180 protein-coding genes, 5 tRNA genes, 6 rRNA genes and 3 pseudogenes (1 of these 194 only partly in view) are annotated in these 230,686 nt (G+C 37.2%); 90 read left to right on the forward strand and 104 right to left on the reverse strand.

The genetic code is table 11. From position 1 onward, the window contains the following. Window positions 1–449 carry the 3' portion of a hypothetical protein gene (locus tag OK18_RS05230; RefSeq protein ID WP_050019589.1) on the forward strand. 34 nt of this gene lie to the left of the window's left edge, so the window shows 449 of its 483 coding nt (coding positions 35–483); its start codon lies beyond the left edge, outside the window; its stop codon occupies window positions 447–449. On the opposite strand, the gene OK18_RS05235 is transcribed toward OK18_RS05230, so the two are convergent. The 8 genes from OK18_RS05235 to OK18_RS05270 form a co-directional block, all read right to left on the reverse strand. Further along, complete coding sequence (locus OK18_RS05235) at window positions 446–1,114, reverse strand: DUF6048 family protein (protein ID WP_053327334.1); 669 nt, start codon at window positions 1,112–1,114, stop codon at window positions 446–448. The two genes, OK18_RS05230 and OK18_RS05235, sit on opposite strands and share 4 nt — an antisense overlap. Next, entirely contained in the window at window positions 1,080–1,556 is a 477-nt protein-coding gene (locus tag OK18_RS05240) for a DUF6452 family protein (RefSeq protein WP_053327335.1), read from the reverse strand. The genes OK18_RS05235 and OK18_RS05240 overlap by 35 nt, the downstream gene beginning before the upstream one ends. Window positions 1,557–1,587: 31 nt before the next feature. Beyond that, window positions 1,588–2,997, reverse strand: coding sequence for a 23S rRNA (uracil(1939)-C(5))-methyltransferase RlmD (rlmD, locus tag OK18_RS05245; RefSeq protein WP_053327336.1), 1,410 nt, complete (start codon window positions 2,995–2,997; stop codon window positions 1,588–1,590). A 107-nt stretch (window positions 2,998–3,104) separates the two neighbouring features. Beyond that, a complete protein-coding gene (locus tag OK18_RS05250) occupies window positions 3,105–4,646 on the reverse strand; it encodes a TlpA family protein disulfide reductase (protein ID WP_053327337.1) in 1,542 nt (513 codons plus the stop codon). Between the two features lie 876 nt (window positions 4,647–5,522). Beyond that, window positions 5,523–6,290: a succinate dehydrogenase/fumarate reductase iron-sulfur subunit gene (locus OK18_RS05255; RefSeq protein WP_053327338.1), complete on the reverse strand. Its 768-nt coding sequence runs from the start codon at window positions 6,288–6,290 to the stop codon at window positions 5,523–5,525. 24 nt (window positions 6,291–6,314) lie between these two features. Continuing rightward, window positions 6,315–8,327: a fumarate reductase/succinate dehydrogenase flavoprotein subunit gene (locus tag OK18_RS05260; RefSeq protein WP_053327339.1), complete on the reverse strand. Its 2,013-nt coding sequence runs from the start codon at window positions 8,325–8,327 to the stop codon at window positions 6,315–6,317. 16 nt (window positions 8,328–8,343) lie between these two features. Beyond that, window positions 8,344–9,006: a succinate dehydrogenase cytochrome b subunit gene (locus OK18_RS05265; RefSeq protein WP_050019585.1), complete on the reverse strand. Its 663-nt coding sequence runs from the start codon at window positions 9,004–9,006 to the stop codon at window positions 8,344–8,346. Between the two features lie 144 nt (window positions 9,007–9,150). Further along, entirely contained in the window at window positions 9,151–10,872 is a 1,722-nt protein-coding gene (locus OK18_RS05270) for a ComEC/Rec2 family competence protein (RefSeq protein ID WP_394331973.1), read from the reverse strand. Between the two features lie 690 nt (window positions 10,873–11,562). Here OK18_RS05270 and OK18_RS05275 point away from each other — a divergent pair. Continuing rightward, on the forward strand, window positions 11,563–12,138 hold the full coding sequence (locus OK18_RS05275; RefSeq protein WP_053327341.1) for a DUF6705 family protein: 576 nt from the start codon (window positions 11,563–11,565) through the stop codon (window positions 12,136–12,138). Window positions 12,139–12,281: 143 nt separating this feature from the next. Here the strand turns inward: OK18_RS05275 and OK18_RS05280 are convergent, their stop codons facing one another. Together OK18_RS05280 and lpxB are read right to left on the reverse strand one after the other, a co-directional pair. Further along, complete coding sequence (locus OK18_RS05280) at window positions 12,282–13,373, reverse strand: glycoside hydrolase family 99 protein (protein WP_053327342.1); 1,092 nt, start codon at window positions 13,371–13,373, stop codon at window positions 12,282–12,284. Between the two features lie 45 nt (window positions 13,374–13,418). Then, the gene (lpxB, locus tag OK18_RS05285; RefSeq protein WP_053327343.1) at window positions 13,419–14,525 is read right to left on the reverse strand and encodes a lipid-A-disaccharide synthase; all 1,107 of its coding nucleotides are present in this window, start codon (window positions 14,523–14,525) and stop codon (window positions 13,419–13,421) included. 164 nt (window positions 14,526–14,689) lie between these two features. Here lpxB and OK18_RS05290 point away from each other — a divergent pair, with 164 nt between their 5' ends. The 3 genes from OK18_RS05290 to OK18_RS05300 all read left to right on the forward strand — a co-directional run bounded on the left by OK18_RS05290 (window position 14,690) and on the right by OK18_RS05300 (window position 17,201). Then, window positions 14,690–15,199 (forward strand): DUF2480 family protein, encoded by a 510-nt coding sequence (locus OK18_RS05290; protein ID WP_053327344.1) that lies wholly within the window; start codon window positions 14,690–14,692, stop codon window positions 15,197–15,199. Window position 15,200: 1 nt separating this feature from the next. Continuing rightward, entirely contained in the window at window positions 15,201–16,460 is a 1,260-nt protein-coding gene (locus OK18_RS05295; RefSeq protein ID WP_053327345.1) for a protein O-mannosyl-transferase family, read from the forward strand. Between the two features lie 81 nt (window positions 16,461–16,541). Next, window positions 16,542–17,201 carry a DUF937 domain-containing protein gene (locus tag OK18_RS05300; RefSeq protein ID WP_053327346.1) on the forward strand — a complete coding sequence of 220 codons (660 nt, stop codon included), beginning with the start codon at window positions 16,542–16,544 and terminating at the stop codon, window positions 17,199–17,201. Between the two features lie 55 nt (window positions 17,202–17,256). Here OK18_RS05300 and OK18_RS20850 read toward each other — a convergent pair whose 3' ends face one another. Next, entirely contained in the window at window positions 17,257–17,376 is a 120-nt protein-coding gene (locus OK18_RS20850) for a 30S ribosomal protein THX (protein ID WP_082129141.1), read from the reverse strand. Window positions 17,377–17,692: 316 nt separating this feature from the next. Further along, window positions 17,693–19,087, reverse strand: a complete 1,395-nt coding sequence (locus tag OK18_RS05305; RefSeq protein ID WP_053327347.1) for an MATE family efflux transporter — start codon at window positions 19,085–19,087, stop codon at window positions 17,693–17,695. Window positions 19,088–19,198: 111 nt separating this feature from the next. On the opposite strand from OK18_RS05305, the gene OK18_RS05310 reads away from it, so the two are divergent. Together OK18_RS05310 and aspS are read left to right on the forward strand one after the other, a co-directional pair. Next, entirely contained in the window at window positions 19,199–19,558 is a 360-nt protein-coding gene (locus tag OK18_RS05310; RefSeq protein WP_050019576.1) for an ankyrin repeat domain-containing protein, read from the forward strand. Between the two features lie 134 nt (window positions 19,559–19,692). After that, window positions 19,693–21,447 (forward strand): aspartate--tRNA ligase, encoded by a 1,755-nt coding sequence (aspS, locus tag OK18_RS05315; RefSeq protein WP_053327348.1) that lies wholly within the window; start codon window positions 19,693–19,695, stop codon window positions 21,445–21,447. A 50-nt stretch (window positions 21,448–21,497) separates the two neighbouring features. Here aspS and OK18_RS05320 read toward each other — a convergent pair whose 3' ends face one another. Together OK18_RS05320 and OK18_RS05325 are read right to left on the reverse strand one after the other, a co-directional pair. Beyond that, window positions 21,498–22,769 (reverse strand): adenylosuccinate synthase, encoded by a 1,272-nt coding sequence (locus OK18_RS05320; RefSeq protein WP_050019575.1) that lies wholly within the window; start codon window positions 22,767–22,769, stop codon window positions 21,498–21,500. A 113-nt stretch (window positions 22,770–22,882) separates the two neighbouring features. Then, window positions 22,883–23,452 carry a Crp/Fnr family transcriptional regulator gene (locus OK18_RS05325; protein ID WP_050019574.1) on the reverse strand — a complete coding sequence of 190 codons (570 nt, stop codon included), beginning with the start codon at window positions 23,450–23,452 and terminating at the stop codon, window positions 22,883–22,885. A 146-nt stretch (window positions 23,453–23,598) separates the two neighbouring features. On the opposite strand from OK18_RS05325, the gene ku reads away from it, so the two are divergent. From ku to ligD, 3 genes are all read left to right on the forward strand, one after another. After that, complete coding sequence (ku, locus tag OK18_RS05330) at window positions 23,599–24,384, forward strand: non-homologous end joining protein Ku (protein WP_053327349.1); 786 nt, start codon at window positions 23,599–23,601, stop codon at window positions 24,382–24,384. Beyond that, a complete protein-coding gene (locus tag OK18_RS05335) occupies window positions 24,384–24,989 on the forward strand; it encodes a DNA polymerase ligase N-terminal domain-containing protein (protein ID WP_053327350.1) in 606 nt (201 codons plus the stop codon). Before ku ends, OK18_RS05335 begins: the two co-directional genes overlap by 1 nt. Window positions 24,990–25,060: 71 nt before the next feature. Then, window positions 25,061–26,932 carry a DNA ligase D gene (gene ligD / locus OK18_RS05340; RefSeq protein WP_053327351.1) on the forward strand — a complete coding sequence of 624 codons (1,872 nt, stop codon included), beginning with the start codon at window positions 25,061–25,063 and terminating at the stop codon, window positions 26,930–26,932. A 189-nt stretch (window positions 26,933–27,121) separates the two neighbouring features. On the opposite strand, the gene OK18_RS05345 is transcribed toward ligD, so the two are convergent. The 5 genes from OK18_RS05345 to OK18_RS05365 all read right to left on the reverse strand — a co-directional run bounded on the left by OK18_RS05345 (window position 27,122) and on the right by OK18_RS05365 (window position 30,961). Next, entirely contained in the window at window positions 27,122–27,967 is an 846-nt protein-coding gene (locus tag OK18_RS05345) for a mechanosensitive ion channel family protein (protein ID WP_053327352.1), read from the reverse strand. A gap of 320 nt (window positions 27,968–28,287) precedes the next feature. Continuing rightward, entirely contained in the window at window positions 28,288–29,022 is a 735-nt protein-coding gene (locus tag OK18_RS05350) for an SDR family NAD(P)-dependent oxidoreductase (protein WP_050019571.1), read from the reverse strand. 146 nt (window positions 29,023–29,168) lie between these two features. Then, a complete protein-coding gene (gene yajC / locus OK18_RS05355; RefSeq protein ID WP_050019570.1) occupies window positions 29,169–29,534 on the reverse strand; it encodes a preprotein translocase subunit YajC in 366 nt (121 codons plus the stop codon). 10 nt (window positions 29,535–29,544) lie between these two features. Then, window positions 29,545–30,054, reverse strand: coding sequence for a DUF1573 domain-containing protein (locus OK18_RS05360; RefSeq protein WP_053327353.1), 510 nt, complete (start codon window positions 30,052–30,054; stop codon window positions 29,545–29,547). Between the two features lies 1 nt (window position 30,055). Further along, window positions 30,056–30,961: a transcription antitermination protein NusB gene (locus OK18_RS05365; RefSeq protein ID WP_053327354.1), complete on the reverse strand. Its 906-nt coding sequence runs from the start codon at window positions 30,959–30,961 to the stop codon at window positions 30,056–30,058. 91 nt (window positions 30,962–31,052) lie between these two features. Here OK18_RS05365 and OK18_RS05370 point away from each other — a divergent pair, with 91 nt between their 5' ends. Both OK18_RS05370 and OK18_RS05375 read left to right on the forward strand, forming a co-directional pair. Beyond that, window positions 31,053–32,714, forward strand: a complete 1,662-nt coding sequence (locus OK18_RS05370; RefSeq protein WP_053327355.1) for an ABC transporter ATP-binding protein — start codon at window positions 31,053–31,055, stop codon at window positions 32,712–32,714. A 99-nt stretch (window positions 32,715–32,813) separates the two neighbouring features. After that, entirely contained in the window at window positions 32,814–33,149 is a 336-nt protein-coding gene (locus OK18_RS05375; protein ID WP_027375472.1) for a DUF3276 family protein, read from the forward strand. Between the two features lie 248 nt (window positions 33,150–33,397). On the opposite strand, the gene OK18_RS05380 is transcribed toward OK18_RS05375, so the two are convergent. From OK18_RS05380 to OK18_RS05430, 11 genes are all read right to left on the reverse strand, one after another. After that, a tRNA-His gene (locus tag OK18_RS05380) sits at window positions 33,398–33,473 on the reverse strand. Between the two features lie 35 nt (window positions 33,474–33,508). Beyond that, window positions 33,509–34,228 carry a bacillithiol biosynthesis deacetylase BshB1 gene (gene bshB1 / locus OK18_RS05385; protein WP_050019567.1) on the reverse strand — a complete coding sequence of 240 codons (720 nt, stop codon included), beginning with the start codon at window positions 34,226–34,228 and terminating at the stop codon, window positions 33,509–33,511. 81 nt (window positions 34,229–34,309) lie between these two features. Continuing rightward, window positions 34,310–35,962, reverse strand: a complete 1,653-nt coding sequence (locus tag OK18_RS05390) for a tetratricopeptide repeat protein (RefSeq protein ID WP_053327356.1) — start codon at window positions 35,960–35,962, stop codon at window positions 34,310–34,312. Window positions 35,963–36,052: 90 nt separating this feature from the next. Beyond that, window positions 36,053–36,925 carry a PstS family phosphate ABC transporter substrate-binding protein gene (locus tag OK18_RS05395; RefSeq protein WP_053327357.1) on the reverse strand — a complete coding sequence of 291 codons (873 nt, stop codon included), beginning with the start codon at window positions 36,923–36,925 and terminating at the stop codon, window positions 36,053–36,055. Further along, entirely contained in the window at window positions 36,915–37,112 is a 198-nt protein-coding gene (locus tag OK18_RS05400; RefSeq protein ID WP_174441948.1) for a DUF308 domain-containing protein, read from the reverse strand. Before OK18_RS05400 ends, OK18_RS05395 begins: the two co-directional genes overlap by 11 nt. Window positions 37,113–37,187: 75 nt before the next feature. Then, complete coding sequence (locus OK18_RS05405) at window positions 37,188–38,033, reverse strand: energy transducer TonB (RefSeq protein ID WP_050019564.1); 846 nt, start codon at window positions 38,031–38,033, stop codon at window positions 37,188–37,190. Between the two features lie 29 nt (window positions 38,034–38,062). Then, window positions 38,063–38,629 carry an ExbD/TolR family protein gene (locus OK18_RS05410; protein WP_050019563.1) on the reverse strand — a complete coding sequence of 189 codons (567 nt, stop codon included), beginning with the start codon at window positions 38,627–38,629 and terminating at the stop codon, window positions 38,063–38,065. Window positions 38,630–38,640: 11 nt separating this feature from the next. Beyond that, entirely contained in the window at window positions 38,641–39,249 is a 609-nt protein-coding gene (locus OK18_RS05415) for an ExbD/TolR family protein (protein ID WP_050019562.1), read from the reverse strand. Window positions 39,250–39,310: 61 nt separating this feature from the next. Beyond that, window positions 39,311–40,174, reverse strand: a complete 864-nt coding sequence (locus OK18_RS05420; protein ID WP_002976280.1) for a MotA/TolQ/ExbB proton channel family protein — start codon at window positions 40,172–40,174, stop codon at window positions 39,311–39,313. Window positions 40,175–40,414: 240 nt separating this feature from the next. After that, complete coding sequence (gene leuS, locus OK18_RS05425; protein WP_053327358.1) at window positions 40,415–43,228, reverse strand: leucine--tRNA ligase; 2,814 nt, start codon at window positions 43,226–43,228, stop codon at window positions 40,415–40,417. A gap of 182 nt (window positions 43,229–43,410) precedes the next feature. Further along, on the reverse strand, window positions 43,411–43,884 hold the full coding sequence (locus tag OK18_RS05430; RefSeq protein ID WP_050019561.1) for a lipocalin-like domain-containing protein: 474 nt from the start codon (window positions 43,882–43,884) through the stop codon (window positions 43,411–43,413). A gap of 194 nt (window positions 43,885–44,078) precedes the next feature. Here OK18_RS05430 and OK18_RS05435 point away from each other — a divergent pair, with 194 nt between their 5' ends. The 3 genes from OK18_RS05435 to OK18_RS05445 are packed head-to-tail and all read left to right on the forward strand — an operon-like array spanning window position 44,079 to window position 46,462. Continuing rightward, entirely contained in the window at window positions 44,079–45,056 is a 978-nt protein-coding gene (locus OK18_RS05435; RefSeq protein ID WP_053327359.1) for an acyltransferase family protein, read from the forward strand. Window positions 45,057–45,080: 24 nt separating this feature from the next. Next, a complete protein-coding gene (locus OK18_RS05440) occupies window positions 45,081–45,836 on the forward strand; it encodes a glycosyltransferase family 2 protein (RefSeq protein WP_053327360.1) in 756 nt (251 codons plus the stop codon). Further along, entirely contained in the window at window positions 45,836–46,462 is a 627-nt protein-coding gene (locus OK18_RS05445) for a hypothetical protein (protein WP_053327361.1), read from the forward strand. Before OK18_RS05440 ends, OK18_RS05445 begins: the two co-directional genes overlap by 1 nt. Here the strand turns inward: OK18_RS05445 and OK18_RS05450 are convergent. The 6 genes from OK18_RS05450 to OK18_RS21095 form a co-directional block, all read right to left on the reverse strand. Continuing rightward, window positions 46,454–47,692 (reverse strand): 3-deoxy-D-manno-octulosonic acid transferase, encoded by a 1,239-nt coding sequence (locus OK18_RS05450; RefSeq protein WP_053327362.1) that lies wholly within the window; start codon window positions 47,690–47,692, stop codon window positions 46,454–46,456. The two genes, OK18_RS05445 and OK18_RS05450, sit on opposite strands and share 9 nt — an antisense overlap. A 5-nt stretch (window positions 47,693–47,697) precedes the next feature. Next, the gene (locus OK18_RS05455) at window positions 47,698–48,042 is read right to left on the reverse strand and encodes a cupin domain-containing protein (protein ID WP_050019557.1); all 345 of its coding nucleotides are present in this window, start codon (window positions 48,040–48,042) and stop codon (window positions 47,698–47,700) included. Then, window positions 48,039–48,506, reverse strand: coding sequence for a DUF1648 domain-containing protein (locus OK18_RS05460; RefSeq protein ID WP_050019556.1), 468 nt, complete (start codon window positions 48,504–48,506; stop codon window positions 48,039–48,041). The genes OK18_RS05455 and OK18_RS05460 overlap by 4 nt, the downstream gene beginning before the upstream one ends. Window positions 48,507–48,527: 21 nt before the next feature. After that, window positions 48,528–49,244, reverse strand: a complete 717-nt coding sequence (locus OK18_RS05465) for a C40 family peptidase (protein ID WP_053327363.1) — start codon at window positions 49,242–49,244, stop codon at window positions 48,528–48,530. A gap of 89 nt (window positions 49,245–49,333) precedes the next feature. Next, window positions 49,334–49,981, reverse strand: coding sequence for an O-methyltransferase (locus tag OK18_RS05470; protein ID WP_053327364.1), 648 nt, complete (start codon window positions 49,979–49,981; stop codon window positions 49,334–49,336). Window positions 49,982–50,108: 127 nt separating this feature from the next. Next, on the reverse strand, window positions 50,109–50,261 hold the full coding sequence (locus OK18_RS21095; RefSeq protein ID WP_167336352.1) for a CCPGW family putative bacteriocin: 153 nt from the start codon (window positions 50,259–50,261) through the stop codon (window positions 50,109–50,111). 250 nt (window positions 50,262–50,511) lie between these two features. Between OK18_RS21095 and OK18_RS21100 the strand changes: the two genes are divergently transcribed. Continuing rightward, on the forward strand, window positions 50,512–50,667 hold the full coding sequence (locus OK18_RS21100; protein WP_156173229.1) for a hypothetical protein: 156 nt from the start codon (window positions 50,512–50,514) through the stop codon (window positions 50,665–50,667). A gap of 54 nt (window positions 50,668–50,721) precedes the next feature. On the opposite strand, the gene OK18_RS05475 is transcribed toward OK18_RS21100, so the two are convergent. Together OK18_RS05475 and OK18_RS05480 are read right to left on the reverse strand one after the other, a co-directional pair. Beyond that, window positions 50,722–53,217 carry a M1 family metallopeptidase gene (locus OK18_RS05475; RefSeq protein WP_053327365.1) on the reverse strand — a complete coding sequence of 832 codons (2,496 nt, stop codon included), beginning with the start codon at window positions 53,215–53,217 and terminating at the stop codon, window positions 50,722–50,724. 211 nt (window positions 53,218–53,428) lie between these two features. Next, window positions 53,429–54,262 carry an OmpA family protein gene (locus OK18_RS05480; RefSeq protein WP_002976267.1) on the reverse strand — a complete coding sequence of 278 codons (834 nt, stop codon included), beginning with the start codon at window positions 54,260–54,262 and terminating at the stop codon, window positions 53,429–53,431. A gap of 87 nt (window positions 54,263–54,349) precedes the next feature. Here OK18_RS05480 and tilS point away from each other — a divergent pair, with 87 nt between their 5' ends. The 5 genes from tilS to OK18_RS05505 all read left to right on the forward strand — a co-directional run bounded on the left by tilS (window position 54,350) and on the right by OK18_RS05505 (window position 60,414). Then, window positions 54,350–55,696, forward strand: a complete 1,347-nt coding sequence (gene tilS / locus OK18_RS05485; RefSeq protein WP_053327366.1) for a tRNA lysidine(34) synthetase TilS — start codon at window positions 54,350–54,352, stop codon at window positions 55,694–55,696. Then, complete coding sequence (locus OK18_RS05490) at window positions 55,686–57,755, forward strand: protein-disulfide reductase DsbD family protein (protein WP_053329296.1); 2,070 nt, start codon at window positions 55,686–55,688, stop codon at window positions 57,753–57,755. Before tilS ends, OK18_RS05490 begins: the two co-directional genes overlap by 11 nt. 223 nt (window positions 57,756–57,978) lie before the next feature. Next, window positions 57,979–58,500, forward strand: a complete 522-nt coding sequence (locus OK18_RS05495; protein WP_050019555.1) for a biopolymer transporter ExbD — start codon at window positions 57,979–57,981, stop codon at window positions 58,498–58,500. A 243-nt stretch (window positions 58,501–58,743) separates the two neighbouring features. After that, a complete protein-coding gene (locus OK18_RS05500; protein ID WP_050019554.1) occupies window positions 58,744–59,526 on the forward strand; it encodes an alpha/beta fold hydrolase in 783 nt (260 codons plus the stop codon). 69 nt (window positions 59,527–59,595) lie between these two features. Continuing rightward, on the forward strand, window positions 59,596–60,414 hold the full coding sequence (locus OK18_RS05505; RefSeq protein WP_050019553.1) for a patatin-like phospholipase family protein: 819 nt from the start codon (window positions 59,596–59,598) through the stop codon (window positions 60,412–60,414). Between the two features lie 49 nt (window positions 60,415–60,463). On the opposite strand, the gene OK18_RS05510 is transcribed toward OK18_RS05505, so the two are convergent. Beyond that, window positions 60,464–61,468 (reverse strand): DHH family phosphoesterase, encoded by a 1,005-nt coding sequence (locus OK18_RS05510; protein ID WP_053327367.1) that lies wholly within the window; start codon window positions 61,466–61,468, stop codon window positions 60,464–60,466. Window positions 61,469–61,692: 224 nt separating this feature from the next. On the opposite strand from OK18_RS05510, the gene rpmH reads away from it, so the two are divergent. Then, complete coding sequence (gene rpmH, locus OK18_RS20855; protein WP_050019551.1) at window positions 61,693–61,851, forward strand: 50S ribosomal protein L34; 159 nt, start codon at window positions 61,693–61,695, stop codon at window positions 61,849–61,851. Window positions 61,852–62,006: 155 nt separating this feature from the next. Further along, on the forward strand, window positions 62,007–62,717 hold the full coding sequence (locus OK18_RS05515) for a cell division ATP-binding protein FtsE (RefSeq protein WP_053327368.1): 711 nt from the start codon (window positions 62,007–62,009) through the stop codon (window positions 62,715–62,717). Between the two features lie 40 nt (window positions 62,718–62,757). On the opposite strand, the gene OK18_RS05520 is transcribed toward OK18_RS05515, so the two are convergent. Genes OK18_RS05520 through OK18_RS05530 form a run of 3 tightly spaced genes read right to left on the reverse strand, consistent with a single transcriptional unit; the run spans window position 62,758 to window position 65,499 of the window. Beyond that, on the reverse strand, window positions 62,758–63,459 hold the full coding sequence (locus OK18_RS05520; protein ID WP_053327369.1) for a tRNA1(Val) (adenine(37)-N6)-methyltransferase: 702 nt from the start codon (window positions 63,457–63,459) through the stop codon (window positions 62,758–62,760). After that, complete coding sequence (locus OK18_RS05525) at window positions 63,459–64,913, reverse strand: sensor histidine kinase (protein WP_050019549.1); 1,455 nt, start codon at window positions 64,911–64,913, stop codon at window positions 63,459–63,461. Before OK18_RS05525 ends, OK18_RS05520 begins: the two co-directional genes overlap by 1 nt. A gap of 1 nt (window position 64,914) precedes the next feature. Further along, a complete protein-coding gene (locus OK18_RS05530; RefSeq protein WP_050019548.1) occupies window positions 64,915–65,499 on the reverse strand; it encodes a riboflavin synthase in 585 nt (194 codons plus the stop codon). Between the two features lie 48 nt (window positions 65,500–65,547). Between OK18_RS05530 and pdxA the strand changes: the two genes are divergently transcribed. The 20 genes from pdxA to OK18_RS05630 all read left to right on the forward strand — a co-directional run bounded on the left by pdxA (window position 65,548) and on the right by OK18_RS05630 (window position 85,357). After that, window positions 65,548–66,639 (forward strand): 4-hydroxythreonine-4-phosphate dehydrogenase PdxA, encoded by a 1,092-nt coding sequence (gene pdxA, locus OK18_RS05535; protein WP_053327370.1) that lies wholly within the window; start codon window positions 65,548–65,550, stop codon window positions 66,637–66,639. 84 nt (window positions 66,640–66,723) lie between these two features. Continuing rightward, a complete protein-coding gene (locus tag OK18_RS05540) occupies window positions 66,724–67,251 on the forward strand; it encodes a YceD family protein (protein WP_053327371.1) in 528 nt (175 codons plus the stop codon). Between the two features lie 66 nt (window positions 67,252–67,317). Then, window positions 67,318–67,521 (forward strand): 50S ribosomal protein L32, encoded by a 204-nt coding sequence (gene rpmF, locus OK18_RS05545; protein WP_007843326.1) that lies wholly within the window; start codon window positions 67,318–67,320, stop codon window positions 67,519–67,521. A 127-nt stretch (window positions 67,522–67,648) separates the two neighbouring features. Further along, a complete protein-coding gene (gene accB / locus OK18_RS05550) occupies window positions 67,649–68,131 on the forward strand; it encodes an acetyl-CoA carboxylase biotin carboxyl carrier protein (protein WP_053327372.1) in 483 nt (160 codons plus the stop codon). A 98-nt stretch (window positions 68,132–68,229) separates the two neighbouring features. Beyond that, window positions 68,230–69,585 carry an acetyl-CoA carboxylase biotin carboxylase subunit gene (gene accC, locus OK18_RS05555; protein WP_050019546.1) on the forward strand — a complete coding sequence of 452 codons (1,356 nt, stop codon included), beginning with the start codon at window positions 68,230–68,232 and terminating at the stop codon, window positions 69,583–69,585. A 323-nt stretch (window positions 69,586–69,908) separates the two neighbouring features. Then, entirely contained in the window at window positions 69,909–71,156 is a 1,248-nt protein-coding gene (gene rocD, locus OK18_RS05560) for an ornithine--oxo-acid transaminase (protein WP_053327373.1), read from the forward strand. 1 nt (window position 71,157) lies between these two features. Continuing rightward, the gene (locus OK18_RS05565) at window positions 71,158–71,946 is read left to right on the forward strand and encodes a glycosyltransferase family 2 protein (RefSeq protein ID WP_053327374.1); all 789 of its coding nucleotides are present in this window, start codon (window positions 71,158–71,160) and stop codon (window positions 71,944–71,946) included. After that, window positions 71,943–72,710, forward strand: a complete 768-nt coding sequence (locus tag OK18_RS05570) for a polysaccharide deacetylase family protein (protein WP_082129142.1) — start codon at window positions 71,943–71,945, stop codon at window positions 72,708–72,710. Before OK18_RS05565 ends, OK18_RS05570 begins: the two co-directional genes overlap by 4 nt. A gap of 48 nt (window positions 72,711–72,758) precedes the next feature. After that, window positions 72,759–73,508, forward strand: a complete 750-nt coding sequence (locus tag OK18_RS05575) for a glycosyltransferase family 2 protein (RefSeq protein WP_050019542.1) — start codon at window positions 72,759–72,761, stop codon at window positions 73,506–73,508. Between the two features lie 4 nt (window positions 73,509–73,512). Beyond that, the gene (locus OK18_RS05580) at window positions 73,513–74,514 is read left to right on the forward strand and encodes a glycosyltransferase family protein (protein ID WP_053327375.1); all 1,002 of its coding nucleotides are present in this window, start codon (window positions 73,513–73,515) and stop codon (window positions 74,512–74,514) included. After that, window positions 74,502–75,692, forward strand: a complete 1,191-nt coding sequence (locus OK18_RS05585; protein ID WP_053327376.1) for a glycosyltransferase family 4 protein — start codon at window positions 74,502–74,504, stop codon at window positions 75,690–75,692. The genes OK18_RS05580 and OK18_RS05585 overlap by 13 nt, the downstream gene beginning before the upstream one ends. A 2-nt stretch (window positions 75,693–75,694) precedes the next feature. Beyond that, the gene (locus OK18_RS05590) at window positions 75,695–76,732 is read left to right on the forward strand and encodes a glycosyltransferase family 2 protein (RefSeq protein ID WP_053327377.1); all 1,038 of its coding nucleotides are present in this window, start codon (window positions 75,695–75,697) and stop codon (window positions 76,730–76,732) included. 5 nt (window positions 76,733–76,737) lie between these two features. Next, window positions 76,738–77,718 carry a hypothetical protein gene (locus OK18_RS05595; protein WP_053327378.1) on the forward strand — a complete coding sequence of 327 codons (981 nt, stop codon included), beginning with the start codon at window positions 76,738–76,740 and terminating at the stop codon, window positions 77,716–77,718. 23 nt (window positions 77,719–77,741) lie between these two features. Further along, complete coding sequence (glf, locus tag OK18_RS05600) at window positions 77,742–78,842, forward strand: UDP-galactopyranose mutase (RefSeq protein ID WP_053327379.1); 1,101 nt, start codon at window positions 77,742–77,744, stop codon at window positions 78,840–78,842. A 2-nt stretch (window positions 78,843–78,844) separates the two neighbouring features. Next, entirely contained in the window at window positions 78,845–79,699 is an 855-nt protein-coding gene (locus OK18_RS05605) for a glycosyl transferase family 90 (RefSeq protein WP_053327380.1), read from the forward strand. Next, window positions 79,696–80,595: a glycosyltransferase family 2 protein gene (locus OK18_RS05610; protein ID WP_082129143.1), complete on the forward strand. Its 900-nt coding sequence runs from the start codon at window positions 79,696–79,698 to the stop codon at window positions 80,593–80,595. The genes OK18_RS05605 and OK18_RS05610 overlap by 4 nt, the downstream gene beginning before the upstream one ends. 2 nt (window positions 80,596–80,597) lie before the next feature. Further along, window positions 80,598–81,470, forward strand: coding sequence for a glycosyltransferase family 2 protein (locus tag OK18_RS05615; RefSeq protein WP_053327382.1), 873 nt, complete (start codon window positions 80,598–80,600; stop codon window positions 81,468–81,470). Between the two features lie 348 nt (window positions 81,471–81,818). Then, window positions 81,819–82,400: a hypothetical protein gene (locus tag OK18_RS05620; RefSeq protein ID WP_053327383.1), complete on the forward strand. Its 582-nt coding sequence runs from the start codon at window positions 81,819–81,821 to the stop codon at window positions 82,398–82,400. 442 nt (window positions 82,401–82,842) lie between these two features. Continuing rightward, window positions 82,843–84,351: a glutamate--tRNA ligase gene (gene gltX / locus OK18_RS05625; protein WP_053327384.1), complete on the forward strand. Its 1,509-nt coding sequence runs from the start codon at window positions 82,843–82,845 to the stop codon at window positions 84,349–84,351. Between the two features lie 49 nt (window positions 84,352–84,400). Next, the gene (locus OK18_RS05630; RefSeq protein WP_050022482.1) at window positions 84,401–85,357 is read left to right on the forward strand and encodes an acetyl-CoA carboxylase carboxyltransferase subunit alpha; all 957 of its coding nucleotides are present in this window, start codon (window positions 84,401–84,403) and stop codon (window positions 85,355–85,357) included. A gap of 55 nt (window positions 85,358–85,412) precedes the next feature. Here the strand turns inward: OK18_RS05630 and OK18_RS05635 are convergent, their stop codons facing one another. Continuing rightward, window positions 85,413–86,195 carry a DUF6759 domain-containing protein gene (locus OK18_RS05635; protein ID WP_053327385.1) on the reverse strand — a complete coding sequence of 261 codons (783 nt, stop codon included), beginning with the start codon at window positions 86,193–86,195 and terminating at the stop codon, window positions 85,413–85,415. 143 nt (window positions 86,196–86,338) lie between these two features. Between OK18_RS05635 and tsf the strand changes: the two genes are divergently transcribed. The 9 genes from tsf to OK18_RS05680 all read left to right on the forward strand — a co-directional run bounded on the left by tsf (window position 86,339) and on the right by OK18_RS05680 (window position 100,795). Continuing rightward, the gene (gene tsf, locus OK18_RS05640; protein ID WP_053327386.1) at window positions 86,339–87,166 is read left to right on the forward strand and encodes a translation elongation factor Ts; all 828 of its coding nucleotides are present in this window, start codon (window positions 86,339–86,341) and stop codon (window positions 87,164–87,166) included. Between the two features lie 333 nt (window positions 87,167–87,499). Further along, a complete protein-coding gene (locus OK18_RS05645; protein ID WP_053327387.1) occupies window positions 87,500–90,340 on the forward strand; it encodes a T9SS type B sorting domain-containing protein in 2,841 nt (946 codons plus the stop codon). Between the two features lie 137 nt (window positions 90,341–90,477). After that, a complete protein-coding gene (locus tag OK18_RS05650) occupies window positions 90,478–93,333 on the forward strand; it encodes a T9SS type B sorting domain-containing protein (protein WP_050022479.1) in 2,856 nt (951 codons plus the stop codon). 111 nt (window positions 93,334–93,444) lie between these two features. Then, a complete protein-coding gene (locus OK18_RS05655; RefSeq protein ID WP_053327388.1) occupies window positions 93,445–96,843 on the forward strand; it encodes a T9SS type B sorting domain-containing protein in 3,399 nt (1,132 codons plus the stop codon). 157 nt (window positions 96,844–97,000) lie between these two features. Beyond that, complete coding sequence (locus tag OK18_RS05660; protein WP_053327389.1) at window positions 97,001–97,792, forward strand: hypothetical protein; 792 nt, start codon at window positions 97,001–97,003, stop codon at window positions 97,790–97,792. A gap of 293 nt (window positions 97,793–98,085) precedes the next feature. After that, complete coding sequence (locus OK18_RS05665) at window positions 98,086–98,859, forward strand: DUF6759 domain-containing protein (RefSeq protein WP_053327390.1); 774 nt, start codon at window positions 98,086–98,088, stop codon at window positions 98,857–98,859. Between the two features lie 99 nt (window positions 98,860–98,958). Continuing rightward, window positions 98,959–99,636: a tRNA (guanosine(46)-N7)-methyltransferase TrmB gene (gene trmB / locus OK18_RS05670; protein WP_053327391.1), complete on the forward strand. Its 678-nt coding sequence runs from the start codon at window positions 98,959–98,961 to the stop codon at window positions 99,634–99,636. 18 nt (window positions 99,637–99,654) lie between these two features. Beyond that, the gene (locus OK18_RS05675) at window positions 99,655–100,350 is read left to right on the forward strand and encodes a DUF6759 domain-containing protein (protein WP_053327392.1); all 696 of its coding nucleotides are present in this window, start codon (window positions 99,655–99,657) and stop codon (window positions 100,348–100,350) included. 7 nt (window positions 100,351–100,357) lie between these two features. Further along, window positions 100,358–100,795, forward strand: coding sequence for a DUF6759 domain-containing protein (locus OK18_RS05680; RefSeq protein ID WP_053327393.1), 438 nt, complete (start codon window positions 100,358–100,360; stop codon window positions 100,793–100,795). A 168-nt stretch (window positions 100,796–100,963) separates the two neighbouring features. On the opposite strand, the gene rpsB is transcribed toward OK18_RS05680, so the two are convergent. From rpsB to rplM, 3 genes are all read right to left on the reverse strand, one after another. Next, a complete protein-coding gene (gene rpsB, locus OK18_RS05685) occupies window positions 100,964–101,725 on the reverse strand; it encodes a 30S ribosomal protein S2 (RefSeq protein ID WP_034692922.1) in 762 nt (253 codons plus the stop codon). A 207-nt stretch (window positions 101,726–101,932) separates the two neighbouring features. Beyond that, a complete protein-coding gene (gene rpsI, locus OK18_RS05690) occupies window positions 101,933–102,319 on the reverse strand; it encodes a 30S ribosomal protein S9 (RefSeq protein WP_007843277.1) in 387 nt (128 codons plus the stop codon). A 5-nt stretch (window positions 102,320–102,324) separates the two neighbouring features. Beyond that, window positions 102,325–102,780 (reverse strand): 50S ribosomal protein L13, encoded by a 456-nt coding sequence (rplM, locus tag OK18_RS05695; RefSeq protein WP_050022474.1) that lies wholly within the window; start codon window positions 102,778–102,780, stop codon window positions 102,325–102,327. A gap of 339 nt (window positions 102,781–103,119) precedes the next feature. Here rplM and OK18_RS05700 point away from each other — a divergent pair, with 339 nt between their 5' ends. Beyond that, the gene (locus tag OK18_RS05700) at window positions 103,120–104,226 is read left to right on the forward strand and encodes a DUF3667 domain-containing protein (protein WP_053327394.1); all 1,107 of its coding nucleotides are present in this window, start codon (window positions 103,120–103,122) and stop codon (window positions 104,224–104,226) included. A gap of 41 nt (window positions 104,227–104,267) precedes the next feature. Here the strand turns inward: OK18_RS05700 and OK18_RS05705 are convergent, their stop codons facing one another. Next, window positions 104,268–104,600, reverse strand: coding sequence for a hypothetical protein (locus OK18_RS05705; RefSeq protein WP_050022485.1), 333 nt, complete (start codon window positions 104,598–104,600; stop codon window positions 104,268–104,270). Window positions 104,601–104,845: 245 nt separating this feature from the next. Between OK18_RS05705 and OK18_RS05710 the strand changes: the two genes are divergently transcribed. Together OK18_RS05710 and OK18_RS05715 are read left to right on the forward strand one after the other, a co-directional pair. Further along, the gene (locus OK18_RS05710) at window positions 104,846–108,193 is read left to right on the forward strand and encodes a methylmalonyl-CoA mutase family protein (RefSeq protein WP_053327395.1); all 3,348 of its coding nucleotides are present in this window, start codon (window positions 104,846–104,848) and stop codon (window positions 108,191–108,193) included. 93 nt (window positions 108,194–108,286) lie between these two features. Continuing rightward, window positions 108,287–109,318 (forward strand): hypothetical protein, encoded by a 1,032-nt coding sequence (locus OK18_RS05715; RefSeq protein WP_053327396.1) that lies wholly within the window; start codon window positions 108,287–108,289, stop codon window positions 109,316–109,318. A 71-nt stretch (window positions 109,319–109,389) separates the two neighbouring features. On the opposite strand, the gene OK18_RS05720 is transcribed toward OK18_RS05715, so the two are convergent. Beyond that, complete coding sequence (locus tag OK18_RS05720) at window positions 109,390–112,122, reverse strand: M16 family metallopeptidase (RefSeq protein WP_053327397.1); 2,733 nt, start codon at window positions 112,120–112,122, stop codon at window positions 109,390–109,392. 115 nt (window positions 112,123–112,237) lie between these two features. On the opposite strand from OK18_RS05720, the gene OK18_RS05725 reads away from it, so the two are divergent. From OK18_RS05725 to OK18_RS05735, 3 genes are all read left to right on the forward strand, one after another. Beyond that, window positions 112,238–112,948 (forward strand): Dph6-related ATP pyrophosphatase, encoded by a 711-nt coding sequence (locus OK18_RS05725; protein WP_053327398.1) that lies wholly within the window; start codon window positions 112,238–112,240, stop codon window positions 112,946–112,948. Window positions 112,949–113,112: 164 nt separating this feature from the next. Next, a complete protein-coding gene (locus tag OK18_RS05730) occupies window positions 113,113–114,219 on the forward strand; it encodes a serine hydrolase domain-containing protein (RefSeq protein ID WP_053327399.1) in 1,107 nt (368 codons plus the stop codon). Window positions 114,220–114,244: 25 nt separating this feature from the next. After that, entirely contained in the window at window positions 114,245–114,766 is a 522-nt protein-coding gene (locus OK18_RS05735) for a 2'-5' RNA ligase family protein (RefSeq protein ID WP_050022469.1), read from the forward strand. Between the two features lie 29 nt (window positions 114,767–114,795). Here the strand turns inward: OK18_RS05735 and OK18_RS05740 are convergent, their stop codons facing one another. Then, window positions 114,796–116,157: a M64 family metallopeptidase gene (locus OK18_RS05740; protein WP_053327400.1), complete on the reverse strand. Its 1,362-nt coding sequence runs from the start codon at window positions 116,155–116,157 to the stop codon at window positions 114,796–114,798. Continuing rightward, on the reverse strand, window positions 116,154–116,651 hold the full coding sequence (locus OK18_RS05745) for a hypothetical protein (protein WP_156173230.1): 498 nt from the start codon (window positions 116,649–116,651) through the stop codon (window positions 116,154–116,156). Before OK18_RS05745 ends, OK18_RS05740 begins: the two co-directional genes overlap by 4 nt. 102 nt (window positions 116,652–116,753) lie before the next feature. On the opposite strand from OK18_RS05745, the gene ruvC reads away from it, so the two are divergent. Further along, window positions 116,754–117,308, forward strand: coding sequence for a crossover junction endodeoxyribonuclease RuvC (gene ruvC / locus OK18_RS05750; protein ID WP_050022466.1), 555 nt, complete (start codon window positions 116,754–116,756; stop codon window positions 117,306–117,308). A 665-nt stretch (window positions 117,309–117,973) separates the two neighbouring features. On the opposite strand, the gene OK18_RS05760 is transcribed toward ruvC, so the two are convergent. The 13 genes and pseudogenes from OK18_RS05760 to OK18_RS05820 all read right to left on the reverse strand — a co-directional run bounded on the left by OK18_RS05760 (window position 117,974) and on the right by OK18_RS05820 (window position 132,626). Then, entirely contained in the window at window positions 117,974–118,294 is a 321-nt protein-coding gene (locus OK18_RS05760; RefSeq protein WP_053327403.1) for a hypothetical protein, read from the reverse strand. A 419-nt stretch (window positions 118,295–118,713) separates the two neighbouring features. After that, window positions 118,714–119,059, reverse strand: a pseudogene (locus OK18_RS21105) (RHS repeat-associated core domain-containing protein); the annotation flags it as partial. A gap of 45 nt (window positions 119,060–119,104) precedes the next feature. Next, window positions 119,105–119,698 carry a hypothetical protein gene (locus OK18_RS05770; protein ID WP_053327405.1) on the reverse strand — a complete coding sequence of 198 codons (594 nt, stop codon included), beginning with the start codon at window positions 119,696–119,698 and terminating at the stop codon, window positions 119,105–119,107. A 643-nt stretch (window positions 119,699–120,341) separates the two neighbouring features. After that, window positions 120,342–120,527, reverse strand: a pseudogene (locus tag OK18_RS21925) (RHS repeat-associated core domain-containing protein); the annotation flags it as partial. A gap of 17 nt (window positions 120,528–120,544) precedes the next feature. Further along, window positions 120,545–121,048: a hypothetical protein gene (locus OK18_RS05780; RefSeq protein ID WP_156173231.1), complete on the reverse strand. Its 504-nt coding sequence runs from the start codon at window positions 121,046–121,048 to the stop codon at window positions 120,545–120,547. Beyond that, on the reverse strand, window positions 121,045–121,515 hold the full coding sequence (locus OK18_RS05785) for a JAB-like toxin 1 domain-containing protein (RefSeq protein ID WP_156173232.1): 471 nt from the start codon (window positions 121,513–121,515) through the stop codon (window positions 121,045–121,047). The genes OK18_RS05780 and OK18_RS05785 overlap by 4 nt, the downstream gene beginning before the upstream one ends. A gap of 151 nt (window positions 121,516–121,666) precedes the next feature. Further along, window positions 121,667–121,844, reverse strand: a pseudogene (locus OK18_RS21930) (RHS repeat domain-containing protein); the annotation flags it as partial. A 47-nt stretch (window positions 121,845–121,891) separates the two neighbouring features. Then, entirely contained in the window at window positions 121,892–122,341 is a 450-nt protein-coding gene (locus tag OK18_RS05795; protein ID WP_053327410.1) for a hypothetical protein, read from the reverse strand. After that, window positions 122,313–123,341 (reverse strand): RHS repeat domain-containing protein, encoded by a 1,029-nt coding sequence (locus OK18_RS21885; protein WP_053327411.1) that lies wholly within the window; start codon window positions 123,339–123,341, stop codon window positions 122,313–122,315. Before OK18_RS21885 ends, OK18_RS05795 begins: the two co-directional genes overlap by 29 nt. Before the next feature lie 367 nt (window positions 123,342–123,708). Continuing rightward, entirely contained in the window at window positions 123,709–124,068 is a 360-nt protein-coding gene (locus OK18_RS05805; RefSeq protein WP_050022460.1) for a hypothetical protein, read from the reverse strand. Window positions 124,069–124,074: 6 nt separating this feature from the next. Then, the gene (locus OK18_RS21670) at window positions 124,075–127,512 is read right to left on the reverse strand and encodes a DUF6443 domain-containing protein (protein ID WP_053327412.1); all 3,438 of its coding nucleotides are present in this window, start codon (window positions 127,510–127,512) and stop codon (window positions 124,075–124,077) included. 3 nt (window positions 127,513–127,515) lie between these two features. After that, entirely contained in the window at window positions 127,516–130,971 is a 3,456-nt protein-coding gene (locus tag OK18_RS05815) for a hypothetical protein (RefSeq protein WP_053327413.1), read from the reverse strand. Between the two features lie 11 nt (window positions 130,972–130,982). Then, on the reverse strand, window positions 130,983–132,626 hold the full coding sequence (locus OK18_RS05820) for a T9SS type A sorting domain-containing protein (protein WP_053327414.1): 1,644 nt from the start codon (window positions 132,624–132,626) through the stop codon (window positions 130,983–130,985). Between the two features lie 315 nt (window positions 132,627–132,941). Between OK18_RS05820 and OK18_RS05825 the strand changes: the two genes are divergently transcribed. The 3 genes from OK18_RS05825 (at window position 132,942) to OK18_RS05835 (ending at window position 136,310) form a co-directional block, all read left to right on the forward strand. After that, entirely contained in the window at window positions 132,942–134,012 is a 1,071-nt protein-coding gene (locus OK18_RS05825; protein ID WP_053327415.1) for a DUF4407 domain-containing protein, read from the forward strand. A gap of 14 nt (window positions 134,013–134,026) precedes the next feature. Further along, complete coding sequence (locus tag OK18_RS05830) at window positions 134,027–135,889, forward strand: AAA family ATPase (RefSeq protein ID WP_053327416.1); 1,863 nt, start codon at window positions 134,027–134,029, stop codon at window positions 135,887–135,889. Window positions 135,890–136,112: 223 nt separating this feature from the next. Then, window positions 136,113–136,310 (forward strand): KTSC domain-containing protein, encoded by a 198-nt coding sequence (locus OK18_RS05835; protein WP_050022571.1) that lies wholly within the window; start codon window positions 136,113–136,115, stop codon window positions 136,308–136,310. A gap of 61 nt (window positions 136,311–136,371) precedes the next feature. On the opposite strand, the gene OK18_RS05840 is transcribed toward OK18_RS05835, so the two are convergent. From OK18_RS05840 to OK18_RS05875, 8 genes are all read right to left on the reverse strand, one after another. Further along, a complete protein-coding gene (locus tag OK18_RS05840) occupies window positions 136,372–138,234 on the reverse strand; it encodes a GEVED domain-containing protein (RefSeq protein ID WP_082129147.1) in 1,863 nt (620 codons plus the stop codon). Window positions 138,235–138,508: 274 nt separating this feature from the next. Next, window positions 138,509–139,969: an IMP dehydrogenase gene (guaB, locus tag OK18_RS05845; protein ID WP_050022570.1), complete on the reverse strand. Its 1,461-nt coding sequence runs from the start codon at window positions 139,967–139,969 to the stop codon at window positions 138,509–138,511. A gap of 193 nt (window positions 139,970–140,162) precedes the next feature. Beyond that, on the reverse strand, window positions 140,163–140,663 hold the full coding sequence (locus OK18_RS05850) for a DUF4252 domain-containing protein (protein ID WP_053327418.1): 501 nt from the start codon (window positions 140,661–140,663) through the stop codon (window positions 140,163–140,165). Between the two features lie 12 nt (window positions 140,664–140,675). Beyond that, window positions 140,676–141,956, reverse strand: coding sequence for a DUF4252 domain-containing protein (locus tag OK18_RS05855; protein ID WP_053327419.1), 1,281 nt, complete (start codon window positions 141,954–141,956; stop codon window positions 140,676–140,678). Between the two features lie 41 nt (window positions 141,957–141,997). Continuing rightward, on the reverse strand, window positions 141,998–142,672 hold the full coding sequence (locus OK18_RS05860) for a hypothetical protein (RefSeq protein ID WP_053327420.1): 675 nt from the start codon (window positions 142,670–142,672) through the stop codon (window positions 141,998–142,000). Further along, on the reverse strand, window positions 142,647–143,156 hold the full coding sequence (locus tag OK18_RS05865) for an RNA polymerase sigma factor (RefSeq protein ID WP_053327421.1): 510 nt from the start codon (window positions 143,154–143,156) through the stop codon (window positions 142,647–142,649). The genes OK18_RS05860 and OK18_RS05865 overlap by 26 nt, the downstream gene beginning before the upstream one ends. A 98-nt stretch (window positions 143,157–143,254) precedes the next feature. Beyond that, window positions 143,255–144,415 carry a GlmU family protein gene (locus OK18_RS05870; protein WP_053327422.1) on the reverse strand — a complete coding sequence of 387 codons (1,161 nt, stop codon included), beginning with the start codon at window positions 144,413–144,415 and terminating at the stop codon, window positions 143,255–143,257. Window positions 144,416–144,693: 278 nt separating this feature from the next. Then, window positions 144,694–144,945, reverse strand: a complete 252-nt coding sequence (locus OK18_RS05875; protein WP_002976190.1) for a type B 50S ribosomal protein L31 — start codon at window positions 144,943–144,945, stop codon at window positions 144,694–144,696. 183 nt (window positions 144,946–145,128) lie between these two features. Between OK18_RS05875 and OK18_RS05880 the strand changes: the two genes are divergently transcribed. The 5 genes from OK18_RS05880 (at window position 145,129) to OK18_RS05900 (ending at window position 149,990) form a co-directional block, all read left to right on the forward strand. Then, window positions 145,129–146,538 (forward strand): hypothetical protein, encoded by a 1,410-nt coding sequence (locus OK18_RS05880; protein ID WP_053327423.1) that lies wholly within the window; start codon window positions 145,129–145,131, stop codon window positions 146,536–146,538. 2 nt (window positions 146,539–146,540) lie between these two features. Continuing rightward, entirely contained in the window at window positions 146,541–146,867 is a 327-nt protein-coding gene (locus OK18_RS05885; protein ID WP_053327424.1) for a nucleotide pyrophosphohydrolase, read from the forward strand. 22 nt (window positions 146,868–146,889) lie between these two features. After that, complete coding sequence (locus OK18_RS05890; RefSeq protein ID WP_053327425.1) at window positions 146,890–148,113, forward strand: 3-phosphoshikimate 1-carboxyvinyltransferase; 1,224 nt, start codon at window positions 146,890–146,892, stop codon at window positions 148,111–148,113. Between the two features lie 76 nt (window positions 148,114–148,189). Next, a complete protein-coding gene (locus tag OK18_RS05895) occupies window positions 148,190–148,864 on the forward strand; it encodes a hypothetical protein (protein WP_053327426.1) in 675 nt (224 codons plus the stop codon). A gap of 127 nt (window positions 148,865–148,991) precedes the next feature. Further along, on the forward strand, window positions 148,992–149,990 hold the full coding sequence (locus OK18_RS05900; protein ID WP_228377699.1) for a phosphatidylinositol-specific phospholipase C: 999 nt from the start codon (window positions 148,992–148,994) through the stop codon (window positions 149,988–149,990). A 165-nt stretch (window positions 149,991–150,155) separates the two neighbouring features. On the opposite strand, the gene OK18_RS05905 is transcribed toward OK18_RS05900, so the two are convergent. The 3 genes from OK18_RS05905 to OK18_RS05915 form a co-directional block, all read right to left on the reverse strand. Next, window positions 150,156–151,979, reverse strand: coding sequence for an alkaline phosphatase (locus tag OK18_RS05905; protein WP_053327427.1), 1,824 nt, complete (start codon window positions 151,977–151,979; stop codon window positions 150,156–150,158). A 148-nt stretch (window positions 151,980–152,127) separates the two neighbouring features. Then, window positions 152,128–153,636 (reverse strand): RagB/SusD family nutrient uptake outer membrane protein, encoded by a 1,509-nt coding sequence (locus tag OK18_RS05910; RefSeq protein WP_050022560.1) that lies wholly within the window; start codon window positions 153,634–153,636, stop codon window positions 152,128–152,130. Between the two features lie 27 nt (window positions 153,637–153,663). Next, window positions 153,664–156,552: a SusC/RagA family TonB-linked outer membrane protein gene (locus OK18_RS05915; protein WP_053327428.1), complete on the reverse strand. Its 2,889-nt coding sequence runs from the start codon at window positions 156,550–156,552 to the stop codon at window positions 153,664–153,666. A gap of 336 nt (window positions 156,553–156,888) precedes the next feature. Here OK18_RS05915 and OK18_RS05920 point away from each other — a divergent pair, with 336 nt between their 5' ends. From OK18_RS05920 to OK18_RS05970, 11 genes are all read left to right on the forward strand, one after another. Further along, entirely contained in the window at window positions 156,889–157,677 is a 789-nt protein-coding gene (locus OK18_RS05920) for an SDR family oxidoreductase (protein WP_053327429.1), read from the forward strand. Window positions 157,678–157,810: 133 nt separating this feature from the next. Further along, window positions 157,811–159,415, forward strand: a complete 1,605-nt coding sequence (locus tag OK18_RS05925) for an autotransporter assembly complex protein TamA (protein WP_228377700.1) — start codon at window positions 157,811–157,813, stop codon at window positions 159,413–159,415. Between the two features lie 174 nt (window positions 159,416–159,589). Then, window positions 159,590–161,023 carry an MBL fold metallo-hydrolase gene (locus OK18_RS05930; protein ID WP_053327431.1) on the forward strand — a complete coding sequence of 478 codons (1,434 nt, stop codon included), beginning with the start codon at window positions 159,590–159,592 and terminating at the stop codon, window positions 161,021–161,023. A 171-nt stretch (window positions 161,024–161,194) separates the two neighbouring features. Then, the gene (locus OK18_RS05935) at window positions 161,195–164,371 is read left to right on the forward strand and encodes a SusC/RagA family TonB-linked outer membrane protein (RefSeq protein WP_053327432.1); all 3,177 of its coding nucleotides are present in this window, start codon (window positions 161,195–161,197) and stop codon (window positions 164,369–164,371) included. 12 nt (window positions 164,372–164,383) lie between these two features. After that, window positions 164,384–165,859, forward strand: a complete 1,476-nt coding sequence (locus OK18_RS05940) for a SusD/RagB family nutrient-binding outer membrane lipoprotein (protein WP_053327433.1) — start codon at window positions 164,384–164,386, stop codon at window positions 165,857–165,859. Between the two features lie 82 nt (window positions 165,860–165,941). Further along, window positions 165,942–168,284, forward strand: a complete 2,343-nt coding sequence (locus tag OK18_RS05945) for a phosphocholine-specific phospholipase C (RefSeq protein ID WP_053327434.1) — start codon at window positions 165,942–165,944, stop codon at window positions 168,282–168,284. A 195-nt stretch (window positions 168,285–168,479) separates the two neighbouring features. Then, entirely contained in the window at window positions 168,480–169,058 is a 579-nt protein-coding gene (locus OK18_RS05950) for a hypothetical protein (protein WP_053327435.1), read from the forward strand. A gap of 139 nt (window positions 169,059–169,197) precedes the next feature. Then, window positions 169,198–169,962: a WxL protein host-binding domain-containing protein gene (locus OK18_RS05955; RefSeq protein ID WP_228377701.1), complete on the forward strand. Its 765-nt coding sequence runs from the start codon at window positions 169,198–169,200 to the stop codon at window positions 169,960–169,962. Then, on the forward strand, window positions 169,955–172,699 hold the full coding sequence (locus OK18_RS05960; RefSeq protein ID WP_053327436.1) for a COG1470 family protein: 2,745 nt from the start codon (window positions 169,955–169,957) through the stop codon (window positions 172,697–172,699). The genes OK18_RS05955 and OK18_RS05960 overlap by 8 nt, the downstream gene beginning before the upstream one ends. 3 nt (window positions 172,700–172,702) lie before the next feature. After that, a complete protein-coding gene (locus tag OK18_RS05965; RefSeq protein ID WP_053327437.1) occupies window positions 172,703–173,224 on the forward strand; it encodes a hypothetical protein in 522 nt (173 codons plus the stop codon). Window positions 173,225–173,231: 7 nt separating this feature from the next. Beyond that, window positions 173,232–173,801: a hypothetical protein gene (locus OK18_RS05970; protein ID WP_053327438.1), complete on the forward strand. Its 570-nt coding sequence runs from the start codon at window positions 173,232–173,234 to the stop codon at window positions 173,799–173,801. Window positions 173,802–173,908: 107 nt separating this feature from the next. Here OK18_RS05970 and OK18_RS05975 read toward each other — a convergent pair whose 3' ends face one another. The 29 genes from OK18_RS05975 to OK18_RS06115 form a co-directional block, all read right to left on the reverse strand. Further along, window positions 173,909–175,804: a SusD/RagB family nutrient-binding outer membrane lipoprotein gene (locus tag OK18_RS05975; RefSeq protein WP_156173233.1), complete on the reverse strand. Its 1,896-nt coding sequence runs from the start codon at window positions 175,802–175,804 to the stop codon at window positions 173,909–173,911. A 17-nt stretch (window positions 175,805–175,821) separates the two neighbouring features. Then, on the reverse strand, window positions 175,822–178,725 hold the full coding sequence (locus tag OK18_RS05980; protein WP_053327440.1) for a SusC/RagA family TonB-linked outer membrane protein: 2,904 nt from the start codon (window positions 178,723–178,725) through the stop codon (window positions 175,822–175,824). 598 nt (window positions 178,726–179,323) lie between these two features. After that, window positions 179,324–179,431: ribosomal RNA gene (rrf, locus tag OK18_RS05985) — 5S ribosomal RNA — on the reverse strand. A gap of 181 nt (window positions 179,432–179,612) precedes the next feature. Continuing rightward, window positions 179,613–182,368: ribosomal RNA gene (locus OK18_RS05990) — 23S ribosomal RNA — on the reverse strand. 155 nt (window positions 182,369–182,523) lie between these two features. Then, a tRNA-Ala gene (locus tag OK18_RS05995) sits at window positions 182,524–182,597 on the reverse strand. 83 nt (window positions 182,598–182,680) lie between these two features. After that, window positions 182,681–182,754: transfer RNA gene (locus OK18_RS06000), tRNA-Ile, on the reverse strand. 205 nt (window positions 182,755–182,959) lie between these two features. Beyond that, window positions 182,960–184,476, reverse strand: a 16S ribosomal RNA gene (locus OK18_RS06005). A gap of 1,519 nt (window positions 184,477–185,995) precedes the next feature. After that, a 5S ribosomal RNA gene (gene rrf, locus OK18_RS06010) occupies window positions 185,996–186,103 on the reverse strand. Between the two features lie 182 nt (window positions 186,104–186,285). Next, window positions 186,286–189,041 (reverse strand): 23S ribosomal RNA (locus OK18_RS06015). Between the two features lie 155 nt (window positions 189,042–189,196). Beyond that, window positions 189,197–189,270: transfer RNA gene (locus OK18_RS06020), tRNA-Ala, on the reverse strand. 83 nt (window positions 189,271–189,353) lie between these two features. Next, window positions 189,354–189,427 (reverse strand) — tRNA-Ile (locus tag OK18_RS06025). Window positions 189,428–189,632: 205 nt separating this feature from the next. Next, window positions 189,633–191,149, reverse strand: a 16S ribosomal RNA gene (locus OK18_RS06030). The 16S, 23S and 5S rRNA genes sit together here with 4 tRNA genes alongside, the layout of an rRNA operon. Window positions 191,150–192,135: 986 nt before the next feature. Beyond that, complete coding sequence (locus tag OK18_RS06035; RefSeq protein ID WP_053327441.1) at window positions 192,136–192,816, reverse strand: hypothetical protein; 681 nt, start codon at window positions 192,814–192,816, stop codon at window positions 192,136–192,138. Window positions 192,817–192,821: 5 nt separating this feature from the next. Then, window positions 192,822–193,685 (reverse strand): dTDP-4-dehydrorhamnose reductase, encoded by an 864-nt coding sequence (gene rfbD, locus OK18_RS06040; protein ID WP_053327442.1) that lies wholly within the window; start codon window positions 193,683–193,685, stop codon window positions 192,822–192,824. A gap of 34 nt (window positions 193,686–193,719) precedes the next feature. Continuing rightward, window positions 193,720–194,205: an acyl-CoA thioesterase gene (locus OK18_RS06045; RefSeq protein ID WP_050019723.1), complete on the reverse strand. Its 486-nt coding sequence runs from the start codon at window positions 194,203–194,205 to the stop codon at window positions 193,720–193,722. Window positions 194,206–194,275: 70 nt separating this feature from the next. After that, a complete protein-coding gene (locus OK18_RS06050; protein WP_053327443.1) occupies window positions 194,276–194,779 on the reverse strand; it encodes an OmpH family outer membrane protein in 504 nt (167 codons plus the stop codon). A gap of 65 nt (window positions 194,780–194,844) precedes the next feature. Beyond that, a complete protein-coding gene (locus tag OK18_RS06055; RefSeq protein WP_053329300.1) occupies window positions 194,845–195,399 on the reverse strand; it encodes an OmpH family outer membrane protein in 555 nt (184 codons plus the stop codon). 8 nt (window positions 195,400–195,407) lie between these two features. Then, complete coding sequence (bamA, locus tag OK18_RS06060; protein WP_053327444.1) at window positions 195,408–197,942, reverse strand: outer membrane protein assembly factor BamA; 2,535 nt, start codon at window positions 197,940–197,942, stop codon at window positions 195,408–195,410. Window positions 197,943–197,970: 28 nt separating this feature from the next. Continuing rightward, window positions 197,971–198,720, reverse strand: coding sequence for an isoprenyl transferase (locus tag OK18_RS06065; protein ID WP_050019725.1), 750 nt, complete (start codon window positions 198,718–198,720; stop codon window positions 197,971–197,973). 1 nt (window position 198,721) lies between these two features. Further along, window positions 198,722–199,612: a type IX secretion system protein PorG gene (gene porG, locus OK18_RS06070; RefSeq protein WP_050019726.1), complete on the reverse strand. Its 891-nt coding sequence runs from the start codon at window positions 199,610–199,612 to the stop codon at window positions 198,722–198,724. 213 nt (window positions 199,613–199,825) lie between these two features. Further along, window positions 199,826–202,336, reverse strand: coding sequence for an exopolysaccharide transport family protein (locus OK18_RS06075; protein WP_053327445.1), 2,511 nt, complete (start codon window positions 202,334–202,336; stop codon window positions 199,826–199,828). Between the two features lie 2 nt (window positions 202,337–202,338). Further along, window positions 202,339–203,208 (reverse strand): polysaccharide biosynthesis/export family protein, encoded by an 870-nt coding sequence (locus OK18_RS06080; RefSeq protein WP_082129148.1) that lies wholly within the window; start codon window positions 203,206–203,208, stop codon window positions 202,339–202,341. 35 nt (window positions 203,209–203,243) lie between these two features. Next, entirely contained in the window at window positions 203,244–204,362 is a 1,119-nt protein-coding gene (locus OK18_RS06085) for a glycosyltransferase family 4 protein (protein ID WP_053329301.1), read from the reverse strand. 110 nt (window positions 204,363–204,472) lie between these two features. Beyond that, window positions 204,473–205,474 carry a glycosyltransferase family 2 protein gene (locus tag OK18_RS06090; RefSeq protein WP_082129149.1) on the reverse strand — a complete coding sequence of 334 codons (1,002 nt, stop codon included), beginning with the start codon at window positions 205,472–205,474 and terminating at the stop codon, window positions 204,473–204,475. A 3-nt stretch (window positions 205,475–205,477) separates the two neighbouring features. After that, window positions 205,478–206,548, reverse strand: coding sequence for a formimidoylglutamase (locus OK18_RS06095; RefSeq protein ID WP_053327446.1), 1,071 nt, complete (start codon window positions 206,546–206,548; stop codon window positions 205,478–205,480). A gap of 156 nt (window positions 206,549–206,704) precedes the next feature. After that, window positions 206,705–209,266, reverse strand: a complete 2,562-nt coding sequence (topA, locus tag OK18_RS06100) for a type I DNA topoisomerase (RefSeq protein ID WP_053327447.1) — start codon at window positions 209,264–209,266, stop codon at window positions 206,705–206,707. Window positions 209,267–209,523: 257 nt separating this feature from the next. After that, window positions 209,524–212,901 (reverse strand): T9SS type A sorting domain-containing protein, encoded by a 3,378-nt coding sequence (locus OK18_RS06105; protein ID WP_053327448.1) that lies wholly within the window; start codon window positions 212,899–212,901, stop codon window positions 209,524–209,526. 281 nt (window positions 212,902–213,182) lie between these two features. Then, window positions 213,183–214,322, reverse strand: coding sequence for an EpsG family protein (locus OK18_RS06110; protein WP_228377702.1), 1,140 nt, complete (start codon window positions 214,320–214,322; stop codon window positions 213,183–213,185). Window positions 214,323–214,334: 12 nt separating this feature from the next. Then, a complete protein-coding gene (locus OK18_RS06115) occupies window positions 214,335–214,679 on the reverse strand; it encodes a hypothetical protein (RefSeq protein ID WP_053327450.1) in 345 nt (114 codons plus the stop codon). 193 nt (window positions 214,680–214,872) lie between these two features. Between OK18_RS06115 and OK18_RS06120 the strand changes: the two genes are divergently transcribed. Genes OK18_RS06120 through OK18_RS06140 form a run of 5 tightly spaced genes read left to right on the forward strand, consistent with a single transcriptional unit; the run spans window position 214,873 to window position 221,503 of the window. Next, window positions 214,873–218,526, forward strand: coding sequence for an MMPL family transporter (locus OK18_RS06120; RefSeq protein ID WP_053327451.1), 3,654 nt, complete (start codon window positions 214,873–214,875; stop codon window positions 218,524–218,526). 42 nt (window positions 218,527–218,568) lie between these two features. Next, a complete protein-coding gene (locus OK18_RS06125) occupies window positions 218,569–219,483 on the forward strand; it encodes a hypothetical protein (protein WP_053327452.1) in 915 nt (304 codons plus the stop codon). A gap of 1 nt (window position 219,484) precedes the next feature. Continuing rightward, window positions 219,485–220,624: a beta-ketoacyl-ACP synthase III gene (locus tag OK18_RS06130; RefSeq protein ID WP_050019732.1), complete on the forward strand. Its 1,140-nt coding sequence runs from the start codon at window positions 219,485–219,487 to the stop codon at window positions 220,622–220,624. Then, a complete protein-coding gene (locus OK18_RS06135) occupies window positions 220,624–221,055 on the forward strand; it encodes a FabZ (RefSeq protein WP_053327453.1) in 432 nt (143 codons plus the stop codon). Before OK18_RS06130 ends, OK18_RS06135 begins: the two co-directional genes overlap by 1 nt. A 4-nt stretch (window positions 221,056–221,059) precedes the next feature. Beyond that, entirely contained in the window at window positions 221,060–221,503 is a 444-nt protein-coding gene (locus tag OK18_RS06140) for an ABC transporter permease (protein WP_053327454.1), read from the forward strand. Window positions 221,504–221,787: 284 nt separating this feature from the next. Here the strand turns inward: OK18_RS06140 and OK18_RS06145 are convergent, their stop codons facing one another. Beyond that, entirely contained in the window at window positions 221,788–224,700 is a 2,913-nt protein-coding gene (locus tag OK18_RS06145; protein ID WP_053327455.1) for a M16 family metallopeptidase, read from the reverse strand. 393 nt (window positions 224,701–225,093) lie between these two features. On the opposite strand from OK18_RS06145, the gene OK18_RS06150 reads away from it, so the two are divergent. The 7 genes from OK18_RS06150 to OK18_RS06180 are packed head-to-tail and all read left to right on the forward strand — an operon-like array spanning window position 225,094 to window position 230,662. After that, the gene (locus OK18_RS06150) at window positions 225,094–225,498 is read left to right on the forward strand and encodes a hypothetical protein (protein WP_053327456.1); all 405 of its coding nucleotides are present in this window, start codon (window positions 225,094–225,096) and stop codon (window positions 225,496–225,498) included. Between the two features lie 59 nt (window positions 225,499–225,557). Next, entirely contained in the window at window positions 225,558–226,553 is a 996-nt protein-coding gene (locus tag OK18_RS06155) for a BtrH N-terminal domain-containing protein (protein ID WP_050019735.1), read from the forward strand. A gap of 1 nt (window position 226,554) precedes the next feature. Further along, complete coding sequence (locus OK18_RS06160) at window positions 226,555–227,313, forward strand: ABC transporter ATP-binding protein (RefSeq protein ID WP_050019736.1); 759 nt, start codon at window positions 226,555–226,557, stop codon at window positions 227,311–227,313. Then, complete coding sequence (locus tag OK18_RS06165) at window positions 227,300–228,568, forward strand: ABC transporter permease (protein ID WP_053327457.1); 1,269 nt, start codon at window positions 227,300–227,302, stop codon at window positions 228,566–228,568. Before OK18_RS06160 ends, OK18_RS06165 begins: the two co-directional genes overlap by 14 nt. Then, window positions 228,558–228,986 carry an acyl-CoA thioesterase gene (locus OK18_RS06170; protein ID WP_053327458.1) on the forward strand — a complete coding sequence of 143 codons (429 nt, stop codon included), beginning with the start codon at window positions 228,558–228,560 and terminating at the stop codon, window positions 228,984–228,986. The genes OK18_RS06165 and OK18_RS06170 overlap by 11 nt, the downstream gene beginning before the upstream one ends. Further along, complete coding sequence (locus tag OK18_RS06175) at window positions 228,983–230,116, forward strand: beta-ketoacyl synthase N-terminal-like domain-containing protein (protein ID WP_053327459.1); 1,134 nt, start codon at window positions 228,983–228,985, stop codon at window positions 230,114–230,116. Before OK18_RS06170 ends, OK18_RS06175 begins: the two co-directional genes overlap by 4 nt. Before the next feature lie 6 nt (window positions 230,117–230,122). After that, window positions 230,123–230,662: a 3-oxoacyl-ACP synthase gene (locus tag OK18_RS06180; protein WP_156173234.1), complete on the forward strand. Its 540-nt coding sequence runs from the start codon at window positions 230,123–230,125 to the stop codon at window positions 230,660–230,662. The last annotated feature ends 24 nt before the right edge of the window (window positions 230,663–230,686 follow it).

Raw genomic sequence — 230,686 nt, forward strand, 5'->3', positions numbered from 1 at the left:
TATCATTTTTCAATATAAATTGTGTACCACAGAAGAAAGAATACAGTAATAAAAGCCCTTCACAAGCAGGACCACAAAAATATCAAATCGAAAAAATAGAATTAAGTGAAGAAACAAGGGGAACGCATAGGATTTTTACATTAACGCCAACTTCTAAAACCACATCTGTAAACGGCACTTCGACAACGGCAGTTATGTCATCTACAGAATGGGAAAATATAATAAAACAAGTTCAGGAAATAGATTTGGCTAAAATCTCCTCACTGGAGTCTCCCACAACCAATAGGTTCTCAGATAGAGCTTTATCTTCTTCCATTTTGATTGTAACCCCTGAAAAAAGATACCAATCTTCTCAATTTGACGCAGGTATCCCTCCCAAAGAATTAGAAAACCTGTACAGAATTCTTATAAAGGGAAATCAGAAGCCTTCTAAAAAGGCTATACGTTAAAATTTATACGCTATATTCCATGCAAATCCCATATTGAATTTGGAAGAACTCCGCCCAAATCCCGGGACGATCATAGGTGAAATATCATCCTGTTTAGAAGTGTACATCCAATACCGGGGCTGCAGATTCACATCTATATAAAAATTGGAATCAAACAACTGTACCCTGCCTCCCAATGTTCCTTCTAACCAAAAGGTAGATTGTGATGACGATGGAAATGCTACTGATGAAGTACTCCCTCCAAATCCACGAACAGGAATTGCCATATACTCCTGATTATAGAAAGATCCGGCAACCTTCCCCCCGGCATAAAAACCATTGAATTCGTTTTCTGCATCTTTAGCTAACATATAGAAAGCCCCCAGTTTAATGAACGGACCACTTGCCTTTGCATCATAACCATTCTTCTGGTATATATTCTTTTCAAAACCAGCTTCTGCAATGACATGGAGATTTTCTTTCAGCCTGGAAGAAATAAAACCCTGGTATAGCTTTCTGTCAGAGAAAAAGGCAACTCCTGTGTTAAGCACATCAAGACCAACCATAAAATTGGGCTCATACTTCCAGTGCTCCTTTTTTACTTCTTTTTTCTCCTGTTTATCCTGAGCCCAGCTTATTATTCCTAATACACTAAAAAAGAAGGTATAGATTAGTCTTGTCTTCATTCTCTATTTGATTTAGTCCTTCTTCCAGGTTTTGAACAGGATTAGGAGTGATTAATTGTGAACTTAAATTATCATAATTTTTTTTGATCCCGCATCCCGGAGATACGTAGGTAGATCTGGTAGTATAGTTTATTCTAACCTTGGATTCAGTCCCTTTGGTGCTTACCTTAAAATATACATCGGTATATGGCGAATCATCTACCCTTAAAGGAATCAGCCTTGAATCTATTTTGGTCTGCCAACCCAGATCTACTTTACCGGATCCATAGTCAACAGCAACATTCAGGGAATCTACAGTCATTGGTTTTCCGGACTTTATTGATATAAAAGCCACTTTCATTCTGGGAGTTCCTTCTCCGCTTTCACAGATATCATCATCCCCTCCACAGGAAAACAGAATCCCCAGAAAACAGATTGTTATGAGAAATTTAAGGTATTTCATACTATGATTTGAAATTCAAATTTAAATAAATTTATTTTTTAATCAATAAAGCAATGTTTTCAACGTGGTGTGTTTGCGGGAACATATCTACCGGCAATATCTTAACTAATGTATAATGGTCTTTCATTAAGGCTAAATCCCTGGCTTGTGTAGCCGAATTACAGCTTACGTAAACCACTTTTTCCGGAGAAAGTTTCAAAATCTGTTCCACGACTTTCTGATGCATTCCGTCCCTGGGAGGATCAGTGATTAAAACGTCTGCTTTAGGATGATTAGCCAGGAAGTCGTCATTGAAGATATCTTTCATATCTCCACAATAGAAAGTCGTATTTGTAAGTCCGTTCAATTCCGCATGTTCTATCGCTGCATCAATAGCTTCCTGTACTGATTCTATACCGATTACCTGTTTTGCGTTTCTTGCCACGTATTGAGCAATTGTTCCTGTTCCCGTATACAGGTCATACACTACTTCATCTCCTTTCAGATCTGCAAATTCCAATGTTTTCCTGTAAAGCTCCAAAGCTTGCTTATAATTTGTCTGGAAAAATGATTTTGGCCCGATTTTAAACTTCAGCCCATCCATTTCTTCCATCAGATATCCTTGCCCGGAATAAACATTAATATCCAGATCGTAAATTGAGTCATTGGCTTTTGGATTAATGGCATACACCAATGTTTTGATTTGTGGAAACTTCTCTAATATAAATTCAAAAAGCTTCTCCCTGTTTTCTTTTTCTTCTCTGAAAAGCTGGAATAGCACCATCCATTCTCCTTTAGAGTTCTGTCTCATCATTAAGGTTCTCAGGAACCCTTCATGATTTCTTACATCAAAGAAATCCAGTCCGGTTTCAACAGCATATTCTTTTACAGCCAACCTGATTGCGTTAGAAGGGTCTTCCTGCAGGAAACATTCTTTAAGATCCAGAATTTTACTCCACATTCCCGGGATATGAAAACCTAGCGCATCTTTACTTCCAAAGTTTTCTTCAGAGCTTATTTCATATTGAGTAAGCCATCTCGCATTAGAGAAAGAGAACTCCATTTTATTCCTGTAGAAATATTGTTCTTCAGAGCCCAATATTGAAACTGTTTCAAAATCTTCAATCCCCCCGATTCTTTTAATATTGTTATATACTTCTTCCTGCTTAAAAGCCAATTGCTTCTCATAGCTCATATTCTGCCATTTGCACCCTCCACAAGTACCAAAATGAATACATTTAGGCTCTACTCTGTAAGGTGATTTCTCAAGAACTTCTATAGCTTCGCCTTCATAATATTTAGACTTTGCCTTTTTCACTCTTATATTAACAATATCACCCGGAATTGCACCTGAAACCATTACTGTTTTACCCTCTTCTGTTCTTCCGATTGCAACACCTTTTGCTCCTGCATTAACAAGTTTGATGTTCTCAAGAATTATATTTTTTTTCTTCTTACTCATTCTAAAATTTTCTATTTTCCTGATTGAAACTTCACATTTCAGTTTGCAAAAATACAATAAAAAAAACCTTATCCGAAGATAAGGTTTCTATACTGTGTTAAAGTTTATTATTTTGTTGGAGCCGGCTGCGGGTTTGCTGGCTGTGGCGCTTGCTGCTGAGCAGAAGGTGCAGGCTGTAGTTGCGGCTGCATCTGCATATTTGGATCTACTTTTGGAGCTGATAACCCTGTCAGTTTATCCAGAATAGTCACTAATTCCTGCTCACCAAGGTTTACAAAAGATCTGCTGGCAATTTTGCCATCTTTATCAATGATTACAAAACAAGGTAATTTGAACCCGTAAACACCATATTTCTTTGCTATATCAGATTCCATTCCGCCCTCTGCATATACATTGACTCCCTGGATACCTTTCAGTAGAGAATTACTTGTTTTTACAAACTGATCTTTTGTATCATCCACATTAACGTATACAAAATTCATTTTAGATTTATAAAAGTTAACCACTTCCTTCAAAACAGGAATGGTAGCTTCACTGATATAAGGATTCCATGAAGCGTAGAAAAACAACATATAAGGCTTACCTTTGTTTTCAGAAAGCTTATAAGTTTTTCCGTCTTGCTTTACTAAAGCCGCTTCAGGGGCTGCTTCTCCGATTTTAAGACCTGTAATAGCCATCTGCATTTTAAGTAAATCACTTTTAATCGTGGCATCTTTAATATCGGAATCAATAATTTTCTTGATCTTTTCAATCTTATTCGCCGGGGTTGTCGGGTGAATGTCTGCCTGTGCCATTACAAAAGCCAATAAATAATCTTTCGCAGTCTGAGAGATATCTTTTTTAGTTTTTAAATACTTGGCAAATAATTCCGAAGTGGTAATATCTGTTTTTCCTTTACTGTTAGCTTCCGCATATTTCTGGAAATCCGGAGTCATCTTTACCAACAAATATTGTCTGTAAAGCGGAATTGTTTTCACCATTGCCTCTTTATCATCATCCAGCTTTGTTTCATAGTCTTTGAAAGCTTTTGAAGCCTTATATGACGGATTACCAGACATTGGACCATGTGACATTTCATAGTTGGCTAGCAAATTAAGTATTGTCACCTTCACATCATTCTTTTTCCATTCCAGCAATGCTTTACTAGGGTTAAATTTCTTGGCAAGCTCATCTACATTTTTATTAATGTCTGATTCTACTTTATGCATTCCTTTTAAGAATGTAGCTTCATCTCCGCTCATTAACTGACCTAAATTGACACTGGTACCATAGTCTCCTAAAAATTTCTGGCTTCCCTGAAGAAAGTCATTATTCTTTTTAGCATCACCGGTAATAATATATTCATTAGGGAAAGTAGCACCATTTCCTGAGATGTTAACTTTTTGTCCTCTCTCAAGGTAGATCAGGTTTTGTCTGCCGGCATAGTTGATCACATACATTCCATCTTTAGGAGCTTCAAAACTTCCGGAAAAGTTCCCGTTTTTATCTAAACCAATATTAACCAAAGGTAAGGTTCCCACTCCAGAAGCTTCTACAAATTCGATTCTTTCCAGTGGAGAACTTCCGGTAATTTTTCCTTTTACTTCTACTTTTTTTGAACAAGACATCACAAAAACTGTGATGATAAACAATAAAAGATATTTTTTCATTTCAATTTTTAATATTACACAAAAATACGCTTTTTAGGGCATCTTCATTCACACTGAATATTTTTTTTGAAAATTTTATTACACCTGGTCATAAAGGACATTGCTCCCCTTTTTTCCGCGTTATCATCTTCAAAAAAACACCCGAAAAGCTTTTTTATTATTAGTTTAACTATTCTCCAAATATATACTTATTCAGCAAAGAACACCTAAAGCCAATCAATAAGTTAACAAACTTTAACAGCAAAAAGATAAGCACAAAAAAATCGCCTTCGAAACGAGAGCGATTTTTAAGTGTTTTGAATCAATTCTATCCTTGATCTACAAGAGCAGACATGTATTCTCTATATATTCTTGCATTATTCTCAATAATATATATCCCAAAGCTCTCATCTTCTACCCAATCTGCAACAAAGTATTCTAAATCTTCCCTCTTGTAGTGTTTAAGGAGATATATAATTTACAGTAAACATAATCAATATCCCCATCCATAGTCATATGTTGTACAATAACCCGACATAAAAGGTAAAGGAGCCGCGGAACAATAACAATTTGAAGAATAAGTTTTACAACTTATGCCTTGATAACTGCAATAGCCTCCACAAAATCCATCGTTACCGTTTATTCCGCTCTCACTATTAAAAGCCCCACTAATAGTTCTCATTTCATTTCTTGATAATTTTTTTTTAAATTTTCTCATGTGTTTTTATTTAGATTTATCTTATAAAGATATCCACTCAAAAGCATTGAACAACACTACAAACCACTAATTAACAAAACATTAACCCGTTCAATTAAAAATTATCTAAGAAATATTAAATAAAAAAAATACCGTTTTTACAAACGGTATTTTCTATTGATAAAATTAATTTTATTTTTCTATCCTTGATCTACAAGAGCAGCCATGTATTCTCTGTTCATCCTTGCAATGTTTTCAAGAGAAATACCTTTAGGGCATTCAACTTCGCATGCTCCCGTATTTGAACAGTTTCCGAATCCTTCTTCATCCATAGCTTTCACCATGTTCAGAACTCTTCTCTTAGCTTCTATCCTACCTTGAGGAAGCAATGCATACTGAGAAACTTTAGCTCCCACAAATAGCATTGCAGATCCGTTTTTACAGGTAGCTACACAAGCTCCACATCCGATGCAAGCTGCAGCATCCATTGCTCTGTCTGCGTCTTCTTTCGGAACCGGAATTGCATTAGCATCCAACGTATTACCGGAAGTGTTTACAGAGATGAAACCACCTGCTGCCATCACTCTGTCGAATGCGCTTCTGTCTACCATCAAATCCTTGATAACAGGAAAAGCAGCACTTCTCCAAGGCTCAATAACGATCGTTTCTCCGTCTTTGAACATCCTCATGTGAAGCTGACAAGTTGTAATACCTGTATCAGGACCATGAGCTCTACCGTTGATGTATAGTGAACACATCCCGCAGATTCCTTCACGACAGTCGTGGTCAAATGCGATAGGTTCTTTACCTTCGTTAATTAAATTTTCGTTCAGGATATCCAGCATCTCCAAAAAAGAAGAATCTGTAGATACATCTGATATTTTGTAGGTCTCAAACTGACCTTTAGATTTATTATTTTTTTGTCTCCAAATTTTCAGCGTAAGATGTAAGCCTTTTTTTGCACTCATAATGTTATATTTATAGGTTGGAGATTATTTGTAACTTCTAGTTTTAACCTCGATGTTCTCGTATATCAGTTCTTCCTTATGCAATACTTCCGTATTGATATCCGGTCCCTGATATTCCCAAGCTCCGACGTATTTGTAGTTTACGTCATCTCTTTCCGCTTCTCCATCCGGAGTAGAATGGTCTTCACGGAAATGTCCACCACAAGATTCGTTTCTGTGTAGTGCATCGATAGCCATTAGTTGTCCTAATTCCAGGAAGTCTGCCACCCTGAATGCTTTTTCAAGCTCAGTGTTCATTCCTTCACCTTCACCAGGTACTTTTACATTTTTCCAGAAGTCGTTTCTTACTTCTTCAATTTCTTTAATTGCTTCTCTCAACCCTTCAGGAGTTCTTCCCATCCCTACTTTATTCCACATGATGTGTCCAAGTTTCTTATGGAAGTAATCTACAGAATGAGTTCCTTTATTATTCAGGAAGAAATCAATTTTCTCTTTAATCCCTTTTTCTGCTTCATCAAAAGCCCCTGAATTAGTTGGGATCTCCCCTGTTCTGATATCTGCAGAAAGGTAATCTGCAATTGTGTAAGGAAGTACAAAGTATCCGTCAGCAAGACCTTGCATCAATGCAGATGCCCCCAATCTGTTAGCACCGTGATCAGAGAAATTAGCTTCGCCGATTACAAAACATCCTGGGATAGTAGACTGAAGATTATAATCTACCCATACTCCTCCCATTGTATAGTGAACAGCAGGATAAATCTTCATCGGAGTTTTATAAGGATCATCTGCTGTAATTTTTTCGTACATCACGAACAAGTTACCGTATTTCTCCTCAACCCATTTCTTACCAAGGTCATAGATCTGCTGATCTGTAGGGTTATGAATATGTTTTTCGATAGCAGCTTCTTTACCTTTTTTAATGATCTCTGTAGAGAAATCAAGGAAAACTCCTTCTTTAGTATCATTATTTTCGATTCCGAATCCGGCGTCACATCTTTCTTTAGCTGCTCTGGAAGCAACGTCTCTCGGTACAAGGTTACCGAATGCCGGATATCTTCTTTCTAAATAGTAATCTCTGTCTTCTTCTTTAATATTTTCAGGTCTTAATTTGCCTTCCCTGATAGCTACTGCATCTTCAATTTTTTTAGGAACCCAGATTCTTCCTGAGTTTCTTAATGATTCAGACATCAGAGTCAGTTTAGACTGCTGGGTCCCGTGAACCGGAATACAAGTCGGGTGAATCTGTACATAGCAAGGGTTTGCAAAATAAGCTCCTTTCTTATGAATTTTCCAGGCTGCAGAAACGTTTGATCCCATGGCGTTGGTAGAAAGGAAATATACGTTTCCGTATCCTCCAGAAGCGATTACTACTGCGTGAGCAGAATGTCTTTCAATCTCTCCAGTTACAAGGTTTCTGGCGATAATTCCTCTTGCTTTTCCGTCAACAATAACAAGATCCATCATTTCATGACGGTTATACATTTTGATTCTACCTTTACCGATCTGACGGCTCATCGCAGAATATGCACCTAATAATAATTGCTGACCTGTTTGCCCTTTTGCGTAGAAAGTTCTTTTTACCTGAACCCCACCAAACGAACGGTTATCTAACTGACCTCCGTAATCTCTTCCGAAAGGAACTCCCTGGGAAACACACTGGTCAATAATATTTGCAGAAACTTCAGCCAATCTGTAAACATTAGCTTCTCTCGCTCTATAGTCACCTCCTTTGATGGTATCATAGAATAATCTATAGGTAGAGTCACCGTCTCCCTGGTAATTCTTAGCTGCGTTGATCCCTCCCTGAGCTGCGATAGAGTGAGCTCTTCTTGGAGAATCCTGATAACAGAAAGCTTTTACGTTATATCCTTGCTCAGCCAAAGTAGCTGCAGCAGAACCTCCTGCCAGACCTGTACCTACAACAATAATATCAATCTTATCTCTGTTGTTTGGTGCAACAAGGTTCATATGGTCTTTATGATTTTTCCATTTGTCCTTTAATGGACCTGCAGGAATTTTTGAATCTAATTTACTCATAATTAGTATATTGATATTATTGAGTTATAAAATGGAAAATTGCGATGAAAATAAATCCTGCAGGAATAAGGATAGAATACCATTTCCCCACAGCTTTAATCACCGGCGTATATTTTGGATGTCTTGCTCCAACAGACTGGAAAGAAGACTGGAACCCGTGTGCCAGGTGTAATCCTAATAAAACAAAAGAAATTACATATAAAGCCACTCTCCAAAGATCAGCAAACTTCTCATGAAGCTCCGGCCAGAAACGTTCTGCATCAGGAGATATTCCTTCCACATACTTATAGTTAATTTCATGTAACCAGAAATCATATAAGTGAAGCGCCAGAAAAGCCAGAACAACCGCCCCGGAAATGATCATATTTCTGGACATCCATGAAGAATTCATAGAAGGGTTGTTGGATTCATACTTTACCGGACGTGCTTTATTATTCTTGATCTCCAGCACAAACCCCATTACAAAATGAAATATTACTGCAAAGCCAAGAATAGGCTGCATTAAGAACTGCACAAAAGGATTATAGCCCATAAAATCAGAAGCCGTATTGAAGGCGTCCTTATTCAGAACTGATAACAAATTGGTCGTCAAATGCAGTATAAGAAAAATCAGCAAAAACATAGCTGATAATGCCATAGCATATTTTCTACCTATCGTAGAACTCGTTAAACCTGCCATATAAGTTTAAATTTGAATTTCCCACAAAATTAAGAAATGTTAACAATATCGAAAAGTGAGAAATCTCACAATTAGCCAGTTTGTAATCTTTCTAAATAAGAGTAAAACACGTTATAAATAGAGAAAAACCCAAAATAAAATTCATTATTCTATATCATAAACCTTATTCATGAAAACAACTTTCTGTACCGTTTGCGGAAATGTTTTTATTTGAAAATCACTCAGCCTTCTAGAATAACAATAAGGATTAATGATAAACCGCTGAATTTTTTCCTGATCGCCCATATCCGAGATCCAGAAACAGACTTTATCTCCTCTTTTTACCGAAAAAATCTTCGTTTTACCAAAAGTATAAAACAATATCTCTTCCTTTTTATTTTCAAAGATATCAAACCCGGTCCGGATCATTAAAAAAGCCAGAACAGCCATCATCAATCTTGCAGTGTTTTTAAAATTCGTTTTGATAATGAAAGATCTTGAGAGATAAACTATTACAAAAACCAATAAGACTTCAATCAGATTCATTGAAATATTTTCAAAAAACAAAATATCTGGCTTTGCAAACCAATGAATAAGCTTAAGTACCAGATGAATTACAACATCATACATATTGCTGACAAAGTCTGGATTAATATTCAAAGCAATAAGGACTGTCATTAAGAAAGAAAGTACAATAATGATTTCTGAGAAAGGAACAATGACAAAATTGGCAACTATGGAAACCATAGAAAACTGGTGGAAATAGTACAAAACCAAAGGAAGTGTGGCCAGTTGTGCTGATAAAGAAATGGAAATGGTATTAAATATCAATTTTTTAAAATAATTATCCTGTATCGGAAAATAGCGTAACAGGGGTTGGTTTAACCAGAATATCCCCAGAACCGCCACAAAGCTCAGTTGAAATCCAATATCGAACAACTGCTGTGTATCCAGCATCAGGATAATCAATGCAGACAATCCCAGAGAATGCAGAAGATCTGGCTTTCTTTGAAGAATAACGTAAACAAAATAGATATTCAGCATCATACAGGAACGCAAAACCGAATTGCCAAACCCGATAAGCGCTGCAAATAACCAGATGAAAACCAGACTGGCAATAATACTATATCTTCGCTTTGATAAAGGAGAAAACCGTCTTAGCATAAAATAAAATATCCCGAAAATCACCACAATATGAGTGCCTGAAATAGCCAGTAAATGCATAAGCCCTGCTTTACTGAAGTCCTGTATGGTATCCGGATCCATGTCTGTTCTGTCTGCCAGAATGATTCCTTTTAAAAATTCTTTGGCTTTCCCGGACATGGCTGCAGCATCAATTTTCTTCAGGGCATCCAACCTTAATTGCCGGACTTTATCCATACCATCCGGATCAGTATTCTCAACGGATGAAATTTCGGATGAGGTATAGCACTGATATGAAATGTTTTTCCGGTTTAAATATCGTGCATAGTTGAATTGAAAATCGTATAATGGAGCTTTAGGTTGCACTACATAAGCTTTTGTCTTATAAAAATGCTTAAAATCCAATGTCTGATTTTCTTTCGGGATATAGATCAGAGAATGAAAAAGCCTGTTATCCGCCTTTACCGTTCCTTCATATTTCCTGGATTTCTCATTTGAATTTAATTTTCGGGAGATTTTGAAAATAATTTCTATCCTGTCTTTTGCAATTTCTCCGGCTTCAGGTAAAAAAGTATTATAAAAGTGCAGGATAATTCCCATTATAAAAAACAAAATCCCCAGCAAAATGTTTCTTATTACATGCAAGAAATAAGAATGAAAAAACAGGGAAATGATTATTCCCAGCCCTGAAATGATCAAAAAGTAAACAGCTTTCCGCCCCAGTAAAAACTGATCCTGAAACACAATTCCCAGAATAAAACACAGGGTCAAAATAAGAAGCGGCTGTTTGTTCAATTCAAATAATTATCTCACCAAAATAGGAAATTAATCTTTTCAATACAGGCTCCGGAATTATCAAATAATCTTATAAATCAGATTAAAAAGAACAATACAACACTTGATTTTATTCTAAGAAAATTAAATAAGAAATGACAAAAGCACCTTATAAGTAGTTTCATTCTTCAAAAAAGCTCCTGGTTTTTGATTATTGTTTTTTTAAACACTTTTCAACAATTGAAAATTACTTTCTATGGTGTTTATTACCTTACATTGTTTTGTTCTGCTACATAAAAAATCACATAATTGTGATAAAGGCAGTATATTTGAAAATATAAAATATTTATGATGAAAAAAACAACTCTCTGGCAGCTCTTGCTGGCAATTCTCACCTTTTTCTTTCACTCCTGTATTCATGATGAAACCTCAAAGACTTAACTGATTTTGGTAAGAATGGAAATACCTATATCAATCCCGATGGCACGATCAATAATTTAGGTGCTGAAATGTTATTTTTCAAGATGTTAAAAAGTATGGGATTGGATGGAAAAATTAATTTGCAAAGAATAGAACTTGACAACATAATACACATCATCAAACTAAACACCAGCAATCAACTCATTACAACATCTTGCTCTTAAATTAAATAATTAAAATATGGAAACAATAAATACTAAAACAAAAATATTATTCTTTCTTTTTACAATAAGCGTATTTTCTTGCAAAGCACAGCAATTACCATTAAACACTTCTTTAAAAAATATTCCTATGAATGCTTATGTAAAAGATTTGAATAATGAACTATATCAATATACAGGAGCTTATAAAACTAATTTTCAAGGAAAAGAAATTATTTTACATATAACAAAAGAGGAAAATAAATTAATGGACTATGGTGATCAAAAATTTTACAGAGATGCCTTAGTTATAAAATACATTGTTAAAAATTCTTCTGGTACAGTGTTGCAGGATACTAAAAATAATGCTACTTCAAAAATAGATTTTTTTAGTATCGGTACTAAACCTGATCAAAATAAGATAACATTCTCATATAGTGGTACAAATTGTAACGTTGGCTGGGGAAAAATTATTCTAAAAAAAATAAATGATACACAAATTTCCTGGGAATACCGTCCCAACGATATTATTCTGGATGACAGTAAGTGTCCTCCTGGAACAGACATTAATATTTATTTACCAGAGACAAAAGATTTAATTTTTACCAAGCAATAAAAAAGGCCGTCCACCATCTGTGAAAACAGCCTTTTTTATTAAATTTTTTGTATCTCTATCAAGAAGGGTTTCGTTTAAACGATGCTTACTCCATACTATTTAGTGTGGTACACTTTCATTTTATTCTAAGCTAATACATTAAACTATTTCTCCTTCAAAAACTGATCTGTCAAACGTTTAGTTTCTTTGATATAAAACCATGGATCTTTCCCATAGTCTTCATAAGTAAAACCTCCGGATTTTTTAGGAATTGCAGGTTCTATCTGTGTACCTTCATGCCATTCATTGAATGAAGTAATTCCGATAAAATCCGGATTCACTTTTGCTGCAGCATCAAACATATTTTTGTAATACCTGCCATTATCACGGTTTTTGAAATTCGCCTCATTCCATGGGCGGATGCGGGTGTCAGAATAGCCCGGGCCTACACAGGGAATAAAAATAAGATGGTGATCTTTCGCAAACCCGGAAAGGTAATCCCAATTAGAAGTGGTGCTGCCAAAAACAAATCCCTCACTCGCAAAATAAGTATAAAAGCCATCAAAACCGGATTTTTCAAAAAAAACATTATCATTCTTTTCTACCCATAATCCTATGTATAATGCATCCAGGTCGCTGTTCCTTACTGACATAGCTCCATCTTTGGAAAGCAATTTCATCCATTCTTCAGCAGGAATTTTATAGCTGTCATAAACATAGTATAAAGGTTTTCCATCTTTTTTATAGAAAGCATGATGACGGGAATATGTTTTCACAAGGTAAGAAAGCTGATCTTTCAGTTCTTTAATGGTTTTATAAAAAGGTTCTATGTGAAAAGCTATTTTCAGATTAAAACGGTCCGCCATATCCAGATATTTCATAACACTCTTATCTGTAAAAGAGTCTTTTCCTAACCAACTTATAACAACGACTCCAACACCTGCTTCTTTCATCATTTTCATATGCTCCTCTATAATTTTTGAGTCGTTCGAGCTATAATTGCCTAATGCCGGATAAAAGTTAGCCCCGATATCATCTCCGCCTTTATAATGTCCCAGATTATTCCATTTTGGATTACTCCAGTGAGGGATAATTTCATGGTTCCAATGTTGTAAGCTACCATCCGTTGTCTGATTCCCATACCAGCCATAATAGAATATCTGTAGCTGATCCCTGGATTTGTTTTTTTGTGCAAAGCTATTTGAGAAAAAAAATATACCAACAAATAGTAACAGATAACTTTTTAAATGATTCATTTATAATTTGACAATTTAAATTCTTTTTAGGAATGTGTGGTAACATTATATAACCTTCAAAATCACCTCAGCAGCATGATCGCTGGCACCTTTCCCACCTAGTTTTTCTCTCAGAAGGTCGTAATCGTTCAACACCTTGTCCCTTTTCTCTCCTGATAAGATCTTATGAAGTTCATCTACCAGATTTTTAGTATTCAAATCATCCTGGATTAATTCTTTTACTACTTCCCTATCCATGATCAGGTTAACCAGCGAAATGTAACTGATATTTTTCACAAGTCTTTTAGCAATAGCATAAGAAATCTTACTTCCACGGTAGCAGACCACTTCAGGAATATTCAATAAAGCGGTTTCTAAAGTAGCCGTCCCTGAAGTCACCAAAGCAGCTTTTGAACACCTCAGCAAATCATAAGTCCTATTGGAAACAAAGTGAACATTATCATCTACATATTTTTGGTAAAATTCTTTGGGAAGGCTTGGAGCTCCCGCAATAACAAACTGGTAATTTTTAAAATGTGGTCTCACCGAAAGCATTATTTCGAGCATTTTCTCTACTTCCTGTTTCCTCGACCCCGGTAATAAAGCAATAATTTCTTTTTCATTGAGCCCATTTTCTTTTTTAAAAGTCTCAATATTGATCTCCTGCAGACCGGAAATAGCATCCAGCAACGGATGCCCTACAAAATGGGAGTGTACTCCATGCTTTTTATAAAAATCTTCTTCAAACGGAAGAATTACCATCATTTCATCTACATATTTTTTGATAATTTCCACTCTGCCTTCCTTCCATGCCCAAAGTTGTGGAGAAATATAATACACAACCCTGATTCCGAGCTCTTTGGCAAATCTGGCAATTCTAAGATTAAAACCCGGATAATCTATCAGAATTAAAACATCAGGTCTGTTTTTCTGGAGGTCTTCTTTGCAGAATTTAATATTATTTAAAATGGTTCTTAAGTTCATAACTACTTCCAAAAACCCCATAAAAGCCAGATCACGATAATGCTTAACCAGAGTACCGCCCTGGGCTTTCATCAGATCTCCGCCCCAAAATCTGAAGTCCGCATCCGGATCTTTTTGTTTTAAGGCTTTCATTAAATTACTTCCGTGCAGATCACCGGAAGCTTCTCCTGCAATAATATAATATTTCATTTCTTCCGAAATCTTTTAATATGTGTTTAATATCCATAAAACACCTTTTCAGGCTCTGCATGATATTTAGTCCGGATCATGGGAGCTTTCTATGGTAAGGATAGAGAACAAATTAAATATATGTTGATCTTAATTTGTAAATTTGTTCAAAGATAATGATAAAAATGTCAGAAGAATTTGAAATCCGGAATAAAGTTGCAGAAAGCGGCCTTGTAAATTTTGACCTTACTACCCTGCTTCCAAAAGGGGAAAGAAAAGGTATTGACCTTAAAGATTTTCTTTTCCAGGAGATGATTCTGAAGGAGAAAGATTTCCGCGAAAAAGTAGACAGGATCAATGTGGAAGAGTATAAAGATGCTTATATATATATCTATAATTCTGTGGACACTATTATTCCTTTATGGGCATATTTTGTATTAACCGCAAAACTTACGGATGTTGCGAAAAAGATTGTGTTTGGGAGCCGTGAGGATCTGGAAGTAATTCTTATGCACAATGCTATTCAAACCTATGATTTTGAAGAAATGAGAGGAAAAAGGGTTCTTGTGAAAGGATGCTCTGATAAGGAAATTCCGGAAAATGCATACATAGAGCTCGTGGAACAGCTAAAGCCTATTGTAAAATCCTTAATGTTCGGAGAAGCCTGCTCGAATGTTCCTATTGTAAAGAACTAATATGGGCAAATATATATCTGCTGTATTTCTATTTTTTATTTTTCTGGGGATATATTATGCCGGAAGTTTTACAAAGATTCCTTTTGCTGACTGTGTAGGTTTTATACTAAATGCTGAAAAAGGAGGATGGACTAGTGTTGCTACAGCAACCAGTCATTTTCTATATATTAATACGGTTGTTTTAATTAAAACTCTAACCAGACTTAATGCCATTGAAGCAAGCCGCCTTTTGGTTATTATTTCGGGAGCCGCTACAGTATCCATCATTTTTCTTACAGTTAAAAGCATTACCAAAACAGAATGGATTGCGCTTACCAGTGCTTTTATTTTTGGCTTCAGCTTTTCTTTTTGGAGGAATGCCGAAATTGTAGAAGTATATACTTACAATTCCCTATGGGTAAGTCTTTTTTTCTTTTCGATGGTTAAAACTTTTTCAGAAAATAAAAGAAATTATATTATATTCAGCAGTCTGTTTTTAGGAATTAGTCTTTGGGTCCATATACAGAATATCCTCCTGATTCCAGCCTTATTAGTGTTTCTTTTTTATTTCAGACAACAGAAAAAATATTTTTATTCATCTTTATTTCTTTTTGCAGTATTGTTCTCGTCCTTGTTTATATTAAATATTTCCCAAGGATATCCGATCAATTCACCCTATTCATCAGACCAAGGAAATTGGGTAGAAGATTCTTTAAAAAAAGATACCATACAATATGTAAAAGACTTTTTCATCTCCTTTGTATACCTGTTTTATAATTTCAATTTTTTTATATTTTTTGGAATAACCGGAGCAATTTTATTATACAGGACAAACAGGAAAATGTTTTATGTTTTTGCTGCAGGATCTGTATGTGTTTATGGATTTTCTACCTTCTATGCTGTTTCTGATAATTATGTATTTTTTATTCCTTTCAATATTATTTTTGCTCTTTCTATTGGCTATGGTCTATCCTCTGCCAGATATTCTTCATTTGGAAGATATTCGTGGACATGCCTTTTCATTCCTTTGGCATATGTACTTTGTTTTCATATTGTACTTTCTACTGAAAGAGGAAAAGAAATTCATAATTTCAAAGCGTACAAAGGCGGACTGAATTATTATTTACTTCCATGGATGAATAATAATGTGGGCATTCTGGAATTCACTATTGATAAAAAACAAGCTCCGGAACCGATCCATTGGATGACAGCCAGCGCACTGGAATACATAGAATTATTAAAAAGCAAAGGATATACTGAAGAGGAGATAAAAAAACTTTAACAATAATTATGATCTGATACCATTTTGTGAGGCATATTTTTTGATAACTTTGGTTCAATTAATACATTAACAAACACAAACATGAGCTTAATCGACCTACTTACAGGGAACACCAGCAATCAGGTTGCTGAACAGGCTGAGAATAAATTCGGAATCAGCAAAAATCAGGTCATCGCCCTATTGGCAGTAGCCACACCTCTTATTATTTCCTATTTAAGAAATAAATCAAAGGATGCCAAAGAAGCAGAAGCTTTAAACAATGCTTTAGATAAAGATCATAACGGAAGTATCTTAAATGATGCATCACAGATTGAAGCAAGGCAGGCCGAAGGAGGGTCTATCCTTGATCACATATTCGGAGGACAAAAAAGCACAGTAGAAAATCAATTATCGCAGAATACAGGAATTTCAATAGACAAAATAGGTCCTGTCCTTGCTATGCTCGCTCCGGTTGTAATGGGCTATATCGGGCAGCAGAAGCAACAAAACAATGTAGGAGCAGGAGGTTTGGGAGACCTTTTGGGAGGTATCCTTGGAAATGCTTCCAATCAGGCTCAGGCCCAGCAATCCAATCCCTTGAATGACATTCTGGGAAGCGTGCTTGGAAATGGAGGCCAATCTCAGTCATCAGGAAATCCCCTGAACGATATCTTAGGAAGCGTTCTTGGTGGCGGAGGGAACAATAACCAACAACAGCAAGGAGGCTTAGGAAGCATTCTTGGAAATATTTTCGGAAAATAATTAATTTAATTTTTATAAAAAAAGACCAGAGAACTATTCTTTGGTCTTTTTATTTTTACTTTTTAGATTTTTCTTCAGAGGCTACAAAAGATTTTGATGCTTTTCTGGGTCTTCTTTTTCCATAATTGCCTGAGTGAATTTTACCTCTTCTCGTTTTTTTGTCTCCTTTTCCCATAGTAATAATATTTGTTGTAATAACGAAGTTAGAAAATATCGGTCTAAATTCCAACCTATTAAGTTGTTAAATTTTTATAAAAGAAAGGAAGATGGAAGATGGGAACTGAAAGTTATTGCAGTCTACAGAGCTATTAAAATTCAATTTTATTCATGTCTTCCAACCTGTTTAGTTCTGATTTAATCAGATTCGAAGCTGGGAAATGAAAGTCATGGTGGCTATAAAGAATAATTATTCGTCTGGTTTATCTTCTTTAAAGTAAAATCAATAATGCATTGACTGCAACTTCCAGCCTCTTTCTTCCAGCTTCCAGCTACTAAACCTTAACGGTCTTCCATTTTCCCCTTTTAAATAAAATAAAGGCTACTATCGTAATCAAAGTCTCTGCTGCCGGAATTGAAATAAAAACACCTTTAGGTCCCAAATCCAGATGTTTTGAGAGAAAATAGGCTAAAGGAATCTGAAACATCCAGAAGCCAAACAGGTTAACCCATGTAGGTGTCCAGGTGTCGCCGGCTCCATTGAAAGCATTAATCATCACCATTCCTATTCCATAAAATATAAATCCAATACTCATAATATGCAGCGCATTTTTAGCAAAATCTTTAATCTCCGCTTCCTGCGTAAAAAAGCTTACCAGGAAGTTTCCCAGGAAAATAAACAATAAACTTACAATTAACATGAAAATTACATTATACTTCACTGTTTTCATGACAGATTGTTCTGCTCTCAGCATTTCATTAGCACCCATATTCTGCCCTACCAGAGTGGAGGCAGCATTACTCAGTCCCCAGGCCGGAAGCATGAAAAACATCATCAACCTCAGCGCTGTCTGATATCCCGCCGATGCATTTTCACCTCCGGTTGTTGCCACAAGCTCAGCAAGGAAGATCCAGCTGCATGAAGCAATGACAAATTGGAAAATTCCGGGAGTTGCAATGTTTACAATAGATTTAATGAGTGGAAAATCGGGGGTAAAATAGCTCATCTTAATCCGGATCTGCGTATCTGCAATAAGGAGATGATACAGCTGATAAAGTACCCCAATACTCCTTCCTATTGTGGTGGCCAGTGCTGCACCGGTCAATCCCATTGCAGGAACAGGGCCCAGTCCTTTTATTAAAACCGGGCAAAGAATGATATTGGCAATATTGGCAATCCATAAACTTTTCATAGCTATAGTAGCATTTCCTGCCCCTCTGAAAATTCCGTTGATTAAAAATAAAAGCATAATAATAGTACTGCTTCCCATCATGATTCTTGTGAAATTTTTTCCATAAGCGGCGGCCTCTGGCTTTGATCCCATTAAAATCAGTATTTCTTCTGCATAGATTACACCTGCCAGGCTTAAAATAAAGGTTACAATGAATGAAACCAACACTACCTGTGCCGCACTCCTCGATGCCTGTTCAGGATTTTTCTCTCCTATTCTTCTTGCAACCAAAGCAGTGGCTGCCATACTCATCCCAATAGCAATAGAATACATGATGGAAAGAACCGATTCTGTAAGCCCAACAGTCTGAATGGCAAAACCGCTCTCCTTCAAATGTCCCACAAAATAGAGATCTACTAATGCAAATACAGACTCCATAGCCATTTCGAGCATCATGGGTATTGCTAAAAGAAGTACTGCACTCCGGATATTCACTTTCGTAAAATCGGTATCTTCTCCATTAAAAGCCTTTTTCAAAAAATCAATATATTTTGTCATTTTCCAATCAATAATTTAGATGAGATCAAAAATACAAATCCAATTATTATCAAAACTTAGCAATTGGTAATAAAATTTAATTAGATTTGTATATTCTTAAAAATAGTTCTTATGAAAAAAATAATCTCTATCACTTTTCTATTTGGATTGTTCTTATTCGCCAATATGCTTTCTGCGCAGCAGCTTACACAAGCGAAAATGAAAGCAATCAATTCTGATAATGTAGCTGCATTTAAAAAGCAATTTGCTCCGGGAGATTACAGCAAATGTTTCACAATTGGCCAGGAATCTTATAGCCCACTTGGCTTCAGTTCTCTATATGGAAGCCGTAATATCATCAATTTCCTTCTGGACAATAAAGTAGATATTAATAAAAAATGTAAAGACAAAACTCCATTACAATTAGCGGAAATGGGGAAAGGAGTGGAAACGGCAAAACTGTTGATACAGCGCGGGGCTGTCAGAAACTAAATCCTTTTAAAAATAAACAAGACTTCCGAAAGGAAGTTTTTTTGTTTATAAACCCTACAAAAATCTTATCTTTGCCAACGAAAAATTCAAGGTTCAAAACTGAACCTTAAACATTGAACTTTAAACAAATAATTATGTTTCGATCACACACCAACGGAGAACTATCTCTGAAAAATCTAAATGAAGAAGTTACACTATCAGGATGGGTACAAACGATCCGTGATAAAGGATTTATGATTTGGGTAGATCTTCGGGATCGTTACGGAATTACTCAGTTGGTTTTTGACCAGGACCGTTCTTCTACACAATTGATGGAAGAAGCTAAAAAACTGGGTCGTGAATTTGTGATTCAGGCTACCGGGAAAGTTATTGAAAGAGTCAGCAAAAACCCGAATATTCCAACCGGAGAAATTGAGCTTTTAGTAGAAAAGCTAACGATTCTGAATGATTCACAACTTCCTCCTTTCACCATTGAAGATGAAACGGATGGCGGAGAAGAATTAAGGATGAAATACCGTTATCTGGATATCAGAAGAAATCCGGTAAAAGATAAATTGATTTTCCGTCACAAAATGGCTCAGAAAGTAAGAAATTATCTGTCTGATGAAGGCTTCATTGAAGTGGAAACTCCTGTCCTAATCAAATCTACTCCGGAAGGAGCAAGAGACTTTGTAGTACCAAGCAGGATGAATCCGGGCCAGTTTTATGCATTACCACAATCTCCACAAACTTTCAAACAGCTTTTGATGGTAGGAGGTATGGATAAATATTTCCAGATTGTAAAATGTTTCCGTGACGAAGACTTACGGGCAGACAGACAGCCGGAATTTACACAGATCGACTGTGAAATGGCCTTTGTAGAACAGGAAGATGTGATGAATGTTTTTGAAGGAATGACCAAAACTCTTTTAAAGGACATTACCGGAAAAGAATTCGGCGATTTCCCGAGAATGACATTTGCCGATGCCATGAAGAAATATGGAAACGATAAACCGGACATCCGTTTCGGAATGGAATTCGTTGAACTTAATGAGCTGGTAAAAGGCAAAGATTTCAAAATATTTGACGACGCTGAACTGGTTGTAGGAATTAATGTTGAAGGATGTGCAGAGTATACAAGAAAACAAATTGATGAGCTTGTAGACTGGGTAAAACGCCCACAGATCGGAGCATCAGGTATGGTCTGGGTGAAGTTCCAGAATGACGGAGTGAAAACCTCATCGGTAAATAAGTTCTATAATGAAGATGATCTGGCAAAAATTATCGAAAAATTCGGGGCAAAAGAAGGGGATTTAATGTTGGTTCTTTCCGGAAACGAAAATAAAGTCAGAGCGCAGCTTTCTGCATTGAGAATGGAACTTGGTAACCGTTTAGGATTAAGAAAAGGAAATGAATTTGCGCCACTTTGGGTGGTTGATTTCCCTTTACTGGAATGGGATGAGGAAACACAAAGATACCATGCGATGCACCACCCTTTCACTTCTCCAAAACCGGAAGATTTCCATTTGCTGGAAACAGATCCCGGAAAAGCAAGAGCCAATGCTTATGATATGGTTCTGAACGGAAATGAAATCGGAGGAGGATCTATCAGAATTTTTGATAAAGATCTTCAATCAAAAATGTTTGATCTTTTAGGATTCTCGAAAGAAGAAGCAGAAGCCCAGTTTGGATTCCTGATGAACGCCTTTAAATACGGAGCTCCTCCACATGGTGGTTTAGCATTCGGTTTTGACCGTCTGGTAGCTATCCTCGACGGGAATGAAGTCATCAGGGATTATATTGCGTTCCCTAAGAATAATTCAGGCCGTGATGTTATGATTGATGCTCCGGCACCGATTGCTGATACACAACTGGATGAACTGGAATTAAAATTGGATTTGAAAGCATAAATGAAAAGCGGGGCATTGCCCCGCTTTTTCATTGAAGTATATTGGTTTATTTATTTCATTGTTAAAATCTGCTCTCTTCCGGGCCCTATAGAGAGATACCCCACAGGAATCTCTAATTCTGCTTCCAGAAAAGTGAGAAAATCCATAAGTTCTCTTGGCAATTCAGAAACGCTTTTTATTTTTGAAAAATCAGCTTTCCAGCCGTCCATCCATTTCAATACAGGTTTAGCATTTTCAGGAAGTGCAGAAGCGATTGTTTCAATACTACCATCTTCCGATTCATAGTGGGTACAAACAGCCACCGATTTCAAACCAGATAAGACATCAGCTTTAGTGAGAACCAGCTGAGTAACTCCATTGATCATTACCGCATACTTTAATGCCGGCAGATCCAGCCATCCTATTCTTCTCGGACGTCCAGTATTAGAACCAAATTCATTCCCTTTCATTCTGAGCTCATCTCCAAATTCATCTAAAAGTTCCGTGGGGAATGCTCCGTTTCCAACTCTGGTACAATAAGCTTTTGCAATCCCGTAAATATCACCGATCTTTTTAGGTGAAACACCTAAACCGCTGCTGGCCCCTGATGCCGTTGTTGAAGAAGATGTTACATACGGATAGGTACCGTGATCAATATCCAGCATGGCAGCCTGGGATCCTTCTGCCAGTATTTTTTTACCTTGCGACAAGGCTTTATTAAGATAAATTTCAGTTTCCGTACAATTGAAATTCTTCAGAAAATCTACTGCATCAAAAAATTCTTTACTGATCTCTTCTAAAGCAGGCAGTACAATCATTCCTTCATCTTTCAGCATCCTGTAATCTCTTTCCAAAATATGCTGGGCCCTGTTTTGAAAATCAGAAAAAAAGATATCCCCTACTCTAAGATTCTGTCTTAATATTTTATTTGAATATGCCTGGGCAATACCATTCTTCGTGGTTCCGATGGTAGTGTACGCCGGATTTTCTTCCATAAAAATGTCCAGGAGCCTGTGAGTAGGCATTACCAGATGTGCTTTTTTCGAAATGATGATATTATTTTCCGGTTGAGCGGTTGTATCAAATATCTGAAGATTCAGAATTTCTTTTTTGAAACTTACAGGATCAATAACAGTACCTGTTCCGATAACATTCTGTACCTCTTTCATAAAGATCCCTGAAGGAATCATTTTGAGTGTGATTTTACGTCCGTTTCGTTCTATGCTATGCCCTGCGTTAGCTCCACCGTTAAAACGGGCTGTAATGTCATATTTTTCGCTGATGAGATCAATAAATTTTCCCTTTCCTTCATCTCCCCACTGCAATCCTAATACAATATCCATATATTTAATTTTATAATGCAAAGCTATGGCAGTTTGAAAGGCAGGCCATTGTCATTTGACAAAAACGCTTTTTTATCAAATACTATGATTTCTTTATTGAATTCCTAATGATACTATACAATATTTCTCCTGATCCTGCTTAATGATGAAGGAGTAACCCCAAGGTAAGATGCCAGCATTGACTGTGGTACCCTGTTGGCGAGCCCCGGATAATGGTTTAAAAAATGGATATAACGGGATTTGGCATCCTGATTCAGCATAATACTGGCCACCTTAAGTTTATTTTCTGCTACAAAACCATGAATCCTGGCAAACAGTACCGGCCATATGGCGATCTCTCTTTCCAGCACTTTAAAGTAATCAAGATCTATCACGAGCAAGACCGAATCCGTAATTGCTTCAATATATTCATGAGCAGGAAGCTGATCCGTAAATCCCTGAAAATCTCCGATAAATCTCCCTTCATAAATAAAATACCGGGTAAAATCATCCCCTTGTTTATTATAATACAGGGACCGGAATACCCCTTCTTTCACAAAAGCAATTCTTTGGCTCACTTTCCCGGCTTCTACAAAAGGTGTTCCTTTCCGTATCTTTATTTCCTGAATTCCTTTAGCAATCAAAAGCTCATCCTGCTCATTGAGAATACCAAATTTTCTGATGTAATTAAAAAGTTCTTCCATGCTTTGTTTTATCCATAGATTCTCGGAAGATAAAGGTATTAAAAGTAGTTTGTAAATACAATTGTCATTTGGCAACAAAGCACATGAAACACACTTCTCCTTTTCTAACGGCATATTAATTGCTTGATTTTTAAAAACGTAAGACAATGAAAGCAATTTGGAACGGCGCTATTGGCTTCGGTTTAGTAAACATTCCCGTAAAAATTTATTCTGCTACAGAAACTACTAAATTGGATCTTGACATGCTCGATAAATCCGATTTTTCCAACATCAGGTTTAAAAGAGTCAATGAAAATACGGGAAAAGAAGTAAAATGGGAAAATATCGTTAAAGGTTATCTCATGGATGATAAATATATCGTTCTTGATGAAGAAGACTACGAAGCAGCAAGCCCTGAAAAAACAAAAATACTCTCTATTGATCAATTTGTAAAGGAAGATGAGGTAGATAGTGTATATTTTGAGACTCCTTATTATCTGGAACCCCAGAAAAATGGTGAAAGTGCCTACAGGCTTTTATTAAAAGCCCTCGAAGAAACCGCAATGGTAGGTATTGGTACTTTTGTTCTTCGTGATACTGAAGCTATCGGAATGATACGTCCTTATAACGATGAAATACTGGTTTTGAACCGTTTGAGATTTGATCAGGAAATCCGGGATTATGCAGATTTAAAAATTCCTGCCCGTAAAGCTCCTAAACCTGCAGAATTGAAAATGGCCGTGAGTCTTATACAACAGCTGTCCCAGGAGTTTGATCCTACTATGTACAAAGATACTTATTCTGACGAACTTCTTAAGATCATCAAACAGAAAGCAAAAGGCAAAAATGTTAAAGCCAGAAAGACTGAAACAGCAAAAGAAGGTAAGGTAATAGATCTTATGGCTCAATTAAAAGCAAGTCTCAATCATTCCAAATCTAAATCCGCATCGTAATGGCTCTTAAAGATTATCATAAAAAACGGAAGTTCGATGAAACAAGCGAACCTAAGGGGAAAACAAAAAAAAGTAAGAATAAGCTGATTTTTGTAATCCAGAGGCACGCAGCGACAAGACTCCATTATGATTTCCGATTGGAAATGGAAGGAGTATTAAAAAGCTGGGCTGTGCCTAAAGGCCCGTCGTTGGATCCCAAAGATAAAAGATTGGCGATGATGGTAGAAGATCATCCGTATGATTATAAAGATTTTGAAGGGAATATACCTGAAGGCAACTACGGAGCCGGACAGGTAGAAGTCTGGGACAGCGGAACCTATGAGCCCATTGAAGTAAATGCCAATAGCTCTGATGAAAAAGAGTTGCTGAAAGAATTACATGAAGGCTCCCTAAAATTTATTTTACATGGTAAAAAGCTGAAAGGAGAATTTGCTTTGGTTAAAATGAAAAACTCTGAAGAGAACGCCTGGCTTCTGATAAAACATAAGGATGAATATGCAGAAAGCCCGTATGATGCTGAAGAAAACACCTCTCCGAAATCAAAGGTGACTCAATTTTTAGAGGAAAAAAAAAGCCTGAAAAAAAGCGAAAAAAAGAAGTCGTAGTTTCTGAAAAGCCTTTCAAAAGCTTCAATACTTTAACGAATGAAAAGAAATTAAAAGGATTTGTCAGACCTATGCTTGCTAAACTTACTGAGAAAGCATTCGATGATAAAGACTGGATCTTTGAAATAAAATGGGATGGCTACAGGGCCATTGCTGACCTGAGGCATGATCAGCCTCTCTTCTATTCCCGGAATGGAATTTCATTCTTATCGAAGTTCGACATGGTAAGCCGGGATTTTATCCATCAGAAACACCAGATGATCCTGGATGGAGAAGTGGTCTTGTATGATGATCAGGGGAAACCTAACTTCCAGCTTTTACAACAAATACAGGATAATCCCAACCCCGCCCTCGTTTACCAGGTTTTCGACCTGCTATGGCTGAATGGACATTCTACGGAAAACCTTCCCCTTATTCAGCGGAAGGAACTTTTAAAAGAAGCTCTTGTTGAAACCGATACTATTAAATATTGTGATCATATTCCGGAAAAGGGGATTTATTTTTTTGAACAGATGAAAAAAATGAAACTTGAAGGAATGATCGCCAAACGGGCTGACAGCCTATATATCGAAAATCACAGGACAAGCGACTGGCTTAAAATCAAATTTTCCAGCACAGAAGACGTTATTATCTGCGGCTTTACAGCTCCCAGAGGCTTGCGGGAAAGTTTCGGAGCTCTTATCCTCGGAAAATACATTGATGGAAAACTGACGTATTGCGGCCATACGGGAACGGGTTTTAATAATACTTCTTTAAAACAGCTTTACGAAAGACTCCGGAAGCTGGTCATCAAAACGTCTCCGTTTGAAATAATTCCTAAAACCAATATGCCGGTAACCTGGACAAAACCGGAACTGGTATGTGAAATCAAATATTCCGAAATTACCAAAGACGGTATCTTCAGACATCCCGTTTTTGTAGCCGTCCGTGAAGACAAATCTCCTGAGGAAATTACAGATTCACCCATCAACGAAAAACCAAACGAAATGAAAGCTAAAGCACCTTCAAAAAAAACGAAAGTCTCAGAAAAAGAAAAAGAAATCACCCTGAATAAACATATTGTGAAACTGACCAATCAGGATAAAATCTATTTTCCGGAAGATGGCATTACTAAAGGGGACGTCATAGAATATTATCAATCTGTAGCCTCCTATATTTTACCTTATCTGAAAAACAGACCTCTTTCTCTCAACCGTTTTCCCAATGGTATTGAAGAACAAAGCTTTTATCAGAAAGATGCCGGAGAAAATATTCCCGACTGGATCCAGACAACACAGGTGTATTCGGAATCCAATGATAAGTATATTGATTATATTTACTGTAATGACAAAGCAACATTGGCTTATCTGAACAACTTGGGCTGTATTGATCTTAATCCCTGGAACAGTTCATTACCCGATCTGGAGCATCCCGATTATCTGGTGCTGGATCTTGACCCTTCCAAAAAGAATACTTTTGATGATGTGATCGAAACGGCTCTTCAGATCAATGAAGTTTTAAATTCCATTACAATAAAAGGCTATTGCAAAACTTCAGGAAGCACCGGAATCCATATTTATATTCCGATGGGAGGAAAATATGATTTTGACCAGGTAAAAGATTTTGCACATATTCTGATGAAACAGGTCAACGAAAAACTTCCTAAAATCACCACCTTGGAAAGAAGTCTGCAAAAAAGAGATCAGAAGAAAATTTATCTTGATTATCTTCAGAACAGAACCGGACAAACCCTGGCCAGCGCTTACAGTTTGCGACCAAAGCAAGGGGCATCCGTATCAATGCCTCTGGACTGGGATGAGCTTAAGCTAGGGGTAAAGCCCACAGATTTTAATATTCATAATGCACTGGACAGGATCAAAGATAAAGGTGATCTTTTTAAACCGGTACTGGGCAAAGGAATTGATATGATGAAGGCACTGGAATTATTACAGAATATAGAATAATTCAAAAAGCTTATCCTCATTATTTGTCTGTTATTAAGCTGTTCCAATGATAAACTCTTGAAGTTAAAGGGTTAAAATCCCGATTTTCTCTTGGTATCTAACCCCAGGAAAAGGAAATATGTCATCCTTATAAAAATCCTGCATCAGATAATGCAGGATTTCTTATGATCATTATTACATATTGTATAATTACTTATTATAAATATGAACATCTCTTTGGGGAAAGGGAATACCAATTCCGGCTTTATCAAGAGCTTCTTTACAATCTATGATAAGTTCTTCGTTCATGGACCAGAAATTTTCAGAAGTGGTACTTACTCTTACTGATAAATTTACGGCACTGTCTCCAAGCTCAGTTACCACTACCTGTGGAGCAGGTATTGCTAATGCATATTGATTATTTTTTATAACATTCATCAGAATTTCCTTGGTCTGCTTAAGATCAGCATCATAGGCAACTCCGATATCCAGAGAAGTCCTCCGGGTTCCCAGCTGCGTAAAATTCGTAATGCTGTTATTGGAAACAACACCGTTGGGAATAACGATCAAGTGGTTTTGAGGAGTCACCAATCTTGTATGAAAAATATCAATGGATTGTACAGTCCCTGATACTCCGGAATTGGTAGAAATAAAGTCTCCTATTTTAAATGGTTTTAATAATAAGATAAGGATTCCTCCTGCAAAATTGGTCAGGGATCCCTGAAGTGCCAAGCCTACTGCCAATCCCGCAGCACCAATCATTGCTACAAATGCAGAAGTCTGTACACCTAATTGAGTAACAACTACGATAAAAAGCAAAATATTAAGCCCCCAATTGATAATATTCAAAAGGAAAAGCTGTAATGAAGCTTCCATATTACGTTTTTTAAAGCCTTTTTCAGCAAGCTTCTTGATCATCCTGATCAGCCATGATCCGATCACATAAATCAATAAGGCAGAAATTACTGCCGTAATAATCCTCGGTGCCCAGGAAATAGCTGAAGATATTAACGTGTCCCAATGTTGCTGAATCTTGCTCAATTCTAAATCATCCATCTTTATTATTAATTTTACTGTTTTTATACGAAAATATTGATTATTCATTCTTTTACAGCAGGCGTTTAATATAAAATTGAGCTACTTATGGATAGTCATTACAATACATCAACCTTAACTTTTCTGTTAAAGTGTATAGTTATTAATTGTAAATAGATTGATTACAGAACAGGTTGCCCTGTTTTACTCATGATCATAAAAAACCGAATCTTACTGAAAAGAAATAATCGCTTCTACAGTAACAAAAAAAATACCGAAGTTCGTTTTTTAGAAAATTTAACACTCATATTATGTTGTAACAATAAAATGTCATACCCGATTTAAGGAAGCTTTGCCACTAAACTTTCCGGAAGTATTTTCAGGATAAAATAAATAATTTTCCATTTAAAATTAGGAACAATGGTAAAAGAATTTCCGGCATTGACAATAAATTTGGCTACATAATCCGGTTCCATGATCAGGGATTCATTGAGCTGTAATCCTTCGTTAATCTTTGTTCTGATATAGCCGATAACCAATGCATTGACGGTTATTCTTCTGAAAGCAAGCTCTTGCCTTAATCCAGCCAGATATTGGGTAAATGCAGCTTTTGTGCTTCCATAAACAAAATTGCTTTTCCTTCCTCTGACCCCGGACAATGAGGAAAGCCCGATAATCCGCTCCAGGTTTTTATTACTCTGATCCATTGCAATAATATTCAGAATAGAGACTCCTCCCATGTAATTAACCTCCATCATTTGCTTTGCCCCTTTAAAATCAGTTAACGCCTCCTGGTTATCTACGAGAAAACCGGCAGCATATACCACGATGTGAGGTTTTGCAGGAAGCTGGTTATAAAATGACTGATGAGAATCAAAATCTGCTGCATCAAAATACAAAACGGTGATCTTTGACGGATCTAAATGACTGGCTGCCACAAAATCTTTCAGAGATTTTGTATTTCTTGAAGCAGCTATCACCGAAAATCCTTTTTGAATGTACTGCCTGATACATTGTTTTGCTACATCTGAATTAGCTCCCAGAATAAGAACAGTTTTGTTTGTGTTTTGATTCATGGGACAAAGATAATTTTTATTACACGTTAATCCATGAATGTCTTACAATAAACACAAAAACAGATATATGGTTTTTTATTTCTATAAAAAAACTTCGGCGGGTGAACTTTGTTCACCCGCCGAAGCTATCTGTTTTTCAAACTGAATTATTTCTTTTCTTCAGTTTCTGTTTCTTTTTTATCAGTTGGCTTTTCAACATTTTTTGCTTTATCTCCGAAACGGCTTTCTGTCATTTCCCTGGAAACAGCTGCTTTTTCGAATTTCAATTTTCCGGATAACGTTTCAATCACAAAACCATCATCCTGTATCTGGGCAATTCTCCCGTGAAGTCCGGATGTAAGCACAACTCTTGTTCCTACTTTCAGGTTTTCCTGAAAATTTTTCTCCTGCTTCTGCTTTTTCATCTGGGGTCTTATCATAAGGAAATAAAACCCTACAAACATCACACCCATCATGATCAGCATCATTGATGAAGAACCTTGTGGCTGTGCCTGTAAAAATAATGTCAACATATTTTTAAAATTATGGTTGAATGTTCGCAGTGAACGTTAATTTGATTGGAGATTTCTCTACGTTTGCATAAACATCTGCATATTTCTGAACGTTTCCATCGAAGCTTGAAGAATCAAAATGCAAAGTAATCTTTCCTTTTTTACCTGGCATGATAGGCTCTTTTGTAAAGTCAGGAGCTGTACATCCGCATCCCGGTTTTACCTCAGAAATAATCAATGGATTTTTTCCTGTATTGGTAACTTCATAGATATGCTCTACCTTATCTCCTTTTTTGATTTTACCAAAATCGAAGTTGCTTTCAGATAAAGCAACAGTAGTGGATGGCTGATTAGAAGCCGGAGTTTCTGGTGTAGTTCCTGCTACAGGAGCTGCAGTAGAATCTGTGGTTACCGAAGTGGCAGCAGCAGTAGAATCAGAAGCTACTGCTTCAGAGCTTTGAGTTTCCTTGTTCTCTTTTTTACATGAAACTAAACCAAAGCCTATGATTGACAAGGCGATAATTGATAACGTCTTTTTCATTTTATATTCTATTTTGATCTTTACAATATTTATCTAAAATACCATTAATGAAGATATTTGAACGGTCCGTGGCAAATACTTTGGCAATTTCAATATATTCATTAATAATTACTCTTGAAGGAGTGAAAGCAAAATTATCAAGTTCAGTAATCGCTGTTGACAAAATCACTTTATCCATTAAAGAAACTCTCTCCAGATCCCAGTTTTCCAATCTTTCTTCCAATTTTTTCTCATTGTTTTCCCAATTGTTCAGGGTATCTCTCAACAGCTTTGCAGCAAAGGTCTTATCATCCTCATCTTTAATCATCTTAATTAAAGTTCTGCTTTCTTCATCTTCTCTCAGGAATCCGATTGTTTTTTGTACCATTGAATTCGCGATGTGAATATCATCATACCATGAAAGTTCCTTATCCCCTAAATAATCATGAAAATCTTCATTTTCGGCAATATATCTCAAAAATAATTTTCCGATGAATTTCTGATCTTCTTCAAAAGAATAGGTGTCTTCTTTCATAAAATCCTGATAACGTTTTCCGGCAGTAATTCTCTGGAAGGTTTTTACCAACAAATCATCGTGCATATCCCATTTCAGCTGCTTATGCTGACCTGTAAAGAATAATCTTTCCGGGTTTTCTTCCAGCTTAATGAGTACCTGATTGTTGATAAATTTCTGGTTAGGATTAATATCAGCATCAGTTTTAAGATATTTGTTTTTACCAATTTCAATCTGATGTTCTGCCAATTCTTTTAAGGCTACTAAAAAATTGAGCTCATAGATATAGAGATAATAGATTTTCTCTATTCCAGTGAACATGTTTTTCTCTAAAACATCAAATTTTACAGGATTCTGATAATATGAATACACTGTTTGTACTACTTTTTCACGGATTTGTCGTCTTCCTAACATTCAAAGAGCTTTTTTATGCGTGCAAAGATACAAAATTTAAAATTGATGAAATTCGTAGTATGACGACATTTTTGTAATTTTGTAAAACTATATGAAAGCGCTAAAAACCTTAAACCCTTATTTTTGGAAGCACAAAATACTATTGTTTTGGGGGGTATTATTCATCATTGCCAGTAATTTTTTCAATATTTATAAAGTTCAGTTTGTAGGAAAATCAGTAGATGAACTTACAAAAAATGAAAACCTTGGCTTTAATCAACAGGTTCTCACCTATGTCGGAATTATTGTGGGTTGTTCGCTTTTAACCGGATTCTTCACTTTTATGATGAGGCAGACGATTATTGTAGCCTCCAGAAGAATTGAATACGAACTTAAAAATAAAATCTACAGGCATTATCAGGATTTATCATTAACGGATTATAAGCAGACTACCATCGGAGACCTGATGAACAGGCTAAGCGAAGATGTCGTTGCCGTAAGAATGTATCTGGGACCGGGCGTTATGTATGTAGCCAACCTTATTGTTCTCGTTCTGATTACAGCTATTTATATGGTAAAGACGGATGCTTCCATGACGCTATGGACTTTGCTTCCGCTTCCGATTTTATCTTACGCAATTTATAAGGTAAGCTCTATCATCAATAAAAAGTCGAAAATTATGCAGAAAAGCCAATCTGCAATATCCACTTTTGTTCAGGACAGCTTTTCAGGAATCCGTGTGGTAAAATTTTTCGCGAGAGAAAAGTATATTGAAAAAAATTATGGTATTAAGGTTACGGATTATCAGGATAAGGCTTTAGATCTTGCTAAAACAGAAGCCTATTTTTTTACCATTATTTTATTTGTAATCGGGTTGTTAAATGTTGCTATCATTTGGATTGGAGGTGAAAAATATATTGCCGGGGAGTTGAGTATCGGTAAGATTGCAGATTTCTTTATGTATATCAATACCTTGATTTTCCCATTCTCAATGGTAGGCTGGGTAACCTCTGTGAATCAACGGGCAGAGGCATCAATGCAAAGGATTAATGAATTCATGGATAAAAAGTCTGAAATCGTGAATACCAATTTCGAGACTTATCCTATCAAAGGAGATATTGAGTTCAGAAATGTTTCTTATGTGTATCCTAATACGGGGATCAGGGCACTGGATAATTTAAGCTTTTCAGTTAAGGCAGGAGAATCATTAGCTATTATGGGAAAGACCGGAAGCGGAAAATCCACAATTGCTCTGCTTTTATGCAGATTAATAGATCCTACCGAAGGAGAGATATTGATTGACGGTAAAAACCTGAAAGAGCACAATCTGGATAATTACAGGAATTTTATTGGATATATCCCACAGGAAAGCTACCTGTTTTCTGATTCTATTGAAAATAATATAGGTTTTGCCATTGATAAGCCTTCCCACGAAAAAGTGGTAGAATATGCTCAAATTGCAGATGTCCATAAAAACATTATTGAATTCAAAGAGCAATATAAAACACTGGTGGGTGAACGCGGAGTAATGCTTTCGGGAGGACAAAAGCAAAGAATTTGTATTGCCAGAGCCCTGATTAAAGACCCCAATATCATTATTTTTGATGATTCTTTGTCTGCTCTCGATACGGAAACAGAACAAAATATCCTGGAAAATATTGACCGGAAAATCAGCAATGCTACATCCATAATTATCACACACAGAGAGTCTAGCGCTCAAAAAGCACACAAAATTATCAACCTCACAGAAATTACCAATTCTGTAACCGCTTAGCCGTTTCGTTTCCAATTGTTAAATAAATCATAAAAAAAATTTTGTGATTAAAAGAATTCTTTTATATTTGTTCTTAACAAGATTAAAAAATATCTAACAATGAGTGAATACAAGGAACGCCATGAAAATGAGATTTTCACGAAGGTGTTAAAAGCAGGAAGAAGAACTTATTTCTTTGATGTGCGCGAGACGAAAGCAGGAGATTATTATCTTACAATTACCGAAAGTAAGAAGAATTTCGGAGAGAATGGGGAAGCCACATTCGAGAAGCATAAAATTTACCTTTACAAGGAGGATTTTAAAAGTTTCCAGGAGATGTTTAATGAGTCCACAGATTTCATCATTAATGAAAAGGGTGAGGATGTAATTTCAGAAAAACATGACAAAGACTTCAAGAGCAGATCTTTTACCATTGATTCTGACGACGAAGTTTAAAAAAAAGAATATCTAAAAACACAAGCATCTGAAAAAGGTGCTTTTTTTATGCAACGTCAGGTACAAAAATATTTGCATGGGATTTCATCTAATTACCTTTGCTCCTGATCCCCGTTTTTCGTTTCCGAAGGGAAGAGTATGAACGGATATTGAAAAAATATTGTAATGAAAACAATAAAAGCCGGATCTACTTTTATCTAAAATAAGAACAAAATAAAAAAGTACACTTTCAAAAAGTGTACTCTCTTGGGTGAATGATGGGTCTCGAACCCACGACCTTCGGAACCACAATCCGACGCTCTAACCAACTGAGCTACAATCACCGTTTTCTGAGTGCAAATATAGGACAATTTCCTCAACTACCAAACAATTCCGTCAAAATTTTTCAAAGAAATTAACTTTTCAGATGTAAAGCCCTCAGCATAAGTTACTCCCGATAATCGCCCCAAATCCTGGGCGCGGTAAGTTAAACTCTCATAAAAATCTTTTGTGGTAATAGGAGTTTCAGGTTCCTTTGAGTTTGGATCATAAAATTGAGTTTTGTAGGCCATACAGGCTGCCAGTTTTTTATCCAGATATTCTGAAATGTCTATCACAAATTCTGGTTTGATATCTTTCCATTGGATATAATGAAAAACATGTTTTGGCCTCCAGGCTTCCTGGTTTTCTCCCTCATCTACTGTTTCAATTTTTCTCAGCCCGGATAAAAAGCACGCATCCGATACTAATTTTGCGCCTTTTGCATGATCCGGATGTCTATCATCAATTGCATTGGCTAAGACGATTTCAGGCCGGTATTTGCGAATCATTTTTACGATCCTCATCTGATATTCTTCAGAATTCACCAAAAAGCCATCCTTCATTCCCAGGTTCTCCCTCGCAGAAAGTCCCAGGATTTTGGCTGCATCTGCTGCCTCAGCTTTTCTTGTTTCATCAGTTCCTCTGGTTCCCAGCTCTCCCCTTGTAAGATCTACCACCACACATTTTTTACCTTCTGAAACCAATTTGGCAATGGTTCCTCCACATCCCAGCTCTACATCATCAGGGTGTGCTCCAAAAGCTAATATATCTGTTTTCATAGTACCAAAGATAACTTTAAAATAAAAACTTCCCAAACATTAAGAATGGGAAGTTTTAATATTTATAATTTACATTTTAAATTATTTATTGATCGCTGCATTTAGTTTTATAGCATCTTCATAAGTAGGGTCAAGCTGTAATGATTTCGCAACGTATTCTTTAGCTTTAGCTAAGTCAGAATCCTTACTCATATAAGCTACAGCAAAGTAAGCATAAGCAAGGGTTTGCTTGTTAGCTTCCTGATCTGCAGGTTTTACAGTACTGATGAATTTCTCATATGCAATTTTAGCAGCATCATTATTTCCTGCCTGCTGGTAAGAATACCCCTGGCTATAATAAGCAGGTGCCCAATCAGGAAGAAGAGCAGACATTTTTTGCCATGTAAGAATTGCTCCATTCCAGTTTTTTGCATCCTGGTAAGCTGTTGCCAGTTTAAACAATGCGTCAGAATCCTGGCTGTTAGCCGCAACCTGTTTTTTAAGCGCTTCAATAGTAGGGTTAGTAGGTCCTTTATCAGCATCTGACTGAGAAACACCTCCACCCCCTGCGATATTAGCAAGCTCTAAATCCCATTTCATTGTTTCATCTTTCGCAGCTTTTGCAATAGCTACTTTTTGCTGTGCTTCATTTGTCAAAGCTGTTTTCTTGGCAGCATCTGTTTCTGTCTTTGCCAGTCCTGCTGCGATAAGCCCTTGTAAACCTTGATCAGCAGGCTGTACTCTTGTTTTTTCAGCCTGTGCAACAAAAGTATCCATATTCTGTTTTGCTTCTGCATAATTTTTATCTGCATAAGCCTGATATGCTCTCAATTTAAACTTGATAGGATCTTCAATTTTATCAAAAATCTTATCCAATACCGCCTTCGAGTTTACATAATCTTCATTAGTAAAGTATAATTTTGCAATTTCTAATTGAGTATACGGATCTTCGTCAGCATATTTCGTATAGTTGATAAGATCCTGAGTCGCTTTTGCATTCTGCTGATATCTGATATCATAAGAAGCCAAAGCTTTGTAAGCAGGTGCATAGGTAGGATCTACCCCAATTGCCTTATCAATATTTTGCTTGGCTTGTTGCCATTGTTGTGCAGCCATCCACAAAGTTGCCATTCTTGTATAAACGGAAGCTTTGTTCTTAGCTGAAGGTAATGCTTTGTCATAAGCAGACATAGCCTCTCCCGGCATTCTCTTCAGTCTGTAAGCATCTCCTAAAGTATAATAATAGTGGGCAGGAACTCCTTTTTTCTCAGCTTTTTCAATAGCTTTAGTTAAAAATTGAATGGCAAGATCAGGAGAACTGTTTTTCTCAAATAAAGTTAAGGCTTCAGCAGCTCTGAACAATACTTCAGCATCTTTTTCTCTGGAATCTGTTACTACTTTCTGAATTTCAGCGATAGCACTCTTGTCGCCTTTACCTAATTTCACAGCAGCTAAACCAATTTTGTTAAGATAGCTTTTACCGTCAGCAGCTAAGCCCTTATTAAAGTTTTCAGTAGCTTTAGCATAGTCCGGCTCTCCTTGTCTTAAGAAAGTATTTCCTAAATAGAAGTAGTTATCAGCAGTAGGTTCTTTAGCAATCATGTCTGCAAAATTGGTTTTCGCCTGAGCAAACTTATCGCTGTCTATACTGTTAATACCATCCTGCAAAGTTTGTGCAGAGGTAAAAGCGGAAAAAAATACTACGGCTGCTCCAAAAGCAATCTTCTTTACATTCATATTCATTATATCTTTCATTTTATATTTTCTAATAATTGAGTTATATCCTCCACAATTTTCAGACCAAAACACTATTTTCTTGTGGGGTAAATTTGAGTTTAATATTTTTTAACGCATTTGCACCTCTCTCTTATATAGGTTATAAGGTTGCAGCCCTTCTTTTTGAACAATTTTTTGCCCTAAATGGGTACATGAGAATCTGATAAACCCGTTGGCAATATTAAAATTACCTTCATTAATAAGGAAATAAAGAACTCTTGTGAAGGGATATTTCATTGTACGAAGTCCCTCAAAATCTGCTGTATATGATATCCCTTTATCTACTACCGGAAGGACTTTCACCATTTCCCTCAGTTTTTCTGAAGTTTTATCGTAGGGCCTGCTAAATGTATTAAGCCCGATAACTCCTATTTTATCCGGATATTTTCCCAATTCTTCTATGATCTTCTGATTACCGGGAATAATGGAAAATTTCAGGTCTTTTGGTTGCTTTTTCAGCTTTTCAGCGACAAAATTCAGATTACTGGAATTGGTTCCGTCAAAAATAAATTCTTTTTTATCTGATATAAGCCCCGCATTGATTTCATCTATAGAAATACTTTCTTTAGGAGAATCCTTAGGTACTACAAATACTACAGCATCAGCTGCAAATTTTGCCGGAAGAAACTTCAGGTCAGTTCTTTCATTATAGGTTTTGATTTCCTCAGGGGTAAGGTTTCTAGACATTACAACCACCTTTGCCTTTCCGTTCAGTAAATCAAGAAATCCCAGATCTTCTTTCCTGGTAGCCACTTTTATACGGGTTTCCGGATAGTTGATCATATAACCGTCAGCTAATGCTTCTGTAACGCTTTGAAAAGATTCGTCAGTAAAAATTGTAAGATCACCTTTATTATAAGAGGGAGATTTCTCTTCCTTTTTGCAGCCTGTGAGTATGATACTCAGTATAAAAACGACTGCAATCTTAAAACTATTTTTCATTTCTCGATTTTTTGATTCTTGAAATTGCCCTGTAGATTCTGAATACTCCATAAATAACCAATACAGCTCCTAATGCGTAGGCAACAGCAGGCTCGAGGATGGTAAAAAAGAATTTATAGACAATAACTACAATTCCTAAAACGATATAAAACAATCCCGTAACGAGGGATAACCAATTGAACATCATGTAACAAAAATACCAAAAAAAATAAAAAGAGAAGCATATGCTTCTCTTTTTATTTATATTTTGAATAAATAAGTCTTATTCAAAGTTCATTGTGAACGGTACGCTATAGTAAGATCTAACGCTCTCCCCGTTTCTTTTCGCAGGAGTCCATTTTTTAAGTTTCTTCACTACACGCACTGCTTCATTGTTGAAGTCGCTATTTGGAGATTTCTCCTCAATAGTAACCCCGGAAACAGTTCCGTCTTTTTCTACAACGAACTTAAGCTTAGCTTTAAGGGTACCTTCGCCTCCTTCCATTAGAGAAGTATCAAAGTTATCTCCTAAGAATTTTCTTAATGCCCCCATACCTCCAGGATATTCTGCAGACTGGTCTACATCTTTATAGATTTCATTAGGATTATTGCTTGGCTTTACTTCCACAGTAGATGCCTTGGTACCAGTAGATGGTGGTGGCGGCGGTGGTGTATAAGCCGGAGCTTTTACCCCCTCCTGATTCTGTAAACCAGTTGTAGTTTCCAACTGCTTAGAAATCGGTGGTGGCGGAGTTTCAATTTTCGGAGCTTTTACAGGCTCAGGAACTACGTTCTGAATCACCTCAATTTTCTCCTCTTCTTTTGGTGGTGGAGGTGGTGGAGGTGGTTCTTCTTCTTTAGGCTGCTCGATAATCGGTTCTTCTTCGATAATATCTACAAGATCTGCCTTTACTTCCTGCTTAGGCGGCGCTGTAAGATTTTTGATCGTAAGATAGATGAACGGAGACAAAGCTGCCAAAAGGAATAAAGCTGTTCCGATAATAAATGACTTTGTTAAAAGTCTCGGATACTGATGTCTAAGATCATAGGCACCATATTCCTTGTTTCTATTTTCAAATACAATCTCGTCTAAAGTAAGATTCTGACCGTATACATTTTCATCTGCCATAGATTAGATATAACAATTTTATGGTTAAATTACTTTGTAGCAGCCGGCGCAGCAGCACCACCCACTTTCTTTTCATAAACAGCTTTCTCCCAAGGCTTCACATCGGTAACACCGTATTGTTCACTCTTAGTAATTGCCATTTCGTCAAGAATATCAACAAAGTTCTTATATACAGCATCGTCAGTTGGCTTAATGATCACGGTAAATTTCGCTTGATCTGCAGCTCTAGATTTTGCCTGCTGAATTACTTTTCTAATTCCTTCTCTATCAAGAGTAGTTTCCATAAGAGTCTGGTCATTCAAAGATGTGGCATCTTGCTGGTGCCAGAAAACTCTGTTGTCTTTTCCTAATAAGATAGAAATAGAGTTAGAAAGTTTAATTTCTGTTGGAGGAGGTTTCGGCTGGTCCTTTTTAGGTTTAGCCGGAAGACCTAGGTCCATAACATTCGGTTTACTGAATGTAGTTGTGAACATAAAGAAGGTAATCAATAGAAAACCCAAGTCCACCATCGGAGTCATATCGACTCTCGTACTTTGCTTCTTGGAACGGACCTTGCCGCCCTTGCCGCCTTTTTCTTGTACTTGTACTTCTGCCATTTCTATCGATATTATTCGTTAGGTTTACCTTCTTGTGATGTAATCAACCAGAATTTAAGAAAATCAATATCTCTTAAACCTTCAAATAAACTTTTAACTTTAGGGTATTGAGTGGTAACGTCACCTTTAATGGCCAACTTGTAGTCAGGGTTAACGCTCAAACTTTCTTTTACCCAGTCAATTAACTGTTTATTTGTACTGTCCATAGGAATACCTGTAGGACTCTTATAATTTTTCTGCTCATCTTCAGACATATCCAAATACCCCTTAAGCTGGTTCATTGGAACTCCAATTGCCTGAACTTTCTGAAATGCAGCCTTTTGATTGTTATCAAAAGTAATACCATACTTTTGTCCCATTTTATCCAAAAGAGCAACTCTTTCTGATGCATTTTCTACTGGCTGGAAATAGAATTTTCCGTCCGGAGTAGCATTGATAGTCATTAAACTAGCATCAGGAAGCAATTTTTCCGAAATTGAAGATGGCGGTTTGATCTGCTCCACGTCAGGTTTTTTAAACTGAGTGGTCAAGATAAAGAACGTAAGGAGTAGGAACGCAACGTCACACATTGCAGTCATGTCCGTAATTACTCCATGTCTTTTTGGTTTGACTCTCGCCATTATTATAAAATATTTTTAATTAAACTTCTTTTAATTGCTAATGCAAATTTCCTGCTAATTCTTAGTTGAATTCAGCGAAAGATTGTTGGATACTCATAGAGATCTCATCGATCTTATAAGTTAATCCGTCAATTTTAGAAGTAAAGAAGTTATAAAGGATAATAGCGATTGCTGAAGTACCAATACCTAAAGCCGTGTTGATCAAGGCTTCAGAGATACCTGTAGATAGAGCAGCTGCATCCGGAGTACCACCTCCTGAACCTAATGCGAAGAACGCTTTGATCATCCCGATTACCGTTCCAAGTAGTGCTACTAACGTTGCAACTGTACCTAAAGTAGAAAGGATCATCATGTTTTTCTCAAGCATTGGCATCTCAAGAGTTGTAGCTTCTTCGATAGCTTTGTTAAGAGCTACCATTTTCTGCTCCTTATTTAGTGTAGTATCGTGAGCAAGTGCTTTATAAGTAGTAAGACCTTCTTTTACTACGTTACCTACAGAACCTTGCTGTCTGTCGCACTCTTCGATAGCTTCGTCAATTTTGTTTTGGTTTAGTAAGCTTCTTACCTGTACAACGAAGTTGTCTAAGTTTCCTTTTCCAGCAGCTTTACCAAGAACGAAATATCTTTCAAAAGAGAAAACGATTACTGTAATCATAAAAGTAATCAAGATTGGTACGATTACTCCTCCTTTGTAGATAATCCCTAAAAACGATTCTGGGTGAATGTCTTTTCCTTCAACACTTGAAAAGGCTACAGATCCACTTCCAAGTTTATCTGCATCTTTAAAGTTTCCTGGGCTACCAAGAACGAATAAATAAATACATACTCCTATAGCAAATAGAATAGGAATAATAACAGCTGGATTTAAACCTCCTGCCTTTCTAGCAACTACTTGCTCATCATTTTTTGAAACATTCATTTCCATATTTAACTAAATTATATTGTTTTAAAATTTTACAGGGTGTAAATTAAAGGCAAAATTAATTAAAATGCAAGAGTCTTAATTAAACATTTTGCTTTTTTTTGATAAAGAAATTTTAATTCGATTTCGATCTAATAATTATTTTAAAATATTTTATGTATTTTTCCCAAATTTAACATTTGACTTAAAAAATTAAAAAAATTAGACCTTCATTTTTTTTAATTTGCCAATGTTAATTTTTTTTTAAATTACGATATTCACAATACGGTGAGGGACTACAATGATTTTTTTAGGGGTTTTTCCCTCCAAAATCTGTTGCATTTTCTCGCTTGAAATCACCAAATCTTCTACCTCCTTAGCAGAAAATTGAGCTGAAAGGGAAATTTTGAACTTCATTTTACCATTTACGCTTACCGGATATTCAATTTCGTCCTCAACCAGATAATCCTCATTCAATACCGGGAATTGTTCAAATTCTATCGATTCGTTATGCCCTAATAAATTCCAAAGTTCTTCACAAATGTGAGGAGCATATGGAGAGATGATAACGGCTAACGGCTCTAAAATATTGCGCTTGTTACATTTTAATTTCTGAAGCTCATTCACAGCGATCATAAATGATGATACCGAAGTATTGAATGAAAAGTTTTCAATATCATAAACGACCTTCTTTATTAGGGTATGCAATACTTTATATTCTGCTTTTGTAGGTTCTTCTTCAGAAATTTCAAATACATCTCCGTTGAAGTACAGGTTCCAGAATTTTTTAAGGAAACCATATACTCCGCTAAGTCCCTGTGTATTCCAGGGCTTGGATTGTTCCAATGGTCCTAAGAACATTTCGTATAGCCTCAATCCGTCTGCCCCGTATTCTTCACAGATATCATCAGGATTTACCACATTGTATTTGGACTTGGACATTTTTTCTACTTCACGGTCTGTGATGTATTTTCCATCTTCCAGAATAAATTCTGCATCTGCATAGTCTGGTCTCCAGGCTTTAAAGGCTTCAGTATCCAACTCATCAGAAGTTCCTTTTAATAAGGATACATCCACATGAATCTGCTGGGTCTGATATTCACCGGCTAAATTTTTAGATACATATTGATTAGTCCCGTCAATTCTGTAAACAAATGCGCTCATCCCTAAAATCATCCCCTGGTTGATCAGTTTCTGGAAGGGCTCATCGTGACTGATATATCCTCTGTCTTTTAAGAACATATTCCAGAAACGGGAATATAGCAGGTGACCGGTGGCATGCTCGCTACCTCCTATATAGAGATCTACCTGTCCCCAATAATCTGCCAGCTCTTTTTTAACGAAAGCTTCTTCATCGTTCGGGTCCATATATCTAAGGAAATACCATGAGCTTCCTGCCCACCCCGGCATGGTAGATAATTCCAGCGGGAAAACAGTTTTATCATCTATTAAGCCGGTATCTACAACCTTTTGATTTACCTCATGCCAGGCAAATGTTTTAGCATTTCCCAGTGGCGGATCACCATCTTCTGTTGGTAAATATTTTTCAACTTCAGGAAGTTCCAGCGGCAAAGCAGAAACCGGCAACGTGTACGGCATTCCTTCCTTATAATATATAGGAACCGGTTCTCCCCAATAACGTTGTCTTGAGAAAATCGCATCACGCTGTCTGTAGTTGGTAGTTCCGTGGCCTATTCCTTTATTTTCAATTTCGGAAATTATTTTTGCCTTGGCATCATTATAATTCAACCCGTTCAGGAAATCAGAGTTTACACAAACGGAATCTTTAGAATCAAAAGATTTTTCCTGCACGTCTTCTTCCGTTTCTACGACTTTTTTAATGTCAAGGTTAAATTTCTTTGCAAAACGGTGGTCACGCTCATCATGGGCAGGGACAGCCATTACCGCTCCTGTTCCATATCCCATCAATACATAATCTGAGATATAAACCGGCATTTTTTCTCCGCTGAACGGATTGATTGCATAGCTTCCTGTGAAAGCTCCGCTCACGTTTTTCACATCAGCCATCCGGTCTCTTTCCGTTTTCTTTGAAGTTTCTTCTATATAAGCGTCTACTTCTGTTTTCTGAGCATCTGTAGTAATGGTATCCACTAAAGGATTTTCCGGTGCCAATACCATAAAGGTTGCTCCAAAGATCGTGTCAGGTCTTGTGGTAAAAACCTCAACGGTTTCGTCATGTCCATCTACCTGGAACTGAACCTGCGCACCCTGGGATTTTCCGATCCAGTATTCCTGGGAGTCCTTCAACGGCTGTGGCCAGTCTAATGTAGAAAGTCCCTGCAATAATCTTTCGGAATAGGCAGAGATTCTCATGCTCCACTGCATCATTTTCTTCTGAAATACCGGAAACCCTCCTCTTTCAGATTTTCCGTCTTTTACTTCATCGTTTGCCAAAACCGTTCCTAGGGCAGGACACCAGTTTACAGTAGTTTCTGCTCTGTAAGCAAGACGATAGTTTAATAAGATATCTTCTTTATCAAGATCCGAAGCATTTTTCCATTCTTCTGCAGTGAAATTCAGCTCATCGTTCTGGTTGGCATTTAATCCTTCTGTTCCTTTTTCTTCAAAATGTCTGATCAGGGTATCAATCGCTTCTGCCTTATCGGTATTTTTATTATACCAGGAATGATACAACTGGATAAAGATCCATTGTGTCCATTTGTAATACGAAGCATCTGAAGTTCTTACTTCCCTGCTCCAGTCGAACGAAAATCCGATTTTCCTTAATTGTTCTTCGTATCGGTTAATATTTTGTTCTGTAGTAATGGCAGGATGCTGTCCGGTCTGGATGGCATACTGCTCAGCAGGAAGTCCGAAGCTGTCATATCCTACCGGATGGAGGACATTAAACCCCTGATGTCTTTTATACCTTGCATAAATGTCCGACGCAATATATCCCAGTGGGTGACCTACGTGAAGCCCTGCTCCGGATGGGTACGGAAACATATCGAGTACATAAAATTTAGGTTTATCTGTGTTGTTGGAGGTTTTATAGGTTTGATTATCCTCCCAATACTTCTGCCACTTTTTTTCTATCTGCTGATGATCGTAAAACACTTTATATATAGATTGTTATATGTTAGACTTTTAATATTGTTCTCTCTTTTAAAACAAGGTTCACAAAAATAATGATTTTAAAAGAAATGGAAATTTTAATTTATGATGAATTCTTATTTACTATTTAATAAAAAAATCTCATCCGGGGATGAGACTAATTTTTATATCCTGAAGTATACTGATTACTGAGGAATTCTCTTGAAAGTATACGTCCTTGTTTTGAATACAGTCGGATCCTGGGTCTCTTCTCTTACTGCCAGGTTGAGGGTTGTAGCATCCAGGGTAATCACTTTTGCATTTACCGGTTCTACGATACCCTGATATTTCATTTGTACAGACTTTCCGCCTTTATCATAAATATAGGTAAAGTTTTTATCAGGTAAAGGATTACATTGTCCGGCAACGGTTCCCTCTTCAACCTCAGATTTTTTCCCGGAAGCATCTGCATTGAACCTCCATCTGGATTGTTTCTGGCATTCCGTATAGGTAATCAGGTCGGAAACGGGATCTTCACCTGTTTCCACTGTAGTAACAACTTCTTTCAACGGTTGCCAGACTCCTACAAGAGGGGCTTCCATGACATCATCATTACTACTGGTACATCCGGTAGCCACAAATAATGATAAACCTGCAAATAGTAATGTTAATTTCTTCATAGATCAATTTTTTCAAGGGCTAAAATTATAATTTTTTTGATTTATAACACTATTTTTTGTGAAAAATTATTCCATCAACCTTTATTTATATATTTTTTAAAATACCCGGGGAGCATTTTGCTCCTATTTAACAAATATGAACAGGATAAAAACCCTCTGTTTTATTAAAAAAGTTATTTTTGTAGAAAAAACAAATGCAGGATATAACGAAAAACAATTTTGACTTCATCCGTGTTCTCCTTGCTTTCATTGTCTTTGTAGGACATTTGGGAGCATTAAGCCAAGCAGACCAGCTCCATTTTCTAACTTATAGCCCTGTGGAAGTCGCCGTTTTCTCGTTTTTTATCGTCAGCGGTTTTCTTATTGCCAGAAGCTATGAGCGATCTTCAAGTTTAAAAAGCTATGCAAAAAAGAGATTTAACCGGATTGTTCCTGCTTATTTACTGGTTGTGTTTCTCTGCACCACACTCTTGAGTTTGGTAAGCACTTTATCTTTCTCTGAATATTTCAGCAATACACAGGTTTACAAATACTGGTTCTGGAATTCCCTTTTCCTGAATTTTAAAGCACCGTGGCTGCCTGGAGTGTTCGGTAATCAGGCTGTAAATGGTGCATTATGGACCCTCAAAATAGAAATGTGCTTTTATATTGCGGTTCCATTCATGTTCTTATTATTCGGAAAGAAAAACAAATACAGAAATACCAGTCTTATTGTATTGTATTTTCTATCCTTATTATTCCTTAATTATTTTGAAATGACCGGCAGGACTGCCATCTCAAGGCAATTACCCGGATCATTATGTTATTTTATCGGGGGAATGCTTCTGTATTTTAATTTTGATAAATTTATTCAACATAAGCATGGTCTTTTTATAATTGCCATACTGACGGTGTGGATTGATCTTATTCTTAAAATAAAGCTATTTTCTCCGATGATGATCAGTATTATCGTTTTATATATTGCTTATTCATTCAGGTTTCTCAATAACTTTGGAAAATACGGTGACTTTACGTATGGAATTTATATTTTCCATTTCCCTATAATCCGTATATTCCAGACATTAGGATTTTTTGAGGATTACAATCCGTATGTAATGAGCTTTATATGTATGTTTACGGTAATCGGGGTGGGAATTGCTTCCTGGCATTTTTATGAAAAAAGATTTTTATAATTTTGAATATATTTTAGAACGCAAATGAAAGACCTCGTCTCCATCATCACTCCGTGTTATAATTCTGCAGAATTTATTGAGGAAACTATACATTCTGTCCTGAACCAGACCTATGAAAACTGGGAATGGCTGATTACCGATGACCTCTCCAAGGACAATACGGTTGAGATCATCAGAAGGTATAATGACCCAAGAATAAAGCTCCATGTACTGAAGCAAAACGGAGGCGCCGGGAATGCAAGAAACAAAAGCCTGGAAAGGGCTCAGGGAAGATATATTGCCTTCCTTGATTCTGACGACTACTGGTATCCGGAATACCTTGAAACCATGACAGCCTATATGCAGGAACATCATGCAGAACTTGTGTATTGCAATTATTCAAGGTGCAATGAGCAACTGCAGCCTGTTTTGAAGGATTTCCTGGCTGATAAAGTGGTTACGTTTTCTAATCTTTTGAAGACCTGCCGGCTGGCACCTGTATCTACCATGTATGATACGAAACGGGTAGGAAAATTTTTATTTCCGGTAAAAAGCAAACGTGAGGATCATGTGATGTGGCTCAATTTATTAAAAGCAATTCCCGAGGGTATGCCTATAAACAAAACAATGGCAAAATACAGAATGCGTGAAAACAGTGTCTCCAGAAAGAAAAAAAATATCATCAGAGATCAATACCTGGTTTATAAAGATTTCATGGGGTTTTCTACTCTAAAATCGCTGTATTATACTGCGAATTGGGCAATGAACGGATTCCTTAAATATTCTAAAATTTTCAATTAATGGAGTATTCAAAAGAATTTAAAGCTGCATTAAGTGCCTTTTCAGATGCAGAAAAAGACAAACTTATTTTCAGACTTCTTAAAAAGGATAAATTATTGTCAAAAAAGCTGTATTTCGAACTTATCGATCCGGAAACTACCGATGATAAGCGGAATACAATGGAGGAAAATGTAGAGGAAAAAGTACATCTGGCTTCGAAATATATCGGAAATGCCAAATACTTCCTCAGCGTTATCCGAAAAATCAGTGCAGAGATTACCGAACATATCAAAATAACAACGGATAAATTCGGGGAAGTTTCTCTTAATCTTTTGCTGATCAGTAAAATTCTGGAGTACAATGCAGACCTCAGCAGACAAAGGTTTGACAATGTTTACAAATTATACATTTATATCATCAACAAGGTTTTCAGATCCCTGATTTTAATTAAGAAGCTGGATGAAGACTACTGGATGGAATTTGATGAATATCTGAGAAATATCCGGGAGAAAATACTCCAGAATCATTATATGCAGAAACTCTGCATCAATAACGGGCTGAATTTCAATTGGCTGGAAAGTGAAAGAATTCCCGACAATATTGATGTCATTATGAAGGAAATCAAAAGCCAGGGATTTTTACGATAAAATCTTTTGAAGAATCATTTCCGTAGAATCCGGCTTTTCATCTACAAAAGTTTGTGCATTCTGAGACATCCGCTCCAGTTCTTCTTTATTTTCTTCATTGGTAAGAAATAAAACAAATTCAGCTGCAGTATGCTCTTCCTGAAAAGCTTTTCCACCCTCCGCAGCAATAAGGCCGTCTGCTTCCGGATTTTTTTTATAATGGTTGCCAAATACCACAGGAACTCCAAATGTGGCAGCCTCCAGAATATTATGCAGCCCGGCATCATGGAAACCTCCTCCTACTACCGCTACATCGGCATATGAGTAGAGCTTTGAGAGTAAACCTATACTATCGATAATCAAAACCTGAGCGTTGTAAGCTGATGGCTGGCTATTTCCTGTTTCGCTATACAATAATGCATCCGGAAAAATATTTTTTAAATGTTCTACCCTCTTCAGATCATGAGGTGCTATAATCATTTTGATGGCCCGATTTTTTCTGAAGATCATTTCTGCCATTTTTTCTTCTGCCTGCCATGAGCTGCCGAATACAACCGATTTATGATTACCAATAAAATCTGAAATAAAGTCAACGTGATTATTGCGTGCTCTGAGCTGTTTCACTCTATCAAATCTTGTGTCTCCTGTTACGGAGGACTGCAGAAGGCCTACACTTTTAGCAAGAGCCATCGAGAAGTGGGTTTGATGGAAGAACCAGTCTACATTTCTTTTCAGCTGTTTAACAAACCATTTTCCATATGAAGTGAAGAAAGACTGTCTTTCGTAGAATAAGGCAGAAATTACGTACACAGGCACATTCCGGCTTTTAAGTCCGGCAAGAAGGTTATACCAGTAATCATATTTCACCGTAAAAAATAGTTTAACGTTAAGCTGCTCCGTAAACCCGTTTATAATATTTTTTTTATCAAAAGGCAAATAGCAGATCTCATCGGCAATGTGTTTCTTTTTAATAACATTTTCGTAGCCTGATGGGGAGAAAAATGTGATCAGAATCTTATGATCCGGAAGTTTCTCTTTCAGTTTTTCCAATACAGGAAGCCCTTGTTCGTATTCCCCTAAACTGGCGGCATGCATCCATATGACCTTATCGGATTTTGAGAAAGTTCTTTTTACCTTATGTAAAGATTCTTTTCTGCCCTCAACTCCTTTTTTAGTTTTGGCATTAAACAGGGAAAAGGCTTTCATTCCGAAAATGAGAAGACTGATAAATATGTTATAGAGAAAAGCCATTTTGATTATTTTTCGATTACAAACCTGTCCTGATGGGTAGAAGGGCTTGATATTACTAAGAATTCTATTTCTTCCGTTGTTTCGTTAGAGATAAAATGTGTTATCCCTGGTCCAATGGAAATGGATTCACCTTGACGGACTATATATTTTTCTTCATTGACATACAATACGGCCTCTCCTTTCAGAATATAAAAAAACTGTGTGGCTGTTTTGTGGTAATGCAATTTTTCTGAAGTTCCTCCGGGCATTATCTCCTGTTTAACTGACAGGTCCTGTGAGTCTTTCAGTATCCAGCTGTCACACTTATCTCCCCAGGTATAGTGTTCCGAATTATTTTTAGAATGTATCATTTAAAGAAATGGGTGATCAAAAGAATGGCTGGTACAAATCCAATAGCACATAAAATAACTGTCAGCATAGAAATTCTGGGCTTTGCATTTTCATCAAAAGCATATCTGAACATATAATCCTGATTGTTCAAAAAAAGTATCATAATCAGTGTGAATAAAGTCCTTAACACAACTTTCATAATCAGATATTGGGCATTTTCATTCTGGGCCGTAATTTCCACTGGAAAATTAGCTTCTTCAGGGTGTCTGGTGATATACGCAAATAAAGCGAACATCAATATCGCAAAAACCGGCATTAAAAAAGAATAAGCTTTGTTGCCAAACCTGTCCGCTTTACCATCCATATCGAAATGAACAGGTATTCTCTGAGGTAAATTGTTATAGTGTTTAAAAGTGAGCCACCATAAAAAAATAACCAGTCCAAAATTAAAAACATCAAAAATTATGAATAAAACATTTTCCATTTCAGAAGGTATTCAGATGAATTATAAAACGCTTTTAATGACTCTCAGTTTATGGGTATGCTTATTCATTTCCTTATTGAATATTCCCGTAGAATCAAGAATATCAATACGCACTTTTCCTGAAGCATGAATAATTTTCTGGTTTTCCAGCATAATTCCCACATGGATAATTCTTCCTTCCTCGTTTTCAAAGAAAGCCAGGTCTCCGGGTTGTGTTTCTTCAACAAAAGTAAGGGGCTCCCCTACTTCGGCCTGCTGATAAGTGTCTCTGGGAAGTTTAACATTATGAATTTTATAGACCAATTGGGTAAATCCAGAACAGTCTACCGCAAAAAAGCTTTTCCCTCCCCATAAGTAAGGTACGTTCAGGAATTCTCTTGCCGTAAGCGCAATACTTTCACGTATATCATGGCTCCTTCTTGATGCCACAACAGGAAATTCTACTTCAGATCCCATTGATAATAAGGTCTTCCCGTCATTCATCAATACAGATGCAAAATCTTCTGTTACAACTGTTACTTTCCTTCCGGCAAGTTCTTCATCTGTTACCGGCCTGATCTGTTTGGTATCCATCCATCCTTCATAGCCATCATAGTGCATTTTTATTTTTGTCCAGTTTTTACTGACTTCTAAAATATCTGCACTTTCCCCAAACAATATTTCTGTAACAATTTCAGCCTTGTCAGAATTTTCTGCGCGCACCGGTGCTACTGTAACAGTACAAATTCCTTTATTCATTTTATTCTTTTAGAAATTAGGAAAATTAAGAGATTTAGATTTAGGAATTACATTATCGCTTTATTCCTAAATCTCTTAATCTTTTATTATTACTTCCTTCGAAGGAAGTTTACTCCATCACGCAAAGGTAAAATAAGATTTTCAAAATCTTCATCTTTTGCAGCCAAATCATTCAATTCCTGAATAGATTGGGTAGACTTCAGCCTGGGGTTTTCTTCCAATACTTTTCCGTACCACAAAACATTATCAAACAAAATCACAGATCCGGATTGTGTTCTTGGTTTAATCAACCTGAAATAGTCTGCGTAATTTTCTTTATCAGCATCTACAAAAATGAGATCAAAAACTTCATCGGTTTCTTTTAAAAATTCTTTGGCATCCTGAAGTTTAAAATCAATCTGGCCGGCATACTCGCTGGATTCAAAATATTTTTTTGGCAGATAGGCCAGATCTTCATTCACATCCAGGGTGGTAATTTTCCCGTCCTTTGCAAGTCCTGCTGCCAGACACAAAGTGGCATACCCTGTAAATGTTCCTATTTCCAAAACGTTTTTGGGCTGCATCATCTGGGAAATGATTGTCAGTAACCTCCCTTGCTGATATCCTGAGATCATATGGGGCTGCGTCGTTTTTTGATAAGTTTCCCTTCTTAGCTTTTTCAGGATTTCGGATTCCGTGGATGCGTGTGCTTCCAAATATCGATCCATTTCAGGATTCTTTTCTTCAAAAAAACTCATACCATTCTTAATTTAAACAAATTTAAGGATTTTAAAACTTTTGAATCACTCCTCTAATAACAAGATATAAAAAAGAGGGAATTAATCCCTCTCTTTCCTAGATCTATACTTTGAAACAAAAAAATCATTATATAGCTATACAATAGCGCCCTTTTGAAGGACATGCCCATCCCGGACAGCAATCACTGCTTCTTTGACAGATTATTTGTGGATTACATTCCGTAGCGGCTCCCTGTACATTTTTCATTTCTCCTCTTGAGAGTTTTTTTGAATTTTTCATAATTATTTGATTTAGCATTATCTCCTACTCTTTAAGATTTTCGGATTACTCTTATTATTCTCGATTAAGAGACTTAAATATACACATTTCTAAAATACAAACAATTGATTTTCAAAGCAAAATACATTAACAAAATCAGGACCGGGAAAACACCTATTAAAAAAACCGGGAAAATACGGATGTTTTTATGAAATATTACTCCTATCTTTGTGACATAGAAAACGGGTAAAAACACTAAGAGAAACAAAAAATGATGGCAGAAGAAAAACAAACTAACCATGGGAATCAAAAAATCGTCTTGCAAAAAAGTAAAACGAAAACTTCTGCTCAAAAAACCAAAGCTGGAATATCCAATTCACTTTTGAAAAGAATTATTTCATTATTGAAAAAAGAAGAATTAATCTGATTAAAAAAAAATCCCGAATTACTTCGGGATTTGTTTTTAGAATACCTCAAAAAGCTATTTATATTTCGTCATTATTTGTTTCAATACCGCAATCTGTTTACTAATGTTCCCCTGATTTTGTGGCTTGTTATTTAAAAGTTCATTCTTTTTATTTAATCCTGCTTCCAATGCAGTATAAATTTCCTTTTTAATTTCAGCATCTTTTGTCAGTTCATTTTTTTCCTGATTTAAAACATTGGCAATTCCCTTTGTTGCAGCTAAATCATCAGACTCCATAATTCTGTTGAATCCTTCTTCTGCAAATTTTCCCAATACCGGATTACGTAGTTTTACCAATGGATAAAGAGCCACAATGGAGACAGTATATTGCATTTGAGAATCTATTTTGTTCTCAATAACAATGGGAAGCATTTTAACAACCATATCCCTAGAGGCTTGTGAAAGATCTATTTTATTAGCCAGAGCTTTGGCTTTTGAAGGATCTGTAGCCATGATAGCAAGAAATGAATTAGCTTTTACCGAGTTGGACACCGCATCTATTCCTTTTTCGAATAGTGGCAGGTATTTTTTATTTTTGGTCTTAGACAGAGCAGAAATGGCCGCTGCCTGCACTAACGTTTTTGAATCCTCAGCAGCTATCTTTTCAACATCCGCAATCAGATATTTATTTTGCTTCGCGTCTGTAAGATCCAATAATTCCAAGGCCTTAATTCTGATTCTAAAGAAAGGATCTTTCAAAGCTGCGGATAACAATTTAACAGATGCTGGATTATTCAAATCCTCCTTAATACCTACCAATGCTTTATAACGGCTTAAAAACTCTTTGGAATGAGTAAACTGAATCAGATTTTGTTCAGCCGTTTTTGTATCTGTAATTTCAGAAAGCAATACTCCATCAGCGTTAATATTAATCAAATCAGGCTTTATGGAAACATTAAAATTAAGCCTATTTTTTGCCTGAGCCTTTACCCATACATTATACCGTACCGGCTTTCCATTATCATAAACGTCTATTGCCAAAGGAAATTCAAAAGGTTTTTCCTGTGATTGGTCAATCATCACTTCTACTTGTTTTTTAACAGGTTCAAAAGTATATGAATATTGTAATTTAGGATTTCCACTTCCATAATACCATTGATTAAAGAACCAATTCAGATCTTTTCCGGATATTTTTTCAAATGATAATCTTAATTGCTGAACCTCTGCATTTTTATACTCATAGGTTTTTAGAAAATCACTTATCCCGGCAAAAAAGGCATCATCTCCCAAATAGTTTCTCAGCATATGAAGAATTCCGCCTCCTTTTTCATAGGATACTACATCAAAAGTATCTTCAGGAGAATCATAACTAAATCTCACAAGATCTTTTTTAAAGTTCGAAGGACTATTAATATATTTATTGACATTAGATAATAAATGATAATCTGCCTGGTCTTTCCCATATTTATATTCATTCCAGAGATATTGGGAATAATTTGCAAATGACTCGTTCAGGGTAAGATTACTCCAGCTCTCTGCAGTTACCAGATCCCCGAACCAATGATGGAACAACTCATGAGCAATATATTCTTCCCATTTATTTTCATCAATTAATTGTCCTGGCTTCTGCATTACCCCCATATTATGAATAGTAGCAGTCGTATTTTCCATAGCTACACTTGGATAGTCTCTTCCGGTAATCTGTGAATATTTGGGCCAGGGATAATCATAATTTAGCTTCTTAGAGAAAAATTCCATCATTTCAGGGGTATTTCCGTAGATCTGTCTGGCATAAGGCTCATATTCCTTTTCTATATAATAATCTATCGGAACATTCCTCCATTTATCCTTTACTACACTATATTCTCCTACCCCCATAAAGAAAAGATATACTGCATGCCTTTTCTCCATTACCCAATGATCCGTTCTCATATTACCAGGTTCTTTTTGAGACTCTTTTAAAATACCATTAGAAAGGGTAATATATTTGTCTGGAACGGTCATATAAATTTCCTGGGTAGTTTTTTGATTAGGCTTATCTATCGTTGGAAACCATACTGATGAGAATTCAGATTCACCATCTGTCCAGATCTGAATAGGCTTATCAGGATCTTTACCATCTGCGTTAATGAAATAAAGTCCTTTTGCCGGACTTCCCTGCTCTTCTACTACATTAGGTCGGGAAGTATATTTGATATAAACCGTATAATCCTGGTTTTGGCGATATGTTCTATCAAGATTGATACTAAGAATATTGTCACTGTAGTGGTACTTTAATAGAATACGGCTTCCTTCCCTATCCATTGCTACCTCATGAATCAACATACCTTTCGCATCCAGTATCAATGAATCTGATGGATAAAAATAGGGAGATGCTGTGAGCCACTCTTCTCCGTTCATCCGTTCCTTCTGATAGTCAAAATTAACTTTCAGTTTCGTATGCTTCAGTTCAGTACTTTTTGTATGAGTAGCTTTATATATTTTTTCTCTCCCGGAAGTCTCAGTTTGTGCAAAAGCCTTTCCAGATAAAGAGAAAACTAATAAACTTACCGATAGAATAATTTTTTTCATATAACTATTATTTATTTTTAAATGCAAATACAGGATAGGCGGTGGTACTCTTCTTTTTCAACAATACTTCATTGACTCTCAAAAGACTATATCGATTTTATTTTCAATAAGTTGAATAATTTATTGAAAAGTTACATCTAAAAATAGCACAATTCATTACATAAAAAAAGATCCCGAAAATCGGGATCTTCTGTACTGTATTATTCAGTAATTATTTTTTAGGAGCAATATCCATCAGTTTCATAAATTCATCCAGCTTAGGCATAATGATGATTTCCGTTCTTCTGTTTTCCGCTCTTCCGGATACACTCATATTAGTTGCTTTCGGATTATATTCTGAACGCCCTCCTGCAGTAATCCTCGCAGGGTCTACTCCAAATTGGGTCTGAAGCACCTTAGCTACCGAAGTTCCTCTTAATGCAGAAAGATCCCAGTTGTCTCTTGGAAGATTTGGGGAATTCAAAGGAGCATTATCTGTGTTACCTTCAATCAATACTGAGTATTTATCATAGTCATTGATCACTTTGGCTACTTTACCCAGTACCTCCTGAGCGGCAGGTAGAATATTATAATCTCCTGTTTTGTATAACATTTTATCAGAAAGGGAGATCATTACTACTCCTTTCAATACTTTCACCTGTACATCTTCATCAGATACATTATCTAAAGATCTCTTCAGCTTGTTAGACAATGCGAGGTTCAGACTATCGTTTTTAGCATTGCTTGAAATCAGCTGTTTGATATATGAATTGGAAGCGTTGATTTCTCCCACCAGTTTATCAATGTTAGCAGAACTTTTTCCTGTATTGGATAAACATGCATCCAGGGATGATTTTAAAGCATCATGCTGACTTTTCAGTAAATTATTTTCACCGGTCAATGCAGAATTCTGAGATTTCAAATCCTGAATTTCTCTTTGTCTTTCCCCGATATTTTCAATACACTGCTTATAGTTTGTGCTCAAAGCATCATATTGCTTCTTACTGACACAAGATGTCATTCCCAGCGCCATTGCAGAAACTGCTAAAATTTTTAAAATCTTCATAAGTAATCATTTTTAGACTACTCAAAGTTATGGAAATTCAATTGAATTATATGGGTTATCTTTGCATAAAAGAAATTCTCAACATATATGTTGAAAAAATTAAGCTTTAGAAATCAATTAGAAAATCTCATTCACCAGCCTGAGAAACAAACATACCTTTTAGCGGTGAGCGGAGGGGCAGACTCTATGGTTTTAGCCTCATTATTTCAGGGTTTAAGAATTGACAGCCAGGGTACGGAATATGATTTTCAGATAGCTCATATCAATTATAAACTCCGGGATAAAGATTCTGACCTGGACCAGAAAGTAGCTCAGGATTTTTGTGAGAAAAATCATATAAAATTTCACCTGTATGAAGTTTCCGGAAAAGATCAGAAGCCGAAAAATTCTATCCAGTTATGGGCAAGGGAGCTCCGTTATCGTTTTTTTAAAGAAATTCAGCAAAAGGAAAAACTGAAATATCTCGTTACTGCCCATCATCTTAATGACCAGTTGGAAACATTTCTTATTAATCTTTCAAAGGCTTCGGGAATTAAAGGATTAAGCGGTATTCCTTCCCGTGATCATCATATTCTTCGCCCGCTTTTAAATTTCTCTAAGGAAGAAATCTATCAGTTTGCCGGAGAGCACGGGATTGAATTCAGGGAAGATCTTTCCAATAAAAAAAATGATTACTTAAGAAACAAGATCAGAAACGAAATTGTTCCGAAATTATTGGAAACCAATGATCACTTCCTTGATAACTTTAAAAAAAGCTCCTCTTACCTGAATCAGACCAAAGATTTTGTTCAAAAGCAGATTCAGTATATTGAAAATAACCTCACCGTATTTAACCAAAGCCATAAAATTCTATCAAAAGAAAAACTGGATCAGGAAAGCGATTTTGTGAAGTTTGAGATTCTGAAAAAATACGGATTTAATCAGGAAGAAGAAATCCCTAAAATTTTTAAGGCAGAAAACAACAGTTCTTTTTTTTCCAAAGAATACCGATTGATTGTTAACCGGAATGAATTGATATTGGTTGACAGGACACAGAATCAGGAAACTCAAACAGAAATTCTTCTAATGGATCATTTTGATTTTTCAGAACATCAGATCAATATGAATATCGGTACTATAGAAAATATTGAAGAAATCAATAAAAGTTTTGAATGGTATTTTGATGCTAAAAAACTTCACTTTCCACTGTATTTAAGAAAACAGCAGGATGGAGATGAATTTTATCCGTCTGGTTTTTCGGGGAAAAAGAAAGTTTCTAAGTTTTTTAGGGACGAAAAATTATCTATTTTAGCGAAGCAAAAAATTTGGATACTGACTGACAGCCACAATTCCGTACTTGGAGTATTGCCTCTCAGACAAGATAAAAGATATGCAAGGAATGAGAAAACAAAATGGAGTCTCAAAATTTTTAATGAAACAAAAAATGAAATTTAGAAATTGGTTTTTATTAATTCTACTCTTTTTAGCAACAGGAATTAATGCACAGATAAAAAACCCTGTTAAGTTTAAGTTCACCATTAACGATCTGGGGAATAACCAGTATGAAGCAGTTTTAAATGCCACCATGGAGAGTGGATGGCATATTTACTCTAAGGATCTTCCTGAAGACACAGGGATTCCCACCGAGTATAAAGTTTCAGGAAAAAATATTGAGCTGATCGGAAAATTTACTGAAGTAGGTAAAAAGCATGAAGAATTTTCGGAGGCTTTCGGAGGAACTATCGTTTACTATTCCAATACAGCGGGCTTCAAACAGAAATTCAAATTAAAAGACCCGGCAAAACCGGCTGACGTTACTTCTGAGATTACTTATCAGACTTGTGATGACAGGGTTTGTCTTGCTCCCAATACGTTAGAATTCAATCAAAAGGTTACTCCAAAAGGAGCTACTGAAGAGGTTGCTCCTGAAGAGACCGAAGTTGCTGTAAAAGATTCAGCGAAAATAGTTGAAACCATTACAGAAAATCCGGCAAAACAGGAAGTTACAGTGGCTCAAACTTCAACACTGGATCCTAAACAGCTTAAAATTGAAACGATTGATTTCAAAAATCCATTAACGGATTGCGGAACAGCGTCAACAAAAGTGGATGAAAATTACTGGACTTATCTATTTCTGGGCTTCATCGGAGGTTTGATTGCTTTGCTGACACCTTGCGTTTTTCCTATGATCCCGTTAACGGTTTCCTTCTTTACAAAAGGAAATAAAAATAAAGCCAAAGGAAAGAGAGATGCCCTTATCTATGGCTTTTTTATCCTGCTTATCTTTGTACTGTTAAGTATTCCTTTCCATGTTATTGATGGGATTGCAGGAAACATCTTCAATGAGATTTCCACAAGTGTGTGGCTGAATATTGCCTTCTTTATCATATTCATTTTCTTTGCCGGAAGTTTCTTCGGGTATTATGATATTACTTTACCAAGCTCAATTGCCAATAAATCTTCTAAAGCTGAAGAAGCGGGCGGTATTATCGGTATTTTCTTCATGGCATTGACACTGGTAATCGTTTCATTCTCCTGTACAGGGCCTATCCTGGGAAGCTTATTAGGAAGTGCCGTTACCGGATCTTCAAATGTGCCTATGCTATTGACATTTGCCCTGGCAGGATTCGGGTTGGCATGGGCTATTGTTTTTGGATTACTGGCATTATTCCCACAGGCATTACAAAGCCTTCCGAAATCCGGAGGATGGATGAATACTGTGAAAGTAGTTCTGGGCTTTGTAGAACTGGCACTGGCATTAAAATTCTTATCGAAAGCGGATCTGGTATCGAAAACCTTCTTCCTGAAAAGGGAACTTTTCATCGCGATCTGGATCATTATTGCTTTAGGATTGGCTTTATATTTATTTGGATTAATCAGATTCCCTCACGACGACAAAAAACCTAAAATTTCTATTACAAGAAAAATCCTTGGAGTTTTAGGATTTGGTTTTGTCATTTATCTGGTTCAGGGATTAATTCCTTCCGACCGTCCTAAGCTTCAATTGCTGAGTGGAATTCTTCCTCCGTTAAATGTGAGCTACTTCCATGACGAAAAGGATGGTATTTTAGGAATGCACCCGGAACATGATTTCTTTAAAGCCATTGAAATTGCCAAAAAAGAAAATAAACCAATCCTTATTGACTTTACCGGATACGGTTGTGAAAACTGCCGGAAAATGGAAGAATTTGTATGGAGTGAGGCAGATATCTTACCTATCCTTCAAAATGATGTGGTTTTAGCTTCTCTATATGTAGATGACAAAGAAGAGCTTCCTGAGGATCAAAAAACTAAAATTGACCTTGGAGACGGACAGATTAAAAAAGTAAAAACAATAGGAGACAGATGGAGCTTATTCCAGCAGGTTAATTTTAATAATAATTCACAACCTCACTATGTTTTGATCACTCCTGACGGCAAAGTAATCAATACTCCTGTTTCAGGATATATGCCGAAAGAAGACTTTAAGAAGTTTTTGGAGTGTGGAGTCAATTATTTCAAGAAAAACAAATAGTTTTTGTTTTAAAATATTACAAGATATTACAGGCCTTATCAACGCATTGATAAGGCTTTTTTAATGCATTGATTTAACAGTATTTAATTATTTCTTATTAAAGAAACACAAAAATAATTAACACTCTTTCATTTTAGGTACGAACTTTGTATCGATTTCTCAAAACTACGATCGGGTTTTTAAATTTTCATTCAATACCGTTTAACATTTTAAAGCATTAATTATGGCTGAAGTAATCGCACAAGAAAAACAAGGCGGCAAACAGAAGAAAAAAATGATCAGGGTAGACATGACTCCCATGGTAGACTTAGGTTTTTTACTCATCACCTTCTTTATGTTTACAACCAATTTCACAAAACCCAATGTAATGGATCTGGGGCTTCCGGCAAAAACCCCTGAAAGCAGGCTTCCAAAAGAAGTGATCGACTATAGAAATCAGGTAACTTTCATTCTCGGAAAAGATAACAGGGTATTTTATCACCAGAGCAATGCAACAGATTTAAGTACAGGCAACCTGAAAGAAACTGATTTTAGCGGAATAAAAATTTCTAAAATTATTGATGAAGCCTATAAAAATGCACCAAAACCACAGAACTTTACGGTCATTATCAAACCAACAGATGAGGCCAACTATAAAAATTTTGTGGATATGCTGGACAACCTTGCCATTGCTAAAAAAGAACGCTATGGAATTGCAGACATCAAACCCTGGGAAACCAAAGTTTATAAAGAGTTAGTTCAATAACCAAAGGCTGTCTCACTTGTTGAGATAGCTTTTTTTATGCTCATTCAAATATAATTGTATTAAAACGTTTTGGTAAATCCAACACACGCTTAAATCCGGACTCGACAACCTGCAAGGCTTTTTCCCACCTTATGTTGTTGGCTATTTAAACACTTATTCTTTTTTGTTTAAATTTGAATAGAATTCATCGGCAGCCGGTCTGCTGTTTTAGTCTTATTGTTAACTTCTATACATATTGAAATCATGCTGAATTTTGAAAGAAAAGGAAACGGAAAAGAAACATTGGTTTTACTCCACGGATTTATGGAAAATCTATCTATCTGGAGTGATATGGAGCCTCATCTTTCCAAAGATTTTTCTCTTCTGAAAATAGATCTTCCCGGTCATGGGCAATCTGAAATTTTAGGAGAGATACACACCATGGAACTCATGGCTGAAGAAGTTAAGAAAGTTATTGATCATCTTCATCTGGAGAGGGTCCACTTATTGGGACATTCCATGGGAGGATACACTTCACTTGCTTTTGCAGAAAAATATCCTGAGACATTAAAGAGTCTTACTTTATTCTTTTCTACTTATTTTGCAGATGATGAAGAAAAAAAGCAACAGCGCATCAAAAGCTACAGGATCATCAAGGATGCATTCGCTCATTATGCAAGAGCAGGAATTCCCAATCTCTTCAATCCTAATGAAAGAGACATTCTGGAAGGAAAGATTGAAACCGCCCTTGAAACAGCTCTTTCTACCAATAATATGGGAGCATTGGCCTGCGTAAAAGGAATGGTAGAAAGATCCGATAAAAAACACATTATGGAAAACCTGGAAGCTAAAATTCTGGTATTGGCCGGTAAACATGACAGTGCGGTAAAAACAGGACCTATGATTAAAAATCTTCCGGACAGAACCAATATAAAGTCTTATATCCTGGACTGCGGACACAACGGGCATTGGGAAAAACCTGGTATTTGTGCTGAAATCATCAATACCGAACTTCTTCACAATCTTCCTAAAAAATTTGTTTTATAGAAGCTACACTGATAGCACCAGCTCATATGTATCAAAAATTCCTGTATATTAGTAAGAGATAATTTCAAAATGGGTTTATTCTCTTTCAAAAAAAAGAAGCCAACAGTAATCGGACTTACTCTTTCCGGAGGGGGAATGCGGGGCATTGCCCATATTGCTGTCCTGAAAGCCCTGGAAGAATATAACCTGAAGCCTCATATCATCTCGGGAACAAGTGCAGGCTCTATTATTGGCGCTTTTTATTCTTTTGGAAAAACCCCCGATGAGATGATGGACATTGTAAGGTCAACTTCTTTCTTCTCACGCTCTGCCCTGAAATTATCTAAAAACGGAATCTTCAGCTCCAACTTCATTTTAAAATTATTTAAGGACTATTTTCCTGAAGATAATTTCAGTATTCTGAAAATCCCGGTGTATGTTACGGCTACGGAAATGACTCACGGCATTGTTGATTTTTTCTCTGAAGGAGAGCTTTTCACACCATTACTGGCGTCATCAAGCGTTCCTTTTATTCTTCCACCCGTAAGAATTGGTGAAAAAATCTATGTGGATGGCGGTGTCCTGGATAACTTACCCATTGAGCCTATTATAGATCAATGTGATTTTCTGATAGCTTCCCATGTAAACTCCATAAGCTATGATGAACTGAAGAAGATGAGTCTCATGAAGGAATTCGACAGGATTCTTCACTTAGCTATTGCAAAATCTGTATATTCCAAGGTAAAACACTGCGATATATTTTTAGATCCTCCGAAAATGACGAAATTCAGCCTTTTCAATAAGAAATATATGGATGAAATGTTTCAACAGGTGTATGAGTATACTTGTGAAGAGCTCGAGCTCAAAGGATATCATAAAGATTTAAAACCCGGTGAGCATAAAGCTTAAAGAATCACTCGTTAGCAAATTCCTTCAAAAGCAAGCTGTTACCTACTCTTTACAAATTCTCCTCGGTTAATTTCTTTTTAAAAGTTTCAATCGTTACTGCCAAAGAATCATCGGATTTTCCGCCGGCTGCGTTAATATGTCCCCCACCGTTAAAATATTTTCTTGAAAACTGATTAACATCTACATCGTCTTTACTTCTGAAAGAAATCTTGATAAAATCTTCATACAGGTCCTCCATAAAGAATGCTGACATTTTTACCCCGGCAATACTCAGTCCATAATTCACAAAACCTTCAGTATCACCTTTCTGGAAACCAAATTCTTTCAACTCATTTCTTGTCAGGCTCAAAACAGCAACTTTACCATCGTTCACCACCTCTATTCTTCCCAAGACCAAAGCCAGTAAATGAAGTCGGGAAACCGTATTGGTATCCCAGGTATTGGAAGTGATCATTGCAGGATCTGCTCCTTTCTCAATCAGGTTGGCAATAATTCTGTGGGTGGTAGCACTCGTGGAACGGAAACGGAAACCGCCTGTATCTGTCATAATTCCTGTATAAAGACATTCTGCCACATCATTATTCACCAGCTTTTCATCATCCATTGCTTCAATGAAGTGATAAATCATCTGTGAAGTAGCCGGAATTACGGTATCCGAATATACATAATCAAATTTTTCAGGCTGCTGGTGGTGGTCGATAAGGATTTTTTTACCTTGCGCCTTTATCAGCCAGTCTCCCAACAATCCTATTCTTGAAGGAGAATTAAAATCAAGGCAGAAAATAACATCAGCTTCACCTATAAGATCAGAAGCCAGCTTTCTTTTGTATTCAGCAATGATTACTTTCTTAGCTTCGGGCATCCACTTCAGAAATTTTGGAAAATCATTCGGTACAATTACTTCGGCATAAATTCCTTTTGCTTTCAGATAATGTTTCAATCCAAGGCTGGAACCAATAGCATCCCCATCAGGATTGTAATGGGTAAGAATGACTATTCTGTTTTCAGGCGTTAGTAATGTATTGATATCTAAAAGTTCTGCAGGTGTAAACATCTTTGTGTTTATTTTTCGTTAAAATTTAAGTTTTCAAAGATAGAGCTTTTATATAAATCATTTAAATATTATTTTTGTACAGAAAATTTCTTTTGTATCAGGCTTTCTCAAAAAGCATGTCAAATAATTTCAAAAAAAAATAATTAAAGTTTGTAACTTATAAAAATTTACATATCTTTGCAACCTGAAAATTAATAGATTAATTACGATTTAAACATATAGTAATGAGTAAAAGAACATTCCAGCCATCAGAAAGAAAGAGAAGAAACAAACACGGTTTCAGAGAAAGAATGTCTACGCCAAATGGAAGAAGAGTTTTGGCTGCGAGAAGAGCTAAAGGCAGAAAGAGATTAACTGTAAGTGCTGTACGCGCTAAGAGATAATTTTCTAATTATTCATATACAAAACATGCTTGAGAAGTTGCTTTTCAGGCATTTTTTGTTGTTAAAATTTACTAAAATTTAGGCTACATCAACTTCTTTTTTCTATTTTTAAAATTTGAAAACTTTTTGTTAAAAACAGCCTTTAAAATTAAATTATGCCACATACACATATCTCCGGAGACAATATTATAAGTTTACAGCACGCAAAAATTGCGCAAAAAAACTTTACTGTTCTTTCTGATGTAAATCTTAACATTAAAAAAGGTAGATTCTGCTACCTTATCGGAAAAACAGGTTCCGGAAAAAGCTCCCTTCTGAAAACGCTTTACGGACATATCCCATTAGCATCAGGACATGGAGCTGTTGTAGGATTTGACCTGGCAAAGCTTAAACCTTCCGATATTCCAAACCTCAGAAGAAAACTGGGAATTGTATTCCAGGATTTCCAATTGCTTTCAGACAGAACGGTTGAAAAAAACCTGAAATTTGTTCTTGAAGCAACAGGCTGGAATGATAAAGTAAAAATGGAAGACCGCATCAATGAGGTGCTGGGAAGCGTAAATATGAAAAGCAAGAAACACAAAATGCCTCATGAGCTTTCCGGAGGTGAACAACAGCGTATTGCCATCGCCAGAGCCCTTCTTAATCATCCAGATCTTATTTTAGCGGATGAACCGACAGGAAACCTGGATCCGGAAACATCCAATGAGATTATGACCTTGCTAAAACAGGTCGCTCTTGAAAACGGAGCTGCCGTAGTAATGGCCACGCACGATTATCATATGATCCAGAACTTCCCCGGGGAAGCTATCAGATGTGAAGACGGAAAAGTATCTGTACTGGATACAGCGGAACTATTTGAATAGGAAAAAAAAGCTAAAAGCATATGCTACAACAGCAAGGCTCCTAATTTCCAGCTTTAAAAACATGAAACTCCTTTGTGAGTTCAAGATATTGGTCCGAGTATTGTCTCGGACTTTTTTCTATGACAAAATCAGATTCCTCCTGTTGTTTTCTTTCCGGTGAAAACTCCAGAACAAGCCTTTTCACCTTTGAACTTTCAATTCCTGTTATACGGACTATCCGGTTGAGAAAAAGATTATTTTCTTCTGCAATAGAGATAAAGACTTCTCCCGCTTCCACAGGAATAATTACAGAAAGGATTCCATTTCCGGATAAAAGCTGTACCGATTTTACAATAAGCTGTTCAAAATTCAGCTCTACAGTCTGACGCGCAATTTTATCTTTATCGGATCCCGATTCTTCAAAGTAAGGTGGATTTGAAACAATCAGGTCAAATTTTTCCCCGGACTCAAAAGTTTTAAAATCCTGATGCCTGCATTTTAACCTCCGTTTAAAAGGAGCGTTTTCAAAATTCTCTCTGGTAAGTGCTGCTGCATTTTCATTAATATCCAGCCCCAGGAAAACGGCATGAGGGTTCCTTTGTGCAAGCATCAGTGAAATCAGTCCTGTTCCTGTCCCTATTTCTAAAACATTGGACACCTTTGCAACATCTGCTAAAGCACCCAGCAGCACCCCATCTGTTCCCACACGGAAAACATCCCCGGACTGGCGGATTTCGAATTGTTTAAACTTAAAAGGCTTCACTATAAATTGGTAGGTAATGTAATCGTAAATGTTGACCCTTTTCCAACTTCAGACTTCACAGAGATTTCTCCCTTATAATCTTCAATCATTTTTCTTACCATAGATAAACCAAGTCCCATCCCACTATTTTTAGAGGTGAAATTCGGTTCAAAAATTCTCTCATACATATTTTCAGGAATTCCGATTCCATTATCCTGAACAGAGATCATTACTCTTCTCTGATGTTGTTCCACATCTACATTAATGATCAGTTTCCTTTCATCACTTTCTGCCTGCTTAGCATTGGTAACAAGATTGGTGATAATCCTGGAAAGGTAAATCCTGTCCATATTGATCATGATATTACTTTTGTTGGCATGCATAAATATACTGTCATCGTTGAATACGCGCAGAATATCTTCAACCTCAGTATTCAGATTGATAACTTCATTATTTTTTTCCGGAAGTTTTGCAAACTCTGAAAAAGCGGAAGCTACGGTGGCAATCAGGTCAATCTGGTCTACCATCGTTTTACTCATCTGCTTTACCCTTTCTTTGATATTCGGATCTTCCGGATCGAATTTCCTTTCAAAATTCTGAATGGTAAGCTTCATGGGGGTAAGCGGGTTTTTCACTTCATGGGCCACCTGTTTTGCCATTTCCCGCCATGCCTCTTCGGAAGCTTTAAATCTTAATCTTTCTTTTTGATCCTGAATCTGGAGGATCATTCTGTTGTACGCTCTTGCCAAAGCATTCAGCTCATCATTTTTATAATACCTGATCGGACGCATTTCATTTTCAAATAAGGTAATACGGGTGATCATATCGGAAAACTTCGTAATGGTCTTGGCAAGGCTATTGGAGGTCACCCAGCTGATCCAGATACTGAACAGAATAAGAAATATATCGACTAAAAGAATGTATTTAACGTATTGATGAAGAACATCCAGGTAGGCAGATTCATTATGATACAAAGGAATATAAACTATCCCAATAGGTTCAAGCTCGTTATTTTTCAAAAGAAGATAAGAGGAGGTAAGCCTGGCGTCCTTGGCAGCATCATAACTTGTCATATCCACCCTTGCATCCGTGGAAAGGATTTTGTTGATAATCTCTATAGGAATATTTTTCTGGTCAACAAGACTTTCATCTCTATTAGACAGCAAATAGTTACCCTTGAGGTCATAAATAACAATATCATGCTGATTGATATCGGCAATTTCAAAAATTTTATTCCCTAATACCTGCGGAAGATCCTGGGTTTCTACGAGTGTACGGCTCACGGCATAGTCCAGATATCTCATTACAGCATTGGTTTTCTCCTGCATGTCAATGGTACTTTGCTCCAGGGAATTATTCCTCAAAACAAAATAGGGAACAAGTGAAGTAGCCACAACACTTAAGAAACATACCAGCAAAAAACCGAAAAACACCCGGTTTCTTAAGCTATATCCTTTGTATTTATTAATTGACATCCTACTTTTTAATTAACCTAGCAATATACTTACCAATGATGTCAAATTCTAAATTCACTTTATCTCCAATTTTCAAATGTTTCATATTTGTAAATTCCCATGTATAAGGAATAATGGCTACAGAAAACTGTGCATCTTCACTTTTTGCCACAGTCAGACTGATTCCGTTTACAGTAATTGAACCCTGCGGTACAGTAACAAAGTTTCCGTCCGCATCATATTGAATGGTAATAAAGTAGCTCCCATCTTTATTTTCAATTCCCGTAACTTCTCCTGTTTTATCAACATGTCCCTGAACGATGTGCCCATCCAGTCTGCCATCCATCTTCATACAGCGTTCAAGATTCACTACTGTTCCCAAATCCCATTTCCCGAGATTGGTTTTTTCCAGTGTTTCATTAATGGCCGTCACAACATATTGATTTCCTTTAATCTCAACCACTGTAAGGCAACATCCGTTGTGAGCAAGGCTTTGATCTATTTTCAGCTCCTCTGTAAAAGGGCATGTTAAAGTAAAATCTATATTGCTTCCTTTTTCTTCAATCTTCTCAATAACGCCAACTGCTTCAATTATTCCTGTGAACATATTATTTTTTGCTAAATTTGTAAATTATAATCTTCAAAGATAATCAAAATGAGCCCAAAAAACCATAAAGTACGAGTAGGAATTTCAATCGGTGATTACAACGGCATCGGACCTGAGATCATCATGAAGTCTCTGAAAGACAAAACCATTACAGATTTTTTTACTCCTGTAATTTTTGGCTCGGGGAAATTATTCACTTACCAGAAAAATATTTTTAAGCTGAATCTTAATTTCAACTATGTAAATGAGGCATCCCAGGCCCAGGGAGGAAAACTCAACATGGTCAACCTGACGAAGGAAAATGTCAATGTGGAATTAGGCGTTCCTACAGAAGAGTCTACCAAAATGGCTATTGATTCATTGGAGGCCGCCACGGAAGCTCTTATGAAAGGAGAAATTGATGTTCTCGTAACAGCTCCCATCAATAAGGATGAGATGGTAAAAATGGGATTCAGGCATGCTGGCCATACAGGATATTTTGAAGAAAAATTCAGTAAAAAGGGGCTTATGTTTCTGGTTACCGAAGATCTTAAAGTAGCAGTTTCCACCCATCATATCCCTATTGTTAAAATAGCAGAAAATATTTCCAAGGAAAAAATCAAAAAACAGATCAGAGTTTTACATCAGACTCTTATTGAGGATTTCTGTATTCAGAAGCCTAAAATTGCGGTATTAGGATTAAACCCTCATGCCGGAGATGGCGGGGTGATCGGAAATGAAGAGATTGAAATCATCGGACCGGCTATTAAAGAGCTTTCGGATAACGGAATCCTGGCATTTGGCCCATTCCCGGCTGACAGTTTCTTTCAGCCTAGTAAATACAAAAACTTCGATGCTGTTCTTGCCATGTATCATGATCAGGGGCTGGCTCCTTTCAAAACATTAGCTTATGAGGAAGGAGTAAACTATACTGCAGGCCTGCCATTTATCAGAACTTCTCCGGATCATGGAGTTGCCTATGACATAGCGGGAAAAAATATAGCTGATGAACAGAGCTTTACGGAAGCCATTTTTACTGCTATTAAGATTTTTAAAAACAGAACCGAATATAACGATTTGATGAACAATCGTCTTCAACCCCGAAAACTGGCTGTGGATAACGGAATAGATGAGGATCTTCCGGAGGAAACTGAAGCATAAATCTTTAAAACAAATTTAAATTTAATTTGTTAGGAATTTTATTTGTTATTATAAAAAAATTGCATATTTTTGCACACTCATTTTATGGACAAGTTAAGAAACTACGACGTAAGCTTTTCCGGATTAAAAAACGGGAAACACGAGTTCAGGTTTGAGATAGATAAAACGTTCTTTCAATTATTTGACACTGAGCAGGAATTTACAAATCCCAGAATAGAAGCAGATGTATTGCTTGACAAACACACTACTTTTCTGGAGTTTGAGATCAGAATACACGGGTTGGTAGAATTGGTATGCGATATTACCAATGATAATTTTGACTACCCTATTGAAAATGAAATTAAAATTCTGGTGAATTTTGGAGAAGAATATGATGACAGCAATGAAGATGTTATTACCATTCCTACCGGAGAGCATGCTTTCAATGTAGCGCATTTGATTTATGAGAATGTTATGCTTTCTATTCCGATGAAAAAGATTTCGCCTGATGTAAGTGATGAAGATCTGAAAATTTTGGATCAGTTCAGTCCAAAAGAAATTGAAGAAGAAGAGAAAGAAGATAAAAGCGATCCCCGTTGGGATGCTTTAAAAAAGTTAAGAGACAAAAATTAAATAAAATAATTTAAATATGATGAGATGATGAATCTCATCGCTCATCAATTAAAAAAGTTATTCAAAATGGCACATCCAAAGAGAAGACAGTCGTCCACAAGAAGAGATAAGAGAAGAACTCACTACAAAGCTGTAGTTCCTCAATTAGCTAAAGATGCAACAACAGGAGAGCTTCACCTTTACCACAGAGCTCACTGGCATGAAGGAAAACTTTACTACAGAGGTAAAGTAGTATTGGAAAAAGAAGTAGCAACTACTGAAGAAAACTAAGAGTCGCTTTTCACTGAAAAAGCCTCATTTTAATACAAAAACCGCCCAATTTTGATAAAATTTGGCGGTTTTTTGTTGTTTTTTGCGTTTTTTTGGTATCTTTGGCATCAAATCAAATATCAAATTTATGGACATTAAAGACATACAAAATCTTATTAAGTTTGTATCTAAAGCTGAAGTTTCTGAGGTGAAGTACAAGACTAAAGATTTCGAAATCACTATTAAAACTCCATTAGCTGGAAGCGATGCTGTTTATGCACAACCTGCAGTATACCATACTGCTCCCCAAGCAGTAGCTGCTCCGGCACCTGTTGCAACTCCGTCTGCCGCACCTGCTGAAAAGGCTGAAGCTGCATCTGATGATAGCAAATATGTAACGATTAAGTCTCCAATGATCGGTACATTCTATAGAAAACCATCTCCTGATAAAGACGTATTTGTAAATGTAGGTGACGAAGTTTCTGTTGGTAAAGTAGTTTGCGTTATCGAAGCAATGAAATTATTCAACCAGATTGAATCTGAAATCAGCGGAAAAATCGTTAAAATTTTAGTTGATGATGCTACTCCTGTAGAATACGACCAACCATTATTCCTTGTAGATCCATCTTAATTTAGAAGTTAGATGTTAGACATTAGATGTTAGATTAAATTCTACATTAAAATAACATTATCTGATTTTCAAATTATCTAATTTTCAAATTGAAGAAGATGTTCAAAAAAATATTAATAGCCAATCGTGGCGAAATTGCAATGCGTATTTTACGTACTTGTAAAGAAATGGGGATCAAAACCGTTGCGGTATACTCTACTGCTGATAAAGACAGTCTTCACGTGAGATTTGCTGATGAAGCGGTTTGTATCGGTCCTGCAATGAGTAAAGACTCTTATCTTAAAATTCCTAACATCATTGCAGCAGCAGAAATTACAAATGCTGATGCCATCCACCCGGGTTATGGATTCTTATCTGAAAATGCTAATTTCTCAAGAATTTGCCAGAAGAACGGCATCAAGTTTATCGGAGCCTCTCCTGAACAAATTGAGAAAATGGGAGATAAAGCAAACGCCAAAGCTACCATGAAAGCAGCCGGAGTACCATGCGTACCTGGTTCTGACGGATTGATCGAATCTTATGAAGTAGCGGCCAAAACAGCAGAAGAAATTGGTTATCCGGTAATGATCAAGGCAACTGCCGGTGGTGGTGGTAAAGGGATGAGAGCCGTTTGGAAAGCTGAGGACCTTAAAGATCACTGGGAATCTGCGATTCAGGAAGCTGTTGCAGCCTTCGGAAATGGAGGAATGTATATGGAAAAACTGATTGAAGAGCCCAGACACATTGAAATTCAGGTTGCAGGAGACCAATATGGTAAAGCCTGCCATCTTTCTGAAAGAGACTGCTCTGTACAGAGAAGAAATCAGAAACTGACTGAAGAAACACCTTCCCCATTCATGACAGATGAACTTCGTGAGAAAATGGGAGAAGCTGCCGTAAAAGCTGCTGAATTCATAGGATATGAAGGGGTAGGAACTATCGAATTCCTTGTAGACAAGCACAGGAATTTCTATTTCATGGAAATGAATACAAGAATCCAGGTAGAACACCCTATTACTGAGCAGGTAATTGATTATGATCTGATCAGGGAACAAATCCTTCTTGCTGCGGGAACTCCTATTTCAGGAATCAACTATTACCCTAAGTTACACTCTATCGAATGCAGGATCAACGCAGAAGACCCTTATGCAGACTTCAGACCATCCCCGGGAAAAATTACAGGATTAAATATTCCTGGCGGTCACGGAATCAGAGTAGACACTCACGTTTATTCCGGTTATACGATCCCTTCCAACTATGACTCTATGATTGCCAAGCTTATCACAACGGCTCAAACCCGTGAGGAAGCCATTGCAAAAATGAGACGTGCCCTTGAGGAATTCTATATTGAAGGTGTAAAAACAACCATCCCTTTCCACAGACAGCTGATGGATAATGAGGATTATCTTGCAGGAAACTACACTACAAAATTCATGGAGGATTTTGTAATGGACAGAAAATATGATAATCACTAAGATTATTTTAAAATTAATTTGAAACTGCCTCTTTTTGAGGCAGTTTTTATTTCGTACCATTAATTCTGACATCCTGCTGCAGCATCCGAAAAGTCGCTAAGATTATTCCTCACCAACCGTTAATAAAAATTAATAAATAAACAGGAATAAAATTCTACGCTTACAAAGATATAATACCTATAACAACCTGTTAACAAAGGAAATATTTTCTGATACGGTATTCTTCAGCCCAAAAATCTACTTCAATTCCACCTCCAAACGGTACTGGGTATTTGTTGATCCATCTCATTAATATTCTGTAAATTTGTCAAAAACCAAAGAATATGTCAACAGCAGAACAAACAAAAAACTCACAGTACTTTATTGACCTTGAAGACCAGTATGGAGCTCATAACTACCACCCTCTTCCAGTAGTTCTGGATCGTGGAGAAGGTGTTTTTGTATGGGATGTGGAAGGTAAAAAGTATTATGATTTTCTTTCAGCATATTCTGCTGTAAACCAAGGACACTCTCATCCCAAAATTGTAGAAGCTTTAGTAGAGCAGGCCAAAAAACTGGCACTGACTTCAAGAGCCTTTTACAACTCCAGATTGGGAGAATATGAACAAAAAATAACGTCCCTTTTTGGGTTTGACAAAGTTTTACCAATGAACTCCGGGGCCGAGGCCGTGGAAACTGCGGTAAAACTTGCCAGAAAATGGAGCTATGAAGTAAAAGGAATTTCTGAAAACGCAGCTAAAATTATTGTTTGCGAAAATAATTTCCACGGAAGAACTACAACCATCGTTTCTTTTTCCAATGATCCGGATGCCAATCAGAACTACGGACCATTTACACCGGGATTCATCAAAATCCCTTACAATGACATTGCGGCATTAGAAGAAGTTTTAAGTAAAGATGCAGCTAATATTGCAGCTTTCCTGGTAGAGCCCATCCAGGGAGAAGCAGGTGTATATGTTCCGGATGAGAATTTCCTTAAAAGAGCTTCTGAATTATGCAAGAAATACAACGTCCTTTTCATTGCTGACGAAGTTCAGACCGGTATTGCAAGAACAGGAAAGCTTATTGCATGTCACCATGAAGATGTACAGCCGGATATTTTAATTCTCGGAAAAGCACTTTCAGGAGGGATGTATCCCGTATCAGCAGTTTTAGCCAATGATTCTATCATGAACGTAATCAAGCCGGGGCAACACGGTTCAACTTTCGGAGGGAATCCTATTGCCTGTGCAGTAGCTGTTGCGGCACTAGATGTAGTTGCCGAAGAAAAATTATCGGAAAGAGCAGAACAGCTTGGACAACTTTTCAGGGCAGAGATTGAAAAGCTTATTGAAAAGACAGACCTTATTACCAAAGTAAGAGGAAAAGGACTTTTGAATGCTATCCTGATTAACGATACTCCGGAAAGTTCAACTGCATGGGATCTTTGCTTACAATTAAAAGAAAACGGGTTATTGGCAAAGCCAACTCATGGAAACATTATCAGATTAGCACCTCCATTGGTGATTACTGAAGAGCAATTGCTGGATTGTGTAAAAATTATTGAAAAAACTATTCTAGAGTTTAAGTAAAATGGCTCTTTCCCTCGCAATCATTACCCATAATGAAGAAGAGAACATTATAAGACTTTTAGATTCGCTTACAGACATCGTTGATGAAATTGTAATTGTAGATAGTTTTTCAACAGATAATACCAAGGAGATTTGTACGAAGCAATATCCTCAGGTAAGGTTCTTTGAGAAAAAATTTAATGGGTATGGTGAACAGAAAAACCATGCCCTTAATTTATGCACCCATGAATGGGTCCTGTTTCTGGATGCTGATGAAGTACCGGACGTAGACTTAAAAAGATCAATCCAGGAAGTAGTTTCTTCAGCAAATCCCGCGTTTAATGTCTATAAGGTAAGATATAATAATCATCTGGGAATTCATCTGATCAGATTCGGGGGCTGGGGAAGTGTTTTTCGTGAAAGGCTTTTCAGAAAACAATATGTCCGATACTCGGATGATAAAGTTCACGAGTTTTTAATTACCGGTCAAAAAGCCGGAATCCTGGAAGGAAAGCTTGATCATTATACCTATAAAAGCATTCAGCATCATGTTACGAAAATCAATAAGTATTCTGATATGATGGCAGAAAAAATGTTTGAAAAAGGGAAAAAGATCAATCGCTTTAAAATCATTGTGAGTCCCTTGTTTGAATTCATTAAGGTTTTTATCTTTAAACTGGGCTTCCTGGATGGTTTTCCTAGATTTTATATTGCAAAGACCATGTCTTACTATACTTTTTTGAAATACATCAAACTATATGAAAAAATAAGACTGGCAGAAATAGAAAAAAAATACGGTAAAATACTATGATGATCCTTTATCTGGCATTACTTTTACTGGCGGTATTTGTCATCTTCTACTTTCGCTTATATCTTTTTGCTTTTCCTACACACAGATTGATTATTCTGATGTACCATCAGATAGAAGAGGACACCTGTGAAGACCTTACGGTAAGTCTGAAAAACCTGGAACAACAATTCAGCTATTTGCAAAAAGAAAAATACACCGCTAAATTCTTTTCCGAGCTTGGTACTCCTGCCTCAAAAAGTATTATTCTTACCTTTGATGACGGGTATAAAAATAATTTTAAATACCTACCTGCTTTACTGGAAAAATATAATCTGAAAGCCACTATTTTTATTCCCACTTCATTTATTCAGGAAGGATATGGGGATTATGAAATGATGACTTTTAAAGATTTAAGAAGTTTACCTGAAAAATATATTGAGCTAGCGCTTCATAGTCATTCTCATCAAAATTTCAGAGATGTCTCTGCCGGTTTTATAGAAAGGGATCTCGAAAAGAACATGCAAATCCTTGAGTCTCAAAGCATAAAATATTCTAAAATTTTGGCTTATCCATACGGAAAATACCCTAAAAAGAAAGCCGATAAGGATATACTTTTTTCCAATTTAAAAAAAATAGGAATCGATTTTGCAGTAAGAATAGGAAATAAGGTAAATTATTTTCCTACCCGACATCCTTATGAATTGTGCAGGGTTGATATAAAGGGTGGAGATTCATTAATAAAATTCAAATTAAAACTTATCTTTGGCAGATTAAAACTATTTTAAAACGATATTAAAAGAAATATTTCCTATTTCTTTATTAAACAAAAAGTTATGATGGATATTAGTGGTTTAATCATAACACACAATGAAGAGAAAAATATACGGGAAGTCCTTGAATGTTTTGATTTCTGCAGCGAAATCGTTGTGGTAGATTCATTCAGTACTGATAAAACTGTAGAAATAGCAAAAGAGTTCCCCAATACAAAGATCATTCAAAACCCATTTGAAGACTTTACAAAACAGAGAAATTTAGCATTGGATGCAGCAAGTAATGACTGGGTATTATTTTTAGATGGAGATGAGAGAATTACGCCTGAATTAAGGAGAGAAATTATCGCCGAACTGAATAAACCGGAGCAAAAGGATGCCTATTATTTTTACAGGAAATTCTTTTTTGCGCAAAAGCCGATTCATTTTTCCGGGACACAGTCTGACAAGAACTTCAGGTTGTTCAGAAAATCAAAGGCAAGGTATATGACCGGAAAAAAAGTGCATGAAACTCTGGAAGTAAACGGAAATGTCGGGGTTTTAAAAAATAAATTACTCCACTATTCCGTTTCAGATTATGAGTCATATAGAAAAAAAATGATTCATTACGGAATATTAAAAGGGAAAGAACTGGCTGCAAAAGGGAAAAAGTTTAATGTTTTGGTTCAATACCTTAAAACAGCTTTTAAATTTTTCAAAGCCTATATAATGAGACTGGGTATTTTAGACGGTAAGGAAGGATATCAGCTTTCTTATCTGCAATCCTTAAGCGTATTTGAAACCTATGAATCATTAAAAAAAGAGCAAAATTAGTTGGATGAAGATTTGTATCATTAGTTATGATTTTTGGGATTATGATAAGTATATTGTTGAAGCATTATGCAAACGTGGTATTGATGCCCATCATATAAAGATCAGTACCGTTACTCATTCCAATTTCCATGAAAGGGCAGTTAATGCCTTAAGTAAAACCTTTTTAAACAAAAACCTTAAAACAGAAAAAAGGCAGAAGTTTGTTCTGGACTCTCTGGAAAAGCTTGGGCATCAGGATCAGATACTGGTTTTAAACCCTGACACTTTTGACCTTTCTACGCTGGAAAAAATCAGGAAATATACCGACAGGCTGATTACCTATCTTTATGATAACCTCGAAAGAGTGCCGGTAGAAAACAAGCTGTACCTTTTTGATAAGATCTTTTCTTTTGACAGTATAGATGTTAAAAAACATGGTTTTGAAAAGATCACCAATTATATTTATCTTCCTTACACGCCGAAGGAGGTCCAACATCCGGAAATGGACCTATTTTATATTACTTCTTACGACAGCAGAAGGGTTTCATTAATAAAACTACTGGCCAAAAAGCTTATTGACCTGGGGCTCAAATTCCAGATTATGGTCATAGGAAAAAAATCATGGAAACATCAGCTTACCAATATATTTACCAAGGTTCCTAAAAACCTTTTTCTGATTTTCAGTATCAAAAAGATACCCCATAATGATCTTCCAAAGTATTATAAAAATTCCAAAGTACTGCTTGATCTGATGCGGGAGGGGCAATACGGATTGAGCTTCAGGGTCTTTGAGGCGATGTCTCTGGAAAAGAAAATCATTACTGACAATGAAGCTATTAAAAGTTATGATTTTTACAATCCCAATAATATTTTGATTTTAAACGAAAATATTAGTAATCTTGACAAATCTTTTTTTGAGAAGCCTTATGAAAAAATTCCTGAGGAAGTCTACAACAGATATACTTTGGATCATTGGGTGAACAAAATTTTTGAACTTGACACTAAAAATAACAGATGGGAATCTTAAAAAAAATCAAAAAGCACTTTAAAAGGAAAGAAAAGCTCAAGGAACTCCAGACCGGAGATATCGTCAATATGCATCTGTATGATTCTTCAAAAAAAACGATTCTTTTTGCTTCCAGAGACTTTCCTACTCATGATAAGGATTCCGGATCCAACAGACTAAAAGAGATAATTCTCATCTATAAAAAATTAGGGTACAACTGTATTATATTTGCCCCTCATATCTTTGAGGATGACAGTTATGTAAAGTTTTATCAAAAGCATGATGTTATTGTTTTTGTAGAGAATAACCGGTATAAAAATATCTATGATTTTCTTTCGTCATATAAGAATATAGATTATGTCTGGTTCAACGGACCTCTTGCCCTGAACCTGTTTTATAAAAAAATGAAGAATATTTTACCCCGTACCAAATTTATGTACGACATGGTAGATATTCATTTTTTAAGATTCAAAAGGGCTATCGAAATAGAGCCAAACCGTATTTCATTAAAGAAAAACTATAAGCATTTTTTCCATCTGGAAACAGTCATAGCCCCTCAGCTGGACTATATTATCGCTATTTCGGATAAAGAGAAAGAGATTATGAGCCAGTATGCGGACAGGGACAAGATCATTACCATTTCCAATATCCATGAACCCAAAATTGATATTTCCGAAAGAAAAAATTTCCATGAAAGTAATGGGATTATTTTCATCGGATCTATCCATGAACCGAATATTGATGCGGTAAAATTTTTATATGAAAAAATAATGCCTCTGGTGTGGAAAACGAATCCCGAACTGCAAGTCAGTGTAATCGGAAATGTGGCTGACAAACTGGACATCAGGCAATATCCCAGATTTAAATTCCTGGGATTTGTGGAAAGTATTGAAGAATATTTCATGAATTCCAAAATTATGGTGGCTCCTTTACGATTCGGGGCAGGGGTAAAAGGAAAAATAGGACAGGCGTTTGAGTATTTCTTCCCGGTCGTTACTACAGATATCGGAGCGGAAGGAATGAGGCTGACCGACGGTAAAAATGTATTGATTGCCAATGATGAAAATAGCTTTGCACAGGCGATTTTGCGACTAAATAATGATGAGGAGCTTTGGAACACATTGAGCAAGAATTCTATTGACAGTCTGAAACCATTTTCTATTGAGGCTGTAAGTTCTACATTAAAAGAAATTAATTAAAGGTGGATAATTCTTTTTTAGTCAGTATTATTGTTCCGTGCTATAACGCTTCTTATTACATAAAAGAAGTGCTGGAAAGTATACAGAACCAAACGCATTACAATATCGAATGTATTGTGATTAATGACGGCAGTACAGATAATACCCTCGAGATTATCAATAGCTTTCAGGATAAACGGTTTCAGATATATAGTCAGGAAAATAAGGGACTTTCCGACACACGAAATTCTGGTTTGGAAAAAGCTACGGGAGATTTTATTTTTTTCTGCGACAGTGATGACCTTCTTCCTTCCAATGCCCTGGAATCCCTGTTATCTGAGTATACCGGTAAGGAGGATATTATTGCAGGAAAAACAGCCACCTATGCCTGGGAAGAGAAACGCAATGTTGCATTTTTACCTCAGCCGAAGGAAAAGATACGGATAGAAAATAAAAACAGGGAGGTCCTGATTCTGAATATGACAGAGGGCTTAAGCCCTATTGCCCAGAATAAACTGTACAGAACTTCATTTTTAAAAGAAAATAACCTCACATTTTTAAGTGGCATTTATCATGAAGATGAATTATGGTTCTTTGAAACGATGTTTAGGGCAAAAAATGTGGTATTTATTCCTGCAATAACCTATCTCTATACTGTAGACAATGCACAATCCATCACCAAAAAGAATAGTGATAAAAATCTTTCGGGATATCTGAGTGTAATTCAAACGATTTACAACTACTATTTAAAGTATCCCGAGCAAAGCAGTATTGCCTACTATATTGCTTATCTGAAAAAAATTATCATCGGAAATTACAAGCATCATTCAAACTATTCCGAAGAAGCGGTTCAAAGGATGGAAAAAGTGTTTAAAGAAGTCAATCCGGAATTCAGTGATAATATCCCGTTAAAAAATATTGAGAAAAAATATTTCCGGTATCTTAATGCTGTCAGCTTGAAAGATGCCGCTAGCATAAAGAAAGAATATTTCAACAATCCGGTAAACAGTCTCAGAAAGCACTATAAAATCTTATTATTCAGTATCTTTAACTCAAATTAAAAAAAGTGAAAAAAGGAAAATTTCTTTTGGTAATGCCTGATTATTCTGATTTCCCAAAGTTATTTTTAGAAAATTTGGAAAAGGAAGGGTTTGACCCTTATTTAATCACAGATAAAGTTTCAAAATTTAAATATAAAGGCGCTGAAAGTGTAAAAAATTTTTTCGTTAAAAATATTCTGAGAAATAAGGAATACAAACAGGGACTTATTAAAAAACATTTTCTTGATGAACTGAATAAAAATCTTTCTGACATTCCGGAAGAGCTGGACTATATCCTGGTAATCCGTCCGGATAATTTCCCGGTTCCCTTTATAAAGAATTTAAAAAATAAAACCCGGAAATTAATTGCTTACCAATGGGATGGGATTGAAAAGTTTCCGGAGGTCAAAAACTATTTCAGTTTATTTGATACCTTTTTTTGTTTTGAAAAGATTGAATCCCAACTCAATATAAAACCTATCACCAATTTCTATTTCGATCACCTTCCTCCTGCTGAAAAAGAATACAATACGGAAATGCCTAAGCTGTATTTTGTAGGACTATATTGGAAAAGCCGTGAAGAAAAAATTGACCGTTTTATAGATGAAGTCTCGGGCTTCCCTATCGAGCTTTCTATTTTTATCCAGTATTTTAAAGAGCCTGAAAAGAAAAATAGCCGGATACAATATATTCAGGACAGAATCAGCTTCCGGGAAAATCTTGAGAAAGTAAAAGATGCCGATATTCTTTTAGATTTTGTAGACCCGCTGCATAATGGGCTCTCCATCCGTTTTTTTGAAGGAATGTATTACAGGAAAAAAGTGATTACAGACAATATTATGGTAAAAAATTATGACTTTTACCATCCTGACAATATCTTTGTCGTGGAAAATAATAATTATAAAAATATTGAACAGTTTTTAAAAACCCCTTATTTTGAATTACCTACTGAAATAGTCAAAAAATATAGTTTCAGTAACTGGCTGAAGGAAGTTATAAAAGGTTAAAACTGGTCATTAAACAATAGTATATGAAGAAATACCTAATTATAGGAAGCGGCTTCTCAGGAAGTGTTTTGGCACAGCAGCTTTGCGAAAACAATATCATCCATGTTGTAGAAGAGAGAAGTCATATCGGAGGAAACTGCTATACCGAAAAAGATGCCGAAACAGGAATTACTTTGCATCAGTATGGCCCCCACATTTTCAACACCGATAATGTAGAAGTCTGGAACTATATCCAACAGTTTTGTGAAATGGTCCCTTTCATCAATCGTGTAAAATCGGTATACCAAAATCAAGTATACTCTCTTCCGGTTAACCTTCATACTATTAATCAGTTCTTTAAAAAGAACTTCTCTCCTAAAGAAGCCAGAACTTTCATTGAATCATTAAGTGATACTTCAATAGATATTCCTCAGAATTTTGAAGAACAGGCTTTAAAATTTGTAGGAAAAGATCTTTACAAGGCTTTTTTCTATGGATACACAAAAAAGCAATGGGGTTGTGAGCCTTCAGAATTGCCTGCAAGTATATTAAAAAGACTACCGGTAAGGTTCAATTATAATGATAATTATTATGCCATGCCTCTTCAGGGAATCCCTAAAAACGGATATACCGAGATTTTTGAAAAAATGCTTGATCATCCCAATATTACTGTCACATTAAATAAAAAAATATCGGCCGGAGAAATAGACTTTTCAGAATATGATCATGTTTTTTATTCCGGACCTATTGATGCTTATTTCGATTATAAATACGGAAGATTAGGCTACAGAACTGTATTTTTTGAAAAATTCACTGATGAAGGGGATTTTCAGGGGAACGCTGTAATCAATTATGCTGATCAGGAAATTCCGCATACGAGAATTCATGAGCATAAACATTTTACTCCCTGGGAAGAGCATGATAAGACCGTATACTTTAAAGAATTCAGTAAGGAAACAGAGCAAAACGATATTCCTTATTATCCTAAAAGATTACAAAGAGATATGGAAATGCTGGAAAAATATAAGGAAGAAAAAGACAGGCTTACCAATATTACCTTTATAGGAAGACTTGCTACTTACCGATATATGGATATGCACCATGTAATTGCAGAAGCTCTGGAAACCGCAAAACAATTCAGGTAATTATGTTGTGGAAAAAAAAGAAGCCGCAGGAAACTCCAAAGGAACTGCTCAATATTACCACTAAAAATGGACAAATTGCTGCGGTAGAAAATTATAACTCCTTTCAAACAAGGGCAGAATCTTCATTAAAGCAGGTCCTGGATGCCATTAAACTCGGTATTCCCCAACACGACATCAAACTGAGCCTGCACACAGGAGACTTCCCTACCGAACAATTGGTAAAAGGTAACTTTTATTATTGTTGTGATAAGAAAACAGATCTGGATTTCGTATTTCCGGATTTTATATTTGACCATTGGCAGCAGGCAGGAATTCCTGATTTTAAAAAAACGGTTTCTGAAATCTGTGCAGAAGCGGAAAAACCTTACATTTATTCCAGGATGCTTTGGATCGGAAATACCCAAACCCACCCTATCAGAAAAAAAATTATCGAATATGCTGAACAATACCCTGATCATATTGAAGCTTATAATACTTATGTAGATCAAGCTGTTATTGGTGGTAAAAAAGATATTCCTTATATTTCATTGATTGATCATACACATTATAAATACCTCATCGACATTGAAGGAAGAGGATACAGCGGAAGGATTAAAATGCTGCTTTTCACAAAGCGGCTTTTGTTTATTCAGGACAGACAATGGAAGTCTTATTATCATTTTGAATTGGAGCCGTACAAACATTTTATTCCTGTAAAAAATGATCTTTCTGACCTTATGGAGCAAATCCGTTTCGTAGAACAGCAAGGAGACGACTATTATAAAAATATCGTGCAAAATGCCTATGACTTTGCGGTTGAAAACCTTCAATATGAAAAAGCGGTTCAAAGAATACAAAAATTAATATCAAACCTATGAGTTTTCCTGATTCTGTCTGCACTGTTGTAGTGACTTACAATAGATTGGAATTTTTAAAAGAATGCATTCAGGGAATTCTGGATCAGACCTCTCCTGTTGATAAAATTGTTATTGTAAATAATGGCTCAACAGACGGAACTGATGCCTACCTGAAAACTTTACAACAGCCACAAATCGAAATTATCACCCAGGAAAATCTGGGCGGTGCGGGGGGCTTTCATACGGGCATCAAGAGGGCATATGAATTGGGATATGAATGGATTTGGGTAATGGATGATGATGTAGAACCATTTAAAGACTGCCTTGGAAATCTTTTACAATATAAAGACTTATCAAAATGCATTCAGCCACTAAGGATTTTCAGCGATAATAATGAAGTTTTCAAATGGGAACATTATTTTGATCATAGAACCTGTATGCCGATTTTACATCATAATATTTCCCTGGAAAATAAAGATTTCTGCTATGTCAATACTGCCTGTTTCGAAGGAATGCTGATTCATCGTGATATTGTGGAAAAAATAGGATTCCCGAAAAAAGAATATTTTATTGCAGGTGATGATACGGAATATGGTATTCTGGCCAACCTTTACACCAATGTGTTGTATACCAAAACCGCCATTATGTATAGAAAGAGAGTCGTAGTATCTTATAAAATTCGCCCATTACAGGCCTATTATGAATACAGAAACCTGTTTTTATTAAGGAAGAATATTAAACCGTATTTTCCCGGAAACTTCAGTTCCATATTCTATAAAAACCTGTATAAGGACTGCTTTTCTAAAATAAAAATAATTCTTAAGGGAAAAGAATATCCATTTTCAGAAAAGAAGTTGCTTATTTCCAAAATGATCAAAGGGATACTGGACGGCAAAAAAATTTATAAAAACAAATAATAATGAACACCTCCATCAAGATTTCGGTTATTGTCCCATGTTATAATCAGGCCGCATTTATGGATGATTGTATCAATTCCTTAATCAATCAGACTTACCCGGACTGGGAATGCATTCTGGTCAATGATGGCAGTACAGATAATACGGAAGACATAGCTCTTGCCTGGCAAAAAAAAGACAACAGAATCAAATATGTAAAAAAAATAAATGGCGGGCTTAGCTCTGCCAGAAATACCGGTATTCTGAACAGTACCGGAGATTTTGTACAGTTTCTTGATTGTGATGATTTTTTGTATAAAGAAAAGTTCGAAAAATCTGTACAAAAAATAGATCATAGAAGCAATACTGTTATTATTACGGATTTTCAGAGGTTCGACGATGCAACGAAAGCCCTTATCCCACCACACTGTATTTTGAAAGAAGAATACTTCAATCAAAAAGATATTTTGTTAAAATGGGATAATACATTTTCCATTCCCATCCATTGTGCCTTATTTTCAAGAGATATTGTTGAAAAGTATAAATTCAATGAAATTCTTAAGGCCAAAGAAGACTGGATTTTCTGGTTACAAACATACGGAGACTATCCAAAAACACACTTTATCAACGAGTATCTTCTTGCCTATAGAATGAGTTCCGCAGGAATGACCAACAATGAATTCTTTATGTATGAAAATAAAACAAAAGCCATCAATCAGTTGGATCAAATTATTTCTGATAAAGATTTATTAAGGGAATTCTTCAAACAAAATCTTCTGTTTATAATGAATGAAAATTATCAGCTGATGGAAAGAGTCAAATTGCTGGGCTATAAAAGAACCATGAAATATAAAATCAACAAGGTTTTAAAAATATTCGGAATTAAAAAAAATTAATTCGTCATAATAAATTCATATTTGTAGGAACTCAGATCAGTCCTACATCGATTTCTGCGTTTTATCACGGGCCTGACTTGTTATTTAGCCTGGAATAAAATATCAAATTTTGCTCTTGTATAAATATCAAGCACTATATAAGTTTCATAATTCTGAACAATCTGTGGAGTTTTTGTTTGTATTTTCACGAATTGTGAGACGGCCTAGATTCGGAAAAAGGAAAGTTTATTTATACTACGTTAAATACATTTAAAAGTGCCTTTAAATAAAGGTTACAACGTAACTATTATTTCATACTATTAGGATTTAATGTGATAATCAGTTATATTTGTGATCCAAAATTATCTTATGAAAATAAAATTATTGACTTTTTTAAGCCTTTCATTGCTTTTGGCATCTTGTTCTCAAGACGACACTCGTGATAATGTAGTCCCAATTCAAAAACCAATTGAAAGACCAACTACTATAGATGGAAATAACGCTTCTCGTTTAGGTCTTGTAAGTTATAAACTCTTAAAGGAATCTGGTCCTATTCACCCTCAGGGGCTAAACGCAGACGAATCCTTAACTCTGGAACACAATGGCAGTACTTATCGACTTATCATGCAGACTGACAATAATCTGGTTCTTTATAGGGAAACACCTGGAAACAGGATTGTACTATGGCATTCTAATACCCACAGAACTGATATAATAGGAGGTTCGAGACTTGTGGCACAAACCGATGGAAATCTGGTAATTTATACCTATGACAATACTCCTCTTTGGAGTTCAAATACTGCGACTAATTATTATGTAGATGGTCCACACTTTAAGCTTCAACTATACTCAAAAACCGGGGCTGCGATTCCAACAGGATATAGAATTAAACTTATTTTGGGTGGAAATAATCAAGAGAGGCATGAAATTGTCGTTGAAGACTTTTTATAAAAATTCTAATTTATATAACCGCTTCGTATAGAGGCGGTTTTATATTATGCCACATATAAAAAGGCATATATTAGAAATTTCTTAACTGTATTTTACCCATGCATATTTTGTCATCCGATTTGATAATTTTCTTTATGATCCAATTTCTTTATTAAAATATTATTCATTTAGAAAATAGTGTAAAGTTATTGTACCATATTTGACTATTATCTCATTGATATTACCACTCTAGGATATTACATTTTGCAAATTATGCAAATATGTGAAACATTGTACAGATTTTAAAAATCGTAAGCATATTTACATCTAAAATCATTAAGCTTTTATATATATTTTAATTTCAATAAATGGTCTAAGCATAATGACTAGAATTAAAAATACCTATTATAAATCATTATGTGAACACATAATTTAAGTAAATTTGCAAAAATTTAAATTGAAAATGGAGAAAGTAAGAGTACGTTTTGCTCCAAGTCCTACTGGACCTTTACATTTGGGAGGCGTAAGAACCGCATTATATGATTATCTTTTTGCTAAAAACCAAGGCGGGGAATTTGTATTGAGAATTGAAGATACAGATACAGCAAGATACGTAGAAGGAGCTGAAGAATATATTGAAGAAGCTTTAGAATGGTGCGGAATCATTCCAGATGAAAGTCCTAAAAAAGGAGGGAAATTTGCGCCTTACAGACAATCCGAAAGGAGAGATATCTATGACCGGTATACAGAGCAGATCCTGAAAACAGATTATGCTTACCTTGCTTTTGATACCCCTGAAGAACTGGATGCAATGCGCGCAGAGTTCGAAGCTAAGGGTGATGTTTTCTCTTATGATAATAAAACGAGAAACCGTTTAAGAAACAGTCTTGCCCTTTCTGAAGAAGAAGTTCAGAAGCTCCTGGCAGAAAAGACACCATATGTGGTAAGATTCAAAATGCCTGTTGACAGAGTATTAAACCTGGAAGATATCATCCGTGGAAAATTCTCAGTTAATACCAATACCTTAGATGATAAAGTTTTGGTAAAAAATGACGGGATGCCTACTTACCATTTTGCCAATATCATTGATGACCATGAAATGGAAATCTCCCATGTTATCCGTGGGGAAGAATGGCTGCCATCTTTAGGTTTACACACTTTATTATATGAAGCAATGGGCTGGGAAGCACCGCAATTTGCCCACCTTTCTCTGATTCTGAAACCGGAGGGTAAGGGAAAATTAAGCAAAAGAGACGGTGATAAGTTTGGATTCCCTGTTTTCCCGCTTGATTTCAAAGATCCTGCAACGGGAACCGTATCTAAAGGATACAGGGAAAACGGCTATCTTCCTGACGCTTTTATCAATATGGTTGCTTTACTTGGCTGGTCACCTGCTGACGATAAAGAAATCCTTCCTATAGAAGATATGATTAAAGAATTTGATCTTCATAAAGTACATAAGGCCGGCGCAAGATTCAGTAAAGAAAAAGCAGAATGGTTTAACCATCAGTATATTCAGATGAAGTCTGATGAAGAACTTCTCCAGATCCTGAAAAATACGGATCTTAATCTTTCAGGGATTTCTGATGAAAAGCTGTTGAAGGTGATTCACCTAATGAAAGAACGGGCCACTTTTCCAAAAGACATTTATGAAAACGGAAAATTCTTCTTTGAAATGCCCTCTTCCTTTGATGAGAAAGCTGCTAAAAAAGCCTGGAATGATGAGACTTCTACTATTTTAGGAGAGTTAGTTTCAACTCTTGATTCGGCAGATTTTACAGCAGAGGTGCTGAAGCAGACTATACATGATTTTGCCGAAAACAAAGGCCTTGGAATGGGTAAAGTAATGATGCCTTTACGGTTGTCTTTAGTAGGAGAATTGAAAGGCCCGGACGTTCCGGATATTCTGGAAATCCTTGGAAAAGAAGAAAGTATCGCCAGAATAAGCAATGCTATAAATAATTTTAAATAGTATTAACATAATTTTTCATACATTTGAAAGATTTAATTTACTTCAAGAAATGGAATATTTAAGTTTCGAACTTCCTATCAAAGAATTGATGGATCAATACCAGACGTGTTCTTTAGTAGGAGAAGAAAGTGGTGTTGATGTAAAATTAGCATGCAGCCAGATTGAGGATAAGATTTTGGAAAAGAAAAAAGAAATCTACGGAAATCTTACCCCTTGGCAAAGAGTACAACTGTCCCGTCACCCGGATCGTCCATACACATTAGACTACATCAACGGAATGGCAGATAAAGGCAGTTTCTTAGAACTTCATGGAGACAGAAATTTCGCTGATGATCCGGCAATGATTGGAGGATTGATTACCCTTGATGGACAACGGGTAATGATTATAGGAACTCAAAAAGGAAGGACGACTAAAGAAAGACAGCATAGAAGATTCGGAATGCCCAATCCGGAAGGATACAGAAAAGCTTTAAGATTGATGAAGCTTGCTGAAAAATTCAATATCCCTGTGGTGACTTTAGTAGATACACCGGGAGCTTACCCTGGGCTGGAAGCTGAAGAAAGAGGACAAGGTGAAGCTATTGCAAGAAATATCTTTGAAATGGTACAGCTGAAAACCCCGATCTTCACCTATATTATCGGAGAAGGAGCCAGTGGTGGTGCTTTAGGAATAGGCGTCGGGAATAAAGTATATATGTTGGAAAATACATGGTATACGGTAATTGCACCGGAAAGCTGCTCTTCCATCTTATGGAGAAACTGGGATCACAAGGAAGATGCTGCTAATGCATTAAACCTTACCCCTCAGGATGCTTTAAGAGAAAAGTTCATCGACGGGATTATTGAGGAACCACTTGGTGGAGCTCATTACGATCCGGAAACGACTTATCTGAACTTAAAAAATTCCATCTTACAAAATATCAAAGCTTTTGCCAAGTTTACAGGACAGGAGCTTGAAACCCAGAGACAGGATAAATTTATTGCAATGGGGCAATATAAAGGATAAAATAAAAAGGTTAAGAAAAATTTCTTAACCTTTTTTACTTTAGTTTTCTTCTCATTTAATCCGCAACGTTGAGGGCAATCTCAATGTCCTGATTAATTTTCTTTAAGGAAGAATATTTGGCATCACATACCATCGTAGTCAGCACATATTCTCCTTTATCTACCAAAATAAAGTTCTCTCCTTTGGCTGGAACACTTAAATTATAATATTTTTTTCCACTTATTTTTACAATAAGGTTACATCCGGACCTGTTCTTAATATTAACATAAGCCTCACTTTTATTAATATCATTACTAAAAAGATGAGTCAGCATCGCAGCTCGCCTTTTATTTTCTTCGCTCGGCTCAGACCTGGCAGATCCTGCAGTTTTGGCAGACCCTGCGGAAGCATAGCTTACACTTCTGCCTTCTTTTAAAATATCTTCTTTCAAAGCATTGATTGCAGCTTGGGTACTATTTGCTTTTGCAGCATCAGTGTTACCAGCCTGTCCCGCCTTATTGACAACGATCACTTTACCGCTATTCAATTCATTATTTTTAACAATGTTTTCAATTTTATCTTTGCTGATAGGCTTAATGCTGGGTTTGGCTTCAGGAGAATTATCCGCCATAATAATATCAATCAGTCGTCTTTTAAAAAAGTCCGTTCTTGCATGTCCTGGGTTTTGTTTTAGAAAGCCTGCGATAACTCTTGCTTCTTTTGATATTTCTGCTTCCTGTTCTGTATAAATGATCACAGTTTCTTTTTCTACAACCGCTTTAGATTTCGATTTTTTCTTTTTTTGGGAAAATCCAAGAGAAAAAATACATATAAACAGGAGGAAGAAGATTTTTTTCATTAATCAAAGCTTTAAAATAGTATTAAATATATTAATAACGTGAAAAGTCATTTTTTAGTTTATCATTAAAATCATTATCTTTGCACTGCTCTAAAATTAAGCTAAAAATTAATACTAATCTTAAATAAAAAATAATAGATATTATGTCTTATACACCAGTTGCTGCAGATGTAGCTAAATTAAGAAACCAAACAGGTGCAGGTATGATGGACTGCAAAAAAGCTCTAGTAGAAGCTGAAGGAGACTTCGAAAAAGCGGTAGATATCCTTAGAAAAAAAGGACAAAAAGTTGCTGCCAACAGAGCTGACAGAGAGTCTACTGAAGGTGCAGTGATCGCAAGAGTGAACGAGGATAACACTTTAGGTGCTATCATCTCATTAAATTGCGAAACTGACTTCGTTGCTAAAAACGAAGCGTTCATCGAATTAGCTTATGAATTAGCTGAAATGGCGATCTTCGCTGCTACTAAAGAAGAGCTTTTAGCTACAGATTTCCACGGAATCACTGTTGCTGAAAAATTAGTTGAGCAAACGGGAGTTATCGGTGAGAAAATCGAGATCGGATCTTTCGAAAGAATCCAGGGAGATTTCTTAGGAGCTTACATCCACGCTGGAAACAAAATTGCTGCAATCACTTCTCTTTCTGCAAAAGTAGACGGAGCTGATGAAGCTGCTAAAGCTGTTTCTATGCAGGTTGCTGCTATGAACCCAATTGCTTTGGACGAAAATGCTGTTTCTCAGGAAACTATTGACAGAGAATTAGAAATCGAAAGACACAAACTTACTGAAGAAGGTAAGCCTGCCAACATTATCGACAATATCCTTAAAGGAAAAATGCAGAGATTCTACAAAGACAATACTTTGGTACACCAGGATTTCATTAAAGACGGAAGTATCTCAGTTGCTGATTACGTAAAATCTGTAAATGCAGATCTAAAAGTAACAGGGTTTGTAAGAGTAAGCTTAACTTAATCAATCCTTCAAAAATATTTGATCCCGATGAAAATTCATCGGGATTTTTTTATGAAGAATCCACAAGTATGAACGCAATATGAAAAGCTCTTTACCTGCCTTAGGCTGTTATAGAAGTTGCTGTCCGGTGGAGGCTCTGTATTGAGGTCCTCAGATAAAAATTAAATCTGGAACGGAAAGACTAGCGGCAGGTAGCCCGATATACAATCACCAATTTCATATTCAAGATAGCTTTTAATTAAAAATGAAGAATAATTCTCAATTTAATTCTGAATTTATTTAAAAATATATAATTTTTTATTTTAATTTTGTAGAAATCCTAATTCCATACCTATGAAAAGATTTCTACTCAGTTTGGTATTAATTTTTTTAACAATTAATACTCTCTTTGCCCAAAGGGATACAGAACACTGGTTTGCACCAATGGCTGCAAATTCATTTGCACTTTCCGGCCCTCAGCAAGCCTTATATTTTTCTACGGATTCCACTACTCCTTTTCCCGTAGAAATATATAGTGATAATGTGCTGTTGGGGACCGTTACCATCAGTAAAGGTAATCCGCAAGTGTACGATATCCCTACAGCGAATATGATCACCTCCAACAATAATGAGAAATTTACTTCCGTAGGTAAAGGACTCTATACAAGAGGTACAAAACCTTATTTTGTCAATTTCAGATTCAGTGTAGCCAGCCACGGGGAGATATTGACCTCTAAAGGCAAAGCAGGAATAGGAAAAAAATTCTATGCTGCTGCAACTCCAATGACAGGCCAGACCATCACATATTTAAATTTTACAGCTGGAATTTTAGCTACAGAAGACAATACGACTGTAAAAGTTTCAGGATATAATGCAGGCGTCCAGTTTTCTAATGGAACTACCGGAGCAAGTAATCCCACAATGACTTTTACCCTAAACAAAGGGAAAGCATTTATCATTGAAGGACTTCAAAATAACGGTACGAATGCAACGGGGTTCATAGGTGCAAAAATAGAATCTGACAAACCCATTTCTGTTACCAATGGAAATTTTAACGGCCAATTTGCATTACCTGGCAATAAGGGGAGCGGATCGGATATTGTGATGGATCAGTCTGTTCCTACAGACAGGCTGGGAAACGAATTTGTTCTTGTAAAAGGAAACGGAGGAATCACTGATGGTGACGAAGACGCATTGGTGATTGCAACCGAAAATAATACTGAAGTATACGTAAACGGAGGAACTACTCCGATAGCCACTCTTAATGAAGGACAGTGGGTACGTGTATGCGAAGGACCCAACGGTACATTTGTCAACAAATATATTAATCAGGGAAACGACCACTATAATATGCATATTAAAACTTCGAAAAATGCATACGTATACCAGCTTCTAGCAGGGATTGATAATTACACAGCAACAGAAGGCTTCAATTATATACCACCCCTGAACTGCTTCTTACCAAGGAAAATTGATGAAATTTCCATGGTGAATATCCTCCCTCCCACTACCAATACTGTAAAGCTTAACATCCTTACTGAGGCCGGGGCTACCGTTACAGTAAACAATCTGCCTCTTCCTGCCACTCAGGGTCCCTATCCTGTAACAGGAACCACAGATTGGGTCTCTTATTCAGTGCCTAATGCAACGGGGAACATTACAGTTAACTCTACAAAAGCTGTTACTGCAGGGATTGCCGGAGGAAGTGGAGCGGTTGGTTATGGTGGTTATTTCGCAGGATTTTCTTCTATTCCTGTTATTGCCAAACAATCGGGAGATTGTGTTCCGGGTATTATTCTTGAGCTGGATGACGGATATGAAACTTATCAATGGTTTCGCAATGGGACAGCTATTCCGGGAGCAACAGCCAATACTTACACACCTACACAATCAGGAAATTATACGGTAAAAGTAACCATGGGAACATGTCCGCCGGTAACAACTCCCATTTATAAAGTACAAACCTGCTTAAAACTTACCAATCAGGCTCTGAACGCATGCGCCACAAAAGTAATTACTCCGGCGTTTACTTCTTCTACTCAGGTTCCGCTTGCAAGTACAGTAACAATAGTAACACCACCTACTAAAGGTACAGCCGTTGTCAATCCAAACGGAACCATTACCTATACTCCGGTAGCAGGCTATTTAGGTCCTGATAAAATTGTTTATAAGTTCTGCGGAAATGCTACTGAATTTATTGATTGCGAACAGGTTACTTTAGACCTCACCGTAGTTCCATTCACCGTAAAGGATGTCAGCATTACTGCATGCTGGTATGATGTAGACCCGTATGCCTATTTTGATCTTACTAAAGCTGCAGTCACCGACTATGCTGCTGTGGTAAAAAAATATTACCGCACTCTCAATGATCTTAATATGGGAGCCAATGAAATAACGACTCCGGATAAATTTCCATCCACAGGAGGTACTGTATATGTAAAAGTGACTACCGCTGAAGGTTGTACAGCCAATGCTAAAATTGAATTGATTCCGCTTCCGATTAAAAAATCTCCAATCCTGGTGGATCAGTATATTTGTATGGATGCCAAAACCAATCTGGATGCCGGACCCGGATATGACTCATACGAATGGAATACAGGAGCCACAACATCGGGCATTAGAAATGTCGGAGTCGGAGAATATTTCGTTATCCTTGGTAAAAACGGATGCTTCCTGAAGCAGGTTGTAAAAGTGAAAAAAGTGGAGGATCCGGTTATTCAGCAGATTGAAATCACCAATAATACTGCAACAGTAATTGCTACCGGAGGTAAAGTTCCTTATAAGTATTCTGTAGACGGAACCACAAACTGGCAGGATTCTAATGTATTTACAGGATTATCCAGAGGTCAGCACACTTTTTATGTAAAAGATGCATATGACTGTATCCCTGTTGCCGTAGAAATTACAGTTCCTAATTTATTAAATGCCATTACTCCTAACGGGGATAATGTGAATGATTATATAGACTACAGCGAGCTGTCTTACAAAGACAATCTGTCTTTTGTAGTGTATGACCGCTATGGCAATAAAATATTTACCGGTAATAAATTCAATAATTACAAGTGGGACGGAAGGCATTTTGACAAAAAAATTGAAACGGGAACCTATTGGTATCACATCAACTGGAATGAACCTAACAAAGAAAAAACTCCAATAAAATACACCGGCTGGATTCTTGTAAAGAACAGGGAATAGTCTATTTTAAGCACATTTTATAAACCACGATTGCGCAATCGTGGTTTATTTTATTAATTCATCAATTAATATTGAAAAAAAATTTCAATATCAATCAATTATTCTACTATTTTTGTAAAAATCTAATTTCAACATCTATGAAGAAAATTCTATCAGTTATCGTGCTCCTCTTTGCTGCAATCAATATGCTTTTTGCACAGAGAGACACTGAGCACTGGTTTGCCCCAATGGCAGCAAATACGTCAGCCTTAAGCAATCCTAGGCAAGCTTTATATTTTTCTACAGATTCTGTGACGCCTTTTCCTGTAGAAATTTACAGTAACAATGTTCTTCTGGGAACAGTTACCATCAGTAAAGGCAATCCGCAGTCCTATACTGTGAACACCAATACCATGATCACTTCCAATAGCAGCGAAAAGTTCACACCGGTAGGTAAAGGGATTTATACCAAAGGGGAAAAACCCTATTATGTAACCTTTAGATTTAGTGTAACCAGCCATGGAGAAATATTAACTTCTAAAGGAAAAGCGGGAATTGGAAAAAAATTCTATGCTGCAGCAACTCCGATGACGGGACAGACCATCACGTATTTAAATTTTACAGCCGGAATCCTGGCTACAGAAGATAATACAACTGTAACCGTATCCGGGTATGATTCCGGACTTCAGTTCTCTAACGGAACCACAGGAATTACCAATCCTACGATGACCTTTACCCTGAATAAAGGACAAGCCTATATTATTGAAGGTCTTCAGGATTTCGGAACAAATGCCAAAGGATTTATAGGTGCTAAAATAGAAGCTGATAAACCGGTGTCTGTTACCAATGGAAACTTTAATGGCCAGTTTGCCCTGCCTGCAAGTAAAGGAAGTTCCGGAAGTGACATTGTAATGGACCAGTCTGTACCGGTAGACAGATTAGGGAATGAATTTGTACTTGTAAAAGGAAATGGCGGGATCACAGATGGCGTTGAAGATGCCCTGGTAATTGCTACAGAAACCAACACCGAGGTATACGTAAACGGAGGAACAACCCCGATAGCCACCCTTAATGAAGGAGATTGGATACGTGTATCTGAAGGACCGAACGGTACATTTAACAATCAATATATCAACCAGGGGAATAACCACTATAATATGCATATCAAAACAACCAAAAATGCATATGTATATCAGCTACTGGCAGGTATTAACAACAATACAGCAACAGAAGGGTATAATTACATACCTCCGCTGAACTGTTTCTTACCGAGAAAGATAGATGAAATTGGAATGATTAATATGCTTCCGGAAGGAGGTCAAAACGTAAAATTAAATATCCTTACTGAAACCGGTGCTACTGTTACAGTTAACAATCTGCCACCTCCTGCTGCTCAGGGACCTTTCCCGGTTACCGGGACCTCATCATGGGTATCTTATTCAGTTCCTGCCGTTACAGGAAATGTAACGGTTACCTCTACAAAAGCGGTTACTGCAGGTATTGCAGGTGGAAGTGGAACATTAGGTTATGGCGGATATTTTGCCGGATTCTCCTCAATTCCTGTTATTGCAAAACAATCCGGTAACTGTATTCCGGGATTGGTGCTGGAAGTAGATGACAGTTTTGATACGTATCAGTGGTTCAAGGAGGGTGTTGCCATTCCTGGAGCTACAACGCATTCATATACTCCTACGCAATCAGGAAATTATACTGTAAGAATTACCATAGGATCATGTCCTCCGGAAACTACCCCGGTATATAAAGTATATACCTGTCTTACCAAAACAACCAAAACTGATACTGTATGTGATGGCGTAAAACAGATTATTCCTACATTCAGTAACTCAACGCAAATTGTTGTTCCTGGTTCGGTAACGATTGTTACTCCACCTGCCCATGGTAATGCTGTAATTGATCCTGTTACGGGTGTTATAAGCTATGCACCGGGCTATAATTATACGGGTCCTGATACTATTGTGTATCAATTCTGCGGTAATAACCCGGATTTTACAGACTGTGAAGAAGTTACTTTAAATTTAACGGTGTCTGAAAGTCCCACTATCAACAATACAGCCTTAAGAGAATGTTTCATAGAATCCAATCCATCAACAGGATTGTTTAATCTTGAAGAAGCTTTTGTAACTGCAGACACCAACGTAGTGAAAAAATACTATCCATCTCCTGCAGACGCCCACGCCGGAACGAATGAAATTCTGAACCCAACCAACTATATTGCCCCTAACGGAGTAGTTTACATCAAAGTAATTAATGCCAATGGATGTTATAGAATCGCAGAAGTAACGCTAACAGTGATGCCTCCGGTAAAATCTGATATCCTGGTTGATAAGATCGTTTGTATGGAAGGAAAAACAACTTTAGATGCCGGACCTGGCTTCAAAGGATACGAATGGAGCACGGGAGCTACTACACAATCTATTCAGAATGTGGGAGTAGGAACATATTGGGTGAGACTCAGAACCGGAGACTGCTATACGGTACAAACTGTAAAAGTATATCCTTCAGAACAACCGGTTATTTCAAATATTGATATTTCAAATAATACCATTACAGTGAATGTGATTGGAGGAACTGCTCCGTATAAGTATTCGATTGATAATATTAACTGGCAGGATTCAAACGTATTTACAAACCTTGCCAGAGGAAATATCAGCGTATATGTAAAAGACGATTATAACTGTACGCCTATAAAAGTAGATATCACGATTCCTAATCTGATCAATGTGATTACCCCAAATGATGACGGAGTTAATGATGTTGTGGATTATTCATTATTGGCAACTAAAAATAACCTGGTATTGAATATCTTCGACAGATACGGAACCAAAATCTATCAGGCTGACAAATCCAACGGATATAAATGGGACGGAACCATTGACGGAAACAAGAGAGTTCCTACCGGAAATTACTGGTATGAAGTTGGCTGGACAGAGCCAAATGGAAAAAATACAGCGATAAAATATACAGGCTGGATTTTGGTAAAAAACAGAGAGTAAAACTCAGAAATATTTTTTTAAAACCACGATTTTGAAATCGTGGTTTTTTTATTACTTTTTCAAGCACTCAATACTTTTTATTATTAAATTTGTGATAAATCATGAACCTGAATGAAGAAAACTCTATCTTTTTTATTTATATTTTACATTTTCACCTTTGCTTTTGCCCAACTAGACAGAGAGCATTGGTTTGCTCCCATGGTAGACAGGACGGGAAGTTTTAATCCTTATCAAAAACTTTATTTATCTACCAATAGAACGACACCGTTCCCCGTCAATATTTATAACAACAATGTCTTGATAGGTACGGTAAACATCAGTAAAAATAATCCCCAAAAATTTGATGTTTTAAGGAATTATATCATTACCACCCAACAAACTGATTTATTTACACCAACCACTAAAGGACTATACTTAAAGGCAGAGTTTCCTTTTTATGCCAATTTGAGGTTTTCTGTATTCAACCATGCTGAGATTATTACCTCAAAAGGAATTCCCTCTACCGGAAAAACTTTTTTTGCTGCTTCAGCACCTATTACCGTAAATAATAGCATTCTTAATTTCATGACCAGCGTTTTAGCAACAGAAGACAATACTACTGTTACTATTACCGGATATAATCCTGCTGTTCAATTTTCCAACGGAACCACAGGTACTACCAATCCTGTAATGACCTTCACTTTAAATAAGGGACAATCTTACATCATTGACGGTATTGGAAATATTGCCGGAAATTTTGACGGTTTTATCGGTTCAAAAATTACCTCAAACAAACCTGTCAATGTTACAAACGGAAATTTTAACGGCCAGTATGCCGGTGATTATCCTTCAAGTTCCGATATTTTAATGGATCAGGCAGTTCCGGTCGACAGGCTGGGTAGTGAATTTGCTCTTGTAAAAGGTAACGGAAGTATCGGATCCAATATGGAAGGGGCCGTAGTTATTGCTACTGAAGATAACACACAGATCTACGTCAATAACGAATTGACACCTGTCGCCACCATCAATGCCGGAAAATATTTCGTTATCCCTGATACAAAATACAGCTTACAGGGCGGAGGTCATTATAATTTATACATCAAGACTTCTAAAAATGCCTACGTCTATCAGCTTCTGGCCGGAGATTCCAATTCCGGTAACGAAGTGGCAACCGGAGGATTCAATTTTATTCCGGCCCTTAACTGTTATCTTCCCAAGCAGATTAATGAACTGGGGTTCATCGACGAAAATTTTGTACATTCCAATGCCGTTCCTGCCGGTATGCTCAATATTCCCACAAAACTGAACCTTATTACCGAAAGAGGGGCTGTAGTTACCGTAAACGGAGCAACTCCACTAGCTAGTGCAGGCCCTTACAACATGACAGGAACCAACAACTGGGTAACTTATGGTATTCCTAACGTAACGGGAACCATAACAGTAGTTTCCGACAAAGCAATTACAGCGGGCATAACGGCAGGAAGTGATGCTGTAGGATATGGAGGCTTTTTTGCCGGATTTCCCACCCAGCCGGTTATTATAAAATCGGGAACCAATTGTATTCCGGGAATTACCCTTACAGTAGATCCTATTATTTATGACTCTTACCAATGGTACCGGAATGGCACCATTCTTACCGGAGCAACCTCATCCTCTATTACTCCTACCCTTCCAGGATATTATACCTGCTCTGTAACCATGGGCAGCTGTGCACCTTTAGTAACGGAACAATATAAAGTCGTTAATTGTATGAAACTGAGTTCTTCCAGCTACAATGTATGCGATACAAAAACGATTACTCCCACATTCAGCAGCTCATCACAAACTCCGGTTCCTTCAACGGTTGCCATAACAACTCCACCTTCTTTAGGAACAGCTGTTATAAATCCAGCGACGGGAGTGATTACCTATACCATCAATACGCCGGGTACAATAGGCAATGATACTTTTACCTATACATTCTGTGGCAATGATCCTGATTTTCCGGACTGTGAAACGGTAACTGTCAATATCAACATCCAGTCCCTCACCGTTACGAATGTTATATTGAAATCCTGTGATAATAACGGCCAGGGAATATTCGATTTAACCACCGCAACCGTAACCACCTATTCTCCTGTTACTATTTCTTACTATCCTACATTGCTAGATGCCCAAACCGAAAATCCGGCTGCACTTATCACTACAGCAAATGCCTATTCCGCACCTAACGGGACGATTGTATATGCCGTTGTAAAAAATAGTATCGGCTGTAAAGGCATTGCAGAAATAACACTGAATCTTTATAATAAAGCAATAGTACAGGATAATTACAATGGTATTTTTTGCGATGATAATATGGACGGAACCGTTACTGTTATCCTTGCCAATATTACCCCTATTGTCCTCAATAATCCCACCTATTTTACGAATGTAAGATATTATGCCGCCCTTGGTGATGCCAATGCAGGAAATGCCAATACCCTTCCTAACAACTGGAGCTACACTACAACGACCACGATTTATATAAGGGTAGATTCACCTGACGGATGTCCTGCAGTGATCAAACCGCTGCAATTCAGTATCGGAGCCAGAATACCCTTGATAAAAACAACGGATACTGAAGACGTATGTGATGATGACTTAGATGGAATCAAAGCAGTTAATCTGGCTCAATTTATCCCTCAGTTTACCCTGGATCCGAATGTTACTTTTACTTTTCACGGAACATTATCAGATGCCCAGAATAATATCAATCCTATCAGTGGCGCAGTGAATGTTACCAATACCCAGACTTATTATATCCGTTTTCAGAAAAACGGAGTATGCCCGGAGGTAGGAACCCTGAAAATTACCATTAAAATCCCCAAGAAATCCACGCTTCTGAATGATCAGGCTATTTGTCCTAAATCTACTACTACATTGGATGCTGGTCCCGGTTTTGACAGATATCTGTGGAGTACAGGAGCCACAAGTCCTTCCATTACCAATGTTCCTGTAGGAAGTTACTGGGTAGAACTGACTTCTAACGGATGTGTTTATAAGCAATATGTAAATGTCACGGAGCTACCTCTTCCTGTCATCACTTCTATTGAAATTGACGGAACCACTGTGAAGGTCGGAGTAAGCGGAGGAACGCCCCCTTATGAATACTCGCTGGACGGAGTGGTCTGGCAGAGTTCAAATATTTTCTACAATGTATCAAGAGGAGCACATCATGTTTTTGTGAAAGACTCTAAATTGTGTGGTGAAGTCAAAAAACCGTTTGCCATCATCAATCTCATCAACACCATCACTCCAAACGGCGATGGTTATAATGAAGGAATTAATTATTCGGCTTTAATGGCTAATGATAATCTTGAGTTCAGAATTTTTGACAGATATGGAGCCGAAATTTTCAGGGGAACTCCTGAAAATAAATACACCTGGGACGGCAGAATAGGAGGCAGGTATGTACCTACGGCTACTTACTGGTACTTTATCAGCTGGACAGAATATGGGTCTACCCTTTCTGTAAAGTACTCAAGCTGGCTGTTGGTAAAACACCGGTAATCATTAAAAAAACAATAATTTCCAGCTAATTAGCTTATTTTAAATAATTTATAACACTCATTAACACTTTACTGCAAAGTTTAATATAACTTTAACCCGTAATCTTCATCAAACAAGGTATAAATTGCTGTATTTCTATGTAATTTTGCCGAATTATATGAAGAAACTGTTTACGCTACTGTTATTGGTTTTTCTGATTAAAATCAATGCCCAAATATATTCCGGAGAGGTATTTCTGAGGGACAATTCAATTTTGTATCTCAATCAGGTATATGTGACCAACCTGAATACTCAAAAAACTGTCCTTACCGATTACAATGGTAATTTCAATATTCCGGCAAATCCGGGCGACATTATTCGGTTCACTTCTATTGTTACGGAGAGAAAAGACATTAAGCTTACTCCCCAGCTGATGGATCAGAAAAATCTCGTTGAGCTTAAGATTGCTTATTACGAGATCCAGGAAATTGTACTAAGCAGATTCAAGCCTACCGGAAACCTCAGGTATGATGTCAATTCCATACGGAAAGAAGATAAAGCACTCGCCATCAAAAAAATTATCGGACTTCCTGAACCTAAAGGTGACGGTAATCCACCTGAGCTTCCGGTTGCAGGGCTAAGGGACGGAGGCCTCACTTTTAGTTTGGAGAGTATTTATGATATCCTTTCAGGAGAAAGAAAGAAAAAGCAGCGTTATGCAGCCTATGAAAGAATGAATTCTTCCGTTGCCCAGATCAAAAATTATTTGGGAAAAGATTACTTCTTAAAGTTTAAGATCCCTGAGAATTTAATTGATAATTTCTTACAATTCGTGTATACTTCTGAAAATATTCAGCCTTATGTGCTGGCTGGAAATTTTGAAGCCATAAAAGTTCCGATTGAAAAATATCTTCCTATTTATCAGAGAAGGTTAAGAAATTCCCATCTCCAGGAAGTTGTCAGCAAATAAACTTATTTTCCTTTAAAGAATAAATAAACAGAATCTATGAAACAATAGGTATGGATCTGTATTGTAACACTGGGCTCAAAAAAATCTTTTTTGTTCATTCTGGGAACAAATATCTGTTATTGTAAATAACACAACTTTAACAGTATACATTTCATTAATATTCAAAAATATATTTAATTTTATGCTATAATCAGTTATTTAAAATAAAAACTATAGTATTCCGTTATCACTTAAAGACTAATTGACCATCACAAATTAAGAAAAAGCACCAATCTTTAACTTAATCTATATTAATGAAAAAAATTCTTTTACTCCTTGGCTCGATTCTGTTTTTCAATCTTTCTGCACAAAAAAAAGGGAAAGACTATAGTGAAATCATGAAGAGCAACAATATCTATGAAATCAATGCTTTTCTAAGGGACGCCCATCCCGATGATCCCCGGCGTTCTGTCTTAAAGCCGAGGGTTATGGAAATGATGAAAGAATACATCAAAAACGCTCATCCCGAAGATCAAAAGGTAAAAGATATGCAGGAAATGCTGGCTTTGTTAAGAAGACGGCCTTCCACCAAGATCACTTTTGATGAAATGAATGCCATTATCAAGCAAAAACAGATTGCCAAATATAAAGCTGAACTTGCAGCCAAAAAACCAACGGAAACTTATATTCCAAGCAACGCACAAAATACTTTTGTTGTAAATACAGCAGCCAATGCAGCTATTCCCAATGCAGAAGCAGAGGAATTCAATATGCTGATGAATGTTTCCCCTATTGAACATCAAAACAAAACCGTTAAGATCCTTAATTCCTTATTTGATAATGATCCCAATGCCAAAGAATGCATAGTCCTCATTCAGAATCAATCTGACTGTAATATCATTGTAAGAATGGAAGGAGTAGGGAATACAAAATACAGGCTTGCTGTTCCGGCTCATAAAGACAATTCAATTGTAGTGGAAAAAGGGCAATACCTTTTCACAAGTTTGGTATGTGGAGCACAGTATGCATCACAAAAAACTATTCAAAAACCAATCATGGTTGCCTTAGGCAGCGCAACAGCACAATAATCAAAACAATATAATAGTTTCACCATAGGTCTTTTAGCCTTAAAAGACCTCAATTCTGTGTAAATTTTATTACTTTTGCAGTCATTTTATAAATGACTCATGGGCAAGAATAAATTAGCAAGATTTGCAGAAAACAAGATATTACCGAATGTAATTCAACCTACAAGAGAAGAGGCTTTAAGCGGCTTTGAACTCGAAGGGAAATGGAGAGAAAATTTCTTTAAAAATGATAACCCGATTGTCCTGGAATTAGGCTGTGGTAAAGGAGAATATTCCGTAGGACTTGCCAAGACATTTCCTGAAAAGAACTTTATCGGGATTGATATTAAGGGGGCAAGATTCTGGTTTGGAGCAAAGGAAGCTGTAGAAAACAACATGAACAATGTGGCTTTTTTAAGAACACAGATTGAGCTTGTTGATTATTTTTTTGCTGAAAATGAAGTCGATGAAATATGGATTACTTTCCCGGATCCACAAATCAAGTATAAAAGGACAAAACACAGATTGACCCATCCGGATTTTCTAAACCGGTATAAAAAATTCCTGAAACCAGGCGGTATTATCCATTTAAAAACCGATTCCGAATTTTTGCATGGCTATACTCTGGGCTATTTACAAGGTGCAGGATATGAAATCATTACTGCTCATCATGACATCTACGGAGCACCTGAATACGATCCGGACACACCACATCTGAGGGATATCAAAACGTATTATGAGGAATTATTTTCTGCTAAAGGAAAAACCATTACTTATATAAAATTCCGGATAAGCTGATGACATAAACCCGTATTGATGAAAAAAAATTTTTTAACGATTTTAATTTTATTCTTCACATTTCTAATTCCCGGCCTTACAAACGCTCAGAAAGGCAGCAAAGACATTCTGAAAAGCACAAATATCAAAGAAATTGAAGAATACCTAAGGAACACCCACCCGGATGATCCAAAAAGAAGCGTTCTGAAGCCTAAACTTATCGCCCTAAAAAATGCAGAGTGGACCAAAGGAGCCCGTACAGCCAAGCCTATGGAAACAAGACCTGTTATCTCAGACATTCCAAAGAATGTGATGAGAAATCCTGATTCCAATGATGCGGAAGAATTTAAACGGCTTCTTGTAGAATCTACTTCAGAGCATAAAGAGAAAACCGTAAAGCTTCTGAATGCGATGTTCAATGAAGATATCACCCGTAAAGAAGCCATTCTCTTATTCAGAAATAATTCAGATTGCAACATTGTTCTCCGGGTTGAAGGAAAAGACTATTATAATCTTGCCGTTCCAGCTCATGGAGAGAACTTCGTTGTCATCAATAAAGGGTCTTATACCCTCAGCAGTAATGTCTGTGACATGAAATACACTTCTTTGAAAGACATTAAAAAAAGTATCTTTGTAACGATTGATAATCCTATGCAACCTGAAACGGAACAAAAACCTGTGCAAAAGGAAATTGTAAGTAAAAAAAACCCGAAAAAAAGAAAAGTAAAAAAATAAAATAGGTATGAAAAAGCTATTAGTTTTTACCGGGATTTCATTAGTCTTAACCAGCTGTAATACGATTAATTATGGCGGTTATCCGATAAGAAATTCCTATCCTGCCCGTAACTCCGGTAGTGTTGCTAATACAGAAAGAGAATACAATGAGCTGATGAAGACCTATAAACCGGAAACAGCTGAAGTACTTACGGATCTTCTGAATAATGACGATCCCTCCAATCCGAGGACCTCTATTTCCGTAAACAATAAATCTTCCTGTAATATGGTGCTTACTATAAGTGGAAATAATTTCTTCAGGAAAATTCCCATCGGAGCAGGAAAAATAGGCTATGCAATGGTTCCCAGGAATCAGAATTACAGGTTATCCGGAATGCTCTGCAATTCTTCCTATCAATCAACCAAGTATATAACCAGTTCTTATAATATAAGTCTTTCACAATAAAAAGATTCCGGCGGGCAAAGCCCGCCGGAATCTTTTTTAATCAGCAAACAACACCTGAGAAGCCTTCTCTTCTATTCCTTAATGTAATATAAATAAACTAAGCACAAATAAAAATAAAAAACGCCGGACCGAAATCCAGCGTTTTTCTATAGTAAAGAAAATCTTTAATTATTCTGCATCGAAATCAGCATCTGTATCAGCAGATACTTTTTCTCCTTCTTCTTTAGATTTTTCTTTATCAGCTTTTCTTTGAGACTGACCTTCTTTGATAGATTCAGACACTACGCTAAGAATCATATCAATAGACTTGGAAGCATCATCGTTTCCTGGGATAACGAAGTCTACTTTTCTAGGGTCAGAGTTTGTATCAACGATACCGAAAACCGGAATACCAAGTTTCTTAGCTTCAGTTACCGCGATGTGCTCTCTTAAGATATCAACTACAAATACAGCAGATGGAAGTCTCACCATGTCAGCGATAGAACCTAAGTTTTTCTCTAGGTTAGCTCTTTGTCTGTCTACCTGTAATCTTTCTTTTTTAGATAAAGTTTCGAACGTACCGTCTTTTTTCATTTTGTCGATAGAGTTCATCTTCTTTACCGCCTTTCTGATCGTAACGAAGTTCGTTAACATACCTCCTGGCCATCTTTCTGTAATATAAGGCATATTAAGTTCAGAAGCGTGTTTTGCCACTACTTCTTTCGCTTGCTTCTTAGTAGCTACGAAAAGAACTTTTTTACCTGCAGAAGTTAATTTTTCTAAAGCGCTGCACGCTTCATCCAATTTAACTGCTGTTTTATGTAAGTCTACAATGTGAATACCGTTTTTCTCCATAAAAATGTATGGAGCCATATTTGGATTCCACTTTCTAGTCATGTGACCGAAGTGTACGCCAGCCTCTAAAAGGTCTTTTACATTTGCTTTTGCCATGTTTTCTGTTTTTGTTAGTTTACTTTCCGTCTTTTAAACAATCAACAACTTCTTTAGATGGGAGAAGCGTTTGGATGCTAAACGTAACGGGCAATTGGCGGTTTGCTTTTTGCTTTTGACAATAGGCTTTTCGCCGAGATTAAGTTTAAATAAAATGTAGTACATTTCTGTAGCCAATAGCTAATAGCCATTCGCCAACAGCAAATCTTAACGTTTTGAGAATTGGAATCTCTTTCTTGCTTTTTTCTGACCTGGCTTCTTTCTTTCCACCATTCTCGCGTCTCTTGTAAGTAAACCAGCAGGCTTTAATGCTAATCTGAACTCAGCGTTGATTTCGCATAAAGCTCTTGAAATACCTAATCTGATAGCTTCTGCCTGACCTGTATTTCCACCACCGAACACGTTTACGGTAACGTCATACTGACCAACAGTTTCAGAAAGGATAAACGGTTGATTTAATTTATAAACCATTACGTCTGTAGAGAAATATTCTTTAGCATCTTTACCGTTTACTGTAATGTTTCCAGAACCTGGTTTTACATAAACTCTAGCTACAGAAGTTTTTCTTCTTCCGATTTTGTGAACTATAGACATATTAATTATTTAAATTCGTTAACATTAATTGTTTTAGGCTGTTGAGCTTCATGTTTGTGCTCAGTTCCTTCATATAAATAAAGATTTTTAAGGATAGCAGCTCCCAATCTGTTTTTAGGCAACATTCCTTTTACAGATTTCTCCAATACCTTTAAAGCATCTTTCTTTTGAAGTTCAGCCGCAGTCATAGACTTCTGTCCACCAGGGTATCCTGTATGCCAGATATAAGTCTTATCAGCCCACTTGTTTCCGGAAAGTGTAATTTTCCCAGCATTCAAAACGATTACGTTATCACCACAATCTACGTGAGGTGTAAAATTCGTTTTGTGCTTACCTCTCAAAATCTTTGCAACCGTAGAAGCTAATCTACCTAACGGCTGTCCTTCAGCGTCTACCACAACCCATTCTTTATTAGCAGTAGCTTTGTTCGCTGAAACAGTTTTGTAACTTAATGTATTCACACGTTTTAGTTAAAGATTAAACATAATTTACCCCTAAAAGGGTGTGCAAAGGTACAAATTATTTTTGTAACCCAAAAACATATTTTATTTAATCTATATAACAATCTTTATTGAGCGTTGTATTAATAGATTTTAACACTTTTTAAGCATTTGGCATAAAACTTGTAAAATGTGTAGCGATGAAAAAGTTTAGAAGATTCTAAAAACACAACTGATAAAGCAAAGAGTTTTTCCCTCGGCTCTTTCTTTATTAATTTTTCTTTAAAGATTCCAGGAAAAGATTATCGATATAATTATTGTATAACCCGAAATAATTATATTTGCCGCAAACGTTTTACCATGAGCCACGGAAAGATTCGAGAAGAAAAAACCTGCTTAAACTGCGGACATCAGGTCGAAGAAAGATATTGCCCCCATTGCGGACAGGAAAATATTGAAACCCGCCAACCTTTTTATTATCTTTTCACTCATTTTATAGAAGATTTTACGCATTATGACGGGCAGTTCTGGGGAACCCTGAAAAATCTGATGTTTAAACCCGGTGCTCTCACCAGAACTTACCTTGAAGGGAAAAGACAAAAGTTTGTACCTCCTGTAAAACTGTATATTTTTGTCAGCTTTATCACCTTTTTTGTTTTTGCGCTTTTTCCTTTGGTAACTATTAATTTCAACAATAATAAAAATAACGGGGATCCGGATAAAGCCAGCATCTTCAAGAAAATAAAGGCCCTCGACACGAAGAAAATAACAGATAGCATTAAAGCTGACGCGATATTGACCCAAGAAGATTCTGCCACCATCAAAACCCTTGGAGCATTACCGGATTCAGCTAAAATAGATGATCTGCAGAATGCCCTTGAAATGGATGAAAAAATAGATAAGGACGTCTTATACCGCGGTTATAAAACGAGAGAATCCTATGACTCGGCAGCAGCTAAAAACCCATCGGCTTTTGATTTTATCCAAACGCCTTTAGCACATAAATTTTTTGAACTCAAAGAGAAAGGCGTTACAAAAGCTGAAATTGTCAAGAGCCTGTCGGAGACATCTTTTCATAACCTGCCAAAAGCTCTTTTCATTTATCTTCCCTTATTTGCGTTCTTTTTATGGATTTTTCACAATAAAAAAAGATGGTGGTATTTTGACCATGGAATTTTTACCCTGCATTATTTCTCGTTTCTCTTACTGAATATCCTGTTTGTATTTCTCATCGCAAAACTGGCAAGCCTTACGGATATTGGTATTCTCAATAGTATTTTATATCTTTTATTATGTGTTCTGCTGATCTATATAATAGCTTATTTCTTCATTGCCCACCGGCGTGTGTATCACACACATGGTATAGTAAGCTTTATTATCGGTGGAATATTATTTACCCTTAATTTCTTTACCTTTATGATTTTGGTTGCCGGGCTCGCTTTGATAAGTTTCCTGATGATTCATTAAAATAAAAATGAAGCTGTCTTTTTGATAGCTTCATTTTCTTTTTATTTTCTTAATGACTTACTTCCCCTGAAACTCGCAAATAAATAATAGGCTACAAAAACCGTGGAAAATTTCAAAATCGACGGAACAGCCAGCTTCAGGTCAAACATTAAACTGCCTGCCAACACAAGAACTCCCATGACAACGAAAGATAATCCCAATTTCTGTGGCAAGGTAAAGCGAGGAGTATCCAGATAGTAGGCAGTTCCCCAGGCCGCTCCAAAGGCAATGGCATAATAGATATCCAGCCCGACATTTTGTGAGCTTAAAAAGAAGTAATTGATAAGGAAGCTTACTACTGTTCCCAAAGCGAAATATATCAAAGCTTTTTGCATGTCTGTAAAATATGGTGCAAAAGTAAAAATTTTAATTTGAGGAATTTTAAAATCTATCATTTTGAAAACAAAATCCCTATGTTATTTTGATTCTGCAACTACCGAACTTTTAAACTTTAACAAAAATTGGAAAAACATAATTAAATAAACTCATTTAAAACAATGATAATCAACAATTTAAAATCAAACGCAAGGTTCTTTTTTTATTATTATATTTGAAAACTTAGAAACTTTCTAGAATTTTTATGGAAACCCAAAAATATACTCCAACCAACAAAGTAAGAATCGTAACTGCTGCCTCATTATTCGATGGGCATGATGCTGCGATCAATATTATGCGTCGTGTCATCCAGGGAACAGGATGCGAAGTTATCCATCTTGGACATGACAAATCTGCAGAAGAAGTTGTGAACACAGCAATCCAGGAAGATGCCAATGCTATTGCGCTAACTTCATATCAGGGAGGCCACAACGAATATTTTAAATACATCTATGACCTGCTAAGAGAAAAAAATTCACCACAAATCAAAATTTTTGGCGGCGGCGGCGGAGTTATCCTGCCGGAAGAAATTAAAGATCTGATGTCTTACGGGATTGACAGGATCTATTCCCCGGATGACGGACGTGAGCTAGGCTTGCAGGGAATGATTGATGATTTGGTGCAAAGGTCGGATTTTGCTACCGGAAAAGATGTTACGGCTAAAGATTTGGAAAATATCAGCTTTGAGAATCCATCAAGCATTGCTCAAATCATCTCTGCGGTTGAAAACTTTTCGGAAGAAAAACCTGAACTGGTAAAAGCGATTGACGAAAAATCAAAAGACCTGAATATTCCGATCATTGGTATCACGGGTACCGGAGGAGCCGGAAAGTCTTCGTTGACAGATGAACTGGTAAGACGTTTTCTGCGTTCCAATACTGATAAGAAGATTGCCATCATTTCTATTGACCCTTCAAAAAAGAAAACGGGAGGTGCCCTTCTTGGAGACAGGATCCGTATGAATGCGATTAATGACCCTCGGGTTTACATGCGCTCTATGGCAACAAGAGAGAATAACGTGTCTGTTTCACCATTTATTCATTCTGCTCTGAATGTTTTAAAGCTGGCTCATCCGGATGTTATCATTCTTGAAACTTCAGGAATCGGACAATCGGGCTCAGAGGTTTCCGACTTCGCAGATGTTTCCATGTATGTCATGACTCCTGAATATGGTGCTTCCACACAGCTGGAAAAAATCGATATGCTAGACTATGCTGACCTGGTTGCCTTAAACAAATCTGATAAGCGGGGTGCCCTTGATGCCCTTCAGGCGGTAAGAAAGCAATTCCAGAGAAACCACCTTTTATGGGAAAGCCAACTGGAAGATATGCCGGTATATGCTACCAAGGCATCTCAGTTCAATGACCATGGGACCACAGAGCTCTATAACAGGCTGGTTTCAAAAGTAAACGAAAAATTTGCCGGTTTACATTTAAATACTTTCGTTGAGCAGGAAATTACTGATGAAGTAACCATCATCCCTCCCAAAAGAGTACGTTACCTGTCTGAAATTGTTGAAAACAACAAGCAATATGATGCCAATGTTGAAAAACAGGCTGAACTTGCAAGGAAAATGTATCATATTGAAGGCGTTAAAAATATCATTTCTAACGAAGCCCTGGACGCTGAATATCAAAAGGCAGAAAAAGAGCTTCAACAAGAAAACATTGATTTCCTGAAAACCTGGGACGATACGAAAAAGGCTTTCCATGAAGAGTTTTATTCTTATTTTGTAAGAGGAAAAGAGATTAAAGTGGAAACCTCAACAGAGTCTTTATCACATTTAAGAATCCCAAAAATCGCCTTACCAAAATACCATGACTGGGGAGATCTGATCAAATGGAAAGGCCAGGAAAACCTTCCGGGAAGCTTCCCTTATACAGCAGGGATTTACCCGTTCAAAAGAACAGGAGAAGACCCTACAAGGATGTTTGCAGGAGAAGGTGGTCCTGAAAGAACCAACAGAAGATTTCATTACGTTTCCGCAGAAATGCCTGCAAAACGTTTATCTACAGCATTTGACTCCGTAACATTGTATGGACAGGACCCTGCTTTACCACCGGATATTTACGGAAAAATCGGAAATGCGGGAGTTTCCATTGCTACTTTAGATGATGCTAAAAAGCTTTATTCAGGATTTGATCTGGTGAATGCATTAACGTCCGTTTCCATGACAATCAACGGGCCTGCTCCAATGCTATTGGCGTTCTTTATGAATGCAGCCATCGACCAGAATGTTGAAAAATATATTAAAGAAAATGGGTTAGAGTCTAAAGTTGAGGCCAAACTTAAAGAAAAGTTCGATGACAAAGGCCTGGAAAGACCAAAATATAACGGTGAACTTCCACCATCCAATAATGGATTGGGATTACAGCTTTTAGGATTAACAGGAGACGAAATTGTTCCGGCAGACGTTTACGCTGACATTAAGGCTAAAACTATTGCTACCGTTCGTGGTACTGTTCAGGCTGATATTTTGAAGGAAGACCAGGCTCAGAATACCTGTATATTTTCTACTGAATTTGCACTAAGATTAATGGGTGATGTTCAGGAATATTTTATCAAGGAAAAAGTAAGAAACTTCTACTCGGTTTCTATCTCAGGTTATCACATTGCCGAAGCAGGCGCAAATCCTGTTTCCCAGCTGGCATTTACGCTGGCTAATGGTTTTACCTATGTAGAGTATTACCTGAGCCGTGGAATGGATATCAACGATTTCGCTCCAAACCTGTCTTTCTTCTTCTCCAATGGTATTGATCCTGAATATTCAGTAATCGGACGTGTGGCAAGAAGAATCTGGGCAAAAGCCATGAAACTGAAATACGGGGCTGACGAAAGAAGCCAGATGTTGAAATACCACATCCAGACTTCAGGGCGTTCGCTTCATGCACAGGAAATTGATTTCAATGATATCAGAACCACTCTTCAGGCGCTGTATGCAATCTATGACAACTGTAACTCATTACATACCAATGCGTATGATGAAGCGATTACCACTCCTACCGAACAATCCGTAAGAAGGGCAATGGCCATTCAGCTGATCATCAATAAAGAATTGGGATTGGCTAAAAACGAAAATCCTCTTCAGGGATCCTTTATTATTGAAGAATTAACCGATTTAGTAGAAGAAGCTGTGTATGCGGAATTCGACAGAATCACAGAAAGAGGAGGTGTTCTCGGAGCGATGGAAACCATGTACCAGCGTTCCAAGATCCAGGAAGAATCAATGCATTATGAATGGCTGAAACATACCGGGGAATATCCGATCATCGGAGTAAATACTTTCCTTGGTAAGGATGGCTCTCCCACTGTACTTCCGGGAGAAGTTATCCGTTCTACTGAAGAAGAAAAGCAAGCCCAGATTGAAGCGCTTCACAATTTCCAGAAAGCCAATGAAGGAAAATCTGAAGAGGCTCTGAAGAAATTACAACATGCAGCCATTAATCAACAAAACTTATTTGAGGTAATGATTGATGCTGTGAAGTTCTGCTCTTTAGGACAAATTACCAATGCGTTATTTGAAGTAGGTGGTAAGTACAGAAGGAATATGTAGGTCCACCTCATCTTCTGATATATAATACAAACCTAACAGGATTCAGAATCCTGTTAGGTTTTTTTGTACATTTAACTCCAAAATTAATTACCCATGAAAAGCTTTAAGAGAATTTCACTTTTAATTACTTTATGTTTAGCCTCGGTTTCCTTTTCCCAAAAACGCACTGAAGATTTTTCCATAAGTTTTCCGGATAAAAAATTAGAAAAAAGCTATTATAAAACAATAACATTGATCGACAACAGGATTGATACTACTTCCCTTGGAATTGTCCAGAAAGGCGCCTTTAATACAAAAGCCAGAGTTGTTCCCACTACTCATTTAAGCGACCAGTTCCAAAAGCTTCTGGATCATATCAACGGTGATAATACAGAAGACGGCAATATTGTAATATACCTCAAACAACTGTATTTTGCGGAAACCACAGGTGCATTCAGTGAGCATGGCTATTGCTATTTTCAAGCCTTCCTGTTTGCAAAAAACGACGATGGCACTTATTCCTATCTGGATAAAATAGATCAGGTAATAGATCACTCCTCCATGGATGTAACCAAAGCCACCATGAAAAAAGGAAGTGAAATGGTAAGTGATTTTATCAGCCGGAATATTTCTAAAAAAGCCGGTACTATCCATCAGTATTCTTTTGCTGACCTGAAGAATTTCGACAGTATTGAAAAGCAGAAATTCAGTCTTTACAATTCCCAGGAATTGAAAGACGGTGTATATAAAGATTATGAGGCTTTCAGGGATCAGCAGCCTGAAAAAGCCATTACCAATGTCAAATTCTATGGAAAGGCTCCAAAGATCATTAAAATATATGAAACGATTGACGGAAAAGAAAAAGAGTTAAAAAAGGATGGTCATTATGCCATTGTCTACAAAGGGGAACCGTACATTTATACTTCCGCTGATGATCTGTTTGCAAAAGCTGAAAAAAGAGACGGGGATTACTATTTTACAGGAAAAGTCAAAAGTACCGCAAAAACAGGAAATGTAATGCTGGCTTCGGCTTTTTTCGGAATTATAGGAGGATTAATCGCCTCGGGTCCTGTGTCCACACCATTTGAATTGAAAATAGACTACCTGAATGGAGGATTTATCCCAATCAGGGAAGTGAAAAATTAATAATCCGGTCTAAAACACAAAAAACCGCAGATAAGTTTCTGCGGTTTTATTTTTATCAGTTTTTACAGTGGTTATTTTTTATTAAAATCACCTGCAAAAACTGATGTAAGTTTATCTTCACTGATGTATTTTCTCAGTACTTCATTTACCTGGCTTACTTTCAATGCGGAGACTTTAGCTTCCAATGCATCATAATCATCCAGCGGAATTCCAAACTGAAGCTGACTGTTTACCAATCCCATCAAAGTGCTATCATTACCTAAGCCTGTTTTTCTGGAAGTCAGCCAGGAATTTAAATTAGATTTTAATTCTTCTTCGCTGAATCCTTCTTTTACCGCCTTATTGACTTCTTCTTTCAATGCTTTATTTACAGCTTCTTTCTTGGTAGGGTTAAAGAATGCATACCATCCCCATGACGCCACATCATTATCGGATGGAACACTGATATAAGAACCTGCCCCATAACTGATACCCTCTTTTTCACGAAGTCGTATCGGAATTCTTGATGTCAGGAAACCTCCACTACCCAACATTTCGTTGGCAATAATCAGCGCCGGATAGTCAGGACTTTTCCTGTCCATTGAAAAACTGATTTTTCCAACAGCAGCACCATTTTCTTTATCAGGAGTTATATATTCTTTATCTTCTTTTTTAGTTGTAAAGAGTTCCGGTTTAATTTTCTCATAATCCGATTTTGAATTCCATTTTCCAAATGTGCCCTCCATTAACGCAGACACTGTCTTGGAATCCAGATCCCCGATCATTGTCCCTACTCCGTTATTACTTCCTAAAATCTTATTATAAAAATCTACAAGCTCCTGTCTTTTGATGGTTTTATTTGTTTCTATCTGTTCTTTGAAGGATGGTGTATAAAAAATACTTTCTTTAGGATAACTGGAGGTAATTTTTTCAATTTCGGTAAATGCCAGCGCCTGAGGGTCATTTAAAGAACTTTCAAGATAAGTATTGTACTCATTTACTGTTTTAACCAATTCTGCTTCCGGGAAAGTGGATTCTGTAAGAATTTCTTTCATCAGTCCCATTACTTTGGGTAAATGCTCTTTATAAGTACTCACATTGGCATACAAGGTCTGGCCACTGAATGAGAATCCTATACTGGATTTCCATTGATCCAGCATATCCTGGATCTGTTCTTTAGTATGAGATTTGGTACCCGTTTTCATCACCTGAGCCATTAAAGCTCCAATCTTGGCCTTTCCATTTAAATCTTTAGCATTACTTACCGGGAAACGGAAGCTTCCCAATACTTTCCCTCCTTTAATTTCTTTTTTAATGACTCCGTATTTCATTCCATTGCTCAGTTTTCCTTCAGAAAGATTAGCCTTGAGATTTTTAATACTAGCTTCAAAAGGAGCCACTTCTTTTTCCAGTGCTTTCCCCTTATAATCTTTCGTTAAAGAAGCAATCTGGTCATCTGAATATTCAATATTTTTAACTCTCACTTCATCTTTGGTAGGTATAAATACTCCAACGGTCCTGTTGTTGGTTTTGAAATATTTATCCGCAACCCTCTGAATGTCTGCCAACGTCAGTTTTTCAATATTATCACGGTATAACATGGCCAGTTTATAGTTTCCTGCTCCTACAATTTCTGTCAGTCCTATTGCATAATTGATCGTGTTATTTTTGTTGTTCTCAATTTGCTTTAAAATTTTAGCCTTAGCCCTGGCAACATCCTGTTCCGTATATTTAATTGCTGCAATTTTATCCAGTTCTGCCCTGAAATCACTTTCTACAGCCTTCACATCTTTCTCTGCAGGAATTTCCAGACCAAAATACATATAGGCAGCATCTCTTACAGTTGGCTGATAGGAATAAACTGAAGCCGCTTTATGGGAATCAATCATTGCCTTATATAAGTATCCTGAAGGGTCCGCTGTTAAAATTTCTGATAATGCATCCAGAGCTGCGTAGTCTTTATCTGCATAAGGAGCGGTATGATAAAGTGCTCCTACAATTTTGCTGTCTCCTGAGCGCTTCAGTTCTACAAAACGTTCTCCATCCTGAGCCGGCTCCACGGTATAGGTCTGATCCAATATCCTTGAAGGTCTCGGAATAACGGAGAAATATTGAGAAACATACTGTAAAGCCTGTTTTTCATCAAATTTACCTGCTACTATAAGTGTGGCATTGTCCGGCTGGTAATGTTTTTCATAGAACTTCCTAAGGGTCGGAGCTTTTACCCTCTCAATATCTTCTTTACTTCCGATAGTGCTGTTTCCATAGTTATGCCATAAGTAAGCCGTAGAGACAATTCTTTCCATCAAAACAGACCCCGGATTATTTTCTCCGATTTCGAATTCGTTTCTTACTACAGAAAATTCTTTATCCAGGTCAGATTGCAGAATGGTAGCATTGATCATTCTGTCTGCTTCCATTTCCAGTGCCCATTTAAGATTCTCATCACTAGACGGGAAAATTTCATAATAATTGGTTCTGTCATACCAAGTAGTTCCATTCGCATCACCTCCTTTATCCGATAATTGTTTTTTAATATCACCTAGTTTTTTAGTGCTCTTAAATAACATATGTTCAAGCAAATGTGCCATTCCTTTTTCTCCATAACCTTCATGCTTAGAACCTACATTATAGATGATATTAACCACCATATTGCTTTGCGAAGGATCCGGAATCAAAAGGACTTTCATTCCATTATTAAGCGTGTACTCTTTTACACCTTCTGTGTTACTTACGAATTTTGGAGTTTCAGCCTTTTGTGAAAATACCGGGTTGGCTGCTCCGGTGAAAAACAGGACTGCAGTCCCAATTAGTAGACTTTTCATGTGTTTTATTTAATTTTGTTAAATATAAGAGATTTTTCACATCTCTTATGAAGATTAGACAATATAACTCACAGAAATGTTACAAATTTCATTTTAAATTTTACATTTGTTTTTCATGAAACCAAAAGCTTTATTCAACTGGAGCAGCGGAAAAGATTCCGCCCTTGCCCTTTTTAAGATCTTACAGGAAGATCAATATGATGTATCAACACTTTTAACCAGCATTAATAAAGAGTTTCAGCGTATATCCATGCATGGTGTTCATGTTTCCCTGCTGGAGCAGCAGGCTGCGAGTATAGGAGTTCCGCTGGTAAAAATGGAGCTTCCTAAAGAGCCTTCAATGGAAGAATATCAGGAAATCATGAAAGATACAATTTCCGGAATTCAGTCACAGGGAATTACCCACTCTATCTTTGGAGATATTTTTCTGGAAGATCTCCGACAATACCGCGAAAACCAGTTACAGTCCATCGGTATGAAAGCTGTTTTTCCACTATGGAAGCAAAACACCCCGGATCTTATTCATGAATTTTTAGACCTTGGATTTAAAACTATTGTCACTTGCGTTAACGGGACCTATCTTGATAAAAGCTTTGCCGGAAGGATCATTGATCAGAATTTCATTAAGGATTTACCAGGAAATGTAGATCCTTGCGGAGAAAACGGCGAATTTCATACATTCACTTTTGATGGCCCTATCTTTACGAATCCGATACTATTTGAAATTGGAGAAACGGTAAAAAAGACTTATCCTAGGCCAAAAACGGATTCTGAAGAAAAAGATGGAGAATACACTTTCTGGTTTTGTGATCTGATTTCAAAATAAACCAGATCTGCTTTTTACATCACGAATATGCAAACGTGCCCGGAATTGCGGAGATGCTCAGGATAAAAAAAACTATTCCAGGCTGGATCTAGCATGGAATTTGCATCCTTTGAGACTTTTTAAGATTTCACTATCTTTAAAATGATAACTTTTAATAAACACCCGTGATAAAAAATTTAACCTTCATTCTGCTTCTGTGCTTTTTATTTTCCTGCAAAACTGAACCTTCCAAGGCCCCTCTGGATAAAAATGCGATTATCGATTCTACCATTACCGCTTTTCAAAAAACCCTTCTGGAACATCAGATTGATTCTGTTTTTAAAAAATACCGCTTCAATGGCAGTATTGCTGTTTTTAAAGATTCATTGCAGCTTTATGGAAAGGAAAACGGCTATTCGGATTTTAAGAGAAAAACAAAGATTGACAGCAATACCATTTTTGCCATCGGATCGGTAAGTAAACAATTCACCGCTGTCCTGGTATTACTTCAAATGGAACAAGGAAAATTGAATGTTACAGATAAAGCTTCCCAGTACCTCAAGGAGTTTAAAAATAAGGATTATGAGAATATTACCATCCATCAGCTTTTGAATCATACTTCAGGATTAAACCTTCTGGGTGGAAAACTAATGTTTAAAAGCGGTTCAGATTTTTTCTATTCTAACGACGGGTTCAATGCACTGGGCAAAATCGTTGAGACCGTAACAGGGAAATCTTATGATGAAAACGTACGGGAACTATTTAAAAAAGCAGGAATGGCTCATTCTTCCACAGGTGATGTTTTTAAAGGCAATCATTTTGCCAGCGCTTATCTTGGCAATGCCGGCATACAACAAGAGGTTCCGAATATGCCCAAAAGATTGGGAGGTAAAGAAATCGGAACTCCGGCAGGGGGAATTCTTTCTACCATTCAGGACCTTCATCATTGGAACAATGCTCTTTATAGCGGAAAGATTTTAAAACCCGAAACCCTTACATTATTTATGGCTAAAAGTGCAGAAAGACATCACGCTGTCTTTGGAAAAATGGGGTATGCTTACGGGATTATGCTGAATATCGGAAATCCTGCCGCTTATTTTCACAGCGGATATGTAAAAGGATCACCTTCTTTAAATATTTATTATCCTGAAACGAAGACTTCCATTATTATCCTTTCCAATATTGCAGATGAAGAAAAAGGAAAAGGAATGATCTTTAAGCCCCATATTGAAGTAAAAAAGATTACAGACAACTTAGAAAGCACTTTGATACAGCTGAAGGAGAAAAAATAAGTATTTTTATCCCATTATTTATAGGATGAAAAAACTGTATTTCATTGCCATTTATCCGCCTCAGGAAATTATAGAGGAAGTAAGGAACTTTAAGAGGGATCTGGCCATCAGCTATGGAACTTCCAAAGCATTAAAAAATGATGCCCATATCACCCTTTTTCCGCCTTTTTTCAGGGAAGCTGAATTGGAAAGTGATGTTTTTACAGCATTTGAAAAGATTAACACCCATCGACCTCCTTTTGAAGTTGAACTTAACGGATTTGGCAGTTTCCCCAACCCTAAGAACCCGGTGATTTTTGTTCATCCGGAAAACAATTCTGATTTAACTGATCTTCAACGCAGGGTGAGGCAGCAATTCAACTTTAAACAGTATTCTTTTACTCCTCATATGACCGTAGGATACAGGGACCTTACATGGGAGAATTATTTAAAGGCTTGGGAAAAGTATCAAAAGCTCGAATACAAAACTAAATTTATAGTTGACGAAATACTCCTTCTCCGTCATGATGGAAAATGGACTCCTATTGCGGAAAAGCTACTTACATGATAAAGCCGGCTGTTAGCCGGCTTTATGTTTTATTCTTTTATTATTTTCTGGGATAATATTAAATCTTTGTTTTCTATCATATTGAGCATATAAACTCCAGAAGGGGCAGTTTTAATATCGACTGATATTGCAGTGCTGTCTTTCCTCTCAAATTTTACCGGAATTTTTCTTCCTGAGCTATCATAAACTTCAACTTTCACATCTTTTGCAAAATCCTTTTTCCCTTTAATACGGAATTCTCCATCTGTCGGATTGGGATAGATGCTGTATCTTCTTTCTTCTGCCTTCACTTCTGCAACTCCAAGAGTAGACTTACTGATTGTCCAGGTGATATTGGTAAAATGAAGGGTACTATGGTTATTTACTTTCAGAAGCGGATTATTATCTGTTACCGAAAAAATCAGGGTATTGTTTCCGTTGTTCAGCTGTGAGGGAGTAAGTGTCAGTGTGGAGTTTGTTGTATTAATGGCTGTTCCGTTCAGTTTCCAGGAATTCACCAGCGTATTGGGCACCGGAAGAATTTCATTAACGGTAAAAGTAATATCGGATGTACCGTCAACAGAGGAACTGTTGGCAGGTGTATAGGAGTCTACCGGGGAAACCAGGCTATGAATCTTCTCTATAATCGCTTCTTTACAAACAGAACAGAATTGCTGGTTAAGATACCTCATTTCACAGCTTTGATGAGGCCGGAACCAGGTAGGGCTCTCGGCATGAGGGTAAACTCCTACTGCATTTAAGCCTATCCAGTTTTTCCATTTTATTGTAGCAGGATTGGATGTCTGGGTTTTATTGGGAGATTCCAGAGAGCCTGCAAACCAATATTCATCTGCTAGCTTTCCAAAGGAATGCCCAAGTTCATGAACGACAATCTCATTTGATGAATTATTTAAAGAAGCAAAAGCGTATGTCCCTCCACATCCTCCATATTCTGTGGAGTTTCCCAGGACGTAGGTAATATCATAATCAGGAACGTTAGCTGCCAGTACCTGCCCTACTTTATTCGTTGTATTACTGTAAATACATCTATGAACTCCCACATCAAAAGTAGAACCCAGGTAATTATTAGGATTGGATACCGGAATTACAGGTTCTGCAACATCAGTAGCTGTTCCCGGGTGTTTTACTCCTGTTTCTGCGGAGATTACTTTTATAGCGTAGGCATTGAAATAGTTTTTATATTCGGTATATGGGCTCTTGGTAAAAAGATAATTCACTGTAGCCTGTGCCGACGTTACAAAATTATTTTGCTGTGCAGTGGTAAATCCATCTCCTAAAACAGCAATCACCACTCTTTTATCATTGGTTCCATTCTGCAAAAGCGGAACCGTCTCAAATACTTGTGCAGCATAGCTGCTTCCTATAAGAAGAGATAATAAAACTTTTTTCATGATGATAGTTTTTGGGTGAATATAACCTGAGCTCCTTTCTCAGTAATTTTTTCTATTTTCAGATTCCTGACATTTTCAGAAAAGGAAAACCTCACACTGAATTCAGCGTTTTGAAGAGAAGCCTGGTGTCTGGTGATTCCTTCTTTTTCATAGACCTCCAGTTCAGGCTTCAGCGGATTTTTTACCAGCTGTTGCGCAATTTCACTTCCGTCTTCTGCTGATATTGTAATAATAAGATCCCCGTTTTGCGCTTCTTTTTTATCAAACACAGGAACTGCCTTTAATTTCCCGCTAGTAATTTTGCTTTCCTGGAGGGCAATCTGATCATTTCCTGGCCGGTCTTTATTCACTTTAAAAAACAGATAGATAATGCTGTCGCTTACCGCGGCTATTTTCCCGGATTCCGTTTCCCGTGATAAAGATAAAGCACTCTCTTTCTGAAAGCTACAGAACATAAAGACGGGAACAATAAAAAAATTAAGTAAATTTTTCATAATCATTTTTATTTAAAGTTAATAAAGTTTCTGATACAATGAGGAGCCTTTAGTATATTTTTTCATATCCGGAAAAGCTTAGAATGTCATATCTTTGAACCAATGATTTCAGAGAAAATAATTTTAGGCATTGACCCGGGTACCGCTATTATGGGGTTTGGTCTTATTTCCGTTACAAAAGGTAAAATGGAAATGATCTCCATTCATGAACTGATTTTAAAAAAATATCCCAATCACGAAACCAAGCTCAAGTATATTTTTGACAAAACCTTGGCTCTTATTGATGAATTTCATCCTGATGAAGTAGCCTTGGAGGCTCCATTTTATGGGAAAAACGTACAAAGTATGCTGAAACTGGGCCGTGCACAAGGCGTTGCCATGGCTGCCAGTCTCTACAGAAATATTCCCATTACCGAATATTCTCCAAAAAAAATTAAAATGGCAATAACCGGAAATGGAAATGCCAGTAAAGAACAGGTCGCGGGGATGTTGCAAAACCTTCTTAAATTAAAAGAATTTCCAACCAAATATTTAGATGCTTCCGATGGATTAGCCGTAGCGGTATGTCATCATTTCAATTCCGGAACCCTGACGGATACAAAATCATATTCCGGCTGGGAAAGTTTTTTGAAACAGAATCCGGATAGGTTGAAGTAAATTTACTCTCCCGTACTATCTAATATTTTTTAATTTTACATTTATTTCAAGCTATAAAACAAAAATCTTCACTATTGCGAAGGTTTGTTTTTATTCTTGGTACAAGCGTGACGCTTGCGCCAGCTGGGTGCACAAACAAAATAGTGTGAAATAAGAACTTATATAAAAACAAATATAGTTGCCGGGATTATCCAACAACTATATCATAAATATTAGTATCTTAGTAATCTGTAACGTTATTTAGGACTAGTCACTATGGCTCTATAAATTTTGAACGAATAACCTTATAGAAAAAAACTAATAATAAGATTATACTGATTATAATATTATAAATCCCTAAAATTTTATTCGAAGGAGCATATAAATATGTATAAAAATAATATTCTCCTATAAAAAATAATACTATAGAAAGTAAAAAGAATACGCTTTTTTTTATTTTCATTATGAAATATATAGGAAAACTAAAGATTAATATTAACGGTATCATATATATTGACACATGTAAAATATAATTTAAAGTAAGACTAAATATTTCAGATGATGTTTTTGCATTATCTAATACAATATGCTTAAATCGATTTCCAATAAAAGCAAGCACAATAAAGAAAATAATATACTTTATTGTTGCATATAAAAAACTATTAATAAGAGTGGCTTTAAACATATTAGTTTCTTTTATAAAAGCGTGATGGATAATATGAAAAATCATTTATTGGCTTAGGCCTTGTTACGGTATTTTCTGAAGGGCGAACATAGTTCCCTCTACTATCTTTAAATGGATTCATACCAGAAAATCCTTTAGTTGCACTATGAGTTCCTGGAAAAGATGGCTGATTATACTGCATTAATTTAGAAGTGTTACCACTACCAGAAACTGTTAGACTAGCAGAAGGAAAAACATTCGTATAAGCATCTACCGAAAGACTCCCATTACTACTATTATAATTAATATTTAATTTTTGAGCTACATCTACTTTTAAAACCAATAATGTAATCCAAATTCTTCAATTGGAGATACACTTGCATGCTGTTCAAAACTTGTATTAATCCCTGTTGATGTAGGAGTCATTCCAAAAATATTATTACTTCCTCCTTCTCCAGGATAGAACATTCTTGGTGCACCAACTGGGGTATCACCAGGCTTAGATTCAAAACTTCCTGACAAACTTGTTAATTCTCCTGCATCATTTTCTCCCGCTGTTAATTTTAAAGTACTTGTTAGTTTAACACCAGAAGCATCTACTATTCCATTTAAAGGACCATCCCAAAGCTTACCATCAATATAGCTAGTAAAGTTAAATGTTAATTCCTTTCCTAAATAAGTTTCTCCCGCTTTAGTTGTGGCTTGGGAATTTGCATTTTTATCCCAATAAATAGAACCGTCTTTTCTCTGGACAAAATCCGTCCCTTGTCTTCCATCCGGATCAATAAATCTTATTGGATTATTAAATGCATAAGTGTAAGTACTCCATCTTCTCAAAGTTTCTGCAAGGGGATCAATTACTCCCCATCTTCCCAGATCCGGCATATACATTCTCGCCCCATAATCGTACATACCTGTCTCCTTGCAGCTCCTTACCATTGTACTTGTACTGATACGCCGCATTTCCAACCGAAGTATTATATCCCTCATGCTTCAGCCCAAACGGATAATAATTACTTTCTTCAATAATCTCTATTCCGGATTCGCTGTTCATATAACTTAATCGTACATTTCCTAAGTGATCCGTATAGTTGTAAATATACTTATTTTACAAAAACAGGCTGCTTTGAAAAGCAACCTGTTTATTTTTATTCTAGGCACAAGAAAGATGCTTATACCAGTGTGGGGAAAGTTTTCTAAAATTATTCAACTTTTTTTTCTCAACTTTACTCGTTGGAATACTAAACTTCTCAAAAATTTCTTTTATTTTATTTTCTTCTTCTGGTAAAGAATAATTTATTAGATTCATTTTCATATCAAATAGAAGAAGCCATTGATAAGGATCATTAGAAATGTTATCATTAGATGTGGTAAATTTTAAGTCAGAGTTGTTTGAAATAGATTTATTTATAATGGCTTTATTTAAAAAGTTAAGATCTTCAGGAGTATTACCCTTTAATAGTAAATTAAATTTTTTATACTTAAAGAAGGTTAAATTTTTAGCTTTAGGATTTATATTAATATCACTATTATTTTCCCTAGTGATGGTAATCATATATCCTTGATTCTCGTAATATAAACTTGATACATAAATTGATGATAAAGTTGGTGTAAAATTTTCATCATTATTTGTATAAATAAATGCATCAATAAAATTATTAATTTTATAATTTTTTGATATGCATGGAATTTGCGACCAACCTAACTGGGATATCAGAATTAGAACTAGTAATAATTTATTTTTCATATGCTCCATTTTTATCGTATGTTGTGTAAAAACCATTTCTATAAACTCTAAAAATAGTATCTTTATATATTGGATTAATTGTGTTATCATAATCATATGTTCCTTCATAAGCATCTCTATTTTTGCCAACATTTCCCCAAGGAAAATATCCACTTGGAAGACTGTTTCCTGGGTGATTATGATCGTGTTTTGTTAGTGTGAAAACTCCCTCATAAGATGAAAAGTTTGTCATTCCTAATGCTCGTGGATCAACTGGAGACTTTCCAATTAAACCGAAGGTTGATATAACTGATTTTGTTAAATTACTTCCCTTAGATGTGTATGTACCATTTGTAAATTCTGATTTGGCATTATTATATAAGTATTCAGCTAATTCAGTTGCTTTATTGGGGTCATTAAGTTTTAATGTTGTCATTAAATCAGATTTTCCGCCTTTCGAATCTTTTAATGTACTTTCTAATTTAATTTCTTCCTTATTTGCGGCAATTGTCCCCTTTTCCCCAATTTCAACTCCTTTAGCATCAGCTTTCAACGTTTTTCCATCTTTTTCAAATTGATTTTCAGCATAAATTACATCAGTATTAGAATCTGCAACTTTTGTTAATTGTCCATTGTTACCCCATTTAAAAATATCAGTTCCTTGTCTTCCGTCTGGATCAATAAACCTAATCGGATTATTGTAAGCATAATTGTAAGTACTCCATCGTCTAGAGGTTTCCGCCAGCGGATCCACCACACCCCATCTTCCTAAATCTGGCATGTACATTCTCGCACCATAATCATACATCCCTGTCTCCTGGAGCTCCTTACCATTGTATTTGTACTGATAAACTTAGGTATTATAGCTTACCAACCGTCATTATATTCCTCTTTCATCTTAGTACATTTTTTAAAAACTATTCTTTTCTGAGGATTATTATATGGAGCAGGTGGTAAAATTTTAAACTTTTCGTTTCTAGTCTTATTTTCAATATTTATCATACAATTATTCTCAATATTTTTAAAAAAGAAATAAAGTGTATAATTATTATAGACAGAAAATCCTTTCAAGTTCTCGATCTCCTTAGGCGTATCACTAGCCAAGAGAATATCCATATGATTCTCATTTTGATCTTTTAAATAAATAAGAATTGATTTTTTAGATTTTTTATCATGTCCATTGTTTTCTAGCTTTTTTATAAAATCATTCAGTTCTCTTTCTAAAGGTTCTTTAATTGTAATAAGATTTAGTTTTACTCCAGAGTCTGTTTGAGATATTTCATTTTTATTTGTTAGCATTTCTTTTTTTTGCGACGATGAATCACAAGCCAGATAAATAAATGAAAGAAAAATTAAAATATAGGATTTCATAGTTTTTTGATTTTTTTCATTACTTGATCATTATATTGAACAGTTGATTTTACCTTTGTACCATAAATATTAAAATATTGAGGTAATCCCGCACCATTACTTTCTTTTAAATATTTATAGTATTGTCTATCTCCAGTATAATCATTTGGAGTACCATCTGAGTTGCAACCTGACGGTTTAAATTCTTTTAAATCTGTTGCATTGGGATGAGAATGCCAGTTATCCAATATTTTTAAATCTTTTCCTTTCCCATAGAATGAATAATTAAACCAAGCTTGAGCAGTATCTACATTGGATTCGTGATTCGTGGATATTATAGAAGCTTTTCCTTCCTTAAATTGATATTCATTTAAACCAAACTCTACATTGGTGTTTCTAGCCATAAATTTAAATATCGTTTGAGCGTCTTTTTTATTTGATTCAATCAAGAATGTAGCTGTCCCACCATACATCTTATTCTCCTTCAACTTTTTTATCAATAAGATCCTTATTAACAACTAAAGCTTCTGATGAGTCAGAATTATAAATTGTGTGAGTTCCTTTTGTTTCGTCACTATTTGTTTTTCTGATCAAGTCAAGGGAGCCATCTTTATTTAGTCTAAAATCATCTTTAGGTGCCATACCATCAGGATCAATAAACCTTATTGGATTATTGAACGCATAATTGTAAGGGCTATGACGACGCATTTGCTCAGCCATTGGATCCACCACACCCCATCTTCCCAGATCCGACATATACATCTGCCCCATAATCATACATTCCCGTCTCCTGTAGCTCCTTTCCATTGTACTTATAATTATTAAAGCCACCAAGACTAGTGGCTTTAATAATTAAACTCAATGCTATTTTTCAGGAATATTTTGCCTTTCAATTTTTTGTACTTTACCATTTTTTATAAATATATTAACAAAATATGGTTCTCCAATATTAGGAAAGTAATCTTTACTTCTAAAATAACTAGGATCGTTACAAAATTTTAAATTTTCATTCTTGAAAAAACGATTGTAAATATTTTTTTCAATTAATAAAACTTTGTTATTAATTTTTTTCACATAATATCTGTCTTTTTCATAGACAGGTAATCCATAAGTAATCCCTATTATGGAATCATTATCTCTAATATCATTATATAAATATGTTATATTCTTACTTTTTAAATGCGAAGTATTTTTAATAACTTGTGTTGCCTCATTTATTATTGTATTATTAACAGTATTATCTTTATTACAAGAAAAAAATATTAATAAAAATACTATAATAAATCTATTTAACTTCAAATTTGGAAGAATCATAAATTATTGTTTTTTTTGAGTTTGGTACAACTATATTAAAATTATCAGGAGTTCTATTCTTATAAAAGTCATTTTCAAAAAGTATTTTATTTCCTCTATCACCTTCTGTTGGTGATCCATGGCCATTAAAACCTGATGGAACAAGTGTTCCTCCTGGATGTAAATGTGTAAACTCTGTCATTTTCATACTTTTATTATTTAATATTTTCCAAGCCATATACCCACCTACACCTTCTTGAGATTTTTTATATTCCGTAGAAATTGCAAAAACTTCTTTTCCTCCTTCTTTTACACTTTTATATCCTGCCAAGCTAAATTCATTAGTAACATTATCTTTGATGAAATTGAAAAAGTTTTTCATTGATCTTTTATCTGTTGAAATATAAACAGAAGAATCTGTAACTCTTGAATCATCTCCTTCACGAACTGTTGATTTTCCATCCAATCTATTATCAATAACATCTTTATTAACCGTTACCGATTTGCTATTATCTTCATTGTAAATAGTATGAACCCCTTTAGTTTCATCACTATCAGTTTTTCTAATTAATTCAAGCTTACCCGTTTTTAACAATCTAAAATCATCTTCAGGTTTTCTTCCATCTGGGTCAATAAAACGTATTGGATTATCAAATGCATAATTGTAAGGCGACCAGCGACGCATTAATTCTGCTTTCGGATCTACCACTCCCCATCTTCCTATGTCAGGCATATAGAATCTTGCTCCATAATCATACATCCCATTTTCTTGCACCTCCTTCCCATTGTAACTATAGTTATATGCTTGATTTCCATCTAATGTATTATAACCTCCGTATTTCAATCCAAGGGGATAATAATTATTTTCTTCAAGAATTTCTATTCCATTTCCATTATTGAAATAGCTTAATCTTATATTTCCCAAATGATCTGTATAACTGTAAATATACTTATTATTTTCAAAATTATAATAGCCTTCTGAGGTAGGAACAAAATTTAATACTGCGGGATTGAGTTTCAATTGTGTATATTGAAAGCCATCTAAGTAATCAGTAATCAACCCTATCTGAGTAGTATATTGCTTTCTTAATTTTATACCATTTGCATTAAAATATATTGTAAAGATGTTTTTAATTGAGTACCTGGAAATGATAGAAAGCTCATATTTTCAGGAAGGTTAAGATAATTATATTTTATCTTTTCTATCATCCTATCAAGATGTTGCACCATATTCCATTATCATCATAAGTAATTGTTTCTCCTCCGATTAGAGATTTATTTATCTTGTTCTGTTTTGTATTTGAAAATAGAAAAAGAAACCACCGCATTTGCAGTGGTTTTATTGTTATCATTGCACAAGCGTGACGCTTACGCTAGCAATGGGAAATTTATTCGAGAGAGGATAGTTCAAGTTTTTTTGCAATTATAAAATCAGAATCACCTTCAGACTTTTCTTCGTTCTCATCGGGATCAAAGCTAATATAAATTTGGTTGTTGATATGTAATAATTTATAATTTTCAATATTATAAAAATTATAAATATTACTATAATAAAACTTAAATTCTACTACTTCGGTAAACAATAGATTTATTTTAAAATAATTACTCTTTTTTGAAAAACCACTTATTGTAATTTGTATTTGTAGTTCCCCAAATTCATCTTTATTAAGATTTATTTCTTCTATTTTTGTGCTTATCAATGAGTTTTCTCCAATAAAAACTTCAGACGCAGTATTCGTTATATCCATTTCAAATTATTTTTTTATTCCAAAATCTCTTAATAATTCGCCTTTTTTAGGAGGTCTTCCCGGTTGCCTATCTCCTCTTCCTGTAGGATTTCGAGGATTAGGCTTGTAATCATGTATATGATCATCTTGCTCATTTTTAGGGTATTTTGGCCCGTGTCCCTTGTTGTATTCTTTTTGAACATTCCCATCGGGTCCATACTTTTTAGAAGTTGTTCCAGGATCGTTAGTTTCCGTTGTATTTGGTTCTCCTTTATCAGGTAATCTATTTTTCCTTCTTTTTCCTTCTTCTGGAACATCAACACCATTTACGTCTTTATCTTCTTCAGCTGTATCTTCAGTTTTTAAATTTCTGTAACCCGCACCTGGATCTGCAATAGTAGTGTATCCTGTGCTAGGTGGTGTAAATTGATTAACTGTCCACCAGACTCCAGCTCCTATTAACATTGCTGCAGCAACAACATCAGCAGGACCAGGTACTGGAGAATCTGCCTGTGAAACGAGTAAAGCAGCCATAGCTAAGCTTCCGGGACCGGAATCACTGCTTTTAGCTTTTCCGGTAAGAGTAACTTCTTGAATTACTACTTCTTTTTCTTTATTAGGAAGGATTTTTATTTCAGTAACTCCTTTTGGACAATCGGGAGGACATTTTCCTGTTTCACCCTCCATTCCTGTCGGATCGTTATATGAGATTGGATTGTTCCAAACATAACTGTAGGCTTCGTGCGTGTATTGACTTCTTGGATCCACCACACCCCATCTTCCCAGATCCGGCATATACATCCTTGCCCCATAATCATACATTCCCGTCTCCTGTAGCTCCTTTCCATTGTACTTATAATTAAAATATCCTCCTAAAAGCCCTCTTCCCTGGCCAATATGGTTTAACCCGAACGGATAATAATTGTTAGTATCCGTCACTTGAGCAACACCTGCGCTGTTTTTAATATAGCTTACCCTCGCATTTCCAAGGTGATCCCTGTATTGGTAAATATAACGGTTTTCCCCGAAACTATAAAATCCTTCTGCTGTTGGTACAAAATCAAGACGCCATTCCGGGGTAATAACGCCCGGCTCAAGAATTTCCCCGGATTCCTTATAAGCCTCCTTTTCAAAAGCTACACTTGTACGGCACCATAGGCAAGGTTCAATAACTTCACGATATTTGTACTGGAAACCATCCAGGTAATCGGTAATAACATTAGTGGTTGATTGTCCCCTTCCGCCTCCTGAAGTATTGAGTTTACGGAGTTTTACCCCATCTGCACGATAAAGGTATTGCAACCTGAAATTCTTAGTCCCGAAAAAAGGGTCAGTTTGGGTAATGGAATAGGCATCGGGTAAACTCAGGTAATTATATGCAATACTCTGAATCCCTTTATCCTTCAAATTAAGCATATTCCCATTCAGGTCATAATCTATGATATTATTTCCGCCTTCATAGCCGGTATCGTTCAGAGAATGTTCTATCACCTGGTTCAAACGGTTGCCGGTATAGTTATACTCTAAATCATCAACCACCGTGGAAGTGCTTCCCAATACCGGGAAAGCATTTCTTTTCAGGGTCATAATATTGCCATTCATGTCATAGGTAAGATGTTCATTAAAGTTATTGTTGTATGGATTGGTGGCATTAGGCTCCGTATAGATACCATCCTTTAACCTGTTGAGGCCATCATAGGTATAGGAATATCTTTTTAAAACATCCTCTGAAGAGTTTCTCCAGTCTACTTCGGCAATATTCCCATTAAACCTGCCTGAAGCTAAATTGGTATACACAGGATTATGGTATTTGATTTCATAGCCAAACAATTTCCCATTCAGGTTGGCAGGATCATTGATCCTGGTCATCCAGCCCCTGATATTGTAAGCATAATCAATACTCTGTAAGTTATTGCCTACTTTTTTATTGGATAGCTGGGAAAGTTCATTATAAGTATTCTGGGCTAAGATCTCTTCAGGGTTATTATCTACCTGGTGCCTGTGCACCAATAACCTGTTTTGGGAATCATATTCAAACTTTTCTGTAATAACCCTTTCCGTGTCGGTGTTTAAACGTTTATGCCTGGTAATGGCCATTTTAGGAGTGCCTGAAAAATCCAGCTGGGTTTCCGTACCGGTATACCCTCCAAGGTGGTTTACAGAATGAGTTCCCACTGTTCTTCCCCTGAAATCGTAATAAAAATATGTTTTGGTCCAGTTATCATCCTCTACATTCTTTACGTAAGAAGCAGTAGGCATTCCCTGGGTGCTGACAGTACTGCCTGCATTAATCACGGGCTGACCTAAAATAATGGCAGGCGGGAATTTATTGGTATCACGAGGATAACTATCATAGTAATTAATGCTAAGAACAGTCTGGGAACCGGATAGAAAATTATTGGTATAATACACTATAATTCCAGACCTGTCAAAACCTATGGCAGTCTGTTCTTCCACTATATTCTGATTGCCTATCTGGTTCTGCATTGCTTCTCTGTCACCGCCGGATAAAATCCCCGTATAAGCAACACGTCCAAATTTGTCATACTTGGTAAAAAGCCACTGTCCTTTCGCTTCCATAACGGTATCGCGAGTAAGAATAAGCCTGTCCTGTTTATCATATACCATATATTCCCAGCCTTTTCCTGGAAGCTTCTTTTCTACAAGCCTCCCTTTACCATCATAACGGTATTGATAGCACAAGTCGTTTAGCAGATCGTCCGTGATTGATTGATGAACAGCATTGGGAGGAATAACAAAGGCAAGTTGGTTGTATTCATTGTAAACATAATAGGTATCAATATTTTTTATCCCATCTGTTTTACGTACCAGCATAATTTGCCCCTGCCCATTTTTAAACTCTCGTGTTTCATTTCCATCTTCATCTTTTACTATATTTTTATACAGTTGATTGGGAGCATAGGTTTGTGCTGATGATAAACTCAGAATACTTTTAGTCGCATTGTTTTCCCAGGTTGTGGAAGTAACAAATTGATAGACTTCATCAGATGCATTCGTTCCATATTCAAACTTCACAGGTTTACCAGCCCAGTCATTGCCCACCTGGACCTGCTGCTGAATCCTGTCTAAAGGTGAGTTTTCCAGCATTTTTTCTGAATAGATCTTTTCCCCACCATAGATGGATGAAGCATTGCCAAGAGGTGAAGCATAGATAGCTCCGTTCTGGGTCCCGGGTTGAGGAAGGGGTAGGTAATCTTTAACCTGCCTTCCGAAACCATCATATTCAATATGGGTAACCACATCTTTTCCCGAAGGAGAGGCTTTTACGCCAACCACCTGTTTGGGCCTGCCAAGGCCATCAAAATACTGAACACTTTCTGTTACTTTTAAATCTGTATGGTCCAGATACGTTTTGGTATATATATAGTTCTCTGCCGGGGAAAGCTGCGCATGCAGTAATCCGTTGGTAAGCAGGATTCCTATAGTAATTATGAGTTTATTCATCGGTTAGTTTTTAAAATGGTACTGGTATTCTTTTAAGATCTTGTATGATACGTTGCCGCCCGCATCCCTGGTCTCCTGCTTAATCTCTTTAATCCTGTTTTCTGTATCGTAGAAATAAAGTTCTTTCACTCCGGAAGGTTGTATTATACTTCGCACTCCGACTAAAGGGTCATATGTATAAGTAGTAATCAGGGCTCGCGGCACTGCCGTTTTTCTAAAAATGTCTAGTGCAGACAATAAAGCTGATTCATCATTATTGGGAGCTGCAGATGCATCGGCATCCGATGCGTTGACAATACTCATTATTGAAGATTGCTGGATATCTGACATTCTCACACCCTCTATTTTAGCAATAGGAAGTGTCTTATTATAACCCCAGATAATTGTAACCGGTGTACCTTCTTTCAAGGTATACTCCTCCAGGTTTCCCTTACTGTCATATTTATCATACTTAATCTTAGTTTCCATAGCGTTTGTCTGGGTGTTCAATCCCATAACAGCATCAGGGAATAGACTGCTGGTAGATGGATCATAAATAACCTCTGTTTTTGCGATTGTCTTTTCAGCAACCAAATTGTTTAGCTTTTGGGTTACACCTGTTTCCAGCGGTATTCCAATCATATTGGCATTGATAAGCTTTTGATTATTCTTCTCCGTAGCGTACAAGTAATTGGTTGTTGTAGTACTGCCATCAGGAAGAAACTGCATGGAAAGTGACGGGTAATCAAAAGAATTATAGGTGTTGTTTGTAGTACTCGTTACTGAACTCTGCACTCCATTTTCATAAAAATAAGACGTCTCAGTTTTCTTTGATGGTAAAGTGATACCAAATTTTTCATAATTTTTATATGGTGTAGTAAGTTGTACAGCACCCGCATGAAAAAAAAGTTCCTGATAGCTATTATATATAAAGTATTCCCCTACTGAGTTTCTATAAAAATTATCCTGTAATTTGATACCGTCATTTTTTTCGATTTCTGTTACTGAATAATTGGTATTGATTTCGGAAAGAAGCTGGCCTGAAGAGTTATACTTTTTTTCAGAAACCAATTGGCCCCTAAGATAATCAAGATTCGGGATAGGCATGATGGGTGGCTGTAATGCTAAACTTCCCTGGTTTGGAAAATCAAGTGGTGACCTGAAGGTATAAACTGTACTTCCATTATCGGTAATGGCATTATTATTTCCTCTTACAATTTGTTTTACGGTAACATATTTATACCCCACATCTGAACCCTGTGTCTTTTGAAAAGGAAGGATATTATAATCCGTCTTTATATCAAAATTGGCACTATATACAATATCTGCATTATTTACTTTATTTCTATAGGAGTAGCTATCACTATAGCTCAGAACAGGCTCAGGAAACACTAAAGAACCACTGCTCTTTTGAGGAGTATTAATATCCCTATAATCATACATAAACTCCTTGGAGGGTGTGGGAGAAACAGGAGTATCAAAATACTGAATGTTATTGATCCTCAAACCTCCTCCGTTTCTTTTAGTTTCATTTACAAAAACATCTTCTTTCGTAGTAACAGAAAACGTATCAGTTATATCTTCAGGTATGGATGGATAATAACTCCCTGTTAATGAAGCATAATAAGTTCCCGGCTCAAGGTACAGATCGACAAGATAATCTGAAATAATTACTCCATCGGGGTTTACTGTAGATACTTCACAATAGGGAGGCTGGGGTATATTACAGGTTTGATTACCATCTCCTTTTTCATAAACCTCTACAAAATTATTGTCACTGATTTTTTTATAGATTTTAAATATCCAATTATAATAAATTAAGTTGCCGATCATAGCATGGAGTTTAACCGTTTGAGGGCTGTTTACAGTAAAAAAAGATTGTTTATCAGCATCAAAGGATCCAAAATGAACAGAAAATTGCCGTTCTTGCTTTGTTAAATATCCCTGTATAGGATACATTGAACCACTTCCACCGCTATAGTAATGACTATAATCATTAGTTCCAAAATCAAAAACTACTTTTCCTTTTGTAGGATAGGTGATTGATTTAATAACATCGTTTTTTATATCACTAGTATTTGCTTTGTAATATCCCCAGTTGTCTTTACTGAGTACTCCTCCCGTCTTATAATATTCTAAAGTATACTCTTGATTTTGATTATTGGGTGATATTTTAGTAATCTTATTCAGAATCATCTTTTTCAATACAGCCAAGGGAGTATTATGCTGATAATATGTATCTGTATAGCCATAATCGAAAGTGTACTTTTCGGTATAGTTAGTTATGTTTTGTCCCAGATAATTGGATTGGATAGATTTAAGCTTGTAAAGCTCTGCCGGCTGAATATAGTTGGAATCTTGTCTGCCTTTTTCATAATTCAGATATACAATACCTTTATCCACTATTTCAATACTGGTTAAAAGTTTTGTATTTGTGGTATTGTAGACGGTTTGTGATTCAATGGCTCCTGGCATATTTCCATCCGGATTCTGTTGAGTTCCACTAGTGTTTTGACTTGTATTATAATAATACACATCTTTTGCTACTCTAAAGGTTCTGGTAGTAGGTTCTTCAAACTTAACCAATGAAGAAAGTTCATACTTAAATAAGGCTAAGGCCACATTATTTTGATCCGTAATTTTGGTAAGGTGAAATGATGCCCAATAATCATCTATTTCTTCATTTCCATCAATATTTCCTATCCCCGTTGTTAATCCAGTTTTTGTGTTTGTAATTGACTTTTGGGATTTTTCCATAGGACTGAAAATGTACTTTATCCCTTTATCATCTATAATAGTAAAGAAGGTAACTTCTCCGGTAGTATTGTTTTCAAAACGGATCTGGAGATTGTTTCTGTCCAGTTTCTCTGCTTTATAATTTCCTGCAGCATCTTTTACAATATAAAATCTACCAGAATATCCCATGAAATTGTATTGAAATAGATCATACTCTGTATCATACCTTCCTAATCCTGCAAAGAAAGTATAGTCATCCATATTCACAGGTTCATTGTTCAACAGTTTATAAGTTGGATTATAAATATGATTATATATTCCAAACTTCGATTTCGGGGGAGAGGAAAAAGCAATCGTTCTGTCCTTTTCATCTACGCCACCACCTCGTATGGTTCTGGAAATGGTCCCTCCAGCAATTAAACTCCAGCCAAGACCTGTTTCACTGGCCTTATCATCTGGTTTAGCATTTAAAGGATGGTACTTTAGCTGAATATTTATAGGTACTTTGGAATTACTTGTCGAAATATTAAAAAGGGGAATACTGATATCAGGAATTCCTGTATAATAACTTACCGGGACTTCTTCAAACTTCATCAGGTTATTTGAAGTAGGAGCTGCTGGAAATATTTGATTGATGTCTCCAACATAACTTTTGGCAACATCCGCTCCTGCAGAAGATTGCCCATTAAGTGCATGCCCCCAGAAGGCTGTTAATAAAATAACAGCTATTGTATTTTTTTTCATGAATATTAGTTTTATTTTTTTATCAGTTTAGCATTCGCTGTTTTATTATTATCCGTTTTTATTGTCACCAGATAAGCCCCCTGTATCAAAGCCTGGGTATTTATTTTCGTGACCTTATTCTTCGTTTTCAAACTCTGAAGCTGTCTCCCGCTCATATCATACAACAAAATCTCAGCTTCTTTGAAATCAAAGCCGATTTCTACATACGCATAATCGGATACCGGGTTAGGATAAATCTTAATGTCATATTTTTCAATTAACTGTTCAACCTGCTTATCTCCTAATTTGACGATCTTCCAGTTTTCTTTCCCCAGCTCTTCTGCGCTGGTTCCTGCAAGGATAATAGAACCATCCCTGTTGAGCTTCAAGTCCGAAAGCCTTTCCTCTCTTTTTCTCGATTCTCCTCCCACATGTTTCCGCCACTGCTCATTACCATTGCCATCCAGGTACAGCATCCAGAAAGTTTCATCATCCTTTTCAATCCTTCCTTCTGCCTGGGTGTAACCTCCCAAAAGAATTCCTTTGGTAGACTTCCCGCTTCCATCTTCCAGCTCCCCACCTATCACACTCATTCCCATCAGAATATCACGGTTTTTAAAGTTGTAAGACTTTTGCCACTCCTCTTCGCCTCTTTCGTTAAGGGCAATTAGCCAAAGGTCTGTTCCTTCCTCTATTCCTACTGTTTTGTTCCCGGATCTTTCCGATCTGGATTCTCCTCCGATGAGATAGCCGCTGGAGGTCAATGCCAGGGTCCTCAAATGATCATCTCCTTTGCCTCCATAATTCTTTTCCCATTCTACCTTTCCGGCTTTATCCAGTTTTACAATCCAGTAGTCGCCTTCACCATAGTTGCTGCTGGCTTTTGGCATTTGGCTTCTGGCTACAGAACCCGCAGTTTTGGAAGGTAAATCCGGAGTATTGGTTGTTGATTGACTATTTCTTATATTAACAGCTCCGCTTCTGGAATAAATACCTAACAAAGCGCCACCGTCTTTCGTGGGAATTATTTTTTCAACTTCGTCTAAACCTTTTCCTCCTAAAATCAGTTGTGATAATTCTTTTCCCTCTTTATCAAGTCTTACTATCCATACATCTTTGGAACCGTAACCCTTAGAAGAGTTTTGTACATTTCCCGCTACAAAAAATCCTGAATCGGTGGTTTGAATCACTGCCCTGGCTTCTTCATCGGAAGGGCTTCCCAAAGTTTTCTGCCATAGTTCATCCCCGAACTCGTTGATTCTGACCAGCCAGATATCAGATCCTCCTTTGGAATCGTCCTTTTTATCCAGCCCTTTTCCGGAATAGGAGGTCCCGGCTAAAAGGAAGCCCCCATCCTGCGTGGTTACAGTGGCTGACAAATAATCATGGTTCTGTCCCGAGAAATACTTCTCCCAGACCTGTTCTCCCTGTTGGTTTAATTTTACCAGGTGGAAATCATAGCCGTTGTTCTGGCTGGCAGCATTTCCTGTTCCCTGCTTCCGGCTTCCCGCCTGAATACTGCTGCCTGTGATAAGGTACTGCTGGTCTATTGTGGTGGTCACCTGGCTTAGGAAATCCTGCGTTGAGGATTTGATGTCTTTCTGCCAAACCACTTCCTGGGCCGGCAAACTAAAAATTATGCATAAGGTAAATGCACTCATGTAGAATTTCTTCATACGCTGTGTTTTTACTATTTATATTACTATTGGCTGCGAATCTACAGTTTTTTCATATTTCCCACAATGGTAGATTTATCTATATTTTTGGTTGAATTTAAACCTATCCGATTCATCTGCCTTCTATCACAAAAGTAGGGATGCAAAGCGACAGAACATGTCGTAATTTATTTATTTTTCATACTAACCCACATTAAACAAAATTAACTGTAAACCAACATATTAGCCACATACAAGACAATTACTTGGTAAAACATAATACTATCTTTTACATTGGTATGATTTTTAGTACTACATTTGTATAAATTTTCTGTTATGAAAACAAACCAACAAACTATAAATCAATCGAATCATGCAATAAACTGGTTCCAGAAGTTTCTGATGATATGCTCAGGCGGAAACATCCATATCTTAAGAAAAACGCCCAGTGAATGGAATAAGTTTTCAGGAATCGGAGGCATTGTACTTTTCACGGCCATATTTGCCACTCTCTCTGCAGGCTACGCCATGTATACTGTTTTTGATAATATTTGGGCTGCCGCAGGATTTGGTGTCCTGTGGGGACTAATGATTTTTAACCTGGACCGATATATTGTTTCCTCCATTAAAAAGACAGGAACGTGGTGGAACCAGATTTTGATGGCAGTTCCCCGTTTGATATTAGCAACATTCTTGGGGATTATTATCTCAAAACCATTAGAGCTGAAAATCTTTGAAAAAGAGGTCAATAAACAATTGAACACCATTATTCAAAGAAATAAAAAGCAACTTCAGGGAGAAATGAACGGAAGGATCCTTCAGCAAAGCGGACCATTTGAAACAGAAAAGCAACAAATCTCAGAAAAAATTGCTCAATATCAGAAAGCCTATGATTCCGCATCGGTAGAGCTTGAAAAAGAAATTCTGGGAAAACAAACCGGCTTAACCAGTGGAAAAGAGGGTTTCGGACCTAATGCAAAGCGTAAACAGGAGTTAAAGGAACAGCGCAGGCAAGATCTTGAGAATTATCAGAAACAGGCAGCTCCAAGACTTGAATACCTGGATAAAGAAATTTCAAAAGTATATACCAACCTGGAAACTGAAAGAAAATCCACAGAAACTTTTGAGGATAAATTCAATGGTTTTGCGGCCCGCCTTCAGGCATTGGATGAGCTTGGAAAAAATTCAGCTATCATAGGACTTGCTGCAGCGTTTATTATGGGATTGTTTATTTGTCTTGAGATTTCACCGGTCTTGGTAAAACTGATTTCCCATGTAGGACCCTATGATTATCTTTTAGAAAAAACGGAAAACGATTTCAGGCTCTATTCCAAAGAAAAAATTGAAAAAGGAAATGCCCAGACAGATTTCCGTATAGAAGACTTTAAGGATAATTTAAAAAAATAATGTAATTTTCCTGCATGATTATCAATAAAGAAGAGATCCGGAAGAAAAAGAAAAAGCTGGATGATTGCAAAGCTTTCCTCAAAAAAGAATTCATAGGAATAGACAAGATCATTGATGACCTGATGGAATACCTGCAGATCTGGTATTTGATGCCTGAAATCCTCACCCGCCCTGTTGTCATCAATCTATGGGGCATGACAGGAGTGGGTAAAACAGATCTGATAAGGAAAATGGTCCGGTTTCTGGAATTTCAAAACCGTTTTGTAGAAATTGAGCTCAGCAATACCGATGAAACTTCCTGGAGCAAAAGTGTTTCCGATATCTTCCAGAGCAATGGCCTTAGTGATGAAAAGCCAAGTATCGTTCTTTTTGATGAAATTCAACGTTTCAATACCATTGATCCGGATGGTGCTCCTGTACCGCAAACCAAGTTCACCGATTTCTGGGAACTTCTGAGTGATGGACGCCTGAGCAAGCGGGAACGCGAAGATCTTGAACACTATCTATTCTCTTATCTTTTCCGTAAAAAGGAAAATGACAGGCGAAAACTCAACGGTGAGACAGAACTGGATGAAAATCCTTATCTCAATTTGTGGGATGCCAAAGAGCTTAAAAAATATCTGAGCATGGATGATGATGTCATGAGCATTATCGACATGAAAGAAGAGGATATGATTAAACTGATCCGTAAAAAGCAAAAGGAAAAGAAAATCTACGAGCCGGTAGACTACAGTAAAATGCTGATTATCATTAGTGGAAATCTGGACGAAGCCTTTCAGATGTCCCGTGATACCAGTGAAGCGGATGTAGATGCCAATATTTATCATGCTTTTACTAAAAAAATCACTGTTGTGGATATCAAAAATGCGCTTGCCAGAAAATTCCGTCCTGAACAGGTAGCCCGTTTTGGTAATATCCATCTGATTTATTTCTCATTAAAAACGGAAGACTTTCAGAAGCTGATTCAAAGGGAGATTAATACGTTAAAGCACAAAACCAAAACAAAGTTTGGCATTACGCTAAAGATAAATAAAGCTATTAATGAGCTGATTTACAGAAACGGCGTATTTCCGGTACAGGGAGTTCGCCCTGTATTCAGCAGTGTGGTTGATATTTTGGATACCAATCTCAGTAAGTTTCTTTTTGAAGCCATTATTCATGAGGATACTGCTATAGAAATTGATTATCTGGAAAAACAGAAAGTCATCACCGGCAGGATTGGAGCACGAACGATTGAGATCCCATACCTGGGAAGGATTGATAAGATACGCCAATCTAATCAGCAGGATGCCGTAGCCAATATCAGCGTGCATGAATGTGGGCATGCTGTCTCTTATATGCTGTATACAGGATTTGCTCCTCTTCAGCTGAAAAGCAAGGTAGCAAGCAGCTATGCCGCAGGATTTACTTTTCCTCATCAGATACATGATACCAGGGAAAGCCTTCTTGACAGGATTAAAATTTATCTTGCAGGAGGGATTGCCGAGGAAATTATTTTTGGAGAAGCAAATGCCAGCATCGGAAGAAGCCATGACAGAGAACAGGCTACATCACTTGCCATTGATTATATCAGAAAATATGGTTTTGAAGAAGATTATCAGGCCAATTACAGTCTTGAAGATTATCCTCATCGCATGCAACAGCATATTACTGACGAAAGGGTGGAAAAGCTGATGCAGGAATTATCAGGAAAAGCAAAGGAAGATCTTATCCTTCATATCAACCTGCTGAAGGATATGAGTAAAATACTCAGTCAGAAAGGCAGTATGCTTCCTAAAGAAATTCATGATATTGCTTTCAGACATCAACTAAAGGTAGAGATTAAAGAGGAAGGACATCTTCATATTACCAATTATCATCAAATACTGAATTCATAAAACTCTATTTAACCTGAGCCAGGGTTAAGAAAAGGTATAAGAGAAGGGAAGCTGAAGTTACTTTCAGGCCAACGCCACCATTAATTTGATTGTAAAGAAGATAAAAACAGATGAGTGGTTATTTTTTATGGCTCTATGATTTCCATCCTTTCCCAGCTTCAAATCTGATTAAATCAGAAATGCTTATCTCAAATATAGGAACATTTTTTGCAATATATATTGCATGCCATCAAGTGTTGTCAATAGATTTATATATTTTCCAGACACTGAAATATTGAGAATTATATATCAGTCAGGAGCAGTTTATGATTATTTTAAGGTGCCCCAGACTATTATTGAGAAATTCAGCGCTGCAAAATCCAAAGGACAGTTTTTAAATAAAGTAATTAAACCCAGGTTTAAGTATACTAAAATAAGCTAAATTAAAACCTCCATTTGAATGAAATGGAGGTTTGCTGTTTTTAAATTTTTTATTACAATAATTATTTAATAATCAATTTAGAAGTCTTACTGTCTTTTCCATTGGAAACCTGAATCATATAAACTCCTTTTTCAAGCTGTTGATCAACTTTGAAGATTCCTTTTCTTTCTTCAGTTACTGATGGACTTCCCACTAATCTTCCTGCCATATCGGAAATAGAAACCTTTAAGTTTTTACTATTTTTAGCTTTAATAAAAATTTTATCTCCGGTAGTAACAGGATTAGGATAGATTGTTAAGTCATCTTTGTCCACTTTCACTTCACTTGTTGCTAAATTGGTTACAAACTTTACGGTATAATCTTCAGCCTGCCCATAAGTTAGCTGTCCACAAGGTGTAATATTAGTATTCTGATAATCAACAATCACTCTCATTCTTAATGGTGTATCCATTACTACAGAAGATGGAGCTGTAAAGGTTGCATTGAACGAACCGATAAGGGTAGCCGGATCCACGGGAATATTGTTGCCAGAGCCTATTAATTCGGAAGCTTCAAAGCTACCGTTATTGTTAAAATCGATCCATGCACGAACTGCATTTCCTTCATCAGATACATTTACTTGAAGATTTTGAGACTGATTAACTAATAGTTCTGTGGATGTTGCTCTTAAACAACTTGCCCCGGTGTAATCTACATAATAGTTAGGATCATTCTGCCAGAAACCTGTTGATGCATTATTAATATTTCCTAATTTCACCAGTGTAGGGCCCACAAAATAGTTAGTCTGGTTCGTTATTCCGGTTGGAGTACAAGCTGCAATGGGAGTACCAAGTGAAGGTGTTACAGCTGGAGCAGTAGCTCCTAACGAAGTACTCAATGAACCTCTCATCAAAAAGAAATAAAGAGCAGCTCTGTCATGTTGTCCATTTGTAAATTTAAATGCTTTAGGGTTTGTATAATTCATCATATTATACTGTACTCCCTGATAATTTGATCCTGTACAATAGTTCATATCATTATTGGTTGGAGCAGGATCATTCAGCAAACTTCTTGATCTCTCTGTATCGCAAACCTGGTCATCATCTTGAGTACAATCATTAGTGGTCTGAGGACAAAATGTAGTGGTGGTATCTCCTTGCGGCGCGTCAGGATTTGCGTCTCCAAAAGTATGAAGCAGCCCCATACTATGTCCAAATTCATGTGCTAAAGTAACATCATCTTGTAATGTTACAACAAATGATTTCATAAAAGATTCATAGCCGGAATTCGCGTTTTGGGGTAAACCAGCCCAGCCCATAATTCCGTATGTTCCACCACCATCTACTTTATTCATAATATAGATGTTGAAGTAAGAAGCTTCCGGCCAGTGCGGAGCAATTGTTTTTATTTGAGATGTAGTCACTCCGTTTGTTCCCTGACGTTTTATCCCGTAAGAATCATATCCGGGAAGGGTACCTCCATTATATCTGATAATCCCTGTGGTAGCATTACAGTTAGGGTCTCTTTTTGCTAATACAAGTTTTATCGGCATGGTTGCTGCTGTTCCAAAATCAGCAGGAACTCCATTAGCCCATTGATAGGTTCCGGCATACATTGCGTTACAATGATCCAACCAAGCCTGAATTTGTGCATCACTTTTATTATATTGTGATCCTATTGTAGCATTAGTAGGTGCGATTACATGTACTACTACAGGGATTTCATAAACCCCATTAACGGTTTTAAAGGTATTCCCGTTTTTAGCAGAACTGTTTTGATTAGCAGCAATAATCCTATTACGAATATTCCGGATCATTTCATCAATTTCCTGATTCTGATTACGATGTGCTCTTTGTTCAGTATCAAAATCACACCAATCTTTTTTTTGCTGTGCTGATAGTGAAAGGGTAAGTAGCATTGCCCCACAAAGGATAGTTTTCTTCATTTTTAAATATTTTTAAATAAATAAAATTACATTATACTCATTTTCTAACAATAACGAAATAATATTTTGCACAAAAATACATAGTTTTTTGACACATAACTCATAATTAGTCACAATATATACATTATTGTTACAAAATATTTTGATAAAAAATTAGCATTTATAAAAACATCTCCCCCATTAGTTTAAATCATTTACATTAAATCTGGATAGAATTTATAAAATAAAAAAACCGCACATTCCTGTGCGGTTTCATTTATAATCTCAATTATTTTTACAAAGAATAATTCGGGGCTTCCTGAGTGATGATTACATCATGCGGGTGGGATTCTTTCAATCCGCTTCCGGTAATCATAACAAGTTTGGAATCTTGTTGCAAAGCTTCAATATCTTTAGCTCCACAATATCCCATACCTGCTCTCAGACCTCCCGTCAACTGGAAAATTACATCTTCCAGCTTTCCTTTATGAGGAACTCTTCCTTCAATTCCTTCCGGAACGAATTTTTTAGCCTCACTTTGGAAATATCTTTCCTTACCTCCTCTTTTCATGGCAGAAAGGCTACCCATTCCCTGGTAAGATTTGAATTTTCTTCCCTGGAAAATAATTTCTTCCCCCGGTGCTTCATCAGTTCCTGCTAAAAGAGACCCCAACATAACGGCTCCTGCTCCGCTAGCAATCGCTTTTACGATATCTCCGGAAAGTTTGATTCCTCCGTCGGCAATTACAGTTACATTTTTAGATTGAGCGTATTCGTACACATTGTAGATAGCAGATAATTGAGGAACTCCTACTCCTGCCACCACTCTTGTCGTACAGATAGAGCCCGGGCCAACTCCTACTTTAAGAACATTAGCTCCTGCTTCAATCAGGTCTTTAGCCGCTTCAGCCGTTACAATATTTCCTCCTACGATATCCAGTTCCGGATAGGCTTTTCTGATTTCAGAAATTTTATCCAATACCCCTTTTGAGTGCCCATGTGCAGAGTCAATCGCTACAATATCTACCCCGGCCTGCACCAAGGCTTCAATTCTGTCAAGGGTATCTTCTCCTACCCCTACTCCGGCTCCTACAATAAGTCTTCCGCCCTGGTCTTTATTCGCATTCGGATATTCTAACTGATTGTCGATATCTTTAATGGTAATCAACCCAACCAGTTTATTATCTTTATCTACGATTGGAAGTTTTTCAACTCTGCTTTTAAGAAGAATTTCTTTGGCTTTTTCAAGATTGGTATCTTTATCGGAAGTGATCAGATTTTCTTTGGTCATGATCTCTTCCACTTTTATATCAAGATCTTCCTGATACTTTACGTCCCTGTTGGTAATAATTCCGATCAGCACATTTTCAGCATCTACTACCGGAAGGCCTGAAATTTTGTATTTTGACATCATTTCTTTAGCCTGTCCCAAAGTATGATCTTTGGAAAGGGTAACCGGATCAGAAATCATTCCGTTTTCGGAACGCTTTACACGGTTTACCTGGGCAGCCTGCTCAGCGATTGTCATGTTTTTGTGAATAAAGCCCAAACCTCCGACTCTTGCTAATGCTATGGCCAGATCAGCTTCAGTAACAGTGTCCATTGCAGCGGAAACTATCGGAACATTCAGCGTGATTTTGTCGGTAAGTCTTGATTTTAATGAAACCTGATTAGGTAAAACTTCTGAATAAGAAGGGACTAGAAGAACGTCATCGAAAGTGATGGCTGTCTCTACAATTTTGTTATGAATAGACATCTTTACTTTCTTTGCAAAATTAGGTTATTTTGGTGAGATATGAAAATCCTTTTTAATAGTTTAAATAAAATTTAATAATCAATAACTTAAATCGAAAAACCATCCTTATGATAAGAATGGTTATGTACAAAATAAAATTAGTATTATATAGAAACTACTTGTTAGTATCAAAGTTTGTAAATAATAACAGCTATTATTTATCTGAAAAAGAATTGATCATTTTCGAAATATCTCCTGCTGTAAAACTTCCTTTTACATCCACAAAAACCAATTCTTTATCTGAATTTACAGTAATCAGCATATTTTTAATAGCATCCCCATTTTGTTTTACCCTTACATTGACATTATCTCCGTCATGTTTTATGGTTGCCCAATCTTCGTAATGGCTATTGTTCAAATAGCGAACATAGTCATTAAGCATCTCTTTGCTTCCGTTTTCTACGGTAAGGATTTTTATTTTGGAAATTTTCTTTACCAGGTTTACCAGTTCCTCACTTTCTCCATCTTCCCTCAGAGCTTTCTTGATATAGGGCTTTGCCAATAGCATCGGGACATTAAAGCTTGTATATTTCGCTCCTTTAAAATCATATCCTGCATCTGAAAAAAAGTCTATATTGGGTTTTTCTGAAACAATACAGGATTGAAGGGTACCAATCATCAAAAGAGTCAAAAAAATGTTTTTAAAAGTTTTCATGGCTAACATTTTTTAATCCAAATGCCTTAAAGTACCTCCTGATGTTTTACTGATATTGGATTCTATTTCCGGTCTTCCTTTATATTTTACCAAACCTCCTGAAGATGCTCTCACTTTTAATTTTCCGGATACATTTACAGAGAGATTCCCGCCTGATGTAGCTTCCGTTTCAAGAGAAGTTAATTTTAAATCATCAGCTTTACAAACAGCTCCACTGCTAATATCAATAGTTCCGGATTCGGCACTTCCGCTCAGATTTGTACTGGATCCGCTTGAGCTTTTGACTGAGATTTTTCCGGTCGTAATCCCGGCTCTGACGTTGGCTCCTGAAGAAACCGAAATATCCGTTGCTCCTGAGATTTTGAAATCACCTGTCACATTGGCTCCCGATGATGCATCAATTCTCATATTATTCTCTTGAATGGCATTTACCACCGTAAGGTTTGATCCGGAAGAAACATCAATGCTGCTCATTTTTGGGGAGGAAACATTTACACTTAAATTTCTAAATTTCAGGTTCCTTATTCCTTTGTTATCAATATAAATTCTCAATATCCCGTTTTCTACTTTTGTAATGATATATTGCAACTTATCAGAATCTGCAATTACTTTTACACTGGCAGGTTTTTCCTGCTTGAAGACTACATTCACTCCGGTACTTACCTGAATTCCTGAAAAGTCACCAACATTTCTTGCTTCTCCATTCAGGTAAGAAGGATTATTTTCTGATGTGATATTACTTTTTATATTACTGACCGGATTTTTTTTGGTTTCACTGGAGCTGATGATTTTACTCACATCATCCATAGAAAGTTTACCATCAAGCATTACAAAAATACTTTCTCCACTTCCGCCATCAATGCTCAATAATAAATCATCCAGAATACCATTCCTGGCTTCGGCGGAAAGAAATTTTATCTTTGCTCCGGAATTGTTTACGGACATGATTTCATTGTAATTCAGATTCTTCAGGTAAGAGGAAATATCCTTACTCAACTGGGAAAGGTTATCCTGAACCCTGCGACCATCAGAAGTATTTGATTTTTCAGGATTTTCTGTAATCAAAATCTTTAAACCATTGATTTTTGACAATAACGGTTTGATCTGATCCAGCTGGGAATCATCAATGTTCAGACTGCTCAGCATTCCAAACATAGGCTTGGCAATTTTAATAGAAGTAACGCCTTCTACTTCCTGATATTTGTCAAAAAGCTGATCGAATTTATCTCTTTGCCCATACACCGTAAAGAAATGGGAAAAAGCAAGTGCGAATATTATGAATAGTTTTTTCATGAGTCAATTTTTTTTACTTAATGATTAATACTTTCTTTCATTTAATAATCATCATCTACCACTTTAGGCTGTACCAATTTTTCACTAACGTTATTTGCAAATATCTGGAATGAATACTTAGTCACATTGATGGCTTCTTCTACATTATCAATTCTTTTTCCGTTCACAATAACGTAAGAATTTTTATATCCTGTAGAATCTTTTGAAACCGTATTTGTTTTAAAAGAAGAATTGTCTACATATCTCGGCTTTCTTTCTTTTTTGAGCCTTCCTCTTTTAGGTAGGATTTCATCTAAAACATCTTTCTCCGCTATTGAATTTTCCTGAAAAATGGAATCTTTTTTAGCTCCTGAAACAGAATCTGAATGATTCGCCGCTACCTGATGCTGATGTTCGTTATTTTCTTCAATAAAATCCGACTTTTGCCTTAAAACTTCGTCTTTTACGAGTTGTTTTTTATACTGAACATTAGCTGAATGCTGATGATAAAAGAAAAAGCCTGCACTGAAAAGCAGCATTACACTGGCAGCCATCCAAAACCATTTAGGAAAAGAGGGCTTATTTTTTTCGAGCGGGATTACAGGGCCTTCTTCTTTTCCAGAAACGGGTGTACCCTCTGCTTTCTGAAGAAAATCTTCAAAACTCCAATCCATCTTATCTTCCTTAATTTCCCGGAAGACTTCGTCGTATTTATTCTGTAATTGATCTTTTTTCATAGCTCATCAGTTGTGAGATTTGTTCTTTTACTTTTTGTCTTGCCCGCATAAGGTTGACCCTTACCGCATTTTCCTCCATTTCCAGCATTTCAGAAATTTCAGACACTTCATACTCTTCTACATCTTTCAAATGGATAACCATTTTTTGTTTCTCCGGAAGCTGGTTGATAAATCCTATAATGTGTTCTTTAAGATTATCAACCTCCATGCTGTACAGCTCCGAACGATGCAACTGCAAATCAGCAAATCCTAACTTGACATCGTGATGTTTCAGCCGGTTCAGACATTCATTCCGGACAGACTTCAATGCATAGGATTTAAAATTCCCAAATTGCTCAAGCTCATCCTTTTTTTGCCAGAACTTCATCATCAAATCCTGCACCACATCTTCTGCTTCATCACTGCTCATAACGAACCTTTTCGCAAAACGATACATCTCGTCTTTGAGAATAAACACCGTATTCTTGAAAGTTTCTTGGGTCATGAGTTTTGTTTCTTATAGGTAAGACAACTGCCGTTTCAAATCTATTACATCGAAAATAAAAAAACTTCAAAAAAATTGAAGTTTTTATAATGAATAGACTAATAGTTATCAAAAATATGTTTTAAAATCGCTTTGTCTTCCTCTGATAAAGCCACTTTTCTTCTGGCCATTGCTCTTTCTGCCACTTCGTAAACTTTATCCAGCCTGAACCTTTCATCATCTTTCAATCCGCCCCATGAAAAGTTTTCTACAAGATTAGGCGGAAAGCCCGGTTTAAAAATATTAGAAGCTACACCTACTACAGTTCCTGTATTCAGCTGTGTATTGATGGCCGTTTTGGAATGATCGCCCATAATCAGGCCGGCAAACTGTAGTCCGGTGTCTTCAAAGGCTTTGGTCCTGTAATTCCAGAATCTTACATGGGCATAATTGTTCTTCATATTGGAAGAGTTACTGTCTGCACCGAAATTACACCATTCCCCGATCACAGAATTCCCTACAAAACCTTCATGTCCTTTACTGGAGTAACCGAAAATGATAATATTATTGACCTCTCCTCCTACTTTACAATGGGGACCAATCGTAGTGGCTCCATAAATTTTGGCTCCCAGATTGAATTTTGAGTGATCGCCAAGCGCTATAGGGCCCCGGAGATGACATCCTTCCATCACTTCAGTATTTTTTCCAATATAGATTTTTCCGGTTCTGGTATTCAATGTAGAAAATTCAATTTCTGCTCCTTCTTCAATAAACAGGTCTTTTTTGTCCCCTAAAAAACCATTGGTGGAAGACAATTCCTGTGAAGTCCTGCCTTTCGTAAGAAGATCAAAGTCAAAATCTATAGCGTGATGGTTATAAGTAAACAGGTCAGCAGGCTTTTTAAAGAAGATCAGGTCTTCTTTAATATCTGTCATTTTTTCAATCTGGTTTAAGGAAAAGCCTTTCATGTTTATTCTGGCCGCTACCAATTCATCTTCATATACCAAAGCTTCTCCCTGTTTAAGATCCCTGATCTGTTGAATAACAGTTTCCGTAGGCAGAAAGTTCGGAACCAGAAAGAGACTTTCTTTTTCATCAGGGCTTTTAAATTTATCCTGAAGATAAGTTTCCGTGAAGTAAGAAATTTCGGTATTCTCCAGGATTTTAGACCATCTTTCGGAGAAGGTAAGAATTCCACATCGCATGGCTGCCACGGGGCGGGTGAAGGTAAGTGGAAGAAAGTCTTCCCAATATTGTGCGTCTGAAAATACTAATTGCATTTTTTAGAAGTTAAAAAGTTAGAAGTTGAAAGTTAGAGTTGAAAAATCCTGTTTCAATAACAGACTTTCTGCATCAAATTTCCAGCTTTACACAAAAATACAAAAAGATGGGAGAAGTTGAGATAAAGATATAAGACTAAAGAAAAGAGATTGGCTAAAGGCAATATTTCCAGTCTGTGATTTAATAGAGAGCTCATTGAGCGAAAGGCTTTCTATCTTTTAATAAAAAAAGTCTCCCAAATAATTGGAAGACTTCAGTATTTTAATGATACAAAAAATTATTTAGCGAATTTTTTGTATTTGTTCATGAACTTATCAACTCTACCTGCAGTGTCAACTAATTTCACTTTACCAGTGTAGAAAGGGTGAGAAGTTGAAGAGATTTCCATTTTAATCAAAGGGTACTCTTGTCCTTCATACTCGATAGTGTCTTTTGTTTCTGCAGTAGACTTGCAAAGAAACACCTCGTCGTTACTCATATCTTTGAAAACAACAAGTCTATAATTTTCTGGGTGAATTCCGTTTTTCATAATACAATTTTTAAAAAATTAAAGTTTGCTTTCGAAATAGTAATGGATATTTCTCTGCTAATTTTAGGTTGCAAAAGTACAACATTTTTTCTAATATCCAAATACAGAATTCAATATTTTTTAATTGATAAGAAATTCAAAGTATTTTCGTTAAATTTGGAACTTACTTAAACTTTAATTTCGATGAAATTCAAATTATTACTGGCTTTTTCTTTCTGGATGCTTCTTGTAGCGGTATCATGTAATAAGGATGATATTACCTTTGATGCTCCTTCACAGCAATTGCGTTTTTCAAGGGATACGGTATTCTGTGATACGGTTTACCATCAGGTACGCTCAGAAACTTATGCTGTAAAAGTATATAATAATGAAGATAAAGATATTATGATTCCCAGGATCAATCTTGAGAAAGGTTCAGCATCCTTATATAGAATCAATGTAGACGGAAAACCCGGTTATGATTTTAAAAATGTTCCTTTAAGAAAGAAAGACAGTCTTTATATTTTTGTTGAAATCGCACCTGAAGCTACCGGGCCAGAAGCCATTGCTGAAGACCGTGTTGTTTTTACCGGTGCTGCCGGACAACAGCATGTCACTTTATTTTCTGTAGTTCAGGATGCAGAATTCTTTATTCAAACGCCTTCCAATCCTAATATAATAGCAGCCCATACTACCTGGAATAATAATAAAGCTAAGATTATTTACGGTGATCTGACGATCAATCCTAATGTAGTACTGAATATCGAAAAGGGAACCAAGGTGTATTTCCATAAAAACAGCGGTATGAAATTTTCTGCCGGGTCAACTTTAAATATCAATGGAACCCAGGATCAGGAGGTTATCCTTCGCGGAGACAGAAACGATACAGCATACGATACGGTGCCTAAAAACTGGAACTCTATAAAAATGGAGGCCAATACGACTCTTAATATGAACCATGCCAGGTTATTCGGGGGAACCAGAGGCCTGGAGATGAAGCAAACCAATGCTACGATCAATAATTCATTCATTCATACTTTCTTTGAGTATGGGATTTATGCGGTAGGTTCTACGGTAAATGCCACCAACCTGGTGATGAATAATTGCGGGCTTTCCTGTATTGGGATCTTCAGAGGAGGAAATCACTCTTATACCCATGCTACAATTGCCAATTACTCCAGAACAATGAACAATTTTGACAGGAAGGGCATTTTCGCAACCAATGAATGGAAAAATGATTCCGGGCAGACAGAACAGGGTGCTTTACAGCAGCTTAGCATAAGAAACAGTATTGTTTACTCTGACAGGGATAATTCTATTCATTTTGAACCTACACCCGGTCAACAGTTTGAGTTCTTGATCCAAAACTGTTTGCTTAAATACTCAAATACATCGGAGGCCGGATTCCCTTTTGACTCAAGTCCTAATGTACTGCAAAGTATCAAGAATGAGGATCCGAAATTTGTTAATTACTTCATGGCCAAAATGAACCTAAGGGTAACACCTGCCTCTCCGGCAAAAGGCAAAGGAAATTTAACGGTGGCAGGAACGGTGCCTTTTGATATTGTAAATGTATCCAGAACTTCTAATCCTACTCTCGGGGCTTATCAATAATAATGGAAATTACTCAACTGCAACAGCAAGTCGATGAATGGATCAAAACCATCGGCGTACGGTATTTTAATGAACTCACCAATATGGCGATGCTGACTGAAGAAGTTGGCGAAGTTGCCAGAATCATCGCCAGAAGGTATGGCGAACAGAGTGAGAAAGAAAGTGATAAAAGCAAAGACCTGGGAGAGGAACTTGCAGATGTACTTTTTGTAACTTTGTGCCTTGCCAACCAAACCGGGGTCAATCTGCAGGACGCCTTCGACAGAAAAATGAAAATAAAAACTGATCGCGACAAGGAACGGCATCAGAATAATGAAAAACTGAAGTGATAAGACATCACGTGTAAAAATAATGAAGCTAGAAAAATCAGAATTAACAGGAAATAAAACAGTACAGATCAGCGGTTCGAAAAGTATTTCGAATCGTTTATTGATTTTGGAGAGTTTATTTAAAAACATACCAATCGGGAACCTTTCCAATTCCCAGGACACCCAATTGCTGAAAAAAGCATTGGCTGAGAATACGGATACCGTAGACATTCACCATGCCGGAACTGCTATGCGTTTTCTGACTTCCTACTATTCAATCATGGAAGGGAAGACCACAATTCTTACGGGATCTAAAAGGATGAAGGAAAGACCTATAAAAAATCTGGTCAATGCATTACAGGATCTCGGTGCCGAAATTGAATATCTGGAAAATGAAGGTTTTCCACCTTTAAAAATTACGGGTAAAAAGATTATTCAGAGCCAGGTACATGTACCGGCCAATATTTCAAGCCAGTTTATCACTTCCCTGCTTCTTATTGCCGGTAAGCTTGAAAACGGACTGGCTATTCATCTTGTAGGGGAGGTAACATCCAGATCTTATATTGAAATGACACTTGATATTTTAACAAGGTTTGGAATTCAAAATAGCTTTGAAGGAAATACCATTAAAGTAGAACCTTTTGATACAAAAAAAGCATCTACGCCCGTTCATTATGAAGTGGAGAGCGACTGGAGCTCTGCTTCCTATTTTTATTCTATCTGCGCCCTGGGCAGAAAGATGATCCATTTAAAAAGTTTTTACAAAAAATCAACCCAGGGGGATTCTGCAATTGCCGGAATCTATGAAAATTTCTTCGGTATCAAGACTATTTTCTCTGAAGAAGAACATACCATCACGTTAGAACCTCAGCCGGATTTTTCATTCCCTGAAAAGATTGTCCTGGATATGAATAACTGCCCGGATATTGCCCAGACACTTTGTGTAACAGCCGCTGCGTTAAAGATTCCTTTTGAAATTTCAGGATTGGGAACTTTAAGGGTAAAGGAAACCGACAGGCTCCAGGCTTTATATAATGAGCTTAAGAAACTGGGAACGGAGACGGAAATTACTGACTTAACCATCAAATCGGTCAGCTTCGGAGAACCGCAAAAAGATATTTCGATTGCTACGTATCAGGATCACAGAATGGCAATGAGCTTTGCCCCGTTCTGCCTGATCGGTGAACTCACCATTGAAGATGATAATGTGGTAGAAAAATCTTACCCGATGTTCTGGGAAGATCTGTCCGGTATATTAACTAGTTGATTTTTACAGTGCAGTAATTTGAGAATAATTTTATGAATTGTTTCAAATTACTGCATTTCAATACCATTCCTGCTCGATGAAAAATATATTTACTTTTTTCACTTTTTTATTGGTTTCGGGCTTCCACGCCCAAACCCTGAAAACTTTCTCGGTACCTGAGGGCTATAAAAAAATTGCGGAAGTAAAAGGGGATCTTGATAAAGACGGACAGGATGAAATGGTATTGGCATTCGATACGGATATAATAACAGACCGGCACTATTCCGGGAAAACAGATTATCAAAGAGTTTTTTATATTCTGAAAAATACAGATAGCGGCCTTAAGATATGGAAAAAAAATTCTACCCTGCTTTTTTCAAGTGCAATGGGATTTTATCCGGAAGATAATATTCTTGAGTTTAGTATTAAAAACGGCAGGCTTATTGTCAGACAGCAGTTTTCTACCAATTCAAGGCATACTCAAAACTACAGGCATACCTTCATGTTTCAGAATGGTGACTTCTATTTAACCGGCTCTTATGACACTTTTGAAGATACCTGCGATTTTAATTTTCTGAATGTTATCAATTTTTCTACTGGGAAGGTTGTTGCAGAAAGGGAATACTCTTCCTGTGATGAGGTAACAAAAGTACCTGAAAATTTTTATAAAGAATTTACATACAAGCCCAGGACCCTTATAAAAATGGGTGATTTCAGGATTGGTGAGCATAAGGTGGAAATTCCCGGTACAACGGAATACATTGTTTTTTAAGCGGACCTTATAAACGAGGCTCTTACCGGTTTCCTTTATTTCAACAAATTAATTATCTTTTAAAGTTAAATTAACTCCTCATATTTTGACATATCCTTATTTTTAGATTAAATAAAATATAAAAACTATGTCAAAACAAAGCATGAGACGCTTTACAGCCATTGTCCTTGGTATGGCTGCTGCCAACCTGTTTTTTTCCTGTTCAAATGACAGCATTATTGAAAGAGATGCCACTGAAACCACTCTTGCTTCCGCAGGAAAAATGAATTATATGGCTTCTTTGGCGTCTATTGAGATGAACAACTGGATGTCCGGGCTTCAGGATAATATTTCCATTTCAAAGATTTCCATTCCCGGGACCCATGATTCGGGAGCACGTATAGATGCCCCTGTTGTATCTGGTACAGCAAAAACACAAAACCTCAGTATTGCCGAACAGCTGGATGCAGGAGTACGTTTTCTGGATATCCGTTGCAGGCATATTGATAATTCTTTCACAATTCATCACGGAGCTATCTACCAAAATCTGAATTTTGATGATGTGCTTAACGCCTGTTATGCTTTTTTGAACAGCCACCCGTCAGAAACAATCATCATGTCTGTAAAAGAGGAATATGATGCTTCCAATACAACAAGGAGTTTTGAACAGACTTTTGATTCGTATATTCAGAAAAACCCTTCTAAATGGGACCTGGGAGCCGGCATACCTAACCTGGGTGATGTAAGGGGAAAAATTAAATTACTGAGAAGGTTTTCTGCAGGAACATCAAAAGGAATCAATGCTACTTCCTGGGCCGATAACACTACTTTTGAAATTAACAATTCCGAAGCACAACTTAAAGTTCAGGATTATTATAAAGTAACCAATAATGATGATAAATGGGCGGGAATATCCAGCCTGCTTAATGAGGCTAAAAATAATACCGGGAACAGGCTTTTCATCAATTTCACAAGTGGCTATAAACCCGGGATATTTGGAATACCAAGCATTCCAACCGTTTCAAATTACATTAATCCCAAGCTTAAGACGTTCTTCCAGACCAATACCAAAGGTTCGTATGGAGTCTTGCCTGTTGATTTTGTCAGCGCAGAATTATCAGAGCTGATTGTTAAGACTAATTTTTAGTAACAAAGTTTTCAAAGAATATCATTTTTTAAAAGATGCAGGCTGTTTCAGAAATGGAACAGCCTGTTTTGTATTAATTCAGATGGATTCCTACCGGAGTTTTAATCGATTACAACCTTTCTTTGCACTATTACAATGGTTTACATCAATATAATAGTGAATGAGCTATTTTTGGATCCCGTAAGCAGCCATAATCTTATTGAAGATCTCTGTATTTTCAAACAACCCCGTAAATTCTTTAGAATTCGGGCCATAAGCAAAAACATTTGACGGGATCGAAGTATGATCATTGGTACTAAAGTTTCCGAATACCCAGCCTTCCCTGAGACTTCCATCAAGAAGGGTTAACCCTCCCGTTTCATGGTCTCCTACCACCACTACTAATGTTTCTTTATTTTCATCTGCAAACTTCATCGCTTTTCCTACCACATGGTCAAAATCTAGTAATTCGGTAACCAGCTGTTCCATATTATTGCTATGTCCACCTCCATCTGTTTGAGAAGCTTCCACCATCATAAAGAAGCCTTTTTTATTATTTTTTAAATCATTCAAAGTAAGATCAAATGCATCGGCAAGCCAGTTACCTCGTCCATCGGTGATTCTTTGGGAGGCTAAAGGATCTATTACCAGCGTACGATTACTGGTTGTGGCTGATTTCAGATCGTGATAAATATCTACTTTTGCTTCTTTCAGCTTTTGCTCCGTCTCCCGGGTTAATCCATTGGTAGGTCCGCCGATCAGGATTTTTGCTTTAGAGGTAATAAAATCTTTAAGTATCAGTTCTGAACTGTTTCTGTTGTCTGAATGGGCGTAAAAATCTGCCGGGGTAGCATCGGTAACATCTCCGGTAGAAATTAAACCGGAAACCATTCCTTTAGCCGCGATAATATCAGGAATCTGTGCCAATGCTTTTCCCATTCCGTCAACTCCTACAAAGGTATTTTTAGTTTTCACTCCGGTAGCAAATGCTGTAGATCCCGGGGCTGAATCTGTAATATAGGCATTGGAAGAATTGGTTTTAGAGAGCCCTGTTGCTTTCATATTGAAAACATTCAGCTTCCCTTTGTTGGCAGTAAATGCGGCATAATATTGCGGTAAGGAAGTTCCGTCCGGAATCAGGAGAATTACATTTTTTACTTTTTTATCAATACCATCTGTTTTATAGGTTGGAGTATAAGTTGCATATTCTTTTGTATTCTTGTAAAAGTTCTTAGGAATAGTATTCATGAACTTCTTAAGATCCGGGATATGGTCGGTGTTGATATAATCCACTCCAAGGTCCATCAGATTCACCCATGCATTGGGAAAATCAGGGGCTCCATAAAAGCGTACCGGTTTTTTCCGAGCATGTGCTTTTTCTACAACTGATTTTATTTTCGCTGTTTCTTCATCTCTTGGAATTCCTTTCCCATTCCATTTTACGAGCCCAGGGAGGTCAGCACTGAACATTCCAATTCTTTTTAACTGATCTTCTGTGTAATTTTTATCAGGATCCCCATCGAAATAAAGGTAATCTGGGTAGTTCTTAAAATCGTCCGGTTGTGGCCTTCCTCCTGTAATGACAATTTTAATCCCGCTGTTTCCTGTAATTTCAGGATACTTTTTTAAGGTGTTTACCAATGCATTCAGGCTCGTTTTATAATTCTGCTTGATATCGATGAGCAATTGTAATTTTCTATTGGGATCCGGGTAAATATTTCCCTTATTCAGCTTTATCTGTTTGGAAATAGTATCCAGATAGAGGTTCTCCAGCGTTCTGCCGGCTGAGAGTTCTTTTTCCGTATGTGCTACCCATAATTTCCCTTTTACCAGAAAAACATCGGCTTCAATAGAACCAAACTGTGCATAATACGCCTGCCAGAAAGGAACTTCCTGCATATAGTCATTGTGTGAATGTGCGTTTTCCACACTATAGTTTAAATAATTCTGAGCCTGATTTTCAGTAAAAGCTGCCAGAGCCAATACAGCCAATATTTTTGATAGTTTCATTCTTAAGTTTTATTTTTTTCAAATTGAGGGCTCATCAATATGATAGATTTAAGTGTCACTTGATGCCTCTATGATATCTATTTAAAAACTATATCATCACAGAGCTTTCTGCAATGATATAGTCATTATCCATTGATTATATTAAATTTTACCAGCCTTCATTTTGTTTAATAACACCGTAACTGTTTACAATTTCAGCTTGTGGCACTGCCCAGACATTATGGATTGCCGGATTAAAGTTTCTAGCTGCCCAGACCACCTGTCCGTTAATCCCATGTAAAGGTTTTGCATAATTAGCCTGTGCATCTCCCCAACGGACAAGATCCCTGTGCCGGTCTGCCCATTCTCCTGCCAGTTCACAGCGTCTTTCATGCTTCAGGTCGGCCATTGTACATCCGGTTTTCGGTGCCAGACCTGCACGTGTTCTGATCATATTGATTTCCTGATCGGCATTTTGTCCCATCATCAGTCTGGCTTCCGCTTTGATAAGGATCACCTCAGCATAGCGCATAATAGGGATGGCAAGGTCTGTACATGGGTAGTCTCCGTTGGCACTTACATGGCCACTGCTTAATGGATATTTAAAAGCATCCATATATTTATTGAACTGGTATCCTGTAAGGGAGTTTGAAGAAGCGTAAGTTCTTTCTGTTCCGTTAAAGGTAAATTTATCTCCTAATTTCAAAATCGTTGTACTCCTCCTTTTATCTCCGGCTTCATACTCATCATATAATTCCTTCGTTGGCTGGAAATATCCCCATCCGTTATACTCACCCCAGCCTTTATTTTCAAGCATTACTCCGGGTAGGATACTTCCTACAGAATTAAATTTAGGGGTACTTGGTACAGACCAGATATATTCTGAACTATAATTATTTTCAGCCTTGAAAACATCTGCATAGTTGTTTAAAAGATTCCTGTTTCCTTTTGTCATCACCTCATTAGCCCAATAGGCTGCATTCTGCCAATCTTTCATAAACAAATATACTTTTGCCAAAAGTGCCCATGCTGCCGCTTTATGAGGTCTTCCGTAATCTTTGGCAGGAAGCTCTTCCTGGCTAGGTAATAGTTCTGCCGCTTTTTTCAGGTCATTCACAATATAATTGTAATTTTCCATGACATTGGCTGCCCTGGGAACGGGCTTCGGATCGGGCTCTTTGGTGCGGTCTACGATGGGAACTCCTGCTTTTTCATTTCCATAGCTATAAGCCAGCTCAAAGTACATCCTGCTGCTCATGAACAAGGCTTCACCCAGATACTTATTTTTAGTCGCTTGTGACGCCTGGATGTTATTAACATTACGAATGACGCGGTTAGCCACTCCTATTACCGTATATCTTTTATTCCATTGGGTTTCCAGATCTCCTGCCGCGATATAATTGCTGCTGAAATTCTTCACATTATCGGCTTCACTTTTTGCTCTTCCCGTAACCATATCATCACTGGCATTAATGAACCAGAAAAAGCCTCTTCCATAAAATTCACTGTCGGAAAGTGGTTTATACATTGCATTTGCACCTGTGATCAGGTCATTTTCTGTTTTCCAGAAGTTGGCTTCCGTAGGAGTTCCTTCCGGTTGTATATCCAGTTCATTTGTACACGATGAGAGCGCTAAAAATATTCCTGAGATTAAAATTGCTTTATTAAAAAATTTCATCTTTTTTACTTTTTAAATTTGTTTAGATTACAATCCGACTTCCAGGCCGAAGATAAATGACCGGGCCTGAGGATATCTTCCGGTATCCACACCATAGGTTTCCATTCCCACTTCAGGATCAAAGCCTGTATATTTGGTAATGGTAAACAGGTTATTAGTTGTCATGTACACTCTGATTTTATTTACATTCAGCCTTGAATACAGTTCCTTCGGCAATGAATATCCAACCGTAAGATTTTTCAGTCTCAGGTAAGAGCCGTCCTCCACATAGAAATCCGATACTTTTGAATAATTACCGCCTGGATCACCATGTACCAGCCTTGGAATATCCGTATTGGTATTCTGAGGTGTCCAGGCATTCAGAATATCCCTGTCCATATTATAGTTTTGCCCTGTTCCACCGGGATTCAATGAAATAAATTTTAATCCGTTGAATATTTTGTTTCCATATACTCCCTGGAAGAATAGGTTGAGATCAAAGTTCTTCCATGTCATATTGTAGGATAGCCCGTAGGAAAATTTAGGGTAAGGATTTCCGAGGTTTACAAAATCATTGTTATTTAATGTTCCTGTATTTCCCTCTTTCTTCAGGAATTTAATATCTCCCGGTTTAGCATTAGGCTGGATGAGGTTACCGTTGGCATCTTTATAATTATCGATTTCGGCCTGAGTCTGAAAAATTCCATCGGTTTTATAGCCATAATAAGAATACAGGGATTCACCTACCTTCACACGGGTAGGTTTCAATACTCCCCGGACATTATTGCTGCTGATAAACATCTCTTCAACACCGGCCAGCTGTTTCACCGTATTTTTTAGTTGACTAAAAGTAGCGCCTATGGAATAGCTAAAATCTCCTGTATTTTTGCTGTTGTAATTAATTCCTATTTCATATCCTTTATCCTGGAATAATCCGGCATTCACATACTGATCTACATATCCTGATGTACTTGGAAGGCTGACATTGAAAATCTGGTCTTTTGAGTTTTTAACAAAATAATCAAATTGTAACGACAGGCTATTACGTAAAAAAGAGGCATCTACTCCAAAATTGGTCTGCTCAGATTTTCCCCACTTCAGGTTTGAGTTGGGATTGGTGGTAGCGTAATAGGCGATATTCTGAGTTGGATCCTGTCCGAAAATCACATTATTATCACGTACCATCAGCGGATTCACGGCCTGAAAGGAGATTCCTCCAAGATTTCCTAAAATCCCGTAGCTTCCTCTCAGCTTCAGATTGGAAAGCCAGGCAATGTTATTCATAAAATTTTCCCTGGAAACCACCCATCCTCCTGAAATGGAATAATAATTGGCAAACCTATTCTGTTTTGCCACCAAAGAAGATCCGTCTCTCCTTCCTAACAAACTGACTATATATTTTCCTGCATAATCATAGTTTACTCTTGCCAGATACGATATCAAAGATTGTCTGTATTTGTAACTGTATACTTCCTTATTGGTATCTGCAGCATTTTGAAGATATCTGAACGCTTCGGCCTCGCTTCTGAAATCAAAGGCTTTTGCTCTGAAACCGTCTTCAGTGGTTTTTTGAAAAGTAAAGCCGGCAAGGAAGTCAAAATTATGCTTATTTGCAGTGAATTTGTAAGTAAGGAGCTGCTCTGCAAGAGATGTGGATAAAGTATTAGATTGATATTCCAGATTGTTGGTATCAAATATTTTTCCTATTTCCAGTACTCTGGAAGTAAATTCTTTAGTATTTCCTATTTTAAAAGTTTGTGAAAAGTTGGAACGGAACTTTAAATCTTTGGCCAAAGCAACTTCTACATATGGATTAATCAAAATTTCATGGGTAGGATTCTGAATACTGATCCTTTTAAGATAGGCCACGGGATTGATCATGTCCCCATATCCTCCTGCCACCTCAATCGGCAATCCTGAATACGCTCCTGCCGGAGTATATACCGGAACATTCGGCGGATAATACATTGCCGCTACCAAAGCTCCTGTATAACCATTTTTTGTATTGGCTGTATTTCCATCGGAATAATTATAATACATATTTTCTCCGATCGTCAGCCAGTCTTTCACCTTGTGTTCAGAGTTAACCCTGAAATTGTAGCGTTTTGCCTGGGTATTCAATAAAATTCCTTCCAGGTTCCGGTGGTTCATCCCTACAAAGAACCTAGATTTTTCACTTCCTCCACTAAGGTTTACATTATATTCCTGTACGGTTCCTGTACGGAAGATTTCTTTCATCCAGTTGGTTCTGGTAATTCCGCCGTCAGCATATTTTTCTGCGTTGAATGCGAGTGGCAGGCTATTTATTTTCCCGGCATTATCATACGCCTGGCGCATTACTTCCTGGAACTCTGCCGCATTTAAAGATTCTTTTAACCTCCAGGCCTGGTTGATCCCGTATTTAACATCAAAATCCACTGTCAGACTTCCTTTTTTACCTCTTTTCGTGGTAATGAGGATAACCCCGCCTGAAGATCTTGCCCCGTAAATAGCCGCGGAAGCATCTTTAAGAACAGAAATATCCTGAATATCATTAGGGTTAATAGAAGGTGTCCCGTTAAAAACTACGCCATCTATTACATAAAGCGGAGATTCACCATTTACACCTCCCAAACCACGGATATTAACTTTTGGTGAGCCATTGGGATCTCCGCCCTCATTAACCACCGTTACCCCAGGGGCTTTACCCTGCAGGACTTCTCCTACTCCGGATAAAGATCTGGATGTAAGTTTATCCAACGAAGCTTCAGAAACAGCACCCGATATCTTGCTTTTTTTCTGAGTTCCATATCCTACTACAACAACCTCATCGAGTGTTTTTTCTTTTAAGCTGTCTTGTTTCTGGGAGAGGAACATTGGTGAAGCAGATATTGCACCAATTAGTAATACCCGGCCCGTTAAGTAAGTTACTGAGACAGGGATTTTTAATACATTCATGACATCCTGATTTAATTAGATGCAAAATTAGATCAGCTATCTCTCCCACTTCATTACGGGTTTTTTATGTTTTTATTAAGAAATTTTATCGGTCATCACTTATTGGAATTAACCAATATAAACAACACCTTGTATATCAATAGTATAAACAATTAAAATAATGATAAGATATATTACCAATAGCATGATAGGGATTAACTTTATTTTAATTTTATGACCAATCATATACAACCATATCAAAAAATCAATGTCTTGCTATCTGCTTTTTCAGTTGTAATAAATGGCAGAGTTCATATTTCTTTTTTACATTTGCTGAAATTAAAATTATCAGCTTCAATGACCATCATCATTACAGGAACGTCTTCAGGAATCGGGTTCGCATTAGCCGAATATTTTGGTAAAAAGGGACACAAAGTATATGGCTTAAGCCGGAAGCATACGGAAAGCCCGTATTTCAAATCGATCCCGACGGATGTTACCGACAATACAGCTGTTCAGAATGCCATCGCAGAAGTTTTAACTACAGAAACCAGCATTGATGTTTTGATCAATAACGCCGGAATGGGAATGGTGGGGGCTGTAGAAGATTCCACAAAGGAAGACATTTTAAAACTGTTCAGTCTTAATCTGGCCGGTGCCGTTCAGATGATGAGCGCTGTTCTTCCCGGCATGCGTCAAAATAAATTCGGGAAAATCATTAATGTTTCCAGTATCGGAAGTGAAATGGGATTACCTTTCCGGGGATTTTATTCTGCTTCAAAATCAGCCCTGGATAAAGTAACGGAGGCGATGAGGTATGAAGTGTATCCATGGAATATTGATGTTTGCTCACTTCATCTGGGAGATATTAAAACCAATATTGCCGAAAACAGGGTCATTGCAACGGTTTCCGAACCCTATAAAAATATTTTCAATAAAGTGTATGCTTTAATGAATGCCCATGTAGATGAAGGAACCGAACCGAAAGAAGTGGCGGAATACATTGAAAAGCTTCTGAATAAAAAGAAATGGAAAGCTCATTATTATTTTGGTAAATTCGGGCAGAAAATCGGGGTTCCGTTGAAATGGATTCTTCCACAGGGAACCTATGAGAATTTAATGAAGAAATATAATAAACTGGATTAGTTTCAGTTATTAAAAAAATTATTAACTGTATTTAAACCATTAAGGGATTAAGTAGTGAAGAATGCCTCGCTTTTAAGCTCAAGATGATTATTAAAATGCCACTTAATTCTTAGTGATTTAAATAAACATAGCATTGAAATTATTTCTGAAAATATTTTTTGTTGTATTCTGCGTTTTTACACAAGCGCAGAAAAAACAATACTGGCTCATTGACTCAGAGACCAACGTAAGGAAAAAGGTTAAAGATTCCGCTTCTGCCGTAAAGTTCCTGGATTCACTGGCACAAAATAACTACTTCTTTACCCGGCTGAAAGAGGTAAAAGCAAAAGGAGACAGCACAGAAATATTCTATGATAAAGGAAAAAATTATAATGAAACCTATGTAGACCTTTCTGATTCCATTGTACAAAAGCTTAAAATACAGAAAGATTTCTTCACTAAAAATTTAGATTCTACCAAAAAAAGCATTAATAAAAGTTACATTGACGAAGGATATTCTTTCAGCAGAATCAAATCCCGATATAAAGGGCAGAAAAACGGCTATCCTGTTGTAGAACTGGATATCAATAAAAATGATAGAAGAACGATCGACGGCTTTGTGCTCAAAGGGTATGAAAAAGTTCCGAAAAGGTTTATGAAGAATCTTGAAAAGGAATTTAAAGGAAAAAACTATGATGACAAAAATTTGCTGGCGATCAATAAAAACTTTCAAAGCCATCCTTTTCTAAGCCTTGAGCGGCAACCCCAAACCTTATTTACCAAAGATTCAACCAATATTTACCTGTTCCTGGAAAAGAAAAAGACCAATACCTTTGACGGTGTCATCGGATTTGGAAATGACAAGACAGACAAATTTACCTTAAACGGTACCATGAATGTCAATTTCAGGAATATGTTCAATGGTTTCGAAACCATTAATCTGTATTGGCAGAGAAATCCCGATAAAGGACAAAATTTTGATTTGCAGGTTGACATTCCCTATCTCTTCAAATCCAATGTCGGGATGAATGCAAAGGTGAATATTTACAGACAGGATTCCACTTTTGCCAACGTAAAATTCTTACCGGCCTTCTATTATCACATCAATAACCGGAACAAGATCGGAATTCGCGGAACTTTGGAAACCTCTACTATTATTGATTCTCTGTATGTTCAGGGAAAGGATTATAACAAGAGGGGAATCGGGGTCTGGTTTGAAATGACAGAACCTACCGACATTGATCTTTTCCTGTACAAGACAAGGATCAATGCCGGGTATGATTTTCTAACAACAACTTATACAAAAGGAAATACCAAAGCTACCCAGAATCAGTTTTATTTCTTCGGTGAACATAATTACCATATTGCCGGAAATCATTTTCTCAACATCAAAGGAGAAGGAGCCATGATGGATTCTAAGGTAGAGTTTTCTGCCAACGAATTGTACCGCTTCGGAGGCTGGAATTCCATGCGGGGATTCAATGAAAATTCCCTTGCCGCTGATTTCTTCTATTACGGAAGTTTAGAATACCGGTACCTCATCGGCAGCCAGGCATTTTTTGATATCTTTGGCCAATATGGTCAGCTCAACAATAAATCCCTGAATGTAAAACCCAAACTCTACAGTGTAGGACTCGGTTTCAACTTTTTCATCCCTATCGGGCTGATGAGCTTCCAATTATCGAATGGAAATGAATTCGGGAATCCGTTTAAATTCAATGATATCAAAATCCATTGGGGGATTCTGAGCCGGTTCTAAGGCTTTTCTTTCAAAGTTATTGTAAGCTTTGAATTGCTCAACGTGAGATTTAAAGGTTTTTAATCCGTACCTTATTCATAAAAACCCGCAAAACATTACAATACAAATATTTACTGAAAAATAGTTACATTTGTTTTGAGAAGACACAATGCGAAAAAAATAAATAAAAGTATCATGAAAATTAAGTTTTTATTTATAATCGGATTTTGTCTGAGCTTTTCTATTAACGCATTGGCACAAGATACAAAGCAAGTAATTCAAAAAAGTCTGTCAGCATTAGGAAACTGGGAAGCGGTAGATAACTTTGAATATTCAACTCAAAGGACAAATTCAGACCGATGGCAGGGATATGACTTCAATAATCCTATACCCGAAAAAGATGAGTTTCATCTCGCTTTTGATCTGAAAAACAATCGTTTCCTGCATCATACCCGGAATCATTACCCCGGCGGTTATTTGTTTGACACATACAGGCTGGGCCGGGATGCAACATATTATGTATATGATGGCATCGGCAGCAGAACCGGAAAAGATTTGCTCAATCTCGGCTCTTCTTCTTTCAATAACAGAAAAAATGCTTTATTGAACAATTTCTCTTATTTTATCCTGAAGCAATTGCTCACAGAAAGTAAAGATGAATCTTTGCTTACAGCAGACAATACCTGGATTATCTCCAGAAAAACACCATCCGGCACTGAAGAATACTGGTTTGATAAAAACACTTATCTTTTAAAAAAAATAACGAAAATCCAGGGACAAGATACCCTGATTCAACATTTTGATGATTATTTGACAGCCGATGGATTGATGATTGCAAAGAAAAGCAGCCTGGAACGCAACGGAACACTTGTTTATTCAGACTCGTTAAGCTCATTCAGGCACAATAAAGGAGTAGATCCTAAGGTTTTTGATTTTCCTCCGGGATATAAAACGGTCACAGAACAGACTCCTAAGCTTTCCGCTAAAATGTTGACTAAAGACGTCTACCTGATTGAGAATGTAGATGGGGACCGGAATATCTTATTCGTTAATATGGGCAACTATATTGTTCTTACGGAAGCTCCGCTATCATCGGCTACCACCCGATCAATACTGGAGGTTATTCATACTGCTTTGCCCAATATACCTGTCAGATACGTTCATCTCTCCCATTTCCACAATGATCACATTTCGGGTATTGCAGAAGTAGTGAAAGAAGGGGCAACAATTATCTGCGCAGAAAGTATGAAGCAACCTGTTATTGCCATGTTACATAACGGCAATACTGCTGCTCAAACCGGAGATGCCAGTTTTATCGTTTTTAACAACAAAAAAGTGTTACAAAACGGGCAGAAAAAACTGGAATTTTATGAAGTTCCTAACAGCCATGCCAAAGGAATGTCATTCTTATATCTGCCGCAGGAAAAATTGATCTACCAGGGCGACCTGCTATCATTGCCTGCCGATTCATATCTTACTCCGGCAATAGCTGTAACCAGGGAGTTTTCAGATTTTCTGCATCAGAAAAAGATACCTTTCGACCAAATTATTGGTCATCACGGACTTCCTCTCATTTCTAAAAAAACCTTTGATGAGGTTATTACTATGAAAGAACCCGTTTTTCATTGACATTTTGTGAATTATTCATCATATAATAAAGCATAATCGCCTATACAAAACGCAATTTTTATTTTATCATTGTGTTAATTACCATCGTTAAAAAGTATCAAATCGTATTTTTATTTTAATACATCATTAAACTATATGTAATAATGCACTGCTAAATTTGTCTTAAAAAAAATGAAGAAAACTTTAGCTACTTTTGCCGTTTTTTTACTTCCTCTTTATTTTACGGCCCAGGAAATCACTATTTCCGGAAATGTAAAATCTGAAAACGGCTCAAGTGTTTCCGGTGTGAACATCACCGACAAAAACACAGGAAAGACTGCTATTACTGATGAAAATGGTAATTTTACCATTTCTGCCAGCCCCAAAGATATCCTTGAATTTTTTGCTCCTGAATTTTCTGTTTATACCGTAGAAGTTTCTTCAAAAAAACAATATTCCGTTACTTTAAAAAAAGCCAACGAAAAGCAGATTGAAGGCGTTGTTATTACTGCTCTGGGGATTGCCAAAAAGAAAGAAAAAATCGGATATGCTACTCAGGAAGTAGGAACCAGACAATTTGAAACCATAACAACTCCAAGTATCGGAAACCTATTCTCCGGCCAGGTAGCAGGTCTTAATGTTTCCAATCCAACGGGAATGCAACAGGCCCCTGAATTTAATTTAAGGGGAAATTCCAATCTGGTTTTCGTTATTGACGGGGTGATCGTTGAAAAGGAAGTTTTCCAAAATCTGGACCCTAATAATATTGAGAACATTAACGTATTGAAAGGAGCCACAGCCTCCGCCTTATATGGGTCAAGAGGAAGATATGGAGCCGTACTGATCACTACTAAAACGGCAAAAAAGAAAGGCTTTACTATTGAGTTTTCTCAAAATACCATGATCACAGCAGGGTTTACCAATCTTCCGAAAACACAGACCGAATATGGAAACGGATCCCATGGCAAGTATGAATTCTGGGACGGAGCTGACGGCGGGGTGAATGATGGTGATATGATCTGGGGACCTAAATTCGTTCCGGGCCTGAAAATCGCCCAATGGAACAGCCCGATCAGAGATAAAGTAACAGGAGAAACTATTCCCTGGTACGGAGCTGTGACCGGCACTCAGTACAATGATAAATCAAGATATGAAAGAGTCCCGATTGACTGGCAGTATCACGATAACCTGAAAACATTTTTAAAACCGGCGGTGATCAACAATAACAATTTTGCGATCAGCTATAGAAATAATAAAGATATATATAGGTTTTCCGGTAATTTCATGAATTATGACGACAGGGTTCCCAATTCTTACCTGAGACGATACGGGGTGAATTTTTCCTCTGAAAACCATTTGGGAGACCGATTGATCCTGGATACAAAATTCAATTTTAACCAAACCTTCACTCCCAATGTTCCCAACTACGACTATAATCCAAGCGGCCACATGTACACCATCCTGATCTGGATGGGGGCAGATGTAGACGGAAGAGCCCTGAAAAACCATATGTGGATTCCCGGAAAAGAAGGTATAGCGCAGGCTAACTGGAACTATGCCTGGTACAACAATCCCTGGTTCGGTGCTGAATATTATAAAAATCAAAATACGACCAATATCATCAATGCCCAAACCGGATTGGAATATAAAGCTACCCAAGATTTCTCAGTAAAAGGTAAAATATCCATTGTAGAAAATCATAACAAAGCGGAAATATTAAGTCCTTATTCCTATTTCAATTACAGTGCACCAAGAAGCGGAGGCTATATTCTGAAAGACAACAAGACCTGGAACCTCAACTACGATGTACTGGCGACCTATAAGAAAAAAATCTCCGACAATTTTGATTTCACCATCAACGCAGGAGGCTCGGCATTTTATTATAAAAACAACCTCAATGAAAGGTCTACAGATGGCTTAAAGATTCCTGAACTTTATACCTTTGAAAATTCTATCGGGGCATTGAAAAATTATGCCTATCTCAAGGAAAAACTGATCTACAGTGCTTATTCAACAATTGATATCGGCTTATACAATGCATTCTTTATCAATATTTCGGGGCGGAATGACTGGTCTTCCACACTGCCCAAAGCCAACAGGTCTTACTTCTATCCTTCAGCATCCGTAAGTGCGGTAATTTCCAATCTGGTGAAAATGCCTGAATCCATCAATCTGCTAAAGCTCTCCGCATCATGGGCAAAAGTAGCATATGATTTTCAGCCGTATTCCATCAGAAACTATTATTTGAATAACGGAGGAATTACCTTTAACGGAAACCCTACCAATTATTACCCAACGATTTTAAATAACGAAAATTCATTAAAACCGGAACAGACCAAATCTTATGAACTGGGTTTAAGTGCAGGCTTATTCAACAATAGAATTACATTAGACGCTACCTATTTCAGAACCCTGGATTATGATAATATCCTTCAGTTTCCGAGTGCAGAATCATCCGGTTTCAAGTCTCAGTATGTAAATGGTAATGAATATACCACCAAAGGATTTGAAATTTCATTAGGTTTTGTCCCAGTTAAAACCAAAGATTTCACCTGGAGATCTTTAATCAACTGGAGTACTTACGAGCAAAAACTGACTTCCATCTACGATAATATGCCTAATTACAAGAATATTCTATTAGGAGAAAGAATGGACAGTTATTATGATTATACCTGGCAGAAATCCCCGGAAGGAAAGGTTATCCTGAATCCGCAAACCGGAATGCCTACAAGGGCTGCCAACCCTACCAACTTAGGGCATTTCAATCCTGACTGGACTTTTGGATTCAACAATACCTTCAAGTATAAAAAATTCACCCTGAACATCGGTATCGACGGTAGTATTGGCGGCGTAATGAGATCTCAGGTAGTTGAAAAAATGTGGTGGGGAGGAAAACACCCTAATTCTGTAGCCTACAGGGATCTTGAATATGCTAATCCGGGAACTTATTATTTCGTTCCCGATGGAGTTAATTATAATCCTGCAACAGGAACATATACTCCTCATACCAAAGCCATAAGCTTCCAGGATTGGGCGCAAAACTATCCTTATCAGGCGCGGGTAACCGAGGCTGAAAGTGAAGAGTTTGCCAATGTGTTTGACCGGACCTTCGTAAAGCTAAGGTCGGTAATCCTTGAATATGATTTCTCTTATCTGCTTAACCCACGGGGATTTGTAAAAAACTTTACTGTAAACCTTTCAGGATACAACCTTGCGATGTGGAAAAAATCCAAAAACCTGTATTCTGATCCCGATTTTAAAATAGGAACCGGAAACGACAGTAAAGATCAGTCTAAAATCGGCTCCGGGAATGATATTCAGGATCCTTCAAGCAGATGGTTCGGGATTGGTTTTAATCTTAAATTTTAAACAGCATTTCAAATGAAAAATATTATAAAATCATTGATCGTTATAGGAGCTTTCACGTTTACTTCATGTGAATCCAATCTTGATAAAATTAATGAAAACCCTAACGACCAGTCAAGCATCCATCCGCGATCACTTTTAACCTATGTTTCCATGAATACTTTTCAGGTAAATGGTGATAATATGTATGCCTCAAGAATGATGATCGGTACGGACGGTGAAAATATATATCAGTACATGAAGTGGAATGATGCTTCCTTTGAAGTCCATACCAAAGGACTGTTGAATACGGTAAAAATGATGCAGGAAGCTGAAAAGATCAATAATAAAAATTATATTGCCATTGGTAAATTTCTAAGGGCATATCAGTTTTTCAATATCAGCTTAAAGGTGGGAAGCGCTCCTTATTCTGAAGCCGTAAAAGGAGAATCCGGAATTACCCAACCTAAATATGACAGCCAGGAAGCCATCATGTCCGGTATTTTATCTGAACTTAAAGAAGCTAATGATCTTATCAATAGCAACGATAAAATTGAGGGTGATATTATCTACAATGGTGATGCTTCAAAGTGGAAAAAGCTTATCAACTCCTTTCGGCTGAAAATTTTAATGACCTTATCCAGAAAAAGCACAGTAGGAAGTTATACTATTGCTTCAGAATTTGCTGCTATTGCCGGAAGCCAGCCTTTAATGACTTCCATTACAGATAATGGCGAACTTAAATTTGCGGATGCTGCCGACAGCCGGTACACAATGTTTAACAACAGCGGATACGGATCCAGTTTATACATGGCTGATTATTTTATCAATCTGTTTAAAGAAAGAAAAGATCCCCGCCTGTTTACATTCGCTGCCCAGACTACGGGAGCAAAAGAAGCGGGAAAAGCAATCACAGATTTTACAGCATATAACGGCGGAAATCCCATCTCATCGTATTCAGATAACGCAGCATTGATTACCGCTAAAAACATTTCCAAGGTAAACGACCGTTTTTACAAGGATCCGACCAATGAGCCATCGTCCATATTAAGCTACCCTGAGTTAGAATTTATTCTGGCAGAAGCAACAGCAAGAGGATGGATTTCCGGATCTGCAAAAGCCCATTATGATAATGCCATCAGGGCCAGCTTTAGTTTCTATCAGACCTATGTAAAAAACCCGGGACAGTACTTTGCAGGGTTTGATGTAAATCAGTATCTGACGACTCCATTGGTTATGTATGACAACTCAGCTCCGTTACAGGTTCAGCTGGAAAGAATCATTACCCAGAAATACATGACTATGTTCCATCAGTCCCAGTGGACGTCTTATTATGACTATTTAAGAACAGGTTTCCCTGATTATCCGCTGCAAAATGGCGTTTCGGCACCGTTCAGGTTCAGATATCCGCAATCTGAGTACAACTATAACGGTTCCAATGTGAAAGCGGCATTGGCTGCCCAGTATGGAGGCAATGACAATATTAATGCAAAGCCCTGGTGGTTACAGTAAAATTCTGATTATTTTTATATAAACAAAGAAATCGCAGGAAAATCCTATTAACTTGCGGTTTCTTTCTTATTACGATTGAATTATGGACAGAAGAGAATTTTTAGAAAAATCAAGCCTTTTACTTGCCGGGCTGGGAACGTCAGGTATACTGCATCCTTCTATTTTAAAAGCTTTATCAATTGAACCGGCCGCCCAATCTACTTTTTATGACGCGGAGCATGTAGTGATCCTTATGCAGGAAAACCGTTCATTTGATCATGCCTTCGGAGCTCTTAAAGGAGTGAGAGGATTTCTGGATCAAAGGGCTTTTATCAAGCAGGATGGCCATTCCGTTTTTTTCCAGAAAGGGGATAACGGAAAATATGCATCCCCAGCACGCCTGGACCTAAGAAATACAAAATCCACATGGATGAGCTCATTGCCTCATTCGTGGGCAGACCAGCAAAAAGCACTGAATAAAGGAAAATTTGATCAATGGCTTCAGGCCAAAGCTTCAGGCAATAAAGATTATAAAGATATTCCGCTGACACTAGGGTATTATAACCGTGAAGACCTTCCCTTCTATTATCAGCTGGCAGATGCATTTACAATATTTGACCAATATTTCTGTTCTTCCCTGACAGGAACCACACCCAACAGATTATTCCTTTGGTCCGGAACCTTAAGAGAACAGCAATATGGCAAGGTAAAAGCCAACGTGGTTAATGAAAATATTGATTATGATACAGCCAGACAGGCAAAATGGAAAAGTTTTCCTGAAATTTTAGAACAGCAAAATGTTTCATGGCGTATTTACCAGAATGAAATCAGTCTTCCAAAAGGAATGTCCGGAGAACAGGAAGCATGGCTGAGTAATTTCACCGACAATCCTATTGAATGGTTTTCAAGGTTTAATGTTAAATTTTCCAAGGGCTACCATCAGAATATCCCTAATATTATTGCTCACCTGAAACAGGAGATTGAAAAAGACCCTAAGCAGAAGGAAAGACTGGAAGCCATGATTGCCGGACTGCAGGAAGATCAGGTAAAATACCATCCGGATAATTATTCAAAACTTTCCCGGGAAGAGAAAAACCTGCACGAAAAAGCTTTTACCACCAACGTTAACGATCCCAACTACTGGAAACTTGAAATCGGCAAGGATGAAACCGGTGAAAGGCTGGTCGTTCCGGAAGGGGATGTCCTGTTCCAGTTCCGGAAAGATGTGGAAGAAAAAAAACTTCCTCTGGTGTCCTGGCTTGTAGCTCCCGAGCATTTTTCTGATCATCCCGGATCTCCATGGTATGGGGCATGGTACATTTCAGAGGTTTTAAATATTCTTACCCAAGATCCTGAAACCTGGAAGAAGACAATCTTTATCATCAATTATGATGAAAATGACGGTTATTTTGATCACGTACTGCCATTCGCACCTCCTGTGAATCCAAGCCAGCCGGTAGATATGAACGGTAAAGAAGGCGTGGAGTATGTAGATCAGTCCCAGGAATACATGTCTGATCCTTCTTTGAAAAGCTATGAAAAAGTTGAAGGAACTGTAGGACTTGGCTACAGGGTTCCCATGATCATTGCTTCCCCGTGGACAAAAGGCGGATTTGTAAATTCTGAAGTATCGGATCATACTTCCGTGTTGCAGTTCCTGGAGAAATTCATCATGAAGAAACTCAACAAAAATGTTCACGTAGACAATATCAGCGACTGGAGAAGAGCCGTATGCGGAGATCTTACTTCTGCGTTCAATTCGTCTCATATAAAAGCTCCTCAGATGGATTACCTTAATCAGAAAGATTATGCCAAGACCATCAACGCGGCCAGAAACAAGCCTGTTCCTGATCTGAAATGGTATTCTGAAAACGAGCTCAATGATCATTTACTTGAGATTCAGGAAAGAGGATTAAAGCCTTCGAATTCGCTTCCTTATAATTTCCAGGTCAATCTGGAGAGGGAAGGCATCAAAATGACTAATTTAAAAGAGAAGGGTGTTCCTCTGTTAATTTATGACAGGACACAATTCCACAGCAATAATTATTATTTCTCTTATGCCCTGTATTCAAAACAGGAATTATCGCATTCGGTACATTCCGGAGCTTATGATTATGAGGTCTATGGACCTAATGGTTTTTTCCGGAAGTTTAAAGGAGATTCAAGCCCGGAATTGGAAGTTACTTTAGTCAATCATATTTCAAAAAGTCAGGTCGAATTGATTATCAAAAACAATAAAAAGAAGAATTCTTTAGTGCTGGAAGACCTTTATGGGAAAACAAAAAGAGTGATTTCTTTACAAAAACAGGAAGAAAGAATAGTTTTCGATCTTAATCAATACAAAGGATGGTATGATATAAAGGTAAACCTGAATGACCATCAGTGGCATTTTGCAGGAAGGATAGAAACGGGCAAGGTTTCTGTATCTGACCCGCACTGGGCTTAGTAAATTCAACAATTATTCTAAAAATCCTGTACAGCTTATGTGCAGGATTTTTTATAATAACACTCAAACGAATTATATTATTTTTCAATGATATTTAATTACTTTAATAGAAAAAGCAGTGATATAAAAAAAGTTATATATTATTTCTACGGTATAGTGAATTTTATTATATTCACTTAACTAATTATCAGTGTCATGAAAATATTAAAATTAACTATTGCTTTATCTTTATTTACTGCTGCCATATCAGGAAATCTATATGCCCAGGATACGAATACGGATAACCATACCATCACAATTTCCATCCCTGAAGTCGCCCTGGTTGATATTGAACCCGCGGCTACGAAAAATATTACATTAGGATTTACAGCACCTACAGAAGCCGGGAACCCTATCGTAGCGAGTGCAGCCAACAACACATTATGGCTTAATTATTCATCGGTTAAATCTGTTGCAGATCCTACCCGTAACGTGAGTGTAAAGCTTAATGCCATCATTCCGGGGATTGATATTCAGGTAACCGCAGCGGCTGCTACCGGCTCCGGCGCAGGAACTTTAGGGACTTCTGCAGGATTATTAACACTAAGTGCTGCAGACCAAACTATTATTTCAGGTATCGGAAGTGCTTACACAGGAAACGGTGCCAATAATGGTCATAATCTCACTTATGCTCTTGCTGCAGGAAGCGGGCCTGGTGGTGTAGCTGCCTATGCAGATCTACAGGCAACAGCCACTGCAGTAGCTACTGTTACTTACACCATATCAGACAACTAGGGTTTAAGCCAATCAGTTCTGTATTTCAAACAAGAAGAAATTGTATTTCAGTTTCTTCCTGCTTTTGTATTATTCTCAATTTTTTAATTTCAAATTTATTATGATCATTAAGCGTATTCTCTTTTTAATCACTTTGATTTTGCAATTCAGCCTTTTACATGCCAGTATTGTGGTTCTCAATGGTCTTACGCATTCGTATAAAATAGAAAACGGAAAAGTGTACAAAGGAAAAGTGGCTATCGAAAATACAGGTAACACCCTGCAAAATGTAAAGTTATTTTTACAGGATTTCACTTATCATTCTGATGGGACTATCAATTATACAGCGTTACATACCAATAAAAAAACCAACGGCGGCTGGATTAAGCTCAATACGAATTTAGTAGCTCTGAAGGCAAAAGAAAAAACAGAAATATTCTATGAGATCAATGTTCCTGATCAGATAAAAGATCCTGGCAGCTATTGGAGTGTAATCATCGTAGAACCGGTAGATAATATAAAACCCAATGACAAACAGTCCGGAGTAAGCATTACTTCCGTTATAAGATATGCCATTCAGATCATCACAGATTATGATACGGAAAAGGCTAAACCTGATCTTACATTTGAAAGTATCAAAGTAGAAAAAGAACAAGGTAAGAAGACTGTAAAAATTGCGATAACCAATAACGGAAACCTTTATTGTAAACCAACAGCGTCCATTGAAATTTATAACCGTAAAACAGGAGAAAAAATAGGGACTTTTTCTAGTTTAACAATGGGCTTACTCCCTTCTACCTCTAAAACATTCTACATTGATATCAGTAAAGTACCTCCAGCTCAATACAAAGCTACTGTCATAGCTACTGACGAAGATGAGAATGCTTTTGCGCTCAATGTGGAATTAGAAGTAAAAAATGGTTAGAACCTGGACATTATTTATTATTGTATTATTGTTCCCGCTATTTGCCTTTTCTCAGCAGCAGTCAAACAGATTAGCCAGTAAAAAAGACAGTTTAAGGCCGGGGATGACCACTTCTATCTCTTTTATGCTGGTAAACGGATCGTCAGAACATAAAACATACGACATTTCAGTAGTTACTTCAAATCCTCTTATCAGACCTATTCTTGCAAAAGATGAGTTTCAGATAGCTTCACAGGAAACATCCTTATATCTTGTTCCTGTGCGCATTGCAGCAGAAACGCCACAGGGTGACTATTCTGTTACATTAAATATTACTGACCGTTTGAACGGAATATCTTTTACAAAAGTTTCATCCATTACCGTTTCAGGTAACAGAAAACTTTCCCTTACTGCATTGGATTCACCGGAGTTTATAAGGGCAGGGGAAACCATCCGTGCTTCATTTCTTTTAAAAAATAATGGAAATGTAGCAGAAAATATTGTTCTTGAAAGTAAAAATGCAATTGTCGATCATGATGCCTCAATTCTGTTAGCCCCCAATGAGTCAAAAATTATTAATATTCACAAACCAACCCTTTCTGAAGTCGGTCAAAATGAATTTCAGAACCTGAATCTTTCTGCTTATTCAAAAGACAATCCTAAGGAAATCCAAAGTGTTTACATAAGTACCCAGGTTATTTCTGTAAAACCCACCAGCATTGATATTTATCACCGCCTTCCCATAGCAGCTTCATTATCTTTTATCGGGATGAAGAATATGGGAGTATATCATGATGGTTTTCAGGGTGAATTTTATGGCAAAGGGACACTGGATAAAGAAAATAAAAATCAGATTGAGTTCCGGGCTGCTACACACAATCCTGTTGAACTGAACACTTTTACTCAATATGAAGAATATTTTGTGAATTACAGGCGGGATAACTTCTTTGTTCATTTAGGTGACAAAACTTATTCTTCTTCTTACCTGACTGAGTTTGCCAGATATGGTCGTGGCGCAGAAATCCGGTATGATTTTAATAAAATAAGTCTGGGAGGCTTTTATAATCATCCTCGTTTTTTCAAAGATATCAGGGATGAATTAAACTTTTATTCAGCATTTAAAATCCGTAAAGAATCTGAAGTTACTGTAGGATACTTCTACAAGATTCCTGAGAAAGAAGCTTTCAAATCTGGCAATATGGGGCTAGACTCTGAAGCCCACCTTCCCTATACTAAAGGTAAATTTAAGGTTTCAAAAAACATTAATCTCTCCGGGGAATTTTCTTACAGCAGAATGAAAAAAAAAGAAGGAGCAGCTTATATGATGCAGGCTGATATCAATTTTGAAAAAGTTACCGGAAATTTATTATATATGAAAGCAACTCCTGAGTTTGCAGGGTATTTTACCAATACCAGTACATTTAGTGGAAATCTTCAGTATAGATTTTCCGGGAAGATAAGTATTCTTGCGAATTATATGCAAGATGCCAGAAATTTCCAAAGGGATACCTTATTCCTGGCAGCTCCTTACAGAAAGTATTTTCAATATGGAATTCAGTATCAATACCTGCCCAATGGGTCTGTCATGCTTAATAACGGATATCAGAAATACCAGGATAGGCTGGAGCCTAGACAATTTGATTATTATGAGCGCTTTTTCAGAGTGAGCATCAATCAGCGGATCGGAATATTTCAGGTTAATTTTGAAGGGCAGTTTGGAAAAACAGATAATTATCTGAGCGGGTGTAATGGTAATTCTAGTTTCTATTCGGCTAATCTTTCCTTTGAAAAGTTCAGGACTTCTTTCAACCTCTTTGGAAGTTATGCGATTACTTCCAGATATAAGCTGCAAAATCAAAAACAGTTGTACTATGGAGCCAGACTTTCCAGCCGTTTTTCTGATAAAACAAGCTTGAGTATTTTCTACCAGAACAATTATATTCCGGAAGAATATTTTAAGGACAGAAACTTATTCGAGTTGTTATTTCATCAGCAGCTATTTCCGGGAAACGAGCTTGATTTTTCAGGCAGATATTCATTACAGCGGGGGCAGATGGGGGATAAAGATTTTATATTCTCAATACGATATACCTGGCGCCCTCATGTTCCGGTACAGAAAATTGCAGAATATGTTTCTTTATCTGGAAATATCCGTAATCTGGGAATCAAAAGAACAGAAGGGATAAGATTAATGTTGGGCAGCTATTTGTCCGTTACTGACAAGGAAGGGAATTACATTTTTAAAAATGTAATTCCCGGCAATTATTTCCTGGAAATAGACCGGTCAACCACGGGGATTGATGATATTCCCACTGTTCCTTTTCCTACAGCACTTGCTCTTGTAAATAAAGAAAATACTTTTAACTTCGGCTTAACTACGGCGGCAAAGATAGAAGGGCATATTCAATTGCTGGAAAAAGAAAACAATCAAACGGGTATAGAAGCTTTACCTGCTAAAACAGAGAGAAGGAAAAGGGAGAGTATTGTTGTAGAAGCAACCAGTAATGATCAGACTTATCGTAAAATCTGTTTTATAGGAGATGATTTTGATTTTACTTATCTCAGTCCCGGTGATTGGACGGTTAAAATTTATCGAAACGGTCTGGATAAGCGATATAAAATTTCCACCGACAGATTCCAGTTTACCTTACAACCTGCAGAAATAAAGAAATTAAACATTCATATCGTTAAACAACAGATAGAAATTAAATACCAACAAGAATCCTTAAAAGTAGGATATAATGAAATAAAAAAATAAGAAATGATTCTGAAACGTGCCTTATTACTAGCATCTTTTATTTTCTTCGGTTTATTGTATTCTCAGGCTACTGTTACTTTTACCTTACCTGTTGTAACTTTAATGGATATAGAACCTGCAGGAAATATTAGCTTAAACTTTACAGCTCCTACTGAAGCCGGAAATGCTCTTGTCAATCCTACTCCCAATACATCAAAATGGATCAATTATACTTCTGCTATTGCTCCAGGGGGTCTTTCCAGAAGAATTACCGCTGCTGTTAATACCGTAATTCAGGGGATCAGTATAAGACTACAGGCAGCCGCTGCTTCCGGGGCTGGCGGAGGCATCTTGGGAACACCATCAGCACAAGTCATACTTACTACAACACCTATTACAATTATAAACGGTATTGGAGGTGCTTACACAGGAAATGGAGCCAATAATGGGCATCAACTTACGATTTCCGTGGTCCCTGGTGTTTATTCCAATTTAGGAGCCCAGACTAATACTGCTGTCACAATTGTCTATACCATCACAGAATAAATTGAATATGAAAACGAGCAGCTTTCTCACAAAGATTTTCATAAAAAAGTATATATATAGTATTCTTTTAATAATCAGCAGTTGGCTGCAAGCCCAAACGGTGACAGTCTCCGGGAACTGGGCTGCAGACATACCTTCCATTACGGAAGCAGGCACCAATTACACAGGGATCTATAATAATACTTTAAACAATCAAATAACATTGTCCGGTTCGTTACCGGATTCTTTTATCAAACTTCTTTCAAGTTCAGGTGCAAAAATTACGATGCATTATACGACCAACGCCTGGAACAATTCTTTGGGACTTTCTGCTAAAAGAAGCGGTGGCACTACTTCCATTACCGGAGTTTGTGTTGCATGTTCTGCCAGCATTAATGGAGGAGATGTTAATTACATACCTATACTACAAGCAACAGATGTAACACTTTTAACGATCACTTTTTCCGGGCTTTTAGGATTAGGAAACAGTATCAATTTTTCAGGGATCAGACTTTTGTTACAGCTGTCCGGTGTTTCTGTTACCATTCCTGCCACCACGTATAGTGCACGGATCGTTTTCACAGTAGTGGCAAATTGATACACTGGATAATAAAAATGGAGTTAAAAAAATAATAAGCAATATTATATTTAGCTTTCCAAAAAATAAATCCTTTCCAAAATTGAAAAGGATTTATTTATTTTAAATTAATGCTTTGCCCACCAAAGAGGAGTTAATACGGCATCTTGTCCTCCTAACAATTGAACCGCTTTCTCATATCCAAGCTGATCCGTATTTCGGAATGTACTTGGATACCTCAATCTCTGAGGGAAATTCTGAATAGAATTCGTCATATAATTTCCTGAATTCAGATTAGGAAGATTCACTAACGGTGTTTCAATCGCCGGATTTTCAAAGAATGGTAACCCTAGTCTTCTATGGTCACTCCATGATTCCAGCGGAAGCCAAGGCATATTGGCAATATATTTTTGGGTAATGATTTTCGTTAATTTATCATTTTTAACCGAACCATTCTTATAAATCGTATTAACAGGATATTTGATATCTACGGAAATCATATTTCCTGTAACCGGATCTTTATATTTCATGGTATGACTTGGCCCCGGTTCTATAGTATGTGTATAGGAAACAGAAGTTCCATCCCGGTTATAATCTGTTGATGTAATATATTGGGTATAAAACTGGGATACTCCGTTATAGGCAAAGCTATCCTGAATTCCTTTATTATAAGCAGCTTCATCGCTCATAGGAACAGACCAGCCTTTTAGTGCAGCCTCTGCCATTAAGAAATACGTTTCCCAGCTTGCAAAGAATATCCTGGAATTTTTACCTTCCCTATATTGTTTTCCTAGTGCCGGCATACATCCTACTACGTTTCTCAATCCGTTTCTCTGACCTTTTACACCCCAGTTACCAATCGTATAAGCATTCCAGGTGTTTACTGCATTAATACTGTCTTTTTTATTATTGGCATAGGTTAAAAAGCCGTAATTGGTTTTAGCCTGGTTGGTATAAGTTGGATATAAAGAATAAACAGGACTATCAAAGTCTCCAGGAATGTAAAAGGTCTTATAGGCTCTCGGATCAATTTTATTTGGTAATCCATCCAGCCAATATCCTGCACTCGGGTCATTAGTCAGAGTAGTAAACTGCTCTTCATATTTTATCCCAATATAATCCGAAGATTTTACTGCTGTATGCTGAGCTGCTGGTAATTGATCTGTAGAGCTAATCCCACCCAATCCAATATATATATTGTTAAGCGTTGCGGATAAAATCTGAGAATTCCATTCTCTTGACATTACTCCGGACAAAGGATTCCAGCCTGTATCTTCTTTAACGGTAAAGTTATCGGTACTTGTTGTAATCAACATGTTAGAATTAGCGGCATCTTCAAATTCAGCTTTTGCTTTTCCGGGGTCTACTTCTGAGATTCTCATTGCCATTCTCATACGCATGGAATTGGCATATTTTACCCATTGTCCCCATTTAAAGCCATATACTCTGTCAAAAGCATTAGGATTGTCCGGTCCCGGCTGATCGACTTTCATTTTAGCAACAGCATCTTTCAGCTCGTCCAGAATAAAATAATATACTTCTTTCTCAGAATTAAAACCCGGGTTTACTCCCTTGAATGCCTGAATAGGCTGAGGACCGAAATTATCAGAAAACTCACTCATCAGGTAAGCCCTCCAGATTCTGGCTACCTGGATAAGATTATCATAATGGGCCTTTCCCTGCCCAAGTGCTTTTTTCTCGTTGGCAATCTCTATTGTTGCGTTTGCATTATTCAGCCATTCGGAAATTCCTTTCCAGTATTCCACGGTATAAGAATCATCATAGGTTCCTCCGGCAATTCCTGTGGTCAGATGTTGCCTTGCAGCCGTCTTCCAATAAAGAACAAAAACCCGTTCTGCAATATTAGGATCCTGTTGTGCCCCTAAGATAGAATTATTCAAAAAATATTCTGGCTCCGCTTTATTAATATCTACTGAGAAAGGGTCATTATTAATGTCTTCAAAATCATTACATGATGTACAAACGGTCGCCAATACTATGAATGATAAAATATATTTTTTCATGATGTTATTTTTAATGTTTAAAAACCTAATGTCACAGTGAATAGATAGGATCTTGTTGTAGGAAATGCCAGGTTTTCAAATCCTACAGCATTAGAATTGATTGCAAATACAGATTCGGGATCTATTCCTTTTGACTTGCTGTAAATCATCCAGACATTATTAGCTGTAAACGAAACTTTAGCACTTTGTAAAGCCAGTTTTTGGAAAATACTCTTAGGGAAACTATATGATACCTGAATATTTCTTAATCTGATATTGGTAGCATCATAAATATTCTGTTCTGTAATTCCCAGGTTACCTGCCGTTACAGCTGCCCAATAATCCTGCTGTGTCACTTCTTTTGTATTGGAAGTATAGGTACCGTTTTGTTGTACTACAGCATCCAGAACAAAATTATCACGTCTTCCTCCCGGAGCTGTATCTGCAGCAAGACCTGCTTTTTGCAGTGCAGATTGTGTAGATGAATAGAACTTACCGCCAATGCGCCCATCGATAAGGAAAGATAATCCGAAGTTTTTGTAGACAAAGCTGTTGGTAAACCCAAATAAAGCCCGCGGATTCTGATCCCCCAGATAATACTGTTCAGCTGTTGATTGTGGCAAGCCGTTTTCACCCACAATAAGCTTCCCGAAATAAGGGCTTCCAGGATCTTCCACTCTTAGGAATTTGGTTCCATAAATCGCTCCGAAAGGTCTGCCTACTTCTGCAAAAAAAGTAACATTATCAAAACCTGATAAAGGGTACTTTAATACTTCCCCATCTATTTTGTCAATAGTACTTTTAAGTTTTGAAAAATTGGCATTTACATTCCAGACAAAATTATCTTTCTTGAAAACATCTGTATTTAAGACCACCTCAATACCACTGTTACGAAGTCCACCTGAGCTTATTTTCTTAGCTTCATAGCCCGAAAGCGGATTCATAGGTAAATCTATTAACTGACCAGTAGCGTTATTTCTGAAATAACTTACATCCAAAGAAACCCTGTTGAAAAATTTAAGGTCTGCTCCTACTTCAAAAGTTTTTAGTTTCTCTGCATGCAAATTGGAATTATATAGAATCTTTTTTCTACCCAATACAGCCTGTCCATTAGGATCTGCTGCCAGTTTATAGGTATTGTATAATTCGTAAGGATTTAAAGAATTTCCTGTAATGGCATAAGCTGCACGAAGCTTGGCAAAAGTTAAAACTTTAGAAGTCGTTCCATTCAGTTTGCTCAGCATTTCTGTCACCACCAACGATGTACTTATTGATGGATAAAAATATGATCTGTTTTCAATCGTTAACGTAGATGACCAGTCATTTCTGGCTGTTGCATTGATAAACCAATAGCCGTCATAATTAATTTCTGCTGCGGCAAATACAGAATTAATCTTTTTCCAGAAGTCTACTTCATTATTAGCAATTCCGGCAAGATCTTTTGTATTCACTACGCTAAATACATTGGGAACAATAAGGCTTTGAGTACTAAAATAAAGTGCCTTCGTTCTACTTTCCATCATTTGTCCATATACAGAAACCGAACCGCCCCACTTTCCGAAAAGATTATCTTTTTTAGCTGTAATACTGGCAATATAATTATTTTCGTAGAATTTTTCCTCACTTGTAGCATAGGCATTATTGCGTGAAGATCCAGTCCATACCTTAGCGTCTGCATTCAAAGCATAAAAATCAGTTCCCAATCTTACATCAGCACTTAACCAGTCATTAAACTGATATTTAAGATAGCCGTTCAATAGAAAGCGGTCTTTTTTATCGGCGTTAAGACTATTATATGCAGACCAGTAAGGGTTTATACCATTAGGGGTGATCCATCGGGATTTTACATTATTCTGGGTTTGTCCTTCACGATAATCCCTTATATCAATATCCTGTGGCATCTGAAGAATATCTGCATAATAGTTTCCATTTCCTTTACCTCCTGACGGTCTGTTTTTTGCCTTTGTACTTATATATTGAGCCTTCACTTCCGATGTCCATCTTTTGTTAGCACCAAAAGTAGAATTCATTTTAGCCATAAAATTGAATCTCTCAAATCTTGAATTCGGAATCTGGCTATTATCATTTAAATAATTGGCTGATGTATATAGACTGGTCCCTTCTCCTAAATTTTCCTGGAAACTCAAAGTATGCTGAGAATTGATCCCTGTTTTAAAAAAATTATCCAGGTTATCATATCTTTGTTTTCCTGACATTTCAATTGAGGGCCCCCATGAACTGGAATTATCACTATTAGGAAGATTCGGCGCCCCATTTAATCCAAGACCAAAACTCTTCTGCATCTCAGGCTTCATAAAAATAGTCTCAAAGCCCAAACTCGTAGAATATGTAATTCCTAGCCCTCCTCTTTTCTTTCCTGTTTTTGTAGTAATCAGGATAACACCATTTCCTCCTCTTGAACCATATAATGCAGAAGCAGCTCCACCTTTAAGAACAGAGATGGTTTCGATATCCTCCGCATTGATATCCCCCAGACCATTTCCCATATCCAGATCCGGATTCCAGAAATCATTATTAAAATAGCCATCATTCTGTTTAGGTTTAGAACCCAGACTATTACTTAATGGAACACCATCCACAACAATAAGAGGCTGATTATCTCCTTTAAAAGAATTGAACCCCCTTAAATTTATTTTTGACGATGATGCTGGTCCAAAACCTCCTTTTATTACCTGAAGCCCTGCAACCTTACCCGTTAAAGCATTTGTCACATTGGTTTCCTTAGCATCTACAAGAGCCTGTCCTTTTACGTCCTGAAAAGAATAACCTAATGCTTTCTTTTCTTTTTTAACCCCATAAGCTGTTACCACAACTTCATCAATTTTTGATGTTTTAATAGAATCCTTAGTCTGTGCATACATTCCATTAAGACAAAAAAATAGAGATGGGAGAAGCCCGATCTTAATTATTGTTCTGTTCATAAATATACATTCCGATTTAACACAAATATAATATTTTGATGCTATTCAGAAGTAAGTCATAAACAATTAAAAAAAATTAACAAAAACAATGCTGATACTTCGAGAGTTAACTAAAAAAAACTCAACCTTAATTATTTTGTTTTATAAAAAACGGATACCTCTAAAATACAAAAAGCATCATCAAACAGTAGAAAAATAATGCTCGGAAGAAAAAATGGACAAAGATAGGATAACCTTAGACATAGAATAGCAAAGTAATTAAAGACCCAAGAGAATATCAACTCTAGCTAAACTGACATATGGATTATTACCATTGGAATAAAAGTCACTATTCAATAGCCGCGGGCTTTAGCCCGGGATCAATAAAAACCATAAAATTCCACAGGCTTTAGCCAAAACCTATACTCTATCCTGGATCTATTATCTGTTATCTATCAGTTCACTCTTCACCCTGTATAAGTGCAGGGATAATTCCAGAATAGGTACATAGGGATAGTTCCAGGTACATAGGCGTGGGATAGATATAATATAGATAGGATGGGTCTATAACAAAAAAAGTCTCACACATTACTGTATGAGACTTTTAAAATAAAATAAAAACTGGCGGCGGCCTACTCTCCCGCGTTAGCAGTACCATCGGCGCTGGTGGGCTTAACTTCTGTGTTCGGAATGGGAACAGGTGAGCCCCACCGCTAAAACCACCCTAAAGAAGGTATATAGCATCTGGCTATTTGCTGCTGGCTTTTGGCTTTTTTGCCAATCGCTAACTGCTTACTGCCATTTGCGGTTTTAAGCGATAAAAACTCTCACAAAGACAAAACCTTTACTGCGCATAAAGTACTTGTCATTTATTATATGTTTAATATGATAATTTTATAGCAACCATAGGCTATAAATCTACGGGTAATTAGTACTACTCGGCTATGACATTACTGCCTTTACACCTATAGCCTATCAACGTTGTCATCTACAACGACCCTTAAAAGATGTCTCATCTTGAGGCGAGTTTCGCACTTATATGCTTTCAGTGCTTATCTCTTCCAAACGTAGCTACTCAGCGGTGCACCTGGCGGTACAACTGATACACCAGAGGTTTGTTCAATTCGGTCCTCTCGTACTAGAATCAAGCCCTCTCAAACATCTAACGCCCGCAATAGATAGAGACCGAACTGTCTCACGACGTTCTGAACCCAGCTCGCGTGCCACTTTAATGGGCGAACAGCCCAACCCTTGGGACCTTCTCCAGCCCCAGGATGTGACGAGCCGACATCGAGGTGCCGAACCTCCCCGTCGATGTGAGCTCTTGGGGGAGACTAGCCTGTTATCCCCGGAGTACCTTTTATCCTATGAGCGATGGCCCTTCCATACGGAACCACCGGATCACTATGTCCTGCTTTCGCACCTGATCGACTTGTAGGTCTCACAGTCAAGCACCCTTATGCCATTACACTCTACGCACGGTTACCAAGCGTGCTGAGGGTACCTTTGAAAGCCTCCGTTACTCTTTTGGAGGCGACCACCCCAGTCAAACTACCCACCACGCAATGTCCTTCCATAGGAAGTTAGGCTCCAAGTAAGTAAAGGGTGGTATTTCAACGACGGCTCCACAAACACTAGCGTGCCTGCTTCAAAGCCTCCCACCTATCCTACACATTACTTACTCAAAGTCAATACGAAGTTATAGTAAAGGTTCACAGGGTCTTTTCGTCCCATTGCGGGTAATCGGCATCTTCACCGATACTACAATTTCACCGAGCTCGTGGCTGAGACAGTGCCCAGATCGTTACACCATTCGTGCAGGTCGGAACTTACCCGACAAGGAATTTCGCTACCTTAGGACCGTTATAGTTACGGCCGCCGTTTACTGGGGCTTCAGTTAATGCCTTCGCTTACGCTAAGCACCTTCCTTAACCTTCCAGCACCGGGCAGGTGTCAGACCCTATACAGCATCTTTCGATTTAGCAGAGTCCTGTGTTTTTGATAAACAGTCGCCTGGGCCTCTTCACTGCGGCCTCCCCGGAGGGAGGCGTCTCTTCTTCCGAAGTTACGAGACTATTTTGCCTAGTTCCTTAGCCACGACTCACTCGAGCACCTTAGGATTCTCTCCTCGACCACCTGTGTCGGTTTTGGTACGGGTTGCTTCACTTCGGCTTTTCTTGGATCAGATTACTCTACAGCAGCTTCGCCCGAAGGCTAGGCCTTGACTATTCCGTCAGTCTCCAGCAGATACATCCAACCGTCCCCTTTTATCGTGAGCAAGTCAGGGAATATTAACCCTGTGTCCATCCACTACCCCTTTCGGGTTCGCGTTAGGTCCCGACTAACCCTCAGCTGATTAGCATGGCTGAGGAAGCCTTGGTCTTTCGGTGAGGGGGTTTCTCGCCCCCTTTATCGTTACTTATGCCTACATTTTCTTTTCTATCCGCTCCACAATACCTCACAGTACTGCTTCGGCGCAAATAGAATGCTCTCCTACCAGATATATTATAAAATATAAATCCATAGCTTCGGTAATATGTTTATGCCCGATTATTATCCATGCCGGACCGCTCGACTAGTGAGCTGTTACGCACTCTTTAAATGAATGGCTGCTTCCAAGCCAACATCCTAGCTGTCAATGCAGTCCAACCGCGTTGCTTCAACTTAACATATATTTGGGGACCTTAGCTGTTGGTCTGGGTTCTTTCCCTCTCGGACATGGACCTTAGCACCCATGCCCTCACTGCCGCAAAACATTTATTAGCATTCGGAGTTTGTCAGGAATTGGTAGGCGGTGAAACCCCCGCATCCAATCAGTAGCTCTACCTCTAATAAACTTTGTTGCGACGCTGCACCTAAATGCATTTCGGAGAGTACGAGCTATCTCCCAGTTTGATTGGCCTTTCACCCCTACCCACAGGTCATCCGAAGACTTTTCAACGTCAACCGGTTCGGTCCTCCACTCTGTGTTACCAGAGCTTCAACCTGCCCATGGGTAGATCACAAGGTTTCGCGTCTAATCCTACTAACTATGCGCCCTATTCAGACTCGCTTTCGCTCCGGCTCCGTAACTTAATTACTTAACCTCGCTAGTAAAATTAACTCGTAGGCTCATTATGCAAAAGGCACGCCGTCACAGCTTTACGCTGCTCCGACCGCTTGTAGGCGTACGGTTTCAGGTTCTATTTCACCCTTCTATTCGAAGTGCTTTTCACCTTTCCTTCACAGTACTTGTTCACTATCGGTCTTTCAGGAGTATTTAGCCTTGGAGGATGGTCCCCCCATATTCAGACAGGATTTCACGTGTCCCGCCCTACTCATTTATCATCCAAATATACCTTTCGAATACCGGGCTATCACCGTCTATGGCTGTTCTTTCCAGAACATTCTTCTAAATATATAAAGACTTTTGGGCTAATCCGCTTTCGCTCGCCACTACTTACGGAATCTCTTCGATTTCTTTTCCTCCGGGTACTTAGATGTTTCAGTTCTCCGGGTTTGCCCCTCTTACGAGGTAATACATCTTCAATGTATTGGGTTGCCCCATTCGGATATCTACGGATCAATTCGTGTGTGCCAATCCCCGTAGCTTTTCGCAGCTTACCACGTCCTTCGTCGCCTCTGAAAGCCTAGGCATCCGCCATACGCCCTTAACGATTTCTTTCCTATTTTTGGTTACTCAAGCGCTTTATGCGCTCGGTTTTCTCTTTGTGATGTCTTTACCGTTAATGTCAATGATCTTAATTGCTATTTCAAGTTTAATTCGCAAATATTGTTTTTGGCTCTATCTGCTTGTTTAAAACTAAACCATCCACTATGTGGAGAATAAGGGAGTCGAACCCTTGACCTCCTGCGTGCAAGGCAGGCGCTCTAGCCAGCTGAGCTAATTCCCCCTCTAGGTGCTTCTAGCGATTTGCTTCTTGCTTTTGGCTTTCTTGCCATCTGCTATAAGCTATTTGCCAGCCGCCTTAATTAGTAGTCTCGGGCAGGCTCGAACTGCCGACCTCTACATTATCAGTGTAGCGCTCTAACCAGCTGAGCTACGAGACTGTCTGTTAGACTAACAGATTTCAGATATTAGATATCAGACTGCGCTTCCTTCTTTTATCTTGCCTCTTTGTCTCAATCCCTTTACTAATTTCTAGTGGGTTGTGTATTTATAATATAACCAACCAAACAAAAAACTAAAGCTTTACTTTAAGTAAGTACTGTGTCTCTAGGACACTAATTTTGTTTAACGTTCTTCAACGCTCTAAAATGAGATGTTCCAGCCGCACCTTCCGGTACGGCTACCTTGTTACGACTTAGCCCTAGTTACCTGTTTTACCCTAGGCAGCTCCTTTTACGGTCACCGACTTCAGGTACCCCAGACTTCCATGGCTTGACGGGCGGTGTGTACAAGGCCCGGGAACGTATTCACCGCGCCATGGCTGATGCGCGATTACTAGCGATTCCAGCTTCATAGAGTCGAGTTGCAGACTCCAATCCGAACTGAGACCGGCTTTCGAGATTTGCATCACATCGCTGTGTAGCTGCCCTCTGTACCGGCCATTGTATTACGTGTGTGGCCCAAGGCGTAAGGGCCGTGATGATTTGACGTCATCCCCACCTTCCTCTCTACTTGCGTAGGCAGTCTCACTAGAGTCCCCAACTTAATGATGGCAACTAGTGACAGGGGTTGCGCTCGTTGCAGGACTTAACCTAACACCTCACGGCACGAGCTGACGACAACCATGCAGCACCTTGAAAAATGTCCGAAGAAAAGCCTATTTCTAAGCCTGTCATTTCCCATTTAAGCCTTGGTAAGGTTCCTCGCGTATCATCGAATTAAACCACATAATCCACCGCTTGTGCGGGCCCCCGTCAATTCCTTTGAGTTTCAAACTTGCGTTCGTACTCCCCAGGTGGCTAACTTATCACTTTCGCTTAGTCTCTGAAACTTACATCCCAAAAACGAGTTAGCATCGTTTACGGCGTGGACTACCAGGGTATCTAATCCTGTTCGCTCCCCACGCTTTCGTCCATCAGCGTCAGTTGTTGCTTAGTAACCTGCCTTCGCAATTGGTGTTCTAAGTAATATCTATGCATTTCACCGCTACACTACTTATTCCAGCTACTTCAACAACACTCAAGACTTGCAGTATCAATGGCAGTTTCACAGTTAAGCTGTGAGATTTCACCACTGACTTACAAATCAGCCTACGGACCCTTTAAACCCAATAAATCCGGATAACGCTTGCACCCTCCGTATTACCGCGGCTGCTGGCACGGAGTTAGCCGGTGCTTATTCGTATAGTACCTTCAGCTTTCCACTCGTGGAAAGGTTTATCCCTATACAAAAGAAGTTTACAACCCATAGGGCCGTCGTCCTTCACGCGGGATGGCTGGATCAGGCTTTCACCCATTGTCCAATATTCCTCACTGCTGCCTCCCGTAGGAGTCTGGTCCGTGTCTCAGTACCAGTGTGGGGGATCACCCTCTCAGGCCCCCTAAAGATCGTCGACTTGGTGAGCCGTTACCTCACCAACTATCTAATCTTGCGCGTGCCCATCTCTATCCACCGGAGTTTTCAATAAAAAACGATGCCGTCTCTTATATTATGGGGTATTAATCTTCCTTTCGAAAGGCTATCCCCCAGATAAAGGCAGGTTGCACACGTGTTCCGCACCCGTACGCCGCTCTCAATTGCCCGAAAGCAATCTACCGCTCGGCTTGCATGTGTTAGGCCTCCCGCTAGCGTTCATCCTGAGCCAGGATCAAACTCTCCATTGTATGTTTGTCTGACTCACTCAAAGTTTTTAACGCTTTAGTTTTTCCTTACTTGGTTGTTATATTGTATGTCAATGATCTTTATATCTTCCGCTTTTTAACGAAGCAATCTTTCTGTCTATATCCGCTCCGTATTTGCGAGTGCAAAAGTAAAACTTTATTTTGTAATGACCAAATGTTCCTAAAGAAAATTTTAAAGTTTTTTAAGTAACCTTAATTCTTCTCAAAACCTCAATCACCCCTACTCCTGCGCTCCGATTTATTCGGACTGCAAAGATACAAACTTTATTTTAACTCACAATCTTTTTTGTTAAAAAAAATTTAAAGTTTTTTTCGTCCGTCTCTTTTTGAAGTATTATAATGTTCCTTGCTTACCTAAAAGCTCTTCTGCGCTTGACTGACTCTCTCTCGTTTTCAGTGGGGCAAAGATAACAACTTTATACAACGCAAAACAAGTCTAGTTAACATAAAGTTTACGACAGTATCACCATTGTGAATAAGTAATACTTTTAAGCAACTGATTACCTTATAATTATATTCCCATCAATACTTATCCACAATAGTGGAATTGTTTTTAAAAAACTGTGAAAGGTTGATTATAACAGGTATTTTACACCTATTTATATAGAGCCATTATTGGGCTAAAGCCTGGGGTCCTGTTAATGAACTTTTATTCGTTGGAAATAATGGACTGTTTGACTCTTATAGGATGATAATAGCCAATCTGTAGAGGAATAGATTTGTGATAAAGAATAAAATTAGTTTATTTGAACAGACTAAGGAATAGATATGTGATAAATATTGAGTTATCTTTAAGATGAGTGATTGCTCTGTAATGTGTAATCAATAATAGTGATGATATAACAACTATACTTTGCTATTCAGTAGAAATCTAACTGGTTAAAAAGCCATTTTGTGAATATTCATATTCTCTGCTATTGTGAAAGATCTCAATAGAAGTGAACTTTAGCCCGTGCCCAATAAAAACCATAAAATTCCACAGGCTTTAGCCAAAGCATATAATACATCATTTAAAATACCCACACATATTACTTATTTACATACTGAACTCATTGAAAATAATTGTTTTTAAGTTTTGGCTAAAACCCGCCATTAGTGATAAACCCATAATGGAAAAAGCATTGCTATTTTATTTCACCACGGATTACACGGATTGACACAGAGGAAGGCGGAGATTTGTTTGGAGAAAATCAAGGAATATACGGATATGCTTTAATGTTTAGAAGAAGATATGATGAGCACAGCTATTCAATAGGCACGGGCTTTAACCCGTGCTCAATAAAAACCATAAAATCCACAGGCTTTAGCCAAAACCTATACGCTATCCTGGATCTGTTATCTGTTATCTGTTATCTGTTATCTATCATTTCACTCTTCACCCTGTATAAGTGAGGGATAGTTCCAGGTACATAGACGTGGGATAGATATAATATAGATGGGATGGGTCTATAACAAAAAAAGTCTCACACATTACTGTATGAGACTTTTAAAATAAAATAAAAACTGGCGGCGGCCTACTCTCCCGCGTTAGCAGTACCATCGGCGCTGGTGGGCTTAACTTCTGTGTTCGGAATGGGAACAGGTGAGCCCCACCGCTAAAACCACCCTAAAGAAGGTATATAGCATCTGGCTATTTGCTGCTGGCTTTTGGCTTTTTTGCCAATCGCTAACTGCTTACTGCCATTTGCGGTTTTTAAGCGATAAAAACTCTCACAAAGACAAAACCTTTACTGCGCATAAAGTACTTGTCATTTATTATATGTTTAATATGATAATTTTATAGCAACCATAGGCTATAAATCTACGGGTAATTAGTACTACTCGGCTATGACATTACTGCCTTTACACCTATAGCCTATCAACGTTGTCATCTACAACGACCCTTAAAAGATGTCTCATCTTGAGGCGAGTTTCGCACTTATATGCTTTCAGTGCTTATCTCTTCCAAACGTAGCTACTCAGCGGTGCACCTGGCGGTACAACTGATACACCAGAGGTTTGTTCAATTCGGTCCTCTCGTACTAGAATCAAGCCCTCTCAAACATCTAACGCCCGCAATAGATAGAGACCGAACTGTCTCACGACGTTCTGAACCCAGCTCGCGTGCCACTTTAATGGGCGAACAGCCCAACCCTTGGGACCTTCTCCAGCCCCAGGATGTGACGAGCCGACATCGAGGTGCCGAACCTCCCCGTCGATGTGAGCTCTTGGGGGAGACTAGCCTGTTATCCCCGGAGTACCTTTTATCCTATGAGCGATGGCCCTTCCATACGGAACCACCGGATCACTATGTCCTGCTTTCGCACCTGATCGACTTGTTGGTCTCACAGTCAAGCACCCTTATGCCATTACACTCTACGCACGGTTACCAAGCGTGCTGAGGGTACCTTTGAAAGCCTCCGTTACTCTTTTGGAGGCGACCACCCCAGTCAAACTACCCACCACGCAATGTCCTTCCATAGGAAGTTAGGCTCCAAGTAAGTAAAGGGTGGTATTTCAACGACGGCTCCACAAACACTAGCGTGCCTGCTTCAAAGCCTCCCACCTATCCTACACATTACTTACTCAAAGTCAATACGAAGTTATAGTAAAGGTTCACAGGGTCTTTTCGTCCCATTGCGGGTAATCGGCATCTTCACCGATACTACAATTTCACCGAGCTCGTGGCTGAGACAGTGCCCAGATCGTTACACCATTCGTGCAGGTCGGAACTTACCCGACAAGGAATTTCGCTACCTTAGGACCGTTATAGTTACGGCCGCCGTTTACTGGGGCTTCAGTTAATGCCTTCGCTTACGCTAAGCACCTTCCTTAACCTTCCAGCACCGGGCAGGTGTCAGACCCTATACAGCATCTTTCGATTTAGCAGAGTCCTGTGTTTTTGATAAACAGTCGCCTGGGCCTCTTCACTGCGGCCTCCCCGGAGGGAGGCGTCTCTTCTTCCGAAGTTACGAGACTATTTTGCCTAGTTCCTTAGCCACGACTCACTCGAGCACCTTAGGATTCTCTCCTCGACCACCTGTGTCGGTTTTGGTACGGGTTGCTTCACTTCGGCTTTTCTTGGATCAGATTACTCTACAGCAGCTTCGCCCGAAGGCTAGGCCTTGACTATTCCGTCAGTCTCCAGCAGATACATCCAACCGTCCCCTTTTATTGTGAGCAAGTCAGGGAATATTAACCCTGTGTCCATCCACTACCCCTTTCGGGTTCGCGTTAGGTCCCGACTAACCCTCAGCTGATTAGCATGGCTGAGGAAGCCTTGGTCTTTCGGTGAGGGGGTTTCTCGCCCCCTTTATCGTTACTTATGCCTACATTTTCTTTTCTATCCGCTCCACAATACCTCACAGTACTGCTTCGGCGCAAATAGAATGCTCTCCTACCAGATATATTATAAAATATAAATCCATAGCTTCGGTAATATGTTTATGCCCGATTATTATCCATGCCGGACCGCTCGACTAGTGAGCTGTTACGCACTCTTTAAATGAATGGCTGCTTCCAAGCCAACATCCTAGCTGTCAATGCAGTCCAACCGCGTTGCTTCAACTTAACATATATTTGGGGACCTTAGCTGTTGGTCTGGGTTCTTTCCCTCTCGGACATGGACCTTAGCACCCATGCCCTCACTGCCGCAAAACATTTATTAGCATTCGGAGTTTGTCAGGAATTGGTAGGCGGTGAAACCCCCGCATCCAATCAGTAGCTCTACCTCTAATAAACTTTGTTGCGACGCTGCACCTAAATGCATTTCGGAGAGTACGAGCTATCTCCCAGTTTGATTGGCCTTTCACCCCTACCCACAGGTCATCCGAAGACTTTTCAACGTCAACCGGTTCGGTCCTCCACTCTGTGTTACCAGAGCTTCAACCTGCCCATGGGTAGATCACAAGGTTTCGCGTCTAATCCTACTAACTATCCGCCCTATTCAGACTCGCTTTCGCTCCGGCTCCGTAACTTAATTACTTAACCTCGCTAGTAAAATTAACTCGTAGGCTCATTATGCAAAAGGCACGCCGTCACAGCTTTACGCTGCTCCGACCGCTTGTAGGCGTACGGTTTCAGGTTCTATTTCACCCTTCTATTCGAAGTGCTTTTCACCTTTCCTTCACAGTACTTGTTCACTATCGGTCTTTCAGGAGTATTTAGCCTTGGAGGATGGTCCCCCCATATTCAGACAGGATTTCACGTGTCCCGCCCTACTCATTTATCATCCAAATATACCTTTCGAATACCGGGCTATCACCGTCTATGGCTGTTCTTTCCAGAACATTCTTCTAAATATATAAAGACTTTTGGGCTAATCCGCTTTCGCTCGCCACTACTTACGGAATCTCTTCGATTTCTTTTCCTCCGGGTACTTAGATGTTTCAGTTCTCCGGGTTTGCCCCTCTTACGAGGTAATACATCTTCAATGTATTGGGTTGCCCCATTCGGATATCTACGGATCAATTCGTGTGTGCCAATCCCCGTAGCTTTTCGCAGCTTACCACGTCCTTCGTCGCCTCTGAAAGCCTAGGCATCCGCCATACGCCCTTAACGATTTCTTTCCTATTTTTGGTTACTCAAGCGCTTTATGCGCTCGGTTTTCTCTTTGTGATGTCTTTACCGTTAATGTCAATGATCTTAATTGCTATTTCAAGTTTAATTCGCAAATATTGTTTTTGGCTCTATTTGCTTGTTTAAAACTAAACCATCCACTATGTGGAGAATAAGGGAGTCGAACCCTTGACCTCCTGCGTGCAAGGCAGGCGCTCTAGCCAGCTGAGCTAATTCCCCCTCTAGGTGCTTCTAGCGATTTGCTTCTTGCTTTTGGCTTTCTTGCCATCTGCTATAAGCCATTTGCCAGCCGCCTTAATTAGTAGTCTCGGGCAGGCTCGAACTGCCGACCTCTACATTATCAGTGTAGCGCTCTAACCAGCTGAGCTACGAGACTGTCTGTTAGACTAACAGATTTCAGATATTAGATATCAGACTGCGCTTCCTTCTTTTATCTTGCCTCTTTGTCTCAATCCCTTTACTAATTTCTAGTGGGTTGTGTATTTGTAATATAACCAACCAAACAAAAAACTAAAGCTTTACTTTAAGTAAGTACTGTGTCTCTAGGACACTAATTTTGTTTAACGTTCTTCAACGCTCTAAAATGAGATGTTCCAGCCGCACCTTCCGGTACGGCTACCTTGTTACGACTTAGCCCTAGTTACCTGTTTTACCCTAGGCAGCTCCTTTTACGGTCACCGACTTCAGGTACCCCAGACTTCCATGGCTTGACGGGCGGTGTGTACAAGGCCCGGGAACGTATTCACCGCGCCATGGCTGATGCGCGATTACTAGCGATTCCAGCTTCATAGAGTCGAGTTGCAGACTCCAATCCGAACTGAGACCGGCTTTCGAGATTTGCATCACATCGCTGTGTAGCTGCCCTCTGTACCGGCCATTGTATTACGTGTGTGGCCCAAGGCGTAAGGGCCGTGATGATTTGACGTCATCCCCACCTTCCTCTCTACTTGCGTAGGCAGTCTCACTAGAGTCCCCAACTTAATGATGGCAACTAGTGACAGGGGTTGCGCTCGTTGCAGGACTTAACCTAACACCTCACGGCACGAGCTGACGACAACCATGCAGCACCTTGAAAAATGTCCGAAGAAAAGCCTATTTCTAAGCCTGTCATTTCCCATTTAAGCCTTGGTAAGGTTCCTCGCGTATCATCGAATTAAACCACATAATCCACCGCTTGTGCGGGCCCCCGTCAATTCCTTTGAGTTTCAAACTTGCGTTCGTACTCCCCAGGTGGCTAACTTATCACTTTCGCTTAGTCTCTGAAACTTACATCCCAAAAACGAGTTAGCATCGTTTACGGCGTGGACTACCAGGGTATCTAATCCTGTTCGCTCCCCACGCTTTCGTCCATCAGCGTCAGTTGTTGCTTAGTAACCTGCCTTCGCAATTGGTGTTCTAAGTAATATCTATGCATTTCACCGCTACACTACTTATTCCAGCTACTTCAACAACACTCAAGACTTGCAGTATCAATGGCAGTTTCACAGTTAAGCTGTGAGATTTCACCACTGACTTACAAATCAGCCTACGGACCCTTTAAACCCAATAAATCCGGATAACGCTTGCACCCTCCGTATTACCGCGGCTGCTGGCACGGAGTTAGCCGGTGCTTATTCGTATAGTACCTTCAGCTTTCCACACGTGGAAAGGTTTATCCCTATACAAAAGAAGTTTACAACCCATAGGGCCGTCGTCCTTCACGCGGGATGGCTGGATCAGGCTTTCACCCATTGTCCAATATTCCTCACTGCTGCCTCCCGTAGGAGTCTGGTCCGTGTCTCAGTACCAGTGTGGGGGATCACCCTCTCAGGCCCCCTAAAGATCGTCGACTTGGTGAGCCGTTACCTCACCAACTATCTAATCTTGCGCGTGCCCATCTCTATCCACCGGAGTTTTCAATAAAAAACGATGCCGTCTCTTATATTATGAGGTATTAATCTTCCTTTCGAAAGGCTATCCCCCAGATAAAGGCAGGTTGCACACGTGTTCCGCACCCGTACGCCGCTCTCAATTGCCCGAAAGCAATCTACCGCTCGGCTTGCATGTGTTAGGCCTCCCGCTAGCGTTCATCCTGAGCCAGGATCAAACTCTCCATTGTATGTTTGTCTGACTCACTCAAAGTTTTTAACGCTTTAGTTTTTCCTTACTTGGTTGTTATATTGTATGTCAATGATCTTTATATCTTCCGCTTTTTAACGAAGCAATCTTTCTGTCTATATCCGCTCCGTATTTGCGAGTGCAAAAGTAAAACTTTATTTTGTAATGACCAAATGTTCCTGAAGAAAATTTTAAAGTTTTTTTAAGTAACCTTAATCCTTCTCAAAACCTCAATCACCCCTACTCCTGCGCTCCGATTTATTCGGACTGCAAAGATACAAACTTTATTTTAACTCACAATCTTTTTTGTTAAAAAAAATTTAAAGTTTTTTTGTCTTTATCTTATGAAGTATTATAATGTTCTTGCTTACCTAAAAGCTCTTCTGCGCTTGACTGATACTCTCTCGTTTTCAGTGGGGCAAAGATAACAACTTTATACAACGCAAAACAAGTCTAGTTAACATAAAATTCATTTTCCATTCCTATTTTAAGCTAAAAGGCTGGCAATTAGCGATAAAAATTATAAACAAATGTTTAAAGGGGGCAATTGGAAAATTAAAAGTTGGAGTAATTTTTTTATCAATGACGGCTGGATGGTAAATTAATCATTGTTTTTAAGCTTTGAGAATATTATAAATATACCTATTCAATAGGCCCGGGCTTTAGCCCGGGCTCAATAAAAACCATAAAATTCCACCGGCTTTAGCCAAAATGTATACGTATCCGGGATCTATTATCAATCGTGTATTGTCATCCATCTATTATCCATTGTCTCAAATCTTCCGTCGTCTGGGGGAATTGGATTGATAGCAGAATTGAATTCCTGGTAGAGGAGAACAAAAAGAGTCTGGAATAGGAAGTAGAAAAGCATGGAGTAAGAATAGTAGACAAGGATTTGATCCTTATGTTATTCTTAAAAATGAAATAGAAACCGTAGGAACCTAACATAGCAGATTCCTACGGAAGGGATTGTCAATGAATTTTATTTTACGGTTTATCTTCTTTATAGATCACACTTAAAAATTCTGCATACGACTTCTCAAGTCCTACAATATCTCCTGATTTCAAATTTAATCCACCATAGCCTGAAGTATCCGATTTTACTTTCAAAGATGAAATCTGAAAATATGAATTATCTTCATTGGTTTTAGGCTGTATTTTTACAGTTGATCCTAAAAGTTTTTTAGTAGATATGGTGTAAACTTCACCGGGTTCTATTTTAATTTTTATAAATGTCCTGGGTGATAAGGTGTAATCTTTTTTGTTGACATTTATTTTCTGATCTTTTTCTGATGATGCAAATATGTAAATCATTCCATTCTGAACCTTTAATTTTTCTTTCGGAGTATAATATAAGGCCAGCCTATAATTTGCAGGATTAAATGGCTGGGGTGTTCCATCTACGTTTTCAAAAGGTTTCAGAGTAAAGGTATTGGCACCAATTTCTTTTGCTTTCTTATATAACAAAGAAAAAACAGCGGCATCATCTTTTGAAAATCCCTGTACATCTACAATTCCCAAATATATGGCATCAGCTATTGCATCATCTTTTTTATATAAAAATTTATCCGTGTTATCGTTTATTTTTTCTATTCTGGTCAGAAAAACATTTTGTGCATTCCATAATTGCACACATAATACAAAAAAGACAATGGCGATATTTTTCATAATAATTATTGTTGTGAAAGGATATCAACACATTCTTCTAGGCTGTTCTCCCAATGTTTTGGTTCTATATTATAAGTTTCTTCAATCTTATCCAGTGACATCGTACTTCTCACAGGTCTTTTTGCCGGAGTGGGATATTGTTCAGTTGTCAACGGATTTAATTTGATTGAGGATTTTGAGAATTCTGCGATCTTCTGAGCAAATTCAAACCAGGTTGTTTCAGGATAGTTTGAAAAATGGAAGATCCCAAAGGTTTTATTTGGAGTATTAATGATATTCATGATAGCCTCTGCAAGGTCATTAGCATTGGTAGGTTGTCCAAACTGATCTGCTACAATTCCCAGTTCATCTTTCTGAGAGAATAGGTTCAGCATTGTTTTAACAAAGTTTTTGTTGAACTCTGAGTAAAGCCACGAGGTTCTTAAAATGATTGTCCGGGGATTGATTTCCAAGGCCAGCTCTTCCCCTTTTCGTTTTGATTTTCCATATACTCCTATCGGATTGGTAAAATCATCTTCAGAATAAGGAAGGTTTGTATTTCCATCAAAAACATAGTCTGTAGAAACGTGAATCAGAATACTTTTAAAGTCTGCACAAGCCTGGGCAAGATGAGCTACTCCTTCAGCATTTACTGCAAAAGCTTTTTCTTTTTCTTTTTCAGCAAGGTCTACGGCTGTATAAGCAGAAGCATTAATGCAATAATCTGGTTTATTATCGTAAAAATAGTCATTAATCTCTTCTTCATTTGTAATATCAAGAGTTGAGGAATCTGTAAATAAAAATTCATATTGATTCTCGAAGTCAGGAGCTATTTTTCTGATACAGTTACCTAATTGGCCATTACTCCCTATTACTAGTATTTTTTTCATCTAATTATTAATTATAGGTTATTAAAGATTTTAATTAAGAGTTTTTCGCATTTTGAGATCTCAAAAATTTAACTCTCGACTGAAAATCCTTTTGTATTAAATCCACATAAAATTTCTGGAATGTTTCTTTTATATCTTCCGGGTGCACTTCAGATCTTCTGGTTTTGATATTAAAATAAATAACTGTTACCCAAAGTACAGCATGAATTGTCTTCTCATCCAAACTTTTCATAAGGATTTCCACTTTAGCCGTTCTGTCCTGTATCTCTATAGTTTTACTGCTGATCACCACCTGGGTATTGTATCTTACTTCTTTCAAATAGGCTATTTCATTTTGAATTGCAATCCAGGTACAGCCTGTCTGTTTAGTATATTCCTCATAGGTAAACCCGTAAAATGTTTCCACGTGATCTTCTCTGGCGTTGAACATATAATCAAGATACTTCACATTATTTAAATGTCCGATCGGATCACAATCACTAAATCTAACCTTTACCGTGGTTGATACTTCTTTTTCCATTCCGCAAAAATAAAAAAACCGCCTCTAAAAGAGGCGGTTAGTTTTATAAATCTTTGTTAATTTGCAGAAATTATTGAATTCCTAATTCTTTCTTTACAGCCGGAGTAGCATCTGCTCCTGCTTTGTAAAGGAATGCCGGTGAGTTTGCATCCATAACGTACTCGTACCCGTTAGCTTTAGCTACTTTTTCTACTGCATCATTCAATTTTTTCTCAATTGGTCCAAAAGCTACATCCTGTTTAGCTTGTAAGTCTTTCTGAGCTTTGTCTTGCATTTGAGCGATTTCTTCCTGAATTTTTTGTAATTCAGCTTCTCTGGCTTTGTTTTCTTCTGCAGTTTTCTTAGGAGCTTCTTCGCTGTATTGCTTTAGTTTAGCTTGTCCGGCGTCAGCTTTTTTCTTAATCTCAGCTTGTTTAGTGTCCAAGAATGTTTTAAGATCAGCATCTGCTTTTTTCTTCTCAGGCATTGCGTTAAGAACTCCTATTACATCTAAAGTAGCAATTTTTTGAGCTTTAGCCATACCTACAGATACAATCATCATTACTGCTGCAAATAATACACTTAATTTTTTCATAATTGGTAAATAAATAATTTAATTTGTTTTTAGATTTAATTTTTTTAAAAAAGTTAATTTAATAATTACTTTTTACTTTTGTTATTAGTTTTTTCTTTTTTATCAGTTCCTTTCAGTAAAATACTGAGCACTTTTTCTGTGTAATCATATTTTCCCTGAAGAAAAATAACACTAATGTTATTGCTTTTATCAAGAACTATGCCCAACCCATTTTTTTCAGACATTGTTTTGATGGCTTCCCAGATCTGATCCTGGAATGGCTGAACCAGATTTGTTCTAAGTTTAGTGATTTCGCCATTGGCACCAAAACGTAAGCTGGTTGTTGTTTTAATATTTTTCTCAAGATCCACTACTTCCTTTTCTCTCAGCTTCAGTTGATCTCCTATTAATAAAACTTTTTCACTTTCAAAAGCTGCTTTTTTGCGTTCATATTCCGACTGCAGGTTTTGAAGTTCTGACTGCCAGGTATCAATTTGCGCATTGAGCCTCGCTTCGGCTTCTTTATACTGAGGAAGCTTATTTAAAATTTCATTAGTATCCACCACTCCTATTTTCTGAGCATTGCTTAGTCCAAAGAACAGCAGGAATACCAATGTGAAAGTTACTTTAAAGTTCTTCATAGTTATAATTATAATGATTGGTTCATTAAGAAGTGGTTTTGCCATCCGGATGGGTTTCCTGAAATTGTTTTATCAAATCCGTATGCAAAGTCAAATCCGATCAATCCAAATGCTCCCATATAAACTCTTACACCTACTCCTACTGATCTCTTCAGCTGGAATGGGTTATAGTTGCCCCATGAATTCCATACGTTACCTCCTTCAGCAAATGTTAATGCATAAATTTTAGCAGTTTGATTTAAAGATATCGGATATCTCAGTTCCAGTGTAAATCTGTTGTAGATGGTTCCTCCTCCTCTTTGTGTAATATCGGCAGATTCTCCACCGTAAGTACTGGCATTTTCATACCCTCTTAAAGGAATCAATTCCCTACCATCATATCTACCGCCGAATAGTCCGGTACCTCCTACATAAAATCTTTCGAAAGGCGGCGCCCCCAATTGTTTGTTATAGCCATCCATGAATCCCATTTCAGCTGAAGATCTCAACACCAGTTTTCCAACGATTTCATTATATACGTCAGCTTTAAACTTGATTTTATAGAACTCCATCCATTTATATTTATCTACAGGTTTCATTGTAGAATAGTCTTTGTTGCTAAACAATGAATATGGCGGGGTCAATTTGGCAGAAAGTTCAATATTGGAACCTGTTGTAGGGAAGATTGGATCTATCCCGGCAGAGTTTCTGCTTAAGCCTAAGTTGATACTAAAGTTATTGGCATTTCCATAATACTCTGTTGTATCCCCAAACTGGAACGGATAGTTATTGAAGTCGTACTTTTGAAACTGCAGCCCGGTATATAATGAAAAATAATCATCCGGCCAGTGTAAATATCTGTTCAGACCTACTGACGCAGAGAAAATATTAAGCTTCTGAGAACTTCCGTAGGCATCTGTATACTTTACTCTGGAGTTATTTAAACTTACAGAAAGGGCAGTAGGTTTAGTTCCAAATAACCAAGGTTCTGTAAATGATATCCCGTAGTTCTGGAAATACTGACCGGCCTGAACCTGAATAGAGAAGGTTTGACCATCTCCCTGCGGAACAGGTTTAAAGTCTTTAAACTTAAGGAAATTTTTTAATGAGAAGTTATTGAACGTCAATCCTAAGGTTCCAATGAAGCTGTTACCTCCGTAACCTGCCTGTAGCTGAACCTGTGAAGATCCTTTTTCCACGAGTTTCCAGTTGATATCAACTGTATTATCTGTTTGATTCGGCTGGATATCTTGTCCGATCTGTTGCGGATCAAAGAAAGACATTCCGGCAAGATCAAAATAAGTTCTCTTGATATCGCTTTTTGCGAAGAGATTTCCCGGTTTTGTTCTTAATGATCTCAGGATCACATGGTCATGGGTTGTGGTATTCCCCTGCCAGGTAACTTTATTCCATGTAGCCTGTTCCCCTTCATTAATTCTAACTTCCAGATTAACAGCATCCCCTGAAACTGATTTTTCCACAGGGGTTACATTGGAGAAAAGGTATCCGTTGTTCATGTACATGGATTTGATATCCGAATCGTCTTCTTTACCTCCGTCTTCTCCTACTTTTTTATTAAATCCTACAGCATCGTAGATATCACCTTTTTTATATCCTAATAATCTTTGTAAGGCCTCTGTAGAGTAAACGGTATTACCAGTGAACGTAATATCACCAATATAATATTTTTTACCTTCGTTAAGCTTTACATTGATCTCGTAGTTTCTATTTTTATTCCTCCATACAGAATCTGATACGATCTTTGCATCTCTGTATCCTAAAGAGTTATAAAAGCTGATCAGGTTTTGTTTGTCTTCCTGATATTTTTCTTCTATGAATTTTGAAGACTTCAGAATACCACCGATTCCGAAACGCTTTTGTTTGGTTTCTTTAAAGGCTTTTTTCCGGAGCTGTCTGTCTGATACATTTTGATTTCCTTCAAATTCGATATGATCGATTTTGACTCTTTTTCCTTTATCTACCGTGATCGTCCAGTCTACTAAAGCAGGGTCCCCAGCATTTACTTTATCTTCAATACTGACTTTAGCATCTGCGAAACCTTTTTTAATATAGTCTTTCGGAATGTTTGTTTTCAGGCTTGAAACTAAGTTTTGAGTAATTTTGGTTCCTGGTTTCAGGTTATTATCCTTAGCCAGTTTTTCCCCTTTAGATTTTCCGATCCCTTTTCCTGCAAATTTAACTTCTCCAAGTTCTTTCAGGTCCTGCAGGTAAAATCTAAGGACTACGGTCTGGCCTTCAATGCTTTGAACATATACTTCCACTTCAGAAAATGATTGGGTATCCCAAAGCTTTTTCACAGCATTACTGATTTTCTGTCCCGGAATGTCTACACTTTCTCCTTTGGATAAGCCTGTAAACCGCAGAATCTGCGCGGGTGTATATTTTTTTACCCCATCTACAACTATGTCTTTAAGTGTATAAGTGCCTACTTCACTTTCTGCATGTACAGCATTATTTACTTTAGTGCTGTCCTGTGGAGTTACTTGTCCATAAAAATGCGCAGAAGCAGCAAACATAATGATGGGTAATAGTCTAAACTTCATTTTATCGAGTCTTTCTTTTCTTAAAAATTTATTGGCCTTGTACCTGTTCTCCGGTTAAACCGTATCTTCTTTCTTTATTTTGATAATCTACGATAGACTGAAAGAAAATATCTTTGGTAAAATCCGGCCATAGGACATCTAAAAACTGTAATTCTGCATAAGCAATCTGCCAAAGAAGGAAATTACTTATTCTTATTTCACCGCTGGTTCTGATCAGTAGGTCTACAGGAGGAAAATCTTTGGTATACAAATAATTTTCGAATAATTTTTCATCAATATTCTCTACCTCTATTTTTCCTTCTTTTACATCAGAACTTATATTTCTCACGGCATTCAGAATTTCATTTTGAGAGCCATAGCTTATCGCCAATACTAAGTTTCCTTTTGTGTTTTCTTTTGTAAGATCTACCACACGCTGCAATTGTTCTCTTACGAGTACCGGTAGTTTCTCCATATTTCCTATTACATGCATTCTCAACCCTTTGCTAAAAATTTCTTCCGCTTCCAACAGTAAGGTTTCCACCAGAAGATTCATCAGTGTATTCACTTCTTCGGTTGGGCGGCTCCAGTTTTCAGAGGAGAATGTATAAAGGGTTAAATAGGGAATATTGATCTCATTACAGGCATTAATCGCATTTCTTACGGCATTAATGGCATTTTTGTGACCGAACGTTCTTTCTTCGCCACGAGATTTTGCCCATCTTCCATTACCATCCATAATGATGGCTACATGCTTTGGTAAATTCTCAGAATTTATTTTATCTTTAATCAACGACATATTAATCACAATAACATGGAGGTCTTCCAAACGAAAAAGTCAGTCCTAAACTGAATGTATTCATCCAGTCTTTGGATCTGCTGTCTCCAATATTTCTCTTATTAATAAACTCTTCTTGTCTTTCTTTTGCAACAGCATAATAGCTCCCTGACTGCAACAGGGAAGCCCCTGTAGATGGATCTAAAATATCTGCATTAAAAGAAGTTTTTACATCTTCAGCGAGGATCTTACTGTGATCCAGCTGATCTGTCAATGTATATCTGAAGGTAGCTTCTGCAAATATAGCCCATGTATGATTAAATTTGTACTTCAATCCTACACCAAAAGGGATATGCATTGTTACTTTCTTTCCTAATGAATAGTTTGTTCTGGTAGTAAAGTCCAGTTCATTTATAGGAGCCAATGCTACACCATCAGCGTCTCTTCTAAAATCATTTTCCAATGTTGCTTTAGGAGCATCAAACATCAGAGCACCAATCCCCCCAAAAATATACGGGCTTACCATACTTATCTGCTCATTATTGATTGGAAAAAAATTGTATTCAAACATTAAACTTGCCTCATACACATTGTTTTTCCCGTATGAGTTTCTATTTTTTCTATATTCTTCTTTCGCAACTTTATCATTAAACTGGATCTGGTTATATCCTAAATCCAATCTGACAGTCTGATGCGGGTTAAAATTAAATCTATATAACAACCCTCCATAAAATGGGATTCCCCAATCTGAAACTCTATTTAAATCCAACGGCTTTTGTAAAATATAATTTGTCCTTCCTACATCTCCCACTAGGTTACTCATCCCTAGACGAACTCCCAATTCGTTTCTTTGTGCTTTAACACTTACCACTCCAAGGAAGGCAAGGAAGCTAAACAATAATTTTTTATTCATAAAAGAATATGGATTTATGGTTATTTTAAAATTTAATTTTTGCAAATATAAAACATTTTTATATTAATGATAATCTTAATGTTTAGTTAAAAATAAACAAAAAAACATAATTTGTTATAAAGTAAACGACAAAGTGGCAAAAATATTCTTTATTTAATAGATTGAAAACACAACAAGTATGAAAAAACCCCCATGGGATGAGGGTTTAAGGCTCTATTTTTTATTAAACATCGTCTGCACTTTATTCCTTATTCTGATCAACAATGGTTCTTTATAGTTTTTGTCTTCATCAAAATAACCATATCCGTAACCATACCCGTAACCATAGCCATATCCGTAGCCATAACCTTGTTTCGTGTTGTAATCATTGTAGATCAATCCTAAGTGGCTGATCTCATTGTTATGATATTTTTCAGTAATCATTTTCAACATATACTTTTCTGTATATTCATGACGGACAACATAAATATTAGCATCCGAGAGCTTCATCAATTCATAGGAATCTGCAACCAATCCCACAGGTGGTGAATCTATAATAATGAAGTCATATTTTTCTCTCAGTTCTTCTATAAACTGAATATTTCTCTGGCTCATCAAAAGCTCAGACGGGTTTGGTGGAATAGGCCCTGAAGTCGCTACATCCAGATTAGGAATTTTTGTTTTGTTGATAATCTGGTCAATTCCCACTTCTCCTGTCAGATAATTGGAGATACCATATTTATTATCAATTTTAAAATCCCCGAAAATCTTAGGTTTTCTAAGGTCCATCCCCAGCAGAATTGTTTTCTTATCACTTAATCCTATTACGGAAGATAAGTTGATGGAAATATAGGTCTTCCCTTCTCCTCCAATGGAAGAAGTAATCAGAATTACTTTTCCTTTACCTTCTTCATGATTATCCATCAAAAATCTCATATTTGCCCTTATTCCCCTGAAGGCTTCAGATACGGATGATTTTGGCTGTTCCAAAACGGTAAGCATGTTTTCATTGCTATTGTTTCCGATTACTCCAAGAAGCGGAATTTTGGTAGCGCTCAATAATTCTTTAATATTTCTGATCTTACTATCAAGCAGCTCTCCTATCAGGATAAATAATACCGGAAGTAAAAGCATACCAGAAATAATTCCGATTTTAGCTAGCTTAATATTGGGACCTATCGGGTGCTGTCCAAGATTTTTAGCAGGGTCAATTACAGTGATATCCGATTGGTTGGTCGCCATTCTCATCTGGGTATCATTCTGTCTGCTTAACAGGCTGTTATATGTTGCTTCAATCATATTATACCCTCTCTCTGCATCCAGGTATCTTCTTTCTTTTTCAGGATATGAGGCCAGATCTGAATTCGCTTCTACGACTTCACGATCAATCTTATTGATTTCGTCATAATATTTAGTATAATAATTTCTCAGACTATTATATGAACCCATCTTAGCTTCGTTAATAAGCCTGTTTATTTCTTTGATGGGCTCGGAATTTGGCTTATATATTAATACCATTTCTGCTCTTTTAGCATACAATGCTTTAAGTTCAGTTACAGAGGCAGTAAACAACCCGTCTTCAAAACCTGCAGCATTGGTACCGATCATTTTATCAAAATCCTGAGACTGAAGGGTATTTTTGATATTATTAAGCGAACTGATTTTACTTAGAATATCAGCTTTTTTTGCTTCAAGCTCTTTTATTTTAACCAGTGATTTTTCATCCCTGTCCTTAATATTATATAGTTTTTCGGATGTTTTGAGGTAATTCAGAACATTCGCACTGGAATCCAGCTTTTTCCGGATCTTATCCAGGTTTGCCTGCAAATAAAGATCTGTATTTTTATTGACTATATTTTTATCTGCAAGTCTTTTTTTCTGAAGTTCTGCAACAGATTTGTTCAGAAAGTTAACCGTACTGTTAAGGTTATACCCTTTCTTGGTGATCACCATAATACTGCTGATTTCTTTATCGAAATCAACACTGGTAGTAGAAATAATCTCATTAACACTCTGGTTTACAGAATTCAGACTTACAATAATATTATCCAGTTTAATTTTGGGGGTAACAGGATTATGGAGTAACCTGAATCTCAGATTAGGTGAAGTATACCATTCATTAATCCTGATAATTTTATTCGCAGGTTTGCTGTAAGTACTGATATTCTGAAAGCTTTCTGTTTCAAAATTATATAGATTGGTAGACTCTCCTTCTTCAGGTAAAACTACTTCATAAGCAGCACCTCCTTTTGGAATCAGCGTAAATGGGTAGTTGATTTGTTGTAAATGTTTTTTATCAATTTGTACAAAAACAGGGGAATCATCTTTATCCAGATATGTTGATTTTATAAGTCCTTTTGTAGAGTAGTTTACAAAAAGATCCAGTTCTTTTACCAAAAACTCGTTATGAGACCTTGACAACAACATCTTTTTTAGATATAACCCATCCTGATTTCCGCTTTGTCCCCAAATAAAATTAATAGATTGGTTGGCCTGTGTAGGCTGCAAAAAGCTGGCGGTATTGCTTGAAGTACTCAAAGAAATATCTGAAGCAAATATGTTTTGTGCGTAATATTTACTATATACCCAAGAAATGGCATATCCAATCAACAGCATCAGTACAAACCAGTACCAATTTTTAAGAATCCTCCTTAAAAAATGCTCAACGTCAAACAATGCAAATGCTCCGTACTTTTCTTTCAGAGATTCACTTTTACCTACTTTAGTATCTTTTTCTGGAATCATGATTAAAGAGTCTTAAAGAGTAGATAAACTGTTGCTAATGCTGACACTAAGCCAACAACTGTGGTTAAAGTCTGTGAAGGATCTTTACCGAACCCGTTCAAGCTTTTCTTTCTTGTATTAAGATAAATTTCATCTCCGTTCTGTACGTAATAATAAGGAGAATTCATAAGATCTTCACGGGTAAGGTCAATTTTGGCAATTTTAATTCCTTCCGGCAGTTTTCTATGGATCACGATATTCTTTCTGTCAACCGTTCTGTTTAATCCACCATTAATTGCCAGTGCCTCAGTAATAGTCATTGTATTTTTATGAGCTACTTTCTCTCCCGAAAGACCTGTGGTTTCCACATCGCCCAGAATATAATAGGTAATTCCGTCGGTATTTAACCTTACTTCAGATTTACCATCCTGGAAGTTTTCATTAACTTTTTGCTGTATTTCTTTTGTAACATCATCTAATGTTCTTCCTTCTGCTTTTACATACCCTATTCCGAAAACATTAATGTCACCATTGGAGTCTACTTTTAATCCGTTAAAATAAAAGTTCATATTTCCTCCGAAACTGGATCCTCCACCATTCCCCCCAGCCCTTCCTCCGGAAACAGCGGTACTTACAGCGGATGTCCCTACTCCTCCCGAAGTATTGTAGGATGAATAAAACTGTGCAGCATCTCCCTTAGGCGTTGTTACAATATTAAGGTTCAGTATATCATTTTTTGTAATCCTGTAAATAGGGATATTGTAGGGAACAAGACCTTCTTCATTAATTACAAGGCTTTCACTTGGCTGCAAATACCTTACATCTTTCGACGTGATACAGGAAATCACGAAAAAGGGTAATATTAAAAATAAATACTTAAAGTTCTTCATCATATTTGAATATTGGTTACAAAAGTAATATTAAATTGTTAATTTTTGTTATTTTTTAATCGATATAGCAAATCCGGGAGATAAGCTCCCAAAAAGCCTAATAAAATGATAACCATCAGTAAGAAATTGATATTCGTATGTCTGAAATAATAGGCTACCCCAACGATCATCAGATAGTACAAAATAATATAAAAAGTAGATCTCCTATGGGTAAGATCAAGTTTTAACAGCTTATGATGGATGTGGTTTTTATCAGCATCAAACGGAGATTTCTTGTGATAAAGCCTTACCAGAATCACGTTTAAAGTATCTACAATCGGAAGGATCAAAATAGCCACGGCTACCGCAGGAGCCGACTGCAAATGATATCTTGGTACATCCGCAAGCTTTTTATCAATAAAAATATCAATAAAACAAATAGATGTAAAGGCTAGCAGAAAGCCCAGCAACATAGAACCTGTATCTCCCATAAATATTTTATTGGTCCTGTAGTTTGAGAGATTGTAATATAAAAAAGCCAGTACCGTTCCTATAATAATTACAGATAAAACAACCAATGGATAATTATATTCTCCTAACCGATAGTAGCTTATTCCAAATAATGCACTGCAGATTACTGAGTACCCGCCTGCCAATCCGTCTATTCCATCAATAAGATTGAAAGCATTAATAAGCACAATAAAAGTTATAATACTGAATAAAATACTTACAAAGTAGCTCAATTCATATATGCCAAATACACCAAATAAGCTCCTGATTCTGATATCCGAGCCTATTACCACCAATGAGGAAACGACAATCTGGGCTACAAGTTTTTTATAGGCTCTCATTACCACAATATCATCCATTACTCCCACATACAGGAGGATAATTAATGAAGCAAATAAAAATTTATACAAGTCAAAAAGCTCGTACGCAAAAATAGAAGCGCAGATTCCAATGGAATAAAAAATGGCAATACCTCCCAGATTGGGAATCTTTCTGAGATGCGAACTTCTTATTCCCGGTTCATCCATAAGATTTTTCCTTCTTGAAATCTTTACAATGGTAGGAATGGAGAAAAAAGTAATTAAAAAGGAAAATAGAAATCCTAAACCTATTTTCACGTAGAAAATAGGTATCCCCGATCCGCTTAAGAACAATTCAAAATTTTTCATTTTTTTCTTATCCAGCACATATGTTTCTATTAAAAGCATCATAATGCTTATAAGGAACATTAATCGTCATAACCTTCCATAGACCGAAACAATAGTACCTACATTTGTGTTTACATCAACTTTCTTATCAATTTCTTTTGTCCGGCAAAAAACAATAGATAAAAAATCTTTTTCTTTAACGGCAAAGATAAAAGATAATTCTTACCAAAACGACTATACTTCAATATATCTTGAATTTTTATTTGTCTTTCTTGTCTGAAAACAGCCAGCTGAACGGCCATTCTATAAAATATTTCATCCTCTTTCACGAAGGCTAAATAAGCCAGAAAGGAATATACGCCTTCAAAAATCTGAAAATTTTTTAATTCTTTTTTTCTGGATGCGTATGGCGATTTGTCAAACGCATTTTCTACATCCATTACTGCTTTCAGTATATCGAGTCCTTTTTCCGTATGGGTTTTAGTAATGGAATCTGTACGTTCAAGATACTGATAATGGAACTTTTGAGTCTGGGCAATGGCTTCACATTCCAGTAAAAGCTGTGGGATGAGCTGAATATCTTCAAAATGCACTCCTTTTTTAAATCTTTTCCCATCAAACAATTCTTTTCTGAATAATTTGTTACAGGCAAAATAACTGAGATCTGAGAAAACGGAAAGATTTTCCTTAAGATTTATTTTTTCTGGCATATTGGGAAGCTGGGGTAATTTTTGAGTAATTTCTCCTGCTTCATTCACTTTCTGAATATTGCAGACGACCATTTTAGCCTGATGCTTTTCTGCCAGGAGAAACATATCTTCAAACATTTCCCTCGTCACAAAATCGTCACTGTCTACAAAACCAATGTATTTCCCTGTAGCCTTATCAATCCCATAATTACGGGCATCACTTAAGCCCCCGTTTTCTTTGGAGAAAGCTTTTATCTTTTCGGGGAATTTTTGAGCGTAATTCCTGATAATTTCTTCAGAGCCGTCTTTGCTTCCATCGTTCACTACAATAATTTCAACCTCCTGAAGGTTTTGGTTAACCAGAGAATCCAGACATTTTGCCAGATACTTTTCGACATTATAAACCGGAACAATGATGGAAACATTTGAGGGAACATTTGTCATACATTAAATTTTCGTCAGTCTTGCATTCAACCATCCTTTCTTAGCATCATCAAAATCTTTCCTGGAACACGGAATGCAATTATCTATGTTTTCTTCGTCACCAAAATACCACAAATTACTGAAAGTATCACGTCTGAATGCATACTGCCTGTCATCAATCAGAACATAAAACAATTCATAATGCCTTTCTTTGGGATGAGATCGCTGGATATTGATTCCTTCGATCAGATACCACAACATCTGAGCTAATAGCTGATGGTTCAGCTGGTTTTCAGAATAAATATTATAATTAAAAATTCCTACGGATTTGAGATTCTCACTGAGTCCGATCTCTTTCATATAGGCACATGCTTCTCTTCTGTTCAGGCCATTTACCTGTGGATTCATAGAAAAAGGCTCTCCAAAACTTTCAATAGCATCACAATTTACCGTAACCAGGTCTGCTTTTCTAAAGAAAGGCTCTGTTTTTTCTGTGGAATTCATCATTTCTGCCAGGCGGATAATATCAAATTCTACTTCTTTAATCAGGCGGACAGAGTCCATTTCATTCAAATGTTTCTGATATCCCAGGTGATGATAGTTTTTGATAGAAAAATTTTTAGCCCCGAACATTTTGCTTAAAAAAGTATGCTCATTGATTTCCTCTCCCTGCTTAAGAGAGATAATATTGCTGATTTGGGTATAATTGATATTTTTCTGATGAAAGTTCAGCGTTGAGAATAATGAAAACGCGAAATCATTGGAGCCACCGATAACTACCGGAAGGGCTCTTTTATAATGGCATGCCGATAAAACTTCCTGCAATATATAATGGGAATCCTGAACCGATTTTCCGGAAACCAGGTCCCCGAGGTCTACGACCGGGATTTCAAAATCAAGCTGGGAAAGCCTGTAAAATTCTTTTCTGATGGCTGTAAAATCCTGCACTTCTGCCTCTCCGCCTGCTCCTCTGTAATCAGATACAAACAAAAGCACAATACTGTCTTCTTTTATATCTTTTGTAATCCGATTTCCAATCTGCCAGCTTTCTGTTTTGAAATTTCTTGGTGGAATGATAAAATCTTCAAAATCCATATTTTAATTTGAATATTTGAGTATGTATAATTTATTAATTGCTTGATGCAACAAACATACAAAAAACCATAGCAACTTGCCACCATATATTGTTTTTGTTCATAAAAAAAAACCGTCAACAAAATTGTTAACGGTTTTATTCATTATAAGATATAATTATTTCTTCTTAGCTGCAGGCTTTTTTGCTGCTGTAGTCTTTTTAGCAGTTGTTGCTTTTTTTGCTGCCGGCTTTTTCTTTTCTGCAAAGGCATTTTTATCCTGATCAGTGATCCATTTTTTCACCTCATCCAGAGAAATTTCCTTCAGCTCTTCAGCATCGTATTTTGTCTCATCTTTTTTCTTTGGAATCTTGAACATGGCTTTTCCAAATTTGATGAAAGGTCCCCATCTTCCGTTTTCAATGGAGATTTTTTCTTTTTCCCATTGTTGGATATACCGATTGGCTTCTTTTTCAAGCTTGGCATCAATCAGTTCATCAATATCGCTTTGAGAAAGATTTTCAAAATTATATTTTTTCGGAACATTCACGAAAATGTCTCTATATTTAATGAACGGACCGAATCTACCGGTTCCTTTAGTTACCGGCTCTCCTTTATAGGTAGCGATTGGGGCGTCTGCTTTTTTCTTTTCGTTAATAATTTCTTCCGCTCTGTTCTGATCTACGGAAAGCGGATCTTCTCCTTTAGGAATACTGATGAAAGTCTCTCCCCATTTCACATAAGGTCCGAATCTTCCTACGCCTACAGAAACCGGATGCCCTTCAAATTCTTTAAGATCAAATGGTAATTTAAATAATTCCAGTGCTTCTTCAAGAGTAATGGTAGCAATATTCTGCCCTGCCATCAATGACGCAAAAATTGGTTTTTCTTCATCATCCGTTTCACCGATCTGAATCATTGCTCCAAATCTTCCGATTCTGGCGTGGACATTTTTGCCTGTTTTAGGGTCTATCCCCAGCAATCTGTCTCCTGTTGCGCGGTCGGCATTTTCTTCTACATCTTCAATTCTCGGGTGGAATTTGGAGTAAAAATCAGTCATCATTTCTTTCCATTTCTGATCACCATTAGCAATCTCATCAAAGCCTTCTTCTACTCTTGCTGTAAATCCGTAATCTAAAATTTCCCTGAAATTATCAGTTAAAAAATCATTCACAACTTCTCCTATATCGGTTGGAACGAATTTATTTTTATCCCCTCCAAACTTTTCATCCAGAACCACTTTCCTTATCTGATCTTTTACTAAAGACATTTTGATCACCTCACGGGTTTGCGGTTCAATTTCTCTTTTATCCACATACTCCCTGTTTTGAATGGTCTGAATAGTAGGGGCATAAGTGGACGGACGTCCGATACCTAATTCTTCCAGTTTTCTTACCAGTCCGGCTTCGGTATATCTTGCACTTGGCCTCGTAAACTTTTCAGTAGCAGTAATACTTTTATAGTTCAATATTTCTCCTACACTTACCTTTGGCAATAATTTTTCATTGTTTTCTTCATCATCATCTTCTGTCTTTACAATACCATAAGCTTTCAGGAAACCGTCAAAAATGATCACCTCTCCCTGTGCTTCAAAATGGTGCGGTAAGGATTTGTTACCGATTTCGATAACTGTTTTTTCAATTTTGGCGTTTGCCATCTGAGAGGCAAGGGTTCTCCTGTATATTAACTGATACAATTTATTCAGCTGGGCATCACCAATGCTCTTCACTCCGAAATCCGTAGGGCGGATCGCTTCGTGAGCTTCCTGTGCTGAAGCTGATTTTGTGGTATAATTTCTTGGTGAAGAGTATTCTGCTCCATATTCGGAGATAATTTGCTTTTTCGCACCTTCAATTGCTTCCTGGGAAAGATTGACCGAGTCTGTTCTCATATAGGTAATAAATCCTTCTTCATATAATCTCTGTGCCAGACGCATGGTGTTCGTCACATTATATCCCAATCTGGAAGAAGCTTCCTGCTGTAGTGTAGAGGTTGTAAATGGGGCAGAAGCAGAACGTGTTCCAGGTTTTGTTTCAACATTCAGAACTTTGAATTCTGTAGTTTTTGCCTGTTCAAGAAATCTTTCAGCTTCTTCTTCTTTTTCGAAATCCTTTTTAAGCTTGGCTGCAATTTCCTGTTCTGTCTTATTTAAGAATATCCCATCCAGTTTGAAACTTGCCCTGGGTACGAATTCACGGATTTCTTTTTCTCTTTCTACAATCAGTCTTACCGCTACCGATTGTACTCTACCTGCTGACAATCCTGGTTTTACTTTTTTCCATAAAACCGGTGACATTTCAAAACCTACAATCCTATCCAATACTCTTCTTGCCTGTTGGGCATTTACCAGGTTTTGATCAATATCCCTGGGATTTTCAATGGCTTTTAGAATGGCATTTTTAGTAATCTCGTGAAAGACAATCCTTTTCCTGTTCTCAGGTTTCAGCTTCAGCTCATCTGCCAGATGCCAGGCAATAGCTTCTCCTTCGCGGTCTTCATCGGAAGCCAGCCATACCATGTCAGCTTTTTTTACTGCAGCCTTTAATTCTGTTACTAATTTCTTTTTGTCTGCTGAAACTTCGTAATCTGGGCTAAAAGTGGCAAGGTCTATCCCCATTCCTTTTTTAGGCAAGTCCCGGATATGCCCGAAACTGGATTTCACTTCAAAATCCTTTCCTAAATATTTCTGAATAGTTTTTGCTTTTGCCGGGGACTCTACGATTACTAAATTTTTCGACATTCTAAAAATTTTTTTGCAAAAGTAAAGCTTTTTTATTATATACTTTTTGTTGTATTTGTTTAATTTATCAATCAGAAGGGTTTACATGGCGTACCGACAGGCATTTGCCGGCTAACCAAGTCCTTTATACTGTATGTTTTAGCGTGTTATTTGTTTGTTTATATTGATGATATAGAATTTTTCATCGATAGCAATAGACGCAGAAAATGTGTATCCAAAATAAATTTCAGGTATTGCCTGCCTGTTCATTCAGAAAGTTATTTTTTTATAAATTTTATGACGGCTTCAGAATTATTTATTCTCATTACATAAATTCCCGGAATTAAAGAGGCAATATCCGCTTGTTTATTTTGAAACTTTCCCTGTTTCACAAGTTGCCCTACCACGTTATAAATATCATAATAGTAGTCCTTATTTTCAGAGGTGCCGATATAAAGCACATTTGTAGCCGGATTAGGAAACACATTTATTCCATTGTCCCGGGTTTTGCTTTCTGCCTCAGAAGTATTTAATACAGGACCTCCGGCACTGACAGGTATTCTTGACGCAGGTCCTTCTTCATTTTCGTTAACGTCATATTCTATTTTTACGCATCTGCAACTCATTCCAAAATAAGGATCATTATTATCGTGAAAAGCAATCATACGATTAGCTGAAGAAGCGGCATCGAAAAGCACATTCACCGGTCTTCCCAGATAATTTGAAACCAGGGCACCGGTCCAGATTCCCGGATATTGAAAATTAACCGTAGTAAAGGTTCCCTGAGCTGGTTGATTAGACAAAACATTTCTGAATCCCCGTGATCCTGAATTAGGATAATTTCCTGTATTGTATGAAGGATCAATAAACATATATCCAATCGTAGATGTAGTTGAAGGGTTTCTTACCCTAAGTCCGGCATAATCTGTGATAAGATTATAAGAAGCCGCAATATTTTTATCTTTTTTATACCAGGGAGTCTGGCCAAAATCCAAACCTGAAACCAATGCTACATTCGTAACATCCGGAATTCTCCATCCTTCAGGGCACGGATCAAAAGGAGACTTTTCACCTCCTCTTCCCCACCTGTCCGGTGCCAGATTAGGTTCAGCAGCCAGCCAGTCAGTACCATTGGTATAATTAGGTACACTGCTGTTGAAAGAGGCCCATGTGCTTGGAATCATGTATACCAAAGGGTTTTTAACAGAATAAGATAATATTTTAGCAATTTTGTCCCCTGCCTTGTCTGTAGTTTGTACGTTTGCAGCTGCAGCATATGTATTGTAAGGTATAATGTAATTTCCCGGCAAGCTATTATACACAGCTGGTGTCAACGTTGTGTAAGTAATTGCTCCGTTAGATGATACTGTTCCTAAAAACACATTGTACGAGCTTCTGTTATCAGCATTTTGAAATATAGGAACAGGATCTTTTCTACCCCATTGATAATGCAGGCCTGTGGATGCCCGTATTTTTGCTAATTCTGCTGCAGTAGGGGTAAGAGGGTTTACTACAATGGGAAATGAATCCAGAGCCCCTAAGTTTCTGTCCATAAAAACAGTTTGCAATGCTACATCCGCTTTATTCACATAATTGATATACTTTACCGCTTCCGGAGCAGGAAGCTCCGTGGTATAGGTATAGGATTGCAGAGGGGTATCCGTGATCCAGATATGCCAGCTCCAATAAACAGGATTTGAAATACTGCCATTATGTAAGGTCAATACTGCATTTCCGCTTTGATTAGGGGCAATCTCCAAAGAAATCCTGGTATTGGCAAGCTCCTGAAGTGAAGATGGAGAAGGGCTCGCCACTGTAACCTTACTGATCAGATTTGTATTTGTTGTCCAGAGTACATTTGCTTTTAAATTATTGAAATTTGAAACATTCAGGATCTCTGTATTATTCAGTAACTGGCTCTGTACTGCAAATGCTTTGGTTACCGGAATTTCAATTACCATGGGGGTAGTACTCTTAACGGCCTGGTAAGTATTGGGGTTATTAATTCCTTCCCTGAATTCCGTAACCGGAGGCAGGTATTCTGTTGGAAAATCATAATCATTGACAACGTATAATGGGTCTTTTATACATCTGCAGCCATTGGCATCCGAAGTATACATACCTGCCAATGGGAAATAAAAATATCTCCCTTTAATATCCGGGTAATTAGGATCCGGAACATCCGGCTGTGTTTTATCCGGAATCATTGTTAATCCTCTTGCTCCTACTGATGGGGTGGCATCAAAATGCCTGGTCATAGTAGCTGTCCACAATGCAACATGATGCTGGTCACTGTATTGTCCCAAATGGGCAGATCTGATCAGCTGTCCGTTCCCTGGGAAAAGCCCCATGTTATATCCTCCGACATTTGACAGATCAAACCCTATATTAGGATATACCTTAAAGCCAGCCATAAAGCCGGGAACTCCTGTATCTGTTGGCTTAACAATATGGTATTTACTGGCTTCAAAAGCATTCTTGTTCATATCTGTCCTGAGCCCGAAAGGTGAAAAGTCAATCCTGATATCATCAATATAAGTGGAAGAAGCCAGATTGGCTACCAGCATAGAGGGCACTCTCCATCCGTTAGGGCAAGGGTCATAAGGAGATTTATCCCTGTAAGGTCTGGCACTGGCATCATTGTTATAGCCGTTCTCTATTTTTCCTTGTGAATTATCTGACCATAGATTTAACTCCGAGAGCCTGTTATCCGGCAAGTCTGTTGTTTTTCCAAACCAATTGACCGGTAGATTTGGGTTATTGTTATAATAGGCCTGTCCGGAATTATCATCTTTATTAACGTAGATCAGACTCAAAGGGTTCTTTATTGAAAGCCGGATATTGTTGGTAACTGTTGCATTGGAAAGCAGAACTGTTTTCGTGAGATTGTCAATACTCTGTGCATTTACAAAATTCTTCGCACCTCTGTGCCGTATACGACCTATAGACCCTGAAACTTCATAAAAATCATTTCCCCGGGTTACCAATGGCGGAACGGGGTCTTTCCTTCCCCATTGATAGAGAAGCCCCGTATTTCTGTTCCAGTCTGAGGAAGTAATAAAACCTGTAAGGGCTCCAAGATTTCTATCCATCCACTTCCAGTCTGCATCGGGAATTACTTCAATAGTACCGTCTGATTTTTGCCTTTTAAGGTTATTAAAGCTTTTATAGGAAGGCCCGTTAGTAGGGTCATCAGTTACCCAGATATGCCAGCTCCAATAAATTTCTCCATTAATTTTAAAAGCAATCACTGCGTTTCCTTCTTTAGCTTTATTAATCGGCACTTTTATTTTTGCTGTCGGGCCTGAGCCTAAAATTTCCAATGTATAATTTATTCCTGATTTAATCAGTCCATGCTCATCTTCCCATAGCACTTCTGCCGTCGCTGTTCCTGCCGGAATACCATTGCCATTAATATAATCACCTCCTTCCCACATTGCATAGGCCTTTCTTACCGGAATAAGGAGTCCCTCACTATTGAGAGAAGGATCAAAAATATAACTGTTCGGAGCTTTCCTCCAATCAGGGAGTAAAACCGGAGCTGCATTGATAAATTTCCGATGCAATGAGTCTGTTTTCCCGACATTAGCTTTAAAACATATTCCTGTTAATAGCAGAAAAGAAACGGCTACAAACTTTTTAATTAACCTTTTCATAATCTATGGATTTGTAAGTACAGTTACCGGAGTACAACATTTAAGCCTACATCAATAAAAACAGATTTATTTTATAAATAAATATAACATATTCAAATTATAATATAAATAAATTAAATTTAAATCATTACAAATAAACAATAATCATCAAATGAAAATAAAGGATTCAGTCAGGGTTTGTTAAAAAAACCCTGACTGAATAAATATTAATCAGTACAATTATCTTATAAAGCAAAAAGACAGCTTTGAGGAGCTGTCTTTAATTTATAGGTATCAATAATTTACGGGAGTAAATGGTTTTGATAAAGATCAATGGTAAACCTTCCCGCTCTAATGTTATTAAACGTTGAGAAAACCACAAAGTTGAAAACTACCAATGTAATAATAAATGCATAAATCATATTTCTGACCCTTCCTGAAACAACGTACATTGCGTTAGGAATGATAATATAGGAGAATCCGACAAATGCTCCCACCAAACGGGATGAAAATATGGGGTTATTTCTAAAGATAAAGTAAAAGCATATTCCGATAACGGCATAATTCCTGTGGTATTCATAATAGGGATACAGCTCCTTCATCTTGTTATCAAAAACAAAAAGGAAGAATGTCAGAATGGCCATCATGGCTTCAGGAATTCCGAAACCTCCGTTTATTCTCTGTACAGTTTCATCCATATATCCGTTAAAACCGTCTACAAGTGAACTTTCCTCAGCCATTCCGGATAAAAAGTTTCCGAAAAACCTATACACCTCAAACGGAGACAGGAAGACAGACCCGATAATCAAAATCAACATAATGGTTTTGTTTAACGGAACTCTTGCCAGCCAGTACATTGGTAAAAACAAATAACAGACACTATGTATACCCGATCCCAAAAATATAAAAAACAGATAATGCCAGAGTTTCCGTTCTTTAATATAGCGTATCGCAAAATAAACCATAAAAGTTCCCAGATTCTGTCTTATCTGCCCGCTTTCCCCAATAAAAAAGTTGGGAATAAACATAAACAAAGTAAACGTAAACGGATAAAAAGTATTATCCTCAGTATATTCCACTTTAAAGATAATGGCAAAGATGGCAATTATCAGCGTCAATACATAATAAGGGGCATTGAAAATATTGAGGAGTATCTTATTAATCAAAGTATACAGCCATTCTACATCCAGGGTTTCTGTACCCTCCAGATGAAGCATCTTCATAAAGATACTATAGTAGCTTTTTGTATCAGAATAAATATAGATTCCAAGATAACTTCCGTAATCAGGGCCTACCTGATTCCTAAGTCCGGCCAGAATGATCAGATAAATCCCCAGGAACCAGAACCACTTTTTATCTACCTTCTTCCCGAAAACCTCCCGAATACTGAAGATCAGCATATAGATAATCGCAATAATATAATATGGATGTAATAAACTCATGCTAAGCTTCTGCTATTTTTTTACTGATAATACACGATTATAATTCCTGTCAAAATTAGAGGAAAACAAGTAATCATAAGAAGGCAAGATATTGAAAAAAAGATATTTTTCAAAAACAACTTTATTTAATGGGCTGGAGAAATTCCGGCTGATGTAAAAAACTTCTATAAAGGCTGTTTTTTTCTGTTCTATTACGGTCCGCAATCCTGATGAAAACAGAAGGTCCCAAATTTTTTCTGAGGTTTTTAACCTGGTACAGGTAGATCCGAAGCTATAATAAGACATGGCAAACAGCAGAAGCGGAAGTTCTATCATCAATAGAAATCCGTTTATTTTTTCATCATTTTTTTTCAACATATCTAAACAGATTCTTATTTTCTTAATAATAATTGTGGTTTAAAATACATTTCATTAAAAGGGAACTTTTGCAAAAGTAGAATTTTTTTTTATTCTGCCTAGAATATTTTATTGATTTTCAGTTAAAACTTATAGCATACTATTTTGAACTAATACTTAAAAATTTAAATTTGCAGACTTGATTAACCATGTAATGCATCGATTTTTTATATTTTTATATTATCTGATTTCCGGAAACAGGATTATTTCTGTATTTACTGCATTAGGAATAACCTTGTTGTGCCTTTTCTTTGCTTCAAAAATCAACTTTGAGGAAGATATCAATCAGATTATTCCCAAAAATGAAAAATCTGATCTTACCGCCAAAGTTCTTAAGCAACTTAATTTTTCGGACAAAATTATCGTAATTATCGAAAATCAATCCGGTGAAAACGATTTTCAGCTTTCTGAAACTGCAGATACTTTCTTGCAAAAAATTGAACCCCTTCAAAAATACATAGCTTCGGTCCAGGGAAAAGTAAATGAGCAGGAGATCTCGGAAACCTTTGATTTTGTCAACCAAAACCTGCCTTTATTTCTGAACGGGGATGATTATAAACAAATTGAGCAAAAGCTTCAAAAAGACAGCATTGCCAGACAGGTTGAGAGTAATTATGTTTCATTGGTATCACCTGCCAGCCTGGTTACAAAAGAATTTATCAAAAAAGATCCGCTAGGCCTTACCTTTTTAGGAATCAAAAAACTGAATGCCCTTAATATCAGTAAGGATTTTAAGCTTGAAGACAGCTATATCGTTACTAAAGACGGCAGGAACCTATTGCTCTTTATCGATCCAAAAAACAAAAGCAATGACACCAAATCCAATGAGCATTTTATCAATCAGCTTAACATAATAAAAGAGAGTATCAACAAACAATTCAGAGGGAAAACCGAGATCAGTTACTTCGGATCACCGGTTATTGCTGTTGCCAATGCCCAACAGATTAAAAAAGATATTCAGAATACAGTAATGATTTCCATGACTGTACTTTTGATATTACTGATCTATTATTTCAGAAACCTCTTTACTCCGGTTATTGTTTTCCTGCCCACTGTATTTTCGGTTTTACTGGCATTATTGGTTTTATATTTTATCAAGGATAAAATTTCTGCCATTTCATTAAGTGTGGGCGCCATTCTCATTGGGATTACCATTGATTATGCTTTACATATCCTTACTCATTATAAGCACAATAACAATATTGAAGAACTTTATAAAGAGATCACCCAACCCATCATATTAAGCAGTGCTACAACTGCTGTATCATTTTTATGCCTGATATTCGTGCGTTCCGAGGCGTTAAAAGATTTAGGCCTATTTGCTGCCATCACAGTCATTTTATCTTCTATCACAGCTTTAATTATCGTACCTCAGCTTTATCATCCTAAGCCTGCAGAGGAAAAACTTAATACCAACTTTATTGATAAAATTGGCTCTTATCCTTATGAGAAAAACAAACCGCTAATTATCGGGTGCTCCATCATTATCCTCGCCTGCCTGTGTGGTTTCAGACACGTAAAGTTCAATGAAGATATCGGAGACCTCAATTACATTCCTAAAGAACTAAAAATCAGTGAAGAAAAACTTCAAAAGCTATCTGATATCACTTCAAAATCTATTTATACAATCTCGTACGGAAATTCTGAGGAAGAAGCTTTAGCCAGAAATTCACAATTGAGCGGTTTTCTTGAGAAAGAGAAAAAAGAAGGCAAAATTCTAAGCTATAATTCCATTGGGAATATTGTACTTTCTGAAAAAGACCAGCAAAAGAAAATTGCAGAATGGCAGCACTTCTGGAATCGTAATAAAAAGCAGGAGGTCCTCTCTGAATTGATTAATAACGGGAACAAATTCGGATTCAACAGTGCGGCCTTCGATCATTTCAACGAAACCCTTTATAAAGATTATTCCACACTGAGCCTTAAAGATTATGAGCAGGTAAAGGCCTTGCAAATTCCAGAATTTCTGAGCAATGAAAAGGGTTTCTATACGGTTTCCAATGTTGTAAAAGTGGATGAGCATAAGAGGGATGCTTTTATTAAAGATATTGAGAAAAAACATGACGTACTGGCCATTGACCGTCAGCAGATGAATGAAAATTTCCTGGGGTTATTAAAAAGGGACTTCAATACTCTGATCAATTATTCCCTGCTGGCTATTATTCTTACCATCATCGTGTTCTTCAGGAATTTTGAGCTTACCATTCTTACCATGTTTCCGATTGTTTTAACGGGAGTGGTAACTGCGGGCATTCTTTATTTTCTCGGGCTGGAACTGAATATTTTCAGCACTGTAGTTTGTACATTAGTCTTTGGAGTAGGTGACGATTTTAGCATCTTCCTTACCCAGGCAATGCAAAAAGAACACACAACCGGTAAAAATGAATTGCCTACCTACAGAATATCAATTATCCTGGCTGTTTTCACTACAATCCTTTCCATTGGTTCCTTGATTTTTGCCAAACATCCAGCCCTGCATTCCCTGGCTTTGGTAGCTTTGATCGGAATGTTCTCGGTAATTATTATTACCTCTACCTTATATCCGTTCTGGTTCAGGCTGTTCATTACCAACCGGGCTAAAAAGGGACTTTCCCCGATTACCCTGAGACTGTTTTTGCATTCCGTGCTATCGTTCGTTTACTATGGTTTGGGAGGCTTTTTATTTTCAGTTTTCGGAAGCTTCTTTGTAAAAAACTCTAAAGGCAGGACGCTGGATATCATCAAGCTGATTTTAGCAAAATTCCTGACGTCCGTACTGTATTCCAACCCTTTTGTAAAGAAAAGGGTTATTAAAAACAACTCTGAAGATTTTAGCAAACCGGCTGTCATCATTGCGAACCATACGTCTTTTCTGGATACTCTTGCCATTGCCATGACAACCCATAAAATTATATATCTGGTGAATGACTGGGTATACCAGTCTCCTGTTTTTGGGAAACTGGTGAGGGCATTGGGTTTTTATCCGGTTTCACAAGGTATTGAAAACGGGATGGATCAGCTGAAAGAGAAGATTGACCAAGGGTATTCTCTGGTAGTGTTTCCTGAAGCTGAACGTTCTTACACTAACGATGTTAAAAGATTCCATAAGGGTGCATTCTACCTTGCAGAACAATTCGGGTTAGACATTCTTCCTCTTTATATCCATGGAAATTCTGAAGTGCTTCCTAAAGGCGACTTCATTATCTATGATGGAAGTATTACGGTAAAAGTAGGGGACAGAATCAGTAAAGATGATGTAAGCTTTGGAAAAAATTATTCAGAAAGGACAAAAAAAATCAATGCTTATTTCAGGACTGAATTTGCCAGACTGAGGGAAGAAATTGAGGATGAGAATTATTTTAAAAAGAAATTATTCCTAAGTTATTTATATAAGAATACTGAAGTAGTACAGGAAGTAAAAAATGACTTCAACATTAATAAATGTGTTTATTTCGAACTGAATAAACACATTTCCAAGGATGCCCATGTTTTGCATATAGCAGATGATTTTGGGCAAAAAGATGCTTTACTGACCCTTTACCAGGCAAGCAGAAAAATATATTCCTTTATTCAGGATGGGGAAAAGAGGGCAACGGCTGAACATAATTACCTGGTTAAGAAAAGGAAAATACAATATATAAAAGAACTGTCTGAGGTGAATAAGAATATTGATGTTCTTTTGATTTCTGATGATCGTTTCGATATAAACAAAATTCAATCACTTCCTGAAACCATCATTTTTATCAATATCAAAAATGCTGTAATAGAAAGTGCTGATTATACATTAATTTTCAGCTCTGAATCATTAAAAGTATTTAAAAGCAAATAATACATATGAAAAACATATTTTTGTAAACGCTAAAAAATATTAATGAAAAAAAATATACTTGTAATATATTATTCTCAAACCGGCCAGTTGGAGGAAATTGTGAGAAATATAGCCAGGTCTTTTGAATCCAGAAAGGAGGAATATGATATTACCTATTATAACATCCGGCTGAAGGAAGATTTTCCTTTTCCCTGGCCGGGTGACGTTTTTTTTAATACATTTCCGGAATCTTACCTGCAGATTCCCAAAGAGCTCTTTCCTCCTTCAGAAGAGGTATTGAATAAAAAATATGACCTTATCCTGTTCGGATATCAGGTATGGTATCTTACGCCTTCTATTCCTATTATTTCATTCCTGAAGAGTGGCTATGCAGAAAAGATCCTTAAGGACACTCCTGTTGTTACCATTTCCGCAACAAGAAATATGTGGATGCTTTCCCAAGAAAAACTGAAAGTATATTTAAAAAATCTTCAGGCAAAACTTGTTGGAAATATTGCATTGGTAGACCGACATGACAATTATACAAGTGTACTGACAATTCTTAGATGGCTTACTACAGGAAAGAAAGAAAAATCAGGCCTACTTCCTGCTGCCGGAGTTTCCGATGAAGAAATTGCGGGTTCTGTAAAATATGGAGATATCATTGAAAAACACTTTAGAAATAATGACATGAGCCATTTGCAGCCAGACCTGGTGAAAAATGGCGCTGTTGAGATCCGTCCATTTCTGGTACGGGTGGAAAAGGTAGGAAATAAAATTTTTACCGTATGGTCTAACCTGATTATCAATAAAAAAGAGAAACGTCCATTGCTGATAAAATTCTTTAAGGTATATTTGATGGCAGCGATCTGGATTATTTCACCAATCGTTTTAGTATTACATTTGCTTACAACCCCAATATTTTGGGCTAAAAGACAAAAACAAAAAAGTTATTTACAAGGAATTAATTTAAAATAGAATGTACGACGTATTTATAACAAAGGCTTCAAAATATTTACCTAATGAGCCGGTATCGAATGCTGAAATGGAGACATATCTTGGGCTTATCAATGACGCTCCTTCTAAAGCAAAATCACTTATTTTAAGAAATAATAAAATTACAACAAGATATTACGCTTTAGATAAGGAAGGAAATCCTACCCACTCGAATGCACAGCTTACAGCAAAAGCTATTGAAGGCCTTTTTGATGAAAATTTCAGGAAGGAAGACATGAAATTACTATCAGTAGGAACCACTTCTCCGGACCAGATTCAACCATCACATGCTTCTATGGTGCATGGTGAACTGAACATTGGGAAATCTATTGAGATTAATACGGCTACAGGCCTGTGCAATTCAGGAATGAATGCCTTAAATTACGGTTTCCTTTCTGTAAAAGCCGGAGTTAACGAAAATGCAGTATGTGCAGGGTCTGAAAGAATGTCTGCATGGATGACTGCTGATAAGTTCAACCACGAGGCTGAAAATTTAAAGCTATTGGAGGAAAGACCCATTATTGCTTTTAAAAGAGAGTTCCTGAGATGGATGCTGTCAGACGGAGCAGGTGCTTTCCTGCTGGAAAATAAACCAAGAGAAAACAGCACCTCTTTAAAGATAGAGTTTATTGACTTCTATTCTTACGCCCACGAAATTGAAGCCTGTATGTATGCCGGATGTGATAAACAGGAAGACGGAAGCCTGAAATCATGGGCAGACTATCCTTCAGACGAATGGCTGAAGCAGTCTATATTTGCGATCAAACAGGATACTAAAATCCTGGACCAGTATATTCTTGTAAAAGGAGCGGAAAGCTTGAGAGCCTCTTTTGATAAACATCATTTAGATCCGGAAAAAATTGATCACGTTCTGGCTCATATTTCATCAGGTTATTTTAAAGATGGCCTTAGGGAAGAGTTTGCTAAAAAAGGCATGGATTTCCCTGCAGAAAAATGGTTCTATAACCTTTCTGAGGTTGGAAACATAGGAGCAGGATCTATTTTTATTGCCCTTGAAGAACTGATGAATTCCGGAAGACTTAAAAAAGGGGAAAAAGTACTCCTTTGTGTTCCTGAAAGTGGAAGATTCGCTTACTCTTGTTCTTTATTAACAGTCTGCTAATGAAAAACAGACTGCCCACATCCGATAAAGACTTTGTGGAAAGCCTTATTCCGCAACGACATCCTTTTGTAATGGTACATGAGCTTACGGAATATTCTGAAAACCATCTTATTTCTCAATTTGAAGTGAAAGAGGATAATATTTTTGTTCAGGATGGGGTTTTCCAGGCTTCGGGTCTTATTGAACACCAGGCTCAAAGTGTTGCCCTGCACACGGGATATAAGTATTATCTTTTAGGAAAAGAAGCTCCTACCGGGTATATCGGTGCCATTAAATCTTTTGAGGCTGAAACCTTACCTGCAATAGGAGATCAACTAAAATCGGAGGTGACCATCCTTAATGAAATCATGGGAGTAACCCTGGTGGATATTGTTACCAAACTGAATGGTGAGATTATTGCAAGATCACAAATGAAAACCGCTGTAAAATAACTGTATGAAAACCAGGGAAGATAATATGATCAATATACATAACTTTCTACCGCATCGTGAACCTATGCTTATGGCAGACTATATTCTGGAATTAACCCGGGAGAAAGTTGTGACTTCCTTTGATATAAAGGAGGACAATATATTTGTTCATCATAATGAATTTGTTGAAGCCGGCTTAATTGAAAATCTGGCTCAGACCTGCTCCTCAATCCTTGGACAAAACTTTTTTGAAAACCCTGAAGCCGACACCAAAGTTATCGGTTTTATTACCAGCATCAAGAAGATTGAAATTTTCGCTCTTCCTAAAGCAGGCGACACTATTATTTCCAAAGCAGAACTTATTTCTCAGTTTGAAAATATTTGCCATATCTTCTGTGAAACATTTTATAACGATGAACTACTGATCAGAGCAGATATCAACCTGTTTATCCAGGAAATCAAATCATAATGATCTATTCAAAATACATTGGAAGCTGTACATTTTTTGTACAGCTTTTAATATTTTAATATTATATGTTTTGGCTAAAGCCAATTGAATTTTTACCCATTAGGCGGGCTAAAGCCCGCCGCTATTGAATATTTAACGGACTTTCATTTATTTCCCTGCAGTATATTTCACGTGAAACATTCCCCGGATCCGTGAAACATTCATCACTAAAGAATAAGCATACTCCAACAAAAAAGATGAGACATTTCTGCCTCATCTTTTATTGTCATTTTATCCGAAAAAGATTAATATCCGAAAATTTCTTCAAGAGACACTTCCTGGAATTCCCCCATCTTATTGATGGATTCCATATTCAGGTTTTCTTTCTTACCAATAATAGCTGTATTATATTTTACGGGCTTCACTTCGGAATTATAGAATGCTGTAAGTTTCGGTAAAGTCAGGCCTTGGATTTCAGCGTATGTATCTTTCCTAAGATCATAATCAACACCAAGTTTTTTCAGTGCCAACTGGCTAAAGAAGATATTGGTTCTGTTGATCCTGTTGGAAGCGATTTGTTTCAATGCAGATCCTTTTGCATTTTCAAATTGTGCAGGGATCTGTGGTAAAGCAACCATCAGGTCATTCATTGCATTTACTGCCAATGGCAATTTATTAGCCTGGGTTCCGATATAATTGGTAATATAATTGGCACGCCCTTTTTCCGATGCATTGGCATAAGAAACATAGGCTGAATACGCCAATGATTTACTTTCTCTGATCTCCTGGAAAACGATGGAAGACAAGCCTCTTCCGAAATACTCATTGAATACATTGGATGCACCGAAATTACTAAGATTTACATTACTTCCTTTTGCCACTTTAGCCATTTCCATCTGTACCATATCGTAATTGGTAAAATATACTTTTCCTTCTGCGGAAGGCTCTGCATATTCTTTAGCTTTAGCCGGTTGTAAACTCGCATTGACGATGTAAGGCTTTACTGCTTTTTCCAATCCGGCCTGGTCCTGTCCGTAAAGGAATACCTGATATGGATATTGGTTCAATGTTTTCACCTTTTTCATCAGCTCATTCACATCAATGCTCTGAAGACGTTCCCTGGAAACAATATCCGTCATTCTTGAATCTTTACCATATTTTGCATAATTGGAAAGCGCTGCCATGATTCTGTTTTTATCTTTTTTAGCTGCCGCCCGTGCTTCCAGGATCGTTTTTACAGTCTGATCGTAGATTGCCTTATCTGCTTTCACATTGGTCATCCAGTGATTCATCAGTTCTATTCCTTTCTTCATATTACTTTCCAGTCCGCTTAATGTAATAATGGTCTGATCATTGGAAGTACTCACATAATTGGAAATCCCTAATTTGTAAAATTCTTCCTTCAGCTGTTCCGGAGTATATTTATCTGTACCAAGGTATTTAAATACGGTTCCTGCAATAGAAAGTTCTTTATCATTATCCGTTCCGAAAGGGAAAATATAACTTACCTGAGCGATCCCGTTATATTTATTTTTCACAAAGCTTACTGTCTTGTCCTTAATCTGTGAAGTCTGGATTGCCGTTTTATAATCAATAAATTCAGGCTTGATTTCAGCTACTTTTGCATTTAAAATATCTTTCAGGAAGGGAGACTGGGCTTCTCTGTTCAATTTGATCGGGGTAATTCCCGGATTCTCTACCCGAACCAATTTATCATTCACTCCTTTTTCTTTATAAACAACAACATAATTATCTTTAAAGAATTCATTGGCAAACTTTACAACATCAGCTTTGGTGATTTTCTCATACTGATTGATATCATCCAACTCTTGCTCCCATGACCTTTCGTTAATGTAAGCATTATAAAGCTCAGTGGCCAGTCCGTCTGCAGTTTCCCATCCCTTCATCCGCTGAACCTTCTTATCATTCACGATGGCTTCAAGCATCCAGTCCGGAAACTGCCCTTTCTTCACCAGGTCAAGCTGATCCAATAATAATTTTTTAGCTTCATCAAAACTTTGTCCGTCTTTAGGCGTAACAGATAATCCAAAGTAGCCATACATTTTGAATGGTGATTCATAAGCACTCGCTCCAAGGGTCTTTTGTTTTTGGTTAATATTAAGGTCAATCAGACCTGCACCACCCCTGTTACTCAAAATTTCAGCAATTACATCTGCTATCCTGGCTTCCTGGCTTCCATAAGAATCCGTTCTCCAGGCCATGGTCATTCTTGGTGTTGAAGGGCTCTTCACCGTTCTGGTAACGATCTTGGTCATAGGTTCCTCCGTTACCCTCTTTTTCATTGGCAGTTCCTTATATTTGAAAGAACCGAAATATTGATCAACTAATTTTATAGTTTTGTCAAAATCCAGGTCTCCCACCAGTACCACGGCCATATTGTTAGGCACATAATAAGTATCGAAATATTTATGGATAGCTACCATTGAAGGATTCTTCAAATGTTCCGATGTTCCGATTGTTGTCTGCTGCCCATTCGGATGTTTAGGGAAAAGAGCTTCCATTAAAGCATAATTGACAAGACGTCCATCATTATCCTGCGCCCTGTTGTACTCTTCATACACCGCCTCCAGTTCCGTATGGAAAAGACGCAATACCAATTCTGAAAAACGCTCTTTCTCTACCTTCAGCCATTTTTCGAGTTCATTGGAAGGAATGTTATTTTTATAAACCGTTTCATCCAGCCAGGTATGGGCATTGGTTCCCGTAGCTCCTAATGAAGAAATAGCTTTATCATATTCATTGGCGATAGCATATCCGGATGCTTCCTGGGAAACCTCATCAATTTTTTTGTAAAGTTCCTTTTTCTTGGCCGGATCTTTTTCTGCCTTATGCTGTTCATATAGGTCGGAAATCTGCTGCAACAGCACTTTTTCTTTGGCCCAGTCCTGTGTTCCCAAACGTGAAGTTCCTTTGAAAACCATATGCTCCAGATAATGAGCCAACCCTGTATTATCACTCGGATCGTTATTAGAACCCGTTCTTACAGGGATGTAGGTCTGGATTCTTGGGGCATCTTCATTTTTTGCCAGATAAACCTTCAGGCCGTTTTTTAAAGTATATACCCTTACACCAGCCTGGTCGTTTTTTACCGTTTCATAGGTATACCCCTGGGCATCGGTAAGCTTTTGTGTGTCGAATTTCTGTGCCATTACACTTAGCATACAGAAAAGCGAAGCAGAAATAAAAAACTTTTTCATAGTTGTTATTTATTTTAATATCCAAATTTCTAAGTCATTAGTCTTATTAATCATACACTTGTTACAGTTCATCTATTACACATGTAAACATTAATCACAATACTGCTATTTAAGATTAAAATCTTTCAGGTTAGTTAAACATCAGATGAAAAAACTGGAAACAATCCGAAATAGCCTAGGAAAATAAGACATCATTTTGGGCCGGAAACATTACTATATTTTACCTGAAAAATGCCGGGAATCTCTGATACAGCCGGTTTTGGGATCACATTAATACCTTCCTTTTTAATATGATTTACATATAATGTATTTTCACTATTTTAGCCACCTGATTAAAAATCAAAACAGGTGAACCCTATATTTATCTGAAATCTAAAAAATAATATTATTTAGATGAAAAAGCAAGACCTGCCTCAAGACGAAAGTAATCTAAAGTCCGCCAACATGACTGAAGTCTTGTACGTTACGGATGAAAATGATAATTATACGACTGCAAACAGCACAGGCTGGGATGCAAAAAAAGCAGCATTGGATGAATCCATGGAGCTTATTCATGAAAGAATTGAAGAAGCCAGACAAAATGTTGCCAATAATAAGGTAAGTCCCATCGTTTATTTTATGGAACTGAATAAGATGGATTTAGGAGTGCTTGCCGCTTATGTAGGAATGTGGCAATGGAGGGTAAAAAGACACTTCCGCCCCAAAAAATTTAAAACACTGAGTGAAACCGTACTGAAAAAATATGCTGATGCATTTGGAATTTCAGTGGATGAATTAAAAAACTTCGACGGGAAATAAATGAAATAAGCATACTGTTATGTGACTTCATTTAACCAATGAAAAGATAAAAGCTGCAAATGAAACTAAACTTTGAACACCATCAGACTGCACATTGCGAAAACGGTGTTGCTTCCAATTTACTGCTCAATAAAGGACTTAAGCTAAGCGAACCTATGATTTTCGGAATCGGTTCCGGATTGTTTTTCGTCTACCTGCCTTTTTTAAAGGTAAACTTTGCCCCGGGTTTCAGTTATCGTCCGATGCCGGGTGCCATTTTTAGCAAAGCAGCTAAGAGATTAGGAATTAAAATAAAAAGAGAAAAATTTTCAAATCCTAAAGATGCCCAAAAGGCTCTTGAAAGAAATCTGGAACAAAATATACCTACAGGGCTTCAGGTAGGAGTTTTTAACCTTACTTACTTTCCTGAAGAATATAAATTTCACTTCAATGCCCATAATCTTGTTGTTTATGGTAAAGAAGACGGAAGATTCCTGATCAGCGATCCTGTAATGGATTATGTAACTTCTCTTTCCGAAGCAGAACTGGAAAAGGTAAGATATGCAAAAGGAGCACTTCCTCCAAAAGGACATATGTATTATCCTATTTATGTACCTGAAAATATCCATCTTGAGGAAGCCATCAAAAAAGGAATTAAAGACACCTGCAAAAATATGCTTGCTCCGGTGCCTCTCATCGGAGTAAAAGCAATGAGATGGGTGGCGAAAAGCATTCCAAAATGGGCAGAAAAGAAAGGAACCAAAGTGACCAATCATTACCTTGGTCAGCTAATCAGAATGCAGGAGGAAATTGGTACCGGCGGAGGAGGTTTCCGTTTTATTTACGGGGCTTTTCTACAGGAAGCTGCTGTCATTCTTAAAAATGATGAGTTGAAAGAATTATCAAAAGAAATCACTTCCATCGGTGACCTTTGGAGAGACTTTGCGGTAGACATTGCCAGAGTGTATAAAAACAGAAACTCAAAGAGCAATATTTATCATGAATTGTCCAGGACAATGCTGCATATTGCAGATCTGGAAGAAGCTTTTTACAAAAAACTGAGAAAGGCGATCTGATATGACGGAGAAAATGATTGAGATCAAAAATCTATATAAAAAATACAAAAATTCCGATGAATTTTCTGTCAATGATATCTCTTTGGAGATAGGCAAAAATGAGATTTATGGAATTCTTGGTCCTAACGGGGCCGGTAAAACCACACTGATTTCCATGCTTTCAGGACTGATTAAACCTACCTCGGGGCAATTCACGATCAATGGTTTATCCCCGCATAAAGACCATTTCAAAATAAGACAGATCATTGGGATTGTACCACAGGAATACGCATTGTATCCTACCCTTACCGCGAAAGAAAACCTGATGTTTTTCGGAAGCCTGTATGGTTTAAAGCATAAACAGCTTACCCGTGCTATCGATGAATCCCTTGAGATTATGGGGCTTTCAAAATTTGCTGATAAACAGGTAGGACAATTCTCAGGAGGGATGAAACGCCGCTGTAACCTGATCGCCGGCACCCTTCATAACCCGAAGGTGTTATTTCTGGATGAGCCTACTGTAGGAGTAGATGTTCAGTCTAAGAAAGTAATCATTGATTTCCTTCAGGGTCTGAATAAAAAAGGGACATGCATTATTTATACTTCCCATCACCTTTCTGAAGCAGAAGAATTCTGTACTAAAATCGCCATTATAGACAGAGGTAAAATTCATGCTGTAGGAAGCCCTGAAGAACTTGTTTCTCAGATTGCCCACGCAGAAAACCTTGAAGATGTTTTCATTTCATTAACCGGAAAAGAATTAAGAGATGTTGTTGTATAAATTGTGGAGAAGTTTTATGAAGGAAGTCCTTCTGCTGAAAAGAGATATCGGTGGGATTGTCATTATTTTCGTAATGCCGTTGCTCCTTATCATCACCATTACTCTTATTCAGGATTCTACTTTCAAAAACCTTGAAGGATCAAAAATTCCGATTATTTTCATTGATCATGATAAATCTGAGGTTTCAAAAAATATAAAAAGTGAGCTGGAAAACAGTAAAACGTTTCAATTGTTAACCGGTTTTAATGAAAAGTCAGCTCAGGAAGCCGTTTTTTCGGGAGATTACCAGATGGCGATTGTCATCCCTGAAAACCTGACAAAGGATTTAAACTCCAATATTGAATCCAAGGTTCAGACTATTGTAAGCTCATTCGGCCTGGAAAGTGATTCCGTGAAAACTAAAACAGAAGCTCCGAAAGCCAGAGATATACATTTGTACTTTGACCCTGCTACCAACGCCGGATTCAAAAACTCAGTGATGAACTCCGTCAACAAGATGGTTTTTGAAATCGAAAATAAAAAAATTTATAAGGCTTTTCAGGATCAGTTGGGGACATCCGAGAAGCTCGATCAGAACAAAAACCTGATCAGTTTTAAAGAAATCACTCCCCAAAAAGGAGAAATGGATGTAATGCCGAATTCCGTTCAGCACAATGTTCCGGCATGGACGCTTTTTGCCATCTTTTTTATTGTGGTTCCTTTGTCTATCAATCTGGTAAAAGAGAAAAGCCAGGGTACCAGTGTAAGAGCCAGGATAAGCCCTACTCCTTATTTCGTTCATATTTTAGGAAAGACATTTACATACCTTATTATCTGCATCATCCAGTTTTTGCTGATGGTTGCAGTCGGAATTTACCTTTTCCCCTACATGGATCTTCCGGCGTTTGATGTTTCGGGCAAGATGTTCCAGCTTATTATAGTAACTTTATTTGCCGGATTGGCTGCTATCGGGTTTGGGGTCTTATTAGGAACAATTGCCGATACCCAGGAACAGTCTGCACCTTTCGGAGCCACTTCAGTAGTAGTATTGGCGGCTATCGGCGGAATCTGGGTCCCGGTATTCCTGATGCCCGAATTTATGCAGACTATTGCCAGGTTCTCCCCTATGAACTGGGGACTGAATGCTTATTATGATATTATTTTAAGAAACAGCGGGATCGGGGGAATTGCCAGGGAATTGGCTTTCCTGCTTTTATTTTATATCGCCACAGTATCTGTTTCCATTTTTTACGAAAAAAAACAAAATGCAATCTAAAGATAACATATTAACCTGTACTGAAGAAGTAAGAGTACGATTCAACGAGACAGACCCTCTTGGCATTGTATGGCATGGCCATTATATCGTTTATTTTGAAGATGGAAGGGAAGCATTTGGCAGAAAGCACGGCCTTACCTACCTTGATATTCAAAAAGCGGGATATGTTACTCCTATTGTTAAAAGTACCTGTGAACATTTTCTTCCTTTAAAATATGGCGAAACTTTTACCATTGTAACGACTTTTGTAAATTCGGTTGCTGCCAAGCTCATCTATCAATATGAACTGTTTAACCAACAAGGGCAGCTGGTCTGCAGCGGAGAAACCATTCAGGTGTTTTTAGATAGTGAAGGAAATCTATGCCTGTATAATCCTGACTTTTTTCAGGCATGGAAAGATAAAACAGGATTATCATGAAGAAGGAAGTTTATATAACGGATTACAATTGTGTGACTCCCTTAGGCTTTGATGTGGAGGCCAATTGGAATGCATTGTTGGAAGGGAAATCAGGAATTGCCCTGCATCATATCATAGAAAATCAGAACCCTTTTTATGCTTCTATGATCAATACTGAAGAGCTGGAAAAAGAATTCAGCAAAAACTTTGGTCATCAGTCATTTACAAGATTGGAAGAAATGCTGCTTTTAAGCTTGCTGCCCCTGATCAAAAACCATCATATTACGGAAAAAACCGCTTTTATCCTCTCTACAACAAAAGGAAATATCAGCTTATTAAAAAACCAGACTGAACTGCCGGAAGGTGTATATCTCTCAAACCTTGCCCGCAAGATCACTGATTTTTTGGGAGTTAAGACAAAACCGATAGTGGTTTCAAATGCCTGCGTATCGGGAGTAATGGCTATTGCTGTTGCCAAAAATATGATTCAGACAGGAAGATATACCGATGCTTTTGTCATTGCAGCGGATGAGATTTCAGAATTTGTGATATCAGGATTTAATTCCTTCCAGGCTATCGGACCGGAACCTTGTAAACCTTATGATAAAAACAGGGCCGGGATCAATATAGGAGAAGCTGCGGCTGCTGTTTATATAACTTCAGAGCCTTCGGACAATGAAAAATTACAATTTAAAGTATTGGGAGATTCTGCCGTAAATGATGCCAATCATATTTCAGGACCTTCCAGGACAGGAGACGGCTTATATGCCAGTATCAGAAATGCAATGACTGAGGCAAATATTCCTGCTGAACAGATTGATTTTATTTCTGCTCATGGAACGGCTACATTGTACAATGATGAAATGGAAGCCATTGCTTTCAACAGAATGGAATTGCAGCATGTCCCTCTTAACAGTATGAAAGGCTATTATGGCCATTGCCTGGGAGCATCCGGGCTGCTGGAAAGCATTATTTCTATGGAAAGCGCTCTTCATGCTACCCTGATTCCATCTAAAAACTTTAAAGAAACGGGAGTTTCCCAACCGCTGAATATTATTCGGGAAAATCAATCTGCTGACATTCGTTATATTCTGAAAACAGCTTCAGGTTTTGGAGGATGTAATGCAGCCATTATCTTGGAAAAATGTTAAAAGACGATGAAGACAATTGAAACCTGTACCATAGAACAGTCAAAAATAACGGTAAATGGACATCTTATTTTTGAAAGCGATAACGAAGCATTCCCGGATTTTGCAAAAAATGCATACAAAACCCTGGAACTCAATTATCCCAAATTTCATAAAATGGATAACCTGAGCAAACTGGCTTTTCTGGCTGCCGAAATGCTTTTAAAAGAAGAGGACCACAGCAGGACAGCCTTGGTTTTTGCCAATAAGTCCTCAAGCCTCGATACGGATTTTAAATATCAAAACAGTATCAATTCTCCGGAAAACTATTTTCCCAGTCCTGCCGTTTTTGTATACACTCTGCCTAATATATGTGTAGGAGAGATCAGCATCAAACACAAAATGCAGACAGAGAATGCTTTTTTTGTTTTGGATGAATTTGATGAAAATTTTTTAAATGATTATTCTGAGCAAATCCTTCACGCCGGAAAGGCCGGGAAAGTATTATGTGGCTGGGTGGAATTGTATCAGGAAAATTATAAAGCTTTTGTATATTTGCTCACATTATAATCTGACAATGTACCATTTCACAAT

The organism is Chryseobacterium gallinarum (assembly GCF_001021975.1).
GTDB lineage: Bacteria > Bacteroidota > Bacteroidia > Flavobacteriales > Weeksellaceae > Chryseobacterium > Chryseobacterium gallinarum.

Coding starts and splice junctions, on each gene's coding strand:
- OK18_RS05895 (WP_053327426.1), top strand. CDS start 148,190: ATGAAAAATATATTTACTTTTTTCACTTTTTTATTGGTTTCGGGCTTC.
- OK18_RS05585 (WP_053327376.1), top strand. CDS start 74,502: ATGGGAATCTTAAAAAAAATCAAAAAGCACTTTAAAAGGAAAGAAAAG.
- OK18_RS06115 (WP_053327450.1), bottom strand. CDS start 214,679: ATGTTGAAAAAAAATGATGAAAAAATAAACGGATTTCTATTGATGATA.
- OK18_RS05945 (WP_053327434.1), top strand. CDS start 165,942: ATGGACAGAAGAGAATTTTTAGAAAAATCAAGCCTTTTACTTGCCGGG.
- OK18_RS05930 (WP_053327431.1), top strand. CDS start 159,590: ATGAAAATTAAGTTTTTATTTATAATCGGATTTTGTCTGAGCTTTTCT.
- OK18_RS05265 (WP_050019585.1), bottom strand. CDS start 9,006: ATGGCAGGTTTAACGAGTTCTACGATAGGTAGAAAATATGCTATGGCA.
- OK18_RS05515 (WP_053327368.1), top strand. CDS start 62,007: ATGCCACATACACATATCTCCGGAGACAATATTATAAGTTTACAGCAC.
- OK18_RS05440 (WP_053327360.1), top strand. CDS start 45,081: ATGAAAGACCTCGTCTCCATCATCACTCCGTGTTATAATTCTGCAGAA.
- OK18_RS05475 (WP_053327365.1), bottom strand. CDS start 53,217: ATGAAAAAAATTATTCTATCGGTAAGTTTATTAGTTTTCTCTTTATCT.
- OK18_RS05430 (WP_050019561.1), bottom strand. CDS start 43,884: ATGAAGAAATTAACATTACTATTTGCAGGTTTATCATTATTTGTGGCT.
- OK18_RS05365 (WP_053327354.1), bottom strand. CDS start 30,961: ATGTTAGGAAGACGACAAATCCGTGAAAAAGTAGTACAAACAGTGTAT.
- OK18_RS05455 (WP_050019557.1), bottom strand. CDS start 48,042: ATGATACATTCTAAAAATAATTCGGAACACTATACCTGGGGAGATAAG.
- OK18_RS06065 (WP_050019725.1), bottom strand. CDS start 198,720: ATGTCGTTGATTAAAGATAAAATAAATTCTGAGAATTTACCAAAGCAT.
- OK18_RS20850 (WP_082129141.1), bottom strand. CDS start 17,376: ATGGGAAAAGGAGACAAAAAAACGAGAAGAGGTAAAATTCACTCAGGC.
- OK18_RS05525 (WP_050019549.1), bottom strand. CDS start 64,913: ATGTCAATTAATAAATACAAAGGATATAGCTTAAGAAACCGGGTGTTT.
- OK18_RS05445 (WP_053327361.1), top strand. CDS start 45,836: ATGGAGTATTCAAAAGAATTTAAAGCTGCATTAAGTGCCTTTTCAGAT.
- OK18_RS05720 (WP_053327397.1), bottom strand. CDS start 112,122: ATGAAAAGTCTACTAATTGGGACTGCAGTCCTGTTTTTCACCGGAGCA.
- OK18_RS05900 (WP_228377699.1), top strand. CDS start 148,992: ATGTCAAAACAAAGCATGAGACGCTTTACAGCCATTGTCCTTGGTATG.
- pdxA (WP_053327370.1), top strand. CDS start 65,548: ATGAGCCCAAAAAACCATAAAGTACGAGTAGGAATTTCAATCGGTGAT.
- trmB (WP_053327391.1), top strand. CDS start 98,959: ATGGGCAAGAATAAATTAGCAAGATTTGCAGAAAACAAGATATTACCG.
- OK18_RS05630 (WP_050022482.1), top strand. CDS start 84,401: ATGGAATATTTAAGTTTCGAACTTCCTATCAAAGAATTGATGGATCAA.
- OK18_RS05830 (WP_053327416.1), top strand. CDS start 134,027: ATGATTATCAATAAAGAAGAGATCCGGAAGAAAAAGAAAAAGCTGGAT.
- OK18_RS05335 (WP_053327350.1), top strand. CDS start 24,384: ATGGCTCTTAAAGATTATCATAAAAAACGGAAGTTCGATGAAACAAGC.
- OK18_RS05620 (WP_053327383.1), top strand. CDS start 81,819: ATGAAAATAAAATTATTGACTTTTTTAAGCCTTTCATTGCTTTTGGCA.
- OK18_RS05360 (WP_053327353.1), bottom strand. CDS start 30,054: ATGAAAAAGACGTTATCAATTATCGCCTTGTCAATCATAGGCTTTGGT.
- OK18_RS05655 (WP_053327388.1), top strand. CDS start 93,445: ATGAAGAAAACTCTATCTTTTTTATTTATATTTTACATTTTCACCTTT.
- rpmF (WP_007843326.1), top strand. CDS start 67,318: ATGGCACATCCAAAGAGAAGACAGTCGTCCACAAGAAGAGATAAGAGA.
- OK18_RS05375 (WP_027375472.1), top strand. CDS start 32,814: ATGAGTGAATACAAGGAACGCCATGAAAATGAGATTTTCACGAAGGTG.
- OK18_RS06110 (WP_228377702.1), bottom strand. CDS start 214,322: ATGAGTTTATTACATCCATATTATATTATTGCGATTATCTATATGCTG.
- OK18_RS05450 (WP_053327362.1), bottom strand. CDS start 47,692: ATGGCTTTTCTCTATAACATATTTATCAGTCTTCTCATTTTCGGAATG.
- OK18_RS06140 (WP_053327454.1), top strand. CDS start 221,060: ATGAAAACCAGGGAAGATAATATGATCAATATACATAACTTTCTACCG.
- OK18_RS06105 (WP_053327448.1), bottom strand. CDS start 212,901: ATGAAAAGGTTAATTAAAAAGTTTGTAGCCGTTTCTTTTCTGCTATTA.
- topA (WP_053327447.1), bottom strand. CDS start 209,266: ATGTCGAAAAATTTAGTAATCGTAGAGTCCCCGGCAAAAGCAAAAACT.
- OK18_RS05390 (WP_053327356.1), bottom strand. CDS start 35,962: ATGAAAGATATAATGAATATGAATGTAAAGAAGATTGCTTTTGGAGCA.
- OK18_RS05580 (WP_053327375.1), top strand. CDS start 73,513: ATGAAGATTTGTATCATTAGTTATGATTTTTGGGATTATGATAAGTAT.
- OK18_RS05495 (WP_050019555.1), top strand. CDS start 57,979: ATGGCTGAAGTAATCGCACAAGAAAAACAAGGCGGCAAACAGAAGAAA.
- OK18_RS05505 (WP_050019553.1), top strand. CDS start 59,596: ATGGGTTTATTCTCTTTCAAAAAAAAGAAGCCAACAGTAATCGGACTT.
- OK18_RS05780 (WP_156173231.1), bottom strand. CDS start 121,048: ATGAAATCCTATATTTTAATTTTTCTTTCATTTATTTATCTGGCTTGT.
- OK18_RS05465 (WP_053327363.1), bottom strand. CDS start 49,244: ATGAATAAAGGAATTTGTACTGTTACAGTAGCACCGGTGCGCGCAGAA.
- OK18_RS05905 (WP_053327427.1), bottom strand. CDS start 151,979: ATGAAACTATCAAAAATATTGGCTGTATTGGCTCTGGCAGCTTTTACT.
- aspS (WP_053327348.1), top strand. CDS start 19,693: ATGTTTCGATCACACACCAACGGAGAACTATCTCTGAAAAATCTAAAT.
- rpsI (WP_007843277.1), bottom strand. CDS start 102,319: ATGTCTATAGTTCACAAAATCGGAAGAAGAAAAACTTCTGTAGCTAGA.
- ruvC (WP_050022466.1), top strand. CDS start 116,754: ATGATTTCAGAGAAAATAATTTTAGGCATTGACCCGGGTACCGCTATT.
- OK18_RS05700 (WP_053327394.1), top strand. CDS start 103,120: ATGAGCCACGGAAAGATTCGAGAAGAAAAAACCTGCTTAAACTGCGGA.
- OK18_RS05260 (WP_053327339.1), bottom strand. CDS start 8,327: ATGAGTAAATTAGATTCAAAAATTCCTGCAGGTCCATTAAAGGACAAA.
- accC (WP_050019546.1), top strand. CDS start 68,230: ATGTTCAAAAAAATATTAATAGCCAATCGTGGCGAAATTGCAATGCGT.
- OK18_RS05300 (WP_053327346.1), top strand. CDS start 16,542: ATGAGCTTAATCGACCTACTTACAGGGAACACCAGCAATCAGGTTGCT.
- OK18_RS06155 (WP_050019735.1), top strand. CDS start 225,558: ATGAAACTAAACTTTGAACACCATCAGACTGCACATTGCGAAAACGGT.
- OK18_RS05400 (WP_174441948.1), bottom strand. CDS start 37,112: ATGATGTTCAATTGGTTATCCCTCGTTACGGGATTGTTTTATATCGTT.
- OK18_RS05490 (WP_053329296.1), top strand. CDS start 55,686: ATGAAATTTAGAAATTGGTTTTTATTAATTCTACTCTTTTTAGCAACA.
- OK18_RS05575 (WP_050019542.1), top strand. CDS start 72,759: ATGATGGATATTAGTGGTTTAATCATAACACACAATGAAGAGAAAAAT.
- OK18_RS05735 (WP_050022469.1), top strand. CDS start 114,245: ATGAAAAAACTGTATTTCATTGCCATTTATCCGCCTCAGGAAATTATA.
- rocD (WP_053327373.1), top strand. CDS start 69,909: ATGTCAACAGCAGAACAAACAAAAAACTCACAGTACTTTATTGACCTT.
- OK18_RS05405 (WP_050019564.1), bottom strand. CDS start 38,033: ATGGCAGATGAAAATGTATACGGTCAGAATCTTACTTTAGACGAGATT.
- OK18_RS05965 (WP_053327437.1), top strand. CDS start 172,703: ATGATTCTGAAACGTGCCTTATTACTAGCATCTTTTATTTTCTTCGGT.
- rlmD (WP_053327336.1), bottom strand. CDS start 2,997: ATGAGTAAGAAGAAAAAAAATATAATTCTTGAGAACATCAAACTTGTT.
- gltX (WP_053327384.1), top strand. CDS start 82,843: ATGGAGAAAGTAAGAGTACGTTTTGCTCCAAGTCCTACTGGACCTTTA.
- OK18_RS05915 (WP_053327428.1), bottom strand. CDS start 156,552: ATGAATGTATTAAAAATCCCTGTCTCAGTAACTTACTTAACGGGCCGG.
- accB (WP_053327372.1), top strand. CDS start 67,649: ATGGACATTAAAGACATACAAAATCTTATTAAGTTTGTATCTAAAGCT.
- OK18_RS05235 (WP_053327334.1), bottom strand. CDS start 1,114: ATGAAGACAAGACTAATCTATACCTTCTTTTTTAGTGTATTAGGAATA.
- OK18_RS05885 (WP_053327424.1), top strand. CDS start 146,541: ATGGAAATTACTCAACTGCAACAGCAAGTCGATGAATGGATCAAAACC.
- OK18_RS05325 (WP_050019574.1), bottom strand. CDS start 23,452: ATGGAAGAACTTTTTAATTACATCAGAAAATTTGGTATTCTCAATGAG.
- OK18_RS21670 (WP_053327412.1), bottom strand. CDS start 127,512: ATGAATAAACTCATAATTACTATAGGAATCCTGCTTACCAACGGATTA.
- OK18_RS06170 (WP_053327458.1), top strand. CDS start 228,558: ATGCAATCTAAAGATAACATATTAACCTGTACTGAAGAAGTAAGAGTA.
- glf (WP_053327379.1), top strand. CDS start 77,742: ATGAAGAAATACCTAATTATAGGAAGCGGCTTCTCAGGAAGTGTTTTG.
- OK18_RS06075 (WP_053327445.1), bottom strand. CDS start 202,336: ATGATTCCAGAAAAAGATACTAAAGTAGGTAAAAGTGAATCTCTGAAA.
- OK18_RS05605 (WP_053327380.1), top strand. CDS start 78,845: ATGTTGTGGAAAAAAAAGAAGCCGCAGGAAACTCCAAAGGAACTGCTC.
- OK18_RS05880 (WP_053327423.1), top strand. CDS start 145,129: ATGAAATTCAAATTATTACTGGCTTTTTCTTTCTGGATGCTTCTTGTA.
- OK18_RS05420 (WP_002976280.1), bottom strand. CDS start 40,174: ATGGAAATGAATGTTTCAAAAAATGATGAGCAAGTAGTTGCTAGAAAG.
- OK18_RS06135 (WP_053327453.1), top strand. CDS start 220,624: ATGAAAAACAGACTGCCCACATCCGATAAAGACTTTGTGGAAAGCCTT.
- OK18_RS05310 (WP_050019576.1), top strand. CDS start 19,199: ATGAAAAAAATAATCTCTATCACTTTTCTATTTGGATTGTTCTTATTC.
- OK18_RS05820 (WP_053327414.1), bottom strand. CDS start 132,626: ATGAAGAAATTCTACATGAGTGCATTTACCTTATGCATAATTTTTAGT.
- OK18_RS05935 (WP_053327432.1), top strand. CDS start 161,195: ATGAAGAAAACTTTAGCTACTTTTGCCGTTTTTTTACTTCCTCTTTAT.
- guaB (WP_050022570.1), bottom strand. CDS start 139,969: ATGTCTATTCATAACAAAATTGTAGAGACAGCCATCACTTTCGATGAC.
- OK18_RS05320 (WP_050019575.1), bottom strand. CDS start 22,769: ATGGATATTGTATTAGGATTGCAGTGGGGAGATGAAGGAAAGGGAAAA.
- OK18_RS05240 (WP_053327335.1), bottom strand. CDS start 1,556: ATGAAATACCTTAAATTTCTCATAACAATCTGTTTTCTGGGGATTCTG.
- rpsB (WP_034692922.1), bottom strand. CDS start 101,725: ATGGCAAAAGCAAATGTAAAAGACCTTTTAGAGGCTGGCGTACACTTC.
- OK18_RS06095 (WP_053327446.1), bottom strand. CDS start 206,548: ATGGATTTTGAAGATTTTATCATTCCACCAAGAAATTTCAAAACAGAA.
- OK18_RS05980 (WP_053327440.1), bottom strand. CDS start 178,725: ATGAACAGAACAATAATTAAGATCGGGCTTCTCCCATCTCTATTTTTT.
- OK18_RS05540 (WP_053327371.1), top strand. CDS start 66,724: ATGGACAAGTTAAGAAACTACGACGTAAGCTTTTCCGGATTAAAAAAC.
- OK18_RS05855 (WP_053327419.1), bottom strand. CDS start 141,956: ATGAAAAAACTATTCATAATATTCGCACTTGCTTTTTCCCATTTCTTT.
- OK18_RS05295 (WP_053327345.1), top strand. CDS start 15,201: ATGGGCAAATATATATCTGCTGTATTTCTATTTTTTATTTTTCTGGGG.
- OK18_RS05305 (WP_053327347.1), bottom strand. CDS start 19,087: ATGACAAAATATATTGATTTTTTGAAAAAGGCTTTTAATGGAGAAGAT.
- OK18_RS05470 (WP_053327364.1), bottom strand. CDS start 49,981: ATGAGTTTTTTTGAAGAAAAGAATCCTGAAATGGATCGATATTTGGAA.
- OK18_RS05825 (WP_053327415.1), top strand. CDS start 132,942: ATGAAAACAAACCAACAAACTATAAATCAATCGAATCATGCAATAAAC.
- tsf (WP_053327386.1), top strand. CDS start 86,339: ATGTCTTATACACCAGTTGCTGCAGATGTAGCTAAATTAAGAAACCAA.
- OK18_RS06150 (WP_053327456.1), top strand. CDS start 225,094: ATGAAAAAGCAAGACCTGCCTCAAGACGAAAGTAATCTAAAGTCCGCC.
- OK18_RS05680 (WP_053327393.1), top strand. CDS start 100,358: ATGAAAAAGCTATTAGTTTTTACCGGGATTTCATTAGTCTTAACCAGC.
- OK18_RS05650 (WP_050022479.1), top strand. CDS start 90,478: ATGAAGAAAATTCTATCAGTTATCGTGCTCCTCTTTGCTGCAATCAAT.
- OK18_RS05665 (WP_053327390.1), top strand. CDS start 98,086: ATGAAAAAAATTCTTTTACTCCTTGGCTCGATTCTGTTTTTCAATCTT.
- OK18_RS05275 (WP_053327341.1), top strand. CDS start 11,563: ATGGAAACAATAAATACTAAAACAAAAATATTATTCTTTCTTTTTACA.
- OK18_RS05920 (WP_053327429.1), top strand. CDS start 156,889: ATGACCATCATCATTACAGGAACGTCTTCAGGAATCGGGTTCGCATTA.
- OK18_RS06035 (WP_053327441.1), bottom strand. CDS start 192,816: ATGAAAAATATCGCCATTGTCTTTTTTGTATTATGTGTGCAATTATGG.
- OK18_RS05890 (WP_053327425.1), top strand. CDS start 146,890: ATGAAGCTAGAAAAATCAGAATTAACAGGAAATAAAACAGTACAGATC.
- OK18_RS06055 (WP_053329300.1), bottom strand. CDS start 195,399: ATGAAGAACTTTAAAGTAACTTTCACATTGGTATTCCTGCTGTTCTTT.
- OK18_RS05840 (WP_082129147.1), bottom strand. CDS start 138,234: ATGAAGAAAACTATCCTTTGTGGGGCAATGCTACTTACCCTTTCACTA.
- OK18_RS06080 (WP_082129148.1), bottom strand. CDS start 203,208: ATGATGAAGAACTTTAAGTATTTATTTTTAATATTACCCTTTTTCGTG.
- OK18_RS21095 (WP_167336352.1), bottom strand. CDS start 50,261: ATGAAAAATTCAAAAAAACTCTCAAGAGGAGAAATGAAAAATGTACAG.
- bshB1 (WP_050019567.1), bottom strand. CDS start 34,228: ATGAAAACAGATATATTAGCTTTTGGAGCACACCCTGATGATGTAGAG.
- OK18_RS05770 (WP_053327405.1), bottom strand. CDS start 119,698: ATGAAAAATAAATTATTACTAGTTCTAATTCTGATATCCCAGTTAGGT.
- OK18_RS05675 (WP_053327392.1), top strand. CDS start 99,655: ATGAAAAAAAATTTTTTAACGATTTTAATTTTATTCTTCACATTTCTA.
- OK18_RS05795 (WP_053327410.1), bottom strand. CDS start 122,341: ATGATTCTTCCAAATTTGAAGTTAAATAGATTTATTATAGTATTTTTA.
- OK18_RS06120 (WP_053327451.1), top strand. CDS start 214,873: ATGCATCGATTTTTTATATTTTTATATTATCTGATTTCCGGAAACAGG.
- OK18_RS05725 (WP_053327398.1), top strand. CDS start 112,238: ATGAAACCAAAAGCTTTATTCAACTGGAGCAGCGGAAAAGATTCCGCC.
- OK18_RS06125 (WP_053327452.1), top strand. CDS start 218,569: ATGAAAAAAAATATACTTGTAATATATTATTCTCAAACCGGCCAGTTG.
- OK18_RS05805 (WP_050022460.1), bottom strand. CDS start 124,068: ATGGATATAACGAATACTGCGTCTGAAGTTTTTATTGGAGAAAACTCA.
- OK18_RS05530 (WP_050019548.1), bottom strand. CDS start 65,499: ATGTTCACAGGAATAATTGAAGCAGTTGGCGTTATTGAGAAGATTGAA.
- OK18_RS05875 (WP_002976190.1), bottom strand. CDS start 144,945: ATGAAAAACGGAATTCACCCAGAAAATTATAGACTTGTTGTTTTCAAA.
- OK18_RS05510 (WP_053327367.1), bottom strand. CDS start 61,468: ATGTTTACACCTGCAGAACTTTTAGATATCAATACATTACTAACGCCT.
- OK18_RS06085 (WP_053329301.1), bottom strand. CDS start 204,362: ATGAAAAATTTTGAATTGTTCTTAAGCGGATCGGGGATACCTATTTTC.
- OK18_RS05940 (WP_053327433.1), top strand. CDS start 164,384: ATGAAAAATATTATAAAATCATTGATCGTTATAGGAGCTTTCACGTTT.
- OK18_RS05635 (WP_053327385.1), bottom strand. CDS start 86,195: ATGAAAAAAATCTTCTTCCTCCTGTTTATATGTATTTTTTCTCTTGGA.
- OK18_RS05975 (WP_156173233.1), bottom strand. CDS start 175,804: ATGAAAAAATATATTTTATCATTCATAGTATTGGCGACCGTTTGTACA.
- OK18_RS05960 (WP_053327436.1), top strand. CDS start 169,955: ATGGTTAGAACCTGGACATTATTTATTATTGTATTATTGTTCCCGCTA.
- ligD (WP_053327351.1), top strand. CDS start 25,061: ATGCTTGCTAAACTTACTGAGAAAGCATTCGATGATAAAGACTGGATC.
- OK18_RS05255 (WP_053327338.1), bottom strand. CDS start 6,290: ATGAGTGCAAAAAAAGGCTTACATCTTACGCTGAAAATTTGGAGACAA.
- porG (WP_050019726.1), bottom strand. CDS start 199,612: ATGAATAAAAAATTATTGTTTAGCTTCCTTGCCTTCCTTGGAGTGGTA.
- OK18_RS05615 (WP_053327382.1), top strand. CDS start 80,598: ATGAACACCTCCATCAAGATTTCGGTTATTGTCCCATGTTATAATCAG.
- OK18_RS05350 (WP_050019571.1), bottom strand. CDS start 29,022: ATGAATCAAAACACAAACAAAACTGTTCTTATTCTGGGAGCTAATTCA.
- OK18_RS06175 (WP_053327459.1), top strand. CDS start 228,983: ATGAAGAAGGAAGTTTATATAACGGATTACAATTGTGTGACTCCCTTA.
- OK18_RS05565 (WP_053327374.1), top strand. CDS start 71,158: ATGGCTCTTTCCCTCGCAATCATTACCCATAATGAAGAAGAGAACATT.
- OK18_RS05950 (WP_053327435.1), top strand. CDS start 168,480: ATGAAAATATTAAAATTAACTATTGCTTTATCTTTATTTACTGCTGCC.
- OK18_RS05610 (WP_082129143.1), top strand. CDS start 79,696: ATGAGTTTTCCTGATTCTGTCTGCACTGTTGTAGTGACTTACAATAGA.
- lpxB (WP_053327343.1), bottom strand. CDS start 14,525: ATGAAATATTATATTATTGCAGGAGAAGCTTCCGGTGATCTGCACGGA.
- OK18_RS05570 (WP_082129142.1), top strand. CDS start 71,943: ATGATGATCCTTTATCTGGCATTACTTTTACTGGCGGTATTTGTCATC.
- OK18_RS05250 (WP_053327337.1), bottom strand. CDS start 4,646: ATGAAAAAATATCTTTTATTGTTTATCATCACAGTTTTTGTGATGTCT.
- OK18_RS06090 (WP_082129149.1), bottom strand. CDS start 205,474: ATGACAAATGTTCCCTCAAATGTTTCCATCATTGTTCCGGTTTATAAT.
- OK18_RS21100 (WP_156173229.1), top strand. CDS start 50,512: ATGATGGCAGAAGAAAAACAAACTAACCATGGGAATCAAAAAATCGTC.
- OK18_RS05870 (WP_053327422.1), bottom strand. CDS start 144,415: ATGCAATTAGTATTTTCAGACGCACAATATTGGGAAGACTTTCTTCCA.
- OK18_RS05835 (WP_050022571.1), top strand. CDS start 136,113: ATGCCATCAAGTGTTGTCAATAGATTTATATATTTTCCAGACACTGAA.
- tilS (WP_053327366.1), top strand. CDS start 54,350: ATGTTGAAAAAATTAAGCTTTAGAAATCAATTAGAAAATCTCATTCAC.
- OK18_RS05645 (WP_053327387.1), top strand. CDS start 87,500: ATGAAAAGATTTCTACTCAGTTTGGTATTAATTTTTTTAACAATTAAT.
- OK18_RS06045 (WP_050019723.1), bottom strand. CDS start 194,205: ATGGAAAAAGAAGTATCAACCACGGTAAAGGTTAGATTTAGTGATTGT.
- OK18_RS06130 (WP_050019732.1), top strand. CDS start 219,485: ATGTACGACGTATTTATAACAAAGGCTTCAAAATATTTACCTAATGAG.
- bamA (WP_053327444.1), bottom strand. CDS start 197,942: ATGAAGTTTAGACTATTACCCATCATTATGTTTGCTGCTTCTGCGCAT.
- rpmH (WP_050019551.1), top strand. CDS start 61,693: ATGAGTAAAAGAACATTCCAGCCATCAGAAAGAAAGAGAAGAAACAAA.
- OK18_RS05850 (WP_053327418.1), bottom strand. CDS start 140,663: ATGAAAACTTTTAAAAACATTTTTTTGACTCTTTTGATGATTGGTACC.
- OK18_RS05865 (WP_053327421.1), bottom strand. CDS start 143,156: ATGACCCAAGAAACTTTCAAGAATACGGTGTTTATTCTCAAAGACGAG.
- OK18_RS05370 (WP_053327355.1), top strand. CDS start 31,053: ATGAAAGCGCTAAAAACCTTAAACCCTTATTTTTGGAAGCACAAAATA.
- OK18_RS05740 (WP_053327400.1), bottom strand. CDS start 116,157: ATGAAAAAAGTTTTATTATCTCTTCTTATAGGAAGCAGCTATGCTGCA.
- OK18_RS05860 (WP_053327420.1), bottom strand. CDS start 142,672: ATGAAAAAAGATCAATTACAGAATAAATACGACGAAGTCTTCCGGGAA.
- OK18_RS05395 (WP_053327357.1), bottom strand. CDS start 36,925: ATGAAAAATAGTTTTAAGATTGCAGTCGTTTTTATACTGAGTATCATA.
- OK18_RS05715 (WP_053327396.1), top strand. CDS start 108,287: ATGAAAAGCTTTAAGAGAATTTCACTTTTAATTACTTTATGTTTAGCC.
- yajC (WP_050019570.1), bottom strand. CDS start 29,534: ATGTTGACATTATTTTTACAGGCACAGCCACAAGGTTCTTCATCAATG.
- OK18_RS05705 (WP_050022485.1), bottom strand. CDS start 104,600: ATGCAAAAAGCTTTGATATATTTCGCTTTGGGAACAGTAGTAAGCTTC.
- OK18_RS06165 (WP_053327457.1), top strand. CDS start 227,300: ATGTTGTTGTATAAATTGTGGAGAAGTTTTATGAAGGAAGTCCTTCTG.
- OK18_RS06145 (WP_053327455.1), bottom strand. CDS start 224,700: ATGAAAAAGTTTTTTATTTCTGCTTCGCTTTTCTGTATGCTAAGTGTA.
- ku (WP_053327349.1), top strand. CDS start 23,599: ATGAAAGCAATTTGGAACGGCGCTATTGGCTTCGGTTTAGTAAACATT.
- OK18_RS05910 (WP_050022560.1), bottom strand. CDS start 153,636: ATGAAATTTTTTAATAAAGCAATTTTAATCTCAGGAATATTTTTAGCG.
- OK18_RS05970 (WP_053327438.1), top strand. CDS start 173,232: ATGAAAACGAGCAGCTTTCTCACAAAGATTTTCATAAAAAAGTATATA.
- OK18_RS05410 (WP_050019563.1), bottom strand. CDS start 38,629: ATGGCAGAAGTACAAGTACAAGAAAAAGGCGGCAAGGGCGGCAAGGTC.
- OK18_RS05345 (WP_053327352.1), bottom strand. CDS start 27,967: ATGGATGATTTAGAATTGAGCAAGATTCAGCAACATTGGGACACGTTA.
- OK18_RS05660 (WP_053327389.1), top strand. CDS start 97,001: ATGAAGAAACTGTTTACGCTACTGTTATTGGTTTTTCTGATTAAAATC.
- OK18_RS05290 (WP_053327344.1), top strand. CDS start 14,690: ATGTCAGAAGAATTTGAAATCCGGAATAAAGTTGCAGAAAGCGGCCTT.
- OK18_RS05500 (WP_050019554.1), top strand. CDS start 58,744: ATGCTGAATTTTGAAAGAAAAGGAAACGGAAAAGAAACATTGGTTTTA.
- OK18_RS06160 (WP_050019736.1), top strand. CDS start 226,555: ATGACGGAGAAAATGATTGAGATCAAAAATCTATATAAAAAATACAAA.
- OK18_RS05480 (WP_002976267.1), bottom strand. CDS start 54,262: ATGAAGATTTTAAAAATTTTAGCAGTTTCTGCAATGGCGCTGGGAATG.
- OK18_RS05815 (WP_053327413.1), bottom strand. CDS start 130,971: ATGAAAAAAAATACAATAGCTGTTATTTTATTAACAGCCTTCTGGGGG.
- OK18_RS05745 (WP_156173230.1), bottom strand. CDS start 116,651: ATGAAAAATTTACTTAATTTTTTTATTGTTCCCGTCTTTATGTTCTGT.
- OK18_RS05460 (WP_050019556.1), bottom strand. CDS start 48,506: ATGGAAAATGTTTTATTCATAATTTTTGATGTTTTTAATTTTGGACTG.
- OK18_RS05435 (WP_053327359.1), top strand. CDS start 44,079: ATGCAGGATATAACGAAAAACAATTTTGACTTCATCCGTGTTCTCCTT.
- OK18_RS05280 (WP_053327342.1), bottom strand. CDS start 13,373: ATGAATCATTTAAAAAGTTATCTGTTACTATTTGTTGGTATATTTTTT.
- OK18_RS06050 (WP_053327443.1), bottom strand. CDS start 194,779: ATGAAAAAATTAAGTGTATTATTTGCAGCAGTAATGATGATTGTATCT.
- rfbD (WP_053327442.1), bottom strand. CDS start 193,685: ATGAAAAAAATACTAGTAATAGGGAGTAATGGCCAATTAGGTAACTGT.
- OK18_RS06180 (WP_156173234.1), top strand. CDS start 230,123: ATGAAGACAATTGAAACCTGTACCATAGAACAGTCAAAAATAACGGTA.
- OK18_RS05710 (WP_053327395.1), top strand. CDS start 104,846: ATGGAAACCCAAAAATATACTCCAACCAACAAAGTAAGAATCGTAACT.
- OK18_RS05415 (WP_050019562.1), bottom strand. CDS start 39,249: ATGGCGAGAGTCAAACCAAAAAGACATGGAGTAATTACGGACATGACT.